Source organism: Hydrogenophaga sp. L76, from assembly GCF_057654755.1.
The window spans coordinates 1149174-1377003 of record NZ_CM172807.1 but is presented as its reverse complement, the minus strand read 5'-3'; the positions used below and the strand labels follow the sequence as shown (position 1 = coordinate 1377003).

Sequence of the window (227830 nt, the reverse complement as noted above, 5' to 3'; positions counted from 1 at the left end):
TTCGCGGAAGGCTGTCGATCCGACGGCGATCGCGAGCGGCAGGCCGAGCGCGGACCACAGCGAATAGCGGCCACCGACCCAGTCCCAGAAGGTGAAGGTGTGTTCTGCCGGGTAGCCGGCGGCGCCGGATTTCTGTGGTGAGGCGGTGATGGCGACCAGGTGCGGGCTTTGCGCAGCACCGGTGATGCCGGCGTCGGTCAGCCAGCGCCGCGCGGACGCGGCGTTGGTCATGGTTTCCTGCGTGGTGAAGGTCTTGCTGGCCACGATGATCAGCGTGGTCAGCGGGTCCAGACCGCGCAGCGTGCTGTGCAGCGCCCAGGCGTCGGGGTTGCTGACGAAGTGCACGCGCACGCCCGTCCTGCCCTCGCTGCACAGCGGAGCCAGCGCGTCGGCCGCCATGCGGGGCCCAAGGTCGGAGCCGCCGATGCCGATGTTCACCACGTCGGTGATGGCCAGGCCGGTGCTGCCTTTGACCACACCCAGGCGCACGCGGTCGGCGAAAGCGCAGACGCGGTCGAGTTCGTTTTGCACCAGTTGCTGGATGTGATCGCCCCAGGGCGCATCGCTGCCGCTGGCGCCGGGCGTGCCGCGCAACGCCACGTGCAACACGGCGCGCTGTTCGGAGGTGTTGATCACGTCGCCGCGGAACATGGCGTCGCGCTGGCGCTCCACGCCGGCCTGGCGGGCCAGGTCCATGAGCGCGTCCCACACGGCGCCGTCCAGCGCCTGGCGGCTGAAGTCGATCCGGATGCCGGTGCCGGCGGCGCTGGCCTGCATCTGCTGTTCGCGGCCGGGCTCGTCGAGGCGGTCGCGCAGGTGGGGTTGGGGTTCGGCGGCGAGCGTGGCGAGCTTTTGCCAGACGGGGAATTGGGTGGGGTTGGTCATGTGCGATCCCTGTGGATGTTTGAGTTTCGCATGCTCGCCAGTTCGGCTTTCAACGTGGCAGCGGTGGAGCGAGACGGGCCAGGATGCCGCGGAACCGGCTTCGCCGGGCCGCTGGCATCGCGGTGATCCGAAGCGGCGCGGGGGGGAATTACCCCGCGGCGAGTTCGGTCGCTCCGCGCGCCAGCTGTGTGATGCGTTTCCAGTCGCCCGCGGCGAGCGCCTCGGCCGGCGTGAGCCAGCTGCCGCCGGCCATGGCCACGTTGGGCAGCTTCAGGAATTCTTTCAGGTTCTCGGGGCTGACGCCGCCGGTGGGGCAGAACATCACGTCCGGGATCGGAGCGCCCAGCGCCTTGAGCATGCCCAGGCCGCCGGCCTGCTGGGCCGGGAACAGCTTCATGAGACTGAAGCCCTGCTCGCGGCGGTGCATGACCTCGCCGGGCGTCATCACGCCGGGGATGAAGGGCAGTCTGGCGGCCTTGACGGCTTCGACCAGCGCATCGGTGGCGCCGGGGGACAGGGCGAAGGTGGCCCCGGCGTCGATGACGCGCTGCACCTCGGCCACGCGCGTGACGGTGCCCGCGCCCAGGTGCATCTGCGGCACGGCCTTGGCCACGGCTTCGATGCTGGCGAGCGCCGCATCAGAACGCAGGGTGATCTCCATCACGTCGATGCCGCCTTCGAGCAAGGCGTGGGCCAGCGGCACGGCGTGGGCCGGGTCGCTGAGCACGATGACGGGCACGACGCGGGACTGGAAAGCGGGACGGGTGAAGCAGGTGGTGGTCATGTCTGTGTCCAGTTTATGGGCGGTCGCCGAAGAGCGGAGACGCGCCCGACTCAGCGGTGCTCGCGTGCGCGCGGAACAGGCCAAACAGTTCGCGGCCGGTGCCGTGTTCGTTGTGGCTCAGGTCGGGGTGGCTCACGCTGCGCGCGGCCAGCGTGGCGGCGTCCACTTCGAGTTCGAGCACGCCGCGCTCGCAGTCGAGCGTGATCCAGTCGCCGTCCATCACGCGGGCGATCGGGCCGTCGGCCAGGGCTTCGGGGCTGAGGTGGATGGCGGCGGGCACCTTGCCCGAGGCGCCGCTCATGCGGCCGTCGGTGACCAGGGCCACTTTGAAACCCTTGTCCTGCAGCACGGCCAGCGGCGGTGTGAGCTTGTGCAGTTCGGGCATGCCGTTGGCGCGCGGGCCCTGGTAGCGCACGACGGCGATCAGGTCCTTGTTGATCTGGCCGGCGTTGAACAGGGCCAGCAGGTCCTGCTGGTCGCTCACCACCACGGCCTGGGCGCGCACCACGCGGTGCTCGGGCTTCACGGCCGATACCTTGACCACGCTGCGGCCCAGGTTGCCCTGCAGCAGGCGCAGGCCGCCGTCGGCGCTGAAGGGTTCGGCCACGGTGCGCAGCACGGCGGTGTCACCGCTCACCGCGGGCACCGGGCGCCAGGCGAGCTGGCCGTCTTCCAGGCAGGGTTCGTTCGCATACGCGCCGAGGCCCTGGCCCATGACGGTGGTCACGTCGCCGTGCAGCAGGCCGTTGGTCAGCAGTTCCTGCATCAGGAAGCCCATGCCGCCGGCCGCGTGGAAGTGGTTCACGTCGGCGCTGCCGTTGGGGTAGACGCGGGCCAGCAGCGGCACCACGGCCGAGAGTTCGGCGAAGTCGTCCCAGTCGATCAGCACGCCGGCGGCACGCGCCATGGCCACGAGGTGGATGGTGTGGTTGGTCGAGCCACCGGTGGCGAGCAGGCCGATGATGCCGTTGACGATGGTCTTTTCGCTCACGATGTCGGCCATGCAGATGGCGGGCTCGCCGGTCTTGCCGGTGTTGGCCAGCGCGCGCTCCAGCGCGGCCTTGCTCAGCAGTTCGCGCAGTTCGGTGCCGGGGTTCACGAACGACGCACCCGGCAGGTGCAGGCCCATGATTTCCATGAGCATCTGGTTGCTGTTGGCGGTGCCATAAAACGTGCAGGTGCCGGGCGAGTGGTAGGCCTGGGCCTCGCTCTCCAGCAGCGCGTCGCGCCCGACCAGGCCCTGCGCGTACTGCTGGCGCACCTTGGCCTTGGCGTCGTTGGAGAGGCCGCTGGTCATGGGGCCGGCGGGCACGAACACGGTGCTCAGGTGGCCGAACTGCGCCGAACCGATGAACAGGCCGGGCACGATCTTGTCGCAGATGCCGAGCATGAGCGCGGCGTCGAACACGTTGTGCGACAGACCCACGGCAGTGGCCAGTGCGATCACGTCGCGCGAGAACAGCGACAGCTCCATGCCGGCCGCGCCTTGCGTGACGCCGTCGCACATCGCCGGCACGCCACCCGCCACCTGCGCCGTGGCGCCCAGCGTGCGCGCATGGCCGCGGATCAGCTCGGGGTAGTGCTCGTAGGGCTGGTGGGCCGAGAGCATGTCGTTGTAGGCGGTGATCACGCCCACGTGCGGCGCGCGCTCGGCGTGGATCTTGAGTTTGTCGCTCGCGGGCAGGGCGGCTGTCGTGTGCGCCATGTTGGCGCAGCCCATGCCGCCGCGCTGGGTGCCGTTCTTGCGCTGAGCGGCCATGCTGGCGAGGTAGGCGCCGCGCGTGTCGGCGCTGCGTTCGGTGATGCGTTGCGTGACGCGTTCGATGGCGGGGTGAATCTGTGACATCGTGAGCCTTCAGGGTTTTGGTTCAGGAACACCGCGGAACTGGCTTTGCCAGGCCGCAGGTGTTGCCCCCTTGAGGGGGGATGCGGCTACGCGCAGCGAGCAAGCGACGGGGGTGGTCATGCTATCCAGACGCTCAAGGGCGTCTGGGTCTGGTTGATCACCAGAGAGATCGGAAGTGCCTCGTCGGCCTTTTGGGCGGCGCGGCGGTAGACGGCGAGCTTGCTTTCGCCGGTGATGGAGAGCACCAGCTCGCGCGCGGCGAGCAGGGCGCTGAGGGTGAAGCTGATGCGCGCGTGGGGCGCGGTGTCGGGCACCACCCAGGCCAGGCGGTCTTCGGTGGCGATGGCGCGGGCGTAGCCGGGTGCGCCGGGGAACAGCGAGGCGGTGTGGGCGTCTTCGCCCATGCCGAGCACGGCCACGTCCAGCGGCCAGGGCAGGGTGGCGATGCGGGTCTCAGCATCTTTCACGAGAGCGTCCAGCACCTCGGCGTTGAACCGGGGTGCGAGTTCGCGGAAGAAGGGCAGGAAGCGCGCCGCGGCGGCGCGGCTTTGCAGCAGGTGGCGGGCCACCAGGGCGGTGTTGCTGTCGGCGTGGTCGCGCGGGACCACGCGCTCGTCCACCAGCACGACGGACACTGCCGACCAGTCCAGGTCCTGTTCGCGCAGCGCCTCGAACAGGGGGATGGGCGATTGGCCGCCCGAGACGGCGAGGCTGGCCTGGCCGCGCGCCGCGATGGCGGAGCGCAGGGCGTTGGCGATGTGCTCCGCGAGGGCCGCGGGGGTGGCGTTGGGGTGTTCGGTGATCATGATTCCTCCACCCAAGAAGATCCCTCGCGCGCCATCAAGGCCGAAGAAGCCGCCGGCCCCCAGCTGCCCGCCGTGTAGGCCTTGGGTTTTTCGTTCAGCTGTTGCCAGCCGTCGATGATGGGTTCGACCCAGGTCCAGGCGGCTTCGAGTTCGTCGCGGCGCATGAAGTGGGTGAGGCGGCCCTTGATGACGTCGATCAGCAGGCGCTCGTAGGCTTCGGCGCGGCGCTCGGTGAAGGCGGACTCCAGGTCCAGGTTGAGATTCACCGGTCGCAGCTTCATGCCGCTGCCAGGCTCCTTGGCCATCATCTGCAGCTGGATGTGTTCTTCCGGCTGCAGGCGGATCATCAGGCGGTTGACCGACTTGTGCGGCGAGTCGCCGAAGATGGTGAAAGGCAGGTCGGCGAACTCGATCACGATCTCCGACTGGCGCGCCGCCATGCGCTTGCCGGTGCGCAGGAAGATCGGCACGTTGGCCCAGCGCCAGTTGTTGATGTGGGCCTTGAGCGCGACGAAGGTTTCGGTGCCGCTCTCGGGCGGGATGTTTTCTTCCTGCAGGTAGCCCACGGCGGCGTCGCCGTTAGAGGCTCCGGCGCTGTACTGGCCGCGCACGGTGTCGCGCGCCACGTCGGCGATGGCCATGGGGCGCAGCGAGCGCAGCACCTTGAGTTTCTCGTCGCGCACGGCGTCGGGGTCGAGCGAGACCGGTGGCTCCATGGCCACGATGCACAGCAGCTGCAGCAAGTGGTTTTGCACCATGTCGCGCATGGCGCCGGTGCCGTCGTAGAAGCCGGCACGGCTGCCCACGCCGACCGACTCGGCCACGGTGATCTGCACGCTCTTGATGTAGGGGCTGCGCCAGAGTGGCTCGAAGATGGTGTTGCCGAAGCGCAGGACCATCAGGTTCTGCACCGTTTCCTTGCCCAGGTAGTGGTCGATGCGGAAGATCTGCGATTCCTGGAAATGGCGGCCCACATCGATGTTGATCTGACGGGCCGATTCGAGGTCGTGGCCGAGCGGCTTTTCCAGCACCACGCGCGAGCGTGCATCGATCAGACCCGCACCACCGAGGTGGGCGCAGATGCCGGTGAACAGGCTGGGGGCGGTGGCCAGGTAATAGACGCGGTCGGAGCCGGCCTGCAGCTCGGCGCCCAGGTCGGGAAAGTCGCTGGCGTCGGTGGCGTCCACGCAGACGTAGTTCAGGCGGCGCACGAAGCTGCCCCAGTCGGTATCGTTGTAGGCCTTGGTTCCGATGAAACCGGGCACTTTTTCCTGGATGAAGGCCAGAAAGGCTGCTCGGTCCCAGGCCTGGCGGCCCAGCGCGTGGATGCGCGTGGACTCGGGCAGGTTGTTGTGCAGGTGGGCCATGTACAGCGCGGGCAGCAGCTTGCGCACCGAGAGGTCGCCCACACCGCCAAAGATCACCAGATCGAGCGGGGCCGCAGGGGTTTGGGAGGGTGTGGATGTGGCCATGGGTCTAATTTAGTTACGCGATTTGACGAAGTTTAATGTAATCAAGTTACAAGCGGGTTTCTTTCTGCGCCAGGCGCCCCGGTAGCCATGCAATGTTCGTGCTGGCCAACAAGGTTCAAAGCGGGCGGAACATGGGGCGCAGCGTGGCCACACGTTCGACCACCTGGTCGCGGCTGGGCGGCACGCAGCCCACTTCCATCACGCACAGGCTGGCGCTGGCCACGGCACGGCCCAGGATGTGTTGCACGTCATCGCTGTCGAGCACCAGTTGATCGGCGCGGGCCGCGTTCTGCATGGCCGGGCGTTCGAGCAGAGCCGTGAGCAGGCCGGCCAGGAAGGTGTCGCCCGCTCCCACGGTGTCGGCCACTTTCACGGGGGCAGGTTCGGCGGACGCCCAGCCCCGGCCGTCCCGGTGCAGCAGAACGGCGCCCCTGGGGCCCAGGGTGAGCGCCAGCCAGGTGGCCGAAGTGGCCTGCAGCAGTTCGCGCGCGGCTTCCAGCGGATCGGGCGCGCTGAAGCCGAGCGTGACCAGATCGTCGTCGCTGACCTTGACGATGTGCGCCTGGCCGAGCGCGGCCATGACGCTGGCCCGGTAGGCGGCCATGTCGGGCACGATGGCCGGGCGCAGGTTGGCGTCCACCACCACGAGGCGGCCGGCGGCGCGCTGTGCCTGCAGCCAGGGCAGGTATTTGCCGCTGTCGTCGGCGACAAGGGCCAGGCAGCCGGTGACAGCCACCCTCAGACCCGGCTGGGCCGCGCACTGCGCCGTCATGTCGGCGGCGTTGACCTGGCGGTCGGCCACGCCGTCGCGGTAGAAGCTGTAACTGGCCTTGCCTTGTTCGTCTAGACCGACCAGCGCGAGCGAGGTGGGTTCGTGCACCGGCGCCTCGCGCGCCAGGGTCACACCGGCCTGGTGGATGGCGTCGGCCATCAGGCGGCCAAAACGGTCCTGCGAGAGCGGGTTGAGGTAGAGCGTGCCCACGCCCTGCAGCCCGAGGGCGCGGGTGAGGTTGTAGACCGCGCCGCCAGCGCAGGGCCGCAGCCGTCCGTCGGACTCCGTGATCATGTCGATGAGGGCCTCGCCCGCGGTGGCGACTTGAATGAGGGCAGAAGAACTAGGGAAAACCATAACTAAATCCAGTTGATTTATTAACCTGAACCGAAATATAGTTCAGTCACTCCGCAGCAGACAGCGTGAAAACCCCAAGACCAGACTGCCGAGCCAGAGCGCCTTCAGCACATCATCCATCCCTTCGAGGAGACAACTGTGAAAAAACTTGCAACCACTTTCGTGTTTTCCGCCCTGACACTGGCCGTTGGCGTTGCCGCCGCCCAGTCGCAGCCCGTCATCGGCCTGATCACCAAGACCGAGTCCAACCCCTTCTTCGTGAAAATGAAAGAGGGCGCCACCGCCGAAGCCAGCAAGCTCGGCGCCAAGCTGCTGTCGGCCGCGGGCAAGACAGACGGCGACAACGCCGGTCAGGTGACCGCGATGGAGAACATGATCGCCGCCGGCGCCAAGACCATCCTGATCACCCCGAGCGACGCCAAGGCCATCATCCCCGCCATCAAGCGCGCGCAGCAGCAGGGCGTGCAGGTGATCGCGCTGGACAGCCCGACCGACCCGGCCACCGCCGTGGACGGCCTGTTCGCCACCGACAACTACAGGGCCGGCGTGCTGATCGGTCAGTACGCCAAGGTGGCCATGGCGGGCAAGAAGCCGGTCATCGCCACGCTCGACCTGTTCCCGGGTCACCCGGTGGGCGCCCAGCGCCACAACGGCTTCCTGAAGGGCTTTGGCCTGACCGCCCCCGACGCCAAGAGCAATCACCTCGGCGGCGCCGCCGCGGGCGTGGTCTGCATGGCCGACAGCTTCGGTGACGCGGCCAAGGGCCAGACCGGCATGGAAAACTGCCTGCAGAAGAACCCCGGCATCAACCTGGTCTACACGATCAACGAACCGGCTGCCGCTGGCGCCTTCAAGGCGCTGAAGGCCGCCGGCAAGGAAAAAGACGTGGTCATCGTCTCGGTGGACGGCGGCTGCGCCGGCATCAAGGACGTGGGCGCCGGCGTGATCGCCGCGACCTCGCAGCAGTACCCGCTGAAGATGGCCGCCATGGGCGTGGCCGCGGGTGTGGAATACGCCAAGACCGGCAAGAAGGTCAGTGGCTACACCGACACCGGCGTGGCCCTGATCGCGGGTAAAGCCGTGGCCGGTGTGGAGAGCAAAGACGTCAAGACCGGCATGGACCTGTGCTGGGGGAATAAGTAACTCCCCCCTGCGCCGCTGCGCGGCTTCCCCCCTCTCTGGCGCCTTCGGCTTGGAGGGGGGACGGCACCTTGGGCCGGCGGAGCCGGACCCTTGGTGCCCCTGGTAGGGGGCATCTCGTGCCACTGCAATCTCTTTTCCTCTGATTGGACGGGCCACCGCCATGAACACCCTCAAATCCAAACTTCCGCCCATGGGCACGCTCGGGCCGTTTATCGCCCTGATCTTTGCGTGCCTGTTCTTTGCGACGCAGAACGAACGTTTCCTCACGCTGCAGAATTTCTCGCTGATCCTGCAGCAGGTGATGGTGGTGGGCACCATCGCCATCGGCCAGACGCTCATCATCCTGACCGCTGGCATCGATCTGTCGTGCGGCATGATCATGGCGCTGGGCTCCATCGTCATGACCAAGATGGGCGCCGACTTCGGCCTGCCAGCCCCCGTCGCGATCACGCTGGGCATCGCCGCCACGGCCGGCTTCGGCCTCATCAACGGCCTGCTCGTGACCAAGGCCAAGCTGCCGCCCTTCATCGTCACGCTGGGCACGCTGAACATCGCGTTCGCCATCACCCAGCTGTATTCGGGTTCGCAGACCATCACCGAAGTGTCCGACGGCCTGACCTGGCTCGGCAACTCGTTCCGCATCGGTGAAACCAACATCCTCTACGGCGTGGTGCTGATGCTCGCGCTGTACCTGATCACCTGGCTGTTCCTGCGCGAAACGGCGCCGGGCCGCCACATCTACGCCGTGGGCAACAGCCCCGAGGCCACCCGCCTGACCGGCATTTCCACCGACAAGGTGCTGCTGGGCGTGTACGTGCTGGCCGGCGTGTTCTACGGCCTGGCCTCGCTGCTCTCCGTGGCGCGCATTGGCGCCGGTGACCCGAACGCCGGGCAGACCGAAAACCTCGACGCCATCACCGCGGTGGTGCTGGGCGGCACCAGCCTGTTCGGTGGCCGCGGCATCATCTTGGGCACCCTGGTGGGCGCGCTGATCGTGGGTGTGTTCCGCAACGGCCTGACGCTCATGGGCGTGTCTTCCGTGTACCAGATCCTCGTCACCGGCATCCTCGTCATATTGGCTGTGATGACCGACCAGATGTCCCGCAAAGGAGTCCGTTGATGTCTACCGCACCCAACGCTCAAAGCCCGCTCGTGATCCAGGCCAAAGGCCTCGTCAAGCGCTACGGCCAGGTCACCGCGCTCGACGGTGCCGACTTCGAACTGCGCGCCGGGGAGATCCTGGCCGTGATCGGCGACAACGGCGCCGGCAAGTCTTCGCTGATCAAGTGCCTCGCCGGTGCCACGATCCCCGACGAAGGCGAGATCTACCTCGACGGCGCCCGCGCCCACTTCAAGAGCCCGATCGACGCACGCCGCGCCGGCATCGAAACCGTGTACCAGGACCTCGCCGTGGCCCCGGCCATGACGATCGCCGAGAACCTGTTCCTCGGCCGCGAAATCCGCCGCCCCGGCTTTCTCGGCAGCGTGTTCCAGATGATCGACAAGAAGAAGATGCTGGAAGAAAGCATCGCGCGCATGAACGACCTGAAGGTCGGCATCCGTTCCATGACGCAGGCGGTGGAAACGCTCTCGGGCGGCCAGCGCCAGTGCGTGGCGGTGGCGCGCGCCGCGGCCTTCGCGCAGCACGTGGTGATCATGGACGAACCGACCGCCGCGCTGGGCGTGAAAGAGGGCAACATGGTGCTCGAACTCATCCGCCGCGTGCGCGACAAGGGCCTGCCCGTGATCCTGATCAGCCACAACATGCCGCACGTGTTCGAGATCGCCGACCGCATCCACATCGCCCGCCTGGGCAAGCGTGCGGCGGTGGTGGACCCGAAGAACATCAGCATGAGCGACACCGTGGCCGTGATGACCGGCGCCAAGTCGGTGGACGATCTGCCGCCCGAAGCCCTGGCGCACTGAAAGAAAAAAATGCTCAAAGGCCTTGATCCCCTGCTCAGCCCGGACCTGCTCAAGCTGCTGGCCGAGATGGGCCACGACGACGCGGTGGTGCTGGCCGACGCCAACTTCACCGCCATGAGCCTGGGCGCGGGCAAGCCGGTGCTGCGCCTGCCCGGCGTCGGCATGGTGCGCACCGTGCAGGCGGTGGCCAGCGTGCTGCCGCTGGCCGCCGACGTGGCGCACCCTGTTGCCTACATGCAGGTCGGCGGTACCGAGCCCGGTTACCGCTCGGCCCTGCAGCGCGAAACGCTGGCGGTGCTGGCCGCCGAGGGCCTGCAGGACGGCCAGGCCGAAGCGGTGGAGCGCTACGCGTTCTACGAGCGCGTGAAAAAGGCCTACGCCATCGTGATCACCGGAGAGCTGGAGCCCTGGGGCAACTTCATCTTGCGCAAGGGCGTGCTGGGGCAGGCGCTCCGAGCCTGAAACCGGTGTTGAACCTGCCACACTCAACGGCTGTGAACCACACCACCGAAACCGACACCCCCGACGCGACCGCAGCCGATGCCCAGGGCGCCGCCCGCTTGCGCCCGCGCGGCTCCAACCAGGGGGGCATGCGCCAGTTCAACGAGCGCGTGGTGCTGCAGACGCTGCGCGCGCACGGCAGCCTGGCCAAGGCCGATCTCGCGCGCCTGACCGGCCTCACCGCCCAGACCATCGGCCTGATCACCGCCCGGCTCGACGAAGACCAGTTGCTGCGCCGCGAAGCGCCCGTGCGCGGTCGCGTGGGCCAGCCTTCCGTGCCGCTGGGGCTGCACCCCGATGGCGCGTTTGCCATCGGCATCAAGATCGGCCGGCGCAGCGCCGACTGGTTGCTGGTGGATTTCACAGGCCAGGTGCGCGAGCGCCTGGTGCTGGACTACGCCTTTCCCGACATCCCGGTGCTGCTGCCGGCCATCAAGTCCAACCTGAACCGCCTGCTCGACGGGCTGGGCCCGCTGCGCGACCGGGTGGTCGGTGTGGGCGTGGCCGCGCCGTTCCAGCTCGGGGGCTGGCACCGCATGCTGGGCCTGACCGAGGCTCAGTCCCTGGCCTGGAACCAGATCGATCTGGTGGCCGAGGTGCAGGCCCTGACGGACCTGCCGATCAGTTTCGCCAAGGACACCTCGGCCGCCTGCGTGGCCGAGCTGCTGCAGGGCAAGGGCCGGGACATCCGCAGTTTTCTCTACCTGTTCCTCGACACGTTCGTCGGCGGTGGCCTGGTGCTCAATTCCCATCTGCACCGCGGCGTCAACGGCAACGCCGGGGCCGTGGCCTCGCTGCCCCTGCAGGTGGCGACGGCCGACATGAAAGAGCTGCCGCCGCAGCTGATCAGCCAGGCTTCGCTGTGGGACTTGGAGCAGCGCTTTCGCGAGCACGCGCTCGACCCCATGGCCGCCTACGACGCGCGTGCGCTGGAGGCGCCCTGGCTGCCGTACACCCGCGAGTGGGTTGCCCGCGCCGCTTTGGCGCTGGCGCATTGCATCGTGGCCGGCACCGCGTTCCTGGACGTGGAGGCGGTGGTGATCGACGGTGTGGTCGCGCCCGACCTGCTGCGCAAACTCTGGGCGCGCACCGGCGAAGCGCTCAAGGCCTACAACTGGGAAGGCCTGCAGCAGATGCCCCGGCTGGAGATCGGCAGCATCGGCTCGGACGCGCGCGCGCTCGGCGGCGCGCTGCTGCCGCTGCACGCCTGCTTCGCCCCGGACCACGAGATTTTTCTCAAGAGCTGACGCGGCAGACGCTCATGCGGGTTTGCATTCAAGCGTTGAACAAGGCGGGAGCGGTGAGTGTGAACCCCGGGGCGTAGACACACGCCCGGCATCAGCGGGCGATTTTGCGTTCGACCTCTGCGACCCGGCCCGCGTGGAACCTGAGGGTCGTCAGCGTCTGAGGGTCCCGGGCATGGGGGAAGTAGGTCCAGGTTTTCTCTTCGGGTTGGCCCTTGACAGCACGGTGCAGAGCTTCGTGGTCGGGCTTTCCGATCTTCAGCACCACCTCCCCTTCCCCCATGCCCTTGCGGATGAACTTGCGCTCCGCGGCGTCTGCGGCCATGGCGGATGCGCTGGCCAGCGAGAGCAGAACCAACGCGGCGAGTCTGTTGAGATCCATAGGTCACGCCTCCGCCAGGGTCAGCACCGTCCCGCCGCGCGCAGCAGGGCGTTGCACTCCGCGCCGGAGCCCTTCGTCGCAGGGGCAGGCTGGCCCCTCCTGCCCGCTCCCCCCGCCATGGCGGTGCAGATGGCGTCGGAATGCGGTGTCTGCCCGAAGCTCATGGCCTTCTGGAAACCGGTGGCCCCGTACAGGTAACAGCTGTAGGCCTTTCCGTCGCGGGTGCTGGCGGTGTAGTTGATGCGGCCACCGCCTTCTTCGTTGCGGTCGGTGATGGTGAACTGGCCGACGGATCGCCCGATGGCCTGCGCGGTGCGCTGCTCCAGACCGCCCTGGTCGATGGTGGCTGCACACCCGGCCAGGAGGGCCAGGGCTGCTGTCGTGGGTGCAAAGCGTGTGGCGAAGGATCGAAGGTGCATGAAAGGCTCCGTGGGGTTCGTGGGGTTCATCGGACAAAGCAGTTGTCGGCGGGCACGGTGGCCAGGCTGGCGGACACCGCCGACAGGGACGGCTGGCTGGTCGGGATGTCGTCGCCCAGCAGGCACAGCAGGTTGGCTGGACGCAGCGTCCAGATGGCGCCGAAGCGCGTGCCGGTGACGGTGCGGAATGTCCCCCAGTGCGCCGCCAGGCCACCGTTCGTCTCGGACCGGTCGAAGCTCACCGCCCCCAGCTTGGACGGACCGGCCAGGCGTGAGGCCCCTGCGCATTCGCCGCCACCAAAGGTCAGCACCCCTTCGTAATAGTCCAGCGTGGTCGGGCTGGTGATGCGGGCGCGCAGCATCTTCTTGAACGACTGGCCACCGGTCTTCACGCAGCCCTTCTGCACCCAGTCGCCTGCGAGCGCCTCGATGGACGCCGAAGGCTCGGTACCGCCGGAGCCGCCGTTGGGCGCGTCGTCATCCCCGCCCCCACCGCAGGCCCCCAGAGCCAGTGCGATCACCACCGCCAGGGTGGTTGCGGGGCGGCGTGCAATACCGGGCAACGCGGAGAATGTAGGCATTGAAAGCTCCTGAGTCGGTCGAGATGGAAAAAGGCAGGCGTGCTCCCACCGGCAGGGCGAACGACGCCCCGCCTGGGTCGGTACCAGGACCGGTGTGTGGAGCGGGGGAAATCAGCCCGGTTTGCGGGCGACGATGAAGACGCGGATGTCCTTGCCCTTGGTGCCGTGCCGCTCGACCGCCACGATCTCCAGGCCCCGGCGGACCATGGCGGCCTGCAGGGCACCGGCGTCGAAGCACAGCACGTGGGGCGCCTTGCCCATGGCGCGCATCAGGGGCAGCGCGAGGTAGGGAATCAGCGGGTTCATCTCGGAGATGCAGGCGGTTTTTGAGATCAGCAGACCACCCGGCCGCAAGGCCCGCGTCGCGAGAGCCAATGCATGGTCGAGATCCGTCACCAGATGCAACAGGTTGAAGGCCAGCACCGCGTCGTACCCGCCGGGATGGGCCATCGGCACGTCGGCGTCAGCCACGGCGAAGCTCAACTGCGGCACCGGCTGGGCCGCCAGCTTCTCGCGCGCGATGGCGATCATTTCAGACGAGACGTCGGTCGCCAGCAGCCTCTCGGTGAACGGCGCCAGGCGCAGCGCGGTGCTGCCGGTGCCGCAGCCGATCTCCAGCACTTCCTGCTCCATGGTCAGCAGGCCCTGCACGCGCCTCAGCGTGGCCTCGTAGCCGGCCATGTCGGCGATCGGGTCGGCGGCGTATTTGCGGGCGATGCGGTCCCAGAAGCGGGCCTTGCGGGTGTCAGTGGCATTCGGCTCTGGCGAGAGCCCGGTATCGGCGGGTCGGGTGACGGTGGACAGTGGCATGTGAAGCTTTGAAAAGGGCCCACACCATGGGCGACACCTGGATGCTATCCATGCACAGCTTCGCAGGGAATTGCGGTAAATTGCAGTGAACATATACGTTTACGCATGGATAACCTCGACTGGAACCAGCTGAAGGCATTTCTGGAGACCGCTGAAACCGGCTCGCTCTCGGCGGCCGCCCGCAAGCTGGGCCTGACCCAGCCCACGCTGAGCCGCCAGGTGGCCGCGATCGAGCAACGCATGGGGGTGACCCTGTTCGAGCGTGTGGGCAAGTCCATGGCGCTCACGCCCACCGGGCTGGACCTGCTGGAACACGCGCGTGCCATGGGTGCGGCCGCCGAGGCCCTGGTGCTGGCCGCCACCGGGCGCTCGCAGGCTGTGGGCGGCGTGGTCTCTGTCTCAGCCACCGACGTGGTGGCCGCCATCCTGCTGCCGCCGCTGGTGCGGCAGCTGCGCGAGCAGGAACCCGGCATCGCCATCGAAGTGATTTCGTCCAACGCATTGAGCGACCTGCTGCGGCGCGAGGCCGACATCGCGATCCGCCACGTCAAGCCCGAGCAGCCGGAGCTGATCGCCCGTTTGATCCGGGAGGCAGCGGCCAACTTCTATGCGTCCGAAGACTGGGTGAAAGCCCACGGCCATCCGCGCAGCGCCGAAGAAGCGACCCATTTGCCCTTCGTCGGCTCCGACCGTTCAGGACAGTTCCTGGGCTATCTGCGCCAGCATGGCCTGCCGCTGAGCGAGGCCAACTTCAGCTGCTACGCAGAACACTCGGTGGCCAACTGGGCCTTGGTGCGCCAGGGCATGGGCATCGGCGCCATGATGGATGAGATCGCCCGCGACACCCCGGGCATCGTCCGGGTGCTCGACGATGTGCCGCCCGTGCGTTTCCCGATCTGGCTGGTCACCCACCGCGAACTGCGCACTTCGCGGCGGATTCGGGTGGTGTTCGAGGCTCTGGCACAAGGGTTGGCCTGAGGATGAAGACGGCAGTGCAGCGGCTGCTGTCGGCGATGTCGCCACCCTGAGTTCACGGTCTGGGCCTCACAGCTCTCATCCTGGCACCAGTGACATCTCGAATCCAATGGCCGGTTTCAAAGTGCTGCTGACCTTGCCAGCCTGACGGTAACTTCGCGCCCCCCGAATGTCTGCTGACCTCGGGCACCAACTGGTACTGCCGGCACTGACCTGCCTCGCGGTCAGTGCCGCCGAAGTGAATTGATGTGCGCGAGGCCGAGAGCGCGAACGAACTCTGCATGGCTCGACAGGCGTTGTGCAGAGCGTGTTGAATTCCACGCAATCCTGACCCCGGGGGGATGCGGCTAAAAACTTGGACTACCTGGAGGTAGTTCATGTATTCCTACGAAGACCGAATCCGAGCCGTCAAGCTCTACATCAAGCTTGGCAAGCGCCTCAGGGCCACCATCCGCCAGTTGGGCTATCCGACCAAGAACTCGCTCATTTGCTGGTACCGGGAGTACGAGCGAAGTCGAGAACTGCGAGTCGGGTACTCGCGATCAGGACAGAAGTATTCCGATCAGCAGAAGCATGCGGCGGTGAAGCACTACCTTGATCACGATCGGTGCATTGCCTCGACCATGCGGGCATTGGGATATCCCGGTCGGGAGCTACTGACCGAGTGGATTGACGAGCTGCACCCCGAAGTTCGCCACCGAATGGTGGGCCGGGCACCGAACGCCCTGCACTCCGACGCGCTTAAAAGTGCAGCGGTGATTGAGCTTTGCACCCGAAAGACCAGCGCACAAGAAATCGCCCAGAAGCTGGCGGTGTGTCGGCCTACGCTGTACAACTGGAAAAACCAGTTGCTCGGCCGCGAGGTACCCGCATCCATGAAACGTCAAAACAATTCACCGCCAGTGCCTGATGCTGCCGAACTGCAGCGCCAAGTCGAGTCGCTTCAACAGAGCATTCACCGTCTTCAGCTCGAACATGACATCTTGAAGAAGGCCAATGAACTGCTAAAAAAAGGCCTGGGCGTCAACCCTCAGCTCCTGAGCAATCGGGAGAAGACTCTGCTGGTTGAATCGCCCCGGGTTTCGTGGAGGCCGGTTGGTTTAAGTCAGGCCGCCACCATGGAGGACTGACTGGCGAGTTGCCGGTAGTAGTTTGCCTCAGCCTCTGCAGGAGGGATGTATCCGATGGGTCCGAGCAGCCGGTGATGGTTGAACCAGGACACCCATTCCAGCGTTGCCAGCTCCACCGATTCACGGGTTGGCCATGACCGGCGATGAATCACCTCGGCCTTGTACAGACCGTTGATGGTCTCGGCTAAAGCGTTGTCGTAGCTGTCGCCCTTGCTGCCCACCGAGGGCTCGATGCCTGCCTCTGACAGCCGTTCGCTGTAGCGAATGCTGACGTATTGCGACCCCCTGTCGGAATGGTGAATCAATGCGCCATCACGCTCGGGCTGCCGGGCATACAGCGCCTGCTCCAGGGCATCCAGAACGAAGTCCGTGTGCATGGAGGTACTGACCCGCCAGCCCACGATGCGCCGGGCATACACATCGATCACGAAGGCCACGTACAGCCAGCCTTGCCAGGTTGAAACGTAGGTGAAGTCCGAGACCCACAGCTGGTTCGGCCGCTCGGCCTTGAACTGCCGATTGACCCGATCCAGCGGGCAAGGGGCCTTCATGTCGCTGAGGGTGGTGCGCACCACCTTGCCCCGGCGCACGCCCTGCAAGCCCAGTCGCTTCATCAACCGCTCAACCGTGCAGCGGGCAATGACAACTCCCTCCCGGTTCATCTGTTTCCAGACCTTGTCGGCGCCGTAGACCCGCATGTTGGCTTGCCAGACGCGCTCAACGTGCGGCACCAGGGTGTCGTCACGCTGGGCGCGCGGGCAGCGCAGCTGGGGATTTCGCTGATGAGCAGCATGGCGCCAATAGCCTGACGGGGCGATCTGCAGCACTTTGCAGATCGACTCGACCCCGTAGGCCTGTCGATGCTGATCGACGAAGTTGTTCAGGACTTCAGACGGCGGTCGAGCTCCGCCTGGGCGAAAAACGCGCTGGCCAGCTTCAGGATCTCGTTGGCTTTGCGCAGCTCTTTGACCTCGCGCTCCAGCGCCTTCATCTGTTCACGTTCGGATGTCGTGATGCCGTCGCGCACGCCGGAATCGATCTGGTCTCGCTTGACCCATTCGTTGAGGGTCTGGGGCACGCAGCCGATCTTGGGGGCGATGGACTCGATGGTGGCCCACAGCGAGGGGTACTCGCCTCTGTGCTCACGCACCATGCGAACAGCACGCTCGCGGACCTCAGGTGAAAACTGGTTCGACTTCTTGCTCATGGCTCAATCCTCTCAGAGAAAAGAGCCTCCTCAAAACCCGGGGCGATTCAGGTTGACGCCCTGAAGCCCATCTACTCGCTCACAGAGCTACTTGGCGAACTTGGCCTGGCTCGCAGTTCCTACTTCTACCACTGCGCCCGCCAGCGAAGGCCTGACAAATACGCTGACGCCCGCGTTGCCGCTGCCGATGTGTTTCAGAGCAACCACCGCAGCTATGGTTACCGGCGCATGCGTGCGGCGCTGGGCAGACGCCAGTTGCACCTGTCTGAAAAAGTCGTGCAGCGCCTGATGAAGCAGGAGAGCTTGAGCGTTCCCTCGCGCAAAAAACGTCGATACGGGTCCTACCTCGGAGAGATCAGCCCTGCGCCAGACAACCTCCTCAATCGTGACTTCCAGGCGGCGACACCGAATGAGAAGTGGCTCACCGACATTACGGAGTTCCAGATCCCGGCGGGAAAGGTTTACCTCTCGCCTGTGATCGACTGCTTCGACGGCATGGTGGTGAGCTGGACGCTTGGTACCCGACCGGACTCCGAGTTGGTGAACACGATGCTCGATGCGGCCATTGACACGGTGCAATCGTGCGACAGCAAGCCGATCATTCACTCCGACCGTGGTGCCCATTACCGCTGGCCGGGCTGGCTTGATCGGATGCACAGTGCGAAGCTGACGCGGTCGATGTCGCGCAAGGGGTGCTCACCGGACAACGCGGCCTGCGAAGGTTTCTTTGGGCGCCTGAAGAATGAGATGTTCTACCCGCGGGATTGGAAGTCGACCACCATCGAGGTGTTCATCCGAGCGGTGCACGAGTACATCCTCTGGTACAACGAAAAACGGATCAAGATATCATTGGGCTCCCTCAGCCCCATCGAGTACCGCGAAAGTCTGGGCTTAATCAACTGAAACCAGTCCAAGAATTACGCCGCACCCCCGAGGGGTCAGATTTACGTGGAAATCAACACATAGCCTCTCAACGAGGCAGGCACCGCGCCGCCGACTTCTTCATACGTCACCCTGTGTCCTGTTCCGCTGATACGTGAGCAAAGTCGATGCAGCTTCTCCAGGATCGAATCGGCGGTGGCAGTCCACTTGAAAGGCCGGCAATGTCCAGTAGAAGCGCCGCTGGAAGTCCAGGAGTTCCTTGTTTTCGTCCTCGCCCACGGCGGGCAACACGGGTTCCAGCGTCATGCCGCACTTCGGGCAGTTGCCCGGTTGGTCCTGCCGAATTTCAGGGTGCATCGGGCAGGTATGCACACGTCCGGGCTGCCACCGCGTTCGGTTCGTGCGCAGCGGGAGTGTTTCCCGCGTGAGGGATATGGGGGTCAGTGCTTCTGTCACCATGATCACTTGCGCCTCTGGATCACGACCCATGCCAGCAGGCCCACGATGACGATCAGCAGGATCGGAATCCACACCCCGCCGTAGCCGCCCATCCAGCCGCCGTACCATCCACCCCCATTCATCATGTGTCCGCCCTGCGCTTGGGCAAGGCTGGAGCACAGGGCCGGGGCCGCTGCGGCGGAAAGTTTGATCTTGAATTTCACAATGTTTCCTTCTTCGGGATCAGACACGTCTCGAAGGTTTTGACACTGCGCCGCGCAGCCAAGCCCGTCTGTGCGGCGTCGAACGCAAGAGATCAGCTCAACCCGGCCCTGTCTGTCACAGGCGGCGCAGTTGCCTGCCGGGTCCAGCGTCGTCGCACCAGCTTTCGCGCTTCGCTGAACCAGAGCACGCCGCTGGCCATCGCCACACACACGCCCCACTGGCCCGCCGAGAGCGGAACGGTGCCAAAGGCGAGGTTGAGAAAAGGCAGGTGCACAACGGCCGCTTGCAGCGCTGCCGACAAGGCCACCGCGGCCCACAGCCAGCGGTTGGAGAACGGCGCGAGGAACGCGGATGCGCTGGCCGAGCGCGCGTTGAAGCAGTTGAACAGCTGCGTCAGCACCAGCACCGTGAAGGCGGCGGTGCGCGCCAGTTCCAGGCTGTGCGGGCCCGCGCCCAGCCAGCTGTCGACCGGCTCGATCAGCCCGCCGGGCAGGAACAGGTCCAGCGTCAGCAGGGTCAGCACCGCCATCACCACGCCGCCTTCCACCACGCCCCACGCCATGGCTGTGTCCAGAATGCCCTGGCTGCGCGGGCGCGGCTTGCGCGCCATCACGTCGTCGGCGATCGGGTCCACGCCCATGGCCAGCGCGGGCCCTGTATCGGTGATCAGGTTGATCCACAGGATCTGTGTGGCCAGCAGCGGCAGCACCACCGCGCCACCCGATCCGGTGGCCGTGGCCTTCAGGCCAATCACACCGGCCCCCACCACGCCGGCGAACACCGTCAGCACTTCGGCCAGGTTCGACGACAGCAGGTAGCGCAGGAACTTGCGGATGTTGTCGAGCACACCGCGCCCCTCGCGCACCGCCAGCACGATGGTGGCGAAGTGGTCGTCGGCCAGGATCATGCGGGCCGCTTCCTTGCTCACCTCGGTGCCCGCCACACCCATCGCCACGCCGATGTCGGCAGCCTTCAATGCGGGGGCGTCGTTGACGCCGTCGCCCGTCATGGCCACCACCTGGCCGCTGCCCTGCAGCGCCTGCACGATGCGCAGCTTGTGCCGAGGCGCCACGCGGGCGAACACCGATGTGTTCTGCGCGGCGGCAGCGAAGGCGGCGTCATCGCCCAGCTTGTCGAGCTCGATGCCCGTGAGCACCGGCGCCCCGGCATCGACGATACCGAGATCGGCGGCGATGCGCGCCGCCGTGCGCGGGTGGTCGCCGGTGATCATGATCACGCGGATGCCGGCCTGGCGTGCCTCGGCGATGGCCACGGCCGCTTCCTCGCGCGGCGGGTCGATGATGCCGACGGTGCCGAGGTATTCCAGACCCTGCTCAAACGCAGCCGCCTCATCCGCATCGTTCGGGATCTGCGCGTCGGGCGCCAGTGTGCGGCGCGCCACGGCCAGCGTGCGCAGCGCGTCACCGGTCATCGCAGCCACGTCGGCCAGCACCTGAGCGTGCAGGGCGGCATCAAGCGCCACCGTGTCCTCGCCGCGGCGCGCGTGGGTGCAATGCGCCAGCAACTCATCGGGCGCACCCTTGGTGAAGAGCACATGCGCGTCGCCGTCGGCATGGTCCACCAGCAGAACCGACATCATCTTGCGCTGCGAGGTGAAGGGGATTTCGCCGATGCGCTCGAAGCGTTCCTCCGTCTCAGGCGTGGCTTCGCTTTTGGCCGGATCACCCAGCTTGCGTTCGGCCACCAGGAACGCGGCCTCGGTCGGGTCGCCCTGGATCACCCAGGTGCCGGTTTCGTCCTGCTGCAGCTGGGCATTGCCGGCCAGGCTGCCGCCGCGCAGCACGGCCTGCAGCTCCAGGCGCAGCGGGCCTTCGGCCAGTTCGGTACCCGCCGTCTCGGCGCGCCCCTCGGGGGCGTAGCCCACGCCGGTGATGTCGCTGCGGCCCGAAGCCGTCATCACCCTTTGTACGGTCATCTCGCCGCGTGTCAGCGTGCCGGTCTTGTCTGACGCGATGACGGACGCCGAACCGAGCGTCTCGACAGAGGCCAGCTGCTTGACGATGGCGTGGTGGCGCGCCATGCGGCGCACGCCCATCGCCAGCACCACCGACAGGATGGCCGGCAGGCCCTCGGGCACGGCGGCCACGGCCAGTGACACGCCCAACAGCAACACCGTGATCACATCGGCCACGCCATGGATGTCCGAGATGAGCAGGATCGTGACCACCACCAAAGCTGCAATCACCAGCGCCGCAATCCCCAGCACCTTGCCCAGGTGCGCGACCTCGACCTGCAGCGGCGTGGGTGCGTCGGGCGTGGTGTCCAGCAGGGTGGCGATGCCGCCCATCTCGGTCTGCATGCCGGTGGCGGTGACGATGGCCTGCCCGGTGCCTTGCGCCACCGCGGTGCCCTTGAAGACCATGTTCAGCCGGTCGCCCAGCGCCACCGGCCCGGGCAGCCGTGCCGCATTCTTCAGCACCGCTTCGCTTTCGCCCGTCAGTGGCGCCTCCAGCAGCTTCAGCGCGGCCGCTTGCACCAGGCGGGCATCGGCGCCCACGGCGTCGCCCTCGGCGAGCACCAGCACGTCGCCTTTGACGAGTTCGGCGCTGGGCACCCGGGTCACGGCGCCATCGCGCAGCACGGCCGAGGTGGCGGTGGTCATCTTCGCCAGTGCTGCCACCGCCTGCGCTGCCTTGGCCTCCTGCAGCCAGCCCAGCACCGCGTTCAGCACCACCACGCCGGCGATGACGATGGCATCGAGTGGCCAGCCGGCCACACCGGCCTGGCCACGGCCTTCGAACCACCATGCGGCCAGGGCCACGGCCGCTGCCGCACCCAGCAGGTAGACCAGCGGGTCCTGCAACTGGGCCAACGCACGGCGCCACATGGGCACAGGCGGCACCGCGCGCAATTCGTTGGGACCGTCTGCCTGCAGCCGTTGGGCAGCCTCTTCGGTGCCCAGGCCGCGTTCCAGATCGGTGCCGAGCGACACGGCCAGATCAGCGCTGTCGATCAGTGACGGGTTGGCCTGGGGCACTCTGGGGCTGTGGTTTGAAGAAGCATGGTGCTCCGGCTGTCAGCGGTGATGTTTGCAAGACATTTGCAGCTGCGGGTACCCGTGGGCGCTCAGCGGGGGCATGTCCCGTTCGATGACCAGCCCGGCGAACCAAGGCATGGGATGCGCAACTTTCGGTACCTCGTCGCTGTGCTGGCAGACAAAGCAGTGGAAGTCCCCAGACCATACCATCGACCCGGCTCTCCACTCGGACACAGCTTCGTCATGTCGTGGCAATCAGCGCCGGATCGTCGGCATGGTCAATCAAAAGCGCCTGCACCCAGCCTTGCCAGGTGTCGGCGAACGCGCGCCGAGCGGCGGCATCGGCCCCTGGGGCCAAAGCGTCACGCAGCAGTTCACCCAAGGCCGCAGGCCGAGGCACGACCTGCGGCCGGTGTGACAGTTCGACCGATTGCCCGCTGTCCAGACGTGTGAAGCGGATCTCACCGCTCATCGGCACACCGAAGCGCAGCAGACCATTGCGCGCGAAGCGGCCCGCCAGCCCCTTGAAGCCGCCCTCATTGGCTGCGCCGGTGACGAGACTCGCGACGCCAGCGATCACGCCGGTCACACCTTCGTCGAGGGCCTGGCGCATTTCGACCCGGATCTCGCCACGCCGCGGCGTCTCGCCCGGGTACAGCCGCGCCAGCGCCGCGCGGGTCATCAGCCAGGCACCTGCCACTGTGGGGCAGGAGTGACCAGCGAGCTTGACGGCATCGATATAGCGGTACTCGATCAGCCCGCCCTCGACCGCACCCAGCGCGTCGGCCAGCGGGTCAACGACAAAGATCGCCGGCACGGCGTCAAAGAAGGCAGGGGTCTGCATGACCGACGATGTCATGCGGCCGCCGGTACGCGCAAGCTCATCCGTTGCCGCACCACCTGGCCGACCAGCACCGCAGCCGGGTACATCACCTCTTCCTCAACGCGCGCGTGTTCGGTCAACGCTTCGGCGAAGGCGACGATGTCGCTGTGCCCCGTTCGCGCTGCGGCATCACGCAACGTTTTTAATGCGGCGACGATGCCCTGGTGTTCGGCGAGCATCTGCGGCAACTCGGCTTCGAGTTGGTCGGTGAGTGTCAGCACCTCGGCCATCTCGGCGTTCCATTCGCCGCGAGTCAGCGCCGCGAGCAGCCCCAGCGGCGGCAGCGCGAACTGGTCTTCCTTGATGAAGTGCGGATGCATCAGCTGCGCCAGCGTCCTGGCCGCCTCGCCGACTTCGCCGCCCGCTTGTGTCGCCAGGCGCAACCGCTCATGCAGGGCCTCGTGTTCCTGTTGCAACGGCAGGGGTATCTTGAATTTCATGGTCGGATCCTCGGGGTGTCGGTGAGAGGGGAGAAAGGTTCCAAGATGCGCGGCTGTCGGTGAGGCGTCTGTGCGCTGACGCACAGGGCATTCCCATCACCAACGCCGCCCATCCACCTCTTCGCTGCGTTGGTGACTTTGTGCGATAGTGAACAGAGCGCGTCGGGCTTTCAGCCCACACTCCGCCGATGGTCCGTCCGGCGCCAGTTCGGAGCCGGCGTTTCAGGCTCAAGGGTTGATGCGAGGCATCTTGAAAGCACTGCTGCTGACGTATTGGGATTCACTTCGGTCCAGTTTCTGGTTCGTGCCGGCCGCCATGGCCTGCCTGGCCGTGGCACTGGCCGTCGCCGCCGTCGAGCTCGACAAGGCCGTCGGTGACGACTGGCTGGAGCGCCTGGGCTGGAGCTACTCCGGTGGCGCCGAGGGCGCCAGCCTGCTGCAGGGCACCGTGGCCGGGTCGATGATCGCCATCGCCGGGACCGTGTTCTCGATGACGCTGGTGGCGATGTCGCTCGCCTCGTCCCAGCTGGGGCCGCGCCTGCTGCGCAACTTCATGCGCGACACCGCCAACCAGGTGGTGCTCGGCACCTTCGTGGCCACTTTCGTGTACTGCCTGCTCGTGCTGCGCACCATCCGGCGCGCCGACGAGGTGGCCTTTGTGCCCCATCTCTCCGTCAGCATCGGCGTGATGCTGGCCATGGTCAGCATCGGGGTGCTGATCTACTTCATCCACCATGTCTCGGTCTCGATCCAGGCGGATGTGGTCGTGGCCCGGGTGGGCCACGAACTGGAAGACGGGATCGGCAGGCTGTTTCCCGGCCAGTTGGGCCAGCCTGGGTCCGAAACCTCAAACGCGCCACGAGAAGCCAGTCTGCCAGCCGCGTTCGAGCGCGAGGCGCTTCCCGTGGGCGCGCTCGAAGACGGTTACCTCCAGTTGATCGATGCCGACGCCCTGATGGAGCTGGCCAGCCAGGAAGACCTGCTGCTGCGGCTGGAGCGTCGCCCCGGGCACTACCTTGTTCATGGCCAGGCGTTGGTCATGGTGTGGCCGGGGGAGCGTGTGACAGAAGCCCTGGTGGATCAGCTGAACGACGCTTTTGTATTCGGCAACCAGCGCACGGCCACCCAGGATGTCGAGTTCTCGTTCCTCCAGTTGGTCGAGATCGCGGTGCGGGCGCTGTCCCCGGGCATCAACGACCCGTTCACGGCCGTCGCCTGCGTGGATCGACTGGGATCGGCCCTGAGCCGGCTGGCCCGATGCGACATGCCATCACCGCTGAGGTTCGACGCCGAAGGGCGGCTGCGACTGATGGCGCCTGGGGCCACGTTTGCCGGCATCGTTGACCTGGCTTTCAACCAGATCCGACAAAACGCCCGGTCCAACCCCGCCGTGGCGATCCGCATGCTCGACGCCATCGCCCAGATCGCCGGCCACGTGCAACACCCGCAGGACACGGCCTGCCTCCAGCGCCACGCAGACATGATCGTCCGCGGGGCGCGGGAAGCCGTGCCGGAGGCGAACGATGTGCTCGCCGTCGAGGGGCGTTTCATGGCGGCGACACAGGTGTTGCACAGGCTTCACGGCTAGCTGACGCTTCACAGCTGGTTCACCGGCAGCAACCAGCCTCAAGCATCCTGTCGCGTCAACCAACCAACGCGTCTACACGTTTGATTGCGAACCCGTTTCAGGTCATGACGGTGGGTGTGTCCATCCCGGTGTGCTGCCGGATGTGGGCCACGGCTTCGGCCAGCGCCACCAGCGGTGCGAGCGCTTCCTGGGCCGGCACGTCGTGGCGGCTGGCATCGGGTTCGTGGTGCTCCAGGTAGACGCGCAGCGTGGCGCCCTCGGTGCCGGTGCCGGAGAGGCGGAACACCACGCGCGACGAATCTTCGAGCACCACGCGCACGCCCTGTTTCTGGCTCACCGAGCCGTCCACCGGGTCGGTGTAGGCGAAGTCGTCGGCCCAGGCGATGGGTTGGCCCGCCACCGCCGTGCCACCCAGCGTGGGCAACTGGGCGCGCAGTTCGCTCATCAGCGCGTTGGCCTTCTCGGTGGCGATGCCGTCGTAGTCGTGGCGCGAGTACACGCAGCGGCCGTGCGCGCGCCAGAGGCCACGCACCAGCTCTTCCACCGATTTGCCGGTCACGGCCACGAGGTTGAGCCAGAACAGCACGGCCCACAGGCCGTCTTTCTCGCGCACGTGGTCCGAGCCGGTGCCGTAGCTCTCTTCACCGCAGAGCGTGACCTTGCCTGCGTCCAGCAGGTTGCCGAAAAACTTCCAGCCGGTCGGCGTTTCGTAACAGGCGATGTCCAGCGCTTTCGCCACGCGGTCCACCGCGGTGGAGGTGGGCATGGAGCGCGCCACGCCGGCCAGGCCCCGGGCGTAGCCGGGCACCTGTGTCGCGTGGGCCGTCAGCACGGCCAGGCTGTCGGAGGGCGAGACCAGGAAGCCGCGGCCGAGGATCATGTTGCGGTCGGCGTCGCCGTCGGACGCCGCCCCCATGTCGGGCGCGTCGGCCGCCATGAGGTGGGCCACCAGGTCGTCGGCGTAGGCCGGGTTGGGGTCCGGGTGCAGGCCGCCGAAGTCTTCCAGCGGCTCGGCGTGCACCACGGTGCCGGCCGGTGCGCCGAGTTCGCCTTCGATGATGGCTTTGGCGTAGGGGCCGCCGACCGCCCACATCGCATCAAAGCGCAGGCGGAAGCCGCGCGCGAACAGGGCGCGGATGGCGTCAAAGTCGAACAGGCTGCGCAGCACGGCCGCGTGGTCTGCCACCGGGTCGATCACCTCGACGGTCATGTCCTCGATCTGCTGGGTGCCTTGCATGTCGATGCCGATGTCGGGCGCATCGCTGATCTGGTAGCGCTCGATGACCTGGGTGCGCTCGTAGATCGCCTGGGTCAGCTTCTCGGGCGCCGGGCCGCCGTTGGCCGCGTTGTACTTGATGCCGAAATCGCCGTCGGGGCCGCCGGGGTTGTGGCTGGCCGAGAGGATGATGCCGCCGCTCGCCTGGTGGCGGCGGATCACCGCGCTCGCGGCGGGCGTCGACAGGATGCCGCCCTGGCCCAGCAGCACGCGGGCGTAGCCGCGCGCCGCGGCCATTTTCAGGATGGTCTGCACGGCGGCCCGGTTGTGGAAACGCCCGTCGCCACCCAGCACCAGGGTCTGGCCGGTGGCCAGCTGGTATTCGCCGTGCAGCACATCGAACAGCGCCTGCACGAAATTCTCGAGGTAGCGCGGCTGCTGGAACACCGTGACCTTCTTGCGCAGGCCGGAGGTGCCGGGCAGCTGGCCGGCGAAGGGGGTGGTGGGCAGGGACTGGAGGGTCATGGCGGTTCCTGGTTTTTCGAGGGGAGGGTATGGCAGCCCGTCGCGGTGAGTTGCAGCACGCGCTGCGCCCGCGCAGCGGCCGCTTCAGAGTGCGTCACCAGCACCAGCGCTGCACCACTGTCGCGGGCTTGTTGTTCCAGCACACCCATCACCTGGCGCGCGGTGGAAGGGTCGAGGTTGCCGGTGGGTTCATCGGCGAGCAGCAGGCTGGGGCGGTGCACCAGGGCGCGCGCGATCGCCACGCGCTGCAGTTGCCCACCGGAGAGCTGGGCCGGCAGGCGCTCGCCGAGTCCGCCCAGGCCCACCGCTTCGAGCATCTGCGCCACGCGCGCTGGGTCCGGGCGCTTCAGCAGCAGCAGCGGCAGCCCCACGTTCTGCGCCACGTCCAGGTGCGGCAGCACGTGGAACGCCTGGAACACGAAACCGAGCTTTTCGCGCCGCCAGTGCGCGCGCTGCACCTCGCCCAGCTGCCCCAGGTCCACGCCGTCGTGCGTGATCGTGCCCTCGCTCCAGTCGTCCAGCGCGGCCATGCAGTTGAGCAGGCTGGATTTGCCCACGCCGGATTCGCCGACGATGGCGATGAACTCGCCCGGCTCGACGCGCAGGTTCACCTGGCTGAACACGGGCGTGTCGCCATAGCGTTTGCTCAGGTTGTGGATGACGAGGGTCATGCGGTCTCCCTGGCTGGCCCATCCAGCCAGCGGCTGGCCCATTGCAGCACCTGCGCCAGCGCATCGGGCGCGTCGCAGGCCACGACCAGACGTTCGGGCATCGAGCGCAGCCAGGTGACCTGGCGTTTGGCCAGCTGGCGCGTGGCGAAGACGCCGCGGTCGCGCAGTTCGGCGAGCTGGGGCGCGCCGGGTGTTTCGCCGTGGGCGTCCAGCGCCTCCCAGGCCTGGCGGTAGCCGACGCAGCGCATGGACGGCAGGTCGGGGTGCAGATCGCCGCGCGCGCGCAGTGCACGCACCTCGTCCAGGAAGCCCGCCGCCAGCATGGCGTCGAAACGCTGGGCGATGCGCGCGTGCAGCCAGGCGCGGTCCTGGGGTTCGAGCGAGAGCAGGGCGCCGGGCGCGATCGGGCTGGTGGGCGTGGTCTCGTCCGGCCCGGTCTGGAAGGCCGAGATCGGCTGGCCCGACACCTCGAACACTTCGAGCGCGCGCTGGATGCGCTGCGAGTCGTTGGGGAACAGGCGCGCCGCTGTCACCGGGTCCACCCGCGCGAGTTCGGCGTGCAGCGCGGGCCAGCCGAGCTGCGCGGCGCGCGCCTCGATGCCTTGGCGCACAGCGGCGTCGGCGCGGGGCATCTGGTTGAGGCCCTGCATCAGCGCCTTGAAATACAGCATGGTGCCGCCCACCAGCAGCGGCGTGCGCCCGCGCGCCTGGATCTCGTCGATCAGCCGCGTGGCGTCGGCCACGAAGCCGGCGGCGCTGTAGGCCTGCAGGGGGTCGAGGGTGTCGATCAGGTGGTGCGGCACCTGGGCCAGCTCGTCGGGCGTGGGCTTGGCGGTGCCGATGTCCATGCCGCGGTAGACCAGGGCCGAATCGACGCTGATGATCTCCACCGGCCAGCGCTGTGCGATGGCCAGCGAAGCCGCGCTCTTGCCGCTCGCGGTGGGCCCGGCGATGGCCAGGCAGCGCGGCCGATCAGCTGGCATTCGTCGCTCCGGCGTTGGTGTGCACCGGTGGCGTCTTCACCTCACCAAAGCGCTGCACCAGCGTCCAGGCCGTGGCCGCGATCAGCACGCTCCAGAACCAGACGCCGTTGGTCAGCGGCAGCACGCTGTCGGGCTGGGCGGCCAGGCTTTTGCCGAGCCAGCCGCCCATGAAGAAGGCCGCGATCATCATCATGAAACCGCTGAGCGCCGAAGCCGCGCCCGCGGCCTGCGGGAACGGCCCGACGGCGCCGCTCTGGCCGCAGGGCTGGTGCACGCCGTGGGCCAGCATGAAGCCGTAGAACGGCACCATGATGGCGGCCACGTGCTGCACGCCCGCGAGGGCGAGCAGGCCCATGCTGGTGCCGGCGGTGAGGGTGCAGGCGCCCGCCAGCGCCACCGTCTTGCGCACGCCGTAGCGCGGCAGCAGCCGGCGGCAGATGAAGGTGCCGGCGATGTAGCTCAGCGACATGGTGAACATGGCCAGTCCGTAGGCCGGCTGCGACAGGCCCAGCACCTGGATGAAGACGAACGAAGACGCGGCCAGGAAGGTGAACAGGCCACCGTAGGATGTGGTGGCCAGCAGCGTGAAGGCCCAGAAAGTGGGGTTCTGCAGGATGGCCCACCAGGTGCGCAGCAGCGTGACCGGTTCCAGTGCGCGCGGGTTTTTCTTCGCCAGGGTTTCCTCGAAACGCAGCGCCACCACCAGCAGCGTGCCGGCGCCGAACACCGCCAGCGCCATCAGCGCCACGCGCCAGCCCAGGTATTCGGCCAGCAGGCCGCCCAGCGGCGCGCTCGCGCAGGCGATCACACCCAGACCGGTGAGGCCCTTGGACATGATGCGGGCACCGTCCACCGGTGCGTAGAGATCGCGCACGATGGCGCGTGCGCACATCACGCCCGCGCCCATCGCCACGCCCTGCAGCGCGCGCCAGACAATGAGCTGGTCCATCGAAGCAGAAAACGTGCTGCCCACCGACGCCACCACGTAGAGCAACATGCCCACCAGCAGCACCGGCCGGCGGCCGAAGCGGTCCGACAGCGGGCCCCAGACCATCTGCGACAGGCCGAAAGCCAGCAGCAGCGCGGTCAGCGTGAGCTGGGCCTGCGACATCGCCGCGCCAAAGCCCTGGGTCATGGCGGGCAGGGCGGGGAGGTAAAGGTCGGTGGTGACGGGTTGCAGACCCAGCAGCAGCGAGAGCACCAGCACGATCAGGCCGGGCGACATGGAAGGGGGCTTGGCGGACATCCAGTCGAGGGTAGCAGATGCGCACCGGGCCGACAGGTTGCCGGAGCGCCACCCCCAACGCGTGAAACGGTCCAACCAAGGGCACCGCCGGGCCGGCTTTGCCGGACGGCCAGTGCCGCCCCCTTGAGGGGGTCGCGCGAAGCGCGGCAGGGGTGTTCTATTCCAATCCGAACAGCTCAGCCAGTGCCACCCGGTATTGCGGCTGTCCCACCGAGTTGGTGTTGTGGTGCGAGCCGCCCTCGACCAGCACGAAGGTCTTGGGCCCGGTGGCGGCCTCAAACAGGCGCCGCCCGAGCTCGGGCTGGATCAGCCGGTCCGAGCCGCCATGCACCACCAGCAGCGGTGAGCCGATGTCCGGCACGCGCTTGACCGCTTCGAAACGCTGGGTGATCAGCGGTCCCACCGGCAGCCAGCCCCACTTGAAGGTGCTCACCACGTCGGGGATGGAGGTGAAACTGCCTTCGACCAGCGTGCCCGCTTCGTCGGTCACCTGGGCCGCGAGGTCGATGGCGATGGCGCCACCCAGCGAGTGGCCAAAGATGTAGCGCGGGCGACCGGGGTACTGCTTTCCGAGCCAGTCCCAGGCGGCCCGGGCGTCTTCGTAGGCCATGGTTTCCGAGGGCAGCCCCGGCGAACTCTTGCCGAAACCGCGGTAGTCGATGGCCAGCACCGAAAAGCCCAGCTCCTGCATGCGGCGCGCCCGGAAGGCCGAGCCGACCACGTTGAAGCGCGCACCGTGCAGGTAGAGCAGCACCGGGGCGTCGGACCGGGTCGTGAAATCCTCGTGCGCGAGCCAGAGCCCATGCAGTTTCACCGGCTGGCCGGATTCGCGCGACTGGAAATCGATCCAGACGGCGTCCATGCCCGTGGCCGCCTCCTGACCGCCCCACCAGCTGCGGTCCGAGGGCTGGAAGATCCAGGCGCGTTGTCGCTGGTCGAGCGTGGCACAGCCGGTGAGCACGGCGGCTGCGGCGAAAAGGACGATGAGAAGGCGCTTCATGGCAAGGAGTGATGCGACCCGCTCCGGAAAGTTCAAGGCAGAATGAACAAGGTCGGCGGAGCACCCGCTGCGCCACAGACCACCGGACGACAAGCCCATGACCGACAGCGTGTTCACCCGCATCATCCGCCGTGAGATCCCGGCGGCCATCGTCTATGAGGACGAACAGGTCATTGCCTTCATGGACGCCGGCCAGATCAATCCGGGTCATGTGCTGGTGGCGACCCGGCGCCAGGTGGAGACCGTGATGGAGCTCGACGAGGTCGACGCCGCCCACCTGTTTGCGGTGGCCACGCGGATCGCCAAGGCCGTTCAGGCCGAGTTTCGGCCGACCGGCATGACGCTGTTGCAAACCAACAAACCCGATGGCTGGCAGACCGTGCCCCATGTGCACGTGCACGTGTTGCCGCGCCATGCGGACGATGGTGTGGGCCTGGTGTGGCCGCGCAAGGACCCGCCGCTGGCCGACCTGCAGGCGCTGGCAGCGCGCATCCAGTTGTGATGGACTGCGCGCGCGGTGCAGCGATGTGCCGCCAATGAGGGGGAGCCTTAAATGACGCCCTGGGCCAGCATGGCGTCGGCCACCTTCACGAAGCCGGCGATGTTGGCGCCGTCGATGTAGCTCACGCTGCCGTCGGCTTGCTTGCCGTATTTCAGGCAGGCGGCGTGAATGCCCTGCATGATCTGCAGCAGGCGACCGTCCACCTCGTCACGGGGCCACGACAGGCGCAGCGCGTTCTGGCTCATTTCCAGGCCCGAGGTGGCCACGCCGCCCGCGTTCGATGCCTTGCCTGGCGCGTACAGCACGCCGGCCGTCTCGAAGGCTTTGGCGGCTTCGATGGTGGAGGGCATGTTGGCGCCTTCGGCGACACAGATCACGCCGTTCCGGATCAGCGTGGCGGCGTCCTGTTCGTTCAGCTCGTTCTGGGTCGCGCACGGCAGGGCCACATCCACCGGCACGTGCCAGGGTGTCTTGCCCGCTTCGAACTGCACACCGGTGCGCTCGGCGTAGTCGCTCACGCGGCCGTAGTGGTGGTTCTTCACGTCCATCAGGATCGCCAGCTTCTCGGGCGTGAAGCCGGATTCGTCCACGATGGTGCCGCTGGAGTCCGACACGGTGATCACCTTGGCGCCGAGTTCCATCGCCTTCTCGACCGCGTACTGGGCCACGTTGCCCGAACCGGACACCGACACGCGCAAGCCTTGGAAGGACTGGCCGCGGGTCTTGAGCATTTCCTGCGCAAAGTAGACCGTGCCGTAGCCGGTAGCTTCGGGGCGGATCAGCGAACCACCGAAACTCAGGCCCTTGCCTGTGAACACGCAGTCGGCGCGGTTGGAGAGCTTCTTGACCATGCCGGCGATGAAGCCCACTTCGCGGCCACCGACGCCGATGTCGCCCGCCGGCACGTCGGTGTCGGCACCCACGTGGCGGAACAACTCGCTGGCGAACGCCTGGCAGAAGCGCATGACTTCGGCCGGGCTTTTGCCCTTGGGGTCGAAGTCCGAGCCCCCCTTGCCGCCGCCCATGGGCAAGGTGGTCAGCGCGTTCTTGAAGGTCTGCTCGAAGGCCAGGAATTTCAGCACCGACAGGTTCACCGAGGGGTGGAAACGCAGGCCGCCCTTGTAAGGACCAATGGCCATGCTGTGCTGGATGCGGTAGCCCTTGTTGACCTGCACGCTGCCGTGGTCGTCCACCCAGGACACGCGGAAGATCACGATGCGCTCGGGTTCGACCAGCCGGTCCAGCAGGCCTTGTTCGGCGTATTTCGGGTGGGCAGCGATGAAAGGCCAGAGGCTTTCCATCACTTCGGTGACGGCTTGCAGGAACTCGGGCTGGCCCGGGTTGCGCAGGGCGACGTGGGAAAGAAAATCGTGAACCGAGGCGTACTTCATGTGGGTCATGCTCCAAAAATGTGCATGACATTATGCAAAGCCGGCATTTTGTGTAGCGAAAACGCCTTGGTTTGGTGCTTTCTGATTCATGGTGGTGCGTTGGCCGATGGCCGGCACGCAACGTTTCATGGCAAGGAATGGTGCGAACCCCTGCGAAAACTTCAAGGCAGAATGAGCCCGGCCTGCGCAAAACCACCTCGCCAGGCCCCACCGGACGACCCGCCCATGACCGACCGTGTTTTCACCCGCATTCGCTGCCGCGAAGTCCCGGCGTCCGACGTGTTCGCCGACGAACACACCATCGCCTCGAAGAATGCGGGGCAGGCCACAGCGCCCGGCGGACGGCGCGGCCCGGGTCTGATGGCCGTGCTGACCGTGGTCGCTGGGCTGGCGGCCTGCGGTGAGGCGCCGCCCGCGGGCTGGTCGGGCTACGTCGAGGGCGACTACGTGCATGTGGCGTCCCCGGTGGGTGGGCGGCTCGACACGCTGGCCGTGCGGGCGGGCGACCGGGTGCGCAAGGGCGATGCGCTGTTCGCGCTCGACGCCCAGGCCGAACAGGCGGCGCAGGCCGAAGCCCGGGCGCGCCTGGCCGGCACCTTGGCCCAGGCCGCCAACACCACCAAAGGCCGGCGCACCGACGAGGTGGCGGTGACCCGCGCCCAGCTGGCGCAGGCCCGGGCGCAGGCCGTGCTGGCGCAGACCGCCTGGGCGCGCCAGCGGGATCTGGTGGCCCAGGGTTTTGTGTCGCAGGCCAGCCAGGACGCCGCCAAGGCCGCGCTGGACCAGGCGAACGCCCGGGTCGCCGAACTGGAGGCTGCCCTGCGCGTGGCGGCCTTGCCGGCGCGCAGCGACGAAACCGACGCCGCCGAGGCCCAGGCCGAAGCCGCGCGCCAGGTGCTGCGCCAGAGCGACTGGCGGCTGGCCCAGAAGCAGCAGACCGCGCCCGCCGATGCCCAGGTGGCCGAGGTGTTTTTCCGCGTCGGCGAAACCGTGGCGCCGGGACAGCCGGTGCTGTCGCTGTTGCCACCGGGGGGCGTCAAGGCCCGGTTCTATGTGCCTGAGACCGAGGTCGGTGCGCTGGCCACCGGGCAATGGGTGGCCCTGGCCTGCGACGGTTGTGGCGAGGCGATTCCGGCGCGCATCATCCGCATTGCCAGTGGTCCGGAATTCACGCCGCCGGTGATCTACTCCAACGCCCAGCGCGCCCGGCTGGTGTTTCTGGTGGAGGCCGCGCCGCGCCCGGCCGACGCCAGCCGCCTGCACCCCGGCCAGCCGCTGGACGTGACCCGCCTGACGCAGGACCCGGGATGAACACGCTCGCCATCGACGTGCGCGGCCTGACCAAACGCTACGACGGCCGCGCCGTGGTGGACGACGTGACCCTGCAGGTGGGCCAGGGCCGCATCTGCGGTTTCCTCGGGCCCAACGGCAGCGGCAAGACCACGACGATCCGCATGCTCTGCGGCCTGCTGCGCCCCGACGCGGGCGAGGGCCAGTGCCTGGGACTGGACTTCCGCCGCGAGGCCGCTGCCATCAAGCGCCAGGTGGGCTACATGACGCAGAAGTTCGGCCTCTACGACGACCTCTCGATCCGCGAGAACCTGGACTTCGTGGCCCGGTTGTTCGAGCTGCCCGGCCGCCGCGCAGCGGTGGACCAGGCGCTGGAGCAGCTGGGCCTGCAGGCGCGCCAGCGCCAGCTCGCCGGCACGCTCTCGGGCGGCTGGAAACAGCGCCTGGCGCTGGCCGCCTGCCTGATCCACGGGCCGCGCCTGCTGCTGCTCGACGAACCCACGGCCGGCGTGGACCCCAAGGCCCGGCGCGACTTCTGGGACCAGATCCACCGCCTGGCCGCGCAGGGCATCACGGTGCTGGTGTCCACCCACTACATGGACGAGGCCGCGCGTTGCCACGACCTGGTCTACATCGCCTATGGCAAGGTGCTCGCGCGCGGCAACGAGCGCGAGATCGTGGACGCGGCGGGCCTGAGCGTCTGGGCGCTCGAAGGCGCTGCCGCGCAGGACCTGAGCGAACGCCTGCGCGCGCTGCCCGGGGTGCAGAACGTCGTCGCCTTCGGCAACACGCTGCACGTGGCCGGGCGCGACGCCGCGCTGCTGGCGCAGTCGCTTGGCGCTTTCCAGGCCGAGAGCGGCGTGGTGCTGCACGAAACGCGGGCCAACCTGGAGGACGTTTTCATCAGCCTGATCGACCAGGCGCAGGACAACTTCGGCAACGGCCAGGCAGGGCAACCATGAAGTGGTTTTCGCCCGCGCGCACCTGGGCCGTGTTCATCAAGGAGTTCCAGCAGATGCTGCGCGACCGGCTCACCTTCGCCATGGCGGTGGGTGTGCCGGTGATGCAGCTGGTGCTGTTCGGCTACGCCATCAACACCGATCCCAAGGGCCTGCCCACGGCGGTGGTCGCGGCCGACGCCGGCCCGCTGGCGCGCAGTCTGGTGGCCTCGCTGCAGAACACCGGCTACTTCAAGGTGGTGCACCAGGGCACCAGCGAAGCCGCGGCCGACGCCCTGGTGGCCAAGGGCGAGGTGCAGTTCATGGTGGTGATTCCGCCCGGTTTTTCGCGCGACGTGGTGCGCGGCGAACGCCCGGCGGTGCTGGTGTCGGTGGACGCCACCGACCCGTCCGCCTCGGGCAACGCGATCGCCGCGCTCGGCGAGATGACGAACCTGGCCCTGCGCCACGACCTCACCGGCCCGCTGCAGTCGCTGCAGAAGGGCGCGGCGCCGTTCGAGCTGAGAATCCACCGGCGCTACAACCCTGAAGGCCTGTCGCGCTACAACATCGTGCCCGGCCTGATCGGCACCATCCTCACCATGACCATGGTGATGCTGACCTCGCTGGCCATGACGCGCGAACGCGAGCGCGGCACGATGGAAAACCTGCTCGCCACCCCGGTGCGGCCGCTGGAGGTGATGGTGGGCAAGATCCTGCCCTACGTGGTGATCGGCTATGTGCAGCTGAGCGTGATCCTGGGCGCGGCCTGGCTGCTGTTCGAGGTGCCGATGGTGGGCAGCTTCGTCTTGCTGATGGCGATGATCGGCGTCTTCATGGTGGCCAACCTGGCGGTCGGTTTCACCTTTTCGACCATCGCGCGCAACCAGCTGCAGGCGATGCAGATGACCTTCTTTTTTTTCCTGCCCTCGATGCTGCTCTCGGGCTTCATGTTCCCGTTCCGCGGCATGCCGGTCTGGGCGCAGTGGCTCGGCGAGGTCCTGCCGCTGACGCACTTCCTGCGCATCGTGCGCGGCATCATGCTCAAGGGCAACCAGGCGCCGCAGCTCTGGGCCGAGCTCTGGCCCATGTTGCTGTTTCTGGCGGTGGCCGGCGCGGTGGCGCTCAAACGCTATCGGCAGACGCTGGATTGATTCAGGCCCGCGCGATGACGCGCACCACCGATTCGCGGTGGGTGCGAAAGCCCATGCGCTGGTACAGGCCCAGGGCGCCGGTGTTGGCGCTCATCACGTGCAGGAACGGGGTTTCGCCGCGTGCGAGCTGGCGTGTGATGAGCTTGAGCATCAGGCGTTTGGCCAGCCCGCGGCCCTGGAAGTCCGGGTGGGTGCAGACGCCGCTGACCTCGCGCAGGGTTTCGGCAAAGCTGCGTTCGCCGGCCATGGCCATGAGGCGTTCGCCATCGAACAGGCCGAAGTATTCGCCGAGCTCGATGGTGCGGGGACCGAACGGCCCGGGGCGGGTGAGTTCGGCCAGGGCCAGCACCTGGTCCAGGTGTTCAGGACCCATGGGCCGGGCGTCGGGGGCATCGTCCTGCGCCGGGGCCTAACCGGCCCAGACCATCTTGTGCATGGTGGTCTCGGCCTCGACCACCCAGCCCGCGGGAGCGGGCCCCGACCAGCCGGCGCAGTAAAAATGTTCGTCGGGTCCGCAGTGCGGCGTCAGTGCGTCGAAATCGGGCAGCTGCGGGTTGGCAAAACCGACGATGGGCGAAAAACCCGGGGCGTAGCGGCGGGCGCCGCCCGAGCCGACGGCCCAGTGCGCCTGCGGGCCGGTCAGGGCGTGCCAGAAGATGTTGTCGAGCAGATGCACCATGGTGATGCCTCCCGGGGTTTCAGCGCCCGCGCAGGAACAGCGCGTCGAGCTCGCGCATGTTCACCTGTCGCCAGGTCGGGCGGCCGTGGTTGCACTGGTCGGAGCGTTCGGTGACTTCCATCTGGCGCAAGAGCGCGTTCATTTCGTCCAGCGTCAGGCGCCGGTTGGCGCGCACCGCGCCGTGGCAGGCCATGGTGGCCAGCAGCTCGTTGCGCGCGCGTTGCACCACGGTCGATGCGTCGTGCTGGCTCAGCTCGGCGAGCACGCTGCGCGCCAGCTCCACAGGGTCACCCTGCGCCAGCGTGGTCGGCACGGCGCGCACCGCCAGCGTCCTGGGCGAAAACGGCACCACTTCCAGCCCCAGCATGGCCAGCACCACGCCGCTGTCTTCGGCGGTCGCCACTTCGGTGGGCGTGGCGGCGAAGGTGGCCGGGATCAGCAGCGGCTGGCTGGCCAGCTGCTCGTTGTCCATCTGCTGCTTGAGGCGCTCGTAGACGATGCGCTCGTGCGCGGCGTGCATGTCCACCACCACCAGGCCCTGGGCGTTTTCGGCCAGGATGTAGACGCCCTGCAGCTGCGCGATGGCGCGGCCGAGCGGCCAGTCGCCGGCGGGCAGGGGTGGGCTGTCGGCCGGCTCGCTGCGTATTCCGTCTGTTTGCGACGAGTGGGCCGATGCACTCATCGGATCGAACCCTGGAGTGGCTCTCTGAAGGCTATTGCCCCACAAAGCCCCGAGATCGCTGACCCGCTGGCCGATGGCGTCGGGTGGCGCGTAGCGCTGGAACGGCAGCGGATTCTGCGCACCGCCCAGCGTGGAGGGCAGGCGCTCGGGTGGCGTCCACGCGCCTGCCGAAGGGGATGGGTTGGCGCCGGCTTCGCCTTGCGGCAAGACAGCTTGCGCGCTGGCCGCCGCAGCCGAACGCGGCGCGGCCAGCGCGGCGTCCACCGCGTGGCGCACGGCCTGGTGCACCTCGCGGCTGTCGCGGAAACGCACCTCGATCTTGGTCGGGTGCACGTTCACGTCCACCCGGGTCGGGTCCAGGCTCACGAAGAGCGCGTAGACCGGCTGGCGGTGGCCGTGCAGCACGTCCTCATAGGCGCTGCGCGCGGCGTGGCCGATCACCTTGTCGCGCACGAAGCGGCCGTTCACGTAGGCGTATTGCCAGTCGCTGCGCGAGCGCGCCGCGTCGGGCACGCCGGCAAAACCCCAGACGCGCAGGCGCTGCACGCCATCGGCCAGGGCCGTTTCGCCGGGCACGGCGTCGGCCGGCCAGTTGACCGCCACCGCCTGCTCGATGAAATCTTCGCCCAGCACGTCGGCCAGGCGCTGGCGCAGGGCGTCCAGCGTGCCGCCACCGGCGAAGTCGGCCGCCACGGCGCGCCACTGCGCCACCAGCTTGCCGTCGTGCCAGATCGCAAAGCCCACCTCGGGCCGCGCCAGCGCGTGGCGGCGCACGGCTTCGATGCAGTGGGCGAGCTCGGTGGCGTCGGTCTTGAGGAACTTGCGCCGCGCCGGCGTGGCGAAAAACAGTTCACGCACCTCGACCGTGGTGCCCGGGCCGCGTGCGGTCGGCTGCAGCTCGCCGCTGCGGCCGTCGAGCAGCCAGCCGTGCGGCTCGTCGCCGCTGTCCGTGCGCGTGAGCACCGAGACCTCGGCGATCGAGCAGATGGCGGCCAGCGCTTCGCCGCGGAAACCCATGGTGTGCACCGATTCCAGGTCGCCCAGGCTGGCGATCTTGCTGGTGGCGTGGCGCTTGAGCGCGGTGGGCAGCTCGGTGCGGTGGATGCCCCAGCCGTTGTCTTCCACGCTGATGAGCCGCACGCCGCCGGCCTGCAGGCGCACGGTGACCTGGGTGGCGCCCGCGTCCAAAGCGTTGTCCACCAGTTCGCGCACCACCGAGGCGGGCCGTTCGACCACCTCGCCGGCCGCAATCTGGCTGATCAGTTCGTCGGGCAGTTCGCGGATGGGTCTGCGGGCCGGGAGGGGGTGCGGTGCGTTCACCGGGGAAATTGTAGGTGTCTCGGTGGCAGGGATAATCCCCCCATGGAACTTATTGCCTTCTTACTCGATTTCATCCTGCACGTGGACCAGCACCTGATGGCCTTCGTGCAAACCTATGGTGCCTGGGTCTACGCCCTGCTGTTTCTCATCATCTTTGTGGAAACCGGGCTGGTGGTCATGCCCTTCCTGCCCGGCGATTCGCTGCTCTTCATCGTCGGCGCGCTCTGCGGTGCCGGGTTGATGGACTGGTCGCTCGCCGCCGGCCTGATGCTGGTGGCCGCCATCCTGGGCGACCAGACCAACTACAGCATCGGCCGCTACTTCGGGCCGAAGGTGTTCCAGTGGGAAAACTCGCGTTTCTTCAACAAGAACGCCTTCAACCAGGCGCACAACTTCTACGAGCGCTACGGTGGCGTGACCATCATCCTGGCGCGCTTCATGCCTTTCATCCGCACCTTTGCGCCCTTCGTCGCGGGCGTGGCCGAGATGACGCGCAGCAAGTTCACCGCCTACAACGTGGTCGGCGCCATCATCTGGGTGATCGGCCTGACTGCCGCCGGCTACTTCTTCGGCAACCTGCCCTGGGTGCAGGCCAACCTGTCCAAGATCATCTGGGCACTGATCTTCGTGCCGGGGCTGATCGCCATCTTTGGCGGCTGGCGCGCGGCGCGGGCGGAAAAAGCGCGCGTTGCTGCGACGCCCTGATCAGAACTGCCGGGACCGGGCCAGCGGCGGGTTGGCGCCGAAGTACTTCACGATGCCCTTGAGCAGGGCATCGGCCAGGTCGGTCTGGTATTGCACGCTGCGCAGGCGCTCTTCTTCTTCCGGGTTGCTGATGAAGGCGGTTTCGACCAGCACGCTCGGGATGTCGGGCGCCTTGAGCACGGCAAAGCCTGCCTGCTCCACACGCGGCTTGTGCAGCTTGCCCACGCGGCCCACCTCGCCGAGCATGGCGCTGCCGAGTTTCAGGCTGTCCTTGATCTGCGCGGTGGTGCTCATGTCGAGCAGGGTGCGCTGTACCGTGGCGTCCTTGGCCTTGACGTTGATGCCACCCACCAGATCGGCGGCGTTCTCCTTGTCGGCCATCCAGCGCGCGGCAGCACTGCTCGCGCCCTTGGTGCTGAGCGCGAAGATGCTCGCTCCCTGGGGGCGTGCCGTCATGAAAGCGTCGGCGTGAATGCTGATGAACAGGTCGGCCTTGACGCGCTGGGCCTTCTGCACGCGCACGTGCAGCGGGACGAAGAAGTCGGCGTCCCGCGTGAGGTAGGCCCGCATGGGGTTGCCGTTGACGCGGGTGGCATTGATGCGGTCGCGCAGGCGCAGCGCCACCTTGAGCACCACGTCTTTTTCACGCGTGCCGCCGGGGCCGATGGCGCCGGGGTCTTCGCCACCGTGGCCCGGGTCGAGGGCCACGATGATCAGGCGGTCGGTGATGCCGCCCGAAGCTGGTCGCTGGAGAGGCGCTGCTGGCGCTTTGCCGGTGTTCGCGGCGGGCGTTTTGGGCGGGGCGGGTGCTGGCTTGTCCAGCGGCATATGGCCGTTGCGCGCGAGCAGCTCGCCCAGGGGATCTTCGGTACCGGCCGGGCTGCCCAGGGCATCGGTTTCGATGCCCAGCAGGCGCGCGGCGCGAGCGCTGGCCTCGTCCAGCTCCTTCAAACGCTGGGCGATCAGCTCTTCGAGCGGATCGGGCGCGTTGACCGGGTACAGGTCGAACACCAGGCGGTGCTGGTAGGCCGCCACCGGCTGCAGGTTGAACACCTGGGGCTTGATCGGCTGCTTGAGGTCGATGTGCAGTTGCACCAGCTTGCCCTTGCGCTGCTCGACGCGGATGCCTGCGATGTTGGGGTCGTCGGGCTTGAGCTTGCCCACCAGCTCGCGCATGCCCTCCACGAGGTCGATGCCCTCAATGTCTACCGTCAGGCGCGGAGGGACGTTCACGGTGGTCTGGCGCGCCTTGAGTTCGCCATCGGACTCGATGGTCACACGCGTGTAGTCCTGCGCGGGCCAGATGCGCACCGCCACCACGCTGGCGCCACGCGCGATCTGCTGAGTGCCCAGCAGCAGCACCAGTGAGCCGGCCTGCAGCAGGGCTCGGCGGTTCGGGCCGTTTTCTCGAAGGGTCATGCCTGCAGTGTTGCCAGCAGGTGCTGGCCAGTGGGGGTGAAGGCGGTGAAGCGCACGCTGCGCACGCTGTCAGCTTCGTCGCGGGATGAGGGGCTCATGGCTTCGGGCTCGATGTGAATATCGGCGTCCACGGTGGACAGCGTGTCGGCCGCGCGCTCGGGCCATTCCACCAGCTTGAGGCCGGGGCTGGCAAAAAGTTCGCGAAAACCCGCATCTTCCCATTCGCGCGGGTCGCTGAAGCGGTAAAAATCGAAGTGCCAGATGTGCAGGACTTCGCCATCGGGCATGAAGGGACAGTCGATGCTGCTGTGCGGTTCGACCACCGCGTAGGTCGGGCTCTTGATGCGCCCGCTCACGCCGAGGGCGCGCAGCAGATGGCGCACGAAGGTGGTCTTGCCCGCGCCCAGGTCGCCGTGCAGGGTGAGGGTGGCGTGGGCCAGTGCAGGGCAGGTGGCCAGACGGTTGGCGAAGGCGAGCGTGTCTTCTTCGCTGTACCAGTGAACCTTCAACTCGGGCCACAACCCGCCAGCCGCAGCACCAGACGGGGGGGCTGCCGGGGAGCGCGTTCCCGAGTCCATTTCTACAATGGGCGGAACATGAAAACCGGTTTTGATGCTGCTCAACTCGTCTCACAGATTCAGGCCTGGGGCCGGGAGCTCGCATTTTCACAAATCGGCGTGACCGGCGTGGATCTTTCTGCGGCCGAACCCGGTTTGAACGCCTGGTTGCAGGCCGGATTTCACGGTGACATGGGCTACATGGCCAGCCATGGCCTCAAGCGCGCGCGCCCGGCCGAGCTGGTGCCGGGCACCGTGAGCGTGATCACCGCGCGCATGGACTACCTGCCGCGTGACACGCCCGAAGGCTGGCAGGTGATCGAGCTCGGCCGCCTGGAGCGGCCGGGCGAGGCCGTGGTTTCGCTCTACGCCCGGGGGCGCGATTACCACAAGGTCCTGCGAAACCGGCTGCAGAAACTGGCCGAACGCATCGCCACCGAGGTGGGGCCGCTGGGCCACCGCGTGTTCACCGACTCCGCGCCCGTGCTCGAAGCCGAACTCGCCAGCCGCAGTGGCCAGGGCTGGCGCGGCAAACACACGCTGGTGCTCAACCGCGAAGGCGGCTCCATGTTTTTTCTGGGCGAGATCTATCTGGACATCGCGCTGCCGCCGAGCGAACCGGTGTCGGACCATTGCGGCGCCTGCACGGCCTGCATCGAGGTCTGTCCGACGCAGGCGATCCTTGGCCCGCAGCGGCTGGACGCGCGGCGCTGCATCAGCTACCTGACCATCGAACACGCGGGGGCGATCCCTGAAGACCTGCGCCCGCTGATCGGCAACCGCATCTACGGCTGCGACGACTGCCAGCTGGTCTGCCCCTGGAACAAGTTCGCGCAGCGCAGCCCCTTGCCCGACTTTGATCCGCGTGAAGGGCTTGGCGGTTCAACGCTGATCGAACTGTTTGCGTGGACCGAAGCGGAATTCCTGCGCTGCACCGAAGGCAGCCCGATCCGGCGCATCGGGCATGAGCGCTGGTTGCGCAACATCGCGGTGGCGATGGGCAATGCGTTGTCGGCGGTGGCGGGCGTGGAGCGGAGTGCCCTGCACCAGGCCTTGGGCACCCGCAGCGAACACCCCAGCGCGCTCGTGCGCGAGCATGTGGCCTGGGCACTGGAGCAGGGCGGGCGGGAGAACGGATTGCCGGGTGGCCCGGCCGATTCCTGATCCCCTGTCCCCCGCAACCACCGATCAGACAAGGTCGCAGGGCGCGGCATCAACGACCTCTTTTTTTCCCCGACAGACCATTTCAAACCATGGGTGGTACTGTGTCTTCTGATCGCAACAGATTTCAATACAAAGGAAAGCAGCATGGACACGTTGGCATGGAAGTGGATGGTGGCGGGTGGTGTTTTGTGGCTGGCGGCGTCGGCGCACGCACAGGTCCCGACGCAGCGTCTGGGAGACCCTGGCCGCTGGGACTACCAGAACAGCTGCGCCAGCTGTCACGGTGTGGCCGGGCGAGGTGACGGTCCGCTGGTGCCCTTTCTGGTGACCCGTCCGAGCGACCTGACGCTGCTGGCCGGGCGCCATGGCGGTGTGTTTCCGAAGGACCGGGTGGCCGCGATGATCGACGGGCGCGGCACCGCGGCCATCGGCACGCACGGGACGCGCGAAATGCCCGTCTGGGGCAGCGTCTACTTTGATCGGGTGAAGAACGTGGGCGGCTCCGATGAGCAGGCCGAGCGGGCCGCACAGCGGCGCATTGACGACCTGATCGACCACCTGGAGCGCATGCAGCGGAAATAGGGTGTGTGTGGCGGGTGCGAACGCGCGAACCTGGCCTTCACGCGTGGCGCCGCCGAAGCTCCCGCTTCAACAGTTTCCCGCTCGGATTCTTCGGCAGGCTGTCGGTGAACACCACGCGTTTCGGGCATTTGAAGTGCGCCATGTGCTGGTTGCAGTGCGCCAGCACCTCGTCTTCGGTGAGTGTCTGCCCGACCTTGACCACGATGACCGCCGTCACGGCCTCGACCCATTTCGGGTCGGGCAGGCCGATCACCGCCACCTCGCTCACCGCGGGCAGGCGGTAGATCATTTCTTCCACCTCGCGGCTGGCCACGTTTTCGCCGCCGGTCTTGATCATGTCCTTCTTGCGGTCGACCACGGTGATGAAGCCTTCGTCGTCGATCACGGCGAGGTCGCCGCTGTGGAACCAGCCGCCCTCGAAGCTGGCCGCCGTGCGCTCGGGGTCGTTGAAGTAGCCGAGCATCAGGTGCGGCGAGCGGTGCACGATCTCGCCGACCTCGCTCACGGCCACGTCCTGCATGTCGTCGTTGACCACGCGGGTTTCCACGTTGAGCACCGCCTTGCCGCAGGAGCCGGGTTTGCGCAGCTGGTCGTCGGGCCCAAGCATGGTCGCCAGCGGCGCGATCTCGGTCTGGCCGTACAGGTTCCACAGCCGCACGGCCGGCAGTCGAGCGGCCAGTTCCTTCAGCACCTCCACCGGCATGATGGACGCGCCGTAGTAGCCCTTGGCCAGGCTGCCCAGCTTGCTGGCGTCAAACAGCGGCGAGCGCAGCAGCGCGATCCACACCGTGGGCGGTGCGAAGAAGCTGGTGATCTGGTGCTGTTCGATCAGCGCGAGCAGGTTGTCGGGCGTGGGTTTGCTGGTGATCACGTTGCTGCTGCCGATGTAGATGGCCGGACCGAAGAACACGTCGAGCTGCGCGCAGTGGTAGAGCGGAAGGGCGTGCAGGGTGCGGTCGGTCTCGGCGATTTCGGCGTTGATCACGCAGCTCACGTACTGCCAGAGCACGGCGTCGTGCGTTAGCATGGCGCCTTTGGGGCTGGATTCGGTGCCGCTGGTGTAGACGATCTGGGCCAGGTCAAAGCTGCCCAGCGCCACGTCGGGCAGGGTGTCTGTGCAGGCGGCGAGTTCGTCGAAGCGGTGCATGCCGGGCGCCGGCTCGCCCGGGTCTTCGCTCGGCAGCCAGATGAACTGCTGCACCTGCGTTTCCAGCGCCGAGGCTTCGCGCGCCAGCCCGGCCAGGCCGCTGTCGGTGGCGAGCGTCTTCGCCCCCGCGTGGCGCAGGATGAAGGCCACTTCTTCGGCCTTGAGCATGAAATTGATCGGCACCAGCACCGCGCCCCGGCGCGCCAGCGCAAAACGCAATGCGGCAAAGCCGTGCGAATTGCGCGCCAGCACGGCCACCTTGTCGCCTTCGCACACGCCGATCTGGTTCAGGCCGGCGGCCAGGCGCGACACGATTGCGTCGAACCCGGCGTAGGTCCATTGCGTGTCGCCGCAGACGATGGCGGTCTTGGTCGGCAGGCGAACAGCGGTGCGGTGCAGGGCGTCGGCGATGGTCTGGCGGCGCACGACAGGGGAAAGGGAATGGGTCACGAATGCCTCCGGTTACAGCGTTCCCCGCGGTTGCGGGTGCGATGGGGCATTGAACCCACAAACCGCGTGCGCGGCCATGGGCGTTTTCACCAGCCATGGGTTTGTGCTGTCACCTTGGCGTCGCGCCGCTATGATCCGGCGCATGAACCTGCTTGCTTCGATGCACAACACGCTGCTGCGCTGGGGGCGGGGGGTGCTGTCCGCCTGGGGCGCCTGGTGGCAGGTGCTGTTCATCGGTGCCGAGATCGTGGTGCTGTCGCTGTCTCCCTCCAGCTACGACGAACCCGAGGAGCGCCGTGCGGTGATGGCGCACATCTACCGTGCCAGCGCGCCGCTGCTGACCTGGTTCCTGGTGCTGTCGGCCCTGGTGAGCCTGGTGCTGATCCGCATCGTGGTGGCCACGGCGTTGAGCTACGGCCTCTCGCAGTACGCGCTGGAGGTGCTGGTGCGCACCCTGGTGCTGGAGCTCATTCCCCTGTATGCGGCGCTCTTTGTGGCGGTGCGCTACACCATGCCCGAGTCGCAACGCATCCGCCGCCTGCTGAGCGACGAACACCGCCGCGGCCTGCACCGCCCGCCCCAGCAACTGCTGCGCCAGGACATGCTGCCGCGCGCGCTGGCCGGGGTGTTCTCGGTGCTGCTGCTGGCCGCGCTGAGCTGTTTTATCGCGCTGGTGCTGACCTACCTGAACGTGTACGGCTTTTCGCCCTGGGCGCTGGCCGACTACAACCGCAGCGTGGGCAGTGTGTTCTCACCCGAGGTTTCGCTGATCTTTGGCCTCAAGACGCTGTTCTTCAGCCTGGCGGTGGCTTTCGTGCCCATGGCCGCGAGCGCCCAGCCCGACGCCAACGGCGGTTATGCGCGGCGCAGCGACATCACCGAATTCGCGCGCCTGCTCTCGGTGATCCTGTTGCTGGAAGTGGTGTCCCTCATGGGCAACTACTATTGAATTCTCCATACCCGCATCCATGACCCCAACGAATCCGCCTCTGGGCCCCGTGCCCGATCCCGTGCCCCCGGTGAACAACCTGGAGTTCAAGGCCGCGCTCCTGCTGCTGCTGTTGCTGGCGCTGGTGGTGGGCTCGGCGCTGTACGTGATGTACGCACGCGGCGCCTTCGAGCGCACGCAGCGCCTGGTGCTGATGTCGGACGACTCCGAGGGCGTGGTCGCCGGCATGGACATGACCTTCGCCGGCTTTGCCATCGGCAAGGTGGCGCAGCTGGAGCTGGCCGAGGACGGCAACGTGCGCATCCTGGTGGACGTGCCCACCAAGGACGCCAAATGGCTGCGCAGCACCAGCATCTTCACCATGGAAAAGGCGCTGGTCGGTGGCACGAAGATCCGCGCCTACAGCGGCGTGCTGAGCGACCCGCCGCTGGAAGACGGCGCCGTGCGCGATGTGCTGCGTGGCGACGCGGCGGCCGAGATCCCGAAGCTGGTGATCCAGGCGCGCGACCTGCTCGACAACCTCAACAACCTGACCAAGGACGACGCGGCGCTGCAGCAGGCGCTGGCCAACCTGCAGGTGGCCACCGAGCGCCTCAAGGGGCCGCAGGGTGCGATGGGTCTGCTCATGGGCAACGACGAAGATGCGAAGAAGCTGGCGGCGACGCTGGGCAACGCCAACGCCGTGCTCGCGCGGGCCGATGGCCTGATCCAGCGGCTGGATTCGCTGGTGGTCAATGCCGACCGGCAGGTGTTCGGGCAGGACCCGGGCGGGTCTGGCAACGCCACGGGTGGCGGGCTGGTGGGCGACGCCCGCACCACCGTGCAGCAGCTCAACGGCCTGCTCGGCGAAGCGCGCGGCAGCCTGACCAAGCTGGACACCTTGCTGGTCGAGGCGCAGGGCATCGCCAGCAACACCCGCGAAGCGACCACCGATCTGGGCGCGCTGCGCAGCGATGTGGACGCGAGCCTGCGCAAGGTGGACGCGCTCATCAACGACCTGAACCGCAAATGGCCGTTTGCGCGCGACACGGAGATCAAGCTGCCATGAAGCCCACCCCCGTTGCTTGCTCGCTGCGCCCCGGATTGCCGCCTCAAGCGGCAATCCGCTCAGCCGCATCCCCCCTCAAGGGGGCAACACCTGCGGCCTGGCAAAGCCAGTTCCGCGGTGTTTCTGGGTTTGGGCACTTCTCGCCGGTTGAGGCCCGGGGCGCGCTTCTGTGGCGATGGATCGCTCGCTGGGGCGTTGCGGTCTCGGTGTTGGCGCTGGCCGCTTGTGGCAACAACCCGCCGGTGCCCGAATGGCAGATGAATGCCAAGGGCAGTGCGGACCGGGCGGCGGAAGCCTGGCTCAGTGGCGACAGCCGGGTGGAGGCGGCGGAATTTGCGCGGGCGCGCAGCGAGGTCTCGCGCACGGCGCGGCCGGATCTGCTGGCGCGCATCGAGTTGCTGCGTTGTGCCGCGCGGGCGGCGGCACTCGACTTTGAACCGTGCACCGGCTTCGATGCGCTCGCGAGCGATGCCGCACCGGCCGAGCAGGCCTATGCGCGTTACCTGGCGGGCACCGCACAGGCCGCCGATGCCGCGTTGTTGCCGGCGGCCCACCGGGGCCTCGTGGGCGCGACCGGTGCGCCCGATGCGGCGCTTGCCGGCATCGCTGACCCGATGTCCCGTCTGGTGGCCGCAGGTGTGCTGTTCAGGCGCGGTCTGGCCACCCCGGGCACCATCACGCAGGCCATCGATACCGCGTCCGCCCGTGGCTGGCGCCGTCCGCTGCTGGCCTGGCTCCAGGTGCAGTTGCAGCGCGCACAGGCGGCAGGCGCTGCCGATGAGGTGGCGCGCATCCAGCGGCGCATCGACGTGGTGCTGGGAAAGAGCGCCCTTTAAAGCGCTTCCCGGGCCTCGATGCTGAGCTGCTGTACGCGCGAGCCTCCGACGCCCGCGGTCGCCCGGATGCGCAGCGCGCGACCGGTTTCCAGCTCGATGCGGCAGTGGTAGTCCAGACCGTCGGTCTGGCCGGGGCTGTGGCTGGGAATGCGGCGGCGCCATTGCTGCTGGCCGTCCAGCTCCACCGCCAGCTCGTGCCAGGGCCCGTCGCCCTCGACGGGCACGCGCACCAGGAGGGTCACGTCGATGTCAAAGGTCCGGCGCCGGTCCAGCGCGCCGGGGATGTGCAGCACCGCCACCGAGGCGCTGCCCGCGTCGCAACGCCAAAGTTCGGGTACGAGGTTGCCGGTCTTTCGGGTCATGTCTGTGCAGGAGGAGATCAGATGGAGGCTGGCCCGCCGGATCGTGCCAGTCGCTGGCCCTGTGGGCTGTGAGAGCGGCCCCTGATGGCGCTGATGGGGGTGCGAGGAGGGTCGAAAGGTGTCTGGTGTGCCGCATCATGGCTCAGTTTTTGGGCTTCTTGCTTTTCGGTGACTGAACGGGTTGCAGCCGGCCGCGACCCGTCATGCCCTTCAGGTCCCTCCCGCTTCGCGCATGGCCCGCGCCGCCTCTGCATTTCCCAGGCCCTCCACCCCCGCTGCCGCGCCGAGGCGGTCCCGCGCTTCGCGGTTCTGGCCGAGCTTGGATTTGCCCACCAGGCGGGAGAGTTCGATCTCGATGCCGACGATGGCCTGCAGCAGGCCGGTGATGAACTCGGGCGCCGAGTCGCCCATCTTCCAGGGCTTGGCCTGCTGCGATCGCTGCTCGTGTTCGCGCGTGAGGCGCGCCACCAGGCCGCGCACGAAGCGCTCGTCGTCCATCACGCGCAGGCGGCCGTGGGCATGCACGACCTGGTAGTTCCAGGTCGGCACGTGGCGGTGGTGCTCGGGTTTGCTGGGGTACCAGTTGGGCGAGATGTAGGCCTCGCTGGCCTGGAAGATCACGAGCACGTCCGCACCGTCGGCCGGCACTTCGCGCCAGACCGGGTTGGCGCGTGCGACGTGGGCGCGCAGCGTGCCCTGCGGGCCGGTGGCCTCGTCGAGCTCGAACGGGATGTGGTTGGCGTCCAGTCCGTTGGGGCCTTGCGTGATGAGCGCGCCCAGCGGGTGTTCGCGCAGCACACGCTGCAGTTCGCCGGGGCGGTGTTCTTCGAAGTGGGTGGGGAGGTACATGGTTTCGGCGAGGAGGTTGCGTGAATCTTTCTACCAGATAGGCCATGGCCGCGTCCGCCCCGCGCCACCCGGCCCGGCAGCGTGCCGCGAGAGCGCTTGGTGGCGGTCCGGCAGGAAGGGCACATGGTACGGCGGCAGCTACATGGGCTGACCTCAGACGCTCTGCAGCGCATGGCGCACCAGCAGCGCCGCCAGCAACCACATGGTCCCGCCGATCAGGCCGTCGAGCACCTGCCAGGCGCGGGGCCTGGCGAACAGCGGTGCCAGCCAGCGCGCGCCAAATCCCAGGGCGCTGAACCAGCCCAGGCTGGCCATGCTGGATCCGGCGATGAACCAGCCTTGCAGGCCGGCGGGTTGTTGGGCGCCGATGCTGCCCACCAGCAGCACCGTGTCCAGGTACACATGGGGGTTGAGCAGGGTGAAGGCGGCGGCCTGCGCCAGCGCGGCGGCGTGGCTCAGGCCTGCGCCATCCTGCGAGGCGGTGAGCCGATTCGCACGGCGCGCACGCTGCAGCGCCTGCCAGCCGTACCAGGCCAGAAACGCCGCGCCGGCCAGCGCCATGGCCCGGGCCACACCGGGGTGCTTGCCCAGCGCCTGCGCCATGCCCAGCACCCCGGCGGTGATGAGCACGGCGTCGGCCAGCGCGCAGAACAGCACCACACTGCCCACGTGCTCACGCCGCAGCCCCTGGCGCAGCACAAACGCGTTTTGTGCACCGATGGCGACGATGAGACCCAGGCCCAGGACCAGGCCCTGCAGGAAGACCGGGAACACCAGCGAAGCGGAAACAGGAAACGACGTCATGCGCCGAGAGTGCCCGTGGAATGGAATGAAGGCAAACTGTCTTTTCTTCTTCCGATGGAGAAAAACAGCATTCATGCAGGGACCATGCCGCCCTCCATGCCCTGGCCGCTGTGACGGGCACCGCCCGCCCCGTCAGTGGCTGCAACAGCCAGCCGCTGGGCGCCATGCGCTACATCGCGGCGGCCAGCCCGGGGTTCATCAGGGCGCACCAGCTCAAGCGGGTCGAGCAGTTGCTGGAGCTGCCGCTGATCCAGAGCAATGTGGGCGTGGTGCCGTGGTCGGACGGGTTCGGCCGCCTCACGAAGCTGCGCGTGCCTGGCCGCTTTGCCTTGCGGTTCGAGCGGGCACAGATGTCACTCGACGCTTGCCAACACCGCCTCGCTACGGCGCCATGATCCCCACACATGTGGATCTGCAGAAACGGGTTGTTGGCGGGGCTGCGTCGCCTGGCCCGTTCACAGCACGCTGAAGTCGATCACGATCACGCCTGGCTCGCGCTGCCGGTAAGCCACGCCGATGCGGTCGCCGTAGCGCTGCGCGATTTGCGACAGCAGCGGCAGGGGGTCGTGGTCGTTGGCGAATCGCATGGTCTCGCCCGGCTGCAGGCTGTCCAGCGCGCCGAAGATGGCGGCGTGCCGGAATCGTTTGGCCACGCCGCGGGCGTCGAACGGGTAGATGGCGTCGGGTGACAGGTGTGCGTGAGCTTGTGACATGGCGGTTCCTTGAGTGGACGTTGGAGGGACCCGGCGCAAGGCGTCAGGCGGTGGGGGAGGTTTTGGCCTTGCTGGCGGGCTGGCGAAGGCTGCGGGGCGCCACCACCGGAGCCAGCCCCGGTGACATGGCGCGCCCCTTGGCCGGCGCCGGCACGGGCTCGACCATGTCGGCCAGCGTCATGCCGTCGAGTTCCTTGAAGTAGGCCCCCAACGCGGCGTTGAACAGGCCCTTCAGGCGGCAGGTCGGCGACAGCGTGCACTGGTTGGAGTCCGGGTCGAAACACTCGACCAGGCGGAAGTCGGTTTCCGAGGCGCGCACCACGTCCCCGATGCGCAGCTGGGCCGGGTCTTTCAGCAGGCGCAGTCCGCCGCCGCGGCCACGCGTGGTTTCCAGCACGCCCTGGCGGCCGAGGTCGGTGACGATCTTCATCAGGTGGTTCCTGGACACCCCGTGGTGTTCGGCCAGTTCGCTGATGGTCACCATCTGGTGCGGGCGGGCCGCGCAGTACATCAGCACGCGCAAGGTGTAGTCGGTGTACTCGGCAAGTCGCATGGATACCCCTAAAGAGGCACTCAGTATATTTCTTTAAAGGCGGTTTGGGTATAAGATTCATCTCACATACTTCTTATGAGGTCTTCGCAGCGACCCGACCGTCCCTGCAACGCCCACCACACCATGGCTCTCCCCACCTTGCACGCCTCGCCGCACCAGCCCACCGCTGCGCCACAGCCCCCGGGCTGGCCGCTGCTGAGACTGGGATTCAGGCCCTTTTACCTGGGGGCTGCGGCGTTCGCGCTGCTGTCGATTCCCCTGTGGGTGGCACTGTTCCTGGGCCAGTGGAACCTCACGATGGCACTGCCACCGCTGCTGTGGCATGCGCACGAAATGCTGTTCGGCTTTGCGATTGCGGTCATCCTGGGGTTCTTGCTGACCGCGGTCAAAGCCTGGACGGGGCTGGTCACGCCGCGCGGCGCCTTTCTGGGGGCCCTGGCCCTGTTGTGGCTGGCGGCCCGGGTGGCCGCCGTGACCGGGCCCTACGCTGTCTACGCCGTGCTGGACCTGGCGCTGCTGCCCCTGGTGGCTGCCGTGCTGACCCAAGTGTTGCTGCGCGGACGCAACCGGCGCAACCTGCCGCTGGCGGGCATGTTGATGTTGCTCGCGCTGGCCAACGGTTTCTTTCACCTGGGCGTGATCGGCGTCCTCGAGATGTCCCCGCTGACCCCGTTGTACGCCGCCCTGGCCCTGATCGTGATGATCGAGTGCGTGATCGCGGGCCGGGTGATTCCGGCCTTCACCATGAGCGCGACCCCGGGTCTGAAGCTCCAGGTGCGCGCGCCGGTGGATCGCGCCGCGCTGGCGCTCACGGCACTGGCCTTGCTGCTGTGGGTGTTTGCGCCAGCCTCGGCGGGCTGGAACATGGTCGGTGGCATGGCGTTTTCGCTCGCGGCGGTGGCCCAGGTGGGACGGCTGCTGCAATGGCGGCCTGCGTTGACCCGGCACCGCCCGATCCTGTGGATCCTGCATGTGTCCTACGCCTGGATTCCCTTCGGGCTGGCCTTGCTGGCTTCGGCCCGGTTCGGCTGGGTCGGTGTTTCAGCCGGCGTGCATGCGCTGGCGATCGGCGCCACCGCCGGTCTCATCATCGGCATGATGACCCGCACCGCCCGCGGCCACACCGGGCGCGCGCTGCAGGTGTCCCGCCCGGAGATCGCGGCCTACGTGCTCGTGATGCTGGCGGCTTTGGTGCGCGTGCTGCTGCCGCTGGCCGTGCCGCAATGGCTGCCATTGGCTTTGGTGATGTCTGCCGCTGCCTGGTCGGTGGCTTTTGCGATCTACCTCTTCATCTACACCCCCTGGCTGCTCCAGACGCGCTTCGACGGCAAGGACGGCTGACGCCCTTTTTTTATCCCGCTCCGCTTTTTCAACCCATCCCTCTTCACCCAACCCAGGACCCGTTCATGAACACCACCACCGCTCCCGCCCCCACCGTGGACCTGCGCACCATCGCTCCGCGCGAACGCCACTCGCTGGTGTTCTCCACCTTCAAGGCCTTGCCACCCGGCGCGGCCATGGAACTCATCAACGACCACAACCCGCAGCCGCTACACGGGCAGTTCGAGAGCGGTCTCTACGGCGCCTTCAGCTGGACCGCGTTGGAAAGCGGACCCGAACAATGGCGCGTGCAGATCGCCAAACCGGCCGAGAGCAAGCCGGTGCACGGGGTGGATTCCTGCTGCGGGTCCTGCGGTGGCTGACCGGGAGCCAGCGCCATGACCTTTGTGGTGACCGAATCGTGCATCCGGTGCAAATACACCGATTGCGTCGACGTCTGCCCGGTCGACGCGTTTCGCGAGGGACCGAACTTCCTGGTGATCGATCCCGACGAGTGCATCGATTGCGCGGTCTGTGTCCCGGAGTGCCCGGTCTCGGCGATCTACGCCGAAGAAGACGTGCCCAAGGACCAGCGGGACTTCACGCCGCTCAACGCCGAGCTGGCGCTGGTTTGGAAACCGATCACCCGGACCAAGCCCGCGCTGCCTGACGCCGACGCGTGGAGCGCGGTTCAGGACAAACGCGACCAGCTCGAACGCTGAAACCACCCCGGATGCAAGCACCCGGGGCCGCCACCGGGCCGTGTCACAGGCCCAGTGACAACATCGCGGCTTCGGACATCCGCGAACGGTCCCAGGGCGGATCGAACACGAACTCCAGGTCCACCTCGGCCACGTGGGGCAAGGCCAGCAACTTCTCGTGGATCTCGTCCACCAGCATGTCGCCCATGCCGCAGCCGGGGGCCGTCAGGGTCATCTTGATCGACACCCTGAACTCGCCGCCGTCCATCGGCAGCACGTCGCACACATAGACCAGACCGAGCTCGACGATGTCGACCGGAATCTCCGGGTCGTAGCAGGTCTTGAGTGTTTGCCAGACCTGACCACGCAGGCCGGCGGGCCCCGCAACGTCCGGCAGCACCGGCGCGAGCGGCACCGGCTTGCCGATGGCGTCGGCATCGGCGCCGGCCAGGCGCATCAGCTGGCCGTCAACCAGCAAGGTGAACGAGGCACCCAGCGCCTGGGTGATCTGCACCAGCGTGCCGGCCGGCAATTCGGCGGGGCGGCCATCGGGCACGCAGGTCACGGCCACCTCGCGCGTGACCATCACCCGTTCGCGTCGAGCGCTCACTGGAGTACCTTCGCCCTGCGGGCTGCGGTGCGAGCTTGCTTGGGAACGGCCCGGCGCGGCGCTCATGGCGTGGCCTCCGGCGGGTTGTTCGCTGGATCGGTTTCGCTGCCCAGCGCGTGCATCAGCGCGTGCCAGCCCAGCAGCGCGCATTTGATGCGGCCCGGGTAACGGCGCACACCGGCCAGGCTGATCAGCTTGCCCAGGTGCGCTTCTTCGGCTTCCATCTGGCCGGTGAGCACGGCCCGGAAGCGGCCCTGCAGGGCCTGCACCAGCGCCACCTCTTGCCCGAGCACCGCCTCGCTCATCATCGACGCGGACGCGATGCAGATCGCGCAGCCCTGGCCGTGGAAGCGGATGTCGCGCACCCGCCCGTCGTCGACCACCAGGGCCACCCGCAGGTCGTCACCACATTGCGGGTTCTGGCCGCGCGCCTGGTGGGTCGGCGCGGCCAGCGTGCCGAAGTGGCGCGGCGCGCGCTTGTGGTCCATCACCACGTCCTGGTAGAGGTCGAGTTCGGCGGCGGTTTCGGGGGTCATCTGAGCACCTTCAGGGCATGCGCCACGCCGGCGAGCAGGCGCTCCACTTCGGCGTGCGTGTTGTAGAGCGCAAACGAGGCGCGCGTGGTGGGCCCCAGGCCCAGGTGTTCGAGCAGCGGCTGGGCACAGTGGTGACCGGTGCGCACTGCGATGCCGAGTTGGTCCAGCAAGGTGCCGATGTCGTGCGGGTGCACGCCGTCGGCGACAAACGAGACGATGGCCGATGCGCGGCTGTGGGCCGACAGCACCGTGATGCCGGGCATCGCGGCCAGGCCCGCGGCGGCGTGTTCGCGCAGTGCGCTCAGGTGGGCGTCGATGCGATCGTGCCCGATCTGTTGAATGAAGCCCGCCGCTGTGGCCATGCCGATCGCACCCGCGACGTTGGGCGTGCCGCCTTCCAGTCGCGCCGGCAGTTCGGCAAAGCTGGCCTCGGTGGCGCTGACCCAGGCCACCATGTCGCCGCCGTAGCGCAAGGGCTCCAGCCGCTCCAGCGCGGCACGCCGGCCCACCAGCACGCCGGTGCCCATGGGCCCGTGCATCTTGTGGCCCGAAAAGGCCATGAAGTCGCAGGCCAGCGCCGACAGATCGGGCACACCGTGGGCCACGGCCTGGGCCGCGTCGAGCACGGTCAGCGCGCCCGCGTCGGCGGCGAGCTGGAGCAGGGCCTCGTAGGGCGGGCGCTCGCCGGTGGCGTTGGCGCAGGCGGTGAGCGCCAGCACGCGGGTGCGGGGGCTGAGCAGACGGCGCAGGTCGGCCGCATGCAGCCGCCCCTGGGCATCGGGCAACAACATGCGCAACACCGCGCCGGTGCGCCGCGCCGCCTGTTGCCAGGGCACGAGGTTGGCGTGGTGCTCCAGGCCGCTCACCACGATCTCGTCGCCGGCCTGCAACCAGGCGGGCTGTATCCCGGAGGTGGACAGGCCATAGGCCACCGTGTTCAGCGCGTCGGTGGTGCCGGAGGTGAACACCAGCTCGTGGTCGGGTCCGGCGCCGACAAAGCGCTTGAGCTCGCTGCGGGCGCGCTCGAAGGCGTCGGTGGCGCGCTGGCTCAGCGTGTGCACACCGCGGTGGATGTTGGCCCGGTCGTGCTGCTCGAAGGCGCGCATCGCGTCCTGCACCGCCAGGGCCATCTGGGTGGTGGCGGCGTTGTCGAGGTAGGCCAGCTCGGCACCGTGGATGCGTTGCGCGAGCACTGGAAACTGCGAGCGCACGGTCTCGAGCGCCAGGCGGTCGGTCAAAAGGGCGTCACCCATGGGCGGCCTCCTGCTGCGTGGTGAGGGCGGTGGGGTCATCGCTCAGGTGTTGGACCACCGCCTGGCGCAACAGGCCCGCGAGGTCCAGCGACTCGATGAACAGCGGATCACCAAAGGCCCGTGCGAGCAAGGCGCTGGCCATGCCTTCGATGATCAGACCGCGCGCGCTGCGTTCGTCCAGGCCGCGCTGGCGGGCATAGAACAGCGCGTCTTCCGGCAAGGCGCCCCAGGTGGCGCCGTGGGCCGCCTGCACCTGGTCGTGGTGGATCTCCAGGTGCGGCCGCAACACCAGCCGGGGCTGGCCGCCGGTGGGCACGCCCGTCAGCCGCTGCCGCACGTCGGCGTCGGCCGCGCCCGGTGCGATGCGGGTGTGGGCATTGACCACCGCGCGCGCCGCGCCGCTGGCCAATGCCAGCGCCTCGACGTGGCTGCGGGTGCGCTCACCGGTGTGATGCATGCGCACCTGTTGTTCGAGGTCGGCGCCGGCCGCCAGCAGCAGACCGGCGCTGCGGGCCTCTGCGCGGTCCCCCGCCAGCTCGACCACCTGGCGTTGCAGGTGGTAGCGGCTGCCGGTGGCGATCAGGCCTTGTTCGTAGCGCGCGTCCGGCCCGAGCCGCAGTTGCAGGTGGTGGGCGACCCGGTCGGCCGCACCGGGCTGCACGCTGCGCAGGTGCTGCAGGGTGGCGCCCGCGCCGAGCCGGATGTGGGTGTGCAGGTTCTGCACCACCGGCTGTTCGCAGGCCACCCCTTCGCGATGATGGCGGTGGTGGGTTTCCACCAGCACGCAGTGCACGCCGGCTTGCACATCGATCACCAGCATCGGCGCTTCGACCGCGCTGCGCGGCTGGTGCCGCAGCTGTATCCACACCGTCTCGGCGGCCCCGCGACCGCTGTCGTGTTCACCGCCAATGCGCAGCCGCAGGCCGTGACGGCACAGCGCGTGGTGCACCCAGGCAAACGGCGCGGCATCGTGCTGGGCGGTGTCACCGGGGGCCGCACCATCGGGGTGGATGGGCAACGGCAGGCCGGCGAACAGCTCCTTGCGCTGCGCCGGGTCGGCGGCATCGAGCCAGCGGGCGTCCACACGGCCCTGTGGCGTCTGACCGAGCGGGTGCAGCGTCCAGCCGGCGCCGCTCAGCGGGTGGGCGTCACAGCCGGCCGATGCGGCCTCGGGCGCTTCGCCCAGCCAGACGGCGGCCGGCGGTGGCGGCAGATGGCGAAACGCCTCGGCGTCACGCGGGATCCAGCCCGCGTCTTGCAACCGGTGGCGGGCGGCCAGGATGTCGGCGCGTGCGTGGTCCATGCTCAGGCCTCCAGCGCGTCGACCGCGCGCACAAAGCCGGTTCGCGCGATCTGTTGGGCCAGCGCCAGGTCGCCGGTCTCGGCGATGCAGCCCTGGTCGAGCCGCAGCACCGCGTCGGGCTGCAGCGACTCGATCAGCTGCAGGTAATGCGAGACCACCACAAAGGCGGTGCCCTGGGCACGCAACGACTGCACCAGCTCCACCACCGCGCGGGTGCCGTCCACGTCCATGCCCGAATCGATTTCATCGAGCATGGCCAGGCGCGGGCGCAGCAGGGCCAGCTGCAGCAGCTCGTTGCGCTTGCGCTCCCCGCCAGAAAAACCATCATTGACGGGGCGCGCCAGCATCGCCTCGGGCAGGCCCAACCGGGTGGCCGCGGCCCGTGCGTCACCGAGGAAATCAAAGGCATCGAGCGGTGCTTCGCCGCGCGCTTCGCGCACGGCGTTGAGGGCCGTGCGGATGAACAGGTTGTTTTTCACACCGGGGATCTCGGGCGGCGCCTGGAACGAGACGAACAGCCCGGCGCGGGCGCGCGCCTCGGGGCTCATGGCCAGCAGGTCCTGGCCGGCAAAACGGGCCTGGCCGCCGACCACGCTGTAGCGCGGATGGCCGGCCAGCGTCAGGCCCAGCGTGCTCTTGCCGCTGCCGTTGGCGCCCATGAGCACCACCAGCGCACCGGCCGGGACATCGAGCGAGATCGACTTCAACACGTGGCGGCCGCCAACGTCAACGCGCAGATCGCGCACCTGCAACAGGGGTTCGGAATGGGTCATGGTGGGTCTTTCCTGGGTGTTCGTGTGGGTGGGCTCAGCCGACGGCGCCTTCGAGCGAAACGGCCAGCAGCGCCTTGGCTTCGAGCGCGAATTCCATCGGCAGCTCGTCCAGCACCGCCTGGCAGAAGCCGCCGACGATGAGGGCGGTGGCGTCCTGCGGGTGGATGCCGCGCTGCTGGCAATAGAACAGGCGCTCTTCGGAGATGCGGGTGGTGGTGGCTTCGTGTTCCACCAGGGCGTCGTCGCGCGCGGCCTCGATGTACGGGAAGGTGTGGGCACCGCAGTCGGGGCCGATCAGCAGCGAGTCGCACTGCGTGTGGTTGTGGGCGCCGGCCGCGGTCGGGGCCACGCGCACCAGGCCGCGGTAGCTGTTCTGGGCGTGTCCGGCGCTGATGCCTTTGGAGACGATGCGGCTCTTGGTGTTGCGGCCCAGATGGATCATCTTGGTGCCGGTGTCGGCCTGCTGGAAGTGGTTGCTGACCGCGATCGAATGGAACTCGCCGCGCGAATCGTCGCCGCGCAGCACCACGCTCGGGTACTTCCAGGTGATGGCCGATCCGGTCTCGATCTGCGTCCAGGCGATGTGCGAGCGCTGGCCCGCACACAGGCCGCGCTTGGTGACGAAGTTGTAGATGCCGCCCCGGCCGCGTTCGTCGCCGGGGTACCAGTTCTGCACCGTCGAGTACTTGATGTGGGCGTCGTCGTGGGCGATCAGCTCGACCACCGCCGCGTGCAGCTGGTGTTCGTCGCGCTGCGGCGCCGTGCAGCCTTCGAGGTAGCTCACGTGGCTGCCTTCCTCGGCAATGATCAGCGTGCGCTCGAACTGGCCGGTGTTGGCCGCGTTGATGCGGAAGTAGGACGACAGCTCCATCGGGCAGCGCACGCCTTGGGGGATGTAGACGAAGGAGCCGTCGGAGAACACCGCCGAATTCAGCGCGGCGTAGAAGTTGTCGCCCGGCGGCACCACCGTGCCGAGGTAACGCTCGATCAGTTCGGGGTGGTGTTGCACGGCGTGCGAGAACGAACAGAAGATCACGCCGACTTCGGCCAGCTGCTCGCGGAAGGTGGTGCCCACGGACACCGAGTCGAACACCGCGTCGACCGCCACCCCGGCCAGGCGCGCCCGCTCGTGCAGCGGCACGCCGAGTTTTTCGTAGGTCTCCAGCAGCTTGGGGTCCACCTCAGCCAGGCTCTTGGGGCCGTCCTTCTGCGACCTGGGCGCCGAGTAATAGCTCAGGGCCTGGAAGTCCACCGGCTCGATGCGCAGCTGGCCCCAGTGCGGATGCGCCATGGACTGCCAGCGCTCGAAGGCCGCCAGGCGCCACTGCAACAGGAAATCGGGCTCGCGCTTGCGGCGCGAGATGGCGCGCACGGTGTCGGCGTCCAGCCCCGGCGGCAGCGAGTCGCTCTCCACGTCGGTGACGAACCCGTGTCGGTAGGACTGTTGCAAGGCCTGGGTCAGCGGCGGTGCTTGTTCAACGGTGGTCATGGCGGGGCTCCTGCGGCGATGGGGTGCAGCTTCGATGCGCGACCGAAGTGGCTTCGGTGTGCCCGAACTGAACCCTCTTTTAAAGATGCACAGTGTATGCCTCTTTGACATTCATCACCATCAAAAACCGCGTTGCCCGCTTGTCTGTCAGGGTCATTGGGCGAGTACCAGAACCGAGGACACACATCACTTCACTGAGCCCACCGAAGCGTGTCGAGGTGATCGGCTCAAGCCTGCATCATGCGATGCCGTTCCGGCAGGTCTCCGGCGTTGGTCCGGTTGCCTGGAAACACAGCCGCTCGGCCTGGTCAGGGGCTCCAGATCGCGCAGCAGGGTCACCCCATGCTTCGCCAGCGCGACGATGTGCATACCCGGCCTTACATCCTGGCCGCCGGTCTGCCGTCTTCGCAGGCATTGATGTCCCGCAGCAGCCCGCCGACCTTGCGCAGGTCGGTCAGGGTCGGGTCGTGTTGCGGCCTGCCACGCAGGTCCCGGCCGGGATCGGTGCCCGTTCTGAGCCGCTGGCGGGCATCCACCGCTTTCTGGCGCGCTGCGCCCAGGCCGATGGTGGGGCCGGTGCCCAGGGCACAGGGTCTTGCGCCGGCCCCCGAAGATGCCGCCGAACCGCCAGCCGTTCGAGGCGCCCAGACGAACAGCAGCAGTTGGACACCGCCACCGTCGCTGAAACGGCGGCGGGGGTTACCCGGCTTGAATCGTCCGGGAATTTCACATGGTGGAGACGAGGAGGATCGAACTCCCGACCTTCGCATTGCGAACGCGACGCTCTCCCAGCTGAGCTACGTCCCCTTGAGGTCTGGATGGTATCAAAGCGCCATGCCCTTGGGCAAACCTGCTGCTCAGGCGGGGGACTGCGCCTCGGGGGTTTTCATCGTGAGTTCGACGGGGCGGCTGACGGTGGGGCCAGACAGCTTCCATGGTGCGGCCACCGGGTGCGTGTCGGCCTCACCGCTGGCCGGACGGCGGCCAGCTCGCCCCGGATCCAGAGGCGGGAGATGGCCACGGGTTCTTTGATGCCGCTGTGGGTATGGAGCCGCTCCTGGCGCACCACATGGCCGTTTCTTTCAGGTCATTCCGTTGCGCCGCGCGAGCTCGACGAACAGGGCGGAATGGTCCATGTCCGCCAGGCCGTGGTCGACGGCCTGGGCGAACAACTGCTCGAACAGACCGGTGATGGGGGCTTCGAAGCCCAGCTCGCAGGCGGTGGACAGGGCGTTGCGCATGTCCTTGAGCTGCACGGTGATGGCCGCGCGTTTGGCGAAGTCGCGCTCGACCATGCGCTGGCCATGCACCTGCAGGATGCGGCTGTCGGCAAAACCGCCGCCGATGGCCTGGCGCACCCTGGCCATGTCGGCGCCGCCCTTTTCGCACAGCAACAATGCCTCGGCCACCGCACCGATGGTGATGCCCACGATCATCTGGTTGGCCAGTTTGGCGAGCTGGCCCGCACCGTGTGGTCCCACATGGGTGGCACGCCCCAGGGCGCTGAACACCGGCACGGCGCGCTCGAAATCGGCCAGGTCGCCACCCGCCATGATGGCCAGCGTGCCGGCCTCGGCGCCCACGGTGCCGCCCGACACTGGCGCGTCGAGGTGCATCACGCCCAGCGCCGCCAGCCGCGCTGCGTGGTCGCGGGCCTGGCGCGGCAGGATCGAGGACATGTCCACCACCAGCGTGCCGGGGCGCAGGCCCTCGGTGCCGCCCTGGCGGAACAGCACGTCTTCCACCACATCGCCGTTTTCCAGCAGGGTGATGACGAAGTCGGCCTGCGCCACGGCCTGGGCCGGTGTGTCGCACACCCGGGCGCCGAAGGGCTCCAGGCGTTCGGCCTTGGCCCGCGAGCGGTTCCAGGCCGTCACCCGGTGACCCGCCTCGCACAGCCGGCGAGCCATGGGGTAGCCCATCAGACCGATGCCCAGCACGGCAATGGATATCGGGATCACAGGGTCGGAGAGGTGTGTGGCACTGGGCATGTTTCGGGCGCTTTTCTGAGAGGGCAAAGGGAAAAATTGTAGGGGTTGGGTGTCTGCCGGCAGACAAAAAAAAGCGGTTTTCAGGACATGCCTGAAAACCGCATCAAATGGTTCAAAAGAACCATGGAGTTGTTCTAGGTGGCTGTCGCCATAGCAGGTGTTGTGCGGCTCATGTGGTGGCCCAGATTGCGGCTGGCCAGGCCGCAGTGCTGGCGCATCAGGGTTTCAGCCAAAGTGGCATCGCCGGCCGCGACGGCGCGGGCAATGGCTTCGTGTTCGTCCCATACCGGCTCGTGCAGGCTGGCGGTCTGCAGCGTGACGCCCATGGCTCGGCGGATGTGGTGCCAGTGCAGCAGGGCGCTCTGCTCGATCAGCGGGTTGCCCGCCGCCCGGTAGATCGCACGGTGGAACGCCAGATCGGCGTCGACCATGGCCTGGATGTCGGCGCTGCTGACAGCTTTTCGGCCACGTTCCAAGATGGCCGGATCGATGCAGGTGCGTCGCTCCGCTGCACTGCGCACGGCCAGCACGTCCAGCGCGCCACGCACCTCGTAAACCTGGGCGATCCAGTCCGCGTCCAGCGGCGCCACCAGCAGGCCGCGGCTGCGTCCGCCGAGGCCGCTGGCCATCGGCGCATCGTGCACGAAACCGTCTTTCTTCAGCAGCCTCAAGGCCTGCACGACCGGCTGGCGGGAGACCGCGAGCTGTTCGGCCAGCTCTTCCTGGGTGATGCGCTGGCCGGGCGCCAGCGAGCCATCGCTGATGGCGTCGAGCAGGGCGCGGTAGACCTGATCGGTCAGGTCCGGCGTCGATTCGAGTTGAGGCAGATGAACGCTCATGTTGATTGTCTGAATTCTGGATTCAGAATACACGAACTGGGCGTGGCTGTCACCTTCACCCCTGCGTGACACAATGCGCGACCATGAAAAACGCCGCCCGCCCAGACCCCGCCTGGCTCGACAGCCAGTACAACAACCGCGCCCTCGTGCCCGAGCACGGCGTTCATTTCGAGCGCTGGAAAACCGACTCTCAGAGCGCGCGCAAACAGCTCGGCGGGTTGCTCGATGTGGCCTACGGACACGCTGAGGGTGAAAAGCTCGACATCTTTCCCGCGCAGTGCAAGCCGGGCGCGCCGCTGGCGCCGGTGCTGGTGTTCATCCACGGCGGTTACTGGCGCAGCCTGGACAAGGCGGACCACAGCTTCCTGGCGCCGGCGTTCGTGAAGCAGGGCGCCTGCGTCGTGGTGCCGAACTACGCGCTGTGCCCGGCGGTGACCGTTCCCGATATCACCCTGCAGATGGTGCAGGCGCTGGCCTGGGTGTACCGCCACATCGGCGTGCACGGCGGCGACCGGCGGCGCATCACCGTGGTGGGCCATTCGGCGGGGGGGCAACTGGCCGCCATGATGCTGGCCTGCCAGTGGCCGGCGGTGGCTTCCGATCTGCCACCGGATCTGGTGAAGAACGCGCTGTCGATTTCAGGCGTGTTCGACCTGGAGCCGCTGCGCCACACGCCCTTCGTTGCCGACTCCTTGCGCCTGACTTCGGAGCAGGTGAAAAAAGCCAGCCCGGCCCTGCTGCCCGCGCCACCGCTGCGTGAGGGCCGGGGCGCGCTGTTCAGCGTGGCCGGGGGCAACGAGAGCAGCGAGTTCCTGCGCCAGAACCAGCTGATCCAGCAGGCCTGGGGGCCGCAGGTGGTGCCCGTGGCCGAAGCCCTGCCCGGCCTGAACCATTTCAGCGTGCTGGAAGCGCTGGTGCAGCCAAGACACCGGCTGAACCAGCTGGCCAGGCAGCTGTTGAAAGGCTAGCCCCCCGCGCCGCCTGCGGCGTCACCCCCCAGGGGGCGGCACTGGCGGCCCGGCGAAGCCGGTTCCGCGGTGCCCTGGCGCCAACGTCCTCTCCGGAGCGAAATGTCTTGATTCGAGGATGCGGTGGAACCGGCTCCGCCGGGCCACTCGCATCGCCCCCTTGAGGGGGTGACGCCGCAGGCGGCGCGGGGGGAGCTCGTTCACATGAACAGGTGTTCCCCGGCGTTCTCACCGCCCAGGATCACGTAGTTCACCTTTTTCAGGTCCAGCAGCTTGGTGCCGCCCGAATAGCTGATGGAGCTCTGCACGTCCTGCTCCATCTCGATCAGCGTGGCCGCCAGCGTGCCCTTGATCGGCTCCAGGATGCGCTTGCCTTCGACGTGCCGGTACTCGCCCTTGTTGAAGTCGCTGGCCGAGCCGTAGTACTCCTTGTAGAGCACGCCGTCTACTTCCACCGTCTGGCCCGGTGACTCTTCGTGCCCCGCGAACAGCGAGCCGATCATCACCATGGACGCGCCGAAGCGGATGCTCTTGGCGATGTCGCCGTGGCTGCGGATGCCGCCGTCGGCAATGATGGGTTTGGTCGCCACGCGGGCGCACCACTTGAGCGCGGAGAGCTGCCAGCCGCCGGTGCCGAAGCCGGTCTTGAGCTTGGTGATGCAGACCTTGCCCGGGCCCACGCCCACCTTGGTGGCGTCGGCGCCCCAGTTCTCCAGGTCGATCACCGCTTCGGGCGTGGCCACGTTGCCCGCGATCACGAAGCTGCCCGGGAGCCGGGCCTTGATGTAGCCGATCATGTCGCGCACGCTGTCGGCGTGGCCGTGGGCGATGTCGATCGTGATGTACTCGGGCACCAGGCCTTCGGTGGCGAGGGTGTCCACCGTGGCGCGGTCGGGCGCCTTCACGCCCAGCGAGATCGAAGCGTAGACACCCGCGCCGTGCATGTCGCGCACGAACTGCACGCTGTCCAGGTCGAAACGGTGCATCACGTAGAAGTAGCCGTTCTGCGCCATCCAGAGGCAGATGGTCTGATCCACCACGGTCTTCATGTTGGCGGGCACCACCGGCAGGCGGAACTTGCGGCCACCCAGCTCCACGCCGGCGTCGCATTCCGAGCGGCTCTCCACGCGGCACTTGCGCGGGAGCAACAAAATATTGTCGTAGTCAAAAATTTCCATTTGAAACCAGGCTCCAGAAAACTGTTGTGGATGAACAGGGAGAGCGCTTGGCTTGGGTCCGGCTTTCGGTTCGGCGGGAATCCATCCGGCCAAAAAGAAACCGGGCGCAAGAATCTTGGGCCCGGTGATTGATTCTAGGCGCTCTGGCGCCGCGTGCACAGACCGCGGGCCGGTTGGTAGCGGTATGACGCTCATATGGTTGCTCATATAGATCCATCGTTGGGCACCGGCTTCCTACAATCGACACCATGTTGTTTGAAGAACCCGTTGCCTCCTCCCCGCTGCTCGCGGGCCTCAATGCCGAACAGGGCGCCGCCGTCACCTTGCCGGCCGAACACGCGCTCATCCTCGCTGGCGCCGGCTCGGGCAAGACCCGTGTGCTCACCACCCGCATCGCCTGGCTGCTGCAGACCGGCCAGGTAACGCCCGGTGGCGTGCTGGCCGTGACCTTCACCAACAAGGCCGCCAAGGAAATGATGACGCGGCTGTCGGCCATGCTGCCCATCAACGTGCGCGGCATGTGGATCGGCACCTTCCACGGCCTGTGCAACCGCTTCCTGCGCGCGCACCACAAACTCGCCAACCTGCCACAGACCTTCCAGATCCTCGACACGCAGGACCAGCTCTCGGCCGTGAAGCGCCTGTGCAAACAGTTCAACGTGGACGACGAGCGCTACCCGCCGAAGCAGATCCAGTATTTCATCAGCGGCTGCAAGGAAGACGGCCAACGCCCGATGGATGTGGTGGCGCGCGACGAGGAGACACGCAAGAAGGTGGAGCTGTACGCGCTCTACGAAGAGCAGTGCCAGCGCGAAGGCGTGGTCGATTTCGGTGAGCTGATGCTGCGCTCATACGAAGTTCTGCGCGACAACGACCCCGTGCGGGAGCACTACCAGCGCCGCTTCAAACACATCCTGATCGACGAGTTCCAGGACACCAACCGCCTGCAGTACGCCTGGATCAAGATGTTCAGCACGCCGCCGCTGGAAGGGCTCACGCCCTCGGGCAACGCGGTGTTCGCCGTGGGTGACGACGACCAGAGCATCTACGCCTTCCGCGGCGCGCGCGTCGGCAACATGGCGGACTTCGTGCGCGAGTTCCGCGTGATGCACCAGATCAAGCTGGAGCAGAACTACCGCAGCGTCAGCAACATCCTCGACTCGGCCAACCAGCTCATCAGCCACAACAGCAACCGCCTGGGCAAAAACCTGCGCACCGACGCGGGCGCGGGCGAGCCGGTGCGCGTGTTCGAGGCCAGCAGCGATTTCGCCGAAGCGCAGTGGATGGTGGACGAGATGAAGCAGCTCGCGCGAGAAGACATGCCGAAGAGCGAGATGGCCGTGCTCTACCGCAGCAACGCGCAGAGCCGCGTGGTGGAAACCGCACTGTTCAACGCCGGCATGCCGTACCGCGTGTACGGAGGACTGCGCTTCTTCGAGCGCGCCGAAATCAAACACGCGCTGGCCTACCTGCGCCTGCTGGAAAACGCCAACGACGACACCAGCTTTCTGCGCGTGGTGAACTTCCCGCCGCGCGGCATCGGGGCGCGCAGCATCGAGCAGCTGCAGGACGTGGCGCGCACCTCGGGCTGTTCGCTGCACGACGCGGTGAGCGCCGTCACCGGCCGCGCCGGCGCGGCCATCGGTGGCTTCGTGGCCAAGCTCGACGTGCTGCGCGAGCGCTCGGTGGGCATGACGCTGTCCGAGATCATCGAGCTGGTGCTGGATCACAGTGGATTGATTGAACACTACCGGGCCGAGCGCGAAGGGCAGGACCGGGTGGAGAACCTGGAAGAACTGGTGAGCGCGGCGAAGAGCTTTGTCGGCATCGAAGGCTTTGGCCGTGACGCGGTGGCGCGCACGGTGGATGGTTCGCCGCTGACGCAGAGCCCGGCCAGCCAGGGCATTGACCCGACGCTGCCGGTGCTGGACGAGCCGCTGGCCCCCGACGCCGACACCGACACCGGCGAGACCATGAGCCCGCTCGCGGCCTTCCTCACCCACGCCGCGCTCGAATCCGGCGACAACCAGGCCCAGGCCGGGCAGGATGCCGTGCAGCTCATGACGGTGCACGCCGCCAAGGGCCTGGAGTTCGACTGCGTGTTCATCACCGGCATGGAAGAGGGCCTGTTCCCGCACGAGAACTCCATGAGCGACCGCGACGGGCTGGAGGAAGAGCGCCGCCTGATGTATGTCGCGATCACGCGGGCGCGCAAGCGCCTGTACCTCAGCCACTCGCAGACGCGCATGCTGCACGGGCAGACCCGCTACAACATGAAGAGCCGTTTCTTCGAGGAACTGCCCGAGGCCTGCCTGAAGTGGCTCACGCCGCAGCAGCCGGCCTGGAACCCCAGTTCGGCTGGAGCGGGCGGTGGCTGGCAGGGCAACCGGGGTGGCTATGGCACGCGGGGCGCGGGTGCGCCCGCTGTGTTGCAACCCGCCTGGTCACCCGGCTGGGCTTCGGGCAGCGACCCGAAAGGCCTGGGCGGCAAGAGCAACCCCGAACCCGACCGCGGCACCGACATCAAGGCCGGCATGAAGGTGTTCCACAACAAGTTCGGCGAAGGCAAGGTGCTGGCGCTGGAAGGCGCGGGCGCCGATGCGCGGGCCCAGGTCAGCTTCACGCGGCATGGCGTGAAGTGGCTGGCGCTGTCCGTCGCCAAGCTCACACCGGTCGACGACTGAATCGGGGGCCGCGAGGCGGCCTGTCACAGGCCCGCATGGGATCGGATGGCGGCCAGCTTGACGTACAAGGTGCTTCTGGAAATGCCCAGCGTTCGTGCGGCGGCCGTCATGTTGCCCTGCGACTGGCCAACGGCATCCAGGATGGCCTGGCTTTCCATATCTTCCAGCCTGCCGGTCTTGCCTCCTGGCAGATCCGGAGCCGAGCCGTTGATGGGTGGCGCCAGGGCCTGAGCAATGGCCGGTGGCAACGCGGCCAGTTCAATCACAGGGCCTTCACTGAGCGCGAACGTGGATTCGAATACGTTTTGCAGTTCTCGAATGTTGCCTGGCCAACGGTAGTTGTGGAATGCCTGGAGCACGGACGCTTCCAGTTGTTTGGGCGCACAACCGTATTTGTCGGCCAGCTTGCGATTGAGGTGTTCGACGATCGTTTCGATGTCGCCCGGGCGGTCGCGCAAGGCAGGAAGCGGCAGGCTGAGAACACAGAGACGGTGGTACAGGTCCTCACGGAAACGCCCTTGCGCCACTTCTTTTTGCAGATCGCGGTTGGTCGCCGCGATCAAACGCATGGACACGCGCCGGTCCCGTGTATCGCCCAGACGGACCACGATGCCATCCTGCAGGACGCGCAGCAGATGGGGTTGCATGTCGAGCGGCATTTCGCCGATTTCGTCCAGGAACAGAGTGCCACCATCGGCCTGTTCGAACTTGCCCGGCAGACCGCTGCGCCGTGCGCCCGTGAACGCCCCTTCTGCATAGCCAAAGAGTTCGCTGGCCAGGAGTTCGCGGTTGAAGGCGCCACAGTTCACGACCACCAGCGGACCGTCGGGCCGGTGACCCGCGCGGTGCAATGCCCGGGCAAAAACTTCCTTGCCGACACCGGTTTCTCCCAGCAGGAGCACGGGCAGGTCCAGCGCCGCCATGCGCCGGGCACGCACCCGGGTGGCCTGCAACACCTCGCTGTTCCCGATGATCTCGGCGAACGCATCGTCGTCTTTCGGCACCGCGTTGAGGGGGCGGGGGGGTGAGGCGGAATACAGCTTTCGGTCGGTCACAGGAACAACCAGCAGCGTGCCCAGCTCCCCGTGCTGGTCTTTGATCGGGCACATCCATTCGGCTTTGAGCCAACCCGGACGCTGGCTTCGGCTCTCCGACTTCGGCTGATTCAGGTTGAGGCCGTTCAACGGAACACCCACCTTCAGGCTCTGGTGTATGCCATGGAGTTCCAGCGCCGCTTGCAGGTTGCTGCTGGTGCGGACGATGCGTCCGCGGTGGTCGCACAGCACAAGACCATCGCTGCCATACCGGCCGAAATATTCCAGTGACCGGCTCAGGAGCTGGCTTTGCAGCGCGGCCTCACGGTGGGCCAGTTCACACTCGATCTGTCTCGCAGCCGTCATCACCAGACCCAGGGTGTGACCATGAAACGTTTCCTTGACGCCGGACACATTCACCACACCGAGCAGGCATCGGCTGACGGGGTCGAGAACAGGCGCCGCTGCACAGGTCCAGCGTTTGACGTCCAGGCAGAAGTGTTCACTGGCGTAGATCTGGACCGGTGCACATGTCGCGATCGCGGTGCCGATGGCATTGGTGCCGATGACCTCTTCGTTCCAATGACCACCCACCGCCAGGTTGATCTCTTCACCCGCGCTGCGGACCCGGGTCTCGCCAGCGAGCTGCAGGATGGTTCCCTTCGGGTCGCTGAGCATGAAGAGGGTGCCACATTCCCGCAGGATCTCGCGCAAACCGTCCAGCACGGGTCGAGCCACATCACACAGGTCGCGGTTTTGCTCGGTGAGCTGGCGAACGTTCTCGGTGGCCACCCCCGGTGCGCAGTGGCTGGCCGGGTTCACCGCTTCTGTTCGGCAACGTTGCCAGGAGTCGAACACGACGTTGCGCAGGCCTTTCGCTGGCAGGGTCCGGTTCTCCATGAAGCGTTCCCATGCGGCCGCCACCAGTCGCTCGTCGTCGATCCGGGGGATGAGGGAACCAGGCTGGGAAAAGGGCATGACGAAGACTGAAAGGGAAGCGTTCAGTTCAAAACAGGCAGTGTCTTGCGAACGTAGTCACTCGGAACTTCGAAGTCAACAGGTCAACTACTGAGCCTTGGAACCGGAGCGCCAACGAAGGTTGTTTTGCAGCGTCCGGATTCCGGACACATCCAACGCGGTGTCAGGAATCCGGACGGTGAAAGACACCGACCGCAGACGGCACGCAAATCAAGAAGCAGAGCCTACGCACTTGAATTAAAAGGAGTTTTTTGAAACGGTGAGCTGTGCCCGGCCCTGGCACGCGCGTTGCAATGAAGTCGCCGTGGGATGACCCACTCAAAACCTACCCAGGAGACAACATGCAAATGCAATCCACCGTACAGGTGATGGGCATCGATGCCGGTGGCACGATGACCGACACCTTCTTCGTTCGAGATGACGGCCGCTTTGTCGTCGGCAAGGCGCAGAGCAATCCCGGCGACGAATCGCTCGCCATCTACAACTCCTCGGTCGATGCGCTGGCGCACTGGAACCGGACCGTGGACGACGTCTATCCGGAACTGGCGACCTGCGTCTATTCCGGCACCGCCATGCTCAACCGCATCCTGATGCGCAAGGGCCTCGATGTCGGCCTGATCTGCAATCGCGGCTTTGAACAGATCCATTCGATGGGCCGCGCCCTGCAGAGCTACCTCGGCTATGCGCTGGAAGATCGCATCCACCTCAACACCCACCGTTACGACGAGCCGCTGGTCCCGGTCTCGCGCACCCGCGGCGTCGCCGAGCGGACCGACGTGCAGGGCAAGATCGTCATTCCGCTGCGTGAAGAAGAGGTGCGCCAGGCGACGCGCGAACTGGTCGAGGCCGGTTCCCAGGCCATCGTCATCTGCCTGCTGCAGTCGCACAAGAACGAAACCAGCGAGCAGCGTGCCCGCGACATCGTCCGCGAGGAACTGAAGAAGCTGAACTCCGACATCCCGGTCTTCGCCTCGGTGGATTACTACCCGTCGCGCAAGGAAAGCCACCGGATGAACACCACCATTCTCGAAGCCTACGGCGCCGAACCGTCGCGCCAGACGCTGAAGAAGGTCAGCGACCGCTTCAAGAAACATGGTGCCAAGTTCGACCTGCGTGTCATGGCCACGCACGGCGGCACGATCAGCTGGAAGGCCAAAGAACTGGCCCGCACCATCGTCTCCGGCCCGATCGGCGGCGTCATCGGCTCCAAGCTGCTCGGCGAATACCTCGGCGACGAAAACATCGCCTGCTCCGACATCGGCGGCACCAGCTTCGACGTGGCGCTGATCACCAAGGGCAACTTCGCCATCAAGTCCGACCCGGACATGGCCCGCCTGGTCCTCTCGCTGCCGCTGGTGGCGATGGATTCGGTCGGCGCTGGCGCCGGCAGCTTCGTCCGTCTCGATCCGTACAGCAAATCGATCAAGCTCGGGCCGGACAGCGCCGGCTACCGCGTCGGCACCTGCTGGCCGGAAAGCGGGCTGGACACGGTGTCGGTCTCCGACTGCCACGTCGTGCTCGGCTACCTGAACCCCGAGAACTTCCTCGGCGGCGCCATCAAGCTCGACGTGCAGCGCGCTCGCGACCACATCAAGGCGCAGATCGCCGATCCGCTCGGCCTGTCGGTCGAAGATGCGGCGGCCGGGGTCATCGAACTGCTCGACCTGACGCTGTCCGAATACCTGCGCGCCAACATCAGCGCCAAGGGTTACAACCCGGCCGAATTCACCTGCTTCTCGTATGGCGGTGCCGGCCCGGTGCACACCTACGGCTACACCGAAGGCGTCGGTTTCAAGGACGTTGTCGTGCCAGCCTGGGCGGCAGGATTCTCGGCTTTCGGCTGCGCCTGTGCCGACTTCGAGTACCGCTATGACAAGTCGGTCGATCTGGGGGTCGCCCAGTTTGCCAGCGACGAGCAGAAAGCGGCCGCCTGCACGACCCTGCAGGAAGCCTGGGAAGAACTGGCGACGAAGGTGATCGACGAGTTCGTCATCAATGGCTACAAGGCGGAAGACGTGCTGCTGATCCCCGGCTACAAGATGCAGTACATGGGCCAGCTCAACGACCTCGAAATCGTCTCGCCGGTGACCAGTGCCGCGACGGCCGCCGACTGGCAGCAGATCATCGAGTCCTTCGAGAACACCTATGGCCGCGTCTACGCCAATTCCGCACGCTCGCCGGAACTGGGTTTCTCGGTCACCGGCGCCATCCTGCGCGGCATGGTCGTGACCCAGAAGCCGGTGCTGCCGGAAGACGCAGATGCCGGCCCGACGCCGCCGAAGGAAGCCTATCTCGGCACCCGGCCGTTCTACCGCCACAAGAAATGGGTCGAGGCTGCGCTTTGGAAGATGGAATCGCTGAAGGCCGGCAACCACATCGTCGGCCCCGCCATCATCGAATCCGACGCGACGACCTTCGTCGTCCCGGACGGCTTCGAAACCACGATCGACAAACACCGCCTGTTCCATCTCAAAGAAGTCAAGTAAGGAGACCCACCATGAACATGATGAGCACCCAAGAAATCGGCATCAGCAGCCTGCTGGCCAGCGGCATGACGCTCAAGCAGCACCGCGATGCCATCCTCGAGCGCACCCAGACGACCGGCTACTACAACGGCCTGGAAAAGCTCGAATTCCGCGACAGCGACCCGATCAGCTACGAAAAGCTGTTCTCCAAGCTGCGCGGCGGCCTGGTCCATGCCCGCGAAACCGCCAAGAAGATTGCCGCCAGCCCGATCGTCGAGCAGGAAGGCGAACTCTGCTTCACGCTCTACAACGCCGCCGGCGACTGCATCCTGACCTCGACCGGGATCATCATCCACGTCGGCACCATGGGCGCGGCGATCAAGTACATGATCGAGAACAACTGGGAAGCCAACCCGACGATCAACCCGGGTGACATGTTCACCACCAATGACTGCGCCATCGGCAACGTCCACCCTTGCGACATCGCCACCATCGTGCCCATCTTCTGGGCCGGCAAGCTGATCGGCTGGGTTGGCGGCGTCACCCACGTCATCGACACCGGCGCCGTCACGCCTGGTTCGATGTCCACCGGCCAGACCCAGCGTTTCGGCGATGGCTACATGATTACCTGCCGCAAGACCGGTATCAACGACGAGCCGCTGCGCGACTGGCTGCACGAATCGCAGCGTTCGGTGCGCACGCCGAAATACTGGATTCTCGACGAGAAGACCCGGATCGCGGGCTGCCACATGATCCGCGAACTGGTCGAAGAGGTGATCCGCGCCGATGGCCTGGAGGCTTACGAGAAGTTCTCGGGAGAAGTCATCGAAGAAGGCCGTCGCGGCCTGATGAGCCGGATCAAGGCGATGACCCTGCCGGGCAAGTATCGCAAGGTGTCCTTCGTCGATGTGCCGTTCAAGCACGACGACATCCAGGTTTCCAACGCCTTCGCCAAGCTCGACTCGATCATGCACTCGCCGGTCGAAATGACCATCAAGCCGGACGGCAAGTGGCGCCTCGACTTCGAAGGCGCCAGCCGCTGGGGCTGGCACACCTTCAATGCCCACCAGGTGGCTTTCACCTCGGGCATCTGGGTGATGATGTCGCAGACCCTGGTGCCGACCCAACGGATCAACGACGGCGCCTACTTCGCCACCGAGTTCCACCTGCCCAAGGGCACCTGGTGCAACCCGGACGACCGGCGCACCGGTCACGCCTATGCCTGGCACTTCCTGGTCTCCGGCTGGGCGGCACTGTGGCGCGGCCTGAGCCAGTCCTACTTCAGCCGCGGCTATCTGGAAGAGGTCAATGCCGGCAACGCCAATACCTCCAACTGGCTGCAGGGCGGCGGCATCAACCAGGACGGCGAGATCCACGCGGTCAATAGTTTTGAAGCCTCTAGCTGCGGTACCGGTGCCTGCGCGGTCAAGGATGGCCTGAACCACGCCGCCGCCATCTGGAATCCGGAAGGCGACATGGGCGACATCGAAATCTGGGAAATGGCCGAGCCGCTGCTGTATCTGGGGCGGAACGTCAAATCCAACTCCGGCGGCTACGGCAAATACCGTGGCGGCTGCGGTTTCGAGACGCTGCGCATGGTCTGGAATGCCCAGGACTGGACGATGTTCTTCATGGGCAACGGCTACATGAACAGCGACTGGGGCATGATGGGCGGCTACCCGTCGGCCACCGGCTACCGCTTCGAAGCACACAAGACCGGCCTCAAGGAGCGCATCGCCATCGGCGACTCGCTGCCGCTGGGCGGCGACATCGATCCGGGCGCGCCCGACTACGAGCGTCACCTTGATGCGACCGCCGTGGTCAAGCGCGACAAGCAGTGCATGACGACCGAGGACTGCTACGACAACCACGACCTGTACCTGAACTACTTGCGCGGCGGCCCGGGCTTCGGCGATCCGATCGATCGTGAAATCAGCGCCATCGAGAACGACCTGAACCAGAAATTCCTGCTGCCGGAATATGCGCAGAAGGTCTATGGCGCGGTGTTCACGCAGGATGCCAAGGGCGTGTTTGTCATCGACGCTGCCAAGACCCAGGCCCGGCGTTTGGCCATGCGCAAGGAGCGCCTGGCCCGTGCCCTGCCGACCCGGGAGTGGATGAAAGAAGAGCGCGAACGCATCATCAACAAGCATGCGTCCGTCCAGGTCCAGCACATGTTCGCCACCAGCTTCGCCCTGTCCGAGAAGTTCACCCAGGAGTTCAAGGACTTCTGGACCCTGCCGGCCGACTGGCAGTTGCTGGAGGAGGAGCTGGGCGTGCCGACCTACGGCTCCAAGCACCGCATGGACCTCTCGCTGATGCCCGACGTGAAGACCGTCGTCCAGGTCGAAGAGTAAGCCGACAACCCACCATCTGAATCAAGGAGACAAACATGTCATACACCAATGAACAGGTTTCACATCTGGTCGAGGGCACGCTGGACTGGGAAACCACCTTCCGCATGCTGTCGATGCCCAAGGACAACAGCCGTTTCGAGCAGTACGTCGCGGCCCTGCAGGCCAAGGTCCGCTTCAAGGACCGCATCGTGCTGCCACTGGCGCCGCACATGTACATCGTGCAGTCGGCGAAGACCAAGCAGTGGATCATCAAGTGCGACTGCGGCCACGAGTTCTGCGATTACAAGGAGAACTGGAAGCTGCACGCGGCGATCTACGTGCGCGACACCGAAGAGGCAATGACCGAGGTGTACCCGAAGCTGATGGCAGCGGATACCCAGTGGCAGGTGTACCGCGAGTACTACTGCCCGACCTGCGGTACGCTGCACGATGTCGAGGCGCCGACCCCGTGGTACCCGGTGATCCACGACTTCGAGCCGGACATCGAGGCCTTCTACAAGGAATGGGTGCATCTGCCCGTGCCTGAGCGGGCCGACTGAAAGTCGCTGGCAACGGGCAAGCCAGGGTGTTTTTGGTTTGACACTGCCTGGCGACAAAAAAGCCGCGACAGGCACAGCCTGTCGCGGCTAAAAAAATCACGCGGTCTCTGATTGACTGACGTCTCCGCGCAACCTTGGCAACTGCCGCGGCGTGCGCGAGGCACGCCGTTTCAGGTCACATCAGAAGTCGTGGCGCACGCCCAGGGCGAACAGGCGGTTCTCGCTGGTCTTGTTGCCGGCGCCATCCTTGGTTTCGATGTCGCGCAGGGCCGTGTACAGCCTGGTGCGCTTGGACATCTTGTAGGTGGCGCCCAGGCCCAGGCCGCTGGCCTTGGCGCTGGTGCCGCCGCCGATTTCGGTCTTGCTCGTGGCATAGCCCACCGAGATGTCGAAGGCGCCCACGGGCACGTTCACGCCCACGGTCAGTTCGGTGTCGTCACCTTTGGCATCGGTGCCCTTGCGGCTGTTGTAGCCGGCGGACACGCTGGCGGCGCCGAAGTCGTAGTTGGCCGACAGCGCGAGGTAATCGTCGTCCTTGGCCTTCTCGTTCTGGGTGCCCAGGGCCACGTTCAGCGGGCCGTTCTTGTAGCCCAGCTTGATGCCGACCATGCCATCGTCCTTGTCGGTGGCCGACTCGAAGGCGTAGGCCAGCGAGCCGTAGAAACCCGCCATCGAAGGCAGGTCGTAGCGGACCTGGTTGTTGAAACGGCTGCTGTAGTCGCCACCCGACTTGAAGACGCCGTTGCTGGCCGGGGTGAAGGACGAGTCGAACACGTTGCTGGTGTAGGACAGGGCGCGCACGTCGTCATAGATGGTGCTGAAACGGCCCAGGGTCAGGCCGCCGAAGCCACCCGACAGACCCAGGCTGGCTTCGCCCTTGAACGAAGGCGATTGCACTTCACCGGTGCTCAGGTCCAGGCGCTGCTCGAACTTGAACTGGGCCTTGAGGCCGCCGCCCAGGTCTTCGCTGCCGCGCAGGCCCCAGCGCGAGGTGGTCAGGCCACCGTTGATCATCTTGGTGCTGCTCACGCCGTCGACTTTTTCGGAACCCACGCCCACGTCAGCGCGGCCGTAGAGGGTGACGGAAGACTGCGCCGTGGCGGCGCCCGATGCGGCCAGCACGGCCAGAGCGATGAGGCTCTTCTTCATTGAATTTTCTCCAGAGGTTTGTTGAATGGGAAGGCAGCGAGAGACCGCCGGCTTCCGCACCCGTTGCCATGTGCAAGCAGGTGTGTGTATTTCATCGAAGGACCATAAAAGCTCTGTGACACCAACCGGGTTTGCTCTCATTGTTGCAATGCAACAACAAGTATTTTTCAGGGCTTGCCGGCGTTGAGCCAGCGAGTCCAGCCCGCGCCGTCGTTGTCGTTGACGACCCAGAGATCGCCCTTGAAAACGACCATGCCCTCGGCCTTTTCATGCACGTAGTTGAAGTCCTTGCGCAGGTCGCGCACCAGGGTCTTGTTGAGCACCGCACCGTCGGTGATGTCGGCGGCTTTCACGCTGTAGATGCGCTTGACTTCGGCATTGATCGCGAAGCCTTCGCCACCGCCCTTGTCCCGTTCGAGCAGCAGCAGGCGCCCGTCGTCCGTGAGCTGGATTTCGGACAGACCCATCCAGTATTTTTTCGCGTTCTTGCTGTGTTGCTCCAGCGGATAGAGCGCCGTGGTCCAGGTGTTGGTGGGCAGGTGCAGCTTCAGGATGGCGGCCTGGGGTTGGGTCAGATCGAAGCCGCGCTGCACGGCCATGTACAGCGTCTGGCCGTCGGCGCTGGCGGTCACTCCCTCGTAGCCCGTGCTGGTCTTGGGGCTGGCGAACTTCGCCTGCACACTGGCCGGCAGCTTCACACGCTGCTGCACCACGCCGGCCATGTTCACCTTGATGAGTTCGTTGTCGGCGACGTTCGTGCCCTCCGAGGCGATCCAGAATCCGTCGGCCACTTTCGCGATACCTTCGGGGTCCACCTTCAAGGCCTGGCCATTGGCATCGCTGAGCATCGTGACCTGGTCGATCACCAGGCGGCCCGCCGCCATCTGCGCCGGGTTGATGCGCCAGATGCGCGAATGGGCGAAGGCGTTGTCGGGCACGGCGTAAAAGTGCTGCCCGTCGGTGGTCAGGCCGGAGAGGGCGCCCCAGGGGATGCTGGTGTCCTTGGCGACGAGCTGCAGGTCGTCGGCCTGAGCCGGTGCGCCCTTTGCGTGGAAGCGGAAGATGTTGAGCGAGTGCTCCCGCTCGTTGGCGGTCACGAACAGCTGCTGTCCGTCGCGGCGCTGCGTCACGGTGGTCAGGCCCTCGGGCGACATGCCGGTGGGCAGCAGTTGCACGAACAGCGGCTGCTTCGGGTCGTCCACACGGTAGACCTCGATGAAAGAGCCACGCTCCGAACCCACCAGCAGGTAGGGATTGCCGCCGAAGCGGCCGGCCGTCACGGCTTCCATCTCCACGCCCTTGGACGCCGAGCGCCCGTCCGGGTAGTGGCCGTGCACGAGGGCGTGCATCTCGGTGCGTTCACCGGTTTCGTAGACCACCTCGCCGCGGGTGTTCATCAGCGTGAAGCCGCGGCCGCCGGGCATCACACCGTTTTTGTCTTTCTTGCCGTCGCCTTCGTTGGCCGTGGCGAACACGCCGGGGGCCACCCAGGCCACCGCATCGGCCTCGCGACGCGCGGTGAAGCTGTCCTTGAACGCGATGTCCTTGTCCTTCTTCAGGTCGGCGTTGCCGTTGCGGGTCACGGTGCCGGTGGAGAACACGCGCTCCAGGCGCGCACGCGTCGGATGGCTCAGATCAAGGATGGCCACCGCGTTGTTCTCCTGCAGCGAGACCACCGCTTTCCTGGCGCGGGGGTCGATGGACACGAACTCCGGCTGCGGGTCGTTCGGGTAGACGATGCCGGGCACGGCCTGCAGCGCCTGCACCAGTTCGATCGACTGCACGCCACTGCTGACGCCGCCATACAGGTCCTGCAGACCGACCACGTCGATGCGACCGGGGCGTTGGCCGCCCAGCGTGGCGTCGCCCTCGGCATCGGTTTCTTCGTCTTCGATCGCCACCACGGCGCGCAGCGTGCGGCCCTGACCCGTCAGCGCCAGCGAATCGGGGCCGATGCCCACGGTGATGTCCTTGACGTGCTTCACCGCAGCGGGCTGGCGGATGTCGTACACGCGCACCAGACCGCGGCGCGCATTGGCCACGTCGTCACCCAGGCGCACCGCGACCACGGCGAAACGCCCGTCGGGCGTAACGGCCACCGAGGTCGGTTCGCCCACGCCCATCAGCCGCACGTTCACGCGCGGCAGCAACACCGGCTGCGCAGGGTTCGTGATGTCCACCATGCCCAGCACGCCGGCGTCGGCGCTGGTGTAGACCAGGGTCATGCCGTCGGGCGTGGCGGCCACGATCTCGGCCACGCCGTCCACCGGCAGGTGGTGGACCATGGCAAAGCGGCCTGCCTGCGGGGCTGGCGGCGCTGCCTGGGCGAGCGAGGTGAAAGCGAAAGAAGCGGCCAGCGCCGCGGTCAGGGTGCAGAGGCGATGTGTGTTCATGCGAAGGGTTGGAGCCGAGGTAAAAAAACCTCGCGAGCCTACGGTTCGCATGTGTCATGACCGTGACCACCGTCCGCCCAAAACAAAGCCCCTACCGGCGAATGCGGGCAGGGGCTTGTGGGCTGTGGCTGGTCCGGCGTTACCCGCCGGGGATTCAGGCGGCCTGGGGCACCGTTTCCGTGGCTTGTTTCTGTTGCTGGCTCACCTGCATCGACAGGTCCAGCAGCACGGCCTTGCTGGTGTAGTAACGGTCCAGGCGCCACTCGGCCATGATCTCCATGGCGAGATGAAAGTCGTCGTAGTCCAGCCGGTACAGGTCCGACAGCAGGAACGGCACTTCCGATTCCAGCGCCAGCACCAGCCGGGACAGGATCTCTGCCTTCGGTTTGCCAGCGTGGTTCTCGATCAGCTTGCGGGCTTTTTTCAGGGCAATCATGGAACCTCGCTCTCTCTCAACGGTTTGTGAATCGGCTGGCATACCAAAGACCTCAGGGTATGCCCTAGTGGCCGAGCATACCGGCGAGGGCCCCGTGTTTGATGACAGAAATATGACGTTGGTGTGAAAACCCGTCTCCATGAGCGGTGCCCGGTGCGTGGACATGACCGGCGGTCTTCGTCAGGCGGCGTGCTTCGCGAGAAAGCTCCGCAGGTCGCAGAAATCGTCCATGCGCTCGGTCAGCGTGGCGTGGTCCCAGTCCCACCAGGCGGTGGATTCGATGGCGGCCGCGATGGCGGCCGGGAAGCGCTGCCGGATGAGCTTGGCCGGTGCCCCGGCCACGATGGCGTAGGCCGGCACGTCTTTGGTGACCACGGTGTTGCTGCCGATCACCGCACCGTTGCCGATGGTCACGCCCGGCATGATCACCGCGCCGTGACCGATCCAGGTGTCGTGGCCGATGTGCACGCGCTGGCGGCGGCGCCATTCGAAGAAGCTCGCGTCGTCCTCGGGCGCCATGCCGTACTTGAAGCGGCGGTAGGTGAAGTGGTGCAGGGTCGGGCGCTCCATGGGGTGAAAGCCCGGGTTGATGCGCACCATGGACGCGATGTTGCTGAACTTGCCGATGTCGGCCGACATGATGTCGCAGCCCCGGTCCATGTACGAATAGTCGTCGAGCAGGCTGTCGGCCAGACGCACATGGTCGGCCACATCGGTGTAGCGGCCGAAGCGGCAGTCCTTGATGACCGCGGTGGGGGCGATGCTGGGCGCCTCTGACAACTTGCGGGGGGCCTCGACGTTGAAAGACGGTATGTGGGTATAGCTCATGTGGGCCATCCGGGCAGGGTTTGAAGGTGGTTCAGCAGCTGGTGCCCGGCGTCGTCGAGCGCGCCATCGTTCTGCACCTGCAGGGCGTGCGGTAGCTGGAGGGTCTGCGTGCGCTGGATGCGCGCTTCCACCTCGGCCGCGCTTTCGCGGCCCCGCCCCAGCAGGCGCTGGCGCAGGGTGTCCGGGCTGGCGGTGATGTGCACCACGGTGAGCCCGGGGAAGCGGCTGCGGGTGGGGTCGAGGTGGGCGCGCGACCCGTTGACCATCACCCAGCCGCCGTGTTCGATGGGCGCCAGCTCGCTGGCGCGCACGCCGTAGTGCAGGCCGTTGGCCTGCCAGGCGAGCGCAAAGGCGCCGCGCTCGCGCAGCGCGAGGAACTGCGGCGGGTCCACCGCTTCGTGCACCTCGTCACCGGCACGGGCCGGCCGCGTGATCGTGCGCCGCGCCCAGTGGACCGCCGGGCTGGGCAGCAGGTGCTGCCGCAACCAGGCAAGCACGCTGTCCTTGCCGGCGCCCGACGGCCCGACCACATAGACCAGGCGCCGGCTCACTGGAATACCTCCGCCCTGCGGGCTGCGGTGCGAACCGGCTTGGGAACGGCCCGGCGCCGGCTCATGCCTTAAACCCCATGCGTTCGAGCAGTACAAAATCCGCGCCCGGTGCGGGCTCGGCGTACAGCGCCAGGCTGTCGAAACGGCAGGCGGGCAGGCGCTCGAACGTGTCCCGCGCGGCGCGTTCGAGCCGCTGCACGGTATCGAGCGCCACGCCGTTCAGATCGCCGGTCAGCGAGAGGTGGAACCGGTAACGGTCGAGCACGTAGGGGTAGCCCCAGCGCACCAGCAGCGCGTCTTCCTGGATCGACAGCGCGCCCTTGCGGCGACGGCGTGCCAGCTCGTCCGACGACAGCGGCGCCGCCAGCGTTTGCAGGCCGGTGACGCAGGCGCGAGCCACGGCGTTGATGGCGTCCGGGTCGCCGTCGGCGCACAAGGCCAGAAAGCCGCCCAGCCGGCGCACGCGCAGCGGGGGCAGGTCGAAAGGGCTGAGCGTCGCGGCCAGCGTCTGCAGGGCGCTGCGCAGACCGTCCAGGCCCACACCCTCGTCGAGCGAAAAAGGCGCCTTCAGCGTGGCATGCCAGCCGTAGCGCCGCGGATCGGCGGTCAGTTTCCGCTGCAGCTCGGGCGCGATGCCGTCGATGTTGGGCTGGGGCAGCGCGTCGTTCGTGGCCGCACAACGGCCGAGCCAGCGGCTGCCCGCGGCCCACCAGGCCGAGTCTGTCGCGGGCGCGAAGTAGACCGCAAAGCGGTGGGCGTGGCTGAGGTCAACGGTCATCGTGGGTCACCGTGAGCTTGACGCGGTCGCCCGCGAACCAGGTGCTGGCGAATTCGATCGGCACGCCCGCGCCGTCGACGTTCACGCTGGTCACGAACAGCACCGGCCGGTTGACCGGTTGCTTGAGCAAGGCCGCGACTTCCGGGCTCGGCAGTTGCGCCGTGATGCGGCTCTCTTTCCGGGTGTAGTCGGTCACGCCATGGGCGGTGAAGGCGTCGGTGATGGAGCCGGTCTCGCGCAACACCGCTTCCAGCCGCTCAAAGCGGGGCAGGGGGAACACCCGGTCGCTCACGTGCAGCGGCTGGCCGGCGCCCACGCCCAGCACCTGCAGGCGCAGCACCGGGCTGCGCGCCGGCAGCTGCAGGGCCTGCGCCATCGCGGCGGTGGCGCGGGTGCGCTGGGCGTCCTGCACCTCGAAACGCCCTTGCAGACCGGCCTGCGCCATGTTCTGCCGGTGGCGCGTGCGCTTGCCAATGATCAGGTCGACCGCGAAGTCTTCGACGTAGGTGCCGCTGCCCTGCGTGATGCGCACCAGCCCCTTCTGGCACATGCTGGCCAGCGAGCGGCGGATGGTGTGGCGGTTGACGCCGTACTGCTCGGCGAGCACGTGCTCCGAGGGCAGGCGCTGGCCCGGCTCGTACACGCCGCGTGCGATGGCTTCGGCGAGTTCGTTGGCGATGCGCGCCCAGAAGCTCTGGCTTTCGCGGGGCGTGTCCGGGAGGGATGTTGCAAGGGTCAGAAGTTTTGTCATGAAAGGGACATTTGGTGGCTCTACGCTCGGGGCCTGGATTCAATTTGTCTAGACGTCTTAAAAGGTACCACGGACATGTTTCACGCATTTGACAGTTCCGCGCCGAACCGGCCGAAATCACCGCTGACCCGGCCCGACTGGATGGCCCTGCTGGCGCGCGCACCGATGCCGGTGCTCGAAGCCGCGCTCGCGCCCCACAGCTCGGCAGCGCCGCGCTGGCTGCGCGCCCCCGAGACCGGGCTCATGATGGTGCAGGGCCGCGCGGGCGGCACCGGCGAGCGTTTCAACCTCGGCGAAGTCACCGTGACCCGCTGCGCGCTGCGCCTGCCCGGCGCCACCCAGCAGGCGCCGGTGGGCGTGGCCTATGTGATGGGCCGCTCGCACCGGCACGCACAGCTCGCGGCGCTGGCCGATGCCCTGTTGCAGGACCCGGACCAACAACCGGTGCTGGAGGCGCAGCTGCTGCAGCCGGTGCGCGAACACCTGGCGCATGAGCAAGTGCAGCGCCAGCAGCGTGTGCAGAGCACCAAGGTGGAGTTCTTCACCGTGGCGCGCGAGTCGGGCGGTGCCGACGACGAAGAGGAGGGCGAATGATGGCCCACGATCTCTCATCAGTCGGTGCCGGCTTTTCCCATGAGGCCTTTGGCAGCCAGGCGGTGTTCCGCTCGGCCCTGATGGCCCTGTCACACCCCGGCCGCTGCATCCCGGTGGAACACGATGCCGAGCTGCCCCGCCACGGCAACGCCGCCGCGGCGGTGTTCCTGCTCGCCATGCTCGACGCCGACTGTGGCCTCTGGCTGTCGCCCTCGCTGCGCGACAGCGACGCCGCCATGTGGCTGCGCTTTCACACCGGTTGCCAGCTGGTGGAGCACGCCGCGATGGCCCAGTTCGTCTGGGTGGGCGCTGGCGATGCGCTGCCCGCGTTGCAGAGCCTGCGCCAGGGCAGCGATCAATGCCCCGACCAGTCGGCCACCTGTGTGGTCGATGTGGGTTCCCTGTCCGCCGATGCAGATGCCGATGCGCAGCACTGGACGCTCAGCGGCCCCGGCATCCGCGACCAGGCGCTGCTCGGCGTGACCGGCCTGCCCGGTGACTTTGCCGCGCAGTGGGCGCTCAACCACGGCGGCTTCCCGCGCGGTGTCGACCTGTTCCTCGCCACCCACGACCAGCTCGTGGGCCTGCCGCGCACCACGCGCATCCACACACCTGTCGAGGCCTGACCATGTACGTTGCCGTCAAGGGCGGAGAAACCGCCATCCTCAACAGCTACCGCCTGCTGGCCGACCAGCGCCGTGGCGACCCGGCGCAGCCCGAGCTCGGCGTGGCGCAGATCCGCGAGCAGCTCAAGCTGGCGGTGGACCGCGTCATGACCGAAGGTTCGGTGTACGACCCCGAGCTCGCCGCGCTGGCCATCAAGCAGGCCTCGGGCGATCTGGTCGAAGCCATCTTCCTGCTGCGCGCCTACCGCGCCACGCTGCCGCGCCTGGGCACCACCTGCGCGCTCGACACGGCGCGCATGGCGCTGGAGCGCCGCATCTCGGCCACCTTCAAGGACCTGCCCGGCGGCCAGGTGCTTGGCCCCACCTACGACTACACCCAGCGCCTGCTCGACTTCACCCTGCTGGCCAGCGGCGCGCCGGTGGTATCGGGTGACGCGGTCGCTGCGGGCAGTGCCCAGCCCGAGGCCACGCCGCGCGTGGTGGACCTGCTCAACCAGGAAGGCCTGATCGAAACCCGTCCGGTGCCGCCGGGCGACCCGGCACCGGTGGACCTGACGCGCGAGCCGCTGCGCTTTCCCGCCGACCGCGCCACGCGGCTGCAGAACCTCGCGCGCGGCGACGAGGGCTTCCTGCTCGCCATGGCCTATTCGACCCAGCGCGGTTATGCGAACTCGCACCCCTTCGTCGGCGAAATCCGCCTCGGGCAGGTGGCGGTGGAAATCGTTCCCGAAGAACTGGGCTTTGCCATCTCCATCGGCGACATGGAGCTGACCGAGTGCGAGATGGTCAACCAGTTCGCGGGCAGCAAGACCGAGCCACCGCAGTTCACGCGCGGCTACGGCCTGGCCTTCGGCCACAGCGAACGCAAGGCCATGGCCATGAGCCTGGTGGACCGCGCGCTGCGCGCCGACGAACTCGGCGAGGCCGTGTTGTCGCCAGCACAGATGCCCGAGTTTGTGCTCTCGCACAGCGACAGCCTGGAGGCCTCGGGCTTTGTGCAGCACCTGAAGCTGCCGCACTACGTGGACTTCCAGGCCGAGCTGGAGCTGGTGCGCAAGATGCGCGCCGTGGCCGCCACACAGCCCATCACCCAAGAGGAGGCCGCATGAACGCACCCTACGAAGCCATATCGCTGGAGCGCCTGCCCGAGCCGTCGGTCGAACGCGCGGCCGAGGTCAACTTCGCCTACCTCGACGAGCGCACCAAGCGCATGATCCGCCGCGCCATCCTGAAGGCCGTGGCCATTCCCGGCTACCAGGTACCGTTCGGCTCGCGCGAGATGCCGCTGCCCTACGGCTGGGGCACCGGTGGCATCCAGGTCACCGCCTCGGTGATCGGGCCGGACGACACCCTGAAGGTCATCGACCAGGGTTCAGACGACACCGTCAACGCGGTCAACATCCGGCGTTTCTTCCAGCGCACCACCGGTGTGGCCACCACCACGCGCACCGTGGACGCCACGCTGATCCAGACGCGCCACCGCATCCCCGAGATCCCGCTGGTCGAAGGCCAGGTGCTGGTCTACCAGGTGCCGATGCCCGAGCCCATGCAGCGCCTGGAGCCGCGCGAGACCGAGACCCGCACCCTGCACGGCCTGGCCGAATACGGATTGATGCACGTGAAGCTCTACGAAGACATCGCGCGCTACGGCCACATCGCCACCACCTACGACTACCCCGTGCTGGTCAACGGCCGCTACGTGATGGCGCCGTCGCCGATCCCGAAGTTCGACAACCCCAAGATGCACATGAACCCCGCCCTGCAGCTCTTTGGCGCCGGGCGCGAGAAGCGCATCTACGCCGTGCCGCCCTACACGTCGGTCGAAAGCCTGGGCTTCGAGGACCACCCGTTCGAAGTGCAGCGCTGGGACGCTGCCTGCGCCCTGTGCGGTGCAACGGATTCGTTCCTCGACGAGGTGATCACCGACGACGCCGGCGCACGCATGCACGTGTGCTCGGACTCGGACTATTGCCAGTCGCGCCAGCCGGCTGCTGGGGAAGAGGCATGAGCCTGATCATCCGCGAAGCCACCGAGGCCGATCTGCCCGGCGTGCTGGCGCTGTATGGGCAGTCTGGCCTGGACAACGACGCCGTGCTCACCGTGGCGCAGGCGCGCGAGGTGTTCCAGCAGTTTGCGCGTTACCCCAGCTACCGGCTCTTCGTCGCCTGCGAGCCCGCGTTCCCCGACAGCGTGATCGCCACCTACGCCTTGCTGGTGATGCACAACCTGGCGCACTGCGGTGCACCCTCGGCCATCGCCGAAGACGTGGTCGTGCACCCGCAGCGCCAGGGCAAGGGCATCGGCCGCCAGCTCATGGCCCATGCCTTGCAGCAGGCCCGCGAAGCCGGTTGCTACAAGCTGGCCCTGTCGTCGAACGCCAAACGCCAGGCCGCACACGCCTTCTACGAATCCCTCGGCTTCCAGCGCCATGGCCTCAGCTTCGTCATAGAGATTTGAAATGAAAACCTCCTTGTCTTCTTCAACCCCCTTGCTGCGCGTGCGCGGCGTGGCCAAACGCTACGGCGACCATGTCGCGCTGCACGAGGCGTCCTTCGATCTCTGGCCGGGCGAGGTGCTCGCCGTGGTGGGCGAGTCCGGTTCGGGCAAGACCACCCTGCTCAACGCCATCGCCGCGCGCACCACGCCCGACGCCGGCAGCGTCGAATTCCTCGGCCGCGACGGCCTGCTGCAGGACGTGCACGGCATGTCGCAGGCGCAGCAACGCCTGCTGGCGCGCACCGACTGGGGCTTCGTGCACCAGAACGCGGCCGATGGCCTGCGCATGGACGTGTCGGCTGGCGCCAATGTGGGCGAGCGCCTGATGGGCCTGGGCGAGCGCCACTACGGGCGGCTGCGCTGCACGGCAGAGGAGTGGCTGCAGCGCGTCGAGATCGACCCGATCCGCATCGACGACGCACCGCGCACCTTCTCCGGTGGCATGCGCCAGCGCCTGCAGATCGCGCGCAACCTGGTCACCCAGCCGCGCCTGATCTTCATGGACGAACCCACCTCGGGGCTGGACGTGTCGGTGCAGGCCCGCCTGCTCGACCTGATGCGCCAGCTCACGCGCCAGATGCACCTCGCCGCGATCATCGTCACGCACGACCTGGCCGTGGCCCGCCTGCTGGCCCACCGCATGATGGTGATGCAGCGTGGCCGCGTGGTCGAGGCCGGCCTCACCGACCAGGTGCTCGACGACCCGCAACACCCCTACACCCAGCTCCTCGTCTCTTCGGTACTGCAACCATGAACCCACCCCTGCTTCAGATGAAAGGGGTGGCCAAGCGCTTCACCCTGCACCACCAGAACGGCGCCGAACTCTCGGTCTTGCACAACGTCGATCTGGAGGTGCGCCCCGGCGAATGCCTGGTGCTCGACGGCCCGTCCGGCATGGGCAAGAGCACGCTGCTCAAGCTCATCTACGCCAACTACCGCGCCACCGAAGGCCGCATCACCGTGGCGCCTCCGGGCAGCGCGCCGGTGGAGGTGACCGAGGCCACGCCGCGCGAGCTGGTGCGGTTGCGCCGCGAGAGCATCGGCTACGTGAGCCAGTTCCTGCGCGTGATTCCCCGCGTGTCGGCGCTCGACGTGGTGGCCGAAGCGCTGGTGGAAGACAGCGGCGACGACCCGGTGGCGCTGGAGGCCGCGCGTGAGCAGGCGCGTGCCTGGCTCACCCGGCTGCGCATTCCCGAGCGCCTGTGGGCCTTGCCGCCGGCCACGTTTTCCGGCGGCGAGCAGCAGCGCGTGAACATCGCACGCAACATGATCAAGCCGCGGCCGCTGATGCTGCTGGACGAGCCCACCGCCTCGCTCGATGCGGCCAACACCGGCACCGTGATTCAGCTGATCCAGGAAGCCGCTGCGCGCGGCGCCGCGCTGGTCGGCATCTTTCACGACGCCCAGGTGGGCGATGCCGTCGCCACGCGGCGCATCAATGTTGGTGATTTCAGGAGCGCCACATGAATCACTCAGTGAACCCGCCCATCGTGTTCAAGAACGCGCGCATGGTGCTGCCCGACGAAGTGCAGACCGGCAGCCTGTCGGTGGAGGCCGGGCGCATCGCCGGCTTCGGCGCGAGCAACAGTTCGCTGCCGCAGGCCATCGACCTGGAGGGTGATTTCCTCATGCCCGGCTTCATCGAGGTGCACTCCGACAACTTCGAGCGCCACCTGATGCCGCGCCCCAAGGTGCAGTGGGCCGAGATGCCCGCGCTGCTGGCGCACGACGCCGAGATCGCCGCCGCGGGCATCACCACCGTCTTTGACGCGCTGGGCGTGGGCGATGCCGACCACGAGAGCCTGCGCGGCACCGCCTGGGACGCGGTGCTGCAGACGCTGGACGCCTGCACGGCAGAAAACGTGCTGCGCGCCGACCACCACCTGCACGTGCGCTGCGAGCTGCCGGCGCACAACACCATCGACCTGTTCCAGCCCTTCCACGGCCATGAGCGCCTGTCGCTGATCTCGCTGATGGACCACACGCCGGGCCAGCGCCAGTGGGAAAACCTGGAACACGCCCGCATCTACTACACCGGCAAGAAGGGCTGGAGCCAGGAAAAGTTCGAGCACCAGGTGGCCCACGCCGAGCGTCTGCAGGCCCAGTACGCCGAGCCGCACCGCGACTACTTTGTGGACTACTGCCGCGAACACGGCATCGCGCTGGCCAGCCACGACGACACCACGGTCGCCCATGTGGAACAGGCGCACGCCGAAGGCGCCAGCATGTCCGAATTCCCGACCACGCTGGCGGCCGCCCAGGCAGCGCGCGAGCGCGGTCTGCTGACCGTGATGGGCGGACCCAACGTGGTGCGCGGCGGCTCGCATTCGGGCAACGTCGCAGCGGCTGATCTGGCGCGCCACGGCCTGCTTGACATCCTCTCCAGCGACTACGTGCCGGGCAGCCTGCTCAGCGCTGTGCTGCGGCTGGTGGCCGACGACATCCTGAGCCTGCCCGAGGCCGTGGCCATCGTCAGCCGCAACCCGGCCCGCGCCACCGGCCTGCACGACCGCGGCGCCATTCAGCCGGGCCTGCGCGCCGATCTGGTGCAGGTGCGCGTGGTGGACATGCCCAACGGCGTGCGCCACGGTGTTGTACGCGCCGTGTGGAGAGAAGGTCATAGGGTGCTCTGACTTGCAATCTTCCGGCAATCGTCAAACGACTGTCACAGAGAAAAACCACACTCAACGTGTCTAGGGCGTGTTAACACTAATTGCTTTTGGACATCTCGGCTGCGAAACTATCGGCCATGGAGATCACAAAAGAGCAATTCGCGCGCATTGAACACTGCCTGCCCTTGCAGCGCGGCAACGTCAGCATGAGCAATTTGGAGGTCATCAACGCCATGCTGTATGTGGCCGAGCACGGTTGCAAGTGGCGCGGACTTCCCAAGCGGTTTGGCAACTGGCACACCATCTACACGCGCATGCGTCGCTGGACCAAGGCCGGTGTGCTGGACAAGATGTTTGATGCGCTGCAGCGCGAGCAGATCGTGCGCATCAAGATTGAAGCGGTGTCCCTGGACTCCACCAGCATTAAGGTGCATCCCGACGGCACAGGCGCTCTAAAAAAAACGGACCTCAGTCCATCGGCAAGTCCCGAGGCGGATGGAACACCAAGATTCATATGGTTGCCGCGGATGCTCGAACGGCCGTAACGTTCAGCCTCTCACCGGGCCAGGCGCATGACGCACCCGAAGGTCGGCGGTTGCTTCAGAGCCTGGGCGCAGCGAGTCGGCCGGTACATCTGCTCATGGACCGAGCCTACGAAGGAAACGAGACGCGACAGTTGGCGCTTGACCTGGGATTCATCCCGGTAGTGCCGCCGCTGAGGACGCGAATCGAACCATGGGAGTACGACCGTGAGATGTACAAGCGCCGCAATGAAGTTGAACGCCTGTTCCGCCGACTCAAGGGCTACAGGCGCATCTTCAGCCGCTTCGAGAAACTCGATGCGATGTTCCTGGGGTTTCTTAGCTTTGTGCTGGTGGTCGATGGCCTTCGAAGTTTGTGTTAACAGGCCCTAGACGACTTTGGAGCCCACCCATGACAACCGCCCTGCGCATTCACAAGCTGAACAAACACTTCGCCAATGGCAAACACGCCCTGCGCGACATCAACCTGGACATCCGCCAGGGCGAGATGGTGGCGCTGATCGGCGCCTCCGGCTCCGGCAAGTCAACCCTGCTGCGCCATGTGGCGGGCCTGGTGGTGGCCGACGCGGGCGAAGGCTCGCTGATTGAAATCAACGGCTGTTGTGTGCAACAAGAGGGCCGTGTGCACCGCGACATCCGCAAGGTGCGCTCGCAGATCGGTTTCGTGTTCCAGCAGTTCAACCTGGTGGACCGCCTGCCCGTGATGGCCAACGTGCTGGTGGGTCGCCTGCACCAGATGCCGCTGTGGCGCAGTCTGACCCGCTGGTTCAACGCCCAGGAGCGGGCGCTGGCCATTGAAGCGCTGACGCGCGTCGGCATTGCCGACTGCCATGCGCAACGCGCGTCCACGCTTTCGGGTGGCCAGCAGCAGCGCGCGGCGATCGCGCGTACGCTGGTGCAGGGCGCCAGGGTGGTGCTGGCCGACGAGCCCATCGCCTCGCTCGACCCCGAATCCTCGCGCAAGGTCATGGAAATCCTCACGCGCATCAACCGCGAAGACGGCTCCACCGTGGTGGTGTCGCTGCACCAGGTGGACATGGCCCTGAAGTACTGCCCGCGCGTGATCGCGCTGCACCAGGGTCAGGTGGTGTTTGACGGCGCCGCGTCGGCGCTCACCCCGGCCCTGTTGCGCGAGCTCTATGGCATGCACGCCGACGAAATGCTGATGGGCGAGCCGCAGGCCCACGCACCTATTCCAGTGGCCCCGATGCCAGAGCGCCACTGGCCTGCGCCCCTGGCGCAAGCGGCCTGAGAGCCGCGTTCCCGACCCAAGTTCTCCTCCCACGTTTCCCCTTCATCCCTTCCTGACGGAGTCTTTCATGCTCAAGAAAACCCTGGCCGGCCTCGCGCTCGGCCTCACCCTCACCGGCGCCCTGGCGCAGGACATCAACTTCGGCATCATCTCGACCGAGTCGTCGCAGAACCTCAAGGCCGACTGGCAGCCGCTGCTGGACGACATGGCCAAGCAGACCGGCTTCAAGGTCACGGCTTTCTTCGCGCCCGACTACGCCGGTGTGATCGAAGCCATGCGCTTCAACAAGGTTCACGTGGCCTGGTACGGCAACAAGTCCGCCATCGAGGCGGTGGACCGCGCCAGCGGCGAGGTGTTCGCCCAGATGGTGAACTCCGACGGCACCGAGGGCTACTACTCGCACCTCATCGTGCACAAGGACAGCCCGATCCAGTCGCTGGACGACCTGCTCAAGAACGGCAAGAGCTACAGCTTCGGCAACGGCGACCCGAACTCCACCTCCGGCTTCGTCGTGCCCAGCTTCTACGTGTTCGCCAAGAACAAGGTCGATCCGCGCACGCACTTCAAGATCGTGCGCTCCGCCAACCACGAAACCAACGCCCTGGCCGTGGCCAACCAGCAGGTCGACGTGGCCACCAACAACAGCGAGAACCTGGCCAAGATCGCCGAGAAGTTTCCCGAGAAGCGCAAGGACATCCGCGTGATCTGGACCTCGCCCCTGATCGCACTCGACCCGCTGGTCATGCGCAAGGACCTGCCTGAAGCCACCAAGGCCAAGATCAAGAACTTCCTCTTCAACTACGCCAAGACCGATGCGCGTGAAAAAGCGGTGGTGATGAAGATCTCCAAGCTGTCGGGCTTCAAGCCGTCGTCCAACGCCCAGCTGCTGCCGATCCGCCAGCTCGACCTGTTCGGCAAGCGCAACAAGATCGAATCCGACACCGGGTTGAGCGAGGCCGACAAGATGGCCAAGCTGGCCGAGATCGACAAGCTGCTCGCCGCGCTGAACTGATCGTTCCCTTCAGCGTTCTTTCCCGGGTGTTTTCCACCCGGACCGTTCGCGGCACCCCGCCGCGGACGGTCTGCGCCTGAAGCGCGCTCCCGAATCCTCTTACCTCGCCCACGACCATGTCCACCACGCTCAATGTCCACCGCCTGACACCGGCCGTGGTACCCGCCCCCAAACGCAGCCTGACCTGGTATCTGTCGTGGGCCGCGCTCCTGCTGCTGCTGGCGGGCTCGTGGAACGGCGCCGACATGCGCCCGCTCGACCTGATCCGCGACTCGGGCAACATGGCCACCTACGCGGCCGACTTTTTCCCGCCCGATTTTTCGCAGTGGAAGCTGTACCTGAGCGAGATCATCATCACGCTGCAGATCGCCCTCTGGGGCACGGCGCTGGCCGTGCTCACCGCCATCCCGCTGGGCCTGCTGGCCTCCAGCAACATCACGCCCTGGTGGATCCACCAGCCGGTGCGCCGCCTGATGGACGCGTTCCGCGCGATCAACGAAATGGTGTTCGCGATGCTGTTCGTGGTGGCTGTCGGCCTGGGGCCGTTCGCCGGTGTGCTGGCGCTGTGGATCCACACCGCGGGCGTGCTGGCCAAGCTGTTCTCCGAAGCCGTGGAGGCCATCGACCCGCAGCCGGTGGAGGGCATCCGCTCGACCGGCGCCAGCGCGCTGCACGAGATCGTCTACGGCGTGATTCCGCAGGTCATGCCGCTGTGGATTTCCTACATGCTCTACCGCTTCGAATCCAACGTGCGCTCGGCCTCGGTGGTGGGCATGGTGGGCGCGGGCGGCATCGGCGTCGTGCTGTGGGAAATCATCCGCGGCTTCCAGTACGCCGAGACCTGCGCCGTGATGCTGATGATCATCGTCACGGTGAGCGTGATCGACGTGATCTCTTCCCGGATTCGCAAGGTTCTGATCTGAGATGGTGCTGGCCGGCTTAGAGTCGGCACCATGCTGATCTCGCACCGCACTTCGGTGGTCGCCCGCCTGGGCACCGCACAGACCCTGGCCTGGGCCTCGTCTTACTACCTGCCGGCCATGCTGGCCACGGCGATGGCCGCGGACCTGGGCGTGTCCGTGACGACGGTATTTGCCGCCTTTTCGTTTGCCCTGATCGTCTCGGCGGTGTTTGGCCGCTGGGCGGGGCAGTTGATCGACCACCACGGTGGCCGCCCGGTGCTGATCGGCACCAACTTGCTGTTCGCGGCGGGGCTGGTGGCGTTGGCATTGGCGCAAGGGCCAGTGCTGCTGTTTCTGGCCTGGGGTCTGATCGGCGTGGCAATGGCCGCAGGCCTGTACGACGCCGCCTTCGCGACCCTGGTGCGGCTCTACGGCCACGACGCGCGCAGCAGCATCACCGGCATCACCCTGATCGCCGGTTTTGCCAGCACGGTGGGTTGGCCGCTCACGGCCTGGCTGGAGCTCGAATTCGGCTGGCGCGGCGCCTGTCTGTGCTGGGCGGGTTTGCACCTGCTGATCGGCCTGCCGCTCAACGCCTCCTTGCCACGCAGCGCGGCAGCGCCCGGCGTGAGCCCGGTGCCGGTGGTGTCACCAACCGCCGCGCCTGTGGCGCCGCCGGGCACCACGTTCTGGCCCACCATCCTGCTGTCGCTGGTCTTCGCCGTCACCTGGTTCACCAGCACCGCGATGGCGGCCCACCTGCCCAGCCTGCTGCAAGCCCACGGGCTGACGCTGGCCGCCGCGCTGGCCCTGGCGGCCCTGGTGGGGCCGGCCCAGGTGGCGGCCCGGCTGCTGGAGTTCGGCTTCCTGCGCAAGGTGCACCCGCTGCTGTCGGCCCAGCTGGCGACGGCCGCGCACCCGCTGGGCGCCGTGCTGCTGATGGTGGTGGGTGGTCCGGTGGCGTTGCTGTTCACGGTCTTGCACGGCGCGGGCAACGGCATCCTCACCATCGCCAAAGGCACGCTGCCCCTGGTGATCTTCGGGCCGAAGGGTTACGGGGCGCGCCAGGGCTTGCTGATGGTGCCGGCGCGTGTGGCGCAGGCTTTTGCGCCGCTGGTCTTTGGCCTGGCGATTGACCGGTTCGGGGGCGGTGCGCTCTGGGTGTCAACCGGGGTGGGCCTGGTCGGCCTGGCTGCGCTGGTGTGGTTGCAGCGCAGCGGTTCGGTGGTGCGGTAGCGGCGGCATTTTCGGTGAGGCGGCTCTCGCGTGCCAAGGCGTGTGCGCTCAGGCCGCAGCGCTTCTGTGAGGCGGTCGGCGCTTTGCACCGACTTCCCTGCGATGCTCGCGGCCGTGGCCCGTCGCCAAACTCGCTGCGTTCGCTTGCGCTCTCTCCGCTCAAACAATGGCGACAAGTCAGTTGACGAAGCGCGCTGCGTGCGCGGCCACAGCCCCTGCGCTTCTCGGCGCCTCACAAGGCGCGCTGCGGCCTGAGCGCACACGCCTTGGCAGAAAAGGTGTTGGCACACGACCGGTGGAATACCCAAACGCCAATTGCTGCGGCAGACGCTGTCCGGTGGGGGCGATGTTCCGGGGTGGCTGTGGCCGCCCGTCTGGGGCCGGGCGCGCAAGTGCGCGCATCGTTGTCTGACTCGCGGCCACTGTCTGAGCAGAGGGAGCGCAGCGAACGGCGCGAGTTTGGCCGCGCTGGCCCCAGACGGGCGGACACAGCGAAGTCGGCGCAACGCGCCGACCACCCCGGATGAGCCCCCGCCGGGCAGCGCCTGCCGCAGCCGCGAGGTGCAGCCCCTCGGCTTTGGCCTGCAAAAACCATCTATTCAGAGGTCAGAGCGTTTCCAGGGCAACGGCTTTCGAAGGGGGATGAAACCGCGGAGCCCCCTTGGCCGCAAAGGCCAGGTGACCGCCGATGACGTGCGCCGCCACGCTGGGTGGCCGCCCGGCCGGCGTGCGCACGAGCACGATGTCGGCCCGTTGGCCCACGGCGAGGCGCCCGCGATCGGTCAGGCCCGCTGCATCGGCGGCGTTGCTGGAAATCATGGCCCAGGCGGTGGGCAGATCGCAGACACCGTCTTCGCTCAGGCGGAAGGCGGCAGGCAGCATGGCCGGGTAGTAGTAGTCGGACGTGAGCACCGTGCACAGGCCGGCGCGCGCCATGACCGACGCCGAGACTGCATTGCTCATGTGACTGCCGCCGCGCACCACGTTGGGCGCGCCAAACACCACCGGGTTGCCGTACTGGCGGGCCAGCACCGCGGTCTCGCGGGTCTTGGGGAATTCCGAAATGTTGCAGCCCAGGGACTGGTAGTCCGTGCGAACCTCGGGCGAGGGGTCGTCGTGCGAGGCCATGGGCACGCCGGCGACCCGTGCGGCCGCGGCCAGGCGGTGGATGGAGGCCGGCACCTCGTCGCGCCGCGCCACGACCCGCTCGGCCAGCGCCTGCAGGTCCGCTGCAGTCAGGCCCGTGCGCTGCAGCACCGTCATGCCGTCTTTCGGGTGCCCGATCTTGCGCAGGATGTCGGCGGTGTGGTCGTTGAAGGCGAGCAGGGCGATGCGGCCTTCGGCCAGCCAGGCCAGCACCTCGTCTTCACCGTCGAGGTTGTAGGTCTCGTGGCGCAGGTGCAGGCGCGCGTCGCACGAGAGGTGGTCTTCGGCAGCGTCCATCGCCGCCATCAGGCGCACCAGCGTGTCACGGCTGCGCAGGCCGGGTTCCCACGAAAAGGTGACGCCGTGGAAGGCGGTGGAAATGCCGTTGGCCACCAGTTGCCGGTCGGTTTCGGCGAGGGCGAGCTGCAGGTCGAAATGCACGCCTGGCCGGGGCATGATCTGGCGCTCGAAGGCGTCGCCATGCAGGTCGATGATGCCCGGCATCACGCGCAGGCCGCGGGCGTCCATCACCGGTGCGCCGTTGGCTTCGCTGCCGATCTCCACGATGACGCCGTGGTCCACCGTGATGACCACGTCATCCTGAAAACCCGAGGGCAGCAAGGCGCTGCCGCCAGCGATCGCAAACCGTTCCAATGTGTTCATGCCTGGTGTCCCCGGTGATCAAAAGATGTCGAGCGTGCCCCTTTTTTGTGACAACTGCACGACGAAAAGGCCCTGTCACACAAGTCATGAAAGTTTCATGTCGTCTACACAACTTTGTCATCGCACGCCGTCACGCTCGTGAAGTTGTCTAAACCACTTGGAGCTGCCTCATGAACTGGACCAAACACCTCGCCACCGCCGCCGCGGTGATCGGCCTCACCGCCACCGCTATCTCGGCCCAGGCGCAAACGCTGCGCCTGGCCGTCACCGACATCGTCGGACTGGAGAACCTGCAGCGCGAATACGCCGGCTTCCAGAAGATCCTGTCGGAAAAGTCCGGCATGAAGGTTGAACTGTTCCCCGTGCCCAACCGCACCGCCGCGGTGGAAGCGCTCAACGCGAAGAAGATCGACCTGGTGCTGACCGGCCCGGCCGAGTACGTGGTGTTCAAGAAACGCACCGACGCCAAGCTGGTGGTGGGCTTCAGCCGCCCCGAGTACTACGGCTCGGTGGTCACGCTGGTGGGCTCGGGCATCGACGGCGTGGAGGACCTCAAGGGCAAGAAGGTCGCCCTGGGTGACGTGGGTTCCACCTCGCGCCACCTCTCGCCGATCCAAGTGCTGGCCGACCTGGGCCTCAAGCCCGGGCAGGACGTGCAGATCCTGCACATCAACCGCAACGTGGCCGTCGAGGCCATGAAGCGCGGCGACGTGTCCGCCGTCGGCATCAACCGCACCGATCTGCCCGGCCTGTCCAAGCGCCACCCGGATGTGGTCTTCAAGGTCATCGCGCGCGGTCGTGACCTGCCCAACGACGTGCTGCTCGCCGGCACCCACGTGCCCGACGCCGTGGTCGCCCAGATGAAGAAGGTCTTCAGCGAAAACTCCGAAGCGCTGGTGGCAGCCGTGCTGCTCGGCCCGGACGAAAACCAGAAATTCCAGGGCATGAAGTTCATCCCCAGCATCGCCGACGCCGACTACAACTACGTGCGCAAGATGTACGCCACCATCGGCCAGGCGCAGTACGCCGCCTTCGTCGGTGATTGAGAACGGTGCCATGTCCCGCTGGCCCGAACCCGCTGCCCGTATGTTGCATCCCTTCACACCCGTGACGACGTTCGTCGGTGCGTCGCCCGCCATGGGTCCGGGCATGGCGGCCACCGGCGGCCTGGTCGCCGATCTGGTGGTGAGCGCGCTGGGCAAGTCCTTCGAGCCGGGAACGCCGGTGCTGCGCAACGTGCACTTCCAGGTGACGGCGGGGCAGCGTGTGGCGCTCATCGGCGCCAACGGCGCGGGCAAGTCCACGTTGTTGCGCTGCTGCATGCACCTGATCCGGCCCGACGCGGGCGAGGTGCGGCTGTTCGGTACGCCGCTGGGCGGGCTCGACGCCCAGGCGCTGCGCCGGTTGCGTGCCCAGGTGGGTTTCGTGTTCCAGAAACACAACCTGGTGCCGCGCCTCTCGGCCCTGTCCAACGTGCTGCACGGGGCCTTGCCACGCGCACCGCTGGCCCGCGCCTGGTTGCAGAGCCTGGCCCCGGCGGCGTTGCGTGAGGAGGCCATGCACTGTCTGGAGCGCGTGGGACTGACCCACATCGCCCTGCGCCGCGCCGACAAACTCTCGGGTGGCCAGTCGCAGCGTGTGGCCGTGGCGCGCGCCCTGATGCAGCGGCCCCGCCTCATCGTGGCCGACGAGCCCGCCGCCAGCCTGGACCCGGTGGCCGGCGACGAGGTCATGTCGCTGTTCTCCGGCCTGGTGAAGGACGAAGGCCTGACCATGGTCTTCACCTCCCACGACCTGGTGCACGCCGTGAAATACGCCGACCGGGTCATTGCCCTGCAGCGCGGCGAGATCGTGCTCGATGCCCTGAGCCACGAGATCGACGTCGCCGAACTGAGAGCCCTGTATGCCTGAGCACACCGCCACCCCGGCCCTGCGCGCCTTGCCGGACCGTTTCGAGCGGACCAGCCCGACCAGCTTCATGCTCTGGCTGATCGTGCTCGGCTTCTTCGCCTGGTCGGTGAACAAGACCGGTGTCTCGTTCAGTGACCTCTGGGGCGGCATTCCGCAGATGACACGCCTGGTGGGCGAGATGCTGCCGCCGTCCACCGCGCGGCTGGAGGCCGTGGGCTGGGCGCTGCTGGAGACTTTCCAGATGGCCTTCGTGGGCACGGTGGTCGGGGTGTTGCTGAGCGTGCCGATCGCCGTGCTGGCCACGCCGCACCTCTCGCCCCATCCGCTGGTCTACCACGCGGCGCGCAACCTGATCGCCTTCTTCCGCACCGTGCCCGACCTGGTGTGGGCGCTGCTCTTCGTGGTGTCGGTGGGCCTGGGGCCGTTCGCCGGCACCCTGGCCATCGTCATCGACAAGATCGGCTTCTGTGGCCGCTTTTTTGCCGAGGCCATGGAAGAGGTGGACCGCGGGCCGCAGGAGGCGCTCTCGGCCATGGGGGCGAGCCGCCTGTCGCTGATCATGTGCGCGGTGTTCCCCGCCGCCATGCCGTCGTTCATCAACACCTCGCTGTTCAGCCTGGAGAAGGCCACACGCTCGTCGGTGGTGCTCGGGCTGGTGGGGGCGGGTGGCATCGGCATCGAGCTGAAGGTGGCGATGGACCTGTTCAACTACGACGAAGCCGCCACCATCATCCTGGCCATCTTTGCGCTGGTGGTGCTGGTCGAACGGCTGAGCGCTCTGCTGCGCAAGAAGGTCTTGTAGTTCAGGCGCCCGGCGCGCTCTGCAACCAGCGCCGCACCTGGTCCGTCACCCAGCGCGGATCGTCCAGCGGCAGGTCGTGGCCAGCCGCCGGGTGCATCAGCAGCGGGCAGTGCCAGGCGTCGGCGATGGCCTGCGAGCAGCGGCTGTCCACCAGCTGGTCGTGCTCGCTGGCCAGCAACAACAGGGGAACGCCGGGCGCCTCCCGGGGCGCGCGGTAACGGGCCGCGGCGAGCAGCTGGCGCACGGCGTTGCCGGCGCTCACCGGGCGGTGGCGGCGCACGGCCGCCCAGTCCGGGATCACCTCGCGCAGTTGATCCGGCTGGTTGCTGGTGAGCCGCAGCACCGTCTGTTCGATGACTTCGGGCGAAGCCCCGCCCAGGGCCAGTCGCAGCAGGGCCCCATAGTTGGCGGGCCGGAGCCGGTGGTGCAGGGGGCTGAACGGCCGCATGCTGGTGTTGATCAGCACGCAGCCGTCCAGTTCGTCGGGCGCCACACGCGCCCACTCGGCAGCCACCATGGCGCCGAGCGACATGGCGAGCAGGGTCACCGGGGTCTGAATGCCGCGGCGGATGCATTCGTCCCGGCAGGCGGCCACCATACCGGCGACCGAGGGCGGGCTGGTCTGGCGGCGGTGTTCGCCATTACCCGGCAGGTCCAGCATGAGGATGCGGGCTTGCGGCATGGCCAGCTGGAAGATGGCTGTGAAGCGGCCCCAGTGCGCTGCCTCGCGCGTCAGGCCTCGGAGGAAGATCCAGGTGTTCATAGGTTGCACCTCGCGGCTGCGTCAGGCGCTGCCCGGTGGGGGCTCATACCGGGGCGGTCGGCGCCTTGCGCCGACTCCGCTGCGCCCTCCAGCCTGGGGCCGGCGCGGCCAAACTCGCTGCGTTCGCTGCGCTCTCTCCGCTCAGACAGTGGCCGCGAGTCAGACAACGAAGCGCGCACTTGCGCGCCCGGCCCCAGGCCGGCGGCCACAGCCGCCCCAGAAATCGCCCCCACCGGACAGCGCCTGCCGCAGCAAGAAATGAATGGGTGCACCACCGGTAGCGTGCCAACACCGCTGTTTGCCAAGGCGTGTGCGGGCAGGCCGCAGCGCGCCTGTGAGGCGCCGAGAAGCGCAGTGGCCGTGGCCGCGCGCGCAGCGCGCTTCGTTGACTGACTCGTCGCACTTGTCTGAGCGGAGAGAGCGCAGCGAACGCAGCGAGTTGTGCGACGGGCCACGGCCGCGAGCATCGCAGGGCAGTCGGTGCGCAGCGCCGATCGCCTCACTGAAGCGCTGCGGCCTGCCCGCACACGCCTTGGCACGCGAGGTGCAACGAAAGGGACAGGACGTTCACAACAGAAGCGCATCGGGACAGACCAAAGAAAGAGATCAATACCAGTCAGCCAGCGCATCCGCATGCCGCTGACCGCGTTGATCAGCGCCAGGTGTCCACCGTGTGTGGCTGCTCGCGGCGCGCGAGAGGAAATCCAGCAGCGCCAGGTGGCGGCGCAGCACGCGCTGCTGGCGGTGGCCGATCAGCGGGTTGAAGATGCCCTTGCGCGAAAACAGCTGGCGCGGATTCTTCTTGATCCACAGCCAAGAGCCCATCTCCAGCGTCAGCGGCAAAAAGGTGCGCTCCGGGTGTGCGGTGCTGGCCTGCAGGTAGAGGTGGTCCCAGAGGTCACCGTGGGTCAGGTACTGCGCGCTTTGCGGTTCGATGATGTAGGGGTGGTGGCTGTGGGCCTGCTCGAAGATGGCCTTGAGCGCGTGCACCTCGGCCAGGTGGTGAATGGGCTCGCGCGTGTGGGCAAAGGGGAACCAGAGGCGGTCGCTGATGCCGAAGCCCGAGTGGCAGTCCAGCGCGATGCTGAAAGGGCGGCTCAGCAGTTCGCTGTGCACCACGTCGCAGACCGCCTGGCTCTCCGCTTCCAGCGGTTCACCGAGGCGCCCGCGGTACCAGGGCAGGCCCGCGCTCAGCCGCTGGCCGCCGAGCATGTAAGGCACTTTTTCCCGCGCCTCGACCGGTGCGTTGCGCATCAGGTCCACGCCGCGCGGATTGGCCCGCGTCGCGGCCCACATGCCGCCGGGGTTGACGATGGGCATGAACACCAGGCGCACGCCTTCCAGAAGGCGGTGCAGCGAGCTGTCCCACGACAGCCGCGTGACGATGTTCTGCAGGAAGGCGATGACCACCTGGGCGCCGATGCGCTCCAGTCCGTGCACACCGCCGAAGTAGCCCACCGCGGGCACATCCAGGCTGGGGTTGCCCAGGGTGATGGCGTGCACGGGAAAGCTGCGACCCGATGGCAGCGTGATCCGGCACGGCTCCTGCACCTGCAGATGGGGCGCGCCCAGCTCCATGATCTTTTCAAGTGCCAGCAGCTCGGGCAGGGCGGTTTCAGGCACGGTGTGGGGCGGTGGTGTGGGGTGTGATGACGGTTGGATCAGCGCCGAGCATAACGCCGGGGGACCGGTTCGACACACCATCGGCCACCGTTGCTTCAGCTCGGGGCTGACGCAAAACCGTCACATGAAAAAGCTAAGGTGGCTCGCCGGCATCACGGGTCGGCCAGAAAGGGCTTTGCATGATGAACAACGCCGGCGATCGCCGCAAGCGGGATCCGCTTCGGGCACTCAAGCTGTTGGGCGCGATCGGCTGCGGCGTGGTCGGTGGCGTGCTGGAGTTGCTGGCCCTGCAGCGCTGTCGTTTCCAGGCCCGCCGCGAACGCAGCCAGTCGGCCTGGAACCGCTGAAGCGCTCGCTTCTGATGCGACAGCGCTGACCGGTGGCGGCTGCCACGCCGTTGCCACATGGGCGTCCTAGCATGGTCCGGGCGATGCGGTCCGCGTCGTGTTCAACCACCGATCACCATCTTCTTCATGAGGTACTCCATGCGCCACCTGATTCTCGGCCTCGCCCTGCTGGGTCTGACCGCCACCGCTGCGTTGGCTTCACCGGGCGAGCAGCGGCCCGGTCACCGCGCTGAAAAGCCGGCCTCCGTGGAACTGGGCGTGCGCCCGTTCTTCCTCGTCGACGACATGGCCGACAGCCGCCTGAAGCAGAGACTCCAGCAGTGCGCGCAGCGTGGCCAGTTCACCCCGCGCGATTTTTCCATCGGTCACCGGGGTGCACCGTTGCAGTTCCCCGAGCACACGGTGGAGTCGTACACCGCTGCGGCGCGCATGGGGGCCGGCATCGTCGAGTGCGACGTGACCTTCACCAAGGACAAGGAGCTGGTCTGCCGCCACGCGCAGAACGACCTGCACGCCACCACCAACATCCTGGTCACGCCGCTGGCCGCCAAGTGCACCACGCCCTTCGTGCCGGCCACGCTCGACGCTGACGGCAAGGTGGTCACGCCCGCCAAGGCCGAATGCCGCACCAGCGACATCACGCTGGCCGAGTTCCGGACCTTGCGCGGCAAGATGGACGCATTCAATCCGGCGGCCCGCACGCCGCAGGAGTACCTGGGCGGCACGGCGAATTTCCGCACCGACCTGTATTCGGGCCCCACGAGCGGCACGCTGATGACCCACGCCGAGAGCATTGCGCTGTTCAAGCGACTGGGCGTGAAGATGACGCCGGAACTCAAGAGCGCGAGCGTGACGATGCCTTTTGACGGCTTCACGCAGGCCGCCTACGCGCAGAAGATGATCGACGAATACAAGCAGGCCGGCGTGTCGCCGCGCCAGGTGTTTGCGCAGTCCTTCAACATCAACGACGTGCTGTACTGGGTGCGCAACGAGGCCGCGTTCGGCAAGCAGGCGGTGTACCTGGACGACGCCAACACCCCGGCCGACCTGCCCAGCCGCAATGAGCTGGTGGACTACAAGAGCCAGGGCATCCAGATCGTGGCGCCCCCCATCTTTGCCTTGCTGAGCACCAACGCCGCGGGCGATATCGTGCCCTCGCAGTACGCGCGTGACGCGCGTGCGGCCGGGCTGGGCATCATCGCCTGGTCGCTGGAGCGGGCCGGCATCTTGGCCGACGGCAACAACGGCTTCTACTACCAGACGGTGGACACGGCACTCAGCAGCGAAGGCGAGATGCTGCGTGTGCTGGACGTGCTGGCCAAGGACGTGGGTGTGATGGGCGTGTTCTCCGACTGGCCCGCCACCACCACCTTCTACGCGAACTGCGCCGGCCTGCGCTGATCGGCGGGGCGGGTGACCGCCCCATCCGCGGCTTCCTCACCGCTTTCCGCCAGGACCCGGGCGAGGATGTCGGGGATCTCGAACAGCGCCCGGTTCTGGATCCGGTCCACGCGGGCGCGGTACGCGTCCAGCCCATCCAGCAATTGCGCCACCGCGCTGTCCACGCCGCGGAAGCTGCCCATCACGATGCCGAGCCGCTGCTCGCGGACCCAGTCGGCGTTGTATCGCTCCTGCGGCATGGTCCAGGCGTTGTTCACCACGATCACCGGCAGGCCCATCTGCACCGCTTCGCTCACGCTGCCGGGGCCGGGCTTGCCGATGAAAAAGTCCGCCAAGCGCATCCAGGCCGGAATGTCGCTGCTGAACCCGACCACCACATGCCGCGCGGTCGAAGGCTGGGCACGCAGGCGCTCGGCCAGGGCCTGGTTGTGGCCACAGACCAGGATCAGCTGGGTGTCGCTCAGCCGCTCGGCGATGCCCAGCATGGCCTTGGAGCCGTGGCCGCCGAACAGCACCAGCCCGGTCGGGCGCCGCGGATCCAGCCCCAGTCGGCGTTGCTCGTCGGCCCGGTCGAGGGTGGCGGGCCGGTAGAACTCGGGGCGCAGGATCATGCCCGACGTGGCGTACACGCGGTCTTCGCGGTGGCCCAGCGCGTGGGCCTGCTGCACGGCGCGCGGTGTGCCGCAGATGAAGTGCTGCGGCTGGTCGCGTTCGATCCAGAAATGCGGTGGCAGGTCGGCGAGGTCGGTCAGCACGGTGACGTAGGGCACGCCGGGCCGCGCGGCGGCCAGGCTGTCGTAGAGGGCGCGGTTGAAGTTCGGGATCAGCGAGACCACGAGGTCGGGCTGCGTGCGTTGCCAGTGGCGCCGCAGCTTGCGCACCAGGGTCGGGTGGGCCAGCCGGATCAGGCCCTGCAGGATCTTGAGTTCGTGCGCCATGCCCAGGGTCCAGCCCCGCGCGAGGCGCTGGTTGTACCAGTCCTCCGGCGCTTTGCCGGTGAGGCGCTTGAAGCGGCCCGACGGGTCGAGCACCTCGAACAGGTTGACCAGCCGCACCTCCCAGGGGCGGCCTTGTTCGCGCAGCACGGATTGCAGGGCGAGCGCGGAGGCGCGGTGGCCTCCGCCGGCGTTGAAATAGATCAGGTCGACGGTGGTCATGGCCGACCTCCGTCGAGCCGCCTCAAGGAGGTCGAGCCCCCTTGGGGGGCAGAGAGCGTAGCGATCGTGGGGGTCATGTGTCTTCTGTGCTGGTGTGGGAGCTTGTTTGAAGCAGGGCTTCGCCCATGCGGATGCGGTGGCCGTTGCGTAGCGAGGGGCCGAGCGCCAGGCCCGGCGGCGCCAGCACCAGGATGGTGGAGCCGTGTTCGAACCAGCCGAGTTCGTCGCCCTGGCGGTAGCCGGCCGAACAGGGCAACTGGTTGGGGCCGCGGTAGCGCAGGTTGAGCGGCACGTCGAGCGCATGCAGGCGCATGCTGGCCACCAGGATGGCCGCCACCGGCACCAGCACCAGCAGGCCGCCGTCGGGCCGGCGCAGCCGCAGCACGGCGCGTTCGTTGCGGCAGAACAGGCGCTCGACGCGCTGGAGCGCGATGGGGTTGACGTTCCAGGTGTCGCCGCTGATGTAGGTGACGTGTTCGAGCGTGGCGTCGCAGGGCGCGTGAAAGCGGTGGTACATGCTGGAGGTGAGCCGCAGTGTCACGTAGCTGCCGCCCTGCAGCTGCCGCGCCAGCTCGCGCCCTGGCACGTTGTCGCCCAGCAGGTCGAGCAGCCGGTAGGGGAAGCCCTTGGCCTGGAACAGCTGGGCGTCCGTGCCGTACTGCAAGGCCTCGATGCGGCCGCAGGCACCGACGATGCCGTCGCTCGGGCTGGTCAACACACCGGGTCGGCCATCGAGCGGGCGCAGGCCGGGCTTGAGTTCGCGGATGAAGCAGTCGTGCAGGCTGTCGAAGTGGGATTGTTTGGCCTCGCTCAGGTCGAGGTCGGAAAAAGTTTTCCAGACCGCCATCGACGCATCGCGCACCCAGGGGTGGCGGATGCGGCTCCACCAGCCCATGAAGCGCGTGAGCGCGATGCGCGGCACGCGGTTGGTCAGCAGGAAATTCAGGTCTTCGTTCAGCGCCAGGCGCTGAGCGGCGGCTCGCAGGTTCATACGGGTGTCATGGGGGTGAAATAGAAACGCGGGATTGCAGTCACGGAGCAGTCATCGCCATGCCTTTCATCGAATACGCCCTCCCAGCCGCCGCGCTCGCGCTGGGTCTGCCCGCGCTCAAGCGCCGCCTCGACCTCTCGCGCGCCAAACACCGCTCGCTCGCCGGCCATTCGCGTTTGGCGAAGCGGCTGGCGCGGCTGCTGCCGGGCTACGCCTACGACGAGGCGCGCTTCTTCAACTGCGACGGGGTGTCCGATGAGGTCGCGCAGCTGCGCCGCGCCGCGTTTGAGACCCTGTGCGCCGGCTTTGCACAGCGCTACGAAAAAACCCTGGCGCTCACCGCGCAGGCGCGCGAAGGCCTGGCCGACCTGCAGTTCACCGGCAAATACCGCGTGCCCTTCCAGTTCAGCCCCATCGTGAGCGAGCGGCTCAAGGTGGGCGCCTTCGTGCAGTCGGCCGAAGGCGTGAGCCTGACCGACCTCGACGGCAACCGCTTCATCGACCTGACGGGCTCCTACGGCGTGAATGTGTTCGGTGTGGACTTCTACAAGGCCACCATGGCCGAGGGCGCAGCGATGGCGCAGGAGCTCGGGCCGGTGCTCGGCGCCTACCACCCCTGCGTGGCCGACAACATCGCGCGGCTGCGCGCCATCTCCGGGCTGGACGAGGTTTCGTTCCACATGTCGGGCACCGAGGCGGTGATGCAGGCCGTGCGCCTGGCGCGTTACCACACGCGGCGCCAACACCTGGTGCGCTTTTGCGGCGCGTACCACGGCTGGTGGGAAGACGTGCAGCCCGGCCCGGGCAATCCGCTGCCCCCGCGCGAGACCCACACCCTGGCCGACATGAGCGAGCGCAGTCTGCAGGTCTTGCGCACCCGCAAGGACATCGCCTGCGTGCTGGTCAACCCGCTGCAGGCCCTGCACCCCAACCGCAACGCCCCGGCCGATTCGGCGCTGGTCGACAGCAGCCGCCAGGCGGGTTACGACAAGGCCGCCTACACCGCGTGGCTGCAGCGCCTGCGCGAGGTCTGCACCGAGCGCGGCATTGTGTTGATCTTCGACGAGGTATTCCTCGGATTCAGGCTCGCGCCGGGCGGTGCGCAGGAATACTTCGGCGTGAAGGCCGACATGGTCACCTACGGCAAGACACTGGCCGGCGGTTACCCGGTGGGCGTGGTCTGCGGGCGGCACGACCTGATGCAGCGCTATCGCCCCGAGCGCCCGGCCGACCTGTGTTTCGCGCGCGGCACCTTCAACGCTCACCCCTACGTCATGGGTGGCATGAACGCGTTCCTGCGCCGCCTGGACACGCCCGAGGTGCAGGCCATCTATGAGGGCCAGGAGGCTCGCTGGGACGCGCGCGCGCTGCGCTTCAATCAGACCATGGCCGCCGAGGGTCTGCCCATGCGCGCGACGAACATGCACAGCATCTGGACCATCGGCTACACCGAACCTTCGCGCTACAACTGGCTGCTGCAGTACCACCTGCGCTGGCACGGGCTGGCCCTGAGCTGGGTGGGCACCGGGCGCCTGATCTTCAGCCTGAACTTCAGCGACGCCGACTTCGAGCAGGTGCTGCAGCGCTTCGTGCTCGCCGGCCGCGACATGCACACACAGGGCTGGTGGGGGCAGGGCGGCGGGCAGAGCAACAAGGACATCCGCCGCGGCATCCTGCGCGAGGTGCTCGGCACGCTGCTCGGGCGCCAGGTCTGAGCGTGTCAAGGCGGGCGGTCGTTGCCGGTGCGGGATCAGCCGCGCTGGCCGTGGTAGGCCGGGTCGAGCAGCTCGCCGCGCAGCAGCTGCAGCGGGGCCCGGTGGTACAGCGCGATGTCGTGGAAAGGGTCGGTCAGGATCTTGGTCATCCACACCAGGCCGGTCTGCACGTCGCGGATGAAGAACAGGTGCACGGTGCGGAACAACAGGCCACCCACTCCGATCACCAGCCAGGCCGCGCCGACGTCGCGCGCATAGCCGGTCCAGTCGCTGTGCGACTCGATCAGGCCCAGCAGGTCGGGCGAGACCAGCAGCGCCACCGGCGCGGCGGCCCACAAGGCCATCAGCACGATCTTGCGCTGCAGGTTGTAGCCCACCTTGATGGCTTCCTTGTGTTCGTGCGTGGCCTGGTTGATGTGGTCGTAACCCTTGGGTTCGAAGAAGAAATGACCCGCCTGGCGCGTGGCCATGGAGAACAGCCAGGCGATCAGCGCCGAGACCACCGGGTCCACCAGCAGCCACGCGTAGGCCACCAGGAAACTGATCGCGCTGACGAAATGCAGCGTCTGGTTGATGCGGTGGTGGTGGTAGTAGCGGTGGTCGTCCTGGCGCTGGATGTCAAGGGCCTCGAAAAAAGTCGTCACATGGGTCTCCTGGTGGGGGAAATGGACAAGGGGGTGGCGACATGATCTGCAGACTCGATGAAAGGCCGGTGACAGGGGCGCTCTGTCATCGCGCGGGCACAGGGCTGTCATCGGCGCGGGCCGGTTTGTCACATGCCTGTTGTGCAAGCCCGGGAAGATGCCGGCATGAACCATCTCGCCTCTCAGAACATCCTCGTGCAGGAATTCCCGGCCGCCCGGCCTTCGCTGCGCCTGGCCGTGGTCACCGAGACCTGGCCACCCGAAGTCAACGGCGTGGCACTCACGCTGGCGCGGCTGGTGCAGGGCCTGTGTGAGCGCAACCACCAGGTGCAGCTCGTGCGCCCGCGCCAGACCCGCGCCGACCTGGGCGCGCAGGACGCCGGGTTCGAAGAGGTGCTGATGCGCGGCATGCCGATCCCGCGCTACCCGCAGCTCAAGCTGGGCCTGCCGGGCAAGAAGGCCCTGATCTCGGCCTGGGCGCTGCAACGGCCCGACCTCGTGCACATCGCCACCGAAGGCCCGCTGGGCTGGTCGGCGCTGCAGGCTGCGCGCCACCTGCGACTGCCCGTGACCTCCGACTTCCGCACCAATTTCCACAGCTACAGCCAGCACTACGGCCTGGGCTGGCTGAAGAAACCCATCGTGGCCTACCTGCGCAAGTTCCACAACCTCACGCAGTGCACCATGGTGCCCACGCGCGCGCTGTGTGCCGAGCTGATCTCCAGCGGCTTCGAGAACATCCGCGTGGTGGCGCGCGGTGTGGACACGCAGATGTTCCGGCCGGAGCGCCGCAGCGGCGAGCTGCGCGCCCAGTGGGGCGCCGACGAAGCCAGTCTGGTGCTGCTGGTGGTGGGCCGGCTGGCCGCCGAGAAGAACCTGGAGATCGCGATCCGCGCCTTCGAGGCGATGGCCGCGGTGCACCGCGATGTGCGGCTCGTGTTCGTGGGCGATGGGCCACAACGCGAAGCCCTGCAGCAGCGCTGCCCCTCGGCGGTGTTTGTGGGGCAGTTGCGGCAGGACGTGCTGGCCGCGTGTTACGCCTCGGCCGATCTGTGCCTGTTTCCCAGCCTGACCGAGACCTTTGGCAACGTCACGCTGGAGGCGCTGTCCAGCGGGCTGCCGGTGCTGGCCTTCGACACCGCGGCGGCGGCCGAGTGGCTGGAACCCTGCGTCACCGGCTGGATGGCGCCGGCGGGAGATGCGTCAGCGTATGTCGCACTGGCCCGCGAACTGGCCGCCCAGCCCCAGCGCATCACCCAGGCCAGCACCCGGGCGAGGCAGCAGGTCGCCCAGCTGGACTGGCAGCAGATCGCCGCCCAGGTCGAGGCCGTGTTCACGGGCGTGATGGCGCAGAACGTCGGACGCACCATGCCTTCTGCGCCGCCGCTGCCCGCGCACTGAAGCGCTCTGTTCATCGGCATTCACCGCAGCGACACACCCGCTGTCGTCGTTTTGGGATGTGCTGCTGCATACAGCCATACCGCCATTTTTTTCCGTTCGCGGGCGGTTCACCCAGGGCCCTCGTTGGACATGTCGTGGACGGTCTCCGATTTGCGAAACACGATTTCGCCTGTCGGTACGTGGACGACCCGAATCTCCCGACCCGGCGGGATCGTCTGGCTCTTGGCTGCAACCACAACCGCGAGTTCCCCATCGTCAAGCACGCAGCTCTTTCCCATGGCCACGTGCAGGAGGGCGCTCACGATGGGGCGTTCACTTTCGATGCGGTAGATGCCGTTTGGCATGATGGCTCCTTTGTGTACATCACCAATCGCAGGGGCGACAGCGAGATCATGGGTTTCAGCATAGTGCTGCGACGGGTGCACGGCCAGTCACCAGGTGCTGCTGTTGTTACCAGGTGTCGGCCTCACAGCGGGCAAGAAAAAACCCGGCCGAAGCCGGGTTGTGAAGTGGAACGAAGCGGGATCAGGAACCGATCACGCCGCCGTCGTTCTTGGTGATGACGATCGTGGCCGAGCGCGGGCGCTGGCCAGCGCCGTAACCGGCGTTGGCGGGCCACTGGCTCTGGTACTTGGCCGGATTGCCCACGTCGGCCATGGCTGTGCCTTCGCCCGGGTGCTGGATGTTGACGAACACCGCACGGCCATCGGGTGTCTCGCACCAGCCGGTGATCTCGCAGCCCTTGGGACCGACCAGAAAACGTGCCAGCGTGGTGGGCGTCGGGGTCTTGCCCACGTAGGTGGTGACGGACTTGTCGCCGTGCTTGACCGTCCTGGCGCCGCCATCGCCGAGCTTGCCGGGGATGGCGGCGAGCATCATGCAGTTGGTCTTGTCGGTGTAGGCGCCGTCGTCGGTCTGGATCCAGCAGACGCCGGTGGCCGGGCTGAACACCAGGCCGTCGGGCGCCGACATGTCGTTGTCGTCGGTGAGGCTGGAGAGGTTCACCGCTGCCTTGTCGGCATCGGCTTCGGCGCCGAAGACGTAGACGTCCCACTTGAACGCGCTGCCGGCGGGCGAGGCGTCGGCCATGCGAACGATGTGGCCGTGCACGTTGCCCTTCTGCGCCTTGCTGCCCTTCATGTCGGTGTACATGCGCGGGTTCACGGCGTCCGTGTTGGCTTCCGTGCGGTTGCTGTTGTTGGTCAGCGTGATGTAGACCTCGCCGGTCTTCGGGTTCACACCGCCCCATTCCGGGCGGTCCATCTTGGTCGCGCCCACGGCGTCGGCCGCCAGACGCGTGAAGATGGCGACGTCGGCGTTGGACTTGAACTCGAAGTAAGAGCTGCCCGCGATGACGGGGTTGTTCATCGACAGTTCCAGCCATTCACCGCTGCCGTTGTCCTTGAAGCGGGCGGCAAACAGCGTGCCCTTGTCGAGGTATTTGTCACCGGCGGCCAGGCGGTTGGCCGGCTGCGCGTCCTTCGGGTCCCACTTGGCGTCGGACACGAACTTGTAGATGTACTCGCCGCGTGCGTCGTCGCCCATGTAGGCCACGACGGGCTGGCCGGCCACCGGTTTGGCGAAGGCCACGCTCTCGTGCGCGAAGCGACCCAGACCGGTGCGCTTGCGCATCGGCGCCTGGGTGTCGTAGGCGTCCATCTCGACCACATAGCCGAAGGTGTTCATTTCGTTGCGGTAGTCGTCCTTCGCGCTGGCGGCCAGTGCGCCGTTGTTCCAGCGCACGTACTGGTCTTGCGGGCCGGCGCTTTCCCAGCCGTGGCGGCTGGCGGCGCCGGCCTTGCGGCCGTAGCGGTTGAGGGCCTGGACCTGCTTGTCCTTCTTGCGGCGATCGTCGTCCTTGGCGTCGCGCGAGAAATAGCCGTACCAGTTTTCTTCGCCCGAGACAAAGGTGCCCCAGGGGGTCTTGCCGGTGCCGCAGTTGTTCAGCGTGCCGCGGCACAGGGTGGCGTCGGTGCTGAACTTCGTCACCAGGTGTTCACTGCCGCGTGCCGGGCCGTGGATGGCGGCCGTGGTCATGGTGGTGACACGGCGGTTGAACGGCGAGCTGGTCTTGTAGGCCCACTGCTTGCCGCTGGACTGGACTTCCACGAACGACAGGCCGTGGATCGCGAGTTCCTTGTCCACTTCAGACGCCGGGCGGGGCAGGGTGGACGCGCCGCCGTTGGTGTGGATGAAGAAGGAGCTGAGCTTCTCGTCGGTGGTGGCTTCGTGGTTCACGGCCAGGATGCCGCGGCTGTTGAAGCTGTTGGATGGCTTGCCCGAAGCGTCCAGCCCGAACCACTCCATGCCGTCGTGGTGGTCGCCCGCACGCTGATCGAAAGCGGTGTCGCTGCCATCGTTCTTGAAGGCTGGCACACCGGCGGCCAGCGGGTCGCCCAGCGCGTAGATGATCTGGGCGCTGTAGCCCTCGGGCACGACCACCTTGTCGGCCAGGCTCTTGGCCACGGGCTTGAAGCCCAGGCTGGTGAGGGCTGCGCCGGTGGTGCCGGACGCGCCGGAGGTGGCGCAGCCGCTCAGGGCCGTGGTGCCCAGAACGCCGGCACCTGCGGCACCCGCCGCGCCACGCAGCAGGCCGCGGCGGCTCAGGCGGGCATCGAGCACCTGATCAATGTGGGGGTTGGCCGTGTGGTTGGAGTCTTCGTTGTTGAAGTTACCGGGGTGGGAGATGTCAGATTTCAATTGGTGGCCTCGTGGGTTGAACAAACGGGGCCAAGCATCTCCCGTTTGTGTGAAACCCGCGTGACAGTGGTGTGGCAGTTCGCCCCGCGCACGCGGGCTGCCCTGCTATCAGCGTGGTAGCAGATTCATGGCCGGGTGCATCTGCCCCGGCTGGTTTTCCATGTAACCCCTGCCGTCTTTCACGCCTGTCCTGCCGGCGATCTGCCAGGCGGTGCGCTGGTTGATCAGGCGGGCCAGGAATTCGAGCTCTTCATCGGTGTGGTTGATGGCATCAGCGGGCGTGAGCAGCCGGCCGTTTTTCGGCGCAACCTCACCCCAGAACGACTGGTGGTAGCTCGACACGGACAGCGCGCGGTCGCCGCGGGCGTTCATCTGGACCGTGCCATAGCAGTTGCAGAAATAGCTGCGCTGGTCGGGCATGACTTCGGCGTAGACGCCGGTGCCGCGGATGCCGGCGGTGAGGGTGGGGGTGACGATGGTTCGGCTGGCCGAACGCCCGAATGCGCTGACCACCGCGCCAGTGAGCAGGCGCAGCAGACTCACGGTGTTGAGCGTAGAGCCGCGCCCGACCTCCAGGCGCGAGTTTTGCCGCACATGAAAGGCCGCGTTGCCGATCACGAACAGCAGCCGCGAACCCGGGCCGGTCTGGATCTGATCCCCGGACTGCACCGTGTGCTGCGGCGACATGCGCCGGCCATTGAGCAGCACATCGCCCAGCATCTCGACCACATTGCTGCGCTGCTGGGCTTGCGCGGCACCCATTCCCCCGAAGGCCAGCCAGGCGCCCGCCGCGGCCACGGCCTCGCGGCGCTGGAACCAAAGGACTTCGTCTTCATGGCGGCCAAGCAGGGTGTGCTGAGTCATGTCGGGTCTCCGGTGGGTGAAGGCATTTCGTCGGGCGCTGGGCCGGTGTCAAAGCTGTCGCGGAAGCTGAAATAGACCGAGGCGTAGAACATCGACGCCACGAACAGCACGGCCGGGTACAGGATGATGTTGAGCGCCTGGACGCCGCCGAGCGCCGAGCCCAGCAGGCTGATCACCAGCCCTGACAACAGGAACACGCCCATCCAGCCCAACCCGAAGATGAACAGGGCGCCCTTGTTCTGCCAGCAGGCCAGGGCGCTGAAAAACAGGCTCTTGACCGGGCTCACACCGTGCCAGTGCACCAGCGCGGGCGCGTGCCAGAACATCATGAGAACGGGGATGTACACCAGCAGGGCCAACCACAGGCCCGGGCTGCCCAGCAGGCTCTGCATCATCTCGGGTGTGACGCTGGTTTCGACTTCGCCCGCCGGCGCCGAGGGGCCGAGCAGCGCGGCCGTGGCCAGCACCAGCAACAGGCAGCCGGCGTACATCGCTCCCAGCATCAGCATGGCGCGCGTCTGTTCGCGGCTTCCGCGAAACGCGCTGACCAGCGTGGATGGCATGGGGAAGCGGCCGGCCGCGGCTTCGCGGCTGGCCGCCATCAGACCCAGGTTGGCCGCGGGCGTGAGCACGGCCGAGATGGCCGTCCCGATCAGCGGGATGATCGAGAGCACGGACACCGTGGCCATGAACATGAAGAACAGGCCCGAGAGGGCCAGGGGCTGGCGAAAAAAGGTTTTGACGCCCAGTTTCACCCATTGCAGGCCGGTGCCTGCGGGAACAATGCGGAGTTTCATGCGTGGGTTGGGTCGGGCTCAGGCGGTCAGGCTGTGTTCTTCCAGCAGCGAGGCCAGCAGGCCGGGCGCCAGGCCCACCCGCTCGCGCAGCACGCGCTCGAAATGGGTGGGGTCGTGGGGCTTGAGCATGCTGGCGTCGCGCGGCAGGTGCCAGTCCCACAGGCGCGAGAGCCAGAAACGCAGCGCACCCGCGCGCAGCATGGCCGGCAGCAGACCGCGCTCGGCCGCGTTCAGGGGGCGCACCGCCTGGTAGGCCGACACCATGGCCTGCGCCAGGGCGGCGCTGTGCTGGCCGTCGTGGTCGTCCGCCGTGTGGCGGATGCACCAGTCGTTGAGGCAGACCGCCAGATCGAACAGGAAGCTGTCGTTGCCGGCGAAATAGAAGTCGAAGAAGCCGGTGAGTTCACCATCTTCAAACATCACGTTGTCACGGAACAGGTCGGCATGCACCGGGCCGCGGGGCAGGGCGGAGTAGGCCGGCAGGGCCGCCACGTGGTTCTGGTAGGCCAGTTCGGTGCGAATGAGCGTGCGCTGGCTCTCGCTCAGGTGCGGCAGCACCACCGGCACCGTCTCGTTCCACCAGGGCAGGCCACGCAGGTTGGGCTGGCTCATGCCGAAATCGCGCCCGGCCAGGTGCAGGCGCGCCAGCATGTCGCCCACCGCCCGGCAATGCGATTCCTCGGGTGCCAGCTCGCTTTTGCCGCGCAGCTTGTCCACCACAGCGGCCGGTTTGCCCTGCAGCGTGTGCAGGATCTCACCCCGGGCGTCGGCGGCCGGTTCGGGCACGGGGATGCCCTTGCCCGCCAGGTGCTTCATCAGGTGCAGGTAATACGGCAGTTGTTCGAAACCCAGGCGCTCAAACACCGTGAGCACGTGGGTCTCGTGGAGGCCCCCGCGTTCGGTGGTGGCGAAATAGTTGGTGTTTTCGATGCCGCCGTGGATGCCCCGCAGCTCGGTGAGTTCGCCCAGGTTCAGCGTGCGCAGCAGCGCTGCTGCTTCGTCAAACGGGACTTCGGTATAAACAGCCATGAAAAATGCGGACGATCAGAAGTTGAGGATGCGCCAGCGGCTCTTGCCTGTGGAGCCCTTGTTCTGGGCATCGGTGAAGTCCGCGCCACCCGGCACCGGCGTGATCTCGTAGCCGGGCGCACCGTTCTTGGGCTGCACGGCGATGCTGCGGGTCTGCCCGCCCACGCGCAGCTCGTCGATGCGCGAGAGCCCGTCTTCGTGGGTGATGCGCTCGATGCGCTCACTGCTCGCAGGGGGGCCGGACTCTGCAGGCACGACCGCCGTGGCTTCCGCGGCCGGCGCAGGGGCCTGGGCCAGCACGGGCAGGGCAAGGGTCAGGGCCAGAGCCGGCACGGACAGGCGTGACAGGCGGGAGAGGGGGGTGGTGGTATGGCGCATGCCCCATTGTAGGCAGGCGCTGCCCGTCTGGTGAGCGCCGGGGGCGGCTCAGGGCGTGGAGATTCCCCCACAATCGCCCCATGTCCGACGAAAAAACGCCCACCCCCACCCTGTTGCTGGTCGATGGTTCCAGCTACCTCTACCGCGCGTACCACGCCATGCCCGACCTGCGGGCCGTGCCCGGCGACCCGACGAGCCCGGCCACCGGGGCCATCCGCGGCATGATCAACATGATGCAGAAGTTGCACAAAGATTTTCCTTTTGTGTACGGTGCCTGTGTGTTTGATGCCAAGGGCCCGACCTTCCGCGATGCCATCTACCCCGAATACAAGGCCCAGCGCAGCCCCATGCCCGACGACCTGCGGGCGCAGATTCCACCGATCCACGAGGTGGTGCGCCTGATGGGCTGGCCGGTGCTCGACGTGCCCGGCGTCGAGGCCGACGACGTGATCGGCACGCTCGCCGTGACCGCCGCGAAACAGGGCTTCGAGGTCATCGTCTCCAGTGGCGACAAAGACCTGGCCCAACTGGTGAATCAACACATCACCATCATCGACACCATGAACGGCAGACGCCGCGACCTCGCCGGCGTGCAAGCCGAGTTCGGTGTGCCCGCGCACCTGATGGTGGACTACCAGATATTGGTGGGCGACCAGGTGGACAACGTGCCCGGGGTGGAAAAGGTGGGTCCCAAGACCGCCGCCAAGTGGCTGCAGGAATACGGTTCGCTCGAAGGCGTGGTGGCCAACGCCGGCAAGATCAAGGGCGTGGCCGGCGAAAACCTGCGCAAGGCGCTCGACTGGCTGCCCACCGGCCGCCAGTTGCTGACCATCAGGACCGACTGCGACCTGAACGGCTGGGTGCCCGACCTGCCGGCACTCGAAGCCATCCGCATCGGCCAGCCGCAGACCGAACCGCTCAAGGCGTTCTACGAAACCTACGGCTTCAAGGGTTTGGCGCAGTCGCTGGGCGGCGCAGTGGCTTCTCTCCCTCGCCCCTCTGGGGAGAGGGCAGGGGTGAAGGGCTCCCCTCCCACCAACGACCTCTTCAGCGAACCCGCCACTGAGGCCGATCAAACCCCAGCAGCCCCCAGCGCCAGCAACCTCCACTACGACACCATCCTCACCTGGGAGCTCTTCAGCACCTGGCTCGCCAGGGTCGAAGCCGCCGACCTCGTGGCCGTGGACACCGAAACCACCTCGCTCGACGAAATGGTGGCCCAGATCGTCGGCATCAGCTTCAGCGTCAAACCCGGCGAAGCTGCCTACATCCCGCTGATGCACGCGGGCCCCGACGCGCCCGAGCAGTTGCCGCTGGACGAGGTGCTGGCGAAGCTCAAGCCCTGGCTGGAGAACCCGGCGAAACACAAGCTCGGCCAGCACATCAAGTACGACCGCCATGTGTTCGCCAACCATGGCATCGAGGTGCAGGGCTATGTGCACGACACCATGCTGCAGAGCTACGTGCTCGAGGTGCACAAGCCGCACGGCCTGTCCAGCCTGGCCGAGCGCCACCTGGGCCGCAGTGGCATCAACTACGAAGACCTCTGCGGCAAAGGCGCGCACCAGATCCCGTTTGCCCAGGTCGACGTGGCCAAGGCGGCCGAGTACTCATGTGAAGACAGCGACCAGACGCTGGACGTGCACCGCGCGCTCTGGCCCCAGCTCGAAGCCGACGCCAAGCTGAGCTTCATTTACGAGCTGGAGATCGCCAGCAGCGAAGCGCTCTACCGCATCGAGCGCAACGGCGTGCTGATCGACGCGCCCACGCTCGCCAGACAGAGCCACGAACTCGGCCAGCGCATCTTCGCGCTGGAGCAGGAGGCGTATGAAATTGCCGGCCAGCCCTTCAACCTGGCCAGCCCCAAACAGCTCGGCGAAATCTTCTTCGACAAACTGGGCCTGCCCGTCATCAAGAAAACCGCCACCGGCGCGCGCAGCACCGACGAAGAGGTGCTGGAAAAGCTCGCCGAAGACTACCCGCTGCCCGCCAAGATCCTGGAACACCGGGGCCTCTCCAAGCTCAAGGGCACTTACACCGACAAGCTCGCCCAGCTGGCCCATCCGCGCACCGGCCGCGTGCACACGCACTACGCGCAGGCCGTGGCCGTGACCGGGCGCTTGTCCAGCAACGACCCCAACCTGCAGAACATCCCCATCCGCACCGCCGAAGGCCGCAAGGTGCGCGAAGCCTTCGTGGCGCCCGCCGGCAGCGTGATCGCCAGCGCCGACTACTCGCAGATCGAGCTGCGCATCATGGCCCACCTCAGTGGCGACGCGGCCTTGCTCAAGGCCTTCCACGAAGGCGTGGACGTGCACCGTGCCACCGCCGCCGAAGTGTTTGGCCTGGAGCCCGCGCAAGTCAGCAGCGAGCAGCGCCGCTACGCCAAGGTCATCAACTTCGGCCTCATCTACGGCATGAGCGCCTTCGGCCTGGCCAAGGCGCTCGCCATCGACAACACCGCCGCCAAGAACTACATCACGCGCTATTTCGAGCGCTTCGCCGGCGTCAAGCAGTACATGGACGACACCCGCGCCCAGGCCAAGGCCCAGGGCTACGTGGAAACCGTGTTCGGTCGCCGCCTCTACCTGCCCGAAATCAACAGCCCCAACGGCCCGCGCCGCAGCGGCGCCGAACGCGCCGCCATCAACGCCCCCATGCAGGGCACGGCGGCCGACCTCATCAAGCTCAGCATGGTGACGGTGCAGAAGGCGCTGGACGAACAGCAGCGCGGCACCAAGATGATCATGCAGGTGCACGACGAACTGGTGTTCGAAGTGCCCGAGGGCGAAGTCGACTGGCTCAAGACCGAAATTCCGCGCCTGATGGCCGGCGTGGCAGCGCTCAAGGTGCCGCTGCTGGCGGAGGTGGGGGTGGGGGCGAACTGGGACCAGGCGCACTAATTGAGCGGATGGTCGACGGCTTCTTCTTGAACAACATTGCGCTTTAGCGCTGTGCGCGGGCTCAGGGGTGGGCCGCTCGGCCAGCGCAGCGTTGCCGAGCGGCCCACCCCTGAGCCCGCGCACTTTGTTGTAGCTCCCTCTCTCACCCCGGATAGCTACACTCTATCGTGCGGCTCAGCTTGCAATTGCGAAAGTTGTAGCTCCCTCTCTCACCCCGGATAGCTACACTCCGGCGGTGACGCCATCACCGCCGCTGCGGCGTTGTAGCTCCCTCTCTCACCCCGGATAGCTACACTCTGGTGCCCACCGGGGCGCGCTGGCGCACTTGTTGTAGCTCCCTCTCTCACCCCGGATAGCTACACTCTCGTTGTTGAGCGTGATGGCGCCGCTGATCGTTGTAGCTCCCTCTCTCACCCCGGATAGCTACACTCGGCGTCGAGGAAGAGTGCGGTGCTGAGTTCGTTGTAGCTCCCTCTCTCACCCCGGATAGCTACACTCGCCCTGGGCGCGTCCAGCTACTCGCTGGCCGTTGTAGCTCCCTCTCTCACCCCGGATAGCTACACTCAGACCACCGACGCCAACGTCGAGCCCGTCAGTTGTAGCTCCCTCTCTCACCCCGGATAGCTACACTCAAGCCTGGCGCGCGCTGGCCGCCGGCGTAGGTTGTAGCTCCCTCTCTCACCCCGGATAGCTACACTCGAGGCGCGCACGGACTGGCCCTTCCCCCACGTTGTAGCTCCCTCTCTCACCCCGGATAGCTACACTCCCTGGGTCATGGAAGAAGCACCACGGATTGGTTGTAGCTCCCTCTCTCACCCCGGATAGCTACACTCAGTCTCCGTTGTGTGATTTTGGGAAGCCCGGTTGTAGCTCCCTCTCTCACCCCGGATAGCTACACTCCGATGAGCCAAGAGCTGATGTGCCCCGCGGGTTGTAGCTCCCTCTCTCACCCCGGATAGCTACACTCCGGCGACGTGTTTGAAGGCCGCGCAATCATGTTGTAGCTCCCTCTCTCACCCCGGATAGCTACACTCGTGAACCTGACCGGCACGCTGAAGACCCCCGTTGTAGCTCCCTCTCTCACCCCGGATAGCTACACTCCCGAGGGCGCTGCTTTGCCGCGTGTGGTGTGTTGTAGCTCCCTCTCTCACCCCGGATAGCTACACTCTGTTCGCCCGCCTGTTCGCCCGCCTGTTCGGTTGTAGCTCCCTCTCTCACCCCGGATAGCTACACTCGGCTTGCATCAGCAATACACCTTGAACGGCGTTGTAGCTCCCTCTCTCACCCCGGATAGCTACACTCCAGTCGCCCAGTCATGCCCTGCACCAGGATGTTGTAGCTCCCTCTCTCACCCCGGATAGCTACACTCAGGCCCCCTCGAAACCCGCGTCAAGCCTGGCTTGACGCGGGTTTTCGTTTTGGAAAAACGATCAGAAGAGTGCGATTTGGGCCGCATTGACCTTGGTTTCCTGAAAAAGCGGCATGCCTACGAGCATCTTCATGCTGGCAAACTGCTTCTCTGTGACGGTGAGTACCCGCACTGAGCCGGCTGGTGGCAGGTTGATGACCAGTCTCTTCATGTGCTTCTCAACGGCATCGCTGCCGTTGAGGATGCGACCGTAGACGGAGAACTGGATCATGTCGTAGCCGTCGTTGAGCAGGAAACGGCGAAACAGCGTGTAGGCCCGTTTCTCGGCCTTGGTCACCACGGGCAGGTCGAAAAACACCATCATGCGCATGAATCGCCTCGTTTCCTGACTCATGGGTGGACCGTCGTTGGTGGCTTTACATCTCCGGCCGGTGTTGCTGCAGGCCGATGATCCCCGGCATTTCCAGCACCTGCTCGCTTCCGCCATCGAACAGCCGTGCCAGCGATTCGGCGGCTTGCTCCACCGATGCCAGCACGCTCATAGCGCCGCGTGGCATGGCCACATCCACATTCAACAAGGCGATCAGTCCGAGCTTGTCGGCGGGTCGCAGGTTTTCTGTATCGACTGGAGGGCGTTGCTCGGCCACATACAGATCGACGATGGGCCTGTAGGGTTCGATCAGGTCGTCGGCCAGATTGAATGCGTTTTGCTCGCTGCTGTGAAACAGGCCGAGGCTGGGCAACATTCCGTGGGCCACCAGTGCACGAGCGCAGGCGCCACGCATGACGGCATATCCATAGTCCAGCGCAGCGTTGGTCCAGACTTCCTGGCTGCGGTGAAAGCTTCGGCCAAACACCTGCGGGAAATAGTAAGCGCTGGCCTGTGCTTCCATGTTTCCGGTATCGCCTGAGCGCACCCGCCGGGCATAAGACTCCAGCCGTTCTGGATCTTCAATCCGTCGCAACCGCATGCACTGGGCTTGATTGCGGATTTTGGTTTGCACGATGGTGGCCCAAGCACGTTTGGCCGTGGGTTTGTCCAGATCCAGTTGCAGCCGCTGCATGCGTGTGGCCCGACTGTGCTGCAGGAAGGGCAGAAACACACCATTGGGTTGGTGGTTGTCGCCTGTGCTGAACAGGCTGATGCCGTATTCCGCGCAGGCAGACAAAACCGGGTGGGTGAGCGTGATCTCCCGGTTGTTGAGCACGATCACCGCGATGTCTTCAAACGGTACGCGGGCGGACTGTGCTTGCTCCACCACCAGCGCGAAATGCTCGCGCTTGAGTTTGGCGGGCTGGCTGATGACCACACTACGCCAGACCACGGCGCGTCTCCGGTGGGGCGGGGTAGACATAGCCGAGCAGATCGACGTTGAATTTTTCGACTGAGAGAGCTGTCTTTACGCCGATGCTTTCAATAGCGCCACCTTTGCCACGAGCTACTGCTCGATCATGTACCCAGATGTTAAATGCCCCCGTGCCACGGTGGCAGCTTGCGAAGTAGCCCGTGTGTGTCTCTTTCTTCAGAGAAATTCGAATCAAATCGTTCGGATAAATCGAGAACAGAAACGCAAAGCTCTCGTCAATCAACGTCCACTCGACTTCGTCTTTGTAAGCAACCACGGCGCGATTCGGCAAACCCGTCACGCGATGGTGCACGTACACCGGCACCAAGTGGAACTTGCCTGCCTTGGTGAACACATCGACGCGAATCATGCTGTCGTTCTTGGCAACACCACCGCGAATAGGGATGCCGCTGAGTTTGTCGATGAACAGTTTCACTGTGCGCACGACTGGCCCAGTGGGTTGATCGTCTTTTCCTGGCTTGAAAAAGGGCTTGTCAGGGCCAAAGGCTTTGTCGGCCTTGCCGCCGTGGGCTTCAAGCCGCGCACGGATGGCCGCGTACAGCTTGGCATTTCGGTGGGGATCAGCCAGCTGGTCCAGGTCTTTCAGGGTGAGGCTGGTGAGGGGCACCTTTTGCACCACGCCGCCGTCTTCGCGCAATCCCTCGGGTTGCGCGTAAATGGTGTCTTTGTGCACAGCACCACCGTTGCGCCGTTGAGGTGCGCGTGACACAAACAACGTCCGTACTTGCTGCAAGTCGTCGTTGTTGTAGGAGCCAAGCCGGGCCATGTCTTCTCGCAAAGCAGCCAAGTCGTCGGTCTTGAGTCGGGCTTCGAGTTCGTGGCGGAAGTGGCTCCACGGCTCGGGGAAGTGGTGGCGGCTTCGGTCAAACGCATCGGGATTCAGGATTTCACCGGTTTCCGGATCGGGGAAACCCTCTTTCAAGAATTCGATCTCCTTGTTGCGCGCGTAGTCGGCCAGCGCTTTCACCATGCCGTGGCTGCACGCCGCCACCACCGCGGCGTCAAGCGCGTGGTGGCGGTCGCTTTCTTCGCGGATTTTCAAAAGGCCCCATCGCGCCCGCAAAAAGGCGGTGAGCTGCCCATTGACCACCACGCACCGCTTGTTGATATCACCATCGCCGCGTGTAGCAAGTTGCAGGTTTTTCTCTACGTAGTTCTTGAAGAAGCGGCAGATATAGCGCGTGTCGTTCAGGTTGCGGTCTTTGAAGCCCTTGGCCTCTTCCTCGCCGTAGTTCTTGCGTAGCAAGCGGTTGCGTTTCGCCATACGGTAGGCCTTGTTCTGGTTGACCCAGGCAGCGAAGTTCCGCCAGCGTTCGCCATCTTCACCACCTGTGAAGCTGGTGAGGTACTCAAAGGCTGTTCGGTTGTGATCCAGTCCTCGGCTCTACCTATCTGGTTTTCGATCACTCGGAACTGCTCAAGAAGCATGGTCAGCAAGGACTGAATCGCCCCGGGTTTCGTGGAGGCCGGTTGGTTTAAGTCAGGCCGCCACCATGGAGGACTGACTGGCGAGTTGCCGGTAGTAGTTTGCCTCAGCCTCTGCAGGAGGGATGTATCCGATGGGTCCGAGCAGCCGGTGATGGTTGAACCAGGACACCCATTCCAGCGTTGCCAGCTCCACCGATTCACGGGTTGGCCATGACCGGCGATGAATCACCTCGGCCTTGTACAGACCGTTGATGGTCTCGGCTAAAGCGTTGTCGTAGCTGTCGCCCTTGCTGCCCACCGAGGGCTCGATGCCTGCCTCTGACAGCCGTTCGCTGTAGCGAATGCTGACGTATTGCGACCCCCTGTCGGAATGGTGAATCAATGCGCCATCACGCTCGGGCTGCCGGGCATACAGCGCCTGCTCCAGGGCATCCAGAACGAAGTCCGTGTGCATGGAGGTACTGACCCGCCAGCCCACGATGCGCCGGGCATACACATCGATCACGAAGGCCACGTACAGCCAGCCTTGCCAGGTTGAAACGTAGGTGAAGTCCGAGACCCACAGCTGGTTCGGCCGCTCGGCCTTGAACTGCCGATTGACCCGATCCAGCGGGCAAGGGGCCTTCATGTCGCTGAGGGTGGTGCGCACCACCTTGCCCCGGCGCACGCCCTGCAAGCCCAGTCGCTTCATCAACCGCTCAACCGTGCAGCGGGCAATGACAACTCCCTCCCGGTTCATCTGTTTCCAGACCTTGTCGGCGCCGTAGACCCGCATGTTGGCTTGCCAGACGCGCTCAACGTGCGGCACCAGGGTGTCGTCACGCTGGGCGCGCGGGCAGCGCAGCTGGGGATTTCGCTGATGAGCAGCATGGCGCCAATAGCCTGACGGGGCGATCTGCAGCACTTTGCAGATCGACTCGACCCCGTAGGCCTGTCGATGCTGATCGACGAAGTTGTTCAGGACTTCAGACGGCGGTCGAGCTCCGCCTGGGCGAAAAACGCGCTGGCCAGCTTCAGGATCTCGTTGGCTTTGCGCAGCTCTTTGACCTCGCGCTCCAGCGCCTTCATCTGTTCACGTTCGGATGTCGTGATGCCGTCGCGCACGCCGGAATCGATCTGGTCTCGCTTGACCCATTCGTTGAGGGTCTGGGGCACGCAGCCGATCTTGGGGGCGATGGACTCGATGGTGGCCCACAGCGAGGGGTACTCGCCTCTGTGCTCACGCACCATGCGAACAGCACGCTCGCGGACCTCAGGTGAAAACTGGTTCGACTTCTTGCTCATGGCTCAATCCTCTCAGAGAAAAGAGCCTCCTCAAAACCCGGGGCGATTCAGTCGTTCTTGTTCGTTTTGACGAACGGTTTGACGTAGTGGGGGCTGATGAGCTGGACCTCAATGCCCAGTGCTTGGAACTGCCTGGCCCAGTGGTGTGCGGAGCTGCAGGCTTCCATAGCGATGGTTCGTGGACGAAGTTGACGAATCGTTTCCATCAGAGCTGGGCGCGATACTTTGGATCGGTGCATCGCCTGACCTCGGCGGTCTGCTCCGTGAAGTTGAAACACACGTTTAGCAAGGTCGATCCCCAGGATGTCGATTTCCATGATGAACCTCCGCATTTCAACGGTTGATGAGGGACACACAGTTTCGCCGGAGGGTGGCGTCGGGTCCATCTCAGTAGCAGTGGTTCGGCCTGTCGGACCTGGCCATGGAAGAAGCCCTGTTCGAGACGCCGCTGTACCGTGACTTCGCTGGTCTCTCGGGCAGCGAGCGCATTCCGGATCGCGTGAGCATCCTGCGCTTTCGCCACCTGCTCGAAGAGCACCAACTCAGCCTGCAGATACTGGCCACCGTCAACAGCACGCTGGCCGCCAAAGGGCTGCTGCTCAAGAACGGCACAGCCATCGACGCCACGCTGATCGCCGCACCCAGCTCGACCAAGAACAGCAGCGGCGAGCGTGATCCTGAGATGCACCAAACGAAGAAGGGAAACCAATGGCACTTCGGCATGAAGGCGCACATTGGCGTGGATGCCGATTCGGGACTGGTGCACACGGTGGTGGGCACAGCGGCCAACGTCAACGATGTGACGCAGGCCGGCGCGCTGGTGCATGGTGAAGAGAGCGATGTGTTCGCTGACGCAGGCTACCAGGGTGTGGCCAAGCGCGAGGAGACGCAGGCGATCAATGCCAACTGGCACGTGGCCATGCGCCCGGGCAAACGCAAAGCGTTGGACAAGAGCACGCCCATGGGCGCGATCATGGACAAGCTCGAACATGTGAAGGCCAGCATCCGGGCCAAGGTGGAGCACCCGTTTCGGGTGATCAAGCGCCAGTTCGGGTTTGTGAAGGTGCGCTACCGCGGATTGGTCAAGAACACGGCGCAACTGCACACGCTGTTCGCACTTTCCAACTTGTGGATGGCGCGGCACCGGCTTTTGCAGAAGGCGCAGGGATGAGTGCGCCTGCAACGCGCCCATGGGCCTCGATGAGGCCCCGAAAGGCCGGTAAATCGACCTTTGAACGGTGGAAACTGATCGAAACGGGCACGGCGGTTTCATGTCGCGAGATCCATGCGCTCAACGCCCTTCACCGCTCCGGTTTTGAACATCATCCCTAGGCTCAATACCGTTCAGATAGAAGTCTTGAGGTCAAAATCCGATTCCATCGAGGCTTTGATGGACGGAAACGATGGCCAGAACACGCAAGGTACTGCCGGCGCAAGTGGATGTCGCGCATCTGATCAGCGCGGGCGTGCTGGCCAGTGTGTGTCCCCGCGCGTTGATCGAAGAAGTGCTGGCCGAGACCGGCAAGGCTAGGGCGTGTTAACACTAATTGCTTTTGGACATCTCGGCTGCGAAACTATCGGCCATGGAGATCACAAAAGAGCAATTCGCGCGCATTGAACACTGCCTGCCCTTGCAGCGCGGCAACGTCAGCATGAGCAATTTGGAGGTCATCAACGCCATGCTGTATGTGGCCGAGCACGGTTGCAAGTGGCGCGGACTTCCCAAGCGGTTTGGCAACTGGCACACCATCTACACGCGCATGCGTCGCTGGACCAAGGCCGGTGTGCTGGACAAGATGTTTGATGCGCTGCAGCGCGAGCAGATCGTGCGCATCAAGATTGAAGCGGTGTCCCTGGACTCCACCAGCATTAAGGTGCATCCCGACGGCACAGGCGCTCTAAAAAAAACGGACCTCAGTCCATCGGCAAGTCCCGAGGCGGATGGAACACCAAGATTCATATGGTTGCCGCGGATGCTCGAACGGCCGTAACGTTCAGCCTCTCACCGGGCCAGGCGCATGACGCACCCGAAGGTCGGCGGTTGCTTCAGAGCCTGGGCGCAGCGAGTCGGCCGGTACATCTGCTCATGGACCGAGCCTACGAAGGAAACGAGACGCGACAGTTGGCGCTTGACCTGGGATTCATCCCGGTAGTGCCGCCGCTGAGGACGCGAATCGAACCATGGGAGTACGACCGTGAGATGTACAAGCGCCGCAATGAAGTTGAACGCCTGTTCCGCCGACTCAAGGGCTACAGGCGCATCTTCAGCCGCTTCGAGAAACTCGATGCGATGTTCCTGGGGTTTCTTAGCTTTGTGCTGGTGGTCGATGGCCTTCGAAGTTTGTGTTAACAGGCCCTAGTCCGCGCGGCTGCTGCCGGCGGTCGGTACTACGGTGATGGCGCAGGCGGCTTGGGCGCGCGAGCTCGATCCGGATCGCCTCAGCTCTGTCTGCGGCTCCCGCCTTGTTCTACGCTTGAATACAAAACCGTATGAAAGGGCCGTTTGGGGCGGCAATGACGCCTGCAGTTAAGGCTTGTACGACGCCCACCCTTCGCAGTCGGCGTGACGTCACTGGCCTGCGGGTCCGAGCGGGCGTCCTGCAACCCTTAACTCAAGCAGCACCCTCACACCACCCGATTCCACTCCAGCGCCCGACTGCGCCAGTGCGCATCAATCGTCTGCGTGAAGTCCGCCCGCACGAGTTTTGCGCGGCTCTCCAGCCAGTCGGCGTTCTCGCGGCGGACCACGATGCCCTCCAGGTGGCCCTGGCGGAACTGGCTGTCGTGGGCGTGCACCCAGTCGCGCAGCTGGTCCAGCGTCACTTCGCCCGCGTACAGGCGCGGCACGGTGTTGAAGCCTATTTCTGCGGCCCAGGCGTTGCGGCGCGCGGTGCTCCAGAAGCGCTGCTCCTGGCGGTCGTACACGTCGAACAGCATCCACCAGTCGGGCAGGGTGGCGTAGTCGAGTGAATGGCGCGCGGCGCACCATTCGCCAAAGGCGACGAGGTGCAGCCCCAGGGCATCGAACAGCTTGTCTTCGTGCGCCGCCAGCCAGGGGCCCAGGCGGGCGAACTGGCCGTGGAAGGGCTGGGGCAGGTACTGGCCCCGGTTTTGCGCGCGCAGCACGCCGTCGGGCGAGACTGAAAAGCCCAGGTTGGCGCCGTCGAGCTTTTCTTCCAGCACCACGGGGCCGCTGAGGATGTCTTCGGCCTCGGCGGGGGAGAGCACTTTGTCGTCGCGCGGCTCGCCAGTGGCCAGCCAGGCGATGTGGGGGGTGTGGGGGAAACGGAAGAAGTCGGGCATAAGTGTCTATTTTGCGCGCCGGACGCGCGGGTGTTTGACATGCCAGCGCGCCTGCAGCCAGTCGGGAAGCAGGTTTTCCACCTCCAGCCCCACGGCGTGCAGGGCCTGCTGGCAGTCGATCCAGTCGGTGTCGGCGGCGTTGGTGATCTGGGTGGCGCGGCCTGCATCGAGCGCGGCGAGGGCGGCGGCCACCATCTTGCGGTCGGCCAGGTCGGTGACGGCCTCGGCCAGCTCGGGCGGCAGCACGGCGTTGCCGTCCTTGTCGAGCAGCACATCGACCCACACCACTTCGCCGCGGTCCATCTTGTGCATCATGGCCAGCCAGCCGTAGTCCTGCTCGGTGAGCTTGTGGCGGTATTCGCCGCACACATGCCAGTCCACGTCGAGCACGGCGTGGCGCGTGGGGTCGGCCTCGAAGGCTTCGAGCCAGTCGAACACCTGCTGGCGCAGCGCGGCTTCTTCCACGGGGGTGGATTCGGCACGAAAGGGCGAACCCGCGTCGGACGCGCTGGCGACGATGAGCACATTGGTGTCCACCAGGCGGGCCTGCATTGCGCCTGCCTCAGCCAACGGCGGTTTCCCGTAGACGCTGTGCGCGTGCGCGGGCCTGCTCGCGCGCCTCGCCCATCGCATCGCCAAAAAAGCGCGGCGGCCAGTTGCGCACGGCGCCGAATTCGTCCACGTCCAGCGGCACCAGCACGGCATCCGCACCCTGGCGCTCGACGAACAGCATGCGGCACTGCGCGGTGCTGGCCTGGCGCCGGGCGATCAGGGTCTGCATGCGGCGGAACAGGTGCTCGGAATGTGTCTCCACGAGAAACTGCACCTGGCGCTGCTGGCTCACCTCGGCAAACATTTCGGCCAGCACGGCCTGGGCCAGCGGGTGCAGGTGGATTTCGGGCTCTTCCAGCAGCACGGTGCTGCCCGGCGGCGCGCAGTAGGCCACGGCCAGTACCGGCAGCACCTGCGAGACGCCCACGCCCACATCGCGCAGGTTGACCACCACGCCGTCGTGGTGCACCAGCACCTCGTAGCGGCCCGAGCGTCCCAGTGCGCGCACGCTGAGCTGCTCGGCCATGCCCATGCGCTGCAGCCAGTGCGACACGCTGCGCAGCACGCTGCCCTGGTGCTCGGACGGCAGCAGGAAGTTGGCCAGCAGCGCGTCGATGGCCTTGTGGCCGTCGCTGCCGACTTCGCCGGGGGTGGTCTTGTTCCACACGTAGTCGCGATCGGGGCGGCGGCGCAGCGGGCCAAGGTAGACGATGCCCTCCAGCTCACGGCGCAGCGCCAGGCTCAGGTCTTGCAGGTGCGTGCCATCGGTGCCCAGCAGGGCCAGGGCCTCGGCGGGCAGGGCGATGGAGCGCTCGGGCGCCAGTTGCGGGCCCTTGCCACGCGGCCGGGACTCGTCGTCCACATACACCGCGTAGGCGCCGCGCTCGCGCCGCACCGCCCGAAAGCGTCGAGCCACGGTGGAAAGCTGCAGTTCCTGGATGGCCACGGCGCCGCTGGCGGTTTGCCCGTAGCTGCAGGCAAAACGCCCGTGGCGCACGCGCTCGCCCTCGGGACGCTGAAAGGACAGCTCGATGGAGAACTGGCGCGGCGCTGCCACACCGCGCGAAAGTACCGCGTCGAAGTCGCCGAAGTGGAAGTAATCGTTCGCCTCGTCACCCCCCAGGTTCAGGTGCACGGTGCGGTCGGGCGAGGCCACGGTCTGCTTGAGCAGCAGCAGGCTTTGCAGCAGCGTGGACTTTCCCGAAGAATTGGCGCCCAGCAGCATGGTGACGGGCGCCAGTTGCACCGGGCCGCTGTCGCGCCAGGCCTTGAGGTTCTGGAGGTGGAGTTGGTCAATCATCGCAAGCCCATCTTATGCGTATGAACAGGCTGGACTTGCGGTTTTGAAGTCATTCAAATTTCATTGCGCCAGCGTTGCGGGGAGCAGGGGTGGTGGTGCTGCGATGGGTTGATGGGCGCGAAGGTGAGTGGCGGCCGGCCAGGATGAGGCATTCACCTTTCTGAATTCAATGACAGCTCTACGTAGGTGACCGAGGAAGTCATCTTGGCCGCCGAATCGCAGGCGGCCCGAGCGTCCGTGCGCGATCTGCAGCTGTGGTGCAGCATGCGAATCTACAGGTGGAAATCGCCCGCAGCTTCCGGCTGGTAAAGCACCTTCTCAATCCGGATATGGCAGGTCCGTTCCGGAATTCGCCAATCGAAGGCATCGCCCTCCTTGTAGCCCAGGATCGCGGTACCGATGGCAGAGCACACCGACAGTTTCTCGGCACTGCCGTCCGCGTCCTCTGGGTAGACCAGGGCCACTTCCACTTCTTCGTTGTCTAACTGCAGCAAGGCCCTGGAGTTCATCGTGACAACATCCCGCGCCACCTGCTGCGGATCGACGACGATGGCTCGCTCGATCTCGTGCTCCAGCTCGACAACAGCCTCGCCCAGCTCGAGCGAGAGCAGGCTCCGGAGCCGGGCCTTGTCGATCTCAGTGATGTAGATATCAGTGGGGACACCCACAGCGCCTTCTCGCAAGAGCCGCAGGTAGCGCTCCGAAGTCACGGAAAATGACTTCAGAGTGGGCGTTTCGCTATCAAGCAGAAAGCCACAGTGCAGGAAGGCCTTCAGCGAGCGCGCGTTGTCCGGATGGATCTTGGCGATGAGCTTCTCGGCCCGCATGTCGAAGAAGGCGAGTTTCATGCCTTCGCGGATGGCGCTGGCGCCCAGTTTGCGGCCCCAGTTGTCGCGGTTGCCGATGACCAGGACCATTTCGCAGTCCGGGCCCGTCTTGACGAGACGGACAAAACCCACCGGCACGTCATGCCGGTCGTAGGCCATGAAGAACCGGCCGCCCTGGTTGAACAGATGGGTCAGGATCGGCAACTGGACCCGACCAATGACCTGCTCGATGAACCGGGAGACATGTCGCGAATCGCTCAGGTGGCGGGTGACGCACTCGTCCTCCAGCCAGTCCATCAGAGTCAGCGCGTTTGCCCGAGTGATCTCGGGGCACAGCGAAATGAAAGGCTTGTTCATCTTCACCACCTTTGGTTGCAAGGATGAAAGCCCTTCATGGCCTCGGCCATGACGGTTCTTTCAAGAGATCTTTCATTGTAAAGCGGCGCGCGGGCGTGGTCGTTCGGCCCTTTGACCGACATGAAGGATGCGTCTTGTGGTCGCCGCTCCAGCAGTGAGTCCCGCGCTCACCGCACCGCCAGCACCACCTTCGTGAACGGATGCGCCTGCCCTTCGGCCCACCAGTTGACCCACAGCCGGTCGGCGCCGCCCGGCGGGTCGGCTTGCAGGGTCATGACGTTGCGGCAGCCGATCAGGCGCTGCTGTGTGGTCGGGAACTCGAGCATGCGGCCGGTGATGCCGGGTTCCAGGGTTTCCGGTTGCTGGCAGGCCTGCTCCAGAAAGTAGCGGGCCACGCCCGCCGGGGCTGGGTGGGTGACGCCGCTGGAGGTGAGCTGGGTCAGGCTGCGCGCTTCCAGCGGCAGGGTGGAGCGGGTTGATTCGATTTCACCCAGGGCCGCCACGTGCACGTCGCCCGACAGCACGGTCACGCGCAGGCCTTTTGCGCAGGCGTCGAGCAGGCGGTGCACCAGGCGCAGGCGCTCGGCCTTGTGTGGCGGGCTGGTCCAGTGGTCGCGCAGATCGTCTTCGATTTCTTCGATGGCCGGCAGGGCGCCTAGCATCCTTTCCAGCTGCTCGAAGCTCGGGTGCATCACCGGGATGCTGCTCATCACCAGCAGGTGGCGCAGACCGCCGGCGGCCAACTGGGCATCGAGCCACTGGTACACGGCACTCCAGCTGGTCGCGCTCAGCACCTGCTCGGCGAGCAGGACGGTGGCCCCGTTGGCGCCGGTCTGTTGCCCGCGTGGCCGGCGTTCGCTGCGCATGTCGAGCACCAGCAGGCCGGTGTTGCCAAAACGGTAGGCGCTGTTGTGCGCGTTCTGGCCGGGCAGGGTGGCGGGCGGGGCGGCGCCCAGCATCTGGCGCTGGAACAGCTCGAACGCGGTCCTGGCCACCGCAAAAATGCCCTGGAACACGGGGCTGTGGTGCAGCTCGGCCGGGTGGGAGCCCCAGCCGTCGATGATGTCGTGGTCGTCCCACATCATCACGCTGGGCACCGTGGCCAGCAGCGCGGCGGTCTCGGGTTGGTTCCAGCGCTCCAGGTAGAGCCGGGCGAAGTGCGTCTCCAGGGCGGCGCGCAGCGAGTCGCTGAAGGCCATGTGGGTGCGGGTGAACCACTCGATCTCGGTCCACGCCCTGAGCTCTGGCAGCACCGACCAGATGTCGTCGCTGTAGATCTGGTCGCCGCCCATGAGCAGCAGCTCCAGCGGGCCAAAGCGGGTCTGGTCCACCAGGTCTTGCCCGGCGTGCAGCCGGCCCAGCCGGGCCCACATGGCCAGGGGGTGTTGGAGGGACTTGCGCGTCCGGGCGTCCGAGAAGCCGTTGCACGACACATAGGCCATGGCCGGTGTGGCGCCGAGCGCGGGCACCTGAATGTGGTGGGTCTGGCCGCCGAGTCGGTAAGCCACGCTTTGGGTCGCCGCCGTCTGGCGAACGGCGATGTCGAAGCGCCAGGCCGTGGCGTCGAGGCCGGGCACCGGGCCGTGCCAGCCGCCCACCAGTTCGGCGGGCACGTGGAGGGTCAGGCCGGGCTGGGGGTCGGCCGCGTCGCAGACGATCAGCAGGCTCAGCCCCCACACGCCGTCCTGGCATCCGAGAAACTGCAGAATGGGCCCGGTCTGGTTCATGTCGCCTCCCTGTTGGCTGTTCTTGTGGCTGGTTGCGCGGCCATTGTGGCGCGGTGCGGCGTGGGTCGTAAACCTGAAGTTTGCAGGCGTTGGCGAACCAAAAGGCCCGAACCGTGATCCAGACCATGCCGCCATTTGCGGCTTCGGCGGCTTCGTTGTCCCACTTCAACCCAGGAGATACCTATGTTCAATACCGATCTGATCACCGACAGCCAGGCCTTGCTCGATGCCCGTGATGCGAACAGCCAGCCCTCGCGCCGCACGGCCCTCAAGGCCGCCCTGGGCGTGGGCTACGCCGCTGCCGCGCTGCCCATCATGGCGCAGACGGCGATCAAGACGCCGGCCGATGGCCTGACGGCGGGTGAGGTGATGATCGATGTGAATGGCTTCAAGATGCCGGCCTACCGCGCCGCGCCCGCGGGCAAGACGGGCTTGCCGGTGGTGCTGGTGCTGTCGGAGATTTTTGGTGTGCACGAGTACATCGCCGACACCGCACGGCGCTTCGCGAAGGCCGGGTACCTGGCGATTGCACCCGAGCTGTTCGTGCGCCAGGGCGATGCGCAGAGTTATGGCGAGATGGCCAAGCTGATCGCCGAGGTGGTGTCCAAGGTACCCGATGCCCAGGTCATGGGCGATCTGGATGCGGCGGTGAAATGGGCCGCGGCCAACGGCGGCGACACCAGCAAGCTGGGCGTGACGGGTTTTTGCTGGGGCGGGCGCCATACCTGGCTCTATGCGGCACACAACCCTCAGGTGAAGGCGGCGGTGGCCTGGTACGGCCGCCTGGTCGGACAGGCCAGTGAGCTGAATCCGAAGCACCCGGTGGACGTGGCGGCCGGGCTGCATGGGCCGGTGCTGGGCCTCTACGGTGGTGCCGACACGGGCATCCCCCTTGACACGATTGATAAGATGAAGAGCGTTCTGGCCACGGGCAATGCGGCGGCCAAGGCTTCGACTTTTGTGGTGTACCCGGATGCGCCCCATGCGTTCCACGCCGACTACCGGCCGAGTTTCCGCAAGGAGCCGGCCGAAGACGGCTGGAAGCGGGCGACGGACTGGTTCAAGCAGCACGGCGTGGCCTGAAGCCGGGCCGGCTTTTCCGAACCAGGGGGCCGCTGTTGCGGCCCTTTTTTTGTGACTTCTGATTCAAGATGACCCTGATTGCAATCCTGTTGGGAACCGTGGCTGCCGGTGTGGGCAGCGTCTGGCTGGCGGCCGCACTGAGCTTCGCCATGCTGGCGCGCTACACCCAGCACATGCTGAGCCTGGCGGCCGGCGCGCTGATGGCCACGGCCTTCATGCACCTGCTGCCCGAAGCGTTCGAGAGCGAGGCGGGTGCGCAGGAGCTGTTTGCGGTGCTGCTGGCGGGTCTGGTGTTTTTCTTCCTGCTGGACAAGGCGGAGCTCTGGCACCACGGCCACGAGCACCACCACGACGCGGGGCACGAGGGTCACGACCATGCGCACCACGGGCACGCCCACGGCCACGATCACCACGGCCCGCGCTCCGGCGGCTGGGCGGTGCTGGCCGGGGACAGCGTGCACGCCTTTGGCGACGGCATCCTGATCGCGTCGGCCTTCATGGCCGACATGCGTCTGGGCGTGGTCACGGCGGTGGCGGTGCTGGCGCACGAGGTGCCGCACCACATGGGCGACCTGGTGGTGCTGCGCCACACATCGGGCACGCATCGCGCGGCGCTGGTCAAGGTGTCGCTGGCGGGCACGGTGACCGCGCTGGGCGGGGTGGTGGGGTATTTCCTGCTGGCGCAGCTGGAAGATTACCTGCCGTATTTCCTGGTGGCGGCGTCGAGCAGCTTTGTCTATGTGGCGCTGGCCGACCTGATTCCCCAGCTGCAAAAACGCCTGGGCCTGCGCGAGACGGCGGCGCAGGTGGCCTGGCTGCTGGCGGGCATTGCGCTGGTGACGCTGGTCAGCGGGCTGGCCCACGCCCGCTGAACGAAGCGCGACCAGCCGGTCCGGAGGTCGGCGGTGTCTTGCTGCCCGGATCGGCTCATGGCATGGCGTGAGGGGGTGGTGCAGCAGGCGGAGGCGGCGCGGGCGGAGGTGTCGGTGGCGCGGACAGGGAAAACACGAACAGGGCACCTTGACCTTCGACCGACTCGCCGCGGATGCTGCCGCCGTGGCGTTCGACGATGCGCCGCACGGTGGCCAGGCCGATGCCCGTGCCATCGAACTGGCTGGGCGTGTGCAGGCGCTGAAAGGGTTTGAAGAGTTTGTCGGCGTAGTGCATGTTGAAGCCCACGCCGTTGTCCCGAACGAAAAAGGCGCCGGGCGGGTGGCCGTCGCTGCCCAGCCGGCCGAACTCGATCAGCGGAGCCATCTGGTCGCGGGTGTATTTCACGGCGTTGCCGAGCAGGTTCTCCAGCACGATGCGGGCGAGGGGCGCGTCGCACTGGCAGACCAGGTCGGGTGTGATGTGCCAGCGCAGATGCCGCTCGGGATGCCGTCCGTGTTCGGCCCGCATCACCCGTTCGGCCAGGGCGCTCAGGTCGGTCTCGTCCCGGGACAGCTTGCCCTGGCTGACCCGGGCCAGCGCCAGCAGGTCGGCGATCAGCAGGCTCATGCGGCGGGTGGCGGCGAGCACGCGGTCGAACAGTTGTTGCTCGTCGGCCTGCAGGCGCCCTTGCAACTGCTCGGTCAGCAGTTGGGTGAAGCCGTCGATGGCGCGCAAGGGCGATTTGAGGTCGTGTGACACCGAGTAGGCGAACGAGTCGAGCTCGGCGTTGAGCTTTTCCAGCTCGGCCGTGCGCTCACGCACGCGCTGTTCCAGCGAGGCATTCAGGCGCAGGATTTCGCGGTCGCGCCGCAACCGGATGAGCTCGGCCGTGGCACGGCTGGCAAAAATGGCGATCAGCGCACGGGTGTCGGGCTGCAGCTGGATCGGCCGGCGCCAGAGTGCGTTGAGCAGGCCGATGGCCGTGCCGTCTTCGTCGCGCAGCGACTGGCCCACATAGGCCTGGAAGCCTTGATCGGTCAGCGCCTGATCGTGCGGGTACCGCTCGGCCACGCCTTCCAGGTGCACGCACAGGTCGGTCTGTTGCATCGCTTCGCCGCAGGGGGCACCGTCAAGCGGGAAGGTGAAGTTGGGGCTGGTGGCGCCGTCTTTCCACACCGACAGGGTGCGCACACGCCGATCCTGGTGCTGTTCGCCGACGGTGACCATGTCGGCGCCGATGGCCTGGGCCATGTGCATCGTGAGCGCCTGGAACAGGGCGTCACCGCTGGGCACCGAGAGGCCTCGCGTGAGCGACAGCAGCTGCGTCTGGCGACGGCGTTCTTCACTGATGTCGATGACGGTGCTGATCACCAGCCGGTCTTCGGGGTCTTCGCCCATTTCACTCGAGATCAGGGCGTCAAAGGTGCTGCCATCCGCGCGCAGTCCGACCACGGACTCCTGCAGGGAGCGGCGGTTGACGAACAGGCGTTCCAGGTAGTCGGTCCGCTGTTCGGGATCGAGCCATAGGAAGTTGTCGACCCGCCCCAGGACCTGGGCGCGGGAGTGGCCGTAGCAGCGTTCAAAGGCGGGATTGACGTCGAGGATCAAGCCCGAGTGTGCTGACTGGGCGAGCATGGCGCTGGGGCTGGTGTGGAAGATGCGCGCGAACCGCTCCATGCTGCGGTCGCGCTCCTGTTCGGTGCGCTTGCGCCGTTCGAGCTCTTCCATCTGCCTCGTCAGCGCCTGTTGGGCCCGGATGCGGCTGTAGTACACCATGATCGCGACGACGAGCAGGGTGGCGGCGTGGGTGAGCCACACGGTGATGCCCACGCCGAAGTCCGGCGTGTGCAGCCAGCCGCGTTGTTCGGCGATGTTCAGGCCGCCGAGCGCGGCCAGGCAGAACACCACGGTGGCGATCAGAGCCGTGCGTCCGAGGAAAATGCCGGCCCAGGCAACGGCCGCAACAAACAGGAAACCGGCCGCGGTGCGCACCGAGCCGTACGCCAGCACGGCCAGAATGGCCGACAGCACCACGGCAAACACCAGCGTGTGGGGCACGAAGCGGACGTAGCCCTTGCGCAGCAGGATCAGCGAGCCCCAGCTGGTGAGCGCGATCAGCGCCGGTGCCAGCACCTCCGGCGGGTTGCTCGTGGTGAGGTACACCAGCAGTGTGAGCGCTGTGGCCACCACACCGACCAGTAGCGAGATCGTCTGCAATGTGACCAGTCGGATTTTCCCATCCGCGCTCAAGTCGGGCGCTGGTGGAGGTTGGGGTGTGTTGAGAGGGGCCACGGGCGCGGGCTGGTTGGGCGTGATTCGGGTGGGGTGCCGGTCGATCGGCCTCAGCCCCGGGTTGTGTCGGCCGCTGGCGGAGCGACTTGACTCTGCGCGCAAGGCAAACCCGGCGTGTTGCACCACTCGCTCCAGCTGCCCGCATAGAGCGCACTGCGGCCCAGCCCGGCGACCTCCATGCCCAGCAGGTTGGGAATCGCGCTCACGCCGCTGCCACAGTGGTGGACGACGGTGGACGGGGCGCGCCCGGCCAGCAGTTGCTCGAACTCGGCGCGTAGCTGAGCAGCGGGTTTGAAGCAACCGTCGGCACCGATGTTGTCGACAAAGGGCCGATTGAGCGCGCCGGGAATGTGCCCGGCCACCGGGTCCAGGGGCTCCACCTCGCCGCGGAACCGGGCGGCGGAGCGGGCATCGACCAGGGTGAGCGCCGGGTCGCCCAGCCGGCTGGCGATGGTCGGGGTGTCGACCAGCCGGGCGAGCGGATCGCGCAGGACGAAACCGCCTGGGGTCGCCTTTTTAGGGGGCGCAGCGGGCCCGGTTTCAGCGGCGCCGCCTGAGACGAGCCAGGCTTGCAGGCCGCCGTCGAGCACGGCGACGGCTTCGTGTCCGCACCACTTCAGCATCCACCAGAGGCGGCCGCTGTAGTTGGCGCCCTGGCGGTCGTAGACGACGGCTTGCGTGTCGGCCGTCAGGCCGATCCGGTCCAGCCAGGCCGCCAAGGTTTCGCGCGAGGGCAGGGGATGGCGCCCGCCGCTGGCGCGGTCGTCTGCGGAATGGCTGCTCAGGTGGTGGTCCAGGTGGGCGTGGAGGGCGCCCGGGATGTGTGCCTCGTTGAACTGGGCCTCGCCGGCGTCCGGGTTGGCGAGTTCGAAGCTGCAGTCAAACAGCTGGAGCGGCGCCGCCTGGTTCTGGAGCGCACGCAGCTCGGTGGGGGTGATGAGGGTGGTGTACATGCAACCCATTGTGCGGGATTGCGCCGGCCGACGGCTTCTGCGCTTGAACGCGAACCCGTTTCAGTGGTCTTCGGCGGGTGCGTTGGGAATCGCGCGGGCGCGCAGCGCCGTGGCCGTGATGCCGCTGACCACGATCAGGCCCATGCCCAGCCAGCCGATCAGTGGCAACTGGTCGCCAAAGATGGTGATGCTGTAGATGCCGGCAAAGACGATGCCCGAATACTGCAGGTTGGCCACCACCAGGGTGGCGCCGCTGGCATAGGCGCGTGTCATGCACAGCTGACCAAACACCGCCAGCAGCCCGATGGGCAGCAGCCACAGCGCGCTCGGCCAGTGCCAAGGGCTCGCGCCCGCGAACAGCATGCCCGCCAGCCCGGCCACCACCGCGCCCACGGAGAAATAGAACACGGTGCGGCTCTCCGGCTCGCCAGCCCGGCTGAGCGCGGCCACCTGCAGGTAGGCCAAGGCGGCAAAGATGCCAGAGAACAGGCCAACCACCGCACCGAGAACCTGCTCGGGCTGCAGCGTCGGGCGCAGCATCATGGCCACGCCGGCAAACCCCGCCAGCACTGCCATGAAAAGGGGCGCCTGGTTTTTCATGGGGGCATTGCGCCCCTGCGTCAGCAAAGCGCCGCCGAGCAAAAAGGCTGCGATCCAGACACTGCTCATGTAGTTGAGTGTCATGGCGGTGGCCAGCGGCAGCACGGCGATGGCAAAGAACCATGTCGTCAGCGAGATGGTGCCGACGACGGTGCGCCAGAAGTGCATCATGGGCAGCTGGGTGCGCAGGGAAACCCCCCGCACCCGCGTCATGCCGATGATGAACACCACGCCCACCATGCCCCGGTAGGCCACGATTTCAAACGGGTTGAAGTGATCCGACGCGAACTTGATGCAGACGCCCATGGTGGCGAACAGCAGCGCGGCAAGCAGCATCCATAACATGTCAGCCCTCCTGCGCCGCCTGCGGCGTCACCCCCCCAGGGGGGCGGCACTGGCGGCCCGGCAAAGCCGGTTCCGCGGTGCCCTGGCATGAATGCACGCGGATGCTCACTCCGTTCGCATCCTGCTTCTGTACCACTCGTGGAAATGCTGCATGCCGTCTTCCATCGGGCTCTGGTAGGGGCCGACCTCGTTGTCGCCGCGCGCCAGCAGGGCCTTGCGCCCGGCGTCCATGCGCTCGCCGATCTCGTCGTCCTCGATGCAGGTTTCCATGTAGGCCGCACGCTGTGCTTCGACGAAGCCGCGTTCGAAGGCGGCGATTTCTTCGGGGTAGTAGAACTCCACCATGTTCAGCGTCTTGTCCACGCTGAGCGGGTACAGGGTCGAGACGGTGAGCACGTGCGGATACCACTCGACCATGATGTGCGGGTAGTAGGTGAGCCAGATCGCACCGTGCGAGGGCGCTTCGCCCTGGCGGTACTGCATCAGCTGCTCGTGCCAGCGCTGGTAGACCGGGCTGCCGGCTTTGCCCAGCAGGTTCTGCGCACCCACGGTCTGCACCGAGAACTCGGGCTTGAACTCCCAGCGCAGGTCGTCGCAGGTGACGAAGCCACCCAGGCCGGGGTGGAAGGGCACGACGTGGTAGTCCTCCAGATAGACCTCGATGAAGGTCTTCCAGTTGTAGTTGCAGGTGTGCAGCTCCACATGGTCGAGCACCATGCCGTTGAAATTCAGCGCGGCGCGCGGCCCCATGCCCGCCAGATCGGCTTCGATGTCACGGCCGTTGTCTTCAAACAGCAGGCCGTTCCACTCGCGCAGCGGATACCGCTTGAGATCCAGGCAGGGGTCCTGGGCAAAGTGCGGTGCACCCAGCAGCGAGCCGAGCGGGCTGTTCTGGCCACCGCTGTAGGTCCAGCGGTGCAGCGGGCACACGATGTGGCCACCGGCGTGGCCGCTGCGGTTCTCGCCCAGGTTGCCGCGGCCCTTGAGCATGACGGCCTGGCGGTGGCGGCAGATGTTGGACACCAGTTCCACGCCGGTGGGCGTGCGCACCAGGGCGCGGCCTTCGCCCTCCTGAGGCAGGGCGTAGTAGTCGCCGACGTTCGGCACCGCGTTGGCATGCCCCACGTAGCGGGGCCCTCGCTGGAAGAGGGTTTCCAGTTCGCGCTGGTACAGCGCCTGGTCGAAATAGCTGGAAACCGGGAGTTGGCTTCTGGCCTGCTGGAGTTGAAGACTTAAATCAGACATGTGTCTTGACCTAGAGACTCCCCCTATGAAGGGGCAGGGTAAGCGCTGTGCTCGTCAGACGAATTCGCGCGGGATGGGTGGAGTGGTGCGTCCCTCCGGGCGGATGAGGCCCGTCAGTGGAGAAAAGGAGGGCGGATTGTACCCCGGGCATGCCATCCGGGACGGCATCGCCGGTGAGCCGGGGCGGGCCGTCAGGAGGGGCTTTGCCTCACTTGGTGTCCCGGTCTGCCGGGGGGATAAAATCCCCGCTTGCTGCGGAGCACCCGTCGGTCGGCGGTTGTCCTGCTTGCCCACTGTCAGGGATGCCCGATCCGGGCCATTCGAGCTCTGGCCGCAGCCGATCCTTTTTTCGCTCGCATGACCACATCCACCACCACCAAGTCACCCCGCTCCGCTGGCCGTGCAGCCGCGTCTGCCGACGTGGCCGTCAGCTACGAAGCCGCCCTGGAAGAGCTGGAGCAACTGGTGTCCCAGTTGGACGCGGGCCAGTTGCCGCTGGACCAGTTGCTCACGCGTTACCAGCGCGGTGCCGAGTTGCTGGCGTACTGCCGCAGCCGGCTGGAAGCGGTGGAAAACCAGATCCAGCTGCTCGAAGGCGGCGAACTCAAACCCTGGAGCGCCACTTGAGTACCGCGATGTCCGATGGGGTGGGGTTCGTGGCCTGGCGCGCGGCGCAGCAGGCGCTGATTGAGCGGGCGCTGAGCGACTGGGTGTCGCCCGACGCGCCGGCGGGCCTAGGGCTGGCCATGCGCTACGCGGTGCTCGATGGCGGCAAGCGCCTGCGTCCGCTGCTGGTGCTCGCCGCCTGCGAAGCGGTGCAGGGGCATGCCGGCACCGCCCTGCGGGCCGCCTGCGCGGTGGAACTGATCCACGCCTACTCGCTGGTGCACGACGACATGCCCTGCATGGACAACGACGTGTTGCGCCGGGGCAAGCCCACGGTGCACGTGCAGTTTGGCGAGGCCCAGGCCTTGCTGGCGGGCGACGCCTTGCAGGCCCTGGCCTTTGAGCTGCTGGTGCCCGACGACGGGTCCACCGATCCCGCGCTCTCGGCCACGCTGTGCCGGCACCTCGCTCAGGCTGCGGGTGCCGCCGGCATGGCCGGTGGGCAGGCGATCGATCTGGCCAGCGTGGGCTCGGCGCTGGACCGGCCGGCGCTGGAGGCCATGCACCGCTGCAAGACTGGTGCGCTGCTGCAGGCCAGCGTGATGATGGGGGCCGCCACCGGGCGCCCGAGCGGACACGCGCTCGCCTGCCTGCGTCGCTACGGCGACCGCCTGGGTCTGGCTTTTCAGGTGGTGGACGACATCCTTGATGTCACCACCGACTCGGTCACGCTGGGCAAGACCGCGGGCAAGGACGCCGCCAGCGACAAGCCGACCTTTGTCTCTCTGATGGGTCTGGAGCCGGCCCAGGCCTGCGCTGATCGTCTGCTCGACGAATCCCACGAGGCACTGCGTGACAGCGGCCTCGCCCACACCGACACTTTGCATGCACTGGCCGACTGGGTTGGCCGGCGCGTCAGCTGAGCCCCGCAACAACAAGCGCCACACGCCACGATGGTCATGAGCTCACTTCTGTCTTCCATAGAATCGCCGGCCGACCTGCGCCGGCTGTCCCGCGCCCAACTGCATCCGCTGGCCGATGAACTGCGGGCCTTCGTGATCGACAGCGTGTCCAAGACCGGCGGCCACCTCAGCTCCAACCTCGGCACGGTGGAGCTCACCGTCGCGCTGCACTACGTTTTCAACACCCCCGAAGACCGCCTGGTCTGGGACGTGGGCCACCAGACCTACCCGCACAAGATCCTCACCGGCCGGCGCGACCGCATGGGCACGCTGAGGCAGCTCGGTGGTATCAGCGGTTTCCCGCGCCGCGACGAAAGCGAATACGACACCTTCGGCACCGCGCACTCGTCCACCAGCATTTCCGCTGCGCTGGGCATGGCGATGGCCGCCAAGATGAAGGGCGAGAGTCGCCATTCCGTGGCCATCATCGGCGACGGTGCCATGACCGCGGGCATGGCGTTTGAAGCGCTGAACAACGCGGGCGTGGCCGACGGCCGCCTGCTCGTGGTGCTCAACGACAACGACATGTCGATCTCGCCGCCGGTGGGTGCGCTCAACCGTTATCTGGCCCAGCTCCTGAGCGGGCAGTTCTACGCCGCGGCGAAAAGCGTGGGCAAGCAGGTGCTCAAGGGCGCGCCGCCGCTGTTCGAACTGGCCAAGCGTCTCGAAGAACACGCCAAGGGCATGGTGGTGCCGGCCACGCTGTTCGAGAAGTTCGGCTTCAACTACATCGGACCCATCGATGGTCACGACCTCGACTCGCTGATCCCCACGCTGGAGAACATCCGCCACCTGCTCGACAAGGACAGTGGCCCGCAGTTCCTGCATGTGGTCACGAAGAAGGGCCAGGGCTACAAGCTCGCCGAGGCCGACCCGGTGGCCTACCACGGCCCCGGCAAGTTCGACCCGGCCGTGGGCCTGACCGCGCCGGCCACACCACCCAAATCCACCTTCACACAGGTGTTCGGCCAGTGGCTGTGCGACATGGCCGAAGCCGATCCCAAGCTGGTGGGCATCACGCCCGCGATGCGCGAAGGTTCGGGCATGGTCGAGTTCGAGCGCCGCTTCCCGGGTCGCTATTTCGACGTTGGCATTGCCGAACAACACGCCGTGACCTTCGCCGCCGGCCTGGCCTGCGAGGGGCTGAAGCCGGTGGTGGCAATCTATTCGACCTTCCTGCAGCGCGCCTACGACCAGCTCATCCACGACGTGGCGTTGCAGAACCTGCCCATGGTCTTTGCGCTCGACCGCGCCGGCCTGGTGGGCGCCGATGGCGCCACGCACGCAGGGGCTTACGACATCGCCTTTCTGCGCTGCATCCCCAACATGGGAATAGCCTGCCCGGCCGACGAAGCCGAATGCCGGCAACTGCTCAGCACCGCGCACGCCCAGAACCACCCGGTGGCGGTGCGTTATCCGCGCGGCGCTGGAGTGGGTACGAAGGTGCCGGCCGGCCTCGAAGGCCTGCCCTACGGCAAGGGCGAGGTGCGCCGCACGGGCCGCAACGTGGCCATCCTGGCGTTCGGCACGCTGCTTTACCCGGCGCTGGAAGCGGCTGAACAGCTGGGTGCCAGCGTGGCCAACATGCGCTGGGCCAAACCGCTGGATCTGGAGCTGCTGCGTGAACTCGCCACCCACCACCACGCATTGGTCACGGTCGAAGAAGGCTGCACCATGGGTGGCGCGGGCAGTGCGGTGCTCGAGGCGCTGCAGGCCGAGGGTTTTGCCATGCCGGTGCTGCAACTGGGCCTGTCCGATGTGTTCACCGAACACGGTGATCCGGCGAAATTGCTGGCCGCAGAGGGGCTTGACGCCGTGGGGATCGAGCGCTCGGTGCGGGCACGTTTTGCCAGCCTCCTGGACGCCGTGCCGGGTCTGAAAGTGGCGGCCTGATGTCCGATGCCCTGACCGGCGTGCGCGCCACCATGCCCGATGTGCAAGGCCGGCACGATGTGCGAGCCATGCCGATTGCCCGCGTGGGCGTGAAGAACCTGCGCTACCCCCTGGTTCTGCAGATCGCTGGACGCGCGCAGCACAGCGTCGGGCTCTGGGACCTGCACGTGGGGCTGAAGGCCGAGCAGAAGGGCGCCCACATGTCGCGCTTGCTGGCCTGGCTCGACGCGTTCACGCTCGATGGCGAGGCGGTCGACTTCGATCGGCTGCAGCGAGCCCTGCCCGAGCTGATGGCCTTGCTGGAGACCGACAGCGCTGGCCTGGCGGTGAGTTTCCCTTTTTTCATCCGCAAGACAGCCCCGGTCTCGGGTCAGCAAAGCCTGCTGGAGTACGAGGGCGGCTGGCTGGCGCGCTGCGAGGGCGGAAGCACCGAGGTACGCATGGTGGCCACGGTGCCGGTGAAGTCGCTCTGCCCGTGTTCCAAAGAGGTCAGCGAAGACGGAGCGCACAACCAGCGTTCGCACATCCGGCTGGAGGTCCTGCTGGACGAGGCCGTGCCCTGGACCGAGCTGGTGCGTTTTGCCGAAGACCATGCGTCGTGCGAACTCTGGGGACTGCTCAAGCGCAGCGACGAGAAGTGGGTCACCGAGCAGGCTTACGCTCATCCCAAATTCGTCGAAGACCTGGTGCGCGACGTGGCGCTGGCGCTGAACGACGATCCACGCGTGCGGGCTTACACCGTGGATGTCACCAACTTCGAGTCGATCCACGCGCACGACGTGCATGCCCGGATCGCTCACGACAAAAAAACCACCATCCAGGACAACTGAAGCATTCTTTTTCGTGAGCATTTTTCACGCGAGGTTTGAAGTGTTTTTCATTCCCCCCTCAAGCGTGTGAAAAGCAGCTCACGAAGCGGGTTTTGTGCTTTTCCCCGAGGGAAAACCCGTGAAGACCGCGTCCGTGCGGTTCATACAATTCACAGGCCAAAGCGCCTTGGCCAAACACCACAACCGTGTGTGCTGGTCGAGTAAAAATCACCTAAATGGAGTTGTAACTATGGATCGTCGTTCCATCATCAAGCATGCCGGCATTGCCGGGGTGCTGGCCGCAGGCGCCGCGCCTGCGGTGCATGCCCAGGCCACCATCCGCTGGCGACTCGCTTCCAGCTTTCCGAAAGCCCTGGACACCATCTACGGCGCAGCCGATGTGTTCGCCAAGAAGGTGGGCGAGATGTCGGGTGGCAAGTTCAGCGTTTCGGTGCACCCCGGTGGCGAACTGATGCCGGCGTTCGGCGTGGTGGACGGTGTGCAGCAAGGCACCGTGGAAGCGGCCCACACCGCTCCCTACTACTTCTTCGGCAAGGACGACACCTTCGCCATGGGCACGGCGATCCCCTTCGGCCTGAACAGCCGCCAGCTGACCGCCTGGTACTACGACGGCAACGGCCTGAAGCTGTTCCGCGAGTTCTACGACAAATACAACATCGTGAACTTCCCCGGCGGCAACACCGGTGCCCAGATGGGCGGCTGGTACCGCAAGGAAATCAAGAGCGGTGCCGACATCAAGGGCTTGAAGATGCGCATCGGCGGTTTCGCCGGCAAGGTGCTGACCCGCATGGGCGGCGTGCCGCAGAACATCCCTGGTGGCGAGATCTACCAGGCGCTGGAAAAAGGCACCATCGACGCCACCGAGTGGGTGGGACCGTACGATGACGAAAAACTGGGTTTCCAGAAGGTTGCCAAGAACTACTACTACCCAGGCTGGTGGGAAGGCGGCGCACAGCTCGACTTCTACATCAACAAGGCAGCCTTCAACGGCCTGTCTGCCGAGTACAAGGTCATCGTCGAGTGTGCGGCCTCCCATGCGCACACCACCATGCAGGCCATGTACGACGCACGCAACCCTGGCGCACTGAAGCGCCTGGTCGCTGGTGGCGCCAAGGTGCAGGCGTTCCCGAAGGCGGTGATGGACCTGGCGTACAAGGAATCCATGTCCCTCTATGCCGAGTTGAACGACACCAACCCGGCCTGGAAGAAGATCTACGCCGACTATTCGGCCTTCCGCAAGGACCAGAACCTCTGGTTCCGCTTCACCGAAGCCCAGTTCGACCGCTACATGCAGTCGGCCAAGCTGTAACGGCTGACTACGCCTGGCAAAAAACCCCGCCCCTGCGGGGTTTTTTGTGCAGGTTGGCCATGTTTGACCGTGACCCGGCCCTGCATCGCCTCTCCTCCCTGTCTCTCTTTTATCAGAGGCCCCGCTTTCGCTAAACTGGCGGGCTTGCCACGAGCAACCCAACCCATCGGGGATTCCCATGTCGTTCCTACTCCAGATATCCCGGCTCATCGATGCCATCAGTGAGCTCATTGGCAAGATGGCCATGTGGCTCATCCTGGCTGCCACGCTCATCAGCACGGGCAATGCCCTCATCCGCAAAATCTTCGGCACCAGCTCGAACGCCTGGCTGGAAATCCAGTGGTACCTGTTCGCCGCGGTGTTCATGCTCGGCGGCGGTTACGCCTTCCTGCGCAATGCGCACGTGCGCATCGACTTCATTTCCAGCAGGTTCAGCGACCGCACCCGCAACTGGATCGATATCGGCGGCATCCTGATTTTCCTGTTCCCGCTGTGCTACATGATGGCCACGATGGGCTGGCCCTTGTTCGTCAACGCCTACGTATCGGGCGAAATGTCGTCCAACTCCGGTGGACTGATCCGCTGGCCCGTGTACGCCCTGATCCCGCTGGGCTTTGCGCTGCTGTTCCTTCAGGGCCTCTCCGAACTGATCAAACGTTTCGCTTTCCTCACTGGCCGGGGGCCGGATGTCCTGAGCCATTCCGGCCCCAGTGAGGCCGAAATGCTCGCGCAAGAGATCGCCGAACAGGAAAAAGCCCGCCAGGCGGGAGCATCAGCATGATCGAATTTCTGACCGCCAATTTCGTTCCGGTGATGTTCACCGGCCTGCTGGTGTTCCTGTTGATCGGATTCCCGGTTTCGTTCTCCCTGGCCGCGACCGGCCTGTTCTTCGGCCTCATCGGCATGGAACTGGAGCTGTTTCCCTCCAACCTGTTTCAGGCCTTGCCGCTGCGGGTGTTCGGCATCATGCAGAACGACACGCTGCTGGCCATCCCGTTCTTCACGCTCATGGGCATCATCCTGGAGCGCAGCCGCATGGCTGAAGACCTGCTGGAAACGGTGGGCCAGGTGTTCGGCCCGCTGCGCGGCGGCGTCGGTATTGCCGTGGTGCTGGTGGGCGCACTGCTCGCGGCCACCACTGGCGTGGTCGCGGCTTCGGTGATCTCGATGGGCCTGATCGCCATGCCCATCATGCTGCGCTACGGCTACAACCGCACCATCGCCACCGGCACCATCACCGCTTCGGGCACGCTGGCGCAGGCGCTGCCACCTTCGCTGGTGCTGATCGTGCTGGCCGACCAGCTGGGTCGTTCGGTGGGTGACATGTATGCCGGGGCCTTGATTCCCGGCCTGGCGCTGGTCGGTCTGTATCTGGCTTTCATCATCGTGGTGGCGCTGGTCAAGCCCGCGTGGGTGCCGGCCCTGCCGGCCGAGGCACGCATCTACAACGAGCCCGATGGTTCCAGTGGCCACCGCTCGCTGGTGGCCTTGCTGGTGCTGTGTGCTGCGGCTGGCTACGCCTGGTCCCAGGTGCACGAGTCGATCATGAATCCCTGGCTGGAGCGCGAAATGCCCGCGCCCGGTGATGAAATCTTCATCCTGTCGATGACCATCAGCGCCTTCCTGGCGCTGGCGCTGGCGCTGGTCAACAAGCTGTTCGGCATCGGCCTGCTCTCGCGACTGACCGAGCGCGTCACCTTTGTGCTGATACCGCCGCTGGTGCTGATCTTCCTGGTGCTGGGTACGATTTTCCTGGGCGTGGCCACACCCACCGAAGGCGGTGCCATGGGCGCCATCGGCGCGCTGATCATGGCGGGCGCTCGCCGCACGCTGTCGTTCGGTCTGCTCCAGCAGGCGCTGGAAAACACCACCAAGCTCGCCATCTTCGTGCTGTTCATCCTGATCGGTTCGACCGTCTTCAGCTTCACCTTCAACGCGGCCGACGGACACATCTGGGTGGAGCACCTGTTCGACAAGCTGCCTGGTGGACAGATGGGTTTCCTGCTGTTCGTGAACGCGCTGGTGTTCGTGCTGGGCATGTTCATCGACTTCTTCGAGATTGCCTTCATCGTCGTGCCCCTGCTGGCGCCGGTGGCCGAGAAACTGGACATCAACCTGATCTGGTTCGGCATCATCCTGGCGATGAACCTGCAGACCTCGTTCCTCACGCCGCCGTTCGGCTTTGCGCTGTTCTACCTGCGCAGCGTGGCTGCCCGCAACGACTACGACGATGTGGTGACCGGAAAACGCATTCCGGCGGTGACCACGGCCCAGATTTACAAGGGGTCCATCGCCTTCATCATCCTGCAGCTGATCATGGTGGCGGTGATCGTGTTCAACCCGGGCATCGTGACCGGCAACCTGGACAAAGCCGTGAAGGTCGACGACGCGGAGGTTCTGGACATGCTCAACAACATGCAGGACCTGCAGTCTGCCGATCCTTACGGTTCCGATGAGGCGCCCACCGTCGAGGAGCCGGCCGCCGATGGGCCGGCGCCCGAAGCCGAAGAAGGAGCGCCAGAAGCAGAGGAGGATCCCACCAAAGCGCTCGAAGACGCATTGAAGAAAGCCGAGTGATGCAGATCGACGTCAAGGTGCTCGATCCGCGCATGGTCAGCCAGCTGCCGGCTTACGCGACCTCCGGGAGTGCGGGTCTGGACCTGCGGGCCTGCCTCGATGCCCCGCTCACCCTCGCGCCCAACGCCTGGCAGTTGGTGCCCACGGGGCTGGCCATCCACCTGGCCGACCCTGGCTATGCGGCCATGATCCTGCCGCGCTCGGGTCTGGGTCACAAGCACGGCATCGTGCTGGGCAATCTGGTGGGCCTGATCGACAGCGACTACCAGGGCCAGCTCATGGTGAGCGCCTGGAACCGCAGCGACGTGGCTTTCACGATCGAGCCCATGGAGCGCATCGCGCAAATGGTGATCGTGCCGGTGGTGCAGGCGCATTTCAATCTGGTGGACGACTTCGACGTGGCCAGCGAACGCGGGTCGGGCGGTTACGGTTCAACGGGTCGAGGCTGACCTGTCAGCGCTGACGCGCTGAAAAAAACAAGAGGGCTGCGCTGGCAGCCCTCTTGCGTTTTGGGCGTCTGCCCATCAATGCAGTGTGGGCTTGCCCGAGGGCGCATCGGGGTCCGACGGGGTATCGCCGCTCTCGACCTGCATGCGGAAGAAGCCCGCGCCCAGCGTGCCACGACCGACTTCACTGATTTGCGCTTCGCGCACAGCGTGCACCTTGAGGTGGATGCGCAAGGCAATGCCCGCCAGGGGATGGTTGCCATCCAGCACCACATGGTCGGGGTAAATGTCGCTCACGAAGTACAGGCGGTCGTGCGGTGCAGAGGAGGTGCAGCCCGCGGGCAGGCCCTCGAAACCCATGCCTTCCTCGATGTTGTCCGGAAACAGGTGTCGGGGCTCCAGAAAGAGCAGGCGATCGTCGTAATCGCCAAACGCGTGCTGGGGTTCGAGCTGCAGTTCCACCGTATCGCCCGCCACATGGCCCTGCAGCGCCTCCTCGAGCCCGGCCAGCAGGTCGTTGCCACCCACCAGGAACTCGATCGGTTCGTCCAGCACGTCCAGCTCTTCGCCCAGGGTGTCCTTGAGTGTCCACGTCAGCGCGACGACGCACTGAGGGGTGATTTTCATCGTCGTTTTCATCGGACAATTGTCCCATGACCCAAGCCAACCCCTCCAGCCCCAAAACCTTTGGCCCCGACATGCCCCGCGAAATGCTCGGCGGTCTTTCGCCCGCGCAATTCATGCGCCGTTATTGGCAGAAAAAGCCTTTGCTGATTCGCAATGCCTTTCCGGACTTCAAACCGTTTGTGAATCGCCAGGCGCTGTTTGCCATGGCCGCCGATGAAGCGGTCGAGTCGCGTTTGATCGTGCACAAATCCGCGGGCTGGCAGCTCAGACACGGACCTTTTGCCCGCACGGCTTTTCCACCGCTGAAGCAGAAGCGCTGGAGCTTGCTGGTGCAGGGTGTGGATCTGCACCTGGACGCGGCTCACGAGTTGCTGCAGCGCTTCCGCTTCGTGCCCGATGCGCGTCTGGACGACCTGATGATTTCCTGGGCCAGCGATGGCGGTGGCGTGGGGCCGCACTTTGACAGCTACGACGTGTTCCTGCTGCAGGCCAGCGGTCAACGTCACTGGCGCATCGGACGCCAGAAAGACCTTTCGCTGGAGCCGAACGTGCCGCTCAAGATCCTGAGCAACTTCGAGCCTGAAGAGGAGCACCTGCTCAACCCCGGCGACATGCTGTACCTGCCACCGCGCTGGGCGCACGACGGTGTGGCCGTGGGTGACGACTGCATGACCTACTCGGTGGGCTTCCGCGTGCCGCAGCGCGGTGGACTGGCTGGTGAATTGCTGCAGCGCATGGCCGATGAGTTCGACGACGCCACGCTGTACCGCGACCCGGCGCAGCCCGCCACCGCCACGCCAGCGGCCATGCCGCCCGCGCTTGAGGCCTTTGCGGCCGATGGCCTGCAGCGTCTGCTGGCCGAGCGCGAGTCGCTCGCCTGTGCGCTGGGCGAGGTGATGACCGAGCCCAAGCCCCGCGTCTGGTTCGAAGAACCCGAGTCAGACTGGACGCCTGGCCCCTTGGCGCTGGATCGCCGCACGCGCATGATGTACGACGACCGCCACGTGTTCATCAATGGCGAGAGTTTCCGCGCCGGCGGTGCGGATGCACGCCTGATGCGCACGCTGGCCGACCAGCGCTGCCTGGATGCCCGCCAGGCGGGACGCGCCAGCACCGATGCGCAGGCGTTGCTGCAGGACTGGTTTGAAGCCGGCTGGCTGCACCGTGTGGTGGCCAGCTGATCCGTTCTGTCGTTCCGAATACGGAGGTGAGGTCATGAGTCAAGAGTCCGAATCAGAGTCCGAATCAGGCATGGGAACAGCCGCGCAGGCGCTGCCGCTGGGGCGAATGGAGGGCCGCCAGGTCTTTGCCGATCTGGTTCGACAGGCCATGGTCTGCGCTGCCAGGGAGGGCTGGTCGCACATTGTCTTGAGCGATTCGGACTTCGCGGACTGGCCATTGGGCGAACGGGTGGTGGTCGATGCCCTGCAGGCCTGGGCCGGTCGCGGGCGCCACATCCAGTTCATGGCGCGGGACTTCGGGCCGCTGCGCCAGCTGCACCCCCGCCTGGTGCAGTGGCGCGTCACGTGGTCGCATCTGGTGCAGGCCCACGCATGCACCAGTTTGGTGGGGACCGAGTTGCCCAGTGCGATCTGGTCACCCGGCTGGACCCTGGAGCGGCTCGATTCCCTGCGCTGCACGTTGGTGGCCAGCGTGGATGCCCGACGGCGCTTGGCCCTGAAAGAGCGGCTGGACACCTGTTGGGCCATGGGCAGCCCATCGTTTGCGGCTACCACGCTGGGTTTGTGAGCTTTCGTAGTGGAATTTTCTGCTTTCGCAACACTTTCTTGTGAGAAAAAGAAAAAGATGCCGAGGGTAAATGCGGATTCATTTTTCCAGCTATGATTTCAATCCAGTCTGGAAGCCGGGTCTCAATAGGTTGTCTGACTGGGTCAACCGAGCTCGAATCCTTGATTCGGGTTTTTTTTTGGTTGATTCAAAATCATTATTTGAAGTTTGTTCATCCTCATCCATAGGAACACTGTCATGAAAAAATCTATCCTCCTCGCCAGCCTGCTCGCCGCCGTGGCCCTGACCGCTTGCGGCAAAAAGGAAGAAGCCGCCATCACGATCCCCGAGCCTGCAGCCGCGGTTGATGCCGCCAAGGACGCAGCTGCTGCCACCACCGACGCTGCTGCCGCTGCGGGCGCCGCCACTGTTGACGCCGCTGCCGCTGCTGGCGCTGCCACTGTTGATGCCGCCAAGGATGCAGCTGCTGCCACCACCGACGCCGCCGCTGCCGCTGCAGACGCTACCAAGGACGCCGCCGCTGCCGCCGCTGATGCAGCCACCGCCGCTGCCGAAGCGGCCAAGGCTGCTGCAAAGCCCGCTCAGTGATCTGATGGGTCTGTCGGGCTTTTGGCCCGGCCATGAAGAAAGCCGCCCGAGGGCGGCTTTCTTCGTTGGGTGCCCAGGCCGGGCACTGAGGACGGTGACGCCTACTTGAGGTCGTCGGCAAGCAGCTGGACGATGCGCTGGGCGGTGGCGGATGCTTCAGGCTGGCCCTGTTCGTTGAGCACGGAGACCGTGCTGCTGTTGCCACTGCTCTGCACCTTCACGCGGTACTTGGCCGGTGTGGCCTGGGGTGCTGAGCTCGAAAAGAGGCGGCCGAAGAAACCGGGTTTCCGGGCGTCGGCCGCGGTCGTGGGCACGTAACGCACGAAGTAGACACCCTGGGTGCGATCGCGGTCTTCGACCGTGAAACCGGTGCGGTCCAGCGTCAGGCCGACGCGGCGCCAGGCCCGGTCAAAGTCGTCATCGAGCTGGACCACAGGCTGCTGGCCCAGCAAGGTCACCTTGGCGGCGGCCTGGACGGGCGTTGCGGCCGCAATGGCCTGGGCCTGTGCTTCGCTCACGCCGAGCTTGACCATCAGGCGGCGCAGGAACTCGGTTTCCAGCTCGGGATCGGTGGGCCGGGGCTGCCACACGGTCTGGTCTTTCTGGCTGCTGGTGTAGACCTCGGCCATGCCGCGGTGGCTGATGAATATCTCGGTTCCGCCGGCGGCGTTGCGTTCCAGCCGGGTGCGGAACTTGTCGCGTTCTCCGGTGGAATACAGGTTCTCGAACACCCGGCCAATCGTGCTGCGGATGAAGTCTTGCGGAATCTTGGCGCGGTTCTCGGCCCAGTCGGTTTCCATGATGCCGAGTTTTTCTTGGTCCAGTTCCAGCAGGAAGCCGTTTTCCTTCCAGAAGTCGGTCACCGGTGTCCACAGTTGTTCGGCCGGACGGTTCACCACCAGCCAGCGCTGGTTGCCGGCGCGTTCAATGCGCACGTCGCCCACCGAGGAGACCGCCGTGGCGCCGGGCGTGACCGCCGCCTGGGCCGCCTGCTGGCCGCTCGCGGTCACCGCAGCGCCCGGGACGTTGTAGCGCGAGTCGCGGCTGAGCTGCGTCAGATCGGGCGGCACATCCAGGGTGCTGCCACGCTGGGCACTCTTGTAGTCGATCTTGTCTTCCTGCAGTATGGTGCAGCCACTCGCCAGCAGGGCGGCCACGGCGATCACGCCAATGCGGCCCAGAGGGCGCGAGGCGAGGGGCGATGCCGTGAGGGGTGTCGGGCGTTTTGAAGTGACTTGCATGAGCGGACTCGGGGTTCGGAAGAAATGGGGAAGTCGGGCGGGCAACGTTCAATCGATCAGGCCACTGTCTTTGAGCGCCCCTTCGACCAGGGGTTCCAGGGCGCGGGACATCGGCGTGAGCGGCAGGCGCATGGTTTCCGAGCACAGACCCATGCGGGCCATGGCCCACTTGAGCGGGATCGGGTTGGCTTCAACAAACAGGTTCTTGTGCACCGGCATCAGGCGCAGCTGGATGTCCATGGCCTTGCGCGTGTTGCCCGCGATGGCGGCCACGCAGAGCTCGTGCATGAGGCGCGGCGCGATGTTGGCCGTCACGCTCACATTGCCCTGGCCGCCGCAGAGCATCAGCGCCACGGCGGTCGGATCGTCACCGGAGTAGATCGCAAAGCCTTCGGGCGCTTCGCGGATCAGCCACTGGGCGCGCTCGATGTTGCCGGTGGCTTCCTTGATGCCGACGATGCCCGGCACCTGCGCCAGGCGCAGGGCGGTTTCAACCGACATGTCCGCCACGCTGCGGCCGGGCACGTTGTACAGCACGATGGGCAGGTCGCCGGTGGCTTCGGCGATGGCCTTGAAATGCTGGTACTGGCCTTCTTGCGTGGGCTTGTTGTAGTAGGGCACGACCTGCAACTGGCAGTCGGCGCCGACACTGCGCGCGAATTTCGCCAGTTCGATCGCCTCGGCGGTCGAATTGGCGCCGCAGCCGGCCATGATGGGCACGCGCTTCTCACCGTGGGTCTTGGCCTGCTCCACCGAGACTCGGATGATCTCGCAGTGCTCTTCGACCGTGACCGTGGGCGACTCGCCGGTGGTGCCGACCACGCCAATGCAGTCCGTGCCCTCGGCGATGTGCCAGTCGATCAGCTTGCGCAGGGTGGGGTAGTCCACGCTGCCGTCGGTGTTCATGGGCGTGACCAAGGCCACGATGCTGCCGGAAATGGGTTTCATAAGCGATGGGCTCAAGAGGTGGGCACCTGCCTGTTGGCCTCTGTGCAGAGGCCGCCATCAGCGGGCGCGCGAATCTGACATTCTACCCAGAGGCATCCAGCGGATACCGCGCGGGCAGGGCGGACGGATCCGGGTGTTTTCGCACCGCCGCGATACGTTGAACGAAGCGCTCGGGCCGGTCGGTGAAGCCGTCTTCATAGGCCACGATGTGCAGACCAGCGCAGGCACGCAGCAACTCGCCGGGCTGCAACAGGAAATCGGGCCGCGAGGGCTTGCCCACGGTTTCATTGCCGGCGGCAAAGGTTTCATAGAGCAGCACGCCACCCGGCGCCACGCTGTCGACGATTTGAGGCAGCAGGGGGCGCCAGAGGTAGTTGGTTACCACCACCGCGTCGAACTGTTCGTCCGCAAAGGGCCAGGGGCCGCTCTCGATGTCGGCTTCGACGGCACGACCGAGCCTTGCCACCGCCGCAATGGCCTCGGCAGAGCGGTCGACACCGGTGACCGTGTGGCCCCGCTCCGCAAACCAGCGCAGGTGGCGCCCATGCCCGCAGGCCACGTCTAGCACCCTGCCGCCGGGCGGCACGAGATGCGACCAGCGGCTGATCCAGGCAGAAGGCGCTTCGGTGCCGTGCATCAGAAACAGCTCCAGAGCTGGTCCGCCAGGTTCACCAGGAAATCCGGCCGGTTGTAGAGCGCGAGCGTGGCCAGCAGGGCCAGCGCCACGCCGGCCCATACAAATGCCTTGACCACCAGGGGCTTCACGCGGCCGCTCCCACGCGCTGCGGACCGCGGGTGATGGGCGACTCGCGCACGGGCAGATTGACCAGCGCGGCGAACACGCCCAGCGCGATCGAGATGTACCAGACGATGTTGTAACTCCCGGTCCGGTCGTACAGCACGCCGCCCAGCCAGACGCCCATGAAACTGCCGATCTGGTGGCTGAAGAACACGAAGCCGCCGAGCATGGAGAGGTGTGCCACACCGAAAATCTGCGCCACCACCGCGTTGGTCGGCGGAATGGTGGACAGCCAGAGTACGCCCATGACGGCGGAAAACACATACACGCTGGCAGGCGACAGCGGCACGATCAGGAAGACGCTGATCGCCACCGCACGCGCCAGGTAAATGAAGGCCAGGATATGGCGCTTGGGCATGTGCTGGCCCAGGGCACCTGCGGCGTAGGTGCCGATCACGTTGAACAGGCCGATCAGCGCCAGCGCATAGCTCGCCACCTGGGGCGACAGACCGTTGTCTTTCAGGTAGCTCGGCATGTGCACACCGATGAACACCACCTGGAAGCCGCAGACGAAATAGCCCGCCATCAGCAGCTGGAAGCTGCGGTATTTGAAGGCCTCGCGCAGCGCCTGGAGAATGGTCTGTTCGCGCTTGGGCGCCACGCCACCCACAAAACCCGGCTCGCGCAAAAACAGCGCCAGCGGCATGATCAGCAGCACCGCTGCGCCCAGGAACAGCAGCGCCTCCTGCCAGCCGAACGCGCTGATGAGCCAGCCTTCGACCGGCACCATGAGGAACTGGCCGAACGAGCCGGCCGCGGCCGCCACGCCCATGGCCCAGGAGCGCTTTTCGGCCGGGATCTGGCGCCCGATCACGCCGTAGATCACGGCGTAGGTGGTGCCGGCCTGGGCCGCACCGATCAGCACACCCGCGGTGAGCGCAAAGGTCAGCGGTGTGGGCGAGAGCGCCATGCCGGCCAGACCCAGCGCGTACAGCACGGCACCCACCAGCAGCACGCGGAAGGCGCCAAAGCGGTCGGCCGCCATGCCGGCAAAAATGCCGAACAGGCCCCAGGAGAGGTTCTGGATGGCCAGCGCAAAGGCGAAGTTCTCACGCGTCCAGCCCATTTCCTGGGTGATCGGCAGCAGCCAGAGGCCGAAACCGTGGCGCACGCCCATGGACAGGGTGACGATGGCAGCGCCGCAGGCCAGCACCTGGAACGCAGAAAGACGGGGGGGCGACGCGGCGGCCGGGGAAGAAGTCATCCCGAGACTGTAGCGAATCCGGCCTTTCGGTGGGTGTCACCCCGGCGCGTGGGGTCATGAAATCGGCGGCCATGATTGATGCGCAGCGCGAATCGGTAGAGGTGGCAGGTGTTTGGTCTGTAATTGCATCCAGTGTTTTTGGACGGGGCGCATACAATCCGCCCCCATGGCGACCCAATCCACGAACGAATATTCAGAAGGCTCCATCCGTGTCCTCAAGGGACTGGAGCCGGTGAAACAGCGTCCGGGCATGTACACCCGGACCGACAACCCGCTGCACATCATCCAGGAAGTGCTGGACAACGCGGCCGACGAAGCGCTCGCCGGACACGGCAAAAAGATCAAGGTCACGTTGCACACCGACCACTCGGTGAGCGTGGAAGACGACGGCCGTGGTATCCCCTTCGGCCTGCACCCGGAAGAAAAAGCCCCGGTGGTCGAGCTGGTCTTCACCCGCCTGCACGCCGGGGGCAAGTTCGACAAGGGCAAGGGCGGTGCCTACAGCTTCTCCGGCGGCCTGCACGGCGTGGGTGTGAGCGTGACCAACGCGCTCTCGACACGGCTCGAAGTCACCAGCTACCGCGAAGGCCAGGTGGCCAGGCTCGCGTTTTCCGCGGGCGACGTGATCGAACAGCTGGTGATGACGCCCAAAGGCGAGGGCGACCGCAGGCAGGGCACCACGGTGCGCGCCTGGCCCGATCCGAAGTACTTCGAATCCGCCGCTTTGCCCATGACCGAACTCACCCACCTGCTGCGCAGCAAGGCGGTGCTGATGCCGGGCGTGACGGTGACCCTGGTCAACGAAAAGACCAAGGACACGCAGACCTGGCTCTACAAGGGCGGCCTGCGCGACTACCTGCAGCAGACGCTCAACGGTGATCCGGTGATCCCGCTGTTCGAAGGCGACGGTTTCGCCGATGCCAAAGACGACAACTTCGCCGATGGCGAGGGCGCCTCGTGGTGCGTGGCCTTCACCGAAGACGGCCAGGCCGTGCGCGAAAGTTACGTCAACCTGATCCCCACCAGCGCCGGCGGCACGCACGAAAGCGGTCTGCGCGACGGTCTCTTCCAGGCGGTCAAGGGCTTCATCGAGCTGCACGCGCTCTTGCCCAAAGGCGTGAAGCTGCTGCCCGAAGACGTGTTCGCCCGCGCTTCGTATGTGTTGAGCGCCAAGGTGCTGGACCCGCAGTTCCAGGGCCAGATCAAGGAGCGCCTGAACTCACGCGACGCGGTGCGCCTGGTCGGCAGCTTCGTGCGCCCGGCGCTCGAACTCTGGCTCAACCAGCACGTGGACTACGGCAAGAAACTCGCCGAACTCGCCATCAAGGCCGCGCAGTTCCGCCAGAAAGCCGGCCAGAAGGTCGAAAAACGCAAGGGATCGGGCGTGGCTGTGCTGCCCGGCAAGCTGACCGACTGCGAAAGCAGGGACCTGGCGCACAACGAGGTGTTCCTGGTCGAGGGCGACTCGGCCGGTGGCAGCGCCAAGATGGGCCGCGACAAGGAAAGCCAGGCCATCCTGCCACTGCGCGGCAAGGTGCTCAACACCTGGGAGGTCGAGCGCGACCGCCTGTTCGCCAACAACGAAATCCACGACATTTCGGTCGCCATCGGCATCGACCCGCATGGCCCGCTGGACACGCCCGACATGAGTGGTCTGCGCTACGGCAAGGTCTGCATCCTGAGCGACGCCGACGTCGACGGCTCGCACATCCAGGTGCTGCTGCTCACGCTGTTCTTCCGCCATTTCCCCAAGCTCATCGAGGCTGGTCATGTGTATGTAGCGCGCCCGCCGCTGTTCCGGGTGGACGTGCCCGCGCGCGGCAAGAAGCCTGCGGTCAAGCAGTACGCGCTCGACGAGGGCGAACTGCACGCCATCCTGGACAAGGCCGAAAAAGACGGCGTGGCGCGCGACAAGTGCCAGATCAGCCGCTTCAAGGGTCTGGGCGAGATGAACGCCGAGCAGCTCTGGGACACCACGCTCAACCCGGACACCCGCCGCCTCATGCAGGTCAACCTGGGCACGCTGGACTTCGCCGGCACCGAAGCGCTCATCACCAAGCTCATGGGCAAGGGCGAGGCCGCTTCGCGCCGCGAGCTGATGGAGCTGCACGGCGATTCGGTCGAGGTGGACGTGTGAGACAAAGCCCCCAAGCGTCTCTCCACCTTCGGTGCAGAGCCGGGGCTCCGCCGCTGCGCGGGTTGCTGCCCCCCAAGGGGGCTGACCTTGCTCGGGGCGGCCCTTCGCTGCGGTCGGTTCACCACCACGCTCCGCCGCTGCGTGAGTCGCTGCGCCGCTGGCTGCAGGGCACCGCCATGGCGGTGGTGCTCTCGCTGTCTGCGCCCGCCTGGGCCGAGATCTGGGGCTATGTGGACCGGCACGGTGAGTCCCACTTTGCCGACCACCAGGTCGATCGCCGCTACGAACTGTTTTACCGGGGTGGCCAGCGCCCGGGCAAGAAGTCGTCCAGCATCACACCGGGCGCCGCCTATGCGCCGCGGCTGCAGGCCCGGTTCGCGGTGTCCACGTCTTACAAGGCGGTGCGCCACCTGATCCGCGAGGCCGCCACGGCGCACGGGCTCGAATACGAGTTGCTCAAAGCCGTGATCGCCACCGAGTCGGGCTTCAATGCCCGCGCGGTCAGTCCCAAAGGCGCGGTCGGCCTGATGCAGCTCATGCCCGACACCGCCAGGCGCTTTGGCGTCAGGCCCAGTCGTGCCGAAACCCTGCAGGAGCGGCTCACCGATCCGCGCACCAACATCCTCGCCGGCGCCAGCTACCTGGCGTGGCTGCTCAAGTACTTCGACGGCGAAACCGAACTCGCGCTCGCCGCCTACAACGCGGGTGAGGGCGCGGTGATGCGCGCCGGCCGGCGCATCCCCAACTACCGAGAAACCCGCGACTACGTGCGCAAGGTGACGCAACTGCACCAGAACCTCCTGCCGCCGCGCACCTTGTCGCGCCAGCGAACGGCCACCTCATCTACCGGCATCATGCCGGGGCAGGGCGCTTTGCCCACAGCCAAACTCTGAATCTGAACCCGCCTCTTCATGGACACCCTCACTCCCGAACTCCCGCTGGGCCTGCCCGGCGAGCCTGAAGCCGACAATCTCGCCACCTACGCCCAACGCGCCTACCTCGAATACGCACTCTCCGTCGTCAAGGGCCGTGCCCTGCCCGACGTGTGCGATGGCCAGAAGCCGGTGCAGCGCCGCATCCTCTACGCCATGGACCGCATGGGGCTGGGCTACAGCGGCAACACCGCCGCCAAGCCGGTCAAGAGCGCGCGCGTGGTCGGCGACGTGCTCGGCAAATACCACCCGCACGGCGACAGCGCCGCGTATGACGCGCTGGTGCGCATGGCGCAGGACTTCTCGCAGCGCTACCCCCTGATCGACGGCCAGGGCAACTTCGGCAGCCGCGACGGCGACGGCGCCGCCGCCATGCGCTACACCGAAGCGCGCCTGGCCAGGATCACCGGCCTGCTGCTCGACGAGATCGACCAGGGCACGGTGGACTTCATCCCCACCTACGACGGCTCGTTCGAAGAGCCGAAGCAACTGCCCGCGCGCCTGCCGTTCAACCTGCTCAATGGCGCCAGCGGCATTGCCGTGGGCCTGGCCACCGAAATTCCCAGCCACAACCTGCGCGAGGTGGCCGACGCCTGCGTGGCGTTGATCAAGACGCCCAAGCTCAGCGACGAGGAGCTGTTCGCCATCATCCCCGGCCCTGACTACCCCGGCGGCGGCCAGATCATCAGCCCGGCCGGTGACATCGCCGACGCCTACCGCAGTGGCCGCGGCAGCCTGAAAGTGCGCGCGCGCTGGAAGATCGAAGACCTCGCGCGCGGCCAGTGGCAACTCGTGGTGAACGAGCTGCCGCCCGGCGTGAGCACCCAGCGCGTGCTGGAAGAGATCGAAGAGATCACCAACCCCAAGGTGAAGGCCGGCAAGAAGGCGCTGAGCCAGGACCAGACGCAGCTGAAAGCCAGCATGCTCATGGTGCTGGACGTGGTGCGCGACGAATCGAGCAAAGACGCACCCGTGCGCCTGGTGTTCGAGCCCAAGAGCAGCCGCATCGAACAGCAGGAACTCATCACCGCATTGCTGGCCCACACCAGCCTGGAAAGTTCGTCGCCGATCAACCTGACCATGATCGGCCTGGACGGGCGGCCGACGCAGAAGAGCCTGCGGCTCATGCTGAGCGAGTGGATCGAGTTCCGCCAGTCCACCATCGTGCGCCGCACGCAGCACCGCCTGAACAAGGTGCTCGACCGCATCCACATCCTCGAAGGCCGGCAGCTCGTGCTGCTGAACATCGACGAGGTGATCCGCATCATCCGCCACAGCGACGAGCCCAAGCCCGCGCTGATCGCGGCCTTCAAGCTCAGCGACCGGCAGGCCGAAGACATCCTTGAAATCCGTCTGCGCCAGCTGGCGCGACTCGAAGCGATCAAGATTCAGCAGGAACTGAAGGACCTGCGCGAAGAGCAGGGCAAGCTCGAAGACATCCTGGGCAACCCGGCCAGCTTGAAGCGCCTGATGGTCAAGGAGATCGAGGCCGATGCCAAGACCTTTGCGGACGCGCGCCGCACGCTGATCCAGACCGAGAAAAAGGCCGTGGCCGAAATCAAGGTGGTGGACGAGCCTGTCACGGTCGTCATCTCCAGCAAGGGCTGGGTGCGTGCGCGCACCGGCCACGGCCACGAGGCCGGCAGCTTCGCGTTCAAGGCGGGCGATGGCCTGTACGGCACGTTCGAGTGCCGTACGGTGGACCTGCTCATTGTCTTTGGCAGCAACGGCCGTGTGTACTCGGTGCCGGTGGCCAGCCTGCCCGGCGCACGGGGCGACGGCCAGCCCATCACCACACTGATCGAACTCGAAAGCGGCACACAACCGCTGCACTACTTCGCCGGCACGGCCAGTGCCACGCTGCTGCTCAGCGGCACCGGTGGCTACGGCTTCCTGGCGACGGTGGAAAACCTGGTGTCGCGCCAGCGAGCCGGCAAAGCCTTCATCAGCGTAGGGGAGGGCGAGACCATCTGCGCGCCTTCGCACGTGGCCAACACCTCGGGCAGTCAGCCGCTGCTGCCGGCGACGCACGTGGCCTGCGCCTCCACCGGTGGCCGCATCCTCACCTTTGAAATCGCCGAACTCAAGGCGATGGAGAAGGGCGGGCGCGGCCTGATGCTGATCGACCTCGAAGCCAAGGACACGCTCGCCGGCGCTGCGGCCTACACCCGTAGCGTGAAGATCGAAGGCATTGGCCGCGGCGGCAAGGATCGCGACGAAACGCTGGAGATCCGCAGCCTCAACAACGCCCGTGCTGCCCGCGCCCGCAAGGGCAAGGCGGCCGATCTGGGCTTCAAGCCCAACCGCGTCACACGGGTGGAGTGATGGACCTCAGCGTTTCCGGGGTGGTGGTGGCGGCGGTCAGCTTCGCCATCGCCTTCGGCATCGCCAGGGTGATCGCGGCGGTGTTGAGAAAGCGCCGCCAGGCCCGCGACGAGGCCACCGCTCAGGCCTCGCAAAGCCGTCAGGTGCGGCGCGCTCAGGCGCGCAAAAACAAGGGCTGATGGGCTCCCGCCGGGCGCAGCGCTGATGAAAACCGTCACCATGCACAACCAACGCCCCTTCGGTCCCCACCTCAAGAGCTTCCCCATTGGGAGCGCGCCGCTCACGCGCGGGCAGGTGGCAGAACAGGACTGGCAGCTGCTGCGCGGTGACCTGGCCCTGCCGCTGGCGGTGATCAATCAGAGCGCCTTGCAGCACAATCTGCACTGGATGCGCGACTTCTGCGCGCAGCGCGGCCTGTCCATCGCGCCGCACGGCAAGACCAGCATGTCGCCAGAACTGTGGCAGATGCAGCTGGACGCCGGCGCCTGGGGCATCAGCTTTGCCACTGTGTTCCAGGCGGCGGTGGGCGCGCGGCATGGCGTGCCGGTGCTGCTGATCGCGAACCAGGTGATCCAGCGCGCCGAGCTGGACGCGCTGGCGTTGCTGCACGCCGAGCAGCCTGCGCTGCGTTCGATGTTCCTCGTCGATTCGGTCGGGCAGGTGGATGCCATCGAAGCCTGGGCCACGGCACGCGGTTTCGCAGGCCGGTTCGAGGTGCTGCTGGAGCTGGGCATCGCTGGCCAGCGCACCGGCTGCCGCACGGCCGAAGAAGCCCGGCAGATCGCGCGGCGCATCGCTGCCAGCCCGGTGCTCCGGCTCGCCGGCATCGAGTGCTACGAAGGCACCACCGCGACCTGCGACCACACCCAGGACCGCGCCACTGTGCACGACTTGATGGACCGGGTGGACGCCGTCGCCCGCGAAGCCATCGGGCAGGACTGGTTCGCCCATGAAGAAATCATCCTCAGCGCCGGTGGCTCCGCCATCTTCGATCTGGTGGCCGAGCGGCTCACGCCAGACCTGGGCCGGCCGGTGCGTGGCGTGCTGCGTTCGGGCTGCTACCTCACACACGACCACCAGCGCTACACCCGTTACCTCTGCTGTGTGGCCGAGCGCCTGAACCTGCGTGAAACCCTGAAGCCCGCGCTGGAGGTGCTGGCCTGCGTGCAGAGCTGCCCCGAGCCCGGCCTGGCCCTGCTCAGCATGGGTCGGCGCGACGTGTCTCACGACCTCGATCTGCCCCTGCCGATCTGGCGCTCTGACGGGCAGGTTGGCGCGCCTCGCGGCGTGCCCACCCACTGGCGCATCGACGCGCTCAACGACCAGCACGCCTACCTGCGCTACGACGCCTCGGCCCCTGAGGAGGAATGGCCCGTGCTCGGCGAAACCGTGGCCTCCGGCATTTCGCACCCCTGCACCACGTTTGACAAATGGCGCTGGATGCCGGTTGTGGACGACGCCTACCGCGTGGTGGACGCGGTCACGACCTGGTTCTGAGCACGAGCGTCCGGCGACCTGCGATCGCCAGCGAACCCCCTGCTTTTGGGGAATGCCTCTAACATTGCTGCACTGCAGCAAAAAACGCTTGCCATCCCCGGGATTACCCGTAGAATCGCGTTCATGCTGCACTGCAACATAACTCGGTGATCCGGGACATGTCCAAGAGCGGCTCCTTCAACCCTCCACCTCAAGGAACCCGAAATGAACAACCCCGCTGAACAGATCATCGCCGCCAACAAAGCCAACATGGACGCCTTCGAAGGCGCCGCCAAGAAGGCTTACGCTGGCGTGGAAAAGCTGGTCGAGCTCAACATGGCCGCTTCCAAAGCCGCCCTGGGCGAGTCCTTCAACCACGCCAAGGCCGTGATGTCCGTCAAGACGCCCCAGGAATTCATGAGCCTGCAAGCCGCCTTCTTCCAGCCCCTGGCTGAAAAGTCGACCGCTTACTTCCAGCACGTGCAGAGCATCGCCACCGAAGGCAGTGCCGATTTCACCAAGCAGTTCGAAGCCACCGTGGCTGACGCACAGAAGGCCATCGGCGCCTCCGTGGACCAACTGGTGAAGAACGCACCGGCCGGCTCCGAAGCCGCCGTCGCCGCTCTGCAGAGCGCGCTGAGCCAGGGCCAGAAGGCTGTTGAAACGGCTCAGGCCACCATCAAGAAAGCCTCGGCCACCGCCCAGGCCAACTTCGCCGTCGCTTCCAAGCAGGCCACCGACCTGGCCAAGAAGGCTTCCAAGGTCTGATCCCGGTGTGAACGGCCTTCGGGCCGCTCCTTCCCTTAAAAAGAGGCACTTCGGTGCCTCTTTTTTTTGTGCGCCCGGCATGGTCACACACCTGCGGGTGCAAGTCCCGCTGCGATCTGGTCACCGTGAGCAAAGTGAAGGGCAACGGTGAAGGGCAACTGTGTCAGGGTGACCGATCGTGGGAAGGAAACGTGGAGCGAACATCGCGCTTCGATGAACAAGAACCGCAGACAAGGTGTTGCCATGCAGGGCGAGCAGGCAAAGGACTGCAACGGGCTATGATCAATATCAGGTTGTGTAGATGCGGCGGATGTGTGATGAAGGTGGGCGCTTCTTGTCTGGATCTCTCGCCTGTACCCGCTGCTCAGTACCGCTTTCCCACAGCCGCGCCTGTCGGCTTGTCCATGACTCCGGCGCGTCGACTATTCCTCCTGTCCATGAGACTCCCGTGAGTACCGGTCATGACCTTGATCAGCATCGCCTGTGGGCAACAGGCGCTACCGAATTTCTATGTACTTCATCACCTGACCAAACGCTGGGAAGCGCGAGGCATCGTGTCAACATCAGGCCCCGTCTATGACCCCGGAGCCGATGCCTGCGTGCTTCATGTCGACAAAACCCGTCTGAACGACGCCGATGCTCCCACACCTCCTGCGGGACGGGCTGTGATCAATGGGGCGGTACGGGATATCTCCAAGAGCCTGTACTCGACCCTGCGACTTTCCCGGGATGGCGACTGGGACGGCCCGGTCATTGTGAAAACCGATCTCAACCATTTTGGGTTGCCCGAAGGTCTGGCTTGTCTTCCGCCAGAACACCACATGCCGTCCCCGCGGGTCAGGCTCACTGCCAGGCCGTGGCAACTGGCCGGCCAGTTGCCGGACCGGCACTACCCCGTGGTGCCCTCCATCCGTGATGTTCCAGGGTGGGTCTGGCGCAACCCGGCCTACATCGTTGAACGGTTCATGCCTGAGCGTGACGGTGATCTCTACTGCATCCGGGGATGGATGTTCCTGGGCTCCTTCAGCTACGGCTGGCGGCTGCTGGGCACCGACCACATGGTCAAGGCCGGTAACCTGGTGCGGCACGAGTTCATTGACGACGTACCGGACGAACTGATCGACTTGAAGCAACGCGCGGGTTTCGATTTTGGAAAATTCGATTACGTCATGCATGAAGGCAAACCGATCGTGCTGGACCTGAACAAGACACCCGCCTACGCTGGCGACCCTGACTCTCCCAGGCTGACACACCTGTCCCGGGGCATCGAGGAATTCCTGCCATGACCATGCCGTTGAGCTGGCTGATCGATCTGGACGCCTTGCTGCCACCGGACGCGGTCTTCATGGCCAGAACCGATTTGCACCAGACGCGCTTGCTCGGATTCCAGCCTGTCAATCTGGAGGCTGTCACTGGCATCGGACTGGGGATGTTCGGACGGCGCGCTGCCGTGCGACACCGTTCCTGTGCCACGGTGGCGTTTCTGGACCTCATGACGCTGGCCGGCCTTCGCGTCGAGGAAACCACGCTGCGCTACGACACGGGCGAGGAAGCCCACGCACTGGCGCGACAGCTTGTGCAGGAAGGCCACCGGATTCTGTCCGCATACCCAATGCCACCAGCCTTGTACGACGACAGCGCACTGCTGGTTCCGAATTCCCTGTGGCACGATCTCAACGCCAAGAGCCGGCTGCATCTGCTGGTACCGCCTCAAAACCTGGCACCCCGGCACTTGGTCAACCATGCGCAAGCCTGGCCAATGACGTTCACGTTTCCGGTCTGGCTGAAGGTGGCCGGTGATGCAGCCACAGGATGGGGTTATGCGGTCAGGCACTGTGCCGACAGCTCCAGCTACCAGGCCGCTCTTGATGAGCTGGAGACGCTCGACCCGAAAGGCACCCTGATCATGGAATCCCATATCAAGGTGCGCCGCAGTTGGTGCGCTTGCATTCTCGTGAGCCCCGACCAAGTGATTTACGCCGGCTGCGCCGAGCAGATCTTCGATCGGCCTGGCAAGCAATCGGGTAGCTTGATCGATGCCAACGACGCGCCATCATCGGAAATGGAGACGTTGATGACGACAATCGGGGAACGGGCACGTCAGGCCGGTTTCATTGGGATCGCCGGCTGCGATGTCGGCGAAACGGATGAAGGTCAACTCGTGGCGTTTGACCCCAACTTCCGTCTCAATGCCTCCAGCGCTCAGGTGCTGTTGCACGCCTCGGCCACCGCACGCGCCGGAGCCCACGTCACCCAATCTGTCACCTTGCGTTCTCAGCGGCGTTTCCCGGAGATGACCGCCCGGCTCGAGCGTTGGGTTGCATGTGGTCGTTTTGTGCCGACCCGGGGTCTTGATGCACACCACCTGGCCGCGGCCCAAGGGATTTCGACCATCGCCGGTTTCGTCGTCGAACACTCCAGAGCGTCGGCAACCGACACCATGAACGAGCTGCAATCGCTGATGGTGACCTGAAAGGGACGCAACCCTGGTCGATTAAAACGAAGTGACAAACCCCAGCGATTCATTCACTTGCAGCAAACAACGGGATCAGGGCCGATCTCAAGACGGTTCGGTCAGCTTTGTCTTTTTCACCCCAGTTCGGCGATCAGCTCGATTTCCACACAGGCACCCATCGGAATCTGCGCCACGCCAAACGCGCTGCGGGCGTGGGCGCCAGCTTGGGGGCCGAACACTTCGCCCAGCAGTTCGCTGCAGCCGTTGGTGACCAGGTGCTGTTCGGTGAAGGTGCCGGTGCTGTTGACCAGGCTCATGACCTTGACGATGCGCTTCACGTCGTCCAGCGTCTTGCCGGTGACCAGGCAGGCGGCGGCGAGCGTGCCCATGAGGTCGATGGCGATGGCGCGGGCGGCGAGCTTGCCTTCTTCGGTGGTGGTGGTCAGGCCGAGCTGACCGACCCAGGGTTTGCCGTCTTTCTTGGCAATGTGGCCGCTCAGAAAGATGAGATTGCCGGTCTGCACGAAGGGCACGTAGGCGGCGGCCGGGATGGCCACGGGCGGCAGTTCGATGCCGAGTTGGGAAAGCTTGTCGTAGACGCTCATGGGGGGCTCCTGAAAATGGGATCGGGTCATTCTATAGAGCGCCCGGACGTGCCCGGGCCTCGCCGATAATCGTCCGCATGTTTGAATCCGTGTCGTTCTGGATGGTCCTGGGTTTGCTGTTGCAGGGGTTGATCCTGCTGCTGTTGCTGTGGCTGTTGTTGCGGCGCCGGCCGGTGGACGCCGCTGAGCTGGCGCACCGCCAGTTGCTGCTGGGCTCGCTGCAAAACCAGGCGCAGCGCATGGAACACATCGAGAGCGAACTGCGCCGCGAGATCAGCGACAGCTCGCGCGGTGGCCGGCAGGAGATCCAGCAGACCCTGGCCACCTTCCAGGAAACGCTGACGCGCCAGGACGCCGAGGCCACGCGCACGCAGAACACCCAGCTCGACGCGTTTGCCCATCAGTTGCTGCAACTGCGCGGCACCCTGGGCGATACGCTCACCCAGCAGTTGCAGGCGATCAGCCTGGGCATGGGGCAGCAGGCCGCCGAGGCCACGCGCACGCAGAACGCGCAGATCGACGCTTTTGCCCAGCAACTGGTGCAACTGCGTGGCACCTTGGGCGACACGCTCACGCGCCAGCTGCAGGACATGAGCGAGGGCAACGCGCGCCGTCTGGCCGAGATCCGCACCACGCTGGACGGCCAGCTCTCGCAACTGCAGCAGAGCAACGCCGCCAAACTGGACGAGATGCGCGCGACCGTGGACGAGAAGCTGCAGAGCACGCTGCAGGCGCGGCTGGGCGAGAGCTTCAAACAGGTGGCCGACCGGCTGGAGCAGGTGCACAAGGGCCTGGGCGAGATGCAGACGCTGGCGCAGGGCGTGGGCGATCTGAAACACCTGCTGACCAACGTGAAAACCCGCGGCATGTTCGGCGAAGCCCAGCTCGGCGCCCTGCTGGAGCAGGTGTTCGCGCCCGACCAGTACGCCACCCAGGTCGCCACGCGCCCGGGAAGCCGCAACGTGGTGGACTTCGCCATCAAGCTGCCGGGGCGCGGCGACGACGGTGCACCCTGCTGGCTGCCGATCGACGCCAAGTTTCCGAACGAAGACTACGAACGCCTGCTCGACGCACAGCAGCGCGCCGACGTGGACGGTGCCGAAGCGGCCGCGCGCGGGCTGGAGCAGCGCATCAGGTTCGAAGCCAAAAGCATGGCCGACAAGTACCTGGAGCCGCCGCACACCACGGACTTCGCCATCCTGTTCCTGCCCACCGAAGGGCTTTACGCCGAGGTGCTGCGCCGCCCGGGGCTGATGGAGGTGCTGCAGCGCGAATACCGTGTCACGCTGGCGGGCCCGACCACGCTGATGGCCATGCTCAATTCGCTGCAGATGGGTTTTCGCACGCTGGCGCTGGAAAAGCGCAGCAGCGAGGTCTGGCAGGTGCTGGGCGCGGTCAAGACCGAGTTCGGCAAGTTCGGCGATGTGCTGGCCAAGGTCAAGAGCCAGACGCAGACCGTGCTCAACACGCTGGACAACGCCGAGACGCGCAGTCGCGCCATGAGCCGCGCGCTCAAGACGGTGGAGGCGCTGCCGCAGGAACAGGCCAGCGCGCTGCTGCCGCTCGATCCCAACGACCGCGGGGAGGTTTGAGCACGCGCCTGCGAGTCGGGCTGGCGCGCCTGATCGCGGCGCAGGTCAGCCTGCACGCCTGCATGACCGGCTTTCGCATGGCCGCGCCGCTGATGGCGCTGCGCGAAGGTCACAGCGCTGCGGCGGTGGGCATGCTGCTGGCGCTGTTTGCGCTGGCCCAGGTGTTCCTGGCGCTGCCCGCCGGGCGCTACGCCGACCGGCGCGGGCTCAAAAAACCGTTTGCCCTGTCCATCGGCACGGCCACGCTGGGCGCAGCGGCTGCGGTGGCCTGGCCGGTGTTCCCCGTGTTGTGCCTGACGGCGCTGGCCTGCGGCGCGGCCACGGGCCTGGCCATGATCGCGCTGCAGCGCCACGTGGGCCGGATGGCCACGAACGCCACCGAACTCAAGCAGGTGTTCAGCTGGATGGCGATCGGGCCATCCATCTCCAACTTCCTTGGGCCGTTCGCGGCCGGCTTGATGATCGACGCCTGGGGTTTCAGGGCGGCCTACCTGCTGCTGGCTCTGCTGCCGTCGCTGGCCTGGTTCTGGGTGCGCAGCGTGGTGGAGCACGAGCCGTTGGCGCCCGCCCAGCGCGGCGCCAGCGGTTCTTCGTGGAACCTGCTGCGCCAGCCCGACTTCCGGCGCCTCATGCTGATCAACTGGCTGTTGTCCTCGTGCTGGGATGTGCACACTTTTCTGGTGCCGGTGATCGGCCACGAGCGCGATCTCAGCGCTACGGTGATCGGCTCGATCCTCGGTGCGTTCGCGCTGGCGGCCACGGCGATCCGGCTGGCCATGCCCTGGTTGGCGGCCCATCTGCGCGAGTCGGTGGTGATCGGCACGGCCATGGTGGTGACGGCGCTCCTGTTTTCGGTCTACCCGCTGGTCCATGCGGCTTGGGCCATGGGCGCCTTGTCCATCGGCCTGGGACTGGCGCTGGGGCTGGTGCAACCCATGATCATGAGCACGCTGCACCAGATCACACCCCACCATCGCCATGGCGAGGCCCTGGGCCTGCGGGCCATGGCCATCAATGGCTCCAGTGTGGTGATGCCGCTGCTGTTCGGATCGGCCGGTGTGGTGGTCGGCGTGGCCGGTGTGTTCTGGGCGGTGGGCGTGGTGGTGGGACTGGGTTCGCGTCTGGCCTGGACCTTGCGGCCGACGCTGAGCGAACCTGAGAGGCACTGAGTTTGCGCCCGCGCAAAAGCGGATCGACGGCCTGTCGGGAGGCTCGGCGCGTGAGCCTTTTAGAATCGCAGGCCAACCTGAAAGAAGAGCCGTGCTGTTATTGATCGTGTTGTTGCCACTTTTACTGGGCACCGCAGCCACATTCTGGCTCGGCCCGAGGTCCCGTCTGTTGACCGCCCTGGCGGCCGGCGCGGTCACCGCTGCCAGCCTGGCCGTGCTGCTGAGCCATGCGCCTGCGGTGATGGCGGGCGAGACGGTGCGCAACGTCTGGACCTGGGTGCCCGAGATCGGGCTGAACCTGACGTTCCGGCTGGACGGCCTCTCTCTGCTGTTTGCTGGGCTGATCCTGTTCATCGGCCTGCTGATCGTGCTCTACGCGCACTTCTACCTGAGCCCGAAGGATTCGGCGGGCAAGTTCTTCAGCGAGATGATGCTGTTCATGGCGGCCATGCTGGGTGTGGCGCTGTCGGACAACCTGCTGTTGCTGGTGGTGTTCTGGGAGCTCACCAGCCTGTCGTCTTTCCTGCTGATCGGCTTCTGGAGCCACCGCGCCGATGCGCGGGCTGGAGCGCGCCAGGCGCTGGCCGTGACCGGCGGCGGTGGTCTGGCGATGCTGGGCGGCTTCGTGTTGCTGGGTCAGATCGCGGGCACCTACGAGTTGAGCGAGATGGTGGGCCGTGTGGCCATGATCCAGGCCGATCCGATGTTTGTGCCGGCGCTGCTGCTGATCCTGCTCGGCGCCTTCACCAAGAGCGCGCAATTCCCGTTTCACTTCTGGCTGCCCGACGCCATGGCCGCCCCCACGCCGGTGTCGGCCTACCTGCATTCGGCCACCATGGTGAAGGCGGGCGTGTTCCTGCTGATGCGCATGTACCCGGTGCTGGCGGGTTCGGGCTGGTTCGAGGTGATCGTCACCGTGGCAGGTCTGGCCACGGTGCTGTTCGCGGCCTTCATCGCCCTTTTCAAGCACGACCTCAAGGGACTGCTGGCGTATTCGACCGTGAGCCACCTGGGCCTGATCGTCTTCCTGATCGGGCTGGGTTCACCGCTGGCCGCCGTGGCCGCGGTGTTCCACGTGCTCAACCACGCCACCTTCAAGGCCTCGCTGTTCATGATCGCGGGCATCGTCGACCACGAAACGCATTCGCGCGACATGCGCCAGCTCGGCGGCCTCTACAAGCTCATGCCCTGGACGGCCACGCTCTCGATGGTGGCGGCCGCGTCGATGGCGGGCGTGCCGCTGACCAACGGGTTCCTGTCCAAGGAAATGTTCTTCACCGAAGCGGTGGTGGGCACGGCGGGCATCTGGAGCTGGGTGGTGCCGGCGCTGGTGACGCTGGCGGGCGTGTTCAGCGTGGCCTATTCGCTGCGCTTCGTTCACGACACGTATTTCAACGGGCCGCTGGGCGACGTGCCGAACACGCACCCGCACGAGCCACCACTGGGCATGAAGCTGCCAGCGATGCTGCTGGTGTCGATGTGCATCGTGGTGGGCCTGTTGCCGGCCATCACCTTCGGGCCGCTGGTGCACGTGGCTGCCACGGCCCTGGTGGGCCAGCCGCTGCCCGAGTACCACCTGGCGATCTGGCACGGCTTCAACCTGCCGCTGCTGATGAGCGCGATCGCGCTGGCCGCGGGCATCGGTTTGTACCTGCTGCTGGCACGCGGCAAGCGCATGCACCGCATCGAGTCCGAGGCCTGGTTCGGACCGGCCACCGGGCGGCAGATTTTCGACGGTGTGATTGACGGGTTGTTTTCGCTCGCCGGGCGCATTTCCATCCGCCTGGAGACCGGCTCACTGCAGCGCTACCTGGTCTGGCTGATCGGTGCGGCGGTGGTGGCCGCGGCGACGCAGCTGGTGGGCCAGGGCATCGGTGCCGGCACGCGCGAACTGCTGCCCGCCTCGCCGCTGGCCATCGCCGTGTGGTTGCTGCTGTTCGCCGCTTGTGCGGCGATCGCGCTCACGCACCACCAGCGTTTTCAGGCCGTGGTGCTGGTCGGCGTGGTCGGGCTGGTGACTTCGCTCACCTTCGTGAGCCTCTCGGCGCCCGATCTGGCGCTGACGCAGCTCTCCGTCGAGGTGGTGTCCACCGTGCTGCTGCTGATGGGACTGGCCTTGTTGCCGCAACACTCGCCGCGCGAATCGTCGGCGCTGCGCCGTGCGCGCGATGGCGTGCTGGCGCTGGCCGGCGGCGCGGGCATGGCCTGGGTGGCCTGGGTGCTGCTCACGCGCAACCACGACTCCATCTCCTGGTACTTTCTGGAAAAATCGCTGCCCGTGGGCGGCGGCACCAACGTGGTCAATGTGATCCTGGTGGACTTCCGGGGCTACGACACCTTTGGCGAGATCACCGTGCTGGGCATCGCGGCCATCGGTGTGCTCGCGCTCATGGACGGCATGCGCAGCCGCAGGCCACTGGCCGACCCGCAAGGCCTGGCCTGGACCTTTGCGGCCCAGCCGCTGATGCTGCGCGTGGCGGCTTCGGTGGTGTTGCCGCTGGCGCTGGTGTTCACGCTCTACATCTTCATGCGCGGCCACAACCTGCCCGGTGGGGGGTTCATTGCCGGCCTGATCACCGCGGTGGCGCTGGTGCTGCAGTTCATGGCGCTGGGCCAGGCCAGGGCGGAGGCGATGTTGCGCGCGCAGGCCGGGCGCCGCTTCGTGCGCTGGATCGGCGCCGGCCTGTCCATCGCCGGGCTGACCGGTGCAGGCGCCTTCCTGTGGAGCCGACCTTTCCTCACCAGTGCCCATGGGCATCCGCATGTGCCGCTGCTGGGTGAACTCCCGCTGGCCTCGGCTGCTCTGTTCGATCTCGGGGTCTATCTCACGGTGGTGGGTGCGACCCTGCTGACCATCTCGGTGCTGGGCTCGGTGAGCCGGGAAGGCACACCCACCCACACCGCTTCGGCCGGAGGCCAGTCATGAGCATGGAATTTTTGCTGGCCACGGGCATCGGTTTTGTCACCGCCTGCGCCATCTACCTGATGTTGCGTGGGCGCAGTTTCCCGGTGGTGCTGGGGCTTTCGCTGTTCGGTTACGCGGTCAACGTGTTCATCTTCGTGATGGGTCGGCTGTGGACCAATGCCCAGCCGATCCTCGTGGGCGAAGGGCTGGTGGCCGACCCGCTGCCTCAGGCACTGGTGCTCACGGCCATCGTGATCGGCTTTGCCACCACCGGCTTCGTGATCGAGCTGGCGCTGCGCAACCGCCATGAAAGCGGCAGCGACCACGTGGACGGCCATGAACCTGGACACGCCACGGGCTACCAGCCGGCGGCCCGATCGGCCCGCAACGGGGAGCGCAGCTGATGACGGATGCGATCCTGGCTTTCTGGCTGCAACACGCACCGGTGCTCTCGGTCCTGCTGCCGTCGTTCACCGCGATGGGTCTGCTGCTGCTGGGTGACTTCGGTGGCATGGCGGGACAGGGCGGCGGGCACGGCAGCGCCCGGGTGCGCTGGCGTCGCCGCCTGAGCCTGGCGTCGGTGCTGCTCGGCACGGTGATGGCGGCCGGGCTGGTCTGGCGCGCGGCCAGCGGCGAGCTGCTGGTGTACCAGTTGGGTGAATGGTCGGCGCCGTTCGGCATCGTGCTGGTGCTCGACCGGCTCTCGGCCCTGATGGTGTTTCTGACCTACCTGGTGGCAGCGCCTGTGCTCTGGTACGCCACCGGCGGCTGGGACATGCGCGGACGCCACTTTCACGCCATCTTCCACTTCCAGTTGATGGGTCTGAGCGGCGCGTTCCTGACCGGTGACCTGTTCAACCTGTTCGTGTTTTTTGAAGTGCTGCTGATCGCTTCCTATGTGCTGCTGCTACACGGCCAGGGCCGGGAGCGCATGCGCATGGGTGTGCACTACGTGGTGCTCAACCTCGCGGGTTCGGGCCTGTTCCTGATCGGGCTGGCGATGATCTACGCCGTGACGGGCACGCTGAACATGGCCGATCTGGCCTTGCGCGTGGCACAGCTCACAGGTGACTCGGCACTGATCGCGCGGGCGGCCGCGCTGGTGTTGCTGGTGGTGTTCGGCCTCAAGGCCGCGCTGGTGCCGCTGTACTTCTGGCTGCCCGGCACCTACGCCTCGGCCAGTGCGCCGGTGGCGGCGCTGTTTGCCATCATGACCAAGGTCGGTGTCTACAGCATCATCCGCACGCACTGGGGCATCTTCGGTGTCGAGGCGGGCGAGGCCAGTCTGGCGGCGCAGGCCTGGCTTCTGCCGCTGGCGCTGAGCACCAGCGTGCTCGGTGCGCTGGGTGCACTGGCGGCGCACACCATGGGCCGCATGGTCGCCTACCTCACCGTGTCATCGGTCGGCACCATCCTCGCCGGTGTGGGTCTGTTCACGCCCGAGACGCTGTCGGCTGCGCTGTATTACACGCTGCACAGCACCATCGTGATCGCGGGCCTGTTCCTGCTGGTCGAGCTGGTGGCCGCACAGCGCGGCGAGGCGGGCGACAAGCTGCGCCCGGCGGTGGCCGTGCGCGAACCGGTGCTGCTGGGCATGATGATGCTGTTCGGTGCCGCATCGGCTTCCGGGCTGCCGCCGCTGCCGGGCTTTCTGGGCAAGCTGATGATCCTGCAGAGCGCTTCGGGACTGGCGGCGCAGGCCTGGGTCTGGAGCGTGGTGCTGGTGGTGGGCTTCTTCACCATCGTGGGCCTGGCGCGCGCCGGGGTGATCGTGTTCTGGCACATTCAGCCCGACGGCGAGCTGCCGAGTGTCGCGTCGGGTTCCAGCGCCAAGCTGCTCTCGGCCGCCTGGGCCTTCATGGCCATCACGGTGGCGTTGGCGGTGCTGGCATCGCCGGTCAAGCGCTACACCGATGAGGCGGCCTTGCAACTGGCCGATACCGCCGCCTACGCCGAAGCGGTGCTGGGCTCGCAAGGCGGTGCGCGTGCCAACACAGCGCGGCCTTACGACGGCTCCCGCAACGCCACCCCCGCCCAGCCTGCCGCCGAGTCGGTGCCCGCGAAGGTCCTGCCATGAACCCGAATTCACCCAACGTCAACAACAGCGGCAAGCGCTACCCGTCGACCGGCTGGTTCGCCCACCCGGTGCTGTCGGTGCTGCTGGGGGTGAGCTGGCTCGCGCTCTCGCACAGCCTGGAGCCGGTGCACCTGCTCTCGGCCGTGTTGATCGGGCTGGTCATTCCGCGCCTGCTGCAGCCGTTCCTGACGCAGGCCAGCGTGATCCACTGGCCGACCGCCATCCGCCTGCTGGGCGTGGTGTTGTGGGACATCGTGGTTTCCAACATCGTGGTGGCCAAGCTGGTGCTCGGGCCACTGAACCGCATGCAACCCGGCTGGATTCCGGTTCCGCTGGCCTGCAACCACCACCGCGTCAACGTCCTGTTTGCCAGCATCATCACGACCACACCGGGCACCGTGTCGGCGGTGATCAACGAGGAACAGGGCGTGATTCTGGTGCATGCGCTCAATTGCGACGATCCGGCCGCGATGGCCGCCGACATGAAGAACCGCTACGAAGCGCCGCTGTTGCGCGCCTTCCACCTCCAACCGGGGAGCCAAACATGAATGTGCTCGATATTGCGCTGAACATCGGCATCGGTGCGGTGACACTGGCGGTGTTGTTGTGCGCCGTGCGCCTGACGCGCGGTCCCACCATCACCGACCGCGTGCTCGCGCTGGACACGCTCTACATGAACGCGGTGGCGCTGATCGTGCTGCTGGGTATCCGCTGGAACACGGCGCTGCTGTTTGAAGGCGCGCTGCTGGTGGCCATGCTGGGCTTTGCCTCGACGGTGGGACTGGCGCGCTACCTCAGCCGTGGCGACGTGGTGGAATGAACGGCAAGGAGCCCTGAACATGAACCCCTTCATCGAATGGACCGCGGCCGCCGTGATCGTGATCGCGGCGTTCTTTCTGCTGGTGGGTGCCATCGGCCTGGCGCGCCTGCCCGACTTCTATATGCGCCTGCACGCGCCAACCAAGGCCTCCACGCTGGGCGTGGGCGGTGTGTTGATTGCGTCGATGCTGATCGCAGCAGGGCAGGGGCGCCCGGGTTTCGCCGAGCTGCTGATCACGCTGTTTGTGTTTGTGACGGCGCCCGTCTCGGCGAACCTGCTGGCGCAGGCAGCGCTGCATCTGAAACTGCCGTCCCGCGCGCCGGTGCCGGCCGACGCGGTACCCGAGCGTCAGGCTGACTGAAACCCAGTCCGGTCAGGTAGGTGTTCAACACCTGTCTACCGCAACGCCGGAGGTCGAATGCGTGGGTGTCGAGCAGCCAGTTCTGGATCAGGCCGTCGATCATCACGTGCAGACCCAGGGCTGCGCACTGCAGCGGGACGTCGAGCGTCAGGCCCTGGTGGTCAGCGGCCGAACGCAAGATCTTGGCGGTCTGTTGCACACAGTCGTTGCGGCCCTGGAGGTGGCGGGCGCGCACCGCGTGCATTTCGTCGTTGTATTCCACTTGCAGGGTCGCGATCTCGAACACGCGCCGTGTCTGCTCGTCGGTGGCGGCCTTGTGCAGCGCGTGAGCGATGGCGTCGCGCAGCGGCTGCAGCGGGTTGTCGAGCGCTGAGGCCTTTTTCCCTATGCCTGCCAGGGTTTCTTCCAGCGGTAAAGTGACGCGCTCCATCATCGCGTTGAATAGGTCGGCCTTGTCCTTGAAATGCCAGTAGATGGCGCCTCGGGTGGTGCCGGCGGCCACGGCAATGTCGTTGAGCGAGGTGCGTGAAACACCGCGCTGCTGAAACAGGTGCTCGGCTGCGTCGAGCAGGCTGTGGCGTGTGGCCTCGGCGTCGGCTTTGGTGCGGCGAACCATGTCATGTCTCCTGTCAAATGTCCTCATATGAATACGGGGACTTGTGTCTGTTTGACTATACATACATTCAAGGATGTATGTATACTTCAACCCCTCGCCTTCGTTGGGTATGCCCGCGACGGCCATACCGGCCGCTTCATCAGACGGCTCTCCCGATGTCATGCCTCCAAGGATTCCCATGCCTGCCCAGAGTCCCCAGCCTCCCGTCCTGTTCAACCCCTCGCTGGCGACTCCCGGTCGCTCGGCGTCGTGGGCCCGCCGCCTGTCGGTGATCTCAGTGGCTGTGCTGCTGGTCGCCTGCGGCAAGACTGAGGCGCCCGCCGCGGCGCCGCCGGGTGGCGGCATGCCGGCGCCCGAAGTCGGCGTGGTCACGGTGGCGCCGGGTGACGTGGGCCTGCAGACGGAGTTGCCGGGTCGTCTGGAAGCATCGCGCGTGGCGCAGGTGCGGGCGCGGGCAGCGGGCATTCTGCAGCAGCGGCTGTTCCGCGAAGGCAGCGATGTGAAGGCGGGTCAGGCGCTGTTCCGTATCGATGCGGCGCCTTACCAGGCCACGCTGCAGAGTGCGCGGGCCGGTCTGGCGCGGGCCGAGGCCAACCTCGCACAGGCGTCGGCACTGGCCGCACGCTACAAGCCGCTGGTGGCGGAAAACGCCATCAGCCAGCAGGAATACGCGAACGCCGAAGCCGCCCAGAAGGCGGCCGAGGCCGATGTGGCGGCGGCCAAGGCCACGCTGCAGACCGCGGGCATCAACCTGGGTTATGCCAACGTGACGGCGCCGATTGCCGGCCGCATCGGTCGTGCGCTGGTGACCGAAGGCGCGCTGGTGGGGCAGGGTGAGGCGACTCCGCTGGCCGTGATCCAGCAGGTGGACCCGCTGTTTGTGAACTTCACGCAGTCGGCCTCGGAAGCCATGCGCCTGAAGCGTGCCATGGAAAGCGGGCAACTCAAGGACGCTGGCCAGGGCTCCGCGGCGGTGCGCGTGGTGCTGGAAGATGGCAGCGAATACGCCAGGCCGGGGCGCCTGCTGTTCTCGGACCTCACGGTCGATCCCACCACCGGCCAGGTGACGTTGCGCGCCGAGGTGCCCAACCCGGGTGGCGCGCTGCTGCCAGGCCTGTACGTGCGCGTGCGTCTGGAGCAGGCGACTGCCCGCGACGCCATCACGCTGCCGCAGCAGTCGGTGACGCGTTCGGCCCAGGGCGACACGGTGTCGGTGGTTGGCGCCGACGGCAAGATCGAGAAACGCACGGTGAAGATCGGTGGCCAGCAAGGGGGGCAGTGGGTCGTCCTGGACGGACTGAAGGCCGGCGAGCAGGTCATGGTGGACGGTTTCCAGAAGCTGCAGATGATGCCGCCAGGCACCCCCGTGAAGGCCGTGCCCTGGCAGGCGCGGGGTACGGCCCCTGCCGTTCCGGCTTCGGCACCGGCTCCGGCCGCGTCGAAGTAAGGAGCGCCCCGAATGACACGACCCCCACGTTCACTGTGTTCACTGCCCCCCACGGGGGCTTCAGCCTCCTTGAGGCGGCTCGGCGGAAACTGATATGGCGAAATTCTTCATCGACCGGCCCATCTTTGCGTGGGTGATCGCGCTCTTCATCATGGTGATGGGCGCGGTGTCCATCACGCAGTTGCCGATTGCGCAGTACCCGCCGGTGGCGCCGCCGTCCATCGTCATCAACGCGTCGTATCCCGGCGCCTCGGCCAAGACGCTGGAAGACAGCGTGTTGTCGGTCATCGAGCAGGAGATGAACGGCTCGCCTGGCCTGATCTACATGGAAGCCGTGGCCCAGGCCAACGGCACCGGCAGCATCACGCTGAGCTTCGAGCCGGGCACCAACGCCGATCTGGCACAGGTGGACGTGCAGAACCGGCTTGCGCGCGCCACGCCCCGCCTGCCGTCGGCGGTGACGCAGCAGGGCGTTCGGGTGGACAAATCGCGCAACAACTTCCTGCTGTTCGCGATCCTCTCCAGCGAAGACCCGGCCTGGGATCCGGTGGCGCTGGGCGACTACGCGTCGCGCAGCGTCGTGCCCGAACTGCAGCGCCTGCCCGGTGTGGGCCAGGCCCAGCTGTTCGGCACCGAGCGCGCCATGCGGGTCTGGATCGATCCGGCCAAGCTGCTGGGCTTCAACCTGAGCGCGGCCGACGTGACCAACGCCATCCGCGCTCAGAACGCGCAGGTGTCGGCCGGTGAAATCGGTGCCCTGCCCAACGTGGCGGGCCAGAGCATCTCCGCCACCGTGGTGGTCAACGGCCAGCTCGGCAGCGTGGAGCAGTTCGGCAACATCGTGCTGCGCGCCAGCAGCGACGGTGCCACCGTGCGCCTGAAAGACGTGGCCCGCATCGAGCTCGGTGCCCAGGCCTACGCCACCTCGGCGCGACTGAACGGCAAGCCGTCCACGGGTATTGGTGTGCAACTATCGCCAAGCGGCAACGCCCTGGCCACGGCCGAAGCGGTGCGCACCAAGATGGCGGATCTGGAAAAATTCTTCCCCAAGGGCATGACCTGGGCCATTCCCTACGACAGCTCGCGCTTCGTCAAGATCTCCATCGAACAGGTGGCGGTGACGCTGGCGGAGGCCGTGGCGCTGGTGTTCCTGGTGATGTTCCTGTTCCTGCAGAACTGGCGCTACACGCTGATCCCGACGCTGGTGGTGCCGGTGGCCTTGCTGGGGACCTTCGCCGGACTGATGGCCCTGGGCTTCTCGATCAATGTGCTGACCATGTTCGGCATGGTGCTGGTGATCGGCATCGTGGTGGACGACGCCATCGTGGTGGTGGAGAACGTCGAACGCATCATGAGCGAAGAAGGCCTGCCACCGCTGCAGGCCACGCGCAAGGCCATGGGCCAGATTTCGGGTGCCATCATCGGCGTGACCGTGGTGCTGATATCGGTGTTCGTGCCGTTGGCGTTCTTCAGTGGCTCGGTGGGCAACATCTACCGCCAGTTTGCGGCGGTGATGGGCATGTCCATCGGCTTCTCGGCCTTCATGGCCCTGTCGCTCACGCCGGCCCTCTGCGCCACCCTGCTCAAACCGGTGGAAGCGGGCCACGCGCACGCCAAGACCGGCTTTTTCGGCTGGTTCAACCGCGGCTTCGCGCGCACCGCCAAAGGCTACGAAGGTGGCGTGGCCAAGCTGCTGCCGCGCGCCGGCCGCACGCTGGTGATCTACGCAGCCATCGTGGCGGCGGTGGCGGTGGTCTACCAGCGCCTGCCCACGTCCTTCCTGCCCAACGAAGACCAGGGCACGCTGCTGGTCAACGTGCAATTGCCACCGGGCGCCACGCAGGAGCGCACGCTGGAAGTGATGAAGCAGGTGGAAGGCTTCATGCTTCAGCAGCCGGAAGTGGAGGGCATGGTCGGGGTGCTGGGCTTCAGCTTCTCGGGTCAGGGCCAGAACGCCGCGCTCGCGTTTGTGACGCTCAAGGACTGGTCCGAACGCACCGGCCCGGGCAGTTCTGCGCAGGCTTTGGCCGGCCGTGCCTTCGGTGCCTTTTCGGGCATCCGGGACGCTTTCGTCTTCCCGCTGAGTCCGCCGCCGATTCCCGAACTGGGTGCCTCCTCCGGGTTCAGCTTCCGCTTGCAGGACCGGGCGGGTCTGGGGGGCGAAGCGCTGCTGGCGGCACGCAACCAGATGCTGGGCATGGCCTCGCAGAGCAAAGTGCTCACGCAGGTGCGGCCCGACGGTCTGGAAGATGCGCCGCAGTTGCAGATCGACATCGACCGCGACAAGGCCAATGCACTGGGTGTTGGCTTTGACAGCATCAGTGGCGCCATCGGCACGGCACTCGGTTCCACCTACGCCAACGACTTCCCGAACGCCGGGCGTCTGCAGCGCGTGATGGTGCAGGCCGATGCCACGGCACGCATGCAGCCGGAAGACCTGTTGCGCATCAACGTGATCAACAGCAAAGGCCAGGCGGTGCCGCTGTCGGCCTTCGCCACGACGCACTGGATCACCGGCCCGATGCAGACCGTGCGCTACAACGGCTACCCGTCCATGCGCATCAGTGGCAGCGCTGCGCCCGGTGTGAGCACGGGCCAGGCCATGGCCGAGATGGAGGCGCTGGCCGCCAGGCTGCCGCAAGGCTTCGGCTTCGAGTGGACGGGCCAGTCCCGTGAGGAAAAGCTCGCCGGCTCGCAGGCCATGATCCTCTATGCTTTTGCAATCCTGGCGGTGTTTCTCTGCCTGGCTGCGCTGTACGAGAGCTGGACCATCCCGCTGTCGGTCATTCTGGTGGTGCCACTGGGTGTGCTGGGTGTGCTGCTGGCCACGATGCTGCGAGGTTATTCGAACGACGTGTATTTCCAGGTGGGCCTGATCACCATCATCGGGCTCTCGGCGAAAAACGCGATCTTGATCATCGAGTTCGCGAAAGATCTGCAGGCGCAGGGCAAGGGCGTGATCGAAGCGGCGCTGGCCGCCGCTCACCTGCGCTTCCGGCCCATCATCATGACCTCGCTGGCGTTCACGCTGGGCGTGTTGCCGCTGTTCCTGGCTTCGGGCGCCGGATCGGCCAGCCAGCGCGCGATCGGCACCGGTGTGATCGGCGGCATGCTGACCGGCACCGTGCTGGCGGTGGTGTTCGTGCCGATCTTTTTTGTGGTGGTGCGCACCCTGTTCAAGGGCAGCGATCGCCAGCATCGCCGGGAGGCCGAAGAGGCCGAACACCATGGCGTGCATTGAGATGGAACACCCCCGCCGCGCTTCGCGCGACCCCCTCAAGGGGGCTGAGGGCCGCGGCTCCGAGCCTGCCTGCGCAGGCTTGGACGACCCGAAGAAGCCTCGCCTCTGGCGAGGCTGCGGCCTGCAAGGTGCACTGGCCGTCCGGCGAAGCCGGCGCGGCGGTGCCCTGGGTTGCGCCGTTTCATTCGTTGCGGGTCATAGCCGGTTCTGCGGTGTGTGCTGGCCCGAGTCCCTTCGTTCGCTGCGTCGTGTCTTTCCCGATACGCGCTGGAGCCACTGACATGATTTTTTCTCTCAATTTGCGTCGCAGCGCACTGACCCTGGCGGTTCTGGCGCTGTCCGGCTGCTCCTTCATCCCGACCTACGAGCGGCCGGCCGCGCCGGTTGCCGCAGAGTGGTCCGGCGTGACACCGGTGGCCGCGGCGACGCCGGCTGCCGACATTGCGTGGGCGGACTTCGTGAGCGATGCGCGCCTGCGTGAGCTCATCGGTCTGGCGATCCGGAACAACCGCGACCTGCGCGTGGCCACGCTCAACATCGAGCAGGTGCGTGCCCAGTACCAGATCCGCCGTGCCGACCAGTTCCCCACGCTGAACCTGGCCGCCGCGGGGAACCGCCAGAGCAGCGGCGATGACAGCATCACCAGCCTCTACACGGCGGGTCTCGCCATGAGTGGCTGGGAGATCGATTTCTTTGGCCGCGTGGCGAGCCTGAAGGAAGTGGCCCTGGCCCAGTACCTGGCCAGCGAAGAGGCGCGCAACGCGGCGCAGACCAGCCTGGTCGCCTCGGTGGCCAGCACCTGGCTCAGCCTGCAGGCCAGCGACGAACTGCTGGCGCTGACGCAGCGAACGCTCGCCACGCGCCAGGATTCGCTGCGCCTGACGAAGCTGCGCTTTGACAACGGTGCTACGTCAGCGCTGGACCTGCGCCAGGCCGAGTCGCTGACCGCGGCGGCTGAGTCCGCACTGGCCCAGCAGCAGCGCCAGCGTGCGCAGGACCTCAACGCCCTCACCTTGCTCGTGGGGCAGCCTCTGCCAGCGACGCTCACCGATCCCGCGAGCGACGTGGTCACCGCGCGGTCGCTGTTCCGCGATCTGCCCGCCGGCCTGCCGTCCGAACTGCTCACCCGCCGGGCGGACATCCGCCAGGCCGAGCAGACGCTGATCGCAGCGAACGCCAACATCGGCGCGGCGCGTGCGGCTTTCTTCCCGCGCATCTCGCTCACCGGCAGCGTGGGATCGGCCAGCAGCGAACTCTCGGGTCTGTTCAAGGGCGGCTCCTGGGGTTTCACGCTGGCGCCGCAGGCGCTGCTGCCGATCTTTGACGCGGGTCGCAACCGGGCTGGTCTGGAGTCGGCCAACGCCGCGCGCAGCATTGCCGTGGCGCAGTACGAAAAGGCGATCCAGAGCGCGTTCCGCGAGGTGGCCGATGCACTCGCCGGCCGCGCCACGCTGGGCGAGCAGCTGCGTGCCCAGCAGGTCCAGGCCACGGCCGAGGCCGAGCGCTTCCGCCTGGCGGAGCTGCGCTACCGCAACGGCGTGGCCAGCTTCCTGGATGTGCTGGATGCGCAGCGCTCGCTGTTCAGCACCCAGCAGGCCCTGACGCAGACACGACTGGCCCAGCAGCAGAACCAGGTCGCTCTCTACAAGGCGCTCGGCGGCGGGTACTGACGCCCCCTGCGCCGCTTATGAGCGCTTGGGCCGTCCCAGTGCTCAGACTTGCGGTAAATCGTAGAACTTCACGATGTAGTCCCACGCTGCCTGGGGATCGTCCACGTATTCGAACAGCTTCAGGTCTTCGGCTGCAATCATGCCTTCTTCCACCAGCACCTCCAGGTTGATCAGGCGTTTCCAGTGGGCGCTGCCAAACAGCACGATCGGCACCGGCTTGGCCTTCTTGCACTGCACCAGCGTGATCACCTCGAACAGCTCGTCGAGCGTACCGAAACCGCCGGGGAACGCCACCAGCGCTTTGGCGCGCATCATGAAATGCATCTTGCGCAGCGCGAAGTAGTGGAACTTGAAGCTCAGCTCGGGTGACACATAGGGGTTGCCGGCCTGCTCGTGGGGCAGGGCGATGTTCAGACCGACGTTGAACGCCCCCTCGTCGTGGGCGCCGCGGTTGGCCGCCTCCATGATGCCGGGACCGCCACCGGTGCAGATGAAAAGCTGGTCTTCGCGCGGACAGGCTTTGCTGTAGCGCGCCACGATGCGACCGAACTCGCGGGCCTGTTCGTAGTGCTGGGCGTTGCGCTGCATGGCCCGTGCACGCGCGATCTCATCGGCCTTGCCGCTGGTCTCGGCGCGTGCAAGGTGTTCCTGGGCTATGGCGGGTTCGCGCACGCGCGCACTGCCAAAGACCACGACGGTGTTTTCAATGCCGAGGTCGCGCTGTGCGAGATCGGGCTTGAGCATCTCCAGCTGGAAACGGATGCCGCGCGTTTCGCGGCGCAGCAGGAACTCGGGGTCGGCGAAAGCCAGTCGGTAGGCGTCGGCCTTCAGCGGGCGTCCTTCGTTGGAATGCGACTGCAGTTCGGCCCAGGCGTCGGCCAGGCGGCGTTCGTTCAGGTCTTGGGTGGCTTCCATGCGGGGCTCCTTCGGTTGTTCGTTGAGTGATTGTGTCCTGCAGCCTTGATCGCTCAGGCGCTCAGAGGCCCAGGGCCAGTGCCAGCGGCACGAAGACCACGGCCAGCGCATTGCCCAGCATGATCATGGCGGCCACCTTGTCGGGTTCCTGGTGGTAACGGTCGGCCAGCATGAACTGCATCACGGCCGGTGGCAAGGCCGCAAACAACAACAACTGGCCGCGCGCGGCACCTTCGATGCCCAGCACCCAGGCGAGCGGAATGGCGATGACCAGGCCGATGAGCGGACGGGCCAGCGCACCCAGCAAGCCCAGTGCCAGACCCGCGCGGGTGAGCGAGGTCAGGCGCACGCCGAGCGCAAACAGCATCATGGGCAGCAGGGCGTCCCCGAGCAGCTTGAGACCCGAGAGCAACACGTCGGGCGGGCGCACATCGGTCAGCGCACTCAGAAAGCCCAGCGCGGTGCCGATCATCAGCGGGCTGGTGAGCAGGTCGCGGGTGCGGGCCTGGCTGCTCGTGATGCGCGCACCGAGGGAAAAGTGGAACAGGTTGCTGACCGAGAAAAGCGCCACCGCGGCGCCGAAGTTCGCCGGGCCAAACGCCAGCAGGGCCAGCGGCAGGCCCATGTTGCCGCAGTTGTTGAACATCACCACCGGCACCAAGGTGCGCGGCTGGGCACCAAACGCGCGGGCCAGCGGCCAGGCCAGCAGGCCGCCACCCAGGATCAGCACCGTGCCACCGATCAGCAGCGGCACATGGTCGGCGAGGTGAAAGTCCTTGGCCGCGAGCGCCGAATACACCAGCACGGGCGCCAGCACGTCCAGCGCAATGCGGTTGAACACCGTCAGGTCGGGCGGTTGGCGGCGCGCGTAACCGTAGCCGATGGCCACGATCAGGAACACCGGGATGATGACGTCGGCGATGCGGGCGATGAGGTCCATGTGGGCCTTGATGAAAGCGAAAAGGCTCCCGCAGGAGCCTTTTCAATGAACCGGGGTTTCGGCGCCGGGCCGCCCCAAGCCGAAACGCGCCCCCTCGGGGGCAGCGACCCGCTCAGCGGCGGAGCGTGGGGGCTCAAATCCTCAGACGCGCTTGCGGTATTCGCCGGTGCGGGTGTCGATCTCGATCTTGTCGTCTTGCGCCACGAACAACGGCACGGCGACTTCAAAGCCGGTCGCGATCTTGGCGGGCTTGAGCACCTTGCCGGACGTGTCACCCTTGACGGCGGGCTCGGTCCAGGTGATCACGCGCTCGACGCTGGTCGGCAGTTCGACCGAAATGGCCTTGCCGTCGTAGAACACCACTTCAACGGTCATGCCGTCTTCGAGGTAGTTCAGGGCGTCGCCCATGTTTTCGGCTTCGACTTCGTACTGGTTGTATTCGCTGTCCATGCAGACGTACATGGGGTCGGCGAAGTAGGAGTAGGTGCACTCCTTCTTGTCCAGAATGATCTGGTCCATCTTGTCGTCGGCGCGGCAGACCACTTCGGTGGCCATGTTGTTCAGCAGGGCCTTGAGTTTCAGGCGCACGGTGGCTGCACCGCGGCCGCCACGGGCGTATTCGGTTTTCAGGACGATCATCGGGTCCTTGCCGTGCATGATGACGTTGCCGGCGCGGAGTTCTTGAGCGATTTTCATAAGGTTTCCAACAGTTGGGCCGCGTGTTCCGTGCATGGGTGCAAACCCGGGAACTGTGCTGATAGGGGCGATCTGTGCGGCTAAGCAGATGGCGCTCAGGAAACGGCCGCCGGGGTCTGGTGGTCCAGTTTTCTGCAAAGCCTTGAATTTTATCGCTTTTCGGCAATGAAATCGAGCAACTGGCTGACCAGGTCGGGTTGGGCCAGCAGGCGCTCGCGTGCGGCCAGCAGACAGGGGCGCCAGCTGGCCACCACGCTCCAGCCTGGCCAGACGCGTTGGGCGCTGGTCATGCCGTTCCAGAGGCGGTGAAACGCGCGCAACGAATCGGGCGCCTGCAGCCAGTCCAGAAAGGCTTCCAGCTTGGCGTGGTGTGCGTTGTCGTGCTGCGGGTAGATGTGCCACACCAGCGGTCGTCCGGCCCACAGCGCGCGCACCAGCGAGTCTTCGCCGCGCACGAAATTGAGGTCACAGGCCCAGAGCAGGTGGTCGTAGTCGCGCTGGGTCAGGCGCGCCAGGCGGTGCAGGGTGGCTTGCCCTGTGCGCAGGCCTTGTGCCTCGGCCGCGTCCACGGCCTCGGCCGCGCGCCCGGCGGTGACCAGCCAGTCGCTGGCGCCGTCTTGCCCAGCCTGTTGCAGCAGCGCGGGCAGGGCGGTGGGCTCGTAGCAGAAAAGGCTGGCGCGTGGCTGGTTGCTGTGGGGCAGGTCGTGCGCAGCGAGCCATGCGCCGGCGTTGAAGGTGGCTTGCCGCTCGGGCAGGTCTTGCTCCCGCAGCAGGCCGCCGGTGGCGGCGGTGAAACCGGGGTAGAAAAACCACTTGCCCACGCCGCGCAGCGGCCCGTCAGACACCAGCGAGGGCAGCCGGTGCGAGCGCTCCACGTAGGGTTCGGCACTCAGGTATTCGAGGTTGATCCACACCGGCGCCGCTGCGCCAGCGGCGATGGCAGCCGCCCGGTGTTCCAGGGCTTCGGGCGGCGGGCGGCAGCCGAAGGTTTCGATCCAGACGTCGGCCGGCGTCAGCCCGTCCAGCAGGCCCGGCGCCAGCGGCTCGGTCCACGGCAGCACCCGCACGCCCTCGATGCGGCCTTCCAGCGCACCGGGGACCATCCAGCGCAGATCCTCCGGCGCGTCAATCCACAGCCGCACGGTGTGCCCCCGGGCGGCCAGGCCGGCGCAGAAGCGCCAGCAGACGCCGATGTCGCCGAGGTTGTCGATGACCTGGCAGAACACGTCCCAGGTCAGTGGGTGGTCGCGGTGCGGTACGGTGGTGGCGGGCATGCGTTGCGGGGCAGGAGTGGGCGCGTTAATATAACAACCGTTAAAACATCGGGGGTTCGCCATGACCACACTCAAACTCACCCAGATCGGCAATTCCGTGGGCCTGATCCTTCCCAAGGAGCTGTTGGCGCGGCTCAAGCTGGAGAAGGGCGACACGGTGTTTGTCACCGAGTCGGCCCATGGCGTCAACCTCTCGCCGTACAACCCGTCGCTCGACGAAGAGCTGGCGCTGGGACGCGAGTTCATGCACGACTACCGGGACACCTTTCACCAACTGGCCAAATGAGCGGGCGCTGGCGTTTCATCAGCCGCAAGGCGCTGGAGCTGTTGCACGACGAGAGTCTGGCCGAACACGGTGGCCGTCCTGGCTTGCGCGATGAAGGGTTGCTGGAGTCAGCGCTGGCGCGTCCTCACCAACTGCTGGCCTATGGCGAGCCTGACCTGGCGGCGCTGGCGGCGGCCTACGGATTCGGTATGGCCCGCAATCATCCTTTTGTCGATGGCAACAAGCGGGCGGCCTTTCTGGCCACGGGTTTGTTCCTCGCGCTCAACGGGCAGCGCCTGGTCACCACACAGGCCGAGGCCACGCTGACCATACTCGCCCTGGCCGCCGGCGACCTGCCCGAAGACGCCTTTGCCCAATGGTTGCGCGAACGCCTGCAGCCGCGCCCGAACTGAACCCCGCCGCATGACCAAAGATACCTCGCCCACCGCGCCTGACGCGGCGCCGGGCGGCACCCCGTCCCCGCACAGCGAACAACTGCTCAGCGAAGTCGCTGCCCTGCCGGGCCTGCCTGGCGTCTACCGCTATTTCGATGCCCAGGGCCAGCTGCTCTACGTGGGCAAGGCGCGCAACCTGAAGAAGCGCGTCAGCAGCTATTTCCAGAAGACCCACGGCGGCACGCGCATCGGCCACATGGTGGGCAAGATCGTGCGCATGGAGACCACGGTGGTGCGCTCCGAGGCCGAGGCGCTGCTGCTGGAAAACAACCTCATCAAGACACTGGCGCCGAAGTTCAACATCCTGTTCCGGGACGACAAGAGCTACCCGTACCTCAAGATCACCGGCACGCGCGAAACCTTCCGCACCGCGGGCGCCAGACCCGTGCCTTCGATCGCTTTCCCGCGCATGGCCTACTACCGCGGTGTGGTGGACAAGCGCCACAGCTACTACGGCCCATACCCCAGCGCCTGGGCGGTGAAGGAGTCGATCACGCTGCTGCAGAAGGTGTTCCGGCTGCGCACCTGCGAAGACACCGTGTTCGCCAACCGCACGCGGCCCTGCCTGCTGTACCAGATCAAGCGCTGCAGCGGGCCCTGCGTGGACCTGGTGGACAGTGAGGCCTACGGCCGCGACGTGGCCGCGGCGGAGCGTTTCCTGCGCGGGGAAACCCAGGCCGTGCTGGACGAGCTGGAGGCGCGCATGATGGCGCACGCCGAAAAGCTCGAATTCGAGCAGGCGGCCGAGATCCGCAACCAGATGGGCGCGCTGTCCAAGGTGCTGCACCAGCAGGCGGTGGACAACGTGTCCGACAAGGACGTGGACGTGCTCGCGGTGAAAGTGCAGGGCGGGCGCGCCTGCGTGAACCTGGCCATGATCCGCGGCGGCCGCCACCTCGGCGACCGGCCGTATTTCCCGGCCCACGTGGAAGACGCCACCCAGATCGACAGCCTGATGGCGGAAGAGGGCAGTCACAACGCCGACCCGGTCGAACGCGTGGCGGTGCAGGTGCTCGAAGCCTTCATCGCCCAGCACTACCTGGGCATTGCGATGCCGCACACCCTGGTGACCAGCCACGCGGTGGGCAAGCCGCTGCTGGACGCGCTGACCGAGCAGATCGGCGCCAAGATCAACGCCGTGCACCAGCCGCGCGAGCACCGCCGCATCTGGCTGGAGATGGCGCAGAAGAACGCCGACATCGCGCTCGCTCGCCTGCTCGCCGAAGAGGGCTCGCAGCAGGCCCGCACGCGCGCGCTGGCCGAAGCGCTGGCGCTGCCGGACGACAACCTGGACGAGCTGCGCATCGAGTGTTTCGACATCTCGCACACGGCGGGTGAATCCACCCAGGCGTCCTGCGTGGTGTTCGAGGGCCACAAGATGCAGAACGCGCAGTACCGCCGCTACAACATCGACGGCATCACGCCCGGCGACGACTACGCCGCCATGCGGCAGGTGCTGCTGCGCCGCTACGGCAAGATCGCCGAGGCGCTGCGTGCGGAATCCGGAGAAACGGCTGTGCCCGCCGAGACGACGGACGCTTCAGAACCCGCAGCCGAAGGCGCCACCGACGCCACCTCCTGCCTGCCCACCGGGCCGCGTTTGCCCGATCTGGTGCTGATTGATGGCGGCAAGGGCCAGGTCAGCATGGCGCGCGAAGTGTTCCAGCAGCTCGGCCTGGACCTCTCGCTCATCGTCGGTGTGGAAAAAGGCGAAGGTCGCAAGGTGGGACTCGAAGAGCTGGTGTTTGCCGATGGCCGCGAAAAGGTCTACCTGGGCCACGATTCGGCGGCGCTGATGCTGGTCGCCCAGATCCGCGACGAAGCGCACCGTTTCGCCATCACCGGCATGCGCGCCCAGCGCGCCAAGGTGCGCACCGGCGGCAGCCGGCTCGAAGATATCCCGGGCGTCGGGCCGAAGAAGCGGGCGCGCCTGCTGCAACGCTTTGGCGGTGTGCGCGGCGTGGCCTCGGCCAGTGTGGACGACCTCTGCACGGTCGAAGGCATTTCCACCGAACTGGCCGATGCCATCTACCGGGCATTGCACTGAACCGGGTGGCGGAGATGGCCTGCCAGGCGGCAAAACCCCCGTGACGATTCGCGCGCGTGGCGCTCCGCCATAATCGCGCCATGTTTTTCAACCTCCCCACCCTGCTGACCTGGGCGCGCATCGTCGCCATCCCGCTGATCATCGGGGTGTTCTACCTGGAAGGCATGAGTGCGAAAGAGCAGAACCTGATCGCGACGGTGCTGTTTGTGGTGTTTGCCGCGACCGACTGGGCCGACGGCTACCTGGCCCGCCGGCTGAACCAGACCTCGGCCTTCGGCGCCTTCCTGGACCCGGTGGCGGACAAATTTCTCATCTGCGCCAGTCTCCTGGTGCTGGTGCATCTGGAGCGGGCCGATGTGTTCGTGGCGCTCATCATCATCGGCCGCGAGATCGCCATTTCCTCGCTGCGTGAGTGGATGGCCATCATCGGCGCGACCAAGAGCGTGGCGGTGCACATGGTCGGCAAGCTCAAGACCGCGGTGCAGATGACGGCGATTCCTTTCCTGCTGTTCAACGGCAATCTCTTTGGCGTGATCGACACCCACGTATGGGGCACCTGGCTGATCTGGATCTCGGCGGTCCTGACCGTCTGGTCCATGGTGTATTACTTGCAGAAGGCGCTGCCCGAGATACGGGCCCGCTCGCGCTGATGCCCGAGTCCAGCCGCGACAACGCATGGCTGCGCGCCATGCCCTGGGTCTTCGTGCTGATCTGGAGCACGGGCTTCATCGTTGCGCGCTACGGCATGCCGCACGCGCCACCGATGAAATTTCTCGCGGTGCGTTACGCGCTCTCCATCCTCTGCTTTCTGCCCTGGATCGTGCTCGCCGGCGTGAAGTGGCCGAGCAATCGCAAACAGGCCTTGCATCTCGCTGTCACGGGCATCCTGATGCATGCGGGCTACCTCGGCGGTGTCTGGGCGGCGGTCAAGGCGGGCATGGGTTCGGGGCTGTCCTCGCTCATCGTCGGCATCCAGCCCGTGCTCACTGCCATCTGGCTCACCAGCGTGGGAGGGCATCACGTGTCGCGCCGCCAGTGGGTCGGCCTGCTGCTGGGCTTTGCCGGTCTGGTGCTGGTGGTCTCGCGCAAGTTCGGTGCCGGTGGCCCGGGCGACCAGGCCAACTGGATCAACCTCTCGTTTGCGTTGATGGCCTTGTTGTCCATCACCGTCGGCACGCTGTACCAGAAGCGCTTCGTGCAGCCCTGCGACGTGCGCAGTGCCAACACGGTACAGCTGGTCGCCGCGTTGCTGGTCACGCTGCCGCTGACCTTGATGGAGTCGGAATCCATGCACTGGACCCAGGCCGACGGCGCGCTCAACGCCGAGCTGGTGGGCGCCATGGCCTGGTCGGTGCTGGGGCTCACGCTGGGCGGCAGCTCGCTGCTCTACATGCTGATCCAGCGTGGCGCGGCGGCCTCGGTCACCAGCCTCATGTACCTCGTGCCGCCCAGCACTGCGCTGATCGCCTGGCTGCTGTTTGCCGAGCCCATCACGGCGGTGACCCTCGCCGGCACCGCGCTCACCGCTTTCGGCGTGAGCCTGGTGGTGCGGCCGGCGCGCTGAGGCGCCGCCACGGTTCGTCCTGGAAGCGCTCAGCGAGGAAATCCAGCAGCAGACGGATGCGCCGAGGCACCTGAGACCGGAAGGGCGCGAGCCAGTGGACGTCGGCGTCGGGCATGGCGTAGGCCGGCAGCACCCGCACCAGATCGCCGCTGGCCATCTGCGGTGCGATGTCCCACAGGCTGCGCAACATGATGCCGTGGCCAGCCAGGCACCAGTCGCGCACCATTTCGCCCGAGTTGCTGGAGAGTGGTCCGCGCACCGGTGTGTGCTGCACCTCGGGCTCTCCCTCGCGCTGCAGCCGCCAGTGGTCGAAGCGCTGTCCTGGTCCGCCGCCGTTTTCGCGCACCACGAGGCAGGCATGGGCAGCCAGTTCCTGCAGCGAGCGGGGTTCCCCGTGGGCTTGCAGGTACGCGGGTGCCGCCACCAGCACCCGCTGGTTGGGTGCGAGCCGGCGCGAGACCCATTCGCTGGCGCGTTGTGCCGGCGCGTTCCAGAGCCAGATGGCGCCGTCAAACCCCTCCACCGCCAGATCGGGCAACTGCTCGGTCAGCTGCAGCTGGATGTGCACCGCCGGGTGCCGTGCCTGGAAATCCGCCAGCGCCGGCCCCAGCCAGAGGCGGCCGAAACCGAAGGTGGCGGCGAGGCGGATCGGGCCTGACGGTTCGGTCTGGCGCTCGCGCAGTTCGGCCTCAAGCACATCAAAAGCGCGCAGCAACTCACCCGCGCGTTCACACAAGGTCTCGCCTTCGGCCGTGGGGCTGACGCGGCGGGTGGTGCGCTGGAACAGGCGCAGGCCGAGCCGGGACTCCAGCGCGGCCAGGCGTTTGGTCACGGCCGAAGGAGCCACCTTCAGTGCGCGCGCGGCCATCACCAGGCTGCCGTGCTGGCGCACAGCGAGCACGAGTTCAAGATCGGGGCGGTCCAATTGTTTCCTTTTGAGAACGAATCAATTGCAGAATTATTGCTGAAATGCGGATTAAGCTTGCGGCCATGTTCAAAGGTTTTCAGTCCCGCACCGTGCTCCGCGAAGGCGTGCCACTGAACTCGCGCGTGGCGGGCGAGGGGCCGCCGCTGCTCTTGCTGCACGGTCATCCGCAGACGCTGGCCATGTGGCACCGGGTGGCGCCCGCGCTGGCCGGGTGCTTCACCGTGGTGCTGATGGACCTGCGCGGTTACGGCGACTCGGCGCGCCCCGCAACGGATGCGGATCATCGTGCGCACAGCAAACGCGAGATGGCGCTCGATGCGCTGGCCGTGATGGCACAGCACGGCTTTGACCACTTTGGCGTGCTGGCCCACGACCGCGGCGCGCGCGTGGCCCACCGGCTGGCGGCCGACCACCCGCAGGCGGTGCAGCGGCTGATGCTGCTCGACATCGCGCCCACGCTGGCCATGTACGGGCAGACCTCCGAAGACTTCGCGCGCGCTTATTGGCACTGGTTCTTCCTGATCCAGCCGCCGCCCCTGCCGGAGGCGCTGATAGCGTCCGACCCCGTGCGTTACGTGCGCAGCGTGATGGGCAGCCGGCACGCGGGGCTCGCCCCGTTCGATCCCGCCGCACTGGCCGAGTACGAACGCTGCGCTGCGTTGCCCGGTACGGCGACCTCGATCTGCGAGGACTACCGTGCCAGTGCGGGCATCGACCTGGAACACGACCGCGCGGACGTGGTCGCAGGCCATCGCCTGATGCAGCCCCTGCGCGTGTTCTGGGGCGAATACGGCACGGTGGGGCGCTGCTTCGACGTGCTGTCACTCTGGCGCGAGCGCGCCCATCAGGTCACCGGTCAGGCCCTGCCGTGCGGCCACTACATCGCCGAGGAACTGCCCGAGCGGGTGATCGCCGAGGCAGTCCCCTTCTTCACCCCTTGATCCACAGGAGCATCCCATGAGCAAAACGCACCGCATCGCGGTCATCGCCGGCGACGGCATCGGCACCGAAGTCATGCCCGAAGGCCTTCGCGTGATGGAGGCTGCGGCCACGAAGTTCAACATCCCGCTGCGGTTCGACCACTTCGATTTTTCGAGCTGCGACTACCACGAGAAGCACGGCCAGATGCTGCCCGACGACTGGAAGGAACAGATCGGCGGCCACGACGCCATCTACTTCGGCGCCGTCGGCTGGCCCGACAAGGTGCCCGACCACGTGTCGCTCTGGGGCTCGCTGCTGCTGTTCCGCCGTGAATTTGACCAGTACGTCAACATCCGCCCCGCCAAACTCATGCCCGGCGTGACCGCACCGGTGGTGCGCCGCGATGGCAGCCCGCGCCAGCCCGGCGAGATCGACATGGTGATCGTGCGCGAGAACACCGAGGGCGAATACTCCAGCATCGGCGGGCGCATGTACCCGGGCACCGAACGCGAGATCGTGGTGCAGGAAACCGTGATGTCGCGCATCGGCGTGGACCGTGTGCTGCGCCACGCGTTTGAAGTCGCGCGCTCGCGTCCCAAAAAGCACCTGACCAGCGCCACCAAGAGCAACGGCATTGCGATCACCATGCCGTACTGGGACGAGCGCGTGGCCGAGATGGCCAAGCAGTACCCGGACGTGACGGTGGACAAGTTCCACATCGACATCCTCACCGCGCACTTCGTGCAGCGCCCGGACTTCTTCGACGTGGTGGTGGGCAGCAACCTGTTCGGCGACATCCTGAGCGATCTCGGTCCGGCTTGCACAGGCACCATCGGCATCGCGCCCAGCGCCAACCTCAATCCGACGCGCCAGCACCCTTCGCTGTTCGAACCGGTGCACGGCTCCGCCCCCGACATTGCGGGCAAAGGCATCGCGAACCCGATCGGTCAGATCTGGTGCGGCGCGATGATGCTCGACCACCTGGGCTACCGCGCCGCGCACGACGCGGTGATGGGTGCCATTGAAGCGGTGTTGCAGCCGGGCATCGGCGCACCGCGCACGCCCGATCTGGGGGGCAGCGCCAGCACACAGGACGTGGGTCGGGCGATCGAAAACGCTCTCCGCCGTTGAAACGGTGCCGTGACCTTTCGGGCAGGCGTGCAAAATTTCACGAACCCTTCAATCACACTTTGACAATGCGCATAGAATCTGCGCTCTCGTTCAGAGGGCATTCGCCTGTGTTGGCTGGAGTGTTGACAGGGAACTTGACCCGTGGGTCTAATCAACGGGCACCAGTCTGGCCACGTTGCCCGGCCAATGCGAACATGAGCGATCCGGACAGTGCGTTGTCAGACAGGCTTCTGTGCAGGGCGGCTGAACGGTCCACAAGAAATTTCAATCACTTCAAGAGGGGCTATTTGTGAACAAAACAGAACTCGTCGAACACATCGCCAAGCATGCCGACATTTCCAAGGCGGCCGCCACGCGAGCACTGGACTCCACCATCACAGCCATCCGCACCACCCTGAAAAAGGGCGGTACCGTTTCCCTGGTCGGTTTCGGTTCGTTTGCCGTGACCAAGCGCCCCGCACGCAAGGGCCGCAACCCGCGCACCGGCGAAGAGATTAAAATCAAGGCCGCCAAGGTGCCGAAGTTCCGTCCGGGCAAGGCATTGAAGGATGCGCTGAACTGAAGCGCCATCCCGGTTTTCCGGTGGGGTGCTTAGCTCAGTCGGTAGAGCGGCGCCCTTACAAGGCGTAGGTCGGCGGTTCGACCCCGTCAGCACCCACCACCATCGAAAAGGCGAACCCGGGTTCGCCTTTTTTGTTGCCGGCGCAGGCAGAACAGATCTGGCGCCGTTTGTTGTTTCAGGAATTCAAGGCATGTTCGAATCCATCCGCAATCACAAGAAGTACCTCATGGGCTTTTTGCTGATCCTGATCGTTCCCGGGTTCGTCCTGTTCGGTGTCCAGGGCTTTTCAGATCCCAGCCCGGGCGGCGAGACTGTCGCTTCGGTCGACGGCAAGGACATCACCCAGGCTGAATGGGACCAGGCTCACCGTGTGGAGTCGCAGCGCCTGCGCGATGCCAATCCGACCCTCGACAGCCGGCTGCTGGACACCGACGAGTTCCGTTACGCCGCGCTGGAGCGCCTCGTGCGTGACCGGCTGCTGACGGCGGCTGCCGAAAAATTCAAGCTCTACACCAGCGACCAGCACCTGGCGCGCGCGCTGCAGCAAGACCCGGGCATTGCCGCCCTGCGCCGTGCTGACGGCACGCTCGATGTCGAGGCCTACAAGCAGCTGGTGGGTCGCCAGGGCATGACGCCCGAGATGTACGAGGCCAGCGTGCGCGCCGATCTGTCGAAACAGCAGGTGGGGCAGGGCGTGACGGGTTCCGGTTTCGTTCCGGCCGATCTGGCCCATCTGACGCTCAACGCTTTCTTCGAACGTCGCGAAGTGCGCGTGCAGCGCTTTGCCGCCGCCGACCAGGCCAGCCGCGTGCAGCCCGCCGATGCCGACATCGAGCGCTTCTATCAGGAGAACCCGGCCTTGTTCCAGGCGCCCGAGCAGGCGGACGTTGAATACCTGGTGCTCGATGCAGCAGCCCTGCAACAGTCGGTGGCCCTCAACGAGGCCGATGTGCGTTCGTACTACGAGCAGAATGTGTCCCGCCTGTCGGGCAATGAGGAGCGCCGTGCCAGCCACATCCTCCTGACCGTGCCCGCGAACGCGCCTGCGGAAGAAAAGGACAAAGTGCGCCAGCGCGCTCAGGCCCTGCTCGAACAGGTCCGCAAGGCCCCGCAAACCTTTGCAGACGTGGCCAAGGCCGAGTCGAAAGATCCAGGCTCTGCGGCCAATGGCGGCGACCTGGACTACTTCGGGCGCGGCGCCATGGTCAAGCCCTTTGAAGATGCGGTGTTTGCACTGGAGAAAGGCACGATCTCCGACGTGGTCGAGACCGACTTCGGTTTCCACATCATCCAGCTGACCGACATCAAGGCGCCCAAGCCACGCAGCTTCGACGAGATGCGCGCGCAGATCGAAACCGATCTCAAACAGCAACAGGCGCAAAAGCTGTTTGCCGAAACTGCTGACACGTTTGGCAACCTGGTTTACGAGCAGGCCGACAGCCTGCAGCCCACGGCCGAGCGCCTGAAGCTGGAGGTGAAGACCTTCAAGGGACTGACGCGCCAGCCCGGTGCGGACGCCGGCGTGTTGGCCCATCCGCGGTTGCTCGAAGCCATCTTCGCTCCCGACGCGGTGCAGAACAAGCGCAACACCGAAGCGGTGGAAACCGGCTCCGGTCAGCTGGCGGCAGCACGCGTGGTGAAGCACACCCCGGCCCGCACCAGGCCGCTGGCCGAAGTGCGCGACAGCGTGCGCGCGCGGTTGGTGGCCCAGCGCGCCGCCGAACTCGCCAGTGAGGAAGGCGCCAAGCAACTGGCCGCCTGGAAATCGGGCGCGAATGCCTCGGGCATGCCGGCTTCGGTGGTCATATCGCGCGAAGATCCCAAAGGTCTGCCGGCTGCGCTGCTCAAGGCAGCCCTGAGCACCGATCCGGCGCAATTGCCCGCCTGGGCGGGTGTGAGCCTGGGTGACCAGGGCTACGCGGTGGTGAAGGTCGAAAAGGTCCTGCCCCGTGCCAAACGCGATGCGGCGGTACCAGAGCAGGAGGTGGCGCAATACAACCAGTGGTGGACCGCCGCCGAGAGCCAGGCTTACTACGAGATGCTCAAGGAGCAGTTCCGCGTCAAGCTCATGGTGCCCGCGCCCGCACCACCGCAACGCTGAAGCTTCTTGTCGATCGCGTAAACTGTTCAGGAACGCGCTATAATGCAAGGCTTGAGGTGGCTGTAGCTCAGTTGGTAGAGTCCAGGATTGTGATTCCTGTTGTCGTGGGTTCGAGCCCCATCAGCCACCCCAGTAAATACAAGAAAACCTCGCTATCTTTTGGGTAGCGAGGTTTTTTCTTGTCTGCCGTTGTCAGGGAGGATGTCCGTCGTTTTCCCGAAGATGAGGGGTTGCCGGGCTGGGTTCGCGCAGTGTCGGCACGATGGCGATCTGGAGGTCGCTGAGCGTTCAGTCCACGGCCCGGGCGGGTGTGATGCTCAACCGCCGTCGGCCTGGCGTTTGGCCCGCGCACGCTCCAGCGCCGCTTCAATGACGGCGCGTTTCTTGTCCAGCACAGCGGGGTCGGTGTGCTGCGAATGGGCCTCAAGGTCGGCGTATTTCATGCGCGCTTTGGTTTCGAGCAAGAGATCGTGTTCCACCTGTTCGCGGGCCAGTCGCACGGTGCGCGCGTCGTAGCGCTGGCGGGCCAGGGTGGCCTGTTCGGTGGTCCACGCCTGCCAGCCAGTGCGTTCACCACTGACGATCTCCAGCGAGATGCAGTCCACAGGACAGACCGGCAGGCAGAGCTCACAACCCGTGCAATAGGGTTCGATCACGGTGTGCATAAGCTTGTTGCTGCCGACGATGGCATCGGTTGGGCAGGCCTTGATGCACAGGGTGCAGCCGATGCACCAGTCTTCATCGATCACCGCGAGGGTCAAAGGACCTTCGATCCCGTTGGTCGGGTTCAGCGGTGTTTCGGATCGACCGGTGAGGGCAGCCAGTCGGGCGATGCCCTCGGCGCCGCCGGGCGGACACTGGTTGATGCCGGCTTCCCCCGAGGCAACCGCTTCGGCGTAACGGGCGCAGTCCGGGTAACCGCAGCGGGTGCACTGGGTCTGGGGCAAGGCGGCGTCGATGCGCCGGGCGAGATCGTTCATGTCGCCAATATACCGGGGAGCAGGGCGCTCCCCGGCCCGCACGCCATCAAGCGGAGCGGGGAGGGGTCTTGCGTTTGGCGGCGGCGACCGGGGCCTTCGTCGCGGGCTTGGCCACGGCTTTGGTCGGCGCTGCCTTGGCGGCTGGCACAACTGCTTTGCTCACCACCTTGGTTGCGGTCTTGGCCTGGGCCGGTTTGACGGCGCGCACGGCGGGTTGGGCCACAACAGCGGGCGCGGTCGACGCGGCAGCAGCGGCCTCCTGCGCAGGCTTGGGCTGGTGCGACAGGATGAAGGTCTTCACCACCGGGTAGACCATGTCGCGCCAGCGCCGGCCGCTGAAGATGCCGTAGTGACCGGCGCCTTTGGCCTCGTAGTGCATCTGGTGCGTCTTGGGAATGCCGGAGCACAGATTGTGCGCGGCAGCGGTCTGGCCCGAGCCGGAGATGTCGTCGAGCTCGCCTTCGATCGTTAGCAGGCCGGTGGTCGCGATGTCTTCCGGACGCACGCGCTCGATCTTGCCCTTCACGGACTTCACGTCCCAGGTGCCGTTGACCAGCTTGAAGTCCTGGAACACCGTCTGGATGGTTTCCAGGTAGTAGTCCGCGTCCATGTCGAGCACGGCGTTGTACTCGTCGTAGAACTGGCGGTGGTTCTCGGCGCTCTCGTTGTCACCCTTGATCAGGTCCTTGAAATAGTCGTAGTGGCTGGTGGCGTGGCGGTCGGGGTTCATGGCCACAAAACCGGTGTGCTGCAGGAAGCCGGGGTAAACACGGCGGCCGGCGCCCGGGAAGTTGCTCGGCACGCGGTAGATCACGTTGTTTTCGAACCAGCTGTGGCTGCGCTGCGTGGCCAGGTTGTTGACCGCCGTGGGCGACTTGCTGGCGTCGATGGGGCCGCCCATCATGGTCATGGACAGCGGTGTCGTTTCGCCGCGGCTGGCCATCAGCGAAACCGCAGCCAGCACCGGCACGGTGGGCTGGCACACGCTCATGACGTGGCAGTTGCCGTAGCCCTTTTGCAGGTACTCGATGAATTCCTGCACGTAGTTGATGTAATCGTCGAGGTGGAACTCGCCTTCGGACAGGGGCACCAGGCGGGCGTTTTTCCAGTCGGTGATGTAGACCTTGTGGTCCTTGAGCATGGTGCGCACGGTGTCGCGCAACAGCGTGGCGTAGTGGCCGGACAGCGGTGCCACCACCAGCACAACGGGCTGGCCTTTGAGCTTCTCCAGGGTCGCGGTGTCGTCAGAGAAACGCTTGAAGCGGCGCAGTTCGCAAAACGGCTTGTCGACTTCCACGCGCTCATGGATCGCCACATCCACGCCATCCACATCGACCGTGTGGATGCCGAAAACAGGCTTTTCGTAGTCTTTGCCCAGCCGGTGCATCAGATCGTAGCCGGCCGACACACGCTGTGCCATGGGCAACTGGGCCAGCGGCAGAGAAGGGTTGTTGTAAAGCCTGGAGGCCACTTCGGCCAGGTCAGCGAACGGCTCCATGATGGAGCGCTGGGTTTCGTAAATCTGGTAGAGCATGGGGCAGTCGATCAGTTATGTTGCAGTGCAATATAACAGTATGCCGCAGGTGGCGCGAGAGTGAAAACACCTAATTTCCCCAGCCGGTTGTCACCTTCGTGAAAGAATGCGTCCTGAGCTTTCTGGTTGTTGTTTCACCGATCCCCGCCTCGTCCGAGAAACCGTTCCCCTGCATCCAACGCCGCCCGCTGATCCGTACCGGTATCGCCCTTGCCGCCACCGCGATGGGAATCCCCATGAGCCTGTCCTCTGCCGCCCAGCCCTCCACGCCGGCTGTCACCGGTGCCCGTCTGGAATCCCTGACAAACTGGCCCCTGACCGAACGCCTGCCTGTGCTGTTTCTGGGGCATGGCAGTCCCATGAACGCCATCGAAGACAACGCCTACCGGCGCAGCTGGCAGGCGCTGGGCACCGAACTGCTGGAGCGGGGTCCGCGTCCCCGCCTGATCCTGTGTATTTCTGCCCACTGGATCACCCGGGGCTGGCAGCTCACCGCCATGGAGGACCCCCGCACGATCCATGATTTCGGTGGTTTTCCGCAAGCCCTGTTCGATCAGCAGTACCCGGCCCCGGGATCGCCGGCGATGGCGCAGGCCATCAGTGCGGTCCTGTCTCAGCCGGGCAGCGGGGCGCCGCTGGGTCTGGACGATCTGGAATGGGGTCTGGACCACGGCACCTGGTCGGTGCTCAAGCCGATGTTTCCGGATGCCAGCATCCCGGTGATCCAGCTCAGCATGGATTACAGCCGTCCGCCAGCCGAACATTTTGAACTGGGGCGGCAACTGCGCGCGCTGCGAGACCGGGGCGTGCTGATCGTGGGCAGCGGCAACATCGTGCACAACCTGCGCGCCATCCGCCGCGAGGCCGCCGACAACCAGGCCTACGACTGGGCGATCGAGTTTGACCGCATCACAGGCGATCACATCGCCCAAGGACGTCTGGAAGCCCTGGACGGGTTCCGCGACCTGGGGCCCTTGGCCCAGATGGCCCACCCCACCTGGGACCACTACCTGCCCCTGCTGTACGCCGCGGGTGCGGTGGAAGAGGGCGAGGAACCCCGGGTTTTCAACGAGGGTTTCCAGATCGCCTCGATCTCCATGCGCTCCGTCATCTGGGGCTGATCGAGCTCCATGGGCTTCCAGAAACAGAAATGCCGCTCACCGAGCGGCATTTCTGTCGGGTTCCACCCGGTCAGATCACCTTGGCGATCGCCTGGCAGACGTAGTCGATGTTCTTGCTGTTGAGCGCGGCCACGCACATGCGGCCGGTGTCGGTGCCGTAGACGCCGAACTCGCTGCGCAGACGCACCATCTGGTCCTTGGACAGGCCAGAGTAGCTGAACATGCCGATCTGGGTGGTGATGAAGCTCATGTCCTTGGCGACGCCGGCGGCCTTCAGGCCATCGACCAGCTTCTGGCGCATGGCCTTGATGCGCACGCGCATCTCGCCCAGTTCCTGTTCCCACAGCGCGCGCAGTTCGGGGTTGCCCAGCACGGCGGCCACGATCGCGCCACCGTGGATCGGTGGGTTGGAGTAGTTGGTGCGGATGGCGATCTTGAGCTGGCTGAGCACGCGGTCGGTCTCTTCCTTGCTGCTGCCCACCACGCTCAGGGCGCCCACGCGCTCGCCGTAGAGGCTGAAGCTCTTGGAGAAGCTGGTGGACACGAAGATGTTCAGGCCAGCGGCCACGAACTTGCCGATCACGGCGCCGTCTTCGGCGATACCGTAACCAAAGCCCTGGTAGGCCATGTCCAGGAAGGCGGTGAGGTCGCGCGCTTTCACCACGGCGATCACCTGGTCCCACTGGGCCGGGGTGATGTCGTAACCGGTGGGGTTGTGGCAGCAGGCGTGCAGCAGCACGATGGTGCCGGGGGCGGCGGCGTTCAGTGCGGCCAGCATGCCGTCAAAGTTGATGCCACCGAGGCCGCCGTTGGCGCTCTGGTCGAAATAGGGGTAGGTGTCGACGGTGAAACCGGCGTTGGTGAACAGCGCACGGTGGTTTTCCCAGCTCGGATCGGAGATCAGGACCTTGGCATCGGGGCTGACTTTTTTCAGGAAATCGGCACCGATTTTCAGGCCGCCGGTGCCGCCGATGGCCTGCACGGTGGCCACGCGGCCGCTCTTGACCACCTCGGACTCGGAGCCGAACACCAGGCCCTTGACGGCGGCGTCGTAGGCAGCGATGCCGTCGATCGGCAGGTAGCCACGGGCCGTGGGCTTTTCCATCATGGTTTTTTCAGCAGCCTGCACGCACTGCAGCAGCGGCAGTTTGCCGTTGTCGTCGAAATACACGCCCACACCGAGGTTGACCTTGCTGGGGTTGGTATCGGCAGCGAACTGCTCGTTCAGACCCAGGATCGGGTCGCGCGGGGCCATTTCGACGGCGGAGAAGAGGGACATGCTGAAAATCCTGTGGGTTGGGGGCGATTCGGACCCGCGCGCGTGAGGGGGCTTTGCGTTACGCTGTCGGGTTCGTTTGAAATACAGCCACCGATTTTAATCTGCCCATGTCCATCCCTGACGCCGCCCCGGTTCTCTCGTTGGTTGAGGGTGTCCCTGCGCACGAGGGTGAGTTCGTGCGTTTCCCGGGTTCGCCGTTCGAGCTCTTCATGCCCTATCCGCCCGCGGGCGACCAGCCCACCGCCATTGCCCAGCTGGTGGAGGGCGTGAACGACGGCGAGGTGTTCCAGACCCTGCTGGGCGTGACCGGCTCGGGCAAGACCTTCACCATGGCCAACGTGATCGCCCGCCTGGGGCGCCCGGCCATCGTGTTCGCGCCGAACAAAACATTGGCCGCGCAGCTGTACAGCGAGTTCCGCGAGTTCTTCCCCAAGAACGCGGTCGAGTACTTCGTCAGCTACTACGACTACTACCAGCCCGAGGCCTATGTGCCGCAGCGCGACCTGTTCATCGAGAAGGACAGCGCGATCAACGAGCACATCGAGCAGATGCGCCTCTCCTGCACCAAGAGCATCCTGGAGCGGCGCGACGTGGTGATCGTGGCAACGGTGTCGGCCATCTACGGCATCGGCAAGCCCGAGAGCTACCACCAGATGGTGATGCTGCTGCGCGTGGGCGACAAGCTGGGTCAGCGCGACCTGATCGCCCAGCTGGTGCGCATGCAGTACGCCCGCAACGAGGCCGATTTTTCGCGCGGCAAGTTCCGCGTGCGCGGTGACACCATCGACGTGTTCCCGGCCGAACACTCCGAGATGGCGATCCGCATCGAGCTGTTCGACGACGAGGTCGAGACCCTGCAGCTCTTCGACCCGCTCACCGGCAAGGTGCGGCAGAAGATCCCGCGCTTCACCGTCTACCCCAGCAGCCACTACGTGACGCCGCGCGAGCAGGTGCTCAACGCGGTGGAGCTGATCAAGGACGAGCTGCGCGAGCGCCTGGGCCAGCTGGTGGGCATGGGCAAGCTGGTGGAGGCGCAGCGGCTGGAGCAGCGCACCCGCTTCGACCTGGAAATGCTGAGCGAAGTGGGTCACTGCAAGGGGATCGAGAATTACTCGCGCCACCTGTCAGGCAGCGCCGAGGGCGAGCCGCCTTCCACACTGACCGACTACCTGCCGAAAGACGCGCTGATGTTCCTGGACGAGAGCCATGTGCTCATGGGCCAGTTCGGTGGCATGTACAACGGCGACCGCGCGCGCAAGACCACGCTGGTGGAGTACGGTTTTCGCCTGCCCAGCGCGCTGGACAACCGGCCGCTCAAGCTCGAAGAGTTCGAGCAGCGCATGCGCCAGGTGGTGTTCGTCTCGGCCACGCCGGCCGACTACGAAAAGACGCATTCGGGCCAGGTGGTGGAGCAGCTGGTGCGCCCCACCGGACTGGTGGACCCGGAAGTGGAAGTGCGCCCCGCCACGCACCAGGTGGACGACGTGCTGCAGGAAATCCGCATCCGCGTGGAGAAAAACGAGCGTGTGCTCATCACCACGCTGACCAAGCGCATGGCCGAGCAGCTGACCGACTACCTGACGGAAAACGGCGTCAAGGTGCGTTACCTGCACAGCGACGTGGACACGGTGGAGCGGGTGGAAATTTTGCGCGACCTGCGGCTGGGTGCGTTCGATGTGCTGGTCGGCATCAACCTGCTGCGCGAAGGCATCGACATTCCCGAGGTGTCGCTGGTGGCGATCCTGGACGCCGACAAGGAAGGTTTTCTGCGTTCGGAGCGCAGCCTGATCCAGACCATTGGCCGCGCCGCACGCAACCTGAACGGCAGGGCGATCCTTTACGCCGACCGCATCACCGAGTCGATGAAAAAAGCGATTGGCGAAACCGAGCGCCGCCGCACCAAACAGATCGCGCACAACCTGGCCATGGGTATCGAGCCGCGCAGCATCAACAAGCGCATCAAGGACCTGATCGACGGCGTGTACAGCGAAAAGGCCGGCAAGGAAGCCGACCGCCTGGCCGCCGAGAGCGCGCTGCGCGCCAGCGTGGAGGACATGAGCGAGAAGGACGTGGCGCGCGAGATCAAGCGGCTGGAGAAGCTGATGCTCGAGCATGCGCGCAACCTCGAATTCGAGAAGGCGGCGGGCGTTCGCGACCAGTTGCACCACCTCAAGGCGCAGATCTTTGGCGCGCCCGGTGTGGACAACGTGGCCTGAAAACAATGAAGGACAATGGCGCCACAAGCACCCGCGCAGGGGCCGGCCAGCATGGACGGGACGCGGGGGCAACAAGCCATCGATCTTTTTTATGCAAGCACCGCAAGCGCTGCGCGATCCGGAGGGGCAGGGCTCTGACACGCGCATTTACCTGGTAGAAGACGATCCGTCCATCCTGCAGTTCGTGCAGCAGGCGCTGCTGCGACGCCCGCTCTGGCAGCTGTTGGGGCACTCCACCACGCTGGCCCATGCGCGACGGCACGCCGTGGCATCGAACGCCAATGTGTTCCTGGTGGACCTCGGTCTTCCCGATGGCAGCGGCGAAGCCTTGCTGCGTTTGCTGGCACGCCAGCAACCCGGCGCCGAGCTGCTGGTTTTTACCGTGTTTGGCGAAGAGTCGCGCCTGGTGGCCGCGCTGGAGGCGGGCGCCACGGGTTACGTGCTCAAGGGCTGCAGCCCTGAGGCCCTCATTGATGCCATCGAACAGATCCGCGAAGGGGGTGCGCCCATTTCGCCCCTGTTGGCGCGTTTGCTGCTGAAGCAGTTTCGCGAAGTTCAGTCGTCGTTGCCTGTGCTGGAGTCGTTGCACGAGGTCTTGTTGTCCGACCGCGAAACGGAGGTGCTGCAGCTGGTGGCCAAGGGGTATGTCAACAAAGAGATCGCCGCCCGGCTGGCGATTTCACCGGCCACCGTGGGCACGCACATCAAGAACCTCTACCGCAAGCTCGCAGTGCACAGTCGCGTGCAGGTGGTTCGCGCAGCCCAGCAGCGGGGACTGCTTTGAGCCTGTGGCGGCCCCTGCTGCAGCGCCTGCACCGGACCCCGGCTTATTTCTGGGCGGGGTTGCTGGTGGGTGTGATGTTGCTGGCACTCGGGCTGGCCACCCGGGTGGGCCACGTGCCCGGCGCGGTCGCCATCGAGCAGGCGACCGTGCTGCTCGCAGGGCAGGCTGAGGCCTCAGCCACTGCCGTTGATTTGCCCCACGTCTGGGACAACGAGCGGCGCAGCTGGCGCGGGGAGGCGCACTACCGGTTGGTCTTGCCCGAAGCGCTGGCGCAATCCGGGCAGCTTGAGAACGGTCTGGGGCTCTTGCTGCCCCGCGTGGGCGTGCGTTTCCGGGTCTTGTTCAATGGGCAGGAGCTGTCGGCCGAGTGCTGGCGGCGCAGCTCGGGCTATTGCGACGCCGGCACCCGGGCGCATTTCGTGCAGCTGCCACAGCGCCTGATGACGCCCCAATGGGCTGACAACCGGATCGAGGTTCAGCTGAAGGGGCAGTTGCTGCGCATCAGCGGGCTGTCACCGGTCTGGGTGGGTCCCCGGGATGCCTTGTACCAGCGCCATCGGTGGTTGAGCTGGTGGCAGGTCAACCTGACCTGGATGGTGGCCGCCTCGTCGTTCATGATGGGTGTGCTGTCGCTGCTGATCTGGTCCCGGACCGCTGAGCCCCTGTTTGGCTTGCTCGGTGGCGGGCTCGTGGTTCTGACCGTGCGGTTGTGGCTGTCCACGCCGGTTTTTCTGCCCGGGCCGTTCCTGGTCTGGGACTACGTTCACAAACTCAGTTTTACCTGGTACTGCGGCTTCACCTACCTGTTCATGTCGGAGCTGTTCAATTTCAGGCAAAGTCTGGTGCGCAAGCTGGTGGTGGTCATGATGGCGCTGGGGCCGTTCTGGCTCGCCCTGCAGGCCTGGCTGGAGAATTACCAGCTCTACCGGTTGTGGACGGGCGTGATCGTGCTGGTGTGCATGTTGGCCCTCCTGAAAGTGATGCATCGGGCCCGCTGGGGCATGAATGTGAACCAGCGCCTGATGGTGGTGGTGGGTATGGCCACCATGGCCACCGGTTTGCGCGACTTCCTGGTGGTGCAGATGGATTTCCCCGGTGACACCGATATCCGCTGGATGACGCCGGGCAGCCTGGTGCTCATGTTCGCCATGGGCTGGGTGCTGGTGCGGCGCACAGCCCAAGCCATGGAACAGGTTGCGCAGCTCAATACCGAGCTGGCGCGCAAGGTGAGCGAGCGTGAGGCCGAGCTGCACGCCGTGTTTGACCGTCTGCGCGTGGTGGAGAACCAGCGCGTGCTGGAGTCCGAACGACGGCGCCTGACCCGTGACATGCACGACGGCCTCGGAAGCCAGCTGGTGCAGACGCTCAACCTGGTGCACAGCAGCGGCGCCAAGGTGGACAGTGCGTCCGTGGCGAACATGCTCAGTCACGCACTGGAAGAGCTGCGCATGACGCTCGACTCGCTGGAACCGATGGATGGCGACCTGCCCACCATCCTGGGCACCTTGCGCCAGCGCATCATGCCGACGCTGCAAGCCGCCCGCATCGATCTGGACTGGCAGGTCGAAGCGGTTTCCGCCGTTCCGGGGCTGGAGGTGCGTGGCGTGGTGCACCTGTTCCGCTGCCTGCAGGAGGTTTTTGCCAACGTGGTCCAGCATGCACAGGCCACCCGTGTGACCGTGCGCACCTGGGAGCGCGGCGGGCGCATCTTCCTCAGCGCGACAGACAACGGCGTGGGACTGGGTGAGCCGATGGAATCGGGTTTCCGTGAAGGGGGTCGCGGTATCAGCAACATCCGGGTGCGGGCGACCGAAATCGGCGCCGAGGTGCGGTTCTCCTGCGCGCATCCGGGAACCTGCGTGACCTTCAGCTTTGCATCGGATTCTGCAGAAGCCACCCTGGGCCCCTCGGTGCAAGGTTGAGCAAGACGAAGGGTTTTAAGGTATACTCGATCAAAATAGTCGGGAAAGACTTCAACGTATTGGCCGCCATCGTTGCGGCAGGGTGGGCGGAGAAGCGGTTTGGTGGGTTTTTACCCATGAAACCATCAACGACGGTCAAGCCACAATTTACAGGAGCTTGAAAATGCGCCTCACGACCAAAGGCCGCTTTGCGGTCACAGCCATGATCGATCTGGCCCTGCGCCAGAACAACGGTCCCGTCACGCTCGCGGCCATCAGCCAGCGCCAGCAGATTTCGCTCTCTTACCTGGAGCAGCTGTTTGGCAAACTGCGGCGCCACGAACTGGTGGAATCCACGCGTGGCCCGGGTGGTGGTTACAGCCTGGGCCGCAAGGCCGCGGAAATCACCGTGGCCGACATCATCGTTTCGGTGGACGAGCCGATCGACGCCACCCAGTGTGGCGGCAAGGAAAACTGCCTGGGTGAAGGCAACCGCTGCATGACCCACGAGCTGTGGGCCGCGCTCAACGCCAAAATGGTGGATTTCCTCGACTCGGTGTCCCTGCAGTCGCTGGTGGACGAGCAGCTCGCGAAAGGTGTGGTGGTGGAAAACGCCCCCATGATCAAGCGGGCCATTTCCAGCGCCCCAGTGGTCAAACCGATCCGCGTGAACGCCCCCAATTCGGTCTTCGCACTGGGAGGTGCGGCTTTTTCGAAATGACGCCGGCTTCCGGGGACTGTTTCCCGGTGCCGTTGTCCGACTTCAGGTGTTCCGGGGTGTCCTGATCGATGCCTGGGGTCCGGTGCGTTTTCGATTGCCGATACATTCATTGCCTGCAGATTCAGAACCCTTCCCATACCAACCGCCAGCCCATTTCATTGCCCTCCATGAGCACACCGCACTTTCCCATCTACATGGACTACAGCGCCACCAATCCCTGCGACCCGCGGGTGGTGGATGCCATGATTCCCTGGTTGCGTGAACATTTCGGCAACCCGGCCTCGCGCAGCCATGCCTGGGGCTGGGAAGCTGAAAAGGCCGTTGAAACCGCCCGTGAGCAGGTGGCCGCGCTGATCGGTGCCGATCCACGCGAAATCGTCTGGACCAGTGGCGCCACCGAATCCAACAACCTGGCTTTGAAGGGGGCGGCCCACTTCTACCAGACCAAGGGCAAGCACCTGATCACGGTCAAGACCGAGCACAAGGCCGTGCTCGACACCATGCGCGAACTGGAGCGCCAGGGCTTCGAGGTGACTTACCTCGACGTGCAGGCCGACGGCCTGCTCGATCTGGAGGTCTTCAAGGCGGCAATCCGCCCGGACACCATCCTCGCCTCGGTCATGTTCGTGAACAACGAGATCGGTGTCATCCAGGACATCGCGGCCATCGGCAAGATCTGCCGCGAGAAAGGCGTGATCTTCCACGTGGATGCGGCGCAGGCCACCGGCCGGATCGACATCGACCTGCAGACGCTGCCGGTCGACCTGATGAGCCTGACCGGCCACAAGACCTATGGCCCCAAGGGCATCGGCGCGCTGTATGTGCGGCGCAAGCCACGCATCCGTATCGAGGCGCAGATGCACGGTGGCGGTCACGAGCGCGGCATGCGTTCGGGCACGTTGCCCACGCACCAGTGCGTGGGCATGGGCGAGGCCTACCGCATCGCCAAGGAAGAGATGCACGCCGAGAACGTTCGCATCCGCGCGCTGCACGACCGCATGCTGGCGGGCCTGAAGGGTATCGAAGAGGTGTTCATCAACGGCCACGAGACGCAGCGTGTGCCGCACAACCTGAACATGAGCTTCAACTACGTCGAAGGCGAGTCGCTGATCATGGGTATCAAAGGCTTGGCGGTGTCGTCGGGTTCGGCCTGCACCTCGGCCAGCCTGGAGCCCAGCTACGTGCTGCGTGCGCTCGGCCGCAGCGACGAACTGGCCCACAGCAGCCTGCGCATGACGATCGGCCGCTGGACGACGGAAGAAGAGATTGACTACGCCATCGGCACGATCAAGGAAAACGTGGCGAAGCTGCGCGAGTTGTCCCCTCTGTGGGAAATGTTCAAGGACGGCATTGATATCTCTTCGATTCAATGGGCCGCACACTGAAGGAGAAAGACCATGGCTTATTCTGAAAAAGTTGTTGACCACTACGAAAATCCCCGCAACGTCGGCTCCTTTGACAAGGGCGACGAATCGGTGGGTACCGGCATGGTGGGTGCACCCGCCTGCGGCGACGTCATGAAGCTGCAGATCAAGGTGAACCCGACCACCGGCGTGATCGAAGACGCGCGCTTCAAGACCTATGGCTGCGGTTCGGCCATCGCGTCGAGTTCGCTGGTGACCGAATGGGTCAAGGGCAAGACGTTGGACCAGGCCGCTGCGCTGAAGAACAGCGAGATCGCCGAAGAACTGGCGCTGCCGCCGGTGAAGATCCATTGCTCCATCCTGGCCGAAGACGCCATCAAGGCCGCGGTGGACGACTATCGCAAAAAGCACCTGAACTGATCCAGGAAAAATTTCCAGCACCATGGCTATTTCGATCTCCGAAGCCGCTGCGCGGCACGTCACCCGTTACATCGCCAAGCGTGGCAAAGGCGTGGGCGTGCGCCTGGGCGTCAAGACCACCGGTTGTTCTGGCCTGGCCTACAAGCTGGAGTACGCGGACGAGATTGCACCGGAAGACGTGGTGTTCGAGGACAACGGTGTCAAGGTGCTGGTGGATCCGAAAAGTCTGGCCTACATCGACGGCACGCAGCTCGATTTCGTGCGCGAGGGCCTGAACGAAGGCTTCCGCTTCAACAACCCCAATGAGCGCGACCGTTGCGGTTGCGGCGAGAGTTTCAGAATCTGATACTGTTGCCGAATCACCCACTAGTAGCCGCCAGTGCGTACCGTCCTGGCGGCTTTTTGATGTCATGAACCTGCTGTCCAACGACTTCGAAATTTTCGGTATTGCACCTTCATTTGCGCTGGACCGCGATGCCCTGGACCAGCGCTGGAAAGACCTGCAACGTGAGGCCCATCCGGACCGTTTTGCGACCTCCGATGCGTCGGCGCAGCGCCTGGCCATGCAGTGGTCGGTTCGCATCAACGAGGCCTACCAGCGCCTGAAGGACCCGCTCAAACGCGCCGCCTATCTGTGCGAGCTGAACGGGGTGCCGATCCAGGCCGAGAACAACACCGCCATGCCGCCAGCTTTCCTGATGCAGCAGATGCAATGGCGTGAAGACCTGGAAGACGCCCGCAGCAGCGAGGCGCTGGAGCGCATGGCGGACGAGGTGAGCGCTGCGCGCCGCACGATGTTGACCCAGCTGCAGCACACAGCCGACGGTGAGCGCAACTTCGCTGCACTGGCCCAGCAGGTCAGAGCCCTTATGTTTGTTGAGCGCTTTGCCAGCGACGTCGAGAACCGGCTCGATCAGCTGGGACAATAGCGGGCTGACCTCCGCAACCCTCTGCTTTCTTTCTCCACCAGAACCCGCGCCCATGGCTCTCCTGCAGATTTCCGAACCCGGCCAGTCCCTCGATCCGCACCAGCGACGGGTGGCGGTCGGCATCGACCTCGGTACCACGCATTCGCTGGTGGCAGCGGTGCGCCACGGGGTGTCCGAATGCCTGCCGGCGGCGGACGGCCGCGTGATCCTGCCCAGCGTGGTGCGCTACCTCGACCCGGCGCAAGGCGGCTCCGGTCGCCAGATCGGCTTCGACGCTCTGGCTGCGCAGGTCAGCGACCCAGCCAACACCGTGAGCTCGGTCAAGCGCCTGATGGGCCGCACGCGCGCTCAGGTGGCTGACGCTGACAAGCTGCCCTACACCATCGTTGAAGAGAACGGCATGGCTGTGGTCGACACCATCGCCGGGCGCAAGACACCGATGGAGGTGAGCGCCGAAATTCTCGCGACGCTGCGTTTTCGCGCCGAAGACAGTTTTGACGACGAGCTGTTTGGCGCGGTCATCACCGTGCCCGCGTACTTTGACGACGCGCAGCGCCAGGCCACAAAAGACGCGGCGCAGCTCGCCGGCATCAACGTGTTGCGCCTCATCAACGAGCCCACCGCCGCAGCGATCGCGTACGGGCTGGACAACGGCTCGGAAGGCATCTACGCCATCTACGACCTCGGCGGCGGCACCTTCGACATCTCCATCCTCCGCCTGACGCGGGGTGTCTTCGAAGTCATGGCCACCGGCGGTGATTCCGCGCTGGGTGGTGACGATTTTGACCAGGCGCTGGCTGCCTGGGTGCTGGCGCAGCAGGGCGTGACCACGCCTCTGAATGCTTCCGAGCGTGCGGGTCTGCACGCAGAGGCCCGCCGCTGCAAGGAAGCCCTGTCGGCCGTGGATGCCAGCACCGGTCATGTGGTGTTCGAAGCAGTGGTCGGCGGCCAGACGCTGCGCCAGACCGTCACGCCGGCCCAGTTCGAGGCCGCCACCACCGCACTCACGGCCCGCACCATGACCGCCGTGCGCAAGGTGCTGCGCGATGCGCACATCGCCAAGGACGAAGTCAAGGGCGTGGTGATGGTGGGCGGCTCCACCCGCATGCCGGTGATCCGCCGCACTGTGGGCGAGTTCTTTGGTCAGGAACCCCTGGTCAACCTGAACCCGGACGAGGTGGTGGCGCTGGGCGCGGCGATCCAGGCCAATGCACTCGCCGGCAACAGCCGCGACGGCGACCTGCTGCTGCTCGACGTGATCCCGCTCTCGCTCGGTATCGAGACCATGGGCGGTCTGGTCGAGCGCATCGTGCCGCGCAACAGCCCCATTCCCACCGCGCTCGCGCAGGACTTCACCACCTACCAGGACGGCCAGACCGCTTTGGCGCTGCACGTGGTGCAGGGCGAACGCGATCTGGTGACCGACTGCCGCAGTCTGGCGCGCTTCACGCTGCGGGGCATCCCCCCCATGGCGGCGGGTGCAGCGCGCATCCGCGTGAGCTTCACGGTGGATGCCGACGGCCTGTTGTCTGTCCATGCGAAAGAGCAGGGGAGCGGCGTCGAGGCGACGATCGACGTCAAGCCGGCTTACGGCCTGTCGGACGAACAGATCGCCGCCATGCTCAAGGACAGCTTTGCCACCGCCCAGCAAGACATGCAGGCGCGCGCGCTGGTTGAAGCCCGGGTGGACGCCGACCGCATGATCGCCGCCACGCACAGTGCCCTGGCGGCCGATGCCGACCTGCTGGAGCCCGCAGAGCTGGAGTCCATTCACCATCTCATCGCCCAACTGGGCCAGATCATCTCCGGCGACAACACCGCCGCGATCGAATCCGCTACCGAAGCGCTTGCCAAGGGCACCGAAGCCTTTGCCGCCATGCGCATGAACCGGGGCATCCAGCATGCCCTGGCCGGCAAACGGCTCGAAGAAGTCTGAGACCCGCCGCGGACCGACGCACAGGAACCCCCATGCCCATCATCAAGATATTGCCCCACCCCGAATACTGTCCGCAAGGAGCCCAGGTCAACGCACCGGCGGGCACCTCGATCTGCGAGGCGCTGCTCGAAAACAACATCCCGATCGAACACGCCTGCGACATGGTGTGTGCCTGCACCACCTGCCACGTGATCGTGCGCGAAGGTTTCAACAGCCTCAACGAGCTGGACGACAACGAAGAAGACCTGCTCGACCGCGCCTGGGGCCTGGAACCCAACTCGCGCCTGTCCTGTCAGGCCATACTGGCGCAGCAGGACGTGACCATCGAGATACCCAAGTACTCGATCAACCACGCCAAAGAGAATCATTGACTCCCTGGCGTCTCCCCACCGCCGGCGGGGACCCGGGGCTCCGCCGCTGCGCGGGTCGCTGCCCCCCAAGGGGGCTGATCCGGCCGGGCGCCGGATCGCCGCTGATGTCACACACAGATATGAGGGAAGAACATGCGTCAGATCGTCCTCGATACCGAAACCACCGGCCTGTCCGCCGACAGCGGCGACCGCATCATTGAAATCGGCTGTGTTGAACTGCTCAACCGCAAGCTCACCGGCAACAACCTGCACTTCTACGTCAACCCGGAGCGCGACAGCCACGAGGACGCGCTCAAGGTGCACGGCATCAGCAACGAATTCCTGCGCGACAAACCCAAGTTCGGGCAGATCGCCGACGAGCTGCTGGACTACCTGCGCGACGCCGAACTGATCATCCACAACGCGCCGTTTGACATCAGCTTCCTCAACAAGGAGCTGGAACGTTTGGGGCGCCCGCCATTGCGTACCCTGATCGGCCAGGTGACCGACAGCCTGGTGATGGCCAAGGAAATGTTTCCGGGCAAACGCAACGGCCTGGACGCGCTGTGCGACCGGCTGGGCGTGGACAACTCCGGGCGCACGCTGCACGGTGCGTTGCTCGATGCCGAGCTGCTGGCCGACGTCTACATCAACATGACGCGTGGCCAGGACGCGTTGCTGATTGAAGGGAATGAAAGCAGCGAAGCGGGCGTAGAAGCCATCGTGATCGATCTGTCCGGGTTCGAACTGCCCGTGCTTCACGCCAATGAGCAGGAGCTGCAGGGGCATGATGCCGCGCTGGCCGATCTGGACAAGGCCTGCAAAGGCAAGACGCTTTGGCGGTCGCTGGAAATGGCTTGAACGCGCACTTGTCCATTTTTTCTGCGCAGCGGAAAAACAACCTAAATAAGACGCTATAATTTGAGGCTTCCGAGAGATCGGCCAGATCAATCGGGCGGTTAGCTCAGTGGTAGAGCACTGCCTTCACACGGCAGGGGTCGCAGGTTCGAACCCTGCACCGCCCACCAAAAATTGTCATACATGACAACGCTTTACGCCACCTTCGGGTGGCGTAGTCGTTTCTGGTGGGCCAAAAGTGGGCCAAAAAACGGATCTCTGTTTGTTGTCTCACCAGCACAACTGGCTGGTGCGGACTCGCTTGCGATAGTTGGGTTGCTGGACTCGGAACATGTGGTGATCACACATGGCACGTTTGCGGTTGCGACGGGGAAACGCCAGAGACGTTCCGAAGCAGGGCGGTCACAGCGTGCTGACAAAGTTCTGCACCTCGGGGTGCAGGCGTCGTGCCTTGCGTTTGGAGACGGTGCCGATGTTCAGGAAACAAACCGCTTCTTCGCCCGCAGCGAGCCCAAACAACTGGCGCATGCGGGTGGACTGCATCGCTTGCCCACTGGTCAAGCTGCTCCCAAAACCTTGGCCATGCGCCATCAGGAGCATGTTCTGCACGGCTGCGCCCACGGACACCATGCGTTCCAAAGCCGGAATGGGCGGCTCGCAGGCGCCCAGCTGGGCCACCACCAGCATCAGTGCCGGGGCGCGGTGCGCTTTTTCGCGGGCGGACTCGATCTGTTCAAGTGTTGCGCCTGGATCGCGGTCCACCAAGGCCAGTGCAAAGACCTCGGCCAGCAAGGCGCGTTTGTCCTGCGGCACGATGACGAACCGCCAGGGCTTGACCAGCCCATGGTCGGGTGCCGAGGCGGCACTTCGAAAAATCTGATCCAGCTGTGAAACGTTGGGGCCCGGCTCAACCAGGCGTTTGGGGGATATGTTCTGGCGGGATGTGATCCAGGCCTCGGCCAGGTGGTCGGTGAATGGATCACGCTCCCGCGGTGACGCCGGCAGGGGCGCTTCCGGCGTCGGCATGTGTGAGGCAGCACCCATGGGGGTCTCCTGTCTGTTGTGCTTCAAGGAAGAAAGGGTGGCCACCGCCACCCTTTCTTGGGCCAATTACGCGTAGCGGCGGTCCTTGAAGGAGATGGACTTCTTGTAGTCGTCCACGCTGCCCACACGCTTGATGCCGCCCCAGGTGCCCTTGTAGTAAGGCACCACGTTGCGGTCCACCCAGGAGGTCACCACGTCTCCGGCCACACCCTTGATGTAGCCAAAGAGCATGAAGGTCTGGCCTGCCTTGATCGCCTTGAGCGGGTAGGCCATGGCGTAGGTGCTACCGAAGTCGTTGTAGATCTCGACCACGTCACCGGCTGCCACACCGAGTGCCTTGGCATCGTCCGGGTTCATCTCGATGTAGGCCATCGGATAGCGGTCGCGCACGAAGCTGTTGTACTGGTCGTGATAGGCCGTCTGCCAGACTTCGTTGGCGCGGCCCTGGTTGATCCAGAACCTGTACCTGGCCTTCTGGTCCGCCACCATTTTGGGCAGGCCGTTCCACGGTGCGGGCTTGAAATGGGCCTTGCCGTCGCCGGTGCTGAACTTGCCATCGGCGTATTCCATCTCGGTGCCGATCAGCTTGCCGTCCTTGACCTCCTTGATGGGCAGTTGCACACCGTTGTTGCCGGCCTTGCGCAGCAGTTCGTAGGTGGCGAGGTAGCCGGTGGGGCCACCCTGGCTGTCGATGGGCTCCACCCCCGGGCGACCGGCGCGGCGGAAGCCGTCGTTGAAGGCGTCTTCTTCGGTCTTCCAGTTGAAACCGTCGAAACGTTTGGCCATGTCCGCCTTGCCATCTTTCTGGTACATCGCCTTGAGCGTGTTGGCGATGTCGGCGGCGATCAGGCAGTCGGGCTTCGCGGAGCCGGGAGGGTCCATGAACTTCTCAGACAGGCGCATGCGGCGCTCGCCGTTCATGGAGGTCAGGTTCATTTCGCCTGGGTGGGTCGCCGGGAACAGCAGGTGCGCGTCGTCGGCGAGCTGCGTGGGGTAGAGGTTCATGGCCGCCACGAACATGCCACCCTGGTACCTGCAGGCGTTGTAGATCACGTCCACCAGTTGCTCGGTGCTCGCACCGCGGGCCCGCGAGATCGCCTCGTCCACGATCTTGGCGCGCTTGCTCAGCACCAACCGATGCTGTTCAGCGTTCAGCGTGGTCTGGTACGGGTTGGTGCCCCACAGGGTGTACATCAGGCCCTTGCCGGCGATGACTTCCTGGTCCAGGTAGATCTTGCCGTTGCCCGGGTAGGGCGGACGGGTGTAGCCCTCCTGGTGGCCACCGAGGCGGCACACGCCGGTGCCGCGGCGCCCGACGTTTTCTGTTGCCAGCACCAGGCTCACCAGTGCGCTCTGGATGACGTAGTTGTCGTTGCCCCAGATGATGCCCTTCTCATACGGGTGGAAGGTGCGTGGGCGGTGTCCGCTGGCCTTGGGTTTGTAGGCCCAATCGGCGGCCTGCCTGATCTGCGCCACGGTGAGGCCGGTGGCCTTGGCGCCGTCTTCCAGGCTCATGCGGTTGGTCTTGACCGCGTCGTCGTAGCCGCTGGTGTGTTGGGCGATGAAGTCCTTGGCGATCCAGCCTTGCTGCACGACGTAGGTGAACAGCGTGTTGAACAGCGCCGTGTCGGTGCCAGGCTGGATGTCCAGGTGCAGCACGTTCTCCTTGCCGGCCACCTGCTCGCAGATCGCCACCGTGGCCGAGCGGCGCGGGTCCACGATGATGATCTTGGCGGCGGCGGCTGTTTCGCCCGGGAACCACTTCTTCTTTTTGTCCACCGTGGAGCCGGAGAGGTTGGCCACCCAATGGTTCAGGAAGTAGTTGGTCTGCGTTTCGTAGGGGTTGGCACCGGTGCACAGGATGCAGTCGGCCAGCTGGGCGTCTTCGTAGCTGTTGTTCAGCTCGCCCACGCCCATGTCGCGCGTGGCGTGGCACTCGGAGTTGTAGGCCGGGCGGTTGTGGATGCGCACCATCTGGGTTTTCAGCGCGCTGAACATCAGCTTGCCGGTGCCCCAGGTGTTCTCGAAGCCGCCGCCGGCACCGCCGTGGTCGAAGCAGTCGTAGAACAGGCCGTCAGGGCCGTCGTTGTCGAGGATCTTCTTGGTCAGGCCGGCGTAGATCGCCAGGGCATGCTCCCAGCTGGTGTCGAGCCACTGGTCGCCGCGCTTGATGCGCGGGTGCTTCAGGCGCTCGCGGCCGATGCCGTCGTGCGTGTACATGTAGCTGGCCATCTTGCCGCCGCGCGTGCTGGAGAGGCCGCTGTTCACCACGCATTCCTTGTCGGGAACGATCATGATGTTCCACTTCTTGCCGCCCTTGTCGGTGATGGTGTTGGTCATCGCCCGGGTCAGGGTGGTGGCAAACGGCGGCAGCTGGGTGCGGAAGTCCAGGCCCAGCGCGTTCTGGTCCGGGGCGCGGCCGCCTTCGGTGTTGTGGTCCCACTTGTAGGCGTGGTAGCCACATCCGACGATGCAGAAGTGGCAGGTCATGTTGGTCTTTTGCGCGTCTTTCGGGGGCAGCGCGATGCGGTCGTTGATCTGGGTGGTCATGCGGCTCTCCTCACAGGACGTTGGACTGGCGGCCGTAGATCAGGCCATCGACGCCGACGGCGTGGATGCTGTCGGTCTTGGCGTCGTACTCCAGCAGGATGCGCGGCAGGTCTTCGGTGGCCTGGCCGGTGACCATCTGGCCGCCGTTCTCGGGGTCGAAGATGGAGAAGTGGCAACCACACTTGAAGGTCTTGGTGCCGGGTTCGTAGCCGACCGGGCAGCCCATGTGGGTGCAGAACGAGCTGTAGGCCACGATGTCGCCGTTGGGGCCAACGCCGCCCGGCACGGGTGAGCCCATGCGGATGGCCAGGCAGGCCGAGCTGTCATCGGGGTAGGCAAAACTCACCGCCTGGTTCAGCGGCAGGCCCTTGGCCGAGCCGACGGCTTTTTTGGGATACGGCAGCGTGGTGCCGCTGGATGCCGGCGGGGTGGCGGCGTTCGCATTGCGAATCGGGATGATGGTGGCGCCCGCCACGGCGGCTGCGGCGCCGCCCGATTTCAGAAAAAAGCGGCGACCGATCTTGACGTCTTTCATTTTGTCTCCTGGTTGGGTGAAAACACGGAACCGGTTTGCAACGTCCATGCCAGCCAGGAAGCCTTTTAAAATCAACCACTTACTTCATTAGGGTTTCTTCTCTGTGGGCTTTTCGTAACCATGATGAAAATCAAGGTTACGAAAACGTAACGCGAGAATGTCCGTGAACCGAAGACGCTACCTGGCCGCTGGCATGTGCGGCGCCGCCGCGGCGGCTGTGTCCCTCCCGGGATGGGGAGCGGACCGCCTGCGCATCGGGCTGACCCCGGTGATCCTGGCGGATCAGGTGGCCTTCTTGTCGCGCTGGGGTCGCTACCTGGGCAGTCGGGTGGGGATCGATGTCGAGTTCGTGGCCCGCGAGTCCTACCAAAGCATCCTGGACCTGCTGTTTTCCAGACAGATCGATGCCGCCTGGATCTGTGGGTATCCCTTCGTGCGTTTCGAGAGCGGGCTGTCACTGCTCGCCGTGCCGCTGTACCACGGCCAGCCGTTCTACCAGGCCTATCTCATTCGCTCGAAAACCCCAGTCCCGGAGATCGAGGGCTGGAACGATCTCAAAGGGCGCGTGCTGGCCTATTCCGATCCTCTCTCCAACTCGGGCTGGCTGGTCGCGCAGGCCCAGCTGAGCAAGGCCGGGGTGTCAGCACGAGACCTGAAGCGGGGTTTTTTCACGCACGGCCACCGCAACGTGGCCGAAGCCGTGGCGGCCCGCCTGGCCCAGGCTGGCTCCATCGACGGTTATGTATGGGAGACGATGCGCGACCAGGGCATGCCTGCGATTGCCAAGACCGAGGTGATCTGGAAGTCGGAATCTTTCGGATTTCCACCCCTGGTCGTGCGCAAGGGGCATGAGCACCCGCAAATGGAAGCACTTCGGCAAGCCCTGCTGCACATGGGCGACGACGAGGTGGGGCGCGATCTGTTGGCCTCGTTGAATCTGACCGGCTTCACGCCAGGACAGGCGAGCCTGTTCGATTCCATTCGCCAACAAGCCCGGCAGGTGCCCGGCAGCGGGGTGGCGGGCTGATGCTCAGGCGGCTGCCCTACCGGGTGCAGATACCGCTGGGGCTTTCTCTGGCCGTGCTGCTGGCGGCCGTGCTCGTCACGGCCATCACCGCGCGGGTGCAGGCACAGAATGCGCGCCGCGACACCTTGTCGCTGCTGGACCGGGCGGTGGTCCTGGTCATCGCCCAGGTGCGCCCCCTGCTGGCGGCCGATGACACCTGGCGCGTGTTCTCGCTGCTGCGGGACACGGCCCAGCTCATCCCCGGGGCGGATGCGGACCAGGCACGTCTGGCCATCCTGACCCCGGACGGCGCTGTTTTTGCCGCTTCGGACCCGGTGAAGCTTGAGACCGGCGGCCAGGTGCTGGGCAAGCCCTGGCGCGAGCAGCCACTGCTGTCTTCCATGGAGGCGGAACAACGGGAGCTTCACCTGATCCCCGACGGCTCCGTGGTGCTGATCGACCCGATTCGAAGCGAAGACGGCCAGACCTTGGGCTTTGTGTTCACCGAGGTGGAGTCGGCCGCTTTCGCGCCCGACTGGTCGGCGCTGGCCCGCACGGCGCTGATCAGCATTGTCTTGGCGGTCACGGTGCTCGGCCCCCTTGGGTGGTGGGTAGGCAAACGCATGGCCCGTCCGGTGGGTCGGCTGGTGGAGGTGATCGAACGCATCGGACGCGATGACCCCGGGGTTTTGCGCGATGACGTCCCCAAGACCACGGACCCTGAGCTGAGCCGCATTGGCGACGCCATTGCGCAGTTGATGGGCGAACTCGAACGCCGCAAAGCAGCGGAAGAACGTGCGCTGTCGGCCGAGCGGCTGGCGGCTCTGGGCAAGATGACGGGCGCCGTCGCGCACGAGATCAACAACCCCCTGGCGGGCATGTTGACGGCCACCCAGACGCTGCGCTTGCATGGGGGCACGGAGACGATTCGCCTGCGCACCATCGATCTGCTCGACCGGGGGTTGCAGCAGATCCGCACCACCGTGGCGGCCCTGTTGCCCCAGGCCCGGATCGAGGACCGGCCCCTGGAGCCGGGTGATCTGGAAGACATCGTGACCCTGGTGAGGGGCACGGCTGAAAAACGTGGGGCAGAGATCCGGTTTCAGGTCGATGTGGAGTCGGCGCTGCGGGTGCCCTCTGCGCCGCTGCGGCAAGTCATGCTCAATCTGCTGCTCAACGCCCTCAAGGCGGCGGGTGAAAACGGCGTCGTTGCCGCGCGCCTCCAGGCCGATGAATCCCGGGTACGGTTCTGCATCAACAACAGCGGACCGGTGCTGAGCGAAGACAAGTTCAAAAGCACGCTGGCCGCCGAAAGCGGCAAGGACCCGCGCGGCTTTGGCCTGTGGGTGTGCCAGGAACTCGCCAGCCACCTGCGCGGTCGGTTCGAGCTCGACACCACCGAAACCTCACAAACCTGTCTCTTGTTTGAGGTCCCGAACCGAGAAGCGCCGGAAGGCCAGACATGACATCCATTTTGTTGATTGAAGACGACCCCATCATGGGAGAGTCGCTGATGCAGCGCTTCGAACTGGAAGGCCTGCAGGTGAGCTGGTGCCGTCGGCTCGCTGAAGCGCGCGAAGCGCTCGCCACCTTGCCGTCGGCCGTGGTCAGCGATGTCCGCTTGCCAGACGGCCTGGCCACCGCATGGTTCGTCGGTTTGCACGCCACCGTCAGGGCCTTGCCCTGGTTTTTCCTGACGGGATATGGCAGCGTCAACGATGCGGTCGCAGCGGTCCGCGCCGGTGCCCGGGAGTACCTGACCAAGCCTTTCGATATCGAGAGCCTGGTGGCCAAGATCAAGGATGCGGTGGACCTGTCCTCCGCACCCGACGACGACGCGCTGCTGGGTGTTTCTGTAGCCATGCGCCGTGTCGAAACCATGGTGCACAAGGTGGCCAGCCAGCGCGTGTCGGTGTTGCTGACGGGCGAATCGGGCGTGGGCAAGGAGGTGGCGGCCCAGCTCATCCACAGCCTCGATCCCAGAGCAGGCAAGGGTGAATTCGTGGCCGTGAACTGCGCTGCGATCCCAGAGACCCTGCTGGAGGCGGAGTTCTTCGGATACGAAAAGGGCGCGTTCTCGGGGGCCATGCGAACCCACAGGGGCTATCTGGAGCGCGCCAACAAAGGCACCTTGTTTCTGGACGAAGTGGGTGAACTGCCCGCCAGCATGCAGGCCAAACTGCTGAGAGCGTTGCAGGAAAAATGCTTCTTTCGCCTGGGGGCCGAGCGGACCATCCAGAGCGACTTTCGCATCCTGGCCGCCACCAACCGAGACCTCTACGCGGACATGAACGCGGGATCGTTCCGGGAAGACCTGTTCTACCGGCTGGCGGTCATCAAGATCGAGTTGCCGCCGCTGCGCGAGCGACCGGAAGACATCCGCTGGCTGACCGAAAAGCTGCTGGCCCAGATCGTGGTGGAGCAGGGCCGGCCCCTGGCCATGTCCGAACCCTTCATGCGCGATTTGATGCGCCGGGAGTGGCGCGGCAACGTGCGGGAGTTGCGTTCGTTCCTGGAGGAGGCGGTGGTGCTCAGCGATGGCGGGATGCTGGACCTTCCCGAGCGCCCGGCTTCATCTTCTGCCATCGCAAATGACAGGCCCGATGACGGCATCGTCACCCTGCAGCGCATGGTCGAAACCGTGGAGCGCTCACACATCCAGAAAGCACTGCAGCACTGCGATGGCAGCGTCGGGAAAACAGCCGATGTGCTGGGCATCAGCCGCAAAACGCTGTGGGAAAAGATGAAGAAGCTCGCCATTCAGGCTTGAACGGCAGCGGGAAAAAAAGCCCCGCTCCGCAACCCATGCGGATCACGTGGGTTTGGCCCATGGTGATCTCGAGATCCGTCCAGAGAGGGTGGTACGGCGTGCCGTTAGACGGTGGGGCCTGGCTGCAAGGCGCGCAGCGGGTTGGCGGCATTGGCCAGCGCAGGGCCAAACGCGCGCATCAGGACCTGAATTCGGGCGGCGTCCTTCAGTTCAGGGTGTGTGACCAGCCACAGAGGCGTCACCAATTCCTCGATCGAGGCGGTCAGTGGTTGCAGATCCGGAATGCTCGACTCGACAAACGCCGGCAACAGGGCAATGCCGATGCCGGCGCGTGCCATGTTCGCGGCGTGGCTGAAATTGTCCACGCGCAGCACGACCTGATCGGCGGGCACGCGCCCGGCCAGCCACCGGTCGAACTTCAGATCGTGGGAGTCACGCTCGAAGGCGATCCAGCGTCGTTGGCCCACCAGGTCATCGATGCTTTGTAGCGGCAATTTCCCCCGCCCCGTTTTGCGCGTGAAGACCTTGAACTGAAGGTCGGTCAGCTTTCGACCCACCAGCCAGTCCGGCACCGTGTCGGCGATACGGATCGCGATGTCGGCCTCACGCCTTCGCAGATTGACGTGTTCCCGGGTGCTGATCAACTCGATCTGGACGTCCGGGAACGACGACCTGAACTGCGCAAGCACCGAAGGCAGCAAATGATCGATGACGATGGACGACACACTCACACGCACGTCGCCACTGGGCCGCAGGTCGGCTCCGCTGGCGCGCATCTCAGCGCCGATGGCCAGTGGCTCGAACTCTCGTGCCGCACGGTCGATCTCATGTCCCGCAGCCGTGAGGGTGTAGCGAGGCCGACCGCGATTGAATACCTTGGTCTTGAGGCGCGACTCGATCTGATCGAGCTTGCGCAGCAAGGTCGAATGTGTCATGCCGAGTGGCGCGAAGGCCTTCGCCACGCTGCCATGGCGCGAGACCGCCAGAACGATCTGGAAGTCGGACCAGTTCAGCAGGAGCCGCAGTTCATCGGGATGGGTGGTTGCTCGTCGCATAGGGGGAAAAGTGGCGTATTTCGTGCGCTGGCTGCAGCTCAAATGATCATTTTTGAAAACTTTAACTTCAAAAAAACAGATTAGTTTCGCAGCGATCATAAGTTACTGTGCACATATGAAAGAGAACACGAAGTCGGTCGCCGCATCGCGCCGCAAGCGTTCTGCGGCAGATCCGAAGAACCTGATGGCTCTTGAAGCGGGCCCGGTCCCCGAGCAGGTGCTGCTGGAAGTGAAGCGGCGCGTGCTTGAAATCGAGGCCGGATACCGCGAGGTCGCCCAGAAGATGGGGCAGCTCTACATGTATGCCGATCAGCAAGGGCTCGCCTTCCTGACCCGGTATCTCGATCGACCGATGCGCAACGCAGCCGACAACGAACGCGCGATGGTGTCGATCCTCGACGAGCTGCAGCTCAACGCAAGCCGCCGTCTAACCGGAAGCAACTGAAATGAACAAGCCACTCCTGAAAACGATCGCAGCCCGACCGGGCACAGCGCTCGGGGAACAGGACATCCACCTGTTCCGCGAGGGCACGCATTCGCGGCTGCACCAGAAGCTTGGGTGTCACCTCCATGCGACCGGGGCCCGTTTCGCGCTCTGGGCACCGAACGCCCGTTCCGTCTCGGTGATCGGTGATTTCAATGCCTGGAATGTCGATGCCGATCAAGCCCAGGCGCGTGCAGACGGCTCGGGCATCTGGGAGCTCGATGTGCGCGGCGTCGAGGCGGGGCAGCGCTACAAGTTCGCGGTCTTCACACAAACCGGCGAGCGGCTTGAGAAGGCGGACCCCTTTGCGTTTCGCGCCGAGCTGGCGCCGGCCACCGCCTCCATCGCCTGGTGTCTGGATGGCCACACGTGGGCCGACGGTGCGTGGATGGCGGGTCGCGCTGCGACCCATGGGCTGAATGCGCCGATGTCCGTCTACGAGGTACACCTCGGGTCCTGGCGGCGCGCCGAGGACGGTGAGATGCTCGACTACCGCACCATGGCGCGCTTGTTGACGCAACACGTGACGGATCTGGGGTTCACCCATGTCGAGCTGATGCCGATCACGGAGCATCCGTTCTATGGCTCGTGGGGCTATCAGACGACTGGCTATTTCGCACCGACCTCGCGCTACGGAACGCCGCAGGACTTCAAGTTCCTCGTCGACACGCTGCACCAGGCGGGCATCGGGGTGATTCTGGACTGGGTGCCGTCACACTTTCCTGCCGACGCACACGGGCTGGCGCAGTTCGACGGCACGCACCTCTACGAGCATGCCGATCCGCGGCAAGGGTTTCACCCGGAATGGAGCTCGTCGATCTTCAACTACGGGCGCAACGAGGTTCGTTCTTTCCTGCTGTCGAGCGCGATGTTCTGGCTCGACGAATACCACATCGACGCCCTGCGCGTGGACGCGGTGGCCTCCATGCTCTACCTCGACTACGCGCGCAAGGCCGGTGAATGGATCCCCAACGTGCATGGCGGACGCGAGAACCTGGAAGCCATCGCGTTCCTGCGCCAGCTCAACGAATCGGCGTACCGCGACCATCCCGGTGTGCAGGTGATCGCCGAGGAGTCCACGGCGTGGCCGATGGTGTCGCGGCCGACCTACATCGGCGGCCTGGGCTTCGGCATGAAATGGAACATGGGCTGGATGCACGACACGCTTGCCTACATGCACGAAGACCCGATCCACCGGCGGTGGCACCACGGGCAGCTGACGTTTTCACTGGCCTACGCCTTCAATGAAAACTTCATGTTGCCGCTCTCGCACGACGAGGTGGTGCATGGCAAGGGGTCGCTGATCGAAAAGATGCCGGGCGACGACTGGAAGAAGTTCGCCAACCTGCGACTGCTCTACGGCCACATGTGGGGACACCCCGGCAAGAAGCTGCTGTTCATGGGCTGCGAGTTCGGCCAGCGACGCGAGTGGAACCACGACCGCGAACTCGACTGGGGGCTGATCGACGGCAGCGAAGCACACGGCGGCCTGCAGCGGTGGGTCTCGGATCTCAACCGCCTCTACCGCAGCGAGCCCGCGTTGCATGCGCTCGACTTTGATGCCTCTGGCTTCGAATGGATCGATGGTGCCGACGCCGAAGGCAGCGTGCTGAGCTACCTGCGCAAGTCGGGCGACGGCGACGCGGTGCTCGTGGTGGCCAACTTCACGCCCCTGCCGCGCGAGAATTACCTGGTGGGCGTGCCGACGCCGGGACACTGGCGCGAGCTGCTCAACAGCGACGCGACGGTGTACGGTGGCAGCGGCGTAGGCAATCAAGGCGGCGTTGACAGCGTGCCCGTCGCGGTGCACGGCCGCTTTCACGCGTTGAACCTGCGACTGCCGCCGCTGGGCGTGCTGGTCCTGAAACTGGAAGGAGCCGCGTCGTGAGCCTAGACAACGAAGTCCACCCCATCGCCCTGACCGATGGCCGCGTCCGCGTGGTGATCGAGAACATCCAGCCGGCGGTGGACGGCGGTCGCTTCCCCGTCAAGCGCATCACCGGCGATGAGGTCGTCGTCGAAGCCGACTGTTTTGCAGACGGCCACGACGTCGTGGCCTGCATGCTGAAGTGGCGCAGCGCCGGGTCGGACTGGAAGAGCACGCCCATGCAGCCGCTCGCCAACGACCGCTGGCGCGCCAGCTTCGTGGTCGCCGCGCTGGGCATCTGGGAATATGCGGTCTGTGCCTGGGTCGATCCGTTCCAGTCCTGGCGCCATGATTTCGCGCGTCGCGTGGATCTCGACGACGTGCGGATCGCCGCCGCCTCCGGGGCCGGCCTGATCGAAGCATGCGCCGGGCGTTCGGATCGAGCAGCCGATGCCGAACTGCTCCGGGCATGGTCGCGCGAACTCGCGCAGCTCGCCGCCGACCCCCAGGCCGACGTCGATGCGTTGAAACGCGTGGGTGACGACGAAGCGCGTGCCGCCGTCGCGCGCCGCTACCCCGATCTGCGCCATGCGTTCACCCACCCCCAGACCTACGCTGTCACGGTCGAGCGTGAGCGGGCGCGCTTCTCCGCGTGGTACGAGTTCTTCCCCCGATCGGCGTCGGACGACGCCAGCCGGCACGGCACGTTCGCTGATTGCGAAGCCTGGCTGCCCTACGTCAAGCGCATGGGATTCGACGTGTTGTACTTTCCGCCGATCCATCCGATCGGACGGTCGCGTCGCAAAGGAAAAAACAACACGCTCGACGCCCAGGCCGACGATCTGGGCAGCCCGTGGGCCATCGGTGCCGCCGAGGGCGGGCACACGGCGATCCTCGGTGAACTCGGGACGGCCGCTGACTTCAGGCGGCTCGTCAGAAAGGCCACCGAACTCGACATCGACATCGCGCTCGACATCGCGTTCCAGTGCGCGCCCGACCACCCGTGGGTGACCGAACATCCCGACTGGTTCAAGAAGCGTGCGGACGGCAGCATCCAGTACGCCGAAAACCCGCCGAAAAAGTACCAGGACATCTACCCCTTCGACTTCGAGAGCTCGGACTGGCGTGCGATGTGGCTCGCGCTGGCGGGCGTCTTTGAGCACTGGGTCGGTGAAGGGGTGCGCGTGTTCCGCGTGGACAACCCACACACCAAGGCCTATCCCTTCTGGGAGTGGGTGATCGCCCGCGTGCGTGCGCTGCAGCCAGAAGTGGTGTTCCTGTCCGAGGCCTTCACACGGCCGCGGGTGATGCACCGGCTTGCCAAGGTGGGCTTCAGCCAGTCGTACACCTACTACACCTGGCGCAACACGAAACAGGAAATCACCGCGTACTTCACCGAGCTGAGCAGCGGCCCGGGCCGCGAGTACTTCCGCCCCAACGTCTGGCCCAACACGCCGGACATCCTGCCCGCTGCGCTCCAGTACGGCGGGCGCCCGGTCTTCATGGCCCGGGTCGCCATGGCAGCGACGCTGGCCGCCAGCTATGGCATCTACGGACCGGCCTACGAACTGCTGGAGGCGCAGGCCCTGCGTGCCGGTGGCGAGGAGTACCTCGATTCAGAGAAGTTCGAGCGCCGCGTGTGGGACCGCACGCGCGCCGATTCGCTGGCCGAGTTCATCGCGGTGCTGAACCGCGCCCGCCGCACCAATCCGGCGTTGCAGAGCGATGCCGGCCTGCGGTTCCTGAACATCGACAACGAGCAGATGATCGCCTACGCCAAAACCTCTGCCGACGGTGCGAACACCGTCGTGTGCGTGGTCAACCTCGATCCGCACCACACGCAGAGCGGCTGGGTCGAGCTTGAACAGGACACCCTCGGTATCCAGCCCGGGCAGGCCTACCAGCTGCACGATCTGATCACCGGTTCCCACTTTCTCTGGCACGGCGAGCGCAATTTCGTCAGCCTGGACCCTCAGCGCACGCCCGTCCATGTGATGGAACTCCGGTCGCGCCTGAAGCGAGAGAACGATTTTGACTACTTCCTTTGAGAGATGCCTGTGATCGATGAACTCCAGCGCGCAGAGACCGGCGCGATCATTCCCGCCACCCCCGCGGCCGATCCTGCACACGAACCGCTCTGGTACAAGGATGCGGTCATCTACGAGCTCCACATCAAGGCCTATGCCGACGCCAATGGCGACGGCATCGGTGACTTCCGTGGGCTGACCGAACGTCTCGACCACGTGCAGTCGCTCGGCGTCAACACGATCTGGTTGCTGCCGTTCTACCCGTCACCCCAGCGTGACGATGGCTACGACGTCGCCAATTACGAGGACGTGAACCCCAACTACGGCACGCTCGACGATTTCAAGGCCTTCGTGATCGAGGCGCACCGGCGCGGCCTGCGCGTGATCACCGAGCTGGTCGTCAACCACACGTCCGACCAGCACCCCTGGTTTCAGGCCGCGCGGCGCGCCCCCAAGGGCTCGCCCGAGCGCAACTACTACGTCTGGAGTGACGACAACAAGCTGTATTCGGGCACGCGCATCATCTTCACCGACACCGAGAAGTCGAACTGGACCTGGGACGAGGTCGCGCAGCAGTATTTCTGGCACCGCTTCTTCAGCCACCAGCCCGATCTGAATTTCGACAACCCGCTGGTCCTTGAGGCCGTGCTCAAGACCATGGAGTTCTGGCTCGAGATGGGGGTGGACGGCTTCCGGCTCGACGCTATTCCCTACCTCATCGAGCGCGACGGCACGAGCAACGAGAACCTGCGCGAAACCCACACGGTGATCAAAGCGATCCGCGCGCGCATCGAAGCCAACTACCCGGGCCGCCTGTTGCTGGCCGAGGCCAACATGTGGCCCGAGGACGTGCGCGAGTATTTTGGTGACGCCGACGAATGCCAGATGGCGTACCACTTCCCGCTGATGCCGCGGATGTACATGGCCATCGCCCAGGAAGACCGCCACCCGATTGTCGAGATCCTGGCGCAGACGCCCGAGATCCCCGACAGCTGCCAGTGGGCGGTGTTCCTGCGCAACCACGACGAACTCACGCTGGAGATGGTCACCAGCAAGGAGCGCGACTACATGTACCGCATGTACGCCTCCGACGCGCGGGCGCGGATCAACCTCGGCATCCGCCGCAGGCTCGCGCCGCTGCTTGAAAACGACCGCGCGCGCATCGAGTTGATGAATGGCCTCCTGCTGTCGATGCCCGGCACACCGGTGCTCTATTACGGTGACGAGATCGGCATGGGAGACAACATCTTTCTCGGCGATCGCGATGGCGTGCGCACGCCGATGCAGTGGACCAGCGACCGCAATGGTGGTTTCTCGCGCGCCGATCCGCAGCGCCTGTACCTCCCCCCGATCCAGGACCCGATCTACGGTTTCGAGGCCTTGAATGTCGAGGCCCAGGCGCGCGAGCCGTCATCCCTGATGAACTGGACCAAGCGCATGCTCGCCATGCGCAACGCCACCCAGGCCTTCGGCCGCGGCCACTTCACGATGCTGCATCCGGGCAACCGCAAGGTGCTGGCCTACGTGCGGGAATACGGCGAAGACGTCATCCTGTGCGTGTTCAATGTCAGCCGCGTCGCGCAGCCGGTCGAGCTGTCGCTGGAGGCCTACAAGGGCCGCGTTCCGGTCGAGATGATGGGGCGCAGCCCGTTCCCACCCATCGGCGATCTGCCCTACTTGCTGACGCTGCCGGCCTATGGCTTCTTCTGGTTCCGCCTCGCCACCGATGCCGCGCCGCCGCGGTGGCACGAAGAGCGCCTGGCGCTCGAGGACCTCCCGGTGCTCGTGCTGTTCGACGACTGGAACAGCTTCTTCCGCAGCAAAGTCGTGCCGTGGCGCATCGGCATGGCCGAGAAAACGCGCAACCAGTTCGAACGCGATCTGATGCCCCGCTTCATGCTGCGCCAGCGCTGGTACGCAGCGAAAGGCGAACCCCTGGAACGCGCCACACTGGCCGCCCACAGCCTGCTCGAAGAAGGCACGTCGCAGTGGCTGCTGGCGCTGATCGACACCCAGGGTCCTGCGGAACCGGAACGCTATTTCGCGCCCCTGGTGATGGCCTTCGAAGACGACGACGAAGAGCGCACCCGTGCCCTGATGCCCGTGGCGGTGACCAAGGTGCGCCAGCAGGCCACGATGGGGGTGCTGGCCGACGCGATGGGCGACGAACCCTTTTGCCGAGCCATGGTCTCCGCCATCGGCGCGCGGCGCGAAACGGTTGCCGAGGGCGGCGTGGTGCGTTTCGTGCCGACCCAGGCCTACAGCGCGGTCATCGGCGACGCGCTCCAGGTCGCCACGCCGCTGCAGCGGCTGACCACGAGCAGCAACTCGATCAGCCTGCTGGGCGATCAGATCTTCCTGAAGGCCTATCGGCGATTGCACGCCGGCGTCAGTCCCGAACTTGAAATGGGTGGCTTTCTCACCGACGTGGCGCACTACGAACATTGCGTGCCCGTGGCCGGCAGCGTCGAGTTCCACGCCAGGGACGGCTCGGTCTGGGCGCTGGCCCTGCTGCAGGCGCAGGTGAAGAACCAGGGCGACGCATGGAACTTCACGGTCGACCAGCTGGCGCGGATGCTCGAATCGCTGCGCAACGTCGACACCGATCTGCAGGCCGGCATGGACGCGATGGCGCAGCGGGTGGAAATCCTGGCGCGACGGGTGGCGGAGCTGCACGTGGCACTGGCACAACCCCATGGGTTGCCTGCGTTCGACCCGGAGCCCATCCGGGTCGATGACCTCGTGAACTGGTCGTCGGCGGTGCGCGTCGAGTTCGAACGCACGCTGGAGCTGCTGGCTTTGCGCCACGCCGCATTGAGCGAGCCGCAGGCTGACCTGGCCTCCCGGGTGGTGTCCGCCCGCGCTGCGCTCGATGCACGGATCGCCCAGGCCGCTGCGACAGCGCCTGCCGGCGTGAAGACCCGGCTGCACGGCGATCTGCACCTGCAACAGGTGCTGATCGCGCAGGACGACTTCCTGATCATCGATTTTGAGGGCGAGCCGCAGCGTTCGTTTGAGGAACGGCGTGCCAAGCACAGTGCGCTGCGGGATGTGGCCGGCATGTTGCGCTCGTTCGATTACGCCAGACACACGGCGCTGCACCAGACCGCGCAGGGCAGTGTCGAGCTGGAGCGGCTGGCGCCTGGCGCCAGGCACTGGGAGCGGCACATCCGGCAGGCGTTTCTGGGGGCCTACCGTCAGGTCGTGGTGGCTGGAGGACTCTATGCGAATGCGGCCGCGTTCGACGATGCCTCCGCATTGCTGGACTTGTTCGAACTCGAGAAGGCGTTGTATGAACTGCGCTACGAACTGGACAACCGGCCGGACTGGGTCGGCGTCCCGCTCGCCGGAATTGCCGCGCTGGCCGGCGTTGAACACTAGACACCAGGAGTTGAGATGGAAAATATCGACGTGATGCTGGTCCCGCTGCGCGGGCTCCTGCTTGAAATTGGCAATTTTCTGCCCCGCCTGGGCGTGGCCCTGGCAGTGATCGTGGTCGGCTGGCTGCTGGCCAAGGGCTTGCGCATGGGCGTGGTGAAAGCGATGAGGGCGCTCAACTTCCACATCCTGACCGAGCGTGCCGGTATCGACGGGTTCCTGAAACAGGGTGGCACCGAGAAGGACACCGTCGAGTGGTTCGGCATCATCGTTTACGTGCTGGTGCTGATCGCTTCACTGATCGTGGCCTTCAACACCCTGGGCCTGACCCAGGTGACCGATCTGCTGGGCAAGGTGCTGCTGTTTGTGCCGCGTCTGCTGGTGGCGCTGCTGGTGATCGTGTTTGGTGGCTACTTTGCGCGTTTCGTCGCGAACGCGGTGCAGCGCTACTTCCGGGCCGCGGGCATCAGCGATGCCGAGATCCTGGGCCGCATCGTGCGCTACGCGGTGATGGTCTTCGTGGTGCTGCTGGCTGTTGACCACCTGGATATTGGTGGTGGGCTGATCCAGCACACTTTCCTGATCCTGCTGGGCGGCGTCGTGTTCGCGCTGGCGCTGGCGTTCGGTCTCGGCGCTCGTGAGCGCGCTGCTCAAATGATCGAGCGCTGGTTCCCGCGCGACCCGGCGGACCGCATCTGATGTCCGCCTCCGCCGTCATTGATGCCCTGTGGCCGGGGAAACCCTATCCGAGAGGCGCCACCTGGGATGGCATGGGCGTCAACTTCGCGCTCTTTTCCGAGTCGGCCGAGCGTGTCGAGTTGTGTCTGTTCGATGCGAGCGGGCGCAACGAGATCGCGCGCCTGGCCCTGCGCGAGCAGACCGACCAGGTCTTCCACGGCTACCTGCCCCAGGCACGCCCAGGCTTGTTGTACGGCTATCGGGTCTATGGGCCTTACCGCCCGCAAGACGGCCACCGCTTCAACGGGCACAAGCTGCTGCTGGATCCGTACGCCCGCAACATCGTCGGCACCATCCGCTGGCACGATGCCCTGTTCGGCTACCGGGTTGGAAGCGCCCAGGGCGATCTGTCTTTCGACCGGCGCGACAGTGCCCCCTACCTGCCGCGCTGCAAGGTCATCGAATCGGCGTTCACCTGGGGTGACGACCGTCCGCCCAACGTGCCCTGGCACGAGACGGTGATCTACGAGCTCCACGTCGCCGGCTTCACAAAACGCCACCCCGACGTGCCGCCCGAGCTTCGTGGCACCTATGCGGGTCTTTCCTGTGCACCCGTGATCGACCATTTCAAGCGCCTCGGCGTGACCACGGTCGAGCTGATGCCGGTGCACTCCTTCCTGGACGACCGCCACCTGGTCGAACGAGGCCTGCGCAACTACTGGGGCTACAACACGATCGGCTACTTCGCGCCCGAGCACCGGTACAGCGCCAGCGGGAAAATCGGCGAGTTCAAGACCATGGTGCGCACGCTGCACGAGGCCGGTATCGAGGTCATTCTCGACGTGGTCTACAACCACACGGCGGAGGGCAACGAACTCGGACCGACGCTGGCTTTTCGCGGCATCGACAACGCGTCCTACTACCGCCTGGCACAAGACAATCCGCGCCACTACCAGGATTTCACCGGCTGCGGCAACACGCTGAACATGCGGCATCCGCGTGTGCTGCAGCTGTTGATGGACTCGCTGCGCTACTGGGTCACGGAGATGCATGTCGATGGCTTCCGCTTCGATCTGGCGTCGGCGCTCGCCCGCGAGCTGCACGCCGTCGATCGGCTGAGCGCGTTCTTTGACATCCTGCGTCAGGACCCTGTGCTGTCTCGCGTCAAGCTGATCGCCGAGCCCTGGGACCTGGGCTCGGGTGGCTACCAGGTCGGCAACTTTCCCGTCGGCTGGGCCGAGTGGAACGACAAGTACCGCGACACCATGCGGGCGTACTGGAAGGGAGAGGGCGGCGTGATCGGCGAATTCGCGCAGCGCCTCACCGGATCGAGCGACCTCTACAACCGCAGCAGCCGAAAGCCCTACGCGAGCATCAACTTCATCGCCGCCCACGATGGTTTCACGCTCGCCGACGTGGTCGCCTACAACGACAAGCACAATGAAGCCAACGGCGAAGAGAACCGCGATGGCCACGGCCACAATCTTTCGTGGAACGCCGGCATCGAAGGTCCGACGGACGACATCGACGTGCGTGCGCTGCGGGCACGCCAGCAGCGCAACTTCATCACCACGCTGCTGCTCTCGCAGGGCGTGCCCATGTTGCTGGCCGGCGACGAAATGGGGCGCACCCAGCGCGGCAACAACAACGCCTACTGCCAGGACAACGACATCAGCTGGCTCGACTGGACCCCCAGCGCCGACCAGCGCGCCTTGCTGGCTTTCACGCAACGCGTGATGGCGCTTCGGGCGGCACACCCGGTGTTCCGCCGTCGCGACTTTTTCCAGGGCCGGCCGCTGCACGGCAGCACCGTGCGCGACATTGTCTGGCTGCAGCCCCAAGGCACCGAGATGGGGGAGCAGGCATGGGGGGAAGAACACGCTCGTGCCCTGGCCGTCTTTCTATCGGGCGACGGCCTCAACGAGGTTGATGGGCGTGGCCGCACCGTGCGTGACGACAGCTTTCTGGTGATGTTCAACGCCGATTCGAACGAGGTGCAGTTTGTGCTGCCGTCAGGCGTGGTCCCACCGGCGGGCGAGTTGCTGATCGACACCTCGTTCGGCGCGGACCGACCCGACGCCCCCTTCAACTCGGGCGAGCCCTACGTTCTGGCCGCGCGATCGC

The 227830-nt window shown here is 66.1% G+C and carries 203 protein-coding genes, 4 tRNA genes, 7 pseudogenes, 1 CRISPR repeat array and 2 other annotated features (2 of these 217 only partly in view); of the genes and pseudogenes, 117 read left to right on the top strand and 97 right to left on the bottom strand.

Features of this window, described 5'->3' with window-relative positions:
• The 6 genes from pgi to AC23D4_RS06565 all read right to left on the bottom strand — a co-directional run.
• Positions 1–885 carry the 5' portion of a glucose-6-phosphate isomerase gene (gene pgi, locus AC23D4_RS06590; protein ID WP_472888145.1) on the bottom strand. The gene continues 705 nt to the left of window position 1, outside the view, so 885 of the gene's 1590 nt are visible here — the first part of the coding sequence; its start codon is at positions 883–885; its stop codon lies beyond the left edge, outside the window.
• 148 nt (positions 886–1033) lie between these two features.
• Positions 1034–1669, bottom strand: coding sequence for a bifunctional 4-hydroxy-2-oxoglutarate aldolase/2-dehydro-3-deoxy-phosphogluconate aldolase (locus tag AC23D4_RS06585; protein ID WP_472888146.1), 636 nt, complete (start codon positions 1667–1669; stop codon positions 1034–1036).
• Positions 1670–1682: 13 nt separating this feature from the next.
• Entirely contained in the window at positions 1683–3515 is a 1833-nt protein-coding gene (gene edd / locus AC23D4_RS06580; RefSeq protein WP_472888147.1) for a phosphogluconate dehydratase, read from the bottom strand.
• A 116-nt stretch (positions 3516–3631) separates the two neighbouring features.
• Positions 3632–4321 carry a 6-phosphogluconolactonase gene (pgl, locus tag AC23D4_RS06575; protein WP_472888148.1) on the bottom strand — a complete coding sequence of 230 codons (690 nt, stop codon included), beginning with the start codon at positions 4319–4321 and terminating at the stop codon, positions 3632–3634.
• Complete coding sequence (gene zwf, locus AC23D4_RS06570) at positions 4318–5793, bottom strand: glucose-6-phosphate dehydrogenase (RefSeq protein ID WP_472888149.1); 1476 nt, start codon at positions 5791–5793, stop codon at positions 4318–4320. The genes pgl and zwf overlap by 4 nt, the downstream gene beginning before the upstream one ends.
• A 115-nt stretch (positions 5794–5908) precedes the next feature.
• Positions 5909–6922, bottom strand: coding sequence for a PfkB family carbohydrate kinase (locus AC23D4_RS06565; RefSeq protein ID WP_472888150.1), 1014 nt, complete (start codon positions 6920–6922; stop codon positions 5909–5911).
• Between the two features lie 138 nt (positions 6923–7060).
• Between AC23D4_RS06565 and AC23D4_RS06560 the strand changes: the two genes are divergently transcribed.
• From AC23D4_RS06560 to AC23D4_RS06540, 5 genes are all read left to right on the top strand, one after another.
• A complete protein-coding gene (locus AC23D4_RS06560) occupies positions 7061–8065 on the top strand; it encodes a sugar ABC transporter substrate-binding protein (RefSeq protein WP_472888151.1) in 1005 nt (334 codons plus the stop codon).
• A gap of 160 nt (positions 8066–8225) precedes the next feature.
• A complete protein-coding gene (locus tag AC23D4_RS06555; RefSeq protein WP_472888152.1) occupies positions 8226–9185 on the top strand; it encodes an ABC transporter permease in 960 nt (319 codons plus the stop codon).
• A complete protein-coding gene (locus tag AC23D4_RS06550) occupies positions 9185–9991 on the top strand; it encodes an ATP-binding cassette domain-containing protein (protein ID WP_472888153.1) in 807 nt (268 codons plus the stop codon). Before AC23D4_RS06555 ends, AC23D4_RS06550 begins: the two co-directional genes overlap by 1 nt.
• A 9-nt stretch (positions 9992–10000) precedes the next feature.
• Positions 10001–10453: an RbsD/FucU family protein gene (locus AC23D4_RS06545; RefSeq protein ID WP_472888154.1), complete on the top strand. Its 453-nt coding sequence runs from the start codon at positions 10001–10003 to the stop codon at positions 10451–10453.
• Positions 10454–10581: 128 nt separating this feature from the next.
• On the top strand, positions 10582–11739 hold the full coding sequence (locus AC23D4_RS06540) for an ROK family protein (RefSeq protein ID WP_472888162.1): 1158 nt from the start codon (positions 10582–10584) through the stop codon (positions 11737–11739).
• A gap of 91 nt (positions 11740–11830) precedes the next feature.
• On the opposite strand, the gene AC23D4_RS06535 is transcribed toward AC23D4_RS06540, so the two are convergent.
• From AC23D4_RS06535 to AC23D4_RS06520, 4 genes are all read right to left on the bottom strand, one after another.
• Positions 11831–12118 carry a hypothetical protein gene (locus AC23D4_RS06535; RefSeq protein ID WP_472888155.1) on the bottom strand — a complete coding sequence of 96 codons (288 nt, stop codon included), beginning with the start codon at positions 12116–12118 and terminating at the stop codon, positions 11831–11833.
• Between the two features lie 20 nt (positions 12119–12138).
• Positions 12139–12537 carry a hypothetical protein gene (locus AC23D4_RS06530; protein ID WP_472888156.1) on the bottom strand — a complete coding sequence of 133 codons (399 nt, stop codon included), beginning with the start codon at positions 12535–12537 and terminating at the stop codon, positions 12139–12141.
• Between the two features lie 26 nt (positions 12538–12563).
• Positions 12564–13118, bottom strand: coding sequence for a hypothetical protein (locus AC23D4_RS06525; RefSeq protein ID WP_472888157.1), 555 nt, complete (start codon positions 13116–13118; stop codon positions 12564–12566).
• Between the two features lie 111 nt (positions 13119–13229).
• Positions 13230–13928: a class I SAM-dependent methyltransferase gene (locus AC23D4_RS06520; RefSeq protein WP_472888158.1), complete on the bottom strand. Its 699-nt coding sequence runs from the start codon at positions 13926–13928 to the stop codon at positions 13230–13232.
• Positions 13929–14033: 105 nt separating this feature from the next.
• Here AC23D4_RS06520 and AC23D4_RS06515 point away from each other — a divergent pair, with 105 nt between their 5' ends.
• Positions 14034–14906 (top strand): LysR family transcriptional regulator, encoded by an 873-nt coding sequence (locus AC23D4_RS06515; protein ID WP_472888159.1) that lies wholly within the window; start codon positions 14034–14036, stop codon positions 14904–14906.
• Between the two features lie 374 nt (positions 14907–15280).
• A pseudogene (locus AC23D4_RS06510) lies at positions 15281–15976 on the top strand (transposase); the annotation flags it as partial.
• A gap of 32 nt (positions 15977–16008) precedes the next feature.
• On the opposite strand, the gene AC23D4_RS06505 reads toward AC23D4_RS06510, so the two are convergent.
• Positions 16009–17240 (bottom strand): IS3 family transposase gene (locus AC23D4_RS06505; RefSeq protein ID WP_290729592.1). Its coding sequence is split into 2 segments (ribosomal slippage): positions 16009–16955 and positions 16955–17240, totalling 1233 coding nucleotides; the frame shifts between segments, so codons are not numbered across the junction.
• Positions 16843–16959, bottom strand: a sequence feature (AL1L pseudoknot). It overlaps the preceding gene by 117 nt.
• A 48-nt stretch (positions 17241–17288) precedes the next feature.
• Between AC23D4_RS06505 and AC23D4_RS06500 the strand changes: the two are divergent.
• Positions 17289–18143 (top strand): annotated as a pseudogene (locus tag AC23D4_RS06500) (IS3 family transposase); the annotation flags it as partial.
• Positions 18144–18338: 195 nt separating this feature from the next.
• Here AC23D4_RS06500 and AC23D4_RS06495 read toward each other — a convergent pair.
• The 5 genes and pseudogenes from AC23D4_RS06495 to AC23D4_RS06475 all read right to left on the bottom strand — a co-directional run.
• Positions 18339–18500: pseudogene (locus AC23D4_RS06495) on the bottom strand (heavy metal-binding domain-containing protein); the annotation flags it as partial.
• Positions 18501–18583: 83 nt separating this feature from the next.
• Positions 18584–18784 (bottom strand): hypothetical protein, encoded by a 201-nt coding sequence (locus tag AC23D4_RS06490; RefSeq protein WP_487623712.1) that lies wholly within the window; start codon positions 18782–18784, stop codon positions 18584–18586.
• Between the two features lie 92 nt (positions 18785–18876).
• Complete coding sequence (locus AC23D4_RS06485; RefSeq protein ID WP_472889758.1) at positions 18877–21783, bottom strand: cation-translocating P-type ATPase; 2907 nt, start codon at positions 21781–21783, stop codon at positions 18877–18879.
• Between the two features lie 241 nt (positions 21784–22024).
• Entirely contained in the window at positions 22025–22627 is a 603-nt protein-coding gene (locus AC23D4_RS06480) for a hypothetical protein (protein WP_472889757.1), read from the bottom strand.
• A gap of 11 nt (positions 22628–22638) precedes the next feature.
• Positions 22639–23106 carry a hemerythrin domain-containing protein gene (locus AC23D4_RS06475; protein ID WP_472889756.1) on the bottom strand — a complete coding sequence of 156 codons (468 nt, stop codon included), beginning with the start codon at positions 23104–23106 and terminating at the stop codon, positions 22639–22641.
• Positions 23107–23356: 250 nt separating this feature from the next.
• Here AC23D4_RS06475 and AC23D4_RS06470 point away from each other — a divergent pair, with 250 nt between their 5' ends.
• Positions 23357–24694 (top strand): DUF2254 domain-containing protein, encoded by a 1338-nt coding sequence (locus tag AC23D4_RS06470; RefSeq protein ID WP_472889755.1) that lies wholly within the window; start codon positions 23357–23359, stop codon positions 24692–24694.
• Positions 24695–24791: 97 nt separating this feature from the next.
• On the opposite strand, the gene AC23D4_RS06465 is transcribed toward AC23D4_RS06470, so the two are convergent.
• The 5 genes from AC23D4_RS06465 to AC23D4_RS06445 all read right to left on the bottom strand — a co-directional run bounded on the left by AC23D4_RS06465 (position 24792) and on the right by AC23D4_RS06445 (position 30335).
• Positions 24792–26435 (bottom strand): alpha-D-glucose phosphate-specific phosphoglucomutase, encoded by a 1644-nt coding sequence (locus AC23D4_RS06465; RefSeq protein WP_472889754.1) that lies wholly within the window; start codon positions 26433–26435, stop codon positions 24792–24794.
• The gene (locus AC23D4_RS06460; RefSeq protein ID WP_472889753.1) at positions 26432–27106 is read right to left on the bottom strand and encodes an ABC transporter ATP-binding protein; all 675 of its coding nucleotides are present in this window, start codon (positions 27104–27106) and stop codon (positions 26432–26434) included. The genes AC23D4_RS06465 and AC23D4_RS06460 overlap by 4 nt, the downstream gene beginning before the upstream one ends.
• A complete protein-coding gene (miaA, locus tag AC23D4_RS06455; protein WP_472889752.1) occupies positions 27103–28089 on the bottom strand; it encodes a tRNA (adenosine(37)-N6)-dimethylallyltransferase MiaA in 987 nt (328 codons plus the stop codon). Before miaA ends, AC23D4_RS06460 begins: the two co-directional genes overlap by 4 nt.
• A complete protein-coding gene (locus AC23D4_RS06450; protein ID WP_472889751.1) occupies positions 28079–29335 on the bottom strand; it encodes a Bcr/CflA family efflux MFS transporter in 1257 nt (418 codons plus the stop codon). Before AC23D4_RS06450 ends, miaA begins: the two co-directional genes overlap by 11 nt.
• Before the next feature lie 157 nt (positions 29336–29492).
• Complete coding sequence (locus AC23D4_RS06445) at positions 29493–30335, bottom strand: alpha/beta hydrolase (protein ID WP_472889750.1); 843 nt, start codon at positions 30333–30335, stop codon at positions 29493–29495.
• Positions 30336–30432: 97 nt separating this feature from the next.
• On the opposite strand from AC23D4_RS06445, the gene AC23D4_RS06440 reads away from it, so the two are divergent.
• On the top strand, positions 30433–30837 hold the full coding sequence (locus tag AC23D4_RS06440) for an HIT family protein (RefSeq protein WP_472889749.1): 405 nt from the start codon (positions 30433–30435) through the stop codon (positions 30835–30837).
• 47 nt (positions 30838–30884) lie between these two features.
• Here the strand turns inward: AC23D4_RS06440 and gdhA are convergent, their stop codons facing one another.
• Positions 30885–32228: an NADP-specific glutamate dehydrogenase gene (gdhA, locus tag AC23D4_RS06435; protein ID WP_472889762.1), complete on the bottom strand. Its 1344-nt coding sequence runs from the start codon at positions 32226–32228 to the stop codon at positions 30885–30887.
• Between the two features lie 225 nt (positions 32229–32453).
• On the opposite strand from gdhA, the gene AC23D4_RS06430 reads away from it, so the two are divergent.
• From AC23D4_RS06430 to AC23D4_RS06420, 3 genes are read left to right on the top strand one after another with little or no spacing between them, the layout of a single operon-like run.
• Positions 32454–33539, top strand: a complete 1086-nt coding sequence (locus AC23D4_RS06430; RefSeq protein WP_472889748.1) for an HlyD family secretion protein — start codon at positions 32454–32456, stop codon at positions 33537–33539.
• Complete coding sequence (locus tag AC23D4_RS06425; RefSeq protein ID WP_472889747.1) at positions 33536–34480, top strand: ABC transporter ATP-binding protein; 945 nt, start codon at positions 33536–33538, stop codon at positions 34478–34480. Before AC23D4_RS06430 ends, AC23D4_RS06425 begins: the two co-directional genes overlap by 4 nt.
• Positions 34477–35610, top strand: coding sequence for an ABC transporter permease (locus AC23D4_RS06420; protein WP_472889746.1), 1134 nt, complete (start codon positions 34477–34479; stop codon positions 35608–35610). The genes AC23D4_RS06425 and AC23D4_RS06420 overlap by 4 nt, the downstream gene beginning before the upstream one ends.
• 1 nt (position 35611) lies before the next feature.
• On the opposite strand, the gene AC23D4_RS06415 is transcribed toward AC23D4_RS06420, so the two are convergent.
• The 3 genes from AC23D4_RS06415 to mutL are packed head-to-tail and all read right to left on the bottom strand — an operon-like array spanning position 35612 to position 38291.
• Positions 35612–35983: a GNAT family N-acetyltransferase gene (locus AC23D4_RS06415; protein ID WP_472889745.1), complete on the bottom strand. Its 372-nt coding sequence runs from the start codon at positions 35981–35983 to the stop codon at positions 35612–35614.
• Between the two features lie 36 nt (positions 35984–36019).
• Entirely contained in the window at positions 36020–36289 is a 270-nt protein-coding gene (locus AC23D4_RS06410; RefSeq protein WP_472889744.1) for a hypothetical protein, read from the bottom strand.
• A 19-nt stretch (positions 36290–36308) separates the two neighbouring features.
• On the bottom strand, positions 36309–38291 hold the full coding sequence (gene mutL / locus AC23D4_RS06405) for a DNA mismatch repair endonuclease MutL (RefSeq protein WP_472889743.1): 1983 nt from the start codon (positions 38289–38291) through the stop codon (positions 36309–36311).
• A 42-nt stretch (positions 38292–38333) separates the two neighbouring features.
• Between mutL and AC23D4_RS06400 the strand changes: the two genes are divergently transcribed.
• Positions 38334–38996 carry a DedA family protein gene (locus tag AC23D4_RS06400; RefSeq protein WP_472889742.1) on the top strand — a complete coding sequence of 221 codons (663 nt, stop codon included), beginning with the start codon at positions 38334–38336 and terminating at the stop codon, positions 38994–38996.
• Here AC23D4_RS06400 and AC23D4_RS06395 read toward each other — a convergent pair whose 3' ends face one another.
• Entirely contained in the window at positions 38997–40415 is a 1419-nt protein-coding gene (locus tag AC23D4_RS06395) for an N-acetylmuramoyl-L-alanine amidase (protein ID WP_472889741.1), read from the bottom strand.
• Positions 40412–41029 carry a tRNA (adenosine(37)-N6)-threonylcarbamoyltransferase complex ATPase subunit type 1 TsaE gene (gene tsaE, locus AC23D4_RS06390; RefSeq protein ID WP_472889761.1) on the bottom strand — a complete coding sequence of 206 codons (618 nt, stop codon included), beginning with the start codon at positions 41027–41029 and terminating at the stop codon, positions 40412–40414. Before tsaE ends, AC23D4_RS06395 begins: the two co-directional genes overlap by 4 nt.
• Between tsaE and queG the strand changes: the two genes are divergently transcribed.
• Positions 41012–42136, top strand: a complete 1125-nt coding sequence (gene queG, locus AC23D4_RS06385) for a tRNA epoxyqueuosine(34) reductase QueG (protein WP_472889740.1) — start codon at positions 41012–41014, stop codon at positions 42134–42136. The two genes, tsaE and queG, sit on opposite strands and share 18 nt — an antisense overlap.
• 144 nt (positions 42137–42280) lie before the next feature.
• Positions 42281–42718, top strand: a complete 438-nt coding sequence (locus AC23D4_RS06380; RefSeq protein ID WP_472889739.1) for a c-type cytochrome — start codon at positions 42281–42283, stop codon at positions 42716–42718.
• 37 nt (positions 42719–42755) lie between these two features.
• Here AC23D4_RS06380 and AC23D4_RS06375 read toward each other — a convergent pair whose 3' ends face one another.
• Positions 42756–44315: an acyl-CoA synthetase gene (locus AC23D4_RS06375; protein ID WP_472889738.1), complete on the bottom strand. Its 1560-nt coding sequence runs from the start codon at positions 44313–44315 to the stop codon at positions 42756–42758.
• Positions 44316–44457: 142 nt separating this feature from the next.
• Between AC23D4_RS06375 and AC23D4_RS06370 the strand changes: the two genes are divergently transcribed.
• The 3 genes from AC23D4_RS06370 to AC23D4_RS06360 all read left to right on the top strand — a co-directional run bounded on the left by AC23D4_RS06370 (position 44458) and on the right by AC23D4_RS06360 (position 47148).
• Positions 44458–45264 (top strand): MlaE family ABC transporter permease, encoded by an 807-nt coding sequence (locus AC23D4_RS06370; RefSeq protein ID WP_472889737.1) that lies wholly within the window; start codon positions 44458–44460, stop codon positions 45262–45264.
• A gap of 19 nt (positions 45265–45283) precedes the next feature.
• On the top strand, positions 45284–46312 hold the full coding sequence (locus AC23D4_RS06365; protein ID WP_472889736.1) for an MlaD family protein: 1029 nt from the start codon (positions 45284–45286) through the stop codon (positions 46310–46312).
• Positions 46313–46518: 206 nt separating this feature from the next.
• Complete coding sequence (locus AC23D4_RS06360) at positions 46519–47148, top strand: hypothetical protein (RefSeq protein WP_487623711.1); 630 nt, start codon at positions 46519–46521, stop codon at positions 47146–47148.
• Here the strand turns inward: AC23D4_RS06360 and AC23D4_RS06355 are convergent.
• From AC23D4_RS06355 to AC23D4_RS06345, 3 genes are all read right to left on the bottom strand, one after another.
• Positions 47145–47510 carry a hypothetical protein gene (locus AC23D4_RS06355; RefSeq protein ID WP_472889734.1) on the bottom strand — a complete coding sequence of 122 codons (366 nt, stop codon included), beginning with the start codon at positions 47508–47510 and terminating at the stop codon, positions 47145–47147. The genes AC23D4_RS06360 and AC23D4_RS06355 overlap by 4 nt on opposite strands.
• Before the next feature lie 210 nt (positions 47511–47720).
• A complete protein-coding gene (locus tag AC23D4_RS06350; protein ID WP_472889733.1) occupies positions 47721–48359 on the bottom strand; it encodes an FMN-binding negative transcriptional regulator in 639 nt (212 codons plus the stop codon).
• Between the two features lie 153 nt (positions 48360–48512).
• The gene (locus AC23D4_RS06345) at positions 48513–49163 is read right to left on the bottom strand and encodes a LysE/ArgO family amino acid transporter (RefSeq protein ID WP_472889732.1); all 651 of its coding nucleotides are present in this window, start codon (positions 49161–49163) and stop codon (positions 48513–48515) included.
• A 110-nt stretch (positions 49164–49273) separates the two neighbouring features.
• On the opposite strand from AC23D4_RS06345, the gene AC23D4_RS06340 reads away from it, so the two are divergent.
• Positions 49274–49558 carry a type 2 periplasmic-binding domain-containing protein gene (locus AC23D4_RS06340; RefSeq protein WP_472889731.1) on the top strand — a complete coding sequence of 95 codons (285 nt, stop codon included), beginning with the start codon at positions 49274–49276 and terminating at the stop codon, positions 49556–49558.
• A 60-nt stretch (positions 49559–49618) separates the two neighbouring features.
• Here AC23D4_RS06340 and AC23D4_RS06335 read toward each other — a convergent pair whose 3' ends face one another.
• Both AC23D4_RS06335 and AC23D4_RS06330 read right to left on the bottom strand, forming a co-directional pair.
• The gene (locus AC23D4_RS06335) at positions 49619–49876 is read right to left on the bottom strand and encodes a DUF2249 domain-containing protein (protein WP_472889730.1); all 258 of its coding nucleotides are present in this window, start codon (positions 49874–49876) and stop codon (positions 49619–49621) included.
• A 43-nt stretch (positions 49877–49919) separates the two neighbouring features.
• Positions 49920–50429, bottom strand: coding sequence for an Rrf2 family transcriptional regulator (locus AC23D4_RS06330; protein ID WP_472889729.1), 510 nt, complete (start codon positions 50427–50429; stop codon positions 49920–49922).
• A gap of 123 nt (positions 50430–50552) precedes the next feature.
• Between AC23D4_RS06330 and AC23D4_RS06325 the strand changes: the two genes are divergently transcribed.
• From AC23D4_RS06325 to fdxA, 3 genes are all read left to right on the top strand, one after another.
• Positions 50553–51770, top strand: coding sequence for an NnrS family protein (locus AC23D4_RS06325; RefSeq protein WP_472889728.1), 1218 nt, complete (start codon positions 50553–50555; stop codon positions 51768–51770).
• A 65-nt stretch (positions 51771–51835) separates the two neighbouring features.
• Positions 51836–52132, top strand: coding sequence for a DUF2249 domain-containing protein (locus AC23D4_RS06320; RefSeq protein ID WP_472889727.1), 297 nt, complete (start codon positions 51836–51838; stop codon positions 52130–52132).
• Between the two features lie 15 nt (positions 52133–52147).
• Positions 52148–52471: a ferredoxin FdxA gene (gene fdxA, locus AC23D4_RS06315; RefSeq protein ID WP_210823415.1), complete on the top strand. Its 324-nt coding sequence runs from the start codon at positions 52148–52150 to the stop codon at positions 52469–52471.
• A 43-nt stretch (positions 52472–52514) separates the two neighbouring features.
• Here fdxA and sufT read toward each other — a convergent pair whose 3' ends face one another.
• From sufT to AC23D4_RS06270, 9 genes are all read right to left on the bottom strand, one after another.
• Positions 52515–53060, bottom strand: coding sequence for a putative Fe-S cluster assembly protein SufT (sufT, locus tag AC23D4_RS06310; RefSeq protein WP_472889760.1), 546 nt, complete (start codon positions 53058–53060; stop codon positions 52515–52517).
• A gap of 62 nt (positions 53061–53122) precedes the next feature.
• Positions 53123–53596 (bottom strand): Fe-S cluster assembly sulfur transfer protein SufU, encoded by a 474-nt coding sequence (gene sufU, locus AC23D4_RS06305; protein ID WP_472889726.1) that lies wholly within the window; start codon positions 53594–53596, stop codon positions 53123–53125.
• Positions 53593–54849, bottom strand: coding sequence for an aminotransferase class V-fold PLP-dependent enzyme (locus tag AC23D4_RS06300; RefSeq protein ID WP_472889725.1), 1257 nt, complete (start codon positions 54847–54849; stop codon positions 53593–53595). The genes sufU and AC23D4_RS06300 overlap by 4 nt, the downstream gene beginning before the upstream one ends.
• Positions 54842–56152, bottom strand: coding sequence for a SufD family Fe-S cluster assembly protein (locus AC23D4_RS06295; protein ID WP_472889724.1), 1311 nt, complete (start codon positions 56150–56152; stop codon positions 54842–54844). Before AC23D4_RS06295 ends, AC23D4_RS06300 begins: the two co-directional genes overlap by 8 nt.
• Positions 56153–56154: 2 nt before the next feature.
• On the bottom strand, positions 56155–56925 hold the full coding sequence (gene sufC, locus AC23D4_RS06290; protein ID WP_472889723.1) for a Fe-S cluster assembly ATPase SufC: 771 nt from the start codon (positions 56923–56925) through the stop codon (positions 56155–56157).
• A 34-nt stretch (positions 56926–56959) separates the two neighbouring features.
• A complete protein-coding gene (gene sufB, locus AC23D4_RS06285) occupies positions 56960–58414 on the bottom strand; it encodes a Fe-S cluster assembly protein SufB (RefSeq protein WP_472889722.1) in 1455 nt (484 codons plus the stop codon).
• A 731-nt stretch (positions 58415–59145) separates the two neighbouring features.
• Positions 59146–59221: transfer RNA gene (locus AC23D4_RS06280), tRNA-Ala, on the bottom strand.
• Between the two features lie 275 nt (positions 59222–59496).
• Positions 59497–60405, bottom strand: a complete 909-nt coding sequence (locus tag AC23D4_RS06275) for an NAD(P)-dependent oxidoreductase (RefSeq protein WP_472889721.1) — start codon at positions 60403–60405, stop codon at positions 59497–59499.
• Between the two features lie 134 nt (positions 60406–60539).
• Positions 60540–61244 (bottom strand): GntR family transcriptional regulator, encoded by a 705-nt coding sequence (locus tag AC23D4_RS06270; protein ID WP_472889720.1) that lies wholly within the window; start codon positions 61242–61244, stop codon positions 60540–60542.
• A gap of 83 nt (positions 61245–61327) precedes the next feature.
• Here AC23D4_RS06270 and AC23D4_RS06265 point away from each other — a divergent pair, with 83 nt between their 5' ends.
• The gene (locus tag AC23D4_RS06265) at positions 61328–62212 is read left to right on the top strand and encodes an alpha/beta hydrolase (RefSeq protein ID WP_472889719.1); all 885 of its coding nucleotides are present in this window, start codon (positions 61328–61330) and stop codon (positions 62210–62212) included.
• A gap of 200 nt (positions 62213–62412) precedes the next feature.
• Here the strand turns inward: AC23D4_RS06265 and AC23D4_RS06260 are convergent, their stop codons facing one another.
• Positions 62413–63390, bottom strand: a complete 978-nt coding sequence (locus AC23D4_RS06260; protein ID WP_472889718.1) for a GMP reductase — start codon at positions 63388–63390, stop codon at positions 62413–62415.
• Between the two features lie 248 nt (positions 63391–63638).
• On the opposite strand from AC23D4_RS06260, the gene AC23D4_RS06255 reads away from it, so the two are divergent.
• On the top strand, positions 63639–66074 hold the full coding sequence (locus tag AC23D4_RS06255; protein ID WP_472889717.1) for a UvrD-helicase domain-containing protein: 2436 nt from the start codon (positions 63639–63641) through the stop codon (positions 66072–66074).
• A gap of 23 nt (positions 66075–66097) precedes the next feature.
• On the opposite strand, the gene AC23D4_RS06250 is transcribed toward AC23D4_RS06255, so the two are convergent.
• Entirely contained in the window at positions 66098–68086 is a 1989-nt protein-coding gene (locus tag AC23D4_RS06250; RefSeq protein WP_472889716.1) for a sigma-54-dependent Fis family transcriptional regulator, read from the bottom strand.
• Positions 68087–68427: 341 nt separating this feature from the next.
• Between AC23D4_RS06250 and AC23D4_RS06245 the strand changes: the two genes are divergently transcribed.
• From AC23D4_RS06245 to AC23D4_RS06235, 3 genes are read left to right on the top strand one after another with little or no spacing between them, the layout of a single operon-like run.
• Positions 68428–70572, top strand: a complete 2145-nt coding sequence (locus AC23D4_RS06245) for a hydantoinase/oxoprolinase family protein (RefSeq protein ID WP_472889715.1) — start codon at positions 68428–68430, stop codon at positions 70570–70572.
• Between the two features lie 11 nt (positions 70573–70583).
• On the top strand, positions 70584–72908 hold the full coding sequence (locus AC23D4_RS06240; protein ID WP_472889714.1) for a hydantoinase B/oxoprolinase family protein: 2325 nt from the start codon (positions 70584–70586) through the stop codon (positions 72906–72908).
• 35 nt (positions 72909–72943) lie between these two features.
• Positions 72944–73447, top strand: a complete 504-nt coding sequence (locus AC23D4_RS06235; protein WP_472889713.1) for an acetone carboxylase subunit gamma — start codon at positions 72944–72946, stop codon at positions 73445–73447.
• Between the two features lie 180 nt (positions 73448–73627).
• On the opposite strand, the gene AC23D4_RS06230 is transcribed toward AC23D4_RS06235, so the two are convergent.
• From AC23D4_RS06230 to phnF, 7 genes are all read right to left on the bottom strand, one after another.
• Positions 73628–74596, bottom strand: a complete 969-nt coding sequence (locus AC23D4_RS06230) for a porin (RefSeq protein ID WP_472889712.1) — start codon at positions 74594–74596, stop codon at positions 73628–73630.
• A 167-nt stretch (positions 74597–74763) separates the two neighbouring features.
• Positions 74764–76989, bottom strand: a complete 2226-nt coding sequence (locus AC23D4_RS06225) for an esterase-like activity of phytase family protein (protein ID WP_472889711.1) — start codon at positions 76987–76989, stop codon at positions 74764–74766.
• A gap of 154 nt (positions 76990–77143) precedes the next feature.
• Positions 77144–77425, bottom strand: a complete 282-nt coding sequence (locus AC23D4_RS06220) for a hypothetical protein (RefSeq protein ID WP_472889710.1) — start codon at positions 77423–77425, stop codon at positions 77144–77146.
• Between the two features lie 180 nt (positions 77426–77605).
• On the bottom strand, positions 77606–78253 hold the full coding sequence (locus tag AC23D4_RS06215; protein WP_472889709.1) for a DapH/DapD/GlmU-related protein: 648 nt from the start codon (positions 78251–78253) through the stop codon (positions 77606–77608).
• Positions 78250–78804 (bottom strand): phosphonate metabolism protein/1,5-bisphosphokinase (PRPP-forming) PhnN, encoded by a 555-nt coding sequence (gene phnN / locus AC23D4_RS06210; RefSeq protein ID WP_472889708.1) that lies wholly within the window; start codon positions 78802–78804, stop codon positions 78250–78252. Before phnN ends, AC23D4_RS06215 begins: the two co-directional genes overlap by 4 nt.
• A gap of 61 nt (positions 78805–78865) precedes the next feature.
• Positions 78866–79582 (bottom strand): DUF1045 domain-containing protein, encoded by a 717-nt coding sequence (locus AC23D4_RS06205; protein WP_472889707.1) that lies wholly within the window; start codon positions 79580–79582, stop codon positions 78866–78868.
• Entirely contained in the window at positions 79572–80333 is a 762-nt protein-coding gene (gene phnF, locus AC23D4_RS06200; RefSeq protein WP_472889706.1) for a phosphonate metabolism transcriptional regulator PhnF, read from the bottom strand. Before phnF ends, AC23D4_RS06205 begins: the two co-directional genes overlap by 11 nt.
• A gap of 75 nt (positions 80334–80408) precedes the next feature.
• Between phnF and phnG the strand changes: the two genes are divergently transcribed.
• From phnG to AC23D4_RS06135, 13 genes are all read left to right on the top strand, one after another.
• The gene (gene phnG / locus AC23D4_RS06195) at positions 80409–80927 is read left to right on the top strand and encodes a phosphonate C-P lyase system protein PhnG (protein WP_472889705.1); all 519 of its coding nucleotides are present in this window, start codon (positions 80409–80411) and stop codon (positions 80925–80927) included.
• Positions 80927–81553 (top strand): phosphonate C-P lyase system protein PhnH, encoded by a 627-nt coding sequence (gene phnH / locus AC23D4_RS06190; protein WP_472889704.1) that lies wholly within the window; start codon positions 80927–80929, stop codon positions 81551–81553. Before phnG ends, phnH begins: the two co-directional genes overlap by 1 nt.
• A gap of 2 nt (positions 81554–81555) precedes the next feature.
• Entirely contained in the window at positions 81556–82662 is a 1107-nt protein-coding gene (locus AC23D4_RS06185) for a carbon-phosphorus lyase complex subunit (protein WP_472889703.1), read from the top strand.
• Complete coding sequence (locus tag AC23D4_RS06180; protein ID WP_472889702.1) at positions 82659–83561, top strand: alpha-D-ribose 1-methylphosphonate 5-phosphate C-P-lyase PhnJ; 903 nt, start codon at positions 82659–82661, stop codon at positions 83559–83561. The genes AC23D4_RS06185 and AC23D4_RS06180 overlap by 4 nt, the downstream gene beginning before the upstream one ends.
• A complete protein-coding gene (locus tag AC23D4_RS06175) occupies positions 83558–84010 on the top strand; it encodes a GNAT family N-acetyltransferase (RefSeq protein ID WP_472889701.1) in 453 nt (150 codons plus the stop codon). The genes AC23D4_RS06180 and AC23D4_RS06175 overlap by 4 nt, the downstream gene beginning before the upstream one ends.
• A gap of 1 nt (position 84011) precedes the next feature.
• Positions 84012–84803 carry a phosphonate C-P lyase system protein PhnK gene (phnK, locus tag AC23D4_RS06170; protein WP_472889700.1) on the top strand — a complete coding sequence of 264 codons (792 nt, stop codon included), beginning with the start codon at positions 84012–84014 and terminating at the stop codon, positions 84801–84803.
• On the top strand, positions 84800–85516 hold the full coding sequence (gene phnL, locus AC23D4_RS06165; protein WP_472889699.1) for a phosphonate C-P lyase system protein PhnL: 717 nt from the start codon (positions 84800–84802) through the stop codon (positions 85514–85516). The genes phnK and phnL overlap by 4 nt, the downstream gene beginning before the upstream one ends.
• Positions 85513–86682, top strand: coding sequence for an alpha-D-ribose 1-methylphosphonate 5-triphosphate diphosphatase (locus AC23D4_RS06160; RefSeq protein ID WP_472889698.1), 1170 nt, complete (start codon positions 85513–85515; stop codon positions 86680–86682). Before phnL ends, AC23D4_RS06160 begins: the two co-directional genes overlap by 4 nt.
• A gap of 116 nt (positions 86683–86798) precedes the next feature.
• Positions 86799–87565 (top strand): IS5 family transposase gene (locus tag AC23D4_RS06155; protein WP_487623619.1). Its coding sequence is split into 2 segments (ribosomal slippage): positions 86799–87114 and positions 87114–87565, totalling 768 coding nucleotides; the frame shifts between segments, so codons are not numbered across the junction.
• Between the two features lie 29 nt (positions 87566–87594).
• A complete protein-coding gene (phnC, locus tag AC23D4_RS06150) occupies positions 87595–88455 on the top strand; it encodes a phosphonate ABC transporter ATP-binding protein (protein WP_472890357.1) in 861 nt (286 codons plus the stop codon).
• 67 nt (positions 88456–88522) lie between these two features.
• Positions 88523–89467 carry a phosphonate ABC transporter substrate-binding protein gene (phnD, locus tag AC23D4_RS06145; protein WP_472890358.1) on the top strand — a complete coding sequence of 315 codons (945 nt, stop codon included), beginning with the start codon at positions 88523–88525 and terminating at the stop codon, positions 89465–89467.
• Between the two features lie 116 nt (positions 89468–89583).
• A complete protein-coding gene (gene phnE, locus AC23D4_RS06140) occupies positions 89584–90390 on the top strand; it encodes a phosphonate ABC transporter, permease protein PhnE (RefSeq protein WP_472890359.1) in 807 nt (268 codons plus the stop codon).
• Positions 90391–90420: 30 nt separating this feature from the next.
• Positions 90421–91605: an MFS transporter gene (locus AC23D4_RS06135; protein WP_472890360.1), complete on the top strand. Its 1185-nt coding sequence runs from the start codon at positions 90421–90423 to the stop codon at positions 91603–91605.
• A gap of 606 nt (positions 91606–92211) precedes the next feature.
• Here the strand turns inward: AC23D4_RS06135 and AC23D4_RS06130 are convergent.
• Entirely contained in the window at positions 92212–93414 is a 1203-nt protein-coding gene (locus tag AC23D4_RS06130) for an alpha-D-ribose 1-methylphosphonate 5-triphosphate diphosphatase (RefSeq protein WP_472890361.1), read from the bottom strand.
• 170 nt (positions 93415–93584) lie between these two features.
• Here AC23D4_RS06130 and AC23D4_RS06125 point away from each other — a divergent pair, with 170 nt between their 5' ends.
• Genes AC23D4_RS06125 through phnE (AC23D4_RS06115) form a run of 3 tightly spaced genes read left to right on the top strand, consistent with a single transcriptional unit; the run spans position 93585 to position 96127 of the window.
• Positions 93585–94460 (top strand): PhnD/SsuA/transferrin family substrate-binding protein, encoded by an 876-nt coding sequence (locus tag AC23D4_RS06125; protein ID WP_472890362.1) that lies wholly within the window; start codon positions 93585–93587, stop codon positions 94458–94460.
• Positions 94461–94470: 10 nt separating this feature from the next.
• On the top strand, positions 94471–95325 hold the full coding sequence (locus AC23D4_RS06120; RefSeq protein ID WP_472890363.1) for a phosphonate ABC transporter ATP-binding protein: 855 nt from the start codon (positions 94471–94473) through the stop codon (positions 95323–95325).
• Complete coding sequence (phnE, locus tag AC23D4_RS06115) at positions 95318–96127, top strand: phosphonate ABC transporter, permease protein PhnE (protein ID WP_472890364.1); 810 nt, start codon at positions 95318–95320, stop codon at positions 96125–96127. The genes AC23D4_RS06120 and phnE (AC23D4_RS06115) overlap by 8 nt, the downstream gene beginning before the upstream one ends.
• A 1-nt stretch (position 96128) precedes the next feature.
• On the opposite strand, the gene AC23D4_RS06110 is transcribed toward phnE (AC23D4_RS06115), so the two are convergent.
• Positions 96129–96890 (bottom strand): alpha/beta fold hydrolase, encoded by a 762-nt coding sequence (locus AC23D4_RS06110; RefSeq protein WP_472890365.1) that lies wholly within the window; start codon positions 96888–96890, stop codon positions 96129–96131.
• A 606-nt stretch (positions 96891–97496) separates the two neighbouring features.
• On the bottom strand, positions 97497–98513 hold the full coding sequence (locus tag AC23D4_RS06105; RefSeq protein WP_472890366.1) for a M14 family zinc carboxypeptidase: 1017 nt from the start codon (positions 98511–98513) through the stop codon (positions 97497–97499).
• Between the two features lie 179 nt (positions 98514–98692).
• Between AC23D4_RS06105 and AC23D4_RS06100 the strand changes: the two genes are divergently transcribed.
• Both AC23D4_RS06100 and AC23D4_RS06095 read left to right on the top strand, forming a co-directional pair.
• Positions 98693–98860: a hypothetical protein gene (locus AC23D4_RS06100; RefSeq protein WP_210822109.1), complete on the top strand. Its 168-nt coding sequence runs from the start codon at positions 98693–98695 to the stop codon at positions 98858–98860.
• Between the two features lie 138 nt (positions 98861–98998).
• Positions 98999–100261 (top strand): glycerophosphodiester phosphodiesterase family protein, encoded by a 1263-nt coding sequence (locus tag AC23D4_RS06095; RefSeq protein ID WP_472890367.1) that lies wholly within the window; start codon positions 98999–99001, stop codon positions 100259–100261.
• Here the strand turns inward: AC23D4_RS06095 and AC23D4_RS06090 are convergent.
• Both AC23D4_RS06090 and asd read right to left on the bottom strand, forming a co-directional pair.
• On the bottom strand, positions 100234–101418 hold the full coding sequence (locus AC23D4_RS06090; protein WP_472890368.1) for a glycosyltransferase: 1185 nt from the start codon (positions 101416–101418) through the stop codon (positions 100234–100236). The genes AC23D4_RS06095 and AC23D4_RS06090 overlap by 28 nt on opposite strands.
• 73 nt (positions 101419–101491) lie before the next feature.
• Positions 101492–102409: an archaetidylserine decarboxylase gene (gene asd / locus AC23D4_RS06085; RefSeq protein WP_472890369.1), complete on the bottom strand. Its 918-nt coding sequence runs from the start codon at positions 102407–102409 to the stop codon at positions 101492–101494.
• A gap of 59 nt (positions 102410–102468) precedes the next feature.
• Here asd and AC23D4_RS06080 point away from each other — a divergent pair, with 59 nt between their 5' ends.
• Positions 102469–104124 (top strand): aminotransferase class III-fold pyridoxal phosphate-dependent enzyme, encoded by a 1656-nt coding sequence (locus AC23D4_RS06080; RefSeq protein ID WP_472890370.1) that lies wholly within the window; start codon positions 102469–102471, stop codon positions 104122–104124.
• A 35-nt stretch (positions 104125–104159) separates the two neighbouring features.
• On the opposite strand, the gene AC23D4_RS06075 is transcribed toward AC23D4_RS06080, so the two are convergent.
• A complete protein-coding gene (locus AC23D4_RS06075; protein WP_472890371.1) occupies positions 104160–104768 on the bottom strand; it encodes a DUF962 domain-containing protein in 609 nt (202 codons plus the stop codon).
• Between the two features lie 165 nt (positions 104769–104933).
• On the opposite strand from AC23D4_RS06075, the gene AC23D4_RS06070 reads away from it, so the two are divergent.
• Positions 104934–106169, top strand: coding sequence for a glycosyltransferase family 4 protein (locus tag AC23D4_RS06070; protein ID WP_472890372.1), 1236 nt, complete (start codon positions 104934–104936; stop codon positions 106167–106169).
• Positions 106170–106276: 107 nt separating this feature from the next.
• Here AC23D4_RS06070 and AC23D4_RS06065 read toward each other — a convergent pair whose 3' ends face one another.
• The 6 genes from AC23D4_RS06065 to AC23D4_RS06040 form a co-directional block, all read right to left on the bottom strand.
• Positions 106277–106513 carry a hypothetical protein gene (locus AC23D4_RS06065; protein ID WP_472890373.1) on the bottom strand — a complete coding sequence of 79 codons (237 nt, stop codon included), beginning with the start codon at positions 106511–106513 and terminating at the stop codon, positions 106277–106279.
• A gap of 181 nt (positions 106514–106694) precedes the next feature.
• A complete protein-coding gene (locus AC23D4_RS06060; protein WP_472890374.1) occupies positions 106695–108869 on the bottom strand; it encodes a PhoX family protein in 2175 nt (724 codons plus the stop codon).
• Positions 108870–108977: 108 nt separating this feature from the next.
• Positions 108978–109733, bottom strand: a complete 756-nt coding sequence (locus tag AC23D4_RS06055; RefSeq protein ID WP_472890375.1) for a FecR family protein — start codon at positions 109731–109733, stop codon at positions 108978–108980.
• Entirely contained in the window at positions 109730–110530 is an 801-nt protein-coding gene (locus AC23D4_RS06050) for a BPSS1780 family membrane protein (RefSeq protein WP_472890376.1), read from the bottom strand. The genes AC23D4_RS06055 and AC23D4_RS06050 overlap by 4 nt, the downstream gene beginning before the upstream one ends.
• 18 nt (positions 110531–110548) lie before the next feature.
• On the bottom strand, positions 110549–111559 hold the full coding sequence (locus AC23D4_RS06045) for a homoserine kinase (protein ID WP_472890377.1): 1011 nt from the start codon (positions 111557–111559) through the stop codon (positions 110549–110551).
• A gap of 15 nt (positions 111560–111574) precedes the next feature.
• A complete protein-coding gene (locus tag AC23D4_RS06040) occupies positions 111575–111937 on the bottom strand; it encodes a hypothetical protein (protein WP_472890378.1) in 363 nt (120 codons plus the stop codon).
• 80 nt (positions 111938–112017) lie between these two features.
• On the opposite strand from AC23D4_RS06040, the gene polA reads away from it, so the two are divergent.
• Positions 112018–114840 (top strand): DNA polymerase I, encoded by a 2823-nt coding sequence (gene polA / locus AC23D4_RS06035; RefSeq protein ID WP_472890379.1) that lies wholly within the window; start codon positions 112018–112020, stop codon positions 114838–114840.
• Positions 114841–114966: 126 nt separating this feature from the next.
• Positions 114967–116209: a CRISPR direct-repeat array (repeat unit 37 nt; unit sequence GTTGTAGCTCCCTCTCTCACCCCGGATAGCTACACTC).
• A gap of 61 nt (positions 116210–116270) precedes the next feature.
• Here the strand turns inward: polA and cas2 are convergent.
• The 5 genes and pseudogenes from cas2 to AC23D4_RS06010 form a co-directional block, all read right to left on the bottom strand.
• Positions 116271–116603, bottom strand: a complete 333-nt coding sequence (cas2, locus tag AC23D4_RS06030; protein WP_472890380.1) for a CRISPR-associated endonuclease Cas2 — start codon at positions 116601–116603, stop codon at positions 116271–116273.
• 22 nt (positions 116604–116625) lie between these two features.
• The gene (cas1, locus tag AC23D4_RS06025; RefSeq protein ID WP_472890381.1) at positions 116626–117534 is read right to left on the bottom strand and encodes a type II CRISPR-associated endonuclease Cas1; all 909 of its coding nucleotides are present in this window, start codon (positions 117532–117534) and stop codon (positions 116626–116628) included.
• Positions 117521–118951, bottom strand: a complete 1431-nt coding sequence (gene cas9 / locus AC23D4_RS06020) for a type II CRISPR RNA-guided endonuclease Cas9 (RefSeq protein ID WP_472890383.1) — start codon at positions 118949–118951, stop codon at positions 117521–117523. Before cas9 ends, cas1 begins: the two co-directional genes overlap by 14 nt.
• 105 nt (positions 118952–119056) lie before the next feature.
• Positions 119057–120288, bottom strand: a protein-coding gene (locus AC23D4_RS06015) for an IS3 family transposase (protein WP_290729592.1) whose coding sequence is annotated in 2 segments (ribosomal slippage) — positions 119057–120003 and positions 120003–120288 — 1233 coding nt in all. Because the reading frame shifts where the segments join, the coding sequence is not laid out codon by codon here.
• Positions 119891–120007 (bottom strand) — a sequence feature (AL1L pseudoknot). It overlaps the preceding gene by 117 nt.
• A 50-nt stretch (positions 120289–120338) precedes the next feature.
• Positions 120339–120605: pseudogene (locus AC23D4_RS06010) on the bottom strand (IS110 family transposase); the annotation flags it as partial.
• Between the two features lie 77 nt (positions 120606–120682).
• Here AC23D4_RS06010 and AC23D4_RS06005 point away from each other — a divergent pair.
• The 3 genes and pseudogenes from AC23D4_RS06005 to AC23D4_RS05995 all read left to right on the top strand — a co-directional run.
• Positions 120683–121459, top strand: a pseudogene (locus AC23D4_RS06005) (IS5 family transposase); the annotation flags it as partial.
• Positions 121460–121691: 232 nt separating this feature from the next.
• Positions 121692–121817 (top strand): annotated as a pseudogene (locus AC23D4_RS06000) (IS4 family transposase); the annotation flags it as partial.
• 54 nt (positions 121818–121871) lie between these two features.
• Positions 121872–122638, top strand: a protein-coding gene (locus AC23D4_RS05995; protein ID WP_487623619.1) for an IS5 family transposase whose coding sequence is annotated in 2 segments (ribosomal slippage) — positions 121872–122187 and positions 122187–122638 — 768 coding nt in all. Because the reading frame shifts where the segments join, the coding sequence is not laid out codon by codon here.
• A gap of 275 nt (positions 122639–122913) precedes the next feature.
• On the opposite strand, the gene AC23D4_RS05990 is transcribed toward AC23D4_RS05995, so the two are convergent.
• From AC23D4_RS05990 to AC23D4_RS05970, 5 genes are all read right to left on the bottom strand, one after another.
• Positions 122914–123591, bottom strand: coding sequence for an RNA ligase family protein (locus AC23D4_RS05990; protein WP_472889127.1), 678 nt, complete (start codon positions 123589–123591; stop codon positions 122914–122916).
• A gap of 6 nt (positions 123592–123597) precedes the next feature.
• A complete protein-coding gene (locus AC23D4_RS05985; protein ID WP_472889126.1) occupies positions 123598–124143 on the bottom strand; it encodes a hypothetical protein in 546 nt (181 codons plus the stop codon).
• A gap of 10 nt (positions 124144–124153) precedes the next feature.
• Complete coding sequence (locus AC23D4_RS05980) at positions 124154–125443, bottom strand: AAA family ATPase (protein ID WP_472889125.1); 1290 nt, start codon at positions 125441–125443, stop codon at positions 124154–124156.
• A 272-nt stretch (positions 125444–125715) separates the two neighbouring features.
• On the bottom strand, positions 125716–126627 hold the full coding sequence (locus tag AC23D4_RS05975) for a bifunctional GNAT family N-acetyltransferase/nucleoside diphosphate kinase regulator (protein ID WP_472889124.1): 912 nt from the start codon (positions 126625–126627) through the stop codon (positions 125716–125718).
• A gap of 167 nt (positions 126628–126794) precedes the next feature.
• On the bottom strand, positions 126795–128354 hold the full coding sequence (locus AC23D4_RS05970) for an alkaline phosphatase D family protein (RefSeq protein WP_472889123.1): 1560 nt from the start codon (positions 128352–128354) through the stop codon (positions 126795–126797).
• Between the two features lie 183 nt (positions 128355–128537).
• On the opposite strand from AC23D4_RS05970, the gene AC23D4_RS05965 reads away from it, so the two are divergent.
• Both AC23D4_RS05965 and AC23D4_RS05960 read left to right on the top strand, forming a co-directional pair.
• Positions 128538–129437 carry a dienelactone hydrolase family protein gene (locus tag AC23D4_RS05965; protein ID WP_472889122.1) on the top strand — a complete coding sequence of 300 codons (900 nt, stop codon included), beginning with the start codon at positions 128538–128540 and terminating at the stop codon, positions 129435–129437.
• 68 nt (positions 129438–129505) lie between these two features.
• The gene (locus AC23D4_RS05960; RefSeq protein ID WP_472889121.1) at positions 129506–130309 is read left to right on the top strand and encodes a ZIP family metal transporter; all 804 of its coding nucleotides are present in this window, start codon (positions 129506–129508) and stop codon (positions 130307–130309) included.
• A gap of 55 nt (positions 130310–130364) precedes the next feature.
• On the opposite strand, the gene AC23D4_RS05955 is transcribed toward AC23D4_RS05960, so the two are convergent.
• From AC23D4_RS05955 to AC23D4_RS05940, 4 genes are all read right to left on the bottom strand, one after another.
• Complete coding sequence (locus AC23D4_RS05955) at positions 130365–132560, bottom strand: ATP-binding protein (protein ID WP_487623710.1); 2196 nt, start codon at positions 132558–132560, stop codon at positions 130365–130367.
• Between the two features lie 92 nt (positions 132561–132652).
• Positions 132653–133555 carry a sulfurtransferase gene (locus tag AC23D4_RS05950; RefSeq protein ID WP_472889119.1) on the bottom strand — a complete coding sequence of 301 codons (903 nt, stop codon included), beginning with the start codon at positions 133553–133555 and terminating at the stop codon, positions 132653–132655.
• 60 nt (positions 133556–133615) lie between these two features.
• Entirely contained in the window at positions 133616–134500 is an 885-nt protein-coding gene (locus tag AC23D4_RS05945) for a DMT family transporter (RefSeq protein ID WP_472889118.1), read from the bottom strand.
• Positions 134501–134605: 105 nt separating this feature from the next.
• A complete protein-coding gene (locus AC23D4_RS05940) occupies positions 134606–135745 on the bottom strand; it encodes an aromatic ring-hydroxylating oxygenase subunit alpha (RefSeq protein ID WP_472889117.1) in 1140 nt (379 codons plus the stop codon).
• Positions 135746–136102: 357 nt separating this feature from the next.
• On the opposite strand from AC23D4_RS05940, the gene xseB reads away from it, so the two are divergent.
• The 8 genes from xseB to dut all read left to right on the top strand — a co-directional run bounded on the left by xseB (position 136103) and on the right by dut (position 144371).
• Positions 136103–136372 carry an exodeoxyribonuclease VII small subunit gene (gene xseB, locus AC23D4_RS05935; protein WP_472889116.1) on the top strand — a complete coding sequence of 90 codons (270 nt, stop codon included), beginning with the start codon at positions 136103–136105 and terminating at the stop codon, positions 136370–136372.
• Between the two features lie 8 nt (positions 136373–136380).
• Positions 136381–137274, top strand: a complete 894-nt coding sequence (locus AC23D4_RS05930; protein ID WP_472889129.1) for a polyprenyl synthetase family protein — start codon at positions 136381–136383, stop codon at positions 137272–137274.
• Between the two features lie 36 nt (positions 137275–137310).
• Positions 137311–139206 (top strand): 1-deoxy-D-xylulose-5-phosphate synthase, encoded by a 1896-nt coding sequence (dxs, locus tag AC23D4_RS05925; RefSeq protein WP_472889115.1) that lies wholly within the window; start codon positions 137311–137313, stop codon positions 139204–139206.
• Positions 139206–140036, top strand: a complete 831-nt coding sequence (gene folE2 / locus AC23D4_RS05920; protein ID WP_472889114.1) for a GTP cyclohydrolase FolE2 — start codon at positions 139206–139208, stop codon at positions 140034–140036. Before dxs ends, folE2 begins: the two co-directional genes overlap by 1 nt.
• 229 nt (positions 140037–140265) lie before the next feature.
• Entirely contained in the window at positions 140266–141345 is a 1080-nt protein-coding gene (locus AC23D4_RS05915) for a TRAP transporter substrate-binding protein (RefSeq protein WP_472889113.1), read from the top strand.
• A gap of 178 nt (positions 141346–141523) precedes the next feature.
• Positions 141524–142126, top strand: coding sequence for a TRAP transporter small permease subunit (locus tag AC23D4_RS05910; RefSeq protein WP_472889112.1), 603 nt, complete (start codon positions 141524–141526; stop codon positions 142124–142126).
• Positions 142123–143922: a TRAP transporter large permease gene (locus AC23D4_RS05905; protein ID WP_472889111.1), complete on the top strand. Its 1800-nt coding sequence runs from the start codon at positions 142123–142125 to the stop codon at positions 143920–143922. The genes AC23D4_RS05910 and AC23D4_RS05905 overlap by 4 nt, the downstream gene beginning before the upstream one ends.
• Complete coding sequence (gene dut / locus AC23D4_RS05900) at positions 143922–144371, top strand: dUTP diphosphatase (protein ID WP_472889110.1); 450 nt, start codon at positions 143922–143924, stop codon at positions 144369–144371. Before AC23D4_RS05905 ends, dut begins: the two co-directional genes overlap by 1 nt.
• A gap of 75 nt (positions 144372–144446) precedes the next feature.
• On the opposite strand, the gene AC23D4_RS05895 is transcribed toward dut, so the two are convergent.
• A complete protein-coding gene (locus tag AC23D4_RS05895; RefSeq protein WP_472889109.1) occupies positions 144447–144995 on the bottom strand; it encodes an FKBP-type peptidyl-prolyl cis-trans isomerase in 549 nt (182 codons plus the stop codon).
• Positions 144996–145021: 26 nt separating this feature from the next.
• Between AC23D4_RS05895 and AC23D4_RS05890 the strand changes: the two genes are divergently transcribed.
• The 3 genes from AC23D4_RS05890 (at position 145022) to AC23D4_RS05880 (ending at position 147332) form a co-directional block, all read left to right on the top strand.
• On the top strand, positions 145022–146176 hold the full coding sequence (locus AC23D4_RS05890; RefSeq protein WP_472889108.1) for a JmjC domain-containing protein: 1155 nt from the start codon (positions 145022–145024) through the stop codon (positions 146174–146176).
• A 34-nt stretch (positions 146177–146210) separates the two neighbouring features.
• Positions 146211–146744: a hypothetical protein gene (locus AC23D4_RS05885; RefSeq protein WP_472889107.1), complete on the top strand. Its 534-nt coding sequence runs from the start codon at positions 146211–146213 to the stop codon at positions 146742–146744.
• A 237-nt stretch (positions 146745–146981) separates the two neighbouring features.
• The gene (locus tag AC23D4_RS05880; RefSeq protein WP_472889106.1) at positions 146982–147332 is read left to right on the top strand and encodes a hypothetical protein; all 351 of its coding nucleotides are present in this window, start codon (positions 146982–146984) and stop codon (positions 147330–147332) included.
• A gap of 101 nt (positions 147333–147433) precedes the next feature.
• Here the strand turns inward: AC23D4_RS05880 and bamC are convergent, their stop codons facing one another.
• The 5 genes from bamC to AC23D4_RS05855 all read right to left on the bottom strand — a co-directional run bounded on the left by bamC (position 147434) and on the right by AC23D4_RS05855 (position 151524).
• The gene (bamC, locus tag AC23D4_RS05875; protein WP_472889105.1) at positions 147434–148573 is read right to left on the bottom strand and encodes an NlpB/DapX family lipoprotein; all 1140 of its coding nucleotides are present in this window, start codon (positions 148571–148573) and stop codon (positions 147434–147436) included.
• 48 nt (positions 148574–148621) lie between these two features.
• Positions 148622–149521, bottom strand: a complete 900-nt coding sequence (gene dapA / locus AC23D4_RS05870; RefSeq protein WP_472889104.1) for a 4-hydroxy-tetrahydrodipicolinate synthase — start codon at positions 149519–149521, stop codon at positions 148622–148624.
• Between the two features lie 82 nt (positions 149522–149603).
• A complete protein-coding gene (locus tag AC23D4_RS05865; protein ID WP_472889103.1) occupies positions 149604–150158 on the bottom strand; it encodes a class I SAM-dependent methyltransferase in 555 nt (184 codons plus the stop codon).
• Positions 150158–150286, bottom strand: a complete 129-nt coding sequence (locus AC23D4_RS05860; protein ID WP_472889102.1) for a hypothetical protein — start codon at positions 150284–150286, stop codon at positions 150158–150160. Before AC23D4_RS05860 ends, AC23D4_RS05865 begins: the two co-directional genes overlap by 1 nt.
• A complete protein-coding gene (locus AC23D4_RS05855) occupies positions 150283–151524 on the bottom strand; it encodes an MFS transporter (RefSeq protein WP_472889101.1) in 1242 nt (413 codons plus the stop codon). Before AC23D4_RS05855 ends, AC23D4_RS05860 begins: the two co-directional genes overlap by 4 nt.
• A gap of 166 nt (positions 151525–151690) precedes the next feature.
• Between AC23D4_RS05855 and AC23D4_RS05850 the strand changes: the two genes are divergently transcribed.
• The 8 genes from AC23D4_RS05850 to AC23D4_RS05815 all read left to right on the top strand — a co-directional run bounded on the left by AC23D4_RS05850 (position 151691) and on the right by AC23D4_RS05815 (position 161635).
• A complete protein-coding gene (locus AC23D4_RS05850) occupies positions 151691–153661 on the top strand; it encodes a DNA topoisomerase IV subunit B (protein ID WP_472889100.1) in 1971 nt (656 codons plus the stop codon).
• Between the two features lie 62 nt (positions 153662–153723).
• Positions 153724–154554 (top strand): lytic transglycosylase domain-containing protein, encoded by an 831-nt coding sequence (locus AC23D4_RS05845; protein WP_472889099.1) that lies wholly within the window; start codon positions 153724–153726, stop codon positions 154552–154554.
• Between the two features lie 18 nt (positions 154555–154572).
• Positions 154573–156918 (top strand): DNA topoisomerase IV subunit A, encoded by a 2346-nt coding sequence (gene parC, locus AC23D4_RS05840; RefSeq protein WP_472889098.1) that lies wholly within the window; start codon positions 154573–154575, stop codon positions 156916–156918.
• A complete protein-coding gene (locus tag AC23D4_RS05835; RefSeq protein ID WP_472889097.1) occupies positions 156918–157097 on the top strand; it encodes a hypothetical protein in 180 nt (59 codons plus the stop codon). The genes parC and AC23D4_RS05835 overlap by 1 nt, the downstream gene beginning before the upstream one ends.
• Positions 157098–157122: 25 nt before the next feature.
• Complete coding sequence (locus AC23D4_RS05830) at positions 157123–158415, top strand: amino acid deaminase (protein WP_487623709.1); 1293 nt, start codon at positions 157123–157125, stop codon at positions 158413–158415.
• A gap of 204 nt (positions 158416–158619) precedes the next feature.
• The gene (locus AC23D4_RS05825; protein ID WP_472889095.1) at positions 158620–159162 is read left to right on the top strand and encodes a phasin family protein; all 543 of its coding nucleotides are present in this window, start codon (positions 158620–158622) and stop codon (positions 159160–159162) included.
• Positions 159163–159623: 461 nt separating this feature from the next.
• On the top strand, positions 159624–160448 hold the full coding sequence (locus AC23D4_RS05820; protein ID WP_472889094.1) for a hypothetical protein: 825 nt from the start codon (positions 159624–159626) through the stop codon (positions 160446–160448).
• Entirely contained in the window at positions 160445–161635 is a 1191-nt protein-coding gene (locus AC23D4_RS05815; RefSeq protein WP_472889093.1) for a hypothetical protein, read from the top strand. The genes AC23D4_RS05820 and AC23D4_RS05815 overlap by 4 nt, the downstream gene beginning before the upstream one ends.
• Before the next feature lie 116 nt (positions 161636–161751).
• On the opposite strand, the gene AC23D4_RS05810 is transcribed toward AC23D4_RS05815, so the two are convergent.
• On the bottom strand, positions 161752–162222 hold the full coding sequence (locus tag AC23D4_RS05810) for a RidA family protein (protein ID WP_472889092.1): 471 nt from the start codon (positions 162220–162222) through the stop codon (positions 161752–161754).
• A 77-nt stretch (positions 162223–162299) separates the two neighbouring features.
• Between AC23D4_RS05810 and AC23D4_RS05805 the strand changes: the two genes are divergently transcribed.
• The 8 genes and pseudogenes from AC23D4_RS05805 to mnhG all read left to right on the top strand — a co-directional run.
• The gene (locus tag AC23D4_RS05805; RefSeq protein ID WP_472889091.1) at positions 162300–163814 is read left to right on the top strand and encodes a DNA recombination protein RmuC; all 1515 of its coding nucleotides are present in this window, start codon (positions 162300–162302) and stop codon (positions 163812–163814) included.
• An 8-nt stretch (positions 163815–163822) separates the two neighbouring features.
• A complete protein-coding gene (locus tag AC23D4_RS05800) occupies positions 163823–164983 on the top strand; it encodes an MFS transporter (RefSeq protein WP_472889128.1) in 1161 nt (386 codons plus the stop codon).
• A 91-nt stretch (positions 164984–165074) separates the two neighbouring features.
• A complete protein-coding gene (locus AC23D4_RS05795) occupies positions 165075–167909 on the top strand; it encodes a monovalent cation/H+ antiporter subunit A (protein WP_472889090.1) in 2835 nt (944 codons plus the stop codon).
• A complete protein-coding gene (locus tag AC23D4_RS05790; protein WP_472889089.1) occupies positions 167906–168292 on the top strand; it encodes a Na+/H+ antiporter subunit C in 387 nt (128 codons plus the stop codon). Before AC23D4_RS05795 ends, AC23D4_RS05790 begins: the two co-directional genes overlap by 4 nt.
• Entirely contained in the window at positions 168292–169965 is a 1674-nt protein-coding gene (locus AC23D4_RS05785; protein ID WP_472889088.1) for a monovalent cation/H+ antiporter subunit D, read from the top strand. Before AC23D4_RS05790 ends, AC23D4_RS05785 begins: the two co-directional genes overlap by 1 nt.
• Positions 169962–170513 (top strand): Na+/H+ antiporter subunit E, encoded by a 552-nt coding sequence (locus tag AC23D4_RS05780; RefSeq protein WP_472889087.1) that lies wholly within the window; start codon positions 169962–169964, stop codon positions 170511–170513. The genes AC23D4_RS05785 and AC23D4_RS05780 overlap by 4 nt, the downstream gene beginning before the upstream one ends.
• Positions 170510–170785, top strand: coding sequence for a K+/H+ antiporter subunit F (locus AC23D4_RS05775; RefSeq protein ID WP_305362505.1), 276 nt, complete (start codon positions 170510–170512; stop codon positions 170783–170785). Before AC23D4_RS05780 ends, AC23D4_RS05775 begins: the two co-directional genes overlap by 4 nt.
• Before the next feature lie 19 nt (positions 170786–170804).
• A pseudogene (gene mnhG, locus AC23D4_RS05770) lies at positions 170805–171062 on the top strand (monovalent cation/H(+) antiporter subunit G); the annotation flags it as partial.
• Here the strand turns inward: mnhG and AC23D4_RS05765 are convergent.
• Positions 171019–171762, bottom strand: a complete 744-nt coding sequence (locus AC23D4_RS05765; RefSeq protein WP_472889086.1) for a TetR family transcriptional regulator — start codon at positions 171760–171762, stop codon at positions 171019–171021. The pseudogene mnhG and the gene AC23D4_RS05765 sit on opposite strands and share 44 nt — an antisense overlap.
• A gap of 178 nt (positions 171763–171940) precedes the next feature.
• Here AC23D4_RS05765 and AC23D4_RS05760 point away from each other — a divergent pair, with 178 nt between their 5' ends.
• The 3 genes from AC23D4_RS05760 to AC23D4_RS05750 all read left to right on the top strand — a co-directional run bounded on the left by AC23D4_RS05760 (position 171941) and on the right by AC23D4_RS05750 (position 178120).
• Positions 171941–173209 (top strand): efflux RND transporter periplasmic adaptor subunit, encoded by a 1269-nt coding sequence (locus AC23D4_RS05760; RefSeq protein WP_472889085.1) that lies wholly within the window; start codon positions 171941–171943, stop codon positions 173207–173209.
• A gap of 94 nt (positions 173210–173303) precedes the next feature.
• Positions 173304–176450: an efflux RND transporter permease subunit gene (locus tag AC23D4_RS05755; protein WP_472889084.1), complete on the top strand. Its 3147-nt coding sequence runs from the start codon at positions 173304–173306 to the stop codon at positions 176448–176450.
• Positions 176451–176731: 281 nt separating this feature from the next.
• Positions 176732–178120: an efflux transporter outer membrane subunit gene (locus AC23D4_RS05750; RefSeq protein WP_472889083.1), complete on the top strand. Its 1389-nt coding sequence runs from the start codon at positions 176732–176734 to the stop codon at positions 178118–178120.
• Between the two features lie 42 nt (positions 178121–178162).
• Here the strand turns inward: AC23D4_RS05750 and AC23D4_RS05745 are convergent, their stop codons facing one another.
• From AC23D4_RS05745 to earP, 4 genes are all read right to left on the bottom strand, one after another.
• Positions 178163–179035 carry an LOG family protein gene (locus AC23D4_RS05745; protein WP_472889082.1) on the bottom strand — a complete coding sequence of 291 codons (873 nt, stop codon included), beginning with the start codon at positions 179033–179035 and terminating at the stop codon, positions 178163–178165.
• Positions 179036–179096: 61 nt separating this feature from the next.
• Positions 179097–179975 carry an AEC family transporter gene (locus AC23D4_RS05740; RefSeq protein WP_472889081.1) on the bottom strand — a complete coding sequence of 293 codons (879 nt, stop codon included), beginning with the start codon at positions 179973–179975 and terminating at the stop codon, positions 179097–179099.
• 141 nt (positions 179976–180116) lie between these two features.
• Positions 180117–180671, bottom strand: coding sequence for an elongation factor P (gene efp, locus AC23D4_RS05735; RefSeq protein ID WP_077330302.1), 555 nt, complete (start codon positions 180669–180671; stop codon positions 180117–180119).
• 149 nt (positions 180672–180820) lie between these two features.
• Positions 180821–181945, bottom strand: coding sequence for an elongation factor P maturation arginine rhamnosyltransferase EarP (gene earP, locus AC23D4_RS05730; protein WP_472889080.1), 1125 nt, complete (start codon positions 181943–181945; stop codon positions 180821–180823).
• 61 nt (positions 181946–182006) lie between these two features.
• Here earP and AC23D4_RS05725 point away from each other — a divergent pair, with 61 nt between their 5' ends.
• From AC23D4_RS05725 to AC23D4_RS05705, 5 genes are all read left to right on the top strand, one after another.
• Positions 182007–182231, top strand: coding sequence for an AbrB/MazE/SpoVT family DNA-binding domain-containing protein (locus tag AC23D4_RS05725; RefSeq protein ID WP_472889079.1), 225 nt, complete (start codon positions 182007–182009; stop codon positions 182229–182231).
• Positions 182228–182623: a type II toxin-antitoxin system death-on-curing family toxin gene (locus AC23D4_RS05720; RefSeq protein ID WP_472889078.1), complete on the top strand. Its 396-nt coding sequence runs from the start codon at positions 182228–182230 to the stop codon at positions 182621–182623. Before AC23D4_RS05725 ends, AC23D4_RS05720 begins: the two co-directional genes overlap by 4 nt.
• 10 nt (positions 182624–182633) lie before the next feature.
• Positions 182634–184712 (top strand): excinuclease ABC subunit UvrC, encoded by a 2079-nt coding sequence (gene uvrC / locus AC23D4_RS05715; RefSeq protein WP_472889077.1) that lies wholly within the window; start codon positions 182634–182636, stop codon positions 184710–184712.
• A gap of 80 nt (positions 184713–184792) precedes the next feature.
• Complete coding sequence (pgsA, locus tag AC23D4_RS05710) at positions 184793–185362, top strand: CDP-diacylglycerol--glycerol-3-phosphate 3-phosphatidyltransferase (protein WP_472889076.1); 570 nt, start codon at positions 184793–184795, stop codon at positions 185360–185362.
• Positions 185362–186276, top strand: a complete 915-nt coding sequence (locus AC23D4_RS05705; protein WP_472889075.1) for a DMT family transporter — start codon at positions 185362–185364, stop codon at positions 186274–186276. Before pgsA ends, AC23D4_RS05705 begins: the two co-directional genes overlap by 1 nt.
• Here AC23D4_RS05705 and AC23D4_RS05700 read toward each other — a convergent pair.
• Positions 186233–187201 carry a LysR family transcriptional regulator gene (locus AC23D4_RS05700; protein WP_472889074.1) on the bottom strand — a complete coding sequence of 323 codons (969 nt, stop codon included), beginning with the start codon at positions 187199–187201 and terminating at the stop codon, positions 186233–186235. The genes AC23D4_RS05705 and AC23D4_RS05700 overlap by 44 nt on opposite strands.
• A gap of 65 nt (positions 187202–187266) precedes the next feature.
• Here AC23D4_RS05700 and AC23D4_RS05695 point away from each other — a divergent pair, with 65 nt between their 5' ends.
• The 6 genes from AC23D4_RS05695 to AC23D4_RS05670 all read left to right on the top strand — a co-directional run bounded on the left by AC23D4_RS05695 (position 187267) and on the right by AC23D4_RS05670 (position 192051).
• The gene (locus tag AC23D4_RS05695; protein ID WP_472889073.1) at positions 187267–188145 is read left to right on the top strand and encodes an alpha/beta fold hydrolase; all 879 of its coding nucleotides are present in this window, start codon (positions 187267–187269) and stop codon (positions 188143–188145) included.
• A gap of 16 nt (positions 188146–188161) precedes the next feature.
• Positions 188162–189256: a tartrate dehydrogenase gene (locus AC23D4_RS05690; RefSeq protein ID WP_472889072.1), complete on the top strand. Its 1095-nt coding sequence runs from the start codon at positions 188162–188164 to the stop codon at positions 189254–189256.
• Positions 189257–189545: 289 nt separating this feature from the next.
• Entirely contained in the window at positions 189546–189818 is a 273-nt protein-coding gene (locus AC23D4_RS05685) for an HU family DNA-binding protein (protein WP_077330314.1), read from the top strand.
• Positions 189819–189841: 23 nt separating this feature from the next.
• Positions 189842–189917: transfer RNA gene (locus tag AC23D4_RS05680), tRNA-Val, on the top strand.
• Between the two features lie 91 nt (positions 189918–190008).
• The gene (locus AC23D4_RS05675; protein WP_472889071.1) at positions 190009–191919 is read left to right on the top strand and encodes a SurA N-terminal domain-containing protein; all 1911 of its coding nucleotides are present in this window, start codon (positions 190009–190011) and stop codon (positions 191917–191919) included.
• 56 nt (positions 191920–191975) lie between these two features.
• Positions 191976–192051: transfer RNA gene (locus AC23D4_RS05670), tRNA-His, on the top strand.
• Positions 192052–192236: 185 nt separating this feature from the next.
• Here the strand turns inward: AC23D4_RS05670 and rsxB are convergent.
• Both rsxB and AC23D4_RS05660 read right to left on the bottom strand, forming a co-directional pair.
• Positions 192237–192899, bottom strand: coding sequence for an electron transport complex subunit RsxB (rsxB, locus tag AC23D4_RS05665; protein WP_472889070.1), 663 nt, complete (start codon positions 192897–192899; stop codon positions 192237–192239).
• Positions 192900–192945: 46 nt separating this feature from the next.
• A complete protein-coding gene (locus AC23D4_RS05660; RefSeq protein ID WP_472889069.1) occupies positions 192946–194433 on the bottom strand; it encodes a polyhydroxyalkanoate depolymerase in 1488 nt (495 codons plus the stop codon).
• A 236-nt stretch (positions 194434–194669) separates the two neighbouring features.
• Here AC23D4_RS05660 and ygiD point away from each other — a divergent pair, with 236 nt between their 5' ends.
• Positions 194670–195554 (top strand): 4,5-DOPA-extradiol-dioxygenase, encoded by an 885-nt coding sequence (gene ygiD / locus AC23D4_RS05655; RefSeq protein ID WP_472889068.1) that lies wholly within the window; start codon positions 194670–194672, stop codon positions 195552–195554.
• A 70-nt stretch (positions 195555–195624) separates the two neighbouring features.
• Here the strand turns inward: ygiD and AC23D4_RS05650 are convergent, their stop codons facing one another.
• Positions 195625–196833, bottom strand: a complete 1209-nt coding sequence (locus tag AC23D4_RS05650; RefSeq protein ID WP_472889067.1) for an amino acid aminotransferase — start codon at positions 196831–196833, stop codon at positions 195625–195627.
• A 107-nt stretch (positions 196834–196940) separates the two neighbouring features.
• On the opposite strand from AC23D4_RS05650, the gene uvrB reads away from it, so the two are divergent.
• The 12 genes from uvrB (at position 196941) to AC23D4_RS05590 (ending at position 208482) form a co-directional block, all read left to right on the top strand.
• Entirely contained in the window at positions 196941–199049 is a 2109-nt protein-coding gene (gene uvrB, locus AC23D4_RS05645) for an excinuclease ABC subunit UvrB (protein ID WP_472889066.1), read from the top strand.
• 91 nt (positions 199050–199140) lie between these two features.
• Entirely contained in the window at positions 199141–199833 is a 693-nt protein-coding gene (locus AC23D4_RS05640) for a LuxR C-terminal-related transcriptional regulator (RefSeq protein ID WP_472889065.1), read from the top strand.
• Positions 199830–201755 carry a sensor histidine kinase gene (locus AC23D4_RS05635; protein WP_472889064.1) on the top strand — a complete coding sequence of 642 codons (1926 nt, stop codon included), beginning with the start codon at positions 199830–199832 and terminating at the stop codon, positions 201753–201755. Before AC23D4_RS05640 ends, AC23D4_RS05635 begins: the two co-directional genes overlap by 4 nt.
• A gap of 163 nt (positions 201756–201918) precedes the next feature.
• Positions 201919–202455, top strand: a complete 537-nt coding sequence (gene iscR, locus AC23D4_RS05630; protein ID WP_226462032.1) for a Fe-S cluster assembly transcriptional regulator IscR — start codon at positions 201919–201921, stop codon at positions 202453–202455.
• Between the two features lie 167 nt (positions 202456–202622).
• Positions 202623–203840, top strand: coding sequence for an IscS subfamily cysteine desulfurase (locus AC23D4_RS05625; RefSeq protein WP_472889063.1), 1218 nt, complete (start codon positions 202623–202625; stop codon positions 203838–203840).
• Between the two features lie 12 nt (positions 203841–203852).
• Positions 203853–204239: a Fe-S cluster assembly scaffold IscU gene (iscU, locus tag AC23D4_RS05620; protein WP_077331347.1), complete on the top strand. Its 387-nt coding sequence runs from the start codon at positions 203853–203855 to the stop codon at positions 204237–204239.
• A 22-nt stretch (positions 204240–204261) separates the two neighbouring features.
• Positions 204262–204585 carry an iron-sulfur cluster assembly protein IscA gene (iscA, locus tag AC23D4_RS05615; protein WP_177133880.1) on the top strand — a complete coding sequence of 108 codons (324 nt, stop codon included), beginning with the start codon at positions 204262–204264 and terminating at the stop codon, positions 204583–204585.
• Positions 204586–204649: 64 nt separating this feature from the next.
• Complete coding sequence (gene hscB, locus AC23D4_RS05610; RefSeq protein WP_472889062.1) at positions 204650–205168, top strand: Fe-S protein assembly co-chaperone HscB; 519 nt, start codon at positions 204650–204652, stop codon at positions 205166–205168.
• Between the two features lie 52 nt (positions 205169–205220).
• Positions 205221–207104 carry a Fe-S protein assembly chaperone HscA gene (gene hscA / locus AC23D4_RS05605; protein WP_472889061.1) on the top strand — a complete coding sequence of 628 codons (1884 nt, stop codon included), beginning with the start codon at positions 205221–205223 and terminating at the stop codon, positions 207102–207104.
• A gap of 32 nt (positions 207105–207136) precedes the next feature.
• On the top strand, positions 207137–207475 hold the full coding sequence (fdx, locus tag AC23D4_RS05600) for an ISC system 2Fe-2S type ferredoxin (protein ID WP_472889060.1): 339 nt from the start codon (positions 207137–207139) through the stop codon (positions 207473–207475).
• 132 nt (positions 207476–207607) lie between these two features.
• Positions 207608–208315 (top strand): DNA polymerase III subunit epsilon, encoded by a 708-nt coding sequence (gene dnaQ / locus AC23D4_RS05595; protein ID WP_472889059.1) that lies wholly within the window; start codon positions 207608–207610, stop codon positions 208313–208315.
• 92 nt (positions 208316–208407) lie between these two features.
• A tRNA-Val gene (locus tag AC23D4_RS05590) sits at positions 208408–208482 on the top strand.
• 232 nt (positions 208483–208714) lie between these two features.
• Here the strand turns inward: AC23D4_RS05590 and AC23D4_RS05585 are convergent.
• From AC23D4_RS05585 to AC23D4_RS05575, 3 genes are all read right to left on the bottom strand, one after another.
• Complete coding sequence (locus AC23D4_RS05585) at positions 208715–209356, bottom strand: nitroreductase family protein (protein WP_472889058.1); 642 nt, start codon at positions 209354–209356, stop codon at positions 208715–208717.
• Between the two features lie 66 nt (positions 209357–209422).
• Positions 209423–211906: an arsenate reductase (azurin) large subunit gene (locus AC23D4_RS05580; protein ID WP_472889057.1), complete on the bottom strand. Its 2484-nt coding sequence runs from the start codon at positions 211904–211906 to the stop codon at positions 209423–209425.
• A 10-nt stretch (positions 211907–211916) separates the two neighbouring features.
• Positions 211917–212441, bottom strand: a complete 525-nt coding sequence (locus tag AC23D4_RS05575) for an arsenate reductase (azurin) small subunit (protein ID WP_472889056.1) — start codon at positions 212439–212441, stop codon at positions 211917–211919.
• Between the two features lie 193 nt (positions 212442–212634).
• Between AC23D4_RS05575 and AC23D4_RS05570 the strand changes: the two genes are divergently transcribed.
• The 3 genes from AC23D4_RS05570 to AC23D4_RS05560 are packed head-to-tail and all read left to right on the top strand — an operon-like array spanning position 212635 to position 216217.
• Positions 212635–213468, top strand: coding sequence for a substrate-binding domain-containing protein (locus AC23D4_RS05570; RefSeq protein WP_472889055.1), 834 nt, complete (start codon positions 212635–212637; stop codon positions 213466–213468).
• Complete coding sequence (locus AC23D4_RS05565; protein WP_472889054.1) at positions 213468–214913, top strand: ATP-binding protein; 1446 nt, start codon at positions 213468–213470, stop codon at positions 214911–214913. Before AC23D4_RS05570 ends, AC23D4_RS05565 begins: the two co-directional genes overlap by 1 nt.
• Positions 214910–216217 carry a sigma-54-dependent transcriptional regulator gene (locus tag AC23D4_RS05560; protein WP_472889053.1) on the top strand — a complete coding sequence of 436 codons (1308 nt, stop codon included), beginning with the start codon at positions 214910–214912 and terminating at the stop codon, positions 216215–216217. Before AC23D4_RS05565 ends, AC23D4_RS05560 begins: the two co-directional genes overlap by 4 nt.
• Before the next feature lie 104 nt (positions 216218–216321).
• On the opposite strand, the gene AC23D4_RS05555 is transcribed toward AC23D4_RS05560, so the two are convergent.
• On the bottom strand, positions 216322–217371 hold the full coding sequence (locus AC23D4_RS05555) for a LysR family transcriptional regulator (RefSeq protein WP_472889052.1): 1050 nt from the start codon (positions 217369–217371) through the stop codon (positions 216322–216324).
• A 16-nt stretch (positions 217372–217387) separates the two neighbouring features.
• Here AC23D4_RS05555 and AC23D4_RS05550 point away from each other — a divergent pair, with 16 nt between their 5' ends.
• The 6 genes in view from AC23D4_RS05550 to glgX are tightly spaced (at most 15 nt apart) and all read left to right on the top strand, a layout consistent with a single transcriptional unit that may run on beyond the window.
• Positions 217388–217717 (top strand): hypothetical protein, encoded by a 330-nt coding sequence (locus AC23D4_RS05550; protein WP_472889051.1) that lies wholly within the window; start codon positions 217388–217390, stop codon positions 217715–217717.
• Between the two features lies 1 nt (position 217718).
• The gene (gene glgB / locus AC23D4_RS05545; RefSeq protein WP_472889050.1) at positions 217719–219644 is read left to right on the top strand and encodes a 1,4-alpha-glucan branching protein GlgB; all 1926 of its coding nucleotides are present in this window, start codon (positions 217719–217721) and stop codon (positions 219642–219644) included.
• Entirely contained in the window at positions 219641–221671 is a 2031-nt protein-coding gene (locus AC23D4_RS05540; RefSeq protein WP_472889049.1) for an alpha-1,4-glucan--maltose-1-phosphate maltosyltransferase, read from the top strand. The genes glgB and AC23D4_RS05540 overlap by 4 nt, the downstream gene beginning before the upstream one ends.
• Before the next feature lie 3 nt (positions 221672–221674).
• Complete coding sequence (gene treS / locus AC23D4_RS05535) at positions 221675–225031, top strand: maltose alpha-D-glucosyltransferase (RefSeq protein ID WP_472889048.1); 3357 nt, start codon at positions 221675–221677, stop codon at positions 225029–225031.
• A gap of 15 nt (positions 225032–225046) precedes the next feature.
• Positions 225047–225727, top strand: coding sequence for a mechanosensitive ion channel family protein (locus tag AC23D4_RS05530; RefSeq protein WP_472889047.1), 681 nt, complete (start codon positions 225047–225049; stop codon positions 225725–225727).
• On the top strand, positions 225727–227830 hold the 5' portion of the coding sequence (gene glgX, locus AC23D4_RS05525) for a glycogen debranching protein GlgX (protein WP_472889046.1). Its footprint extends 38 nt past the window's final position; the window shows 2104 of its 2142 coding nt (coding positions 1–2104); it begins with the start codon at positions 225727–225729; its stop codon lies beyond the right edge, outside the window. Before AC23D4_RS05530 ends, glgX begins: the two co-directional genes overlap by 1 nt.

Bases quoted from the DNA above. Each gene is read 5' to 3' on its own strand.
- AC23D4_RS06040 (WP_472890378.1), bottom strand. From the start codon at position 111,937: ATGCGCCATACCACCACCCCCCTCTCCCGCCTGTCACGCCTGTCCGTG.
- AC23D4_RS05575 (WP_472889056.1), bottom strand. From the start codon at position 212,441: ATGAAAGACGTCAAGATCGGTCGCCGCTTTTTTCTGAAATCGGGCGGC.
- AC23D4_RS05790 (WP_472889089.1), top strand. From the start codon at position 167,906: ATGAGCATGGAATTTTTGCTGGCCACGGGCATCGGTTTTGTCACCGCC.
- dxs (WP_472889115.1), top strand. From the start codon at position 137,311: ATGAGCTCACTTCTGTCTTCCATAGAATCGCCGGCCGACCTGCGCCGG.
- glgB (WP_472889050.1), top strand. From the start codon at position 217,719: ATGAACAAGCCACTCCTGAAAACGATCGCAGCCCGACCGGGCACAGCG.
- AC23D4_RS06480 (WP_472889757.1), bottom strand. From the start codon at position 22,627: ATGCAGACCCCTGCCTTCTTTGACGCCGTGCCGGCGATCTTTGTCGTT.
- AC23D4_RS06425 (WP_472889747.1), top strand. From the start codon at position 33,536: ATGAACACGCTCGCCATCGACGTGCGCGGCCTGACCAAACGCTACGAC.
- fdxA (WP_210823415.1), top strand. From the start codon at position 52,148: ATGACCTTTGTGGTGACCGAATCGTGCATCCGGTGCAAATACACCGAT.
- phnE (WP_472890364.1), top strand. From the start codon at position 95,318: ATGCCTGAGCACACCGCCACCCCGGCCCTGCGCGCCTTGCCGGACCGT.
- AC23D4_RS06070 (WP_472890372.1), top strand. From the start codon at position 104,934: ATGAACCATCTCGCCTCTCAGAACATCCTCGTGCAGGAATTCCCGGCC.
- phnH (WP_472889704.1), top strand. From the start codon at position 80,927: ATGGCCCACGATCTCTCATCAGTCGGTGCCGGCTTTTCCCATGAGGCC.
- AC23D4_RS05755 (WP_472889084.1), top strand. From the start codon at position 173,304: ATGGCGAAATTCTTCATCGACCGGCCCATCTTTGCGTGGGTGATCGCG.
- AC23D4_RS06270 (WP_472889720.1), bottom strand. From the start codon at position 61,244: ATGAGCGTTCATCTGCCTCAACTCGAATCGACGCCGGACCTGACCGAT.
- AC23D4_RS06525 (WP_472888157.1), bottom strand. From the start codon at position 13,118: ATGCCTACATTCTCCGCGTTGCCCGGTATTGCACGCCGCCCCGCAACC.
- AC23D4_RS05890 (WP_472889108.1), top strand. From the start codon at position 145,022: ATGACCCAAGCCAACCCCTCCAGCCCCAAAACCTTTGGCCCCGACATG.
- phnG (WP_472889705.1), top strand. From the start codon at position 80,409: ATGTTTCACGCATTTGACAGTTCCGCGCCGAACCGGCCGAAATCACCG.
- AC23D4_RS05855 (WP_472889101.1), bottom strand. From the start codon at position 151,524: ATGACTTCTTCCCCGGCCGCCGCGTCGCCCCCCCGTCTTTCTGCGTTC.
- AC23D4_RS05640 (WP_472889065.1), top strand. From the start codon at position 199,141: ATGCAAGCACCGCAAGCGCTGCGCGATCCGGAGGGGCAGGGCTCTGAC.
- AC23D4_RS06530 (WP_472888156.1), bottom strand. From the start codon at position 12,537: ATGCACCTTCGATCCTTCGCCACACGCTTTGCACCCACGACAGCAGCC.
- sufU (WP_472889726.1), bottom strand. From the start codon at position 53,596: ATGACCCCCGAAACCGCCGCCGAACTCGACCTCTACCAGGACGTGGTG.
- AC23D4_RS05760 (WP_472889085.1), top strand. From the start codon at position 171,941: ATGCCTGCCCAGAGTCCCCAGCCTCCCGTCCTGTTCAACCCCTCGCTG.
- AC23D4_RS05895 (WP_472889109.1), bottom strand. From the start codon at position 144,995: ATGAAAATCACCCCTCAGTGCGTCGTCGCGCTGACGTGGACACTCAAG.
- AC23D4_RS05550 (WP_472889051.1), top strand. From the start codon at position 217,388: ATGAAAGAGAACACGAAGTCGGTCGCCGCATCGCGCCGCAAGCGTTCT.
- iscA (WP_177133880.1), top strand. From the start codon at position 204,262: ATGGCTATTTCGATCTCCGAAGCCGCTGCGCGGCACGTCACCCGTTAC.
- phnL (WP_472889699.1), top strand. From the start codon at position 84,800: ATGAACCCACCCCTGCTTCAGATGAAAGGGGTGGCCAAGCGCTTCACC.
- AC23D4_RS05690 (WP_472889072.1), top strand. From the start codon at position 188,162: ATGAGCAAAACGCACCGCATCGCGGTCATCGCCGGCGACGGCATCGGC.
- AC23D4_RS06130 (WP_472890361.1), bottom strand. From the start codon at position 93,414: ATGAACACATTGGAACGGTTTGCGATCGCTGGCGGCAGCGCCTTGCTG.
- miaA (WP_472889752.1), bottom strand. From the start codon at position 28,089: ATGCCAGCTGATCGGCCGCGCTGCCTGGCCATCGCCGGGCCCACCGCG.
- AC23D4_RS05950 (WP_472889119.1), bottom strand. From the start codon at position 133,555: ATGTACACCACCCTCATCACCCCCACCGAGCTGCGTGCGCTCCAGAAC.
- AC23D4_RS06100 (WP_210822109.1), top strand. From the start codon at position 98,693: ATGATGAACAACGCCGGCGATCGCCGCAAGCGGGATCCGCTTCGGGCA.
- AC23D4_RS06050 (WP_472890376.1), bottom strand. From the start codon at position 110,530: ATGAAACTCCGCATTGTTCCCGCAGGCACCGGCCTGCAATGGGTGAAA.
- AC23D4_RS06420 (WP_472889746.1), top strand. From the start codon at position 34,477: ATGAAGTGGTTTTCGCCCGCGCGCACCTGGGCCGTGTTCATCAAGGAG.
- parC (WP_472889098.1), top strand. From the start codon at position 154,573: ATGGACACCCTCACTCCCGAACTCCCGCTGGGCCTGCCCGGCGAGCCT.
- phnF (WP_472889706.1), bottom strand. From the start codon at position 80,333: ATGACAAAACTTCTGACCCTTGCAACATCCCTCCCGGACACGCCCCGC.
- AC23D4_RS06350 (WP_472889733.1), bottom strand. From the start codon at position 48,359: ATGTACCTCCCCACCCACTTCGAAGAACACCGCCCCGGCGAACTGCAG.
- dapA (WP_472889104.1), bottom strand. From the start codon at position 149,521: ATGAAACCCATTTCCGGCAGCATCGTGGCCTTGGTCACGCCCATGAAC.
- AC23D4_RS06095 (WP_472890367.1), top strand. From the start codon at position 98,999: ATGCGCCACCTGATTCTCGGCCTCGCCCTGCTGGGTCTGACCGCCACC.
- AC23D4_RS06220 (WP_472889710.1), bottom strand. From the start codon at position 77,425: ATGATTGCCCTGAAAAAAGCCCGCAAGCTGATCGAGAACCACGCTGGC.
- AC23D4_RS06345 (WP_472889732.1), bottom strand. From the start codon at position 49,163: ATGACGTCGTTTCCTGTTTCCGCTTCGCTGGTGTTCCCGGTCTTCCTG.
- AC23D4_RS05570 (WP_472889055.1), top strand. From the start codon at position 212,635: ATGTGCGGCGCCGCCGCGGCGGCTGTGTCCCTCCCGGGATGGGGAGCG.
- AC23D4_RS05560 (WP_472889053.1), top strand. From the start codon at position 214,910: ATGACATCCATTTTGTTGATTGAAGACGACCCCATCATGGGAGAGTCG.
- fdx (WP_472889060.1), top strand. From the start codon at position 207,137: ATGCCCATCATCAAGATATTGCCCCACCCCGAATACTGTCCGCAAGGA.
- AC23D4_RS05905 (WP_472889111.1), top strand. From the start codon at position 142,123: ATGATCGAATTTCTGACCGCCAATTTCGTTCCGGTGATGTTCACCGGC.
- AC23D4_RS05985 (WP_472889126.1), bottom strand. From the start codon at position 124,143: ATGCAGGCCCGCCTGGTGGACACCAATGTGCTCATCGTCGCCAGCGCG.
- AC23D4_RS06295 (WP_472889724.1), bottom strand. From the start codon at position 56,152: ATGGACCACGCACGCGCCGACATCCTGGCCGCCCGCCACCGGTTGCAA.
- AC23D4_RS05565 (WP_472889054.1), top strand. From the start codon at position 213,468: ATGCTCAGGCGGCTGCCCTACCGGGTGCAGATACCGCTGGGGCTTTCT.
- AC23D4_RS06325 (WP_472889728.1), top strand. From the start codon at position 50,553: ATGGCTCTCCCCACCTTGCACGCCTCGCCGCACCAGCCCACCGCTGCG.
- AC23D4_RS05975 (WP_472889124.1), bottom strand. From the start codon at position 126,627: ATGAACAAGCCTTTCATTTCGCTGTGCCCCGAGATCACTCGGGCAAAC.
- uvrB (WP_472889066.1), top strand. From the start codon at position 196,941: ATGTCCATCCCTGACGCCGCCCCGGTTCTCTCGTTGGTTGAGGGTGTC.
- AC23D4_RS05965 (WP_472889122.1), top strand. From the start codon at position 128,538: ATGTTCAATACCGATCTGATCACCGACAGCCAGGCCTTGCTCGATGCC.
- AC23D4_RS05650 (WP_472889067.1), bottom strand. From the start codon at position 196,833: ATGTCCCTCTTCTCCGCCGTCGAAATGGCCCCGCGCGACCCGATCCTG.
- rsxB (WP_472889070.1), bottom strand. From the start codon at position 192,899: ATGAACGATCTCGCCCGGCGCATCGACGCCGCCTTGCCCCAGACCCAG.
- AC23D4_RS06535 (WP_472888155.1), bottom strand. From the start codon at position 12,118: ATGGATCTCAACAGACTCGCCGCGTTGGTTCTGCTCTCGCTGGCCAGC.
- AC23D4_RS06235 (WP_472889713.1), top strand. From the start codon at position 72,944: ATGTCATACACCAATGAACAGGTTTCACATCTGGTCGAGGGCACGCTG.
- phnK (WP_472889700.1), top strand. From the start codon at position 84,012: ATGAAAACCTCCTTGTCTTCTTCAACCCCCTTGCTGCGCGTGCGCGGC.
- AC23D4_RS05580 (WP_472889057.1), bottom strand. From the start codon at position 211,906: ATGACCACCCAGATCAACGACCGCATCGCGCTGCCCCCGAAAGACGCG.
- phnC (WP_472890357.1), top strand. From the start codon at position 87,595: ATGACAACCGCCCTGCGCATTCACAAGCTGAACAAACACTTCGCCAAT.
- AC23D4_RS06065 (WP_472890373.1), bottom strand. From the start codon at position 106,513: ATGCCAAACGGCATCTACCGCATCGAAAGTGAACGCCCCATCGTGAGC.
- AC23D4_RS06320 (WP_472889727.1), top strand. From the start codon at position 51,836: ATGAACACCACCACCGCTCCCGCCCCCACCGTGGACCTGCGCACCATC.
- AC23D4_RS05775 (WP_305362505.1), top strand. From the start codon at position 170,510: ATGAATGTGCTCGATATTGCGCTGAACATCGGCATCGGTGCGGTGACA.
- bamC (WP_472889105.1), bottom strand. From the start codon at position 148,573: ATGCAAGTCACTTCAAAACGCCCGACACCCCTCACGGCATCGCCCCTC.
- AC23D4_RS06395 (WP_472889741.1), bottom strand. From the start codon at position 40,415: ATGACCCTTCGAGAAAACGGCCCGAACCGCCGAGCCCTGCTGCAGGCC.
- pgl (WP_472888148.1), bottom strand. From the start codon at position 4,321: ATGATCACCGAACACCCCAACGCCACCCCCGCGGCCCTCGCGGAGCAC.
- AC23D4_RS06460 (WP_472889753.1), bottom strand. From the start codon at position 27,106: ATGACCCTCGTCATCCACAACCTGAGCAAACGCTATGGCGACACGCCC.
- AC23D4_RS06045 (WP_472890377.1), bottom strand. From the start codon at position 111,559: ATGGCTGTTTATACCGAAGTCCCGTTTGACGAAGCAGCAGCGCTGCTG.
- AC23D4_RS06475 (WP_472889756.1), bottom strand. From the start codon at position 23,106: ATGAAATTCAAGATACCCCTGCCGTTGCAACAGGAACACGAGGCCCTG.
- AC23D4_RS06245 (WP_472889715.1), top strand. From the start codon at position 68,428: ATGCAAATGCAATCCACCGTACAGGTGATGGGCATCGATGCCGGTGGC.
- iscR (WP_226462032.1), top strand. From the start codon at position 201,919: ATGCGCCTCACGACCAAAGGCCGCTTTGCGGTCACAGCCATGATCGAT.
- AC23D4_RS05970 (WP_472889123.1), bottom strand. From the start codon at position 128,354: ATGAACCAGACCGGGCCCATTCTGCAGTTTCTCGGATGCCAGGACGGC.
- phnD (WP_472890358.1), top strand. From the start codon at position 88,523: ATGCTCAAGAAAACCCTGGCCGGCCTCGCGCTCGGCCTCACCCTCACC.
- xseB (WP_472889116.1), top strand. From the start codon at position 136,103: ATGACCACATCCACCACCACCAAGTCACCCCGCTCCGCTGGCCGTGCA.
- AC23D4_RS06515 (WP_472888159.1), top strand. From the start codon at position 14,034: ATGGATAACCTCGACTGGAACCAGCTGAAGGCATTTCTGGAGACCGCT.
- polA (WP_472890379.1), top strand. From the start codon at position 112,018: ATGTCCGACGAAAAAACGCCCACCCCCACCCTGTTGCTGGTCGATGGT.
- AC23D4_RS05980 (WP_472889125.1), bottom strand. From the start codon at position 125,443: ATGATTGACCAACTCCACCTCCAGAACCTCAAGGCCTGGCGCGACAGC.
- efp (WP_077330302.1), bottom strand. From the start codon at position 180,671: ATGAAAATCGCTCAAGAACTCCGCGCCGGCAACGTCATCATGCACGGC.
- AC23D4_RS06135 (WP_472890360.1), top strand. From the start codon at position 90,421: ATGCTGATCTCGCACCGCACTTCGGTGGTCGCCCGCCTGGGCACCGCA.
- AC23D4_RS06465 (WP_472889754.1), bottom strand. From the start codon at position 26,435: ATGACCCTCCAGTCCCTGCCCACCACCCCCTTCGCCGGCCAGCTGCCC.
- zwf (WP_472888149.1), bottom strand. From the start codon at position 5,793: ATGGCCACATCCACACCCTCCCAAACCCCTGCGGCCCCGCTCGATCTG.
- AC23D4_RS06255 (WP_472889717.1), top strand. From the start codon at position 63,639: ATGTTGTTTGAAGAACCCGTTGCCTCCTCCCCGCTGCTCGCGGGCCTC.
- AC23D4_RS06365 (WP_472889736.1), top strand. From the start codon at position 45,284: ATGACCCCAACGAATCCGCCTCTGGGCCCCGTGCCCGATCCCGTGCCC.
- AC23D4_RS06240 (WP_472889714.1), top strand. From the start codon at position 70,584: ATGAACATGATGAGCACCCAAGAAATCGGCATCAGCAGCCTGCTGGCC.
- AC23D4_RS05695 (WP_472889073.1), top strand. From the start codon at position 187,267: ATGTTCAAAGGTTTTCAGTCCCGCACCGTGCTCCGCGAAGGCGTGCCA.
- AC23D4_RS05740 (WP_472889081.1), bottom strand. From the start codon at position 179,975: ATGGACCTCATCGCCCGCATCGCCGACGTCATCATCCCGGTGTTCCTG.
- AC23D4_RS06550 (WP_472888153.1), top strand. From the start codon at position 9,185: ATGTCTACCGCACCCAACGCTCAAAGCCCGCTCGTGATCCAGGCCAAA.
- AC23D4_RS06090 (WP_472890368.1), bottom strand. From the start codon at position 101,418: ATGACCACCGTCGACCTGATCTATTTCAACGCCGGCGGAGGCCACCGC.
- iscU (WP_077331347.1), top strand. From the start codon at position 203,853: ATGGCTTATTCTGAAAAAGTTGTTGACCACTACGAAAATCCCCGCAAC.
- AC23D4_RS05805 (WP_472889091.1), top strand. From the start codon at position 162,300: ATGTTTGAATCCGTGTCGTTCTGGATGGTCCTGGGTTTGCTGTTGCAG.
- AC23D4_RS05780 (WP_472889087.1), top strand. From the start codon at position 169,962: ATGAACCCGAATTCACCCAACGTCAACAACAGCGGCAAGCGCTACCCG.
- AC23D4_RS06300 (WP_472889725.1), bottom strand. From the start codon at position 54,849: ATGGGTGACGCCCTTTTGACCGACCGCCTGGCGCTCGAGACCGTGCGC.
- hscB (WP_472889062.1), top strand. From the start codon at position 204,650: ATGAACCTGCTGTCCAACGACTTCGAAATTTTCGGTATTGCACCTTCA.
- AC23D4_RS06125 (WP_472890362.1), top strand. From the start codon at position 93,585: ATGAACTGGACCAAACACCTCGCCACCGCCGCCGCGGTGATCGGCCTC.
- AC23D4_RS06555 (WP_472888152.1), top strand. From the start codon at position 8,226: ATGAACACCCTCAAATCCAAACTTCCGCCCATGGGCACGCTCGGGCCG.
- AC23D4_RS05720 (WP_472889078.1), top strand. From the start codon at position 182,228: ATGAGCGGGCGCTGGCGTTTCATCAGCCGCAAGGCGCTGGAGCTGTTG.
- AC23D4_RS05705 (WP_472889075.1), top strand. From the start codon at position 185,362: ATGCCCGAGTCCAGCCGCGACAACGCATGGCTGCGCGCCATGCCCTGG.
- AC23D4_RS05910 (WP_472889112.1), top strand. From the start codon at position 141,524: ATGTCGTTCCTACTCCAGATATCCCGGCTCATCGATGCCATCAGTGAG.
- sufC (WP_472889723.1), bottom strand. From the start codon at position 56,925: ATGACCCATTCCGAACCCCTGTTGCAGGTGCGCGATCTGCGCGTTGAC.
- AC23D4_RS05675 (WP_472889071.1), top strand. From the start codon at position 190,009: ATGTTCGAATCCATCCGCAATCACAAGAAGTACCTCATGGGCTTTTTG.
- AC23D4_RS05660 (WP_472889069.1), bottom strand. From the start codon at position 194,433: ATGCTCTACCAGATTTACGAAACCCAGCGCTCCATCATGGAGCCGTTC.
- AC23D4_RS06180 (WP_472889702.1), top strand. From the start codon at position 82,659: ATGAACGCACCCTACGAAGCCATATCGCTGGAGCGCCTGCCCGAGCCG.
- AC23D4_RS06175 (WP_472889701.1), top strand. From the start codon at position 83,558: ATGAGCCTGATCATCCGCGAAGCCACCGAGGCCGATCTGCCCGGCGTG.
- AC23D4_RS06450 (WP_472889751.1), bottom strand. From the start codon at position 29,335: ATGTCCGCCAAGCCCCCTTCCATGTCGCCCGGCCTGATCGTGCTGGTG.
- treS (WP_472889048.1), top strand. From the start codon at position 221,675: ATGCCTGTGATCGATGAACTCCAGCGCGCAGAGACCGGCGCGATCATT.
- AC23D4_RS05825 (WP_472889095.1), top strand. From the start codon at position 158,620: ATGAACAACCCCGCTGAACAGATCATCGCCGCCAACAAAGCCAACATG.
- edd (WP_472888147.1), bottom strand. From the start codon at position 3,515: ATGTCACAGATTCACCCCGCCATCGAACGCGTCACGCAACGCATCACC.
- AC23D4_RS05625 (WP_472889063.1), top strand. From the start codon at position 202,623: ATGAGCACACCGCACTTTCCCATCTACATGGACTACAGCGCCACCAAT.
- AC23D4_RS06565 (WP_472888150.1), bottom strand. From the start codon at position 6,922: ATGGTTTTCCCTAGTTCTTCTGCCCTCATTCAAGTCGCCACCGCGGGC.
- AC23D4_RS06585 (WP_472888146.1), bottom strand. From the start codon at position 1,669: ATGACCACCACCTGCTTCACCCGTCCCGCTTTCCAGTCCCGCGTCGTG.
- AC23D4_RS06230 (WP_472889712.1), bottom strand. From the start codon at position 74,596: ATGAAGAAGAGCCTCATCGCTCTGGCCGTGCTGGCCGCATCGGGCGCC.
- AC23D4_RS06265 (WP_472889719.1), top strand. From the start codon at position 61,328: ATGAAAAACGCCGCCCGCCCAGACCCCGCCTGGCTCGACAGCCAGTAC.
- AC23D4_RS06185 (WP_472889703.1), top strand. From the start codon at position 81,556: ATGTACGTTGCCGTCAAGGGCGGAGAAACCGCCATCCTCAACAGCTAC.
- AC23D4_RS05865 (WP_472889103.1), bottom strand. From the start codon at position 150,158: ATGCACGGCACCGAAGCGCCTTCTGCCTGGATCAGCCGCTGGTCGCAT.
- AC23D4_RS06355 (WP_472889734.1), bottom strand. From the start codon at position 47,510: ATGACCCGAAAGACCGGCAACCTCGTACCCGAACTTTGGCGTTGCGAC.
- AC23D4_RS06430 (WP_472889748.1), top strand. From the start codon at position 32,454: ATGACCGACCGTGTTTTCACCCGCATTCGCTGCCGCGAAGTCCCGGCG.
- cas2 (WP_472890380.1), bottom strand. From the start codon at position 116,603: ATGAGTCAGGAAACGAGGCGATTCATGCGCATGATGGTGTTTTTCGAC.
- AC23D4_RS06215 (WP_472889709.1), bottom strand. From the start codon at position 78,253: ATGAGCTATACCCACATACCGTCTTTCAACGTCGAGGCCCCCCGCAAG.
- ygiD (WP_472889068.1), top strand. From the start codon at position 194,670: ATGAGCCTGTCCTCTGCCGCCCAGCCCTCCACGCCGGCTGTCACCGGT.
- AC23D4_RS05960 (WP_472889121.1), top strand. From the start codon at position 129,506: ATGACCCTGATTGCAATCCTGTTGGGAACCGTGGCTGCCGGTGTGGGC.
- AC23D4_RS05815 (WP_472889093.1), top strand. From the start codon at position 160,445: ATGACCATGCCGTTGAGCTGGCTGATCGATCTGGACGCCTTGCTGCCA.
- AC23D4_RS06540 (WP_472888162.1), top strand. From the start codon at position 10,582: ATGCGCCAGTTCAACGAGCGCGTGGTGCTGCAGACGCTGCGCGCGCAC.
- AC23D4_RS06410 (WP_472889744.1), bottom strand. From the start codon at position 36,289: ATGGTGCATCTGCTCGACAACATCTTCTGGCACGCCCTGACCGGCCCG.
- AC23D4_RS06545 (WP_472888154.1), top strand. From the start codon at position 10,001: ATGCTCAAAGGCCTTGATCCCCTGCTCAGCCCGGACCTGCTCAAGCTG.
- AC23D4_RS06275 (WP_472889721.1), bottom strand. From the start codon at position 60,405: ATGCCCAGTGCCACACACCTCTCCGACCCTGTGATCCCGATATCCATT.
- dut (WP_472889110.1), top strand. From the start codon at position 143,922: ATGCAGATCGACGTCAAGGTGCTCGATCCGCGCATGGTCAGCCAGCTG.
- AC23D4_RS06120 (WP_472890363.1), top strand. From the start codon at position 94,471: ATGTCCCGCTGGCCCGAACCCGCTGCCCGTATGTTGCATCCCTTCACA.
- AC23D4_RS06440 (WP_472889749.1), top strand. From the start codon at position 30,433: ATGACCGACAGCGTGTTCACCCGCATCATCCGCCGTGAGATCCCGGCG.
- AC23D4_RS05530 (WP_472889047.1), top strand. From the start codon at position 225,047: ATGGAAAATATCGACGTGATGCTGGTCCCGCTGCGCGGGCTCCTGCTT.
- AC23D4_RS05835 (WP_472889097.1), top strand. From the start codon at position 156,918: ATGGACCTCAGCGTTTCCGGGGTGGTGGTGGCGGCGGTCAGCTTCGCC.
- AC23D4_RS05940 (WP_472889117.1), bottom strand. From the start codon at position 135,745: ATGTCTGATTTAAGTCTTCAACTCCAGCAGGCCAGAAGCCAACTCCCG.
- AC23D4_RS05820 (WP_472889094.1), top strand. From the start codon at position 159,624: ATGACCTTGATCAGCATCGCCTGTGGGCAACAGGCGCTACCGAATTTC.
- AC23D4_RS05555 (WP_472889052.1), bottom strand. From the start codon at position 217,371: ATGATCGCTGCGAAACTAATCTGTTTTTTTGAAGTTAAAGTTTTCAAA.
- dnaQ (WP_472889059.1), top strand. From the start codon at position 207,608: ATGCGTCAGATCGTCCTCGATACCGAAACCACCGGCCTGTCCGCCGAC.
- AC23D4_RS05880 (WP_472889106.1), top strand. From the start codon at position 146,982: ATGAAAAAATCTATCCTCCTCGCCAGCCTGCTCGCCGCCGTGGCCCTG.
- AC23D4_RS06400 (WP_472889742.1), top strand. From the start codon at position 38,334: ATGGAACTTATTGCCTTCTTACTCGATTTCATCCTGCACGTGGACCAG.
- folE2 (WP_472889114.1), top strand. From the start codon at position 139,206: ATGTCCGATGCCCTGACCGGCGTGCGCGCCACCATGCCCGATGTGCAA.
- AC23D4_RS05750 (WP_472889083.1), top strand. From the start codon at position 176,732: ATGATTTTTTCTCTCAATTTGCGTCGCAGCGCACTGACCCTGGCGGTT.
- AC23D4_RS06415 (WP_472889745.1), bottom strand. From the start codon at position 35,983: ATGGGTCCTGAACACCTGGACCAGGTGCTGGCCCTGGCCGAACTCACC.
- gdhA (WP_472889762.1), bottom strand. From the start codon at position 32,228: ATGAAGTACGCCTCGGTTCACGATTTTCTTTCCCACGTCGCCCTGCGC.
- AC23D4_RS06250 (WP_472889716.1), bottom strand. From the start codon at position 68,086: ATGCCCTTTTCCCAGCCTGGTTCCCTCATCCCCCGGATCGACGACGAG.
- AC23D4_RS05990 (WP_472889127.1), bottom strand. From the start codon at position 123,591: ATGCCCGACTTCTTCCGTTTCCCCCACACCCCCCACATCGCCTGGCTG.
- AC23D4_RS05915 (WP_472889113.1), top strand. From the start codon at position 140,266: ATGGATCGTCGTTCCATCATCAAGCATGCCGGCATTGCCGGGGTGCTG.
- AC23D4_RS05785 (WP_472889088.1), top strand. From the start codon at position 168,292: ATGACGGATGCGATCCTGGCTTTCTGGCTGCAACACGCACCGGTGCTC.
- AC23D4_RS06205 (WP_472889707.1), bottom strand. From the start codon at position 79,582: ATGACCGTTGACCTCAGCCACGCCCACCGCTTTGCGGTCTACTTCGCG.
- AC23D4_RS06445 (WP_472889750.1), bottom strand. From the start codon at position 30,335: ATGAAGCGCCTTCTCATCGTCCTTTTCGCCGCAGCCGCCGTGCTCACC.
- asd (WP_472890369.1), bottom strand. From the start codon at position 102,409: ATGAACCTGCGAGCCGCCGCTCAGCGCCTGGCGCTGAACGAAGACCTG.
- AC23D4_RS05585 (WP_472889058.1), bottom strand. From the start codon at position 209,356: ATGGGTGCTGCCTCACACATGCCGACGCCGGAAGCGCCCCTGCCGGCG.
- AC23D4_RS06370 (WP_472889737.1), top strand. From the start codon at position 44,458: ATGAACCTGCTTGCTTCGATGCACAACACGCTGCTGCGCTGGGGGCGG.
- phnE (WP_472890359.1), top strand. From the start codon at position 89,584: ATGTCCACCACGCTCAATGTCCACCGCCTGACACCGGCCGTGGTACCC.
- AC23D4_RS06260 (WP_472889718.1), bottom strand. From the start codon at position 63,390: ATGGAAATTTTTGACTACGACAATATTTTGTTGCTCCCGCGCAAGTGC.
- AC23D4_RS06160 (WP_472889698.1), top strand. From the start codon at position 85,513: ATGAATCACTCAGTGAACCCGCCCATCGTGTTCAAGAACGCGCGCATG.
- AC23D4_RS06110 (WP_472890365.1), bottom strand. From the start codon at position 96,890: ATGAACACCTGGATCTTCCTCCGAGGCCTGACGCGCGAGGCAGCGCAC.
- uvrC (WP_472889077.1), top strand. From the start codon at position 182,634: ATGACCAAAGATACCTCGCCCACCGCGCCTGACGCGGCGCCGGGCGGC.
- AC23D4_RS05930 (WP_472889129.1), top strand. From the start codon at position 136,381: ATGTCCGATGGGGTGGGGTTCGTGGCCTGGCGCGCGGCGCAGCAGGCG.
- AC23D4_RS05830 (WP_487623709.1), top strand. From the start codon at position 157,123: ATGAAAACCGTCACCATGCACAACCAACGCCCCTTCGGTCCCCACCTC.
- AC23D4_RS05810 (WP_472889092.1), bottom strand. From the start codon at position 162,222: ATGAGCGTCTACGACAAGCTTTCCCAACTCGGCATCGAACTGCCGCCC.
- AC23D4_RS06080 (WP_472890370.1), top strand. From the start codon at position 102,469: ATGCCTTTCATCGAATACGCCCTCCCAGCCGCCGCGCTCGCGCTGGGT.
- AC23D4_RS06335 (WP_472889730.1), bottom strand. From the start codon at position 49,876: ATGTCACAAGCTCACGCACACCTGTCACCCGACGCCATCTACCCGTTC.
- earP (WP_472889080.1), bottom strand. From the start codon at position 181,945: ATGCCCGCCACCACCGTACCGCACCGCGACCACCCACTGACCTGGGAC.
- AC23D4_RS06520 (WP_472888158.1), bottom strand. From the start codon at position 13,928: ATGCCACTGTCCACCGTCACCCGACCCGCCGATACCGGGCTCTCGCCA.
- AC23D4_RS05765 (WP_472889086.1), bottom strand. From the start codon at position 171,762: ATGGTTCGCCGCACCAAAGCCGACGCCGAGGCCACACGCCACAGCCTG.
- sufB (WP_472889722.1), bottom strand. From the start codon at position 58,414: ATGACCACCGTTGAACAAGCACCGCCGCTGACCCAGGCCTTGCAACAG.
- AC23D4_RS06055 (WP_472890375.1), bottom strand. From the start codon at position 109,733: ATGACTCAGCACACCCTGCTTGGCCGCCATGAAGACGAAGTCCTTTGG.
- AC23D4_RS05745 (WP_472889082.1), bottom strand. From the start codon at position 179,035: ATGGAAGCCACCCAAGACCTGAACGAACGCCGCCTGGCCGACGCCTGG.
- AC23D4_RS05945 (WP_472889118.1), bottom strand. From the start codon at position 134,500: ATGTTATGGATGCTGCTTGCCGCGCTGCTGTTCGCCACCATGGGCGTC.
- AC23D4_RS05725 (WP_472889079.1), top strand. From the start codon at position 182,007: ATGACCACACTCAAACTCACCCAGATCGGCAATTCCGTGGGCCTGATC.
- queG (WP_472889740.1), top strand. From the start codon at position 41,012: ATGAAAACCGGTTTTGATGCTGCTCAACTCGTCTCACAGATTCAGGCC.
- AC23D4_RS06330 (WP_472889729.1), bottom strand. From the start codon at position 50,429: ATGCGACTTGCCGAGTACACCGACTACACCTTGCGCGTGCTGATGTAC.
- AC23D4_RS06380 (WP_472889739.1), top strand. From the start codon at position 42,281: ATGGACACGTTGGCATGGAAGTGGATGGTGGCGGGTGGTGTTTTGTGG.
- AC23D4_RS05850 (WP_472889100.1), top strand. From the start codon at position 151,691: ATGGCGACCCAATCCACGAACGAATATTCAGAAGGCTCCATCCGTGTC.
- hscA (WP_472889061.1), top strand. From the start codon at position 205,221: ATGGCTCTCCTGCAGATTTCCGAACCCGGCCAGTCCCTCGATCCGCAC.
- AC23D4_RS06225 (WP_472889711.1), bottom strand. From the start codon at position 76,989: ATGAACACACATCGCCTCTGCACCCTGACCGCGGCGCTGGCCGCTTCT.
- pgsA (WP_472889076.1), top strand. From the start codon at position 184,793: ATGTTTTTCAACCTCCCCACCCTGCTGACCTGGGCGCGCATCGTCGCC.
- AC23D4_RS05885 (WP_472889107.1), top strand. From the start codon at position 146,211: ATGAGTCAAGAGTCCGAATCAGAGTCCGAATCAGGCATGGGAACAGCC.